This is a genomic window from Kitasatospora sp. CM 4170, assembly GCF_032110285.1.
GTDB lineage: Bacteria > Actinomycetota > Actinomycetes > Streptomycetales > Streptomycetaceae > Kitasatospora > Kitasatospora aburaviensis.
In genome coordinates this window covers 620,896-849,166 of the sequence record NZ_CP134877.1, presented here as the reverse complement: position 1 = coordinate 849,166, position 228,271 = coordinate 620,896, and the positions used below count along the sequence as shown (strand labels likewise).

The following is a 228,271-nucleotide window of genomic DNA, read 5'->3' as shown; positions in this document are numbered from 1 at the left end:
TGGCGCCGGCCCAGGAGGGTTCGGCGGGGCGGGGCCGGTCGGTGGGCAGCTCCAGGGCGGGCAGGGCGGCCAGCCGCTTGCGCCAGTAGTCCAGGCCCCGTTCCAGGGCCGCGCCGGCCAGCTCACGGCGCTGCCAGTCCGCGAAGTCCGCGTACTGTACGGGGAGCGCGGGGAGCGCGTCGCCCGCGTACAGCGCGCCCAGCTCGCGCAGCAGCACGCCCAGCGACCAGCCGTCCGAGACGATGTGGTGGACGGCGACCAGCAGGACGTGCTCGGTCGGGCTCAGTCGCCAGACGACGACCCGTATCAGCGGCCCCGAGGCGAGGTCGAACGGCCGGCCCGCCACGTCCTCGGCCTGCCGCGCCACCTCGGCGGCGTCGGCGGCGTCGCGCCACTGGATCCGCACCTCCGACCGGTCGGCGACCAGGGCACGGGGCACGCCGTCGCGTTCGACGAAGCGCGTGCGCAGCGACGCGTGCCGTTCCACCAGCTCGGCCAGTGCCCGCTCCAGCACCGGTCTCTCCAGCGGACCGTGGACGCACCACATCGGTGACGCGATGTACTCGGCACCGCGACCGCCCCCCAGCCGGTCGAGAAACCACATGCGGTGCTGCGCGAACGACGGCTCGTACTCGCTCTCGGCCCGACCCTCCGGCCGGATGTCCTGCGTTCCTGACTGCACGGTGGATGCCCCCCTCACGCCGATGTCGTGACCCTCGGCTGTCCTGTACGCATGTGTCGGTGATATCCCGGAGAGACGTGCGAGGCATAGGGAATGTGCAGGAGGTGTGGTGGCGTTGGGGGCGCATGGTGGAGTAAGGGGGCGCATTCTGTGCATTCGCCTGACGCCAGGCGCGCTCTGTGCATGCATCTGACGCCGTTCGCCTCCCGTGACACATCGGACGCCCATCCACCCCCGGCGCCCCACGCGTCGCACGCACACGTGGCGTCTCACGCGTCGCACCAGGACTTCGCCGGTGGGCGAGTCGGGGGCGGATCGCGCCGGCATGGCGGGCTGCCTGCAGTGGCGCGGCCATGCCGAAATCATCGATTGTGAGACATGCCTGACGAATCGTCATTCGTTCCCATACTCTGGCGCCTGCCAACCGCAGGTCGCCTTCGAGGGAGCGCCCATGTCCCGGAGCCGGAAGCTCCACCGTCTCAACAACCCCGACACCGACGAGCGCCGCGCTCAGCGGCTGCTCTTCCGCCACCTCCGTGACGACACCACGGCGAACCGCGGCCGGATGGCGAAGCGGGTGCGCGAGCTCCAACTCCTCCTGACGATGGACCCGGTCGACTTCGAGCAGCTCGTGGCCCGGTTGATGGAGGCGATGGGCATGAAGGTCGAGCTCACGGCCAGGTCGCGGGACGGCGGGGTGGACGTGCGCGGGACCGATCCGGACCCGTTCCGCGGCGGGAACGTGATCGTGCAGGTCAAGCGGTACCGGGACACGGTCACGCCTTCGGCCGTCCGCGACCTCTACGGCACCCTCCAGCACGACCGGGACGCGACGAAGGCCGTCCTCGTCACGACGAGCAGGTTCGGCCCGAGCTCGCACCAGTTCGTCAGTGGCAAGCCGATCACCCTGATCAACGGTGCCGAGCTGGTCGGCCTGCTCAAGCACCACGGCTTCCACGAAGTGTTCGCAGCGGCCCGCCACGGCGCTGCAGGCGGCGTCGGTGCAGAGGCGGACGGCGAGGGGCTGCCCGGGATCGAGGTGGCCGCCGAGCCCGCCCGCCTCCTCCTCCACTGGACCGGCGAGGACGAGTACGACATCGCCGCCCTGGTGTGCGAGGGCAACAGGGCCCTGTCGGACGATCACCTGGTGTTCTACAACAACGGCTCCACGCCCGACGGCTCGGTGCGTCTGGTCACCGGCTACGACGACGCCAATGCCTGCCTGATGGTCGACTTCGACGGGCTTCCCGCCGACGCCGACCGGCTGGTCATCATCGCGGCGGCCGATGTCGAGAACCACCCGGAGGCGACCATGGCCGGGTTCGCCGGGCCGGCGCTGATCCTCGAAGCCGGCGCCGACCAGGAGCCGGCGGTGGCGCACCTGGCCGACGGCGCCGCAGCCAACACCGCGATGCGGATGGGCCGGTTCGACCGCGACGCCGCCGGCAACTGGGACTTCACCCCGGCCATCGCCGGATACCCGGGCGGGCTTCGCCAAGCCGTCGTCGCCTACGGGCTGGAGGTCGAGGAAGCCCCTGCACCGGCTTGAGAGGGTGTCTCACGTGGCAGGTCTCGCGAGCTTCAGGTAGCAGGTCAGGGCGGCGGCCGGGCCGAGGAAGGCGAGGAGGGGTGCGAGCCCTTTTGTTCGTATCGGACGGTGAGCCGGCGGTAGCCGAAGAGCCGGGCGATCGACCGCTCGGCCTTCCAGCGGTGTCGACCGGGGCGGCCGGCTCCCGGAGTTCATCAGGAGCCGGGCGCTCCGATGGATCGGCACCCGCGACCGGCGTCATGCCGTCCGAGCATCAAGTCACGTGAGACAACCACTAAGCCTTGACTGGTGCCGCCGACCTGGCGGCCTGCTCGATCTTCGCGCGGTGGGCTGCACGGGCTTCCTCGTCGATCCGCTTCTCGTGTTCGGGGCGCACCCCGGTCCGGCCGTCGAGGCTCTCGCGCAGGATGTCGGCGTGCCCGGCATGCCGGTTGGTCTCGCCGAGGACATGGACCATGACGGCGAACAGGTTCATGTTGGGACAGGGCTCCGGCCACCACGGCACGTGGCCGGGGGCGTCGAGGGGAAGCTCGTTGATCGTCGCGTCCGAGTGTTCCCACGTGCGCCGGTAGAACGCGATGATCTGATCGCGGGTCTCGTCCTCGGTCGCCCACAGATCGCTGCCGTTGGAGTCCTGCCACCGGGGCAGCGGTTCCGGGGAAGGGCGGTCGAAGACCTCGCCGAAGTACCTGGCCTCGACGCTGGCCACGTGTTTGACCAGGCCGAGGAGGTTGGTCCCGGTCGCTGTCAGAGGTCGGCGGGCGTCGTATTCGGACAAGCCGTCGAGTTTCCAGAGCAGTGCCTTGCGGTCCCGCCGCAGTCTCCCGTGCAGGTTGTCCTTCGCGAATTCATCGATCATGCGGCATGAGCCTGCCATGGGCTGCTCGTGGTCTCAAGATCCCGTACGTGGTCCGCAACGACTGGCAGAGCCGAGGCCTGGCCATGGCCGCCGCCCCGACCTGATACCGGAAGCTCGCGAAACCTGCCACGTGAGACAACCTCCAGGGACATTTCCTGATTCACGCTGCCTTGCGCAGACGAATGGGGAATTCGTGCGCGGGCCGCCCCGCCCCGGCGGGCAGGGCGGGGTGGCCCGATCGGGCAGACCTGTCGGGCCCGGCCTGCTCGGGCCTTCTCGGCCGGCTTGATCAGACCGAAGAAGTGGAAGCCGAAGCCGATCCGGTCCCGGCGTATCGCCAGCCGTCCTTCCTCGTCCGGTCCGGCCAGGTCGGCGCCGTCCCGGGAGATCCTGCGCCTCTTGATGAGGTGTGCGTGGTGAGTATCTGATTGGCGACGTGCCCTCGCGTCGGGAGGGACAGGTCGATCGCAGTGTCGCCATTGCCGAGAATTCGCGCACCGGTTACATGATTCGCGCAAGTCCCTTCCGTTCATGGATCGAACCTGACAGCATCGTCCGCTATCCGGTGATCACCGTAGCGGTGCGCGGCAGACGTCCGTCTGTCGCTCGGCCGGACCTTCCTGATCGCGGCCGCGATCACGGCCGCCGCCCGGCTGTCGGTCATCCTGACCGGCCGCCGTCGAGACGCGGCCGCCCGGCTGCGGCACGTGGAGGAGATGTGACCAGCCCGGCCGGTACCAGCAGGCCGCCCCGCGCCACCGGCCCCCGGCCGAGGACCGAACACCGCCCCGCCCCGTGGGTGCGGACCAGGCTGCGCACGGCGCCGCTCGCAGCGTTGCTCGCCCTGGCGCTGGCCCTCGGCACCGGCCTCCTGGCCGCCGCGTTCCCGAGGGCCGTGGACCGGGGAACGGACACCGCCCTGCGCGAGTACCTGCGCGACCGCGGTCCGCTCTGGACCAGCGTGGTCGCCACCGCACACCGGCGCCACGGTGCGAGCGACCTCGACGAGGTGGCGGGGAAGCTCCTCTCCCGCCCGAACGAGACCTTCGGGTTCGCCGCGGACGCCGTGGTGTACGGCGCACACGGAGACCGCCCGCGCCAGCTTCACAATCCCGGGCTCGCCACGCCCGACGAAGCCGTGCCGGTGGCCGGTCTGCTCTACGTGCACGGCCTCGCCGACCACGCCAGGCTGGTGGCCGGCCATTGGCCCGGATCCGGGGACCTGCGCGGACCGGTCCCGATCGCGCTCAGCCGGAGCGCCGCCGACACCATCGGGATCCACCTCGGTGACGTACTCGACGGCGGATACTCGCCGGTGGCCGGTGAGCAGCCGAAGGACAGCCACCGGGCCGAGGTGGTGGGCCTCTACGACCCCGACGACCCGAAGGACCCCTTCTGGGCCGACCTGCCCTGCCCGGAGAAGGCCTGCCTCGACGGTGGCAACCCCCGCTTCTACTGGAAGACCTCAGGCGTGGTCGACGCCGGTGCGGTCGACCGACTGGCGTCGTGGGGCAACGGCGCGACGGACTTCTGGCGGCTGCCCGTCGAACTCGACGGTCTGCGTGCCGACCGGCTGGCGCGGACCAGCGAGGAGATCTCCTCGTACCTGGCCGGCCCGACCAGCATCCAGATGAAGACCCGCACCGGGCGGGACGACCTGATCATGACCTCCCCGCTGCCGAAGCTCTTCCAGCAGGCGACCGCCCGGCGTGACGCCGCCGCGCCGCTCGCCGCGATCGGCCCGGCGGGCCTGGCCGGCGTCGCCGCCGTGGTCCTCTCCCTGGCGGCCGCCCTCACCCTCGACCGGCGTGGCAGCGAACTCCGCCTGCTCCGGGCCCGCGGTGGCTCGTGCGGTGGCGTCCTGGCCCGACTCCTCGGCGAGGGGGCGGTGACCGTCCTGCCCGCCGCAGCGGCCGGGACCGCACTGGCCCTCGCCCTGCTGCCGACCCCGCGCTGGACGCTCGCCGTGGTGGCCGCGGTCGCCGCCACGCTGCTCGCGCTGCTGGGCTTCCCGCTGCGTGCCGCCCTGCTCTGGTCGGCGCCGCGACGGAGCGGGCGGCGACGGAGCGGGCGGCGACGGCTGGTCGGCGAGGCCCTCGTCCTCGCCGTCACCGTCGCGGCGGTGACGGAGGTTCGGCGACGTGGTGTCGTGCCGCCCGGGGAGGGCCTGGACCCGATCCTGGTCGCGGCCCCGCTGCTGCTCGCCCTCACCGGCGGTCTGCTGCTCGCCCGGGTGCAGCCGGTCCTGGTCGGCGCGCTCGCCAGGGCGGCCGGCCGCGGTCCCGGAGTGATCGGCTTCCTCGGCCTGGCCGGTGCCGCCCGCGGTACCGGCGGCCGGCCGCGCCCCTCCGCGCTGCCGCTGCTCGCACTGGTGCTCGCCGTGACCACGGCCGGCTTCGGAGCCACCGTGCTGGACGCGGTGGACGGCGCCAGGCTGCACGTGGCCCGGCAGGCGGTCGGCGGGGACGCGGTCATCAGTGCGCCGACCGGGGTCATGCTGCCGCCCGAGCTCACCGGGGCCGCGGCCGCCCTGCCCGGCGTCCGGACGGGCACCTCCGTCCGGTGGGAGAGCGAGGTCCTTCTCCTCGGCACCGGCAACGGCTCCAACCGGGTCAGCGTGGTGGCCGTCGACCCGCAGGCGTACGCCGAACTCTCCCGGACCGTCGGGCGTGGCGAGTTCGACCCGGCCGTTCTCGCGGGCGGGGACGGTGGGCTCGACACCCCGGTTCCCGCCCTGTTCAGCAAGGCACTCGCGGCCAAGGCCGGCGACGGGAACCGCCGCCTGGAAATGCCGAACGGTTTGGAACTCCTCGCCAGGGAGGCCGGCACGATCGAGGGCACACCCGCGCTGGAGGAGTCGGTCCAGCACTTCGTCGTCGTGCCCCTCGGCCCCGCGGCCTCCAGGCTTCCGCGACTCGCGGAGCCGAACCTCTGGTTCGGCCTCGGTGCGGTGGACGAGCACCGGCTGAAGGCGCTCGTCCGGGAGAAGGGGCCGCAGATCGCGGTGGGCAACCTGGTCGGCGCCCCGTACGGCCGAGGTCCGGCGCCGGCCGTGACGACGCTCCCGGGCGCCCCGGCGGCGTCGGCGTCCGCTGCCGCACCGGCCGACACCGGCAGCGCGGCGGGGGCCGCGGGCAGCGCGGCAGGCGGCGGTGGGTCGGCCGGCGGTGCGGCGGGCGGTCAGGCCCGTGGGGGTGAGGACCCCGACAGCCTGCCGGTCGGCTACGTGGTGCGTACCAGCGGCACCCTGGCCGCCGAGTTCGCCGCCGACCCGCTCCGGCGCTCGGCCGGCCGGCTGTTCTGGGTCGCCGTGATCGGTGCCGCCGGGTTCGCGCTGCTCGCCGTCCTGCTGACGCTGCTGCGGGCCGCCCCGGAACGCGCCGCGCTGCTCGCCCGGCTGCGCACCATGGGCATGCGCCCCCGGCAGGGCCTGGCGCTGATCGTCGCCGAGACCCTCCCGCAGACCCTCGTGGCGGCGGTCGGCGGCGGAGTGACCGCGCTCGCCGCGGTCTACCTGCTCGGACCGGCGATCGACCTGTCGGCCCTGGTCGGTGCCCCGGTCCGGACCGGCCTGGAACCCGCCGTGCTGCCCGTGCTGGGCCAGGTGCTCCTCCTGGCGGCCCTGGTGTCCGCCGGGGTGCTCGCGGAGGCGTTCATCGCCGGCCGGCGCCAGATCACGACGGAACTGAGGGTGGGGGACCAGCGGTGACCACCATCCGGGCGGCCCGGTCGTTGGACGGGCTCCTCCGTGCTCGCTGCCCTCTCCGGGCCACCGCATCCCGGAAGGGGCGGCACGGAATCATCGGGCTCCGCCGGGGTCTCCATCGGCGGCCCGTGGCCGATGCGCCCTTCAAGGTCACACGGGCGGCATCAGGTCGCTCTCGCTGATCGTGTACGTCAGCAGGGGGTAGACGAAGTCCGTCTCAGTGTTCTCGCGGCGCCGTAGCCGGTAGAACTCGCGCCGCTGCTCGTCGTCGGCGAGCGTGAGGCGGGCCCCCTGGGGGAGGTAGGGGTGCCCGTCGCGAAACCGGACGGGTGTCTTCGACGTGCGGAAGGTGACGCCCAGCCACTGGTTGTCCACCGTCCGGGCCGGCGCGTCCAGGACGATCTTGTGCCTGAGCCGCCGATTCGAGTCGACGGAGAACGCGACGACGCTGTGGTGGGCGAGCGGGATCTCGAACTTCTCGCCGCCGGATTCCTTCGATTCGAAGATCAGTTTCCTGGGCGGGCTCGCTTCGGGGTGTCGGTAGCAGGAGAAGACGGCGATGAAGGAATCGTCGGCCAGGTCGAGGGCCTGGTCGGAATGGCCGCCCATGGTGGCGTAGGCGTTCGTGTAGACCTCGACGAGGGCGTTGTTGAATTCGACCGGAAGCGCCGCGCGTTCTTGAATCCGCTGCGCCAGTCGTTCGTGGACCGGCCGAAAACGCTGCGCCGGGTTGCCGTATTCAGTGGTGGTGCGGACGAGTGGCGCACGTCCCGCGTCGTCGATCCTGGTGAGCGTGGCGCCTCGCCGGCCCCTTCCCACGTCTTCCAGGCGAGCCGACGCGGACAGCTCCGAGAAGAGGTCCTCCTCGGTCGGCAGAGCGTACGAGACGACCTCGTCCGAGATCCTAGACCCGGGGGGCAAGGTAGTCCCCCGTGTTCATGCTGAAGAGGAAGCGGTCGCCGTAGTCGATGAAGGACGAGCTCCTGTTCTCCTCGGCGTACAGCCGGCGAAGCTCGTCGATGCCGGCCTCCGTGGGAGGCTCCAGGCGCACCAGATCTCCGGCCAGGTTGAGGAACGTGTCGCCGTCCCGGTGAACGGCCTCGGTGCTCGAACAGCGCACCACGTACCCCAGGCGGGTCGGGAGCAGCTCGGCGTCCAGCGCCGAAGGCCGGATTTCATGCGTGTAGAGGCGGTTGGTGGACAGCGGCATGAAGAACACGGAGCCGGGATGGAGGGTCAGGGTGAACTGCGCGGGGAGATCGACCCCGTCGCGTTCTTCGACCGCCTCCTTGAGGCGGAAGTGGAGCCTGGTCAGCCCGCTGGCGCCCTTCACGCCGTGGTCGAAGGCGTCCCCGGCCAGCGGCTGCAGATTGTCGAGCCGGTCGTAGAAGGTGCAGAAGGCCATGATGCCGTTGACGGGCATGTCCTTGGTCTTGTCGGCATGGGACGAGATCCTGGCCTTGGACTGCTTGCGCTCGGCCGTGGCGAGGGTGTTGTGGTAGATCTGGGCGAGGACGTGATTCAGCGGCGCCTGGTTCCGGAAGACGGCGGCGGCCTCGCGGTTCAGCGCCTCGACGATGCGCGTGTCGGTCGGGCCAAAGCTGTCGGTCGGCCCCGAGAGGTTCGTGGAGCATCGGAGCAGGCGGAAATGGAGCTCGTCGCCGTTTCGTGTGACGGGCGTCAGATAGATGCCGCTGCGATGGGCCGTTCCGGGCTTGGTGGACTCCGTCAGGGACTGGAACGTGTGCTCGGCGCGGATCCGTCCGAAGTGATCGGCGTCGAGCCCGAAGAAGCGGCGGTAGTACACCCCGGCGCCGTGGACGCGAACGGGGACCCGGCCGAGGCCGACGAGGGTCCACCGTTCGTCGGCGTCCTCCCGGTAGCCACGTGACAGCTCCCGGACGACGAACACCCGGTCAGCCGCCTGCAGTCGGCGGCCACTGATCCCTGAAACGTCGCCACACAGGTAGACGGTCCTCCGCGCGAGGTCGGTCGAACCGGCGGCGAGCTCCTCCGGCGTGATCGTGGACCCGAAGAAGTCCCTGATCGCGTCATCGCCGTGCAACACCGCAGGCGCGACCAGGACGTTGCTCGAATCCTCGATGCGGGCTTCTGCCGGCTCCGGTGTGTGCATCGAACGGTCCCTGTCATTCGCGGACAATCGGTGGATCGCTCAAAGCCGAGGCACGGCGATCCCGCAGGCACGGGGGCGACGGAGCACACCGAGCGTATGATCACGTCCCGCCACGAACAAGTGCTGCAGGTCCTGGACGTTGCCGGCTTCCCGACTGCCGCGGACCGTGCCCTGCGCGGCCCGGCGGTCACCGCTACGCGGTACACCTCCTGACCCGGCCGCCTGCCCGGGGCGCCATCCGCTGCCGCAGCGCGTCAACAGCGCTGCGTCACCCGACCCCGAGCAGGGAGAACTCGTCATGATCCAGCAGATCCTCGATCGAGTCGCCGGACACGAGCGCCGGTTCAACACGCTCTTCGAGGAGTACCTCGACACGGTGGGCGCCAGGATCGGTGCGCCTTCGTTCAGCCGCTTCACTCCGGACTGCCTGCAGTTGCTGAAGGACCTGTCCTTGCGGGGCGGCAAACGGATCCGGGTCGTGCTGCTGCACGAGGCGGCTCGCCTGGTGACGGCCGAGCCGGTCGACGGACTGGACGCCGCCGCGCTGAGCATCGAGCTCCTGCAGACCCACGGTCTGGTGCACGACGACCTGATCGACGACAGCCCCACCCGCCGCGGCGGCCCTTCCACCTACTACGCCTACCGCGAGCGGTTCCCCGGCCACCCGCAGACGGCCCTCGGCCTCACCGTGCTCGCGGGCGACCTCGCACTCGCCCTGTCCCTCCGGGTGCTGCTGGACGCCGGGCTTCCCGTCGCGGTGCGTCAGGCCATGGCCGAGGTGCAGACCCGGGCGGCGGCCGATACGTTCGTGGGCCAGATCATCGACCTGGAGCGCGACTTCGACGACACCGCCGGCGAGGAGACGTTGCACTCCGTGGCCGACTACAAGACCGCCCGCTACTCGATCCTCGCCCCCATGCAGCTCGGTCTCCTGGCAGCGGGTGGGCAACCGGACCACTTCGTGTCGGAACTGCGCGACTACGCACGGCTGGTGGGGATCTGCGGGCAGATGCGCGACGACTACCTGGACCTGTTCGGGGATGCCGCCACCATGGGCAAGCCGACCGGCACCGACCTCCGCGACGGGAGGCGCAGCTACACCGTCAGCGCCCTGCTCTCCGCCGTCTCCGGCGCCGAGCGCGCGGTGGTGCAGGCCGCACTCGGCGACCCGTCCTGCACACCCGAAGCCGTCGCCGCCGTCCGGGAGATCGGTGAGAACCGTGGTGTGAGGGACAGGATGCAGGCGGACATGCGGCGCCATGCCGAGCGGGCCTCCGCCGTGGCTGCGGGCTGGCGGACGCGTTGGCGCGAGGAGGCCGTCACCTTCTTCGAGCTCCTGCCGCGGTGGAGCGTCGAGCGCGAGATGTGACGAGTGCGAGATGTGACGAGTGCGAGATGTGACCGGGGCCCGCACCACGGGAAGGGCCCGCCCGGCCGCTGGGCGTCCCGTGCCGCCGGCAGGAGCTCGCCGCCGGGACCGTACCCCGGCCTGCGACCATGGGCCGGTCGGCATACCGAGCAGGGGGATCGCATGGAGCTACGGCAGCTGCGCTGCTTCGTCGCCGTCGCCGAGGAACTGCACTTCGGCCGGGCCGCCGAGCGGCTGCTGCTCGGCCAGCCCGCCGTGAGCCAGCAGGTCCGCCGTCTGGAGCGGGAGTTGAAGGTCGAGTTGTTCGACCGCTCGCCCCGGTACGTCCGGCTGACCCCGGCCGGCGAGCGCTTCCTGCCCGCGGCCCGGGACGTCCTGGCGGCCGAGGACGCCGCCCGGGCCCTCGCCGCCGATCTGGCCGCACCCACCGTGCTCCGGCTCGGCACCGTCACCGGGCTCGGCGAGAGGCTCGACCTGATCCTGGACACCTACCAGCAACGGGCCCCCGGCGTGCGCGTCGAACTCCATTCCGCCCCCGTGCGGGACCGGCTCGCCCGGCTGTCCGACGGCCGCCTCGACGCCGCCTTGGTACGCGGTGCCGTCGCCGAGGGCAGCGCCGATCTTCGCTTCCTGCCCGTCTGGCAGGACGAGCTGGTGGTCGCGCTGCCGGCCCGGCACGCCCTCGCCGACCGGGCCGAGGTCGATCTCGCGGAACTCGCCGCCCTGCCGCTCCGGCTGACCGAACGCCGCAACCACCCGGCGCTGGTGGACCTGGTGATGGACGCCTGCGCGGAGTCGGGCTTCCGGCCGGTCCTCGGCCCGGCCCACACCACCCTGCAGGACACCCTCGCCTCGATCGGCACCGGAACCCCGATGTGGACGGTGGTGTACGCCACCAACGCCCGGATGACGAACACCCGCCGGATCGCCTTCCGCCCCTGCCGGACCCCGCTGCTGCTGCCCACCTCGATCGCCGTACGCCGCTCCGCCCCGCTCCCCCGACTGCTCCTGGAAGCCTGCCGCCGGACTACTCCGACCTGGAACGATCAGGATTCGTGATCGCTGCCGGAGCGATCCGGGTCTGGGTGGCGGGCGGCCCGATCGGGTGGACTGGTCCCGGCCGGAACACCCGGCAGAGAAGAACCCGGTTAGGAGCCGAAGATGCCGATCGTCACCATCCAGCAGGGCCCGCGCGGGGTCGAGCAGAAGCGCGAGTTGGTCAAGAAGGTCACCGAGGCCTTCGTGGAGGCGCTGGAGGTACCCGCCGAGAGCGTGTTCGTCTGGATCCAGGAGTACCCGGCGGAGAGCTGGGGCGCGGGCGGCAGGCTCACCGCGGACCGGTAGCCGGCGCATCAGGCAGGAGCGTCGAGCGCTTCGTCGAGGGCGGTCGGTACGGGCCGGGCCCGTACCGACCGATCCGCGATGTTCCACCGTGCGTTGGGCGTGCCCCGAGCGGTCGTTTCGGAGCCGAGCACCAACGACGTGACGCGCCGTGCTCGGCGTCTCGAATGAGTGGCTCGCTCGGGGCGGCCCGAGGGTGGTCCTGTGGTGGGGCGATACTGAGATCATGTTGAAATCGCTGATGGCGCGGGCGGGTCTGTCGGAGAGCGCCTCCCTGGTGGAGGTCGTGGAGGCGGTGCGCTCGATGCCGTACGGGCGTCCCGCGGAGCGGAGCGCTCAAGGGGCGCTTGCCGAGTGGCGAGGCACGTGCTCGACGAAGCATGAGCTGCTGGCGGCCGTTCTGGCGGAACACTGGCCGGACACGGAACCGCAGCTGGTCCATCGCGTCTACCGGTGCACGCCCGACGGTGCCGCCCGCAGCTTCGGACCGACCGCCGCCGCCGCGGTGCCCGAGGACGGCCTGTGGGACGTGCACCGGTACCTGACCATCGAGCTGAACGGGAACCGAGTCGTCATCGACGTGACGTTTCCCTCCGGCCCGGGCTGGGACGGAGTCGGCTCGATGCCCGTCGTCTGTGGGCCGGGAGCCGACCATGCCGCCGGTACCGACCCCGACGCGGACAAGCGGCTTCTGGAGCAGGCTCACTGCGACCCTGATGTCCGTGAACCCTTCATCGCCGCCCTGGGCGCACCGCGCGTGTAGCGGGCCAGGGCGTCCGACCGTTCCCCGGCGTCGCCTTCGGTTCGGCAGTCCCGGGTTCGTTGGCGCAGGTCGGTCGCGCGGCCGATGCCGGGCCGCGCCTTGCCGGGGTGCGGCGGCCCGCCTCACGGGGTGCGGCGGGCGAGGAGGCGGTAAGCGTTGGAGTGGCCGGTGCGGCCGGCGATCGGGGCCAGGAGGCGGTCGAGCAGCATCGCGACGATCAGGAGCGGGGCGCCGGCCAGGAGCAGTGCCGGGCGCAGGGTCCGCCGCAGGGGTCCGGGCGGCCCGTCGGGGTGCCAGGGCGCGTCCTCGCGCGGGGCGAGGTGGTCCAGCAGCAGCCAGCCGGCGGCCAGCAGGTCGATCGGGTCGTGCGCCTCGCCGTGCTGCTCCGCCACCACGGCGAAGCCCAGGGCCTCCAGACGGTGGCGCAGGTTGGCGGCGGGGGCCAGGTGCAGGTGCTGCGGCTGCAGCCACGGCAGCCACCACCGCCCGAGCAGGCGCGCGAAGCGGCTTCGGGGGTCGGGGACTTCGACGAGCAGCAGGCCCCCGGGGCGCAGCACCTGGCGGGCCGAGGCCAGTTCCCGGGCCGGGTCCGTGGTGTGTTCCAGGTAGTGGAGCATGCTCACCACGTCGTACTGTCCGGCCAGTCCGGGCGCGAGCTCGGGGAACAGGCCGCGCAGGCCGCGCCGCAACCGGCCGGCCCGCTCGGCCAGTTCGACGCCCTGGCTGAGGTCCACCCCGTCGAACGCGGCGCCGGGGAAGACCTCGCGGGCGGTGGCGCAGAAGTGGCCGTGCCCGGTGCCGACGTCCAGCCAGGTCCGGGGCGCCGGGCTGTGCGGGAGCACCGAGCGGGCCTGGTTCCGGTGGACCGTGGCACGGCCCGCGAAGGTCTTCCCCAGGCGTTGCTCGCCCAGGCCGTCGTAGAAGTCGCGGTAGTAGAACTCCAGCCCCTCGTCGTTCAGTCGGGGGTTCTGGAAGGTGTGCCCGCAGCCCTCGCAGGTGTCGAGCGTGAAGCGGCCGGGCTTGTGCTGCAGCAGGTCGGTGGTGTGCAGGCGGGGGCGCAGTGCCGTGGAGCTGCACCAGGGGCAGTCGGTGCGGCGCGGGTGGAAGAAGCGGTCGGTGCCGTCGGCCAGGTCGGCCCGGTAGGCGGGGCGCAGGGCGGCGACGCGATCGGTGGAACGCGCTGCTGCTGTGCCGGCCGGAGCCGGACTCGGGTCTGCCGTGGTCATTGGGACGGTTCCTCCGCGGGTTCGGGCCGGGGGCGGGCCAGCTGTTCGAGGTGGGCCGCGGCGGCGGACGCTCCGCCGGCGGCCCGGAAGGAGTCGCCGATGCGCCGGGCGGCCGCGCGGTGGGCGGCGTTGTCGACGACCTCGTCGAGGGCCTGGCCCAGGCGGGTGGCGTCGGTGCGGCCGAACCGCACCCGGACGCCGGCGCCGGCCGCCGCCACCTGTCCGGCCACCACCGGCTGGTCGTCCCGGATCGGGGCGACGACCAGGGGGACGCCGTGCCACAGCGACTCGCAGACCGTGTTGTGGCCGGCGTGGCAGACCACCGCGTCGAGGTGTCCCAGCAGCCGCAGCTGCGGGACGGCGGGCAGGACCAGGACGTCGGCGTCGGGGGGCGGGGAGCCGAGGGCGTGGCCGGGATCGGCGATCACCGCCTGCAGGCGGTGGGAGCGCTCCCGCACGGCTCGGTGGCAGGCCGTCAGGAACGCCGTGCCGGTGTCGGTGTTGGCCGTGCCGAGGGTGACCAGGGCGGTGGCGCGACCGGGGTCCAGCCATTCCCAGGGGAAGGTCGGTTCGGTGGGGCGCGGCGCGATGGCCGGGCCGACGAAGCCGATCGGTCGGCCGGGGGTGGTCGGTCCGGTCAGCTCCGGTGTGGTGAAGGCGAGTACGAGGTGCGGGGAGAAGCGAGGGTCGGTGGTCCGGCCCGGGTCGCCGATGCGCCCGCGCAGTCCGTCGAGGAGCCCGCGGATCCAGGCCTCGACCAGCGGCAGGCCCGCCAGGGCGCCGGTGAACTCGGCGGAGGTGGTCGCGGAGGTGGCCCAGGGCAGGCCGTGGCGCTCCGCGACCAGGGCGCCGGCGACGGCCTGCTGGTCCACCACGAGGACGTCGGGGCGGAACCGGGCGATCGCGGCCTCGATGCCGGGGGCCATCGCGTCGGCGAGGGGGACGAGGAAGCCCTCCCACAGGTACTTCAGTGCGGCGGTGCCGCGCAGGTCCGGCGGGCGCCGGTAGGCCTGTTCGAGCGGGCCGGGAGCCGGGGCGCGGTCCGTCGGGGGGAGGACGGCGCAGGGGTGGATCTCGGCGTCCGGTCCGGCCAGGGGGGCGATCGCTTCGGGAAGGGCGGCCCAGGCGGTCCGGTGGCCGCGGGCGGCCAGTTCGGCCGCGACGCCCACGGCCGGGTTGACGTGTCCGACCAGGGGCGGGACGACGAACAGGAACCGGCTCACCAGGTGCTCCCCTCGACGACCCGGAGGCCGGTCGGTTGCGCGGGCGGCCCGGCCGACGGGTGCGCGGTCGGTTCGGCCGCCGGCTCCGCTGGCGGCTTCGCTGACGGCTGCGCGCTCGGCTCCGCCGACGGGTGGCGCAGCTCGACGCCGTGCTCGGCCAGGAAGGCGAGCGTGAGTGCGCGGACCCGGTCGGGGGTCTCCACCAGGACGGAGTGCTCCTGATCCGGGACGGTGACGCTCCGGCAGCGCGGCAGCAGTCGTTCGAGCCGGACCGCCTGCTCGGCCAGGTCCGACTGCGCGCCGTAGACGGCCAGCACCGGGCAGGTGACGGCGCGCAGTTCGGCATCGGCGGGCAGCCGGCTCGCCGGGATGTCACTGGCCAGGCTCGTTCCGGCCAGCAGGGTGCCGGCCGCGCGGGCGAGGCGGGCGGTGTGGGAGCCGCGGCGCCGGGCGATCCACCGCAGCACCGTCTCCCGGCCCAGCTTCCGCTCGGCGTCCGTCAGGATGCCGTCCAGCTTGGTCGCCCACGCCGCGGAGGCCGGCTCCGACTCGATGGCCAGGATGCCGGCGACCAGCTCGGGGCGGCGGGCGGCGAGGGCGAACGCCACCGTGCCGCCGAAGGAGTTGCCGACCAGGTGCACGGGGCCGGGCACCTCCAGCCGCTCCAGCAGGATCTCCAGGTCGTCGGTGAAGTGCTCCAGCCGGTAGCCGGTGACCGGCCGGGCGCTGCGACCGTGGCCGCGGTGGTCGTACATCAGCACGTCGAGGCCGGCCGACGCGAGGGTGGGCGCCAGGGTGAAGTAGAAGCTGGCGAGGCTGTCCGTGAGCAGCCCGTGCAGCAGGACGACGGTGGCCGCCGGCGGACCGCCGTCCTGCGGGCCCAGCCGCTGCACGTGGCAGCGCAGCCCGTCCAGGTCGATGAAGGCCATGTCAGGGCCGGTCCGCGCGGTGCAGCCGGTCCTCGACATGGGTGACGAGCCGGCCCACGGTCAGGCCGATGATCTCGTCCAGCTCCATGTCGGCGATGAACTCGGCGAAGTTGATCCGGTCGCCCCAGCGCTCGCGCAGCATCCCGGCGAGGGTGACCAGGTCGATGCTCTCCAGGCCGAGGTCCTCGGTGAACCGGGTCTCCATGGTGACCTCGGCGCCTTCGAGGCCGTACTCGTCGAGCACGGCGGCCAGCATCCCGGTGATCTCGGTGAGGATCTCGGGGCCGGTGGGGGAGAGGTGCTCGCTGGTGGTCACGCCGTCCGTCCTTCGGGGTCGTGGTGGTCGGGGTGGTCCTGGTCGTTGGTGTCGTCGGTGGTCCAGGCCACGACGTGGTCGCGCCGCGGCAGGCCGGGCGGGCTGCCGACCAGGGTGCAGCGCACGTGGTGGGTGCGGAGCCCGTCCAGGGTGGTGACGGCGACCCGCAGGGAGTCGGGGCCGGCGGTGACCACGGTGAAGTCGTGCGGCCGACCGCGGAGCCCGGTGCCCTCGGCCTTGGCGACCGCCTCCTTGGCGGCCCAGAACCGGGTGAACCACACCTCCCGGGAGGCGCCGTCCATGGCCTGGCATGCCGTCAACAACTCGATCTCCCGCGGGAGAAGCGCGACGGGAAGGGTCTCGACCGGGCGCTCGGCGACCTCCTCCACGTCGATCCCGGGGCCCGGAGCTCCGGCGCTTCCGGCCGGGCGTGCGAGGGCGACCGCGATCTCGCTGCGGTGGGCGAGGGTGACCTCCAGGTCCGGCAGCAGCCGGCCGTGCAGGCCGCGCACCCGCGGGCGGCCGGAGGGGTCGTTGAACACCTGGATCTCGGCGGGGAAGGGCCGGTCGGGCGAGCCCTGCCAGAGCAGGCGCCGCACCGCGTCCTTGACCGCGATCCGCCCGAGCAGCCAGGCCCGGCGGCCGCGCGGCGGCTGCCGGTCGTACTGGTCGCGCTCGGCCGCCCCCAGGTGGTTGCGCATGATCAGGTCGCGGGAGGCGAGGTCGGGCCAGCGCTCGTGGAGCAGGACCCAGCCGCCGGGCTGCGGGGCGGAGAGGGTCGCGCGCTCGACGAAGCGTTCGACGGGCCGGGTCTCGGGGTGGCTGTCGAAGCGGCGGTCCTGCCAGCCGTCGATCTCCGCCCACACCTCGCCCCCGGCCAGGAGCTGGACGTCGGCTTCGAGGGTGGTGGGGGTGATCCCGGTGATGCGGATCCGGCAGTCCAGGTCGGTGCCCGGGCGCGGCTGCGGTCCGTACAGCCGTAGCCGGCGGATGCCCACGGGGAAGACCACGCTGCGCTCGGTGTGGGTGGCCATGATCCAGTAGCCGAGCAGCTGGCCGACGTTGTCGAGCAGCGCACCGGGCGCGGAGGGCGCGGTGATCACACCGCGTACGTGGTTCCCGCCGAGCTCGGTCAGGGCGGTCAGGCCCTGGAAGGCGGGGCCGTGGAACATCCACCGCTCCTCGTACAGCCGGGCGGCCGGCATCGGTGCCCGGCGGGTGCCCTCCGGCGGCTCGGCCGGCCACGGGGCGGGCGGGGCCGGGTGGCGGTCCGCCAGCTCCACGGTTCCGGTCGCGTAGGTGCCGAAGGCGGCGGCCAGCCGGCCGGGGCCGGCGTCCCGCAGGGTGACCTCCACGTCGAGCGGGGTCGCGGCCGGTACCCACCGGCCGAAGCGCAGGTCGTGCAGCGCGCGCGCCACCCGCCCCGGCCCGGCCAGCTCGGCGGCGTCCGTGAGGTGCTGGACGATCGTGGTGGCGGGGACGACCGGCCAGCGGTCCGACACGTCGGGCCAGCCCGGGCGCTGGCGGTAGAAGCAGTGGTCGAGCAGGTAGGGCATGGCGTCGGTCGAGATGCGCAGGCGGTGGCTCTGGTGCGGCTGCTGCCGGGCGGGGACGGCCTGCGCCGGCGCGGGTTGCTCCCGGCGCGGCGGCGGGGCAGCGGGTACGGGTCCTGCCGGGGCGGTCCGGCGCCGGGGCGCGGCGGCCGGCCGGCGGTGGGCGAGCAGCTCGGTGACGGCCCGTTCGGTGTCGCGCAGGAGGGCGCCGAGTTCGGCCGCCACCGGGTGGGTGTCGAGCAGCGCGTTCAGGGAGTCCCCGGGGGCGCGGGCCGGCGATGCGGGACTCGCTGCTACGGCGGCCGGCCGGGCCGGGGTGGTCGCCGGTGGCGGTGCCGGGGCGAGTTCGGCCCGCAGGGCGGCGACGGCGGCGGGCCCCAGCGAGACGAGAGCTCCGCCGAGGTCCAGCGGTACGGACGGGTGCGTGCGTGCCGCAGGGGCGGGGCGGGTGTCCGCGGCCAGCGCCCGGGCGGGCCGCAGAGCGGCCGAGTCGGGTTCGGCGCCCTCGACCCACAGGGCGGCGGCGAGGCGGCGCAGCTGGGAGAGCCCGTCGCGGTGCGGCGAGTTCGCGGCGATCACCAGGTGGTCCCGCCGGCCCAGGGTGTCACCCACCAGGGAGCCCAACTGGCCGGGGCCGACCTGGACGAAGGCGCGGAACCCGGCCGCGTACAGGGCTTCGACCAGTGGCCGGAAGCGCACCGGTTCGAGCAGGTGGCGCAGGAACAGGGAGCGCACCTCTGCCGCGGTGTCGGGGAACGGCGACGCCGTGGTCCCGGACCACACCGGCACGGTCGGCCGGTGCAGCCGGAAGCGTTCGGCGGCCTGGCGGATCGGGGCCAGGTAGGGGGCGAGCATGGGGGTGTGGAAGCCGGACCGGAAGGGCAGCACCTGGCCGAGCACGCCACGGGCGCGGTAGCGGCGGACGAGTTCGGCGACGGGCTCCCCGGGGCCGCAGACGATCGACTGCTGCGGGGCGTTGTCGTGCGACAGGACGACCTGCTCCATGCCTTCCAGGCCCGCGAGCGTCTGCTGCACGTCGTGGGCGGAGGTGCCGAGCGCGGCGAAGGCGAGCCCGGGGACGTGCAGCGCGTCGGGGTCGAAGGAGTCCAGGAAGTCGTCCACCTGCGTGCCGGAGTAGAGGCCGGCGGTGATCATGGCGGTCCACTCGCCGACGCTGTGTCCGGCCGCGGCATCGGGGCGCACGCCGATGCGGCGCAGGGCGGTGTCCAGGAGCCGTCCCACCGTGACGACGCCCGCGCCGTGCCGGCCGATGTCCTCGGTCCGGGTGCCGCCGGCCAGGGCGGGGCGGGGCAGGCCGAAGTGGTCGGCGACCTCGTCCACCCGGGGAGCGAAGTCGCCTTCGAGGCCGGGGAAGAGGAACGCCACCTTGCCGGGGCCGGGGGAGGCGGGGCCCAGCAGCGGCGCGGGGGTGAACCAGATGTCGCCGCGGCCGCGCCAGGGCCCGCCCCGCTCGACGGCGCGCCGGGCCGTGGCCAGCCGCTTCCCGGTCGGGGCGGCGATCGCCAGCCGGCACGGGGGAGCGGGAGGGCCACCGGAGCCGTTCGGCTCCGGCCGCCCGGCGGCCAGCACGGCGTCGTCGCCCGCGGACAGCAGTTCGGCCAGTTGCCCGGGGGTGTCGGCGGCCAGGTGGAGCACGCGCTCCGGCTCGGTCACCACGGTGGTGGCCCGGGGGGTGATCCGCCCGGCTGCCGGCACCGCACCCGCCACGACGGGCACGGCGGGGGGCACGGTGGTGGGCACGGCGGTGGGTACGACGGGCAGGGCGACGGGCAGCGCGACGGGGCAGGGGAGGGCCGGGGCCTGCTCCAGGACCACATGGGCGTTGATGCCGCCGAAGCCGAAGGCGTTCACCGCGGCACGCCGCGGGCCCCCACCGGGCGTCTCCCAGGGCTGCGCGGTGCCGATCGTGCGGAACCGGGTGGCGGCCAGCGCGGGGTGCGGGTCGTCGCAGTGCAGGGTCGGCAACTGCACCCCGTGGTGGACCGCGAGCGCCGCCTTGACCAGGCCGGCGATGCCGGCGGCGGGCATGGTGTGGCCGATCATCGACTTGACCGAGCCGAGCACCGCCCGCTCCCCGGCTGCGGCGGCGGGGCCGAACACCTCGGCGAGGGTGGCGAGTTCGGCCGCGTCGCCGGCCGGAGTGGCGGTGCCGTGGGCCTCCAGCAGGCCGAGTGCGTCCGGCGCCGCCGGGTCCAGGCCGGCCGCCCGCCAGGCCGCGCGGACGGCACGGCTCTGGCCGGCCGGGTCGGGGTTGGTCAGCCCGGCGGTGCGGCCGTCGCTGGCCACCCCGGTGCCGCGGATCACCGCGTACACGCGGTCGCCGTCGCGCTCGGCGTCGGCGAGCCGTTTGAGGACCACCATGCCGGTGCCCTCGCCGATCAGCAGGCCGTCGGCGCCGCGGTGGAACGGGCGGGTCCGCTGGCTCGGGGAGAGCGCGCGCAGCTGCGTGAACACGCTCCACAGCGTGACGTCGTGGCAGTGGTGCACGCCGCCGGCCAGGACCGCGTCGCAGCGCCCGGTCGCCAGCTCGCCGACCGCCTGGTCGACGGCGACCAGGGAGGACGCGCAGGCGGCGTCGACGGTGTAGGCGGGGCCGCGCAGGTCCAGCCGGTTGGCCACCCGGGAGGCGGCCAGATTGGGCACCAGGCCGATCGCGGACTCGGGGCGGTCGGGGCCCAGCCGGTCGGTGAACGCCTCGCGCACGCGCCGCAGTTGCCCGGCCGACAGTTCGGGCAGCAGTTCGCCCAGGGTGCGCACCAGCTGGTGCGCACCGCGGACCCGCTGGTCCAGGCGGACCAGGCCCGGGGTCAGGTAGCCGCCGCGGCCCAGGACCACTCCGACCCGGTCGCGGTCGGGCAGTCGGCCGCCGCCGCCGGCATCCGCGAGGGCCGCGTCGGCGACCTCCAGGGCGATCAGCTGGTCCGGCTCGGTGCCGGGGACGGAGGCCGGCATGATCCCGAACCGGGTCGGCTGCACCTGCGCCAGCCCGTCCACGAAGCCGCCGCGCCGGCAGTAGAGCCGGTCCGGCGCCGCCGGCCCCGCCACGGCCCCGGGGGCGTAGAAGTCGGCGTCCCAGCGCCCTTCGGGCAGGTCGGTGATCGCGTCGACGCCGTCGACCAGGTTCCGCCAGTAGGCGGCCAGGTCGGGGGCGCCCGGCAGCAGCACCGCCATCCCCACCACGGCCACCGGTGGCACGCGGGTGCCCGTCAACGGGCTCACCACCCGGACGCGGTGTAGACGACGGCGCGGGTGCCCGGTTCGCCCCAGGCCAGTTCCCGCAGCAGCGCCAGCGTGCCCGCCTGCGGGTCGATCAGGCGTACGCCGCGGCGGTCGTAGTCCTGGGCGAGCTCGGGGGAGACCATCCCGCCGTGCCGGCCGGTCGGCGCCCAGGGGCCCCAGTGCACGGTCAGCGCCCGGTGGCCGGTGCGCTCCGCCCAGCGGGCCCCGGCCTGTTCGAGCGCGTCGTTGGCGGCCGCGTAGTCGCTCTGGCCCCGGTTGCCGAGAGCGGCGGCGATGCTGCCGAAGAGCACGGTGAAGCGGGGTGCGGACGGCAGCTCGTCCAGCGCGTCGAGCAGCGCGGCGGCGCCGTCCGCCTTGGTGGCGAAGACCCGCTGGAAGGACGCGAGGTCCTTGTCGGCGAAGACCCGGTCCTCGATCACGCCGGCCGCGTAGACGACGCCGTCCAGCCGGCCGTACTCGGCGTGGATCTCCTTGACGGCCTGCCGCAGCGCGGCCGGGTCGGCGGCGTCGGCGCTCCGGTAGGCCGCGGTGGAGCCCAGGTCCGCCAGCTCCCCGAGCGTGGCCGCGACCTCTCGGCCGGCCAGCAGGCGGGAGGCCGTGGCGTCGATCCGGGACAGCGGGACGCCCTGGCGGGCGAGGACGCTGCGCAGCTCCGCCCGGTCGCGGGCGCCGGCGGTCGCCGGATCCTCCGGGCCGTCGGGCGCGGCCGTGCGGCCCAGCAGTTCCAGCCGGCAGCGGGAGGCGGCGGCGAGGGCGGCGGCGAACCGCGCGGTGATGCCGCGGGCCCCGCCGACGAGCAGCACCACGGCGTCGCGGTCCAGGCCCAGGGCGGCGGCCTCCGCCACGCCGTCGCCGGCCGGCCCGGCGCCCCGGCCGGCCACCGCGCCCAGACCCGCCTCCGCCAGCGTGATGCCCCGGCGTCCGGCCGGACCGTGCAGCACCACCGGCTCGCGGTCCTCCGCCAGCAGCTCTCCGACCAGCGCGTCCGGGGCCTGCCGGGCGGGGTCCTCGATCTCGACGAGTCGCACGGCGGTGTGCGGGTACTCGCGGGCCAGGCTGCGGAAGAGTCCGCGCAGTCCGTCGCCCCGCCCCTCGGCCTCCCGGTCGGGGTCGGGGCTGCCGGGTGCGGTGGCCGGTCGGGCGACCAGCAGCCAGCGCGGGTCGCCCGCCAGGGCGGCCCGCAGCACGGGCACGGCACCGGGCAGCACCGGGGCCCCGTCGGCCCGGAGCGGGTCCAGGAGCAGTACGCCGTCCACAGGGCCGTCCGCCGTGGACAGTTCGTGCGTCGCCGCGCGGGGGAGCACGCTCGCGCCGAGCGTGCCGAGCCGGGCGGTGAGGGCGTCGGCGGCGCCGTGGGCGTCGTCCCCCAGCAGGGCGAAGCGCTTGCCGGCCAGGGCGGCCTCGGATGCAGCCGCGGGGGCGGGCAGCGCGGTGGTGGTGAAGCACAGTCGCGCCGGTTCGTGCCCGGCGGGGGTCGGCGTGCCGGCGGAGTGTCCGGCGGGCGTCTGCGGTGCGGCCGGATCGGCGTGGGCGCCCGGGTGGGCCGGGTCGGCGTGGGCGCCGGGGTCGGCCGGGTCGGCCGGACCGGTGGGGGAGCCCGGTTCGGCACGGGCGGTGAGCCAGCGGGCGATGGCGAGGGCCGTGCGGGCCCGGGTCAGCTCCTCGACCTGCGCGTCGGTCAGCTCCGGCACCCCGCCCGCACCGCCCGAACCGCCGCCGAGCCGGCGGGCCAGCAGGCCCACGATCTCCGTCCGCTTGATCGAATCGATGCTCAGATCCGCTTCGAGGTCCAGCTCGGGTTCGATCATGTCCGCCGGATAGCCCGTGCGCTCGCCGATCACCTCGACCACCACCTGCAGCACCTCGTCCACCCCACCCGCGGCCACCTGCGCCGCAGCGGAGGCGGGAGCCGGGACCGGAGCCGGGGCCGGGGCCAGGGCCGGAGCCGGCGTCGGCAGCTGGGCGACGGCAGCGGCGTCGGCGACGGACGGCGCCGGCAGCGGTTGCGGCGCGGCCGGGGCGCCGGGACCGGCCCCGAGGTAGGTCATGAGGACGTCACGCTGGGCCGCGATCAGCTCCCGGCTGGTGCGCAGGAAGTCCGCGATCAGAGCGTCGCCGCTCTCGGCCGATCCGGTGGGCGGGTCGGGCTGCTGGGCCGTCATCAAGGTCTCCGGTACGCGTCGGGCCGGCGCGAGTGCGCCGGGTAGAAGGTCTCCTGCGGCGGTGCGCACCAGGTGGCCGTCCACCACCCAGCCGGGGCGGCGCGGGGGTTCGGCCCGGCCGGCCTCCAGCGCGTCGCGGCCGCGCAGCAGGCGGCCGGTGCGGACCGGCACGCCCGCGACCGCCAGCTCCGCCAGCGCGTCGAGGTATCCGGCCACCCCGCCGCGCCGCCGTTCGAGCGGGATCGCCCGGTGCGGCCGGTCCCCCAGGACGTCCGACACCAGGCGGGTGAGCACCGCGCCGGGGCCGGCCTCGACGAACACCCGGGCCCCGGCCCGGTACATGGCCTCGATCTGCTCCACGAATCGCACGGGCGCGCCGATCTGGGCGGCGAGCCCGGCGCGGACGGCCGCCGGGTCCGCCGGGTAGGCCGCCGCCGTCCGGTTCGACCAGACCGGGAACTCCGGGGCCCGCACGGTGCGCTCCGCCAGCACCGCGGCGAAGCGCGCGCCGGCGCCGGCGACCAGCGGGCTGTGGAAGGCGCAGGCGACCGGCAGCCGCTTGACCCCGTACCCCGCCTCGCGCAGCAGCGCAGCGGCCGCGGCCACGTCGTCGGTCGCGCCGGAGACGACCGTCTGCTGCGGCGCGTTGTGGTTGGCCGCCACCACGCGTCCGGCCAGCCCCGCCGTCGTCAACACCTGCTCGACGGACCGGGCGTCGGCGGTCACGGCGGCCATCGCCCCGGGGTCCGCCCCCTCGCCGACCTCGTCCAGGATGCAGCGGGCCCGCTCGGCGCCGATCGCCGGGAGGTCCTCGGCGGCGAGCGCCCCGGCTGCGCACAGCGCGACCAGTTCGCCGTAGCTGTGGCCGCCGGCCAGGTCGGGACGGACACCGGCCAGGGCCAGCAGTTCGTGGGCCGCGAGGCCCGTCATGCCCAGGACCGGCTGTGCGACCCGGGTGTCGGTCACCGCGGCGCGCTGTCCCTCGCGGGCCTCCGGGGTGAAGGCGGCCGGGGGGTACAGCAGATCGGCGTACGCCCGTCCGAGGCGCAGCTGACGCTGCAACTGCGGGAAGGCGGTGAAGAGTTCGGCGAACATGCCCGGCTTCTGGCTGCCCTGCCCGGGGAAGAGGAACGCGACCTCGCCGCCCGGGGTGCCGTCCGGGTCGGCCAGGTGCAGCCCGGCGCCCGGCGCGTGCTCCCCCGCCGTCGCCCGGCCCAGCAGGTCGACCAGTTCCGCGACGCTGGAGGCCACGATCGCGGCCTGCACCGGCCCGTGCCCCGCCTCCGCGCGCCGGGACGCGGCCAGCGCGAGGTCGCGCAGCCGCCACGGGGAGCCGTCGGCCCGGGCGAGCCGCAGCAGTTCGGTCGCCCCGCGCAGCGCCTGGGCCCGGTCGCCGCCGCGGAAGGTGAACAGCTCCGCCGGCCACTCCTGCAGGCCGTGGGCCGGCGTCGGGCCGGCGTAACCGCGCAGCACGGTGTGGAAGTTGGTGCCGCCGAAGCCGAACGCGCTGACACCGGCGACCCGTTCGGCCGGGGGGCTCGCCCAGGGCCGGGCCTCGGCGTGGAACACGAAGGGGCTGTCGTCCTGCCAGGCCGCGTTGGGCTGCCGCAGGTGCAGGGTCGGGGGCTTGACGCCGGTGTGCAGCGCCAGCGCCGCCTTGATCAGGCCGGCCAGGCCGGCCGCGCACTTGGTGTGCCCGATCTGCGACTTGACCGAGCCCAGCACGCAGCTGCCCGGTGCGGCTCCGGCTTCGGTGAACACCGCCTCCAGGGTGGCCAGTTCGGTGCGGTCGCCGACCACCGTGCCGGTGCCGTGCGCCTCCACCAGGCCCACCTGCTCCGGCCCGATCCCGGCCGTGCGGTAGGCCCGTTCCAGTGCCGCGCGCTGCCCCTCGGGCCGCGGTGCCGTCAGTCCGAGCGAGCGGCCGTCGCTCGCGCTGCCGATCCCCTGGATGACCGCGTAGACCCGGTCGCCGTCCCGCTCGGCGTCCGCCAGCCGCTTGAGGACGACGCAGCCCACGCCCTCGCCCAGCGCGATGCCGTCGGCCGACGCGTCGAAGGGCCGGGAGCGGCCGGTGGGGGAGAGCGCGTGCACCGAGGCGAACAGGAGGTAGTCGTTGATGCCGTTGTGCAGGTCCGCGCCACCGCACAGCGCCAGGTCGGTGGTGCCGGTGACCAGCTCCCGGCACGCGACGTCCAGCGCCGCCAGCGAGGAGGCGCACGCCGCGTCCACGGTGAAGTTGCCGCCGCCCAGGTCGAGCCGGTTGGCGATCCGCCCGGAGATGACGTTGGCCAGCATGCCGGGGAAGGAGTCCTCGGTCAGGACCGGCAGTTGCCGCGCGATCGGCTCGGGCACGCGGCCCAGGTAGGACGGCAGGACCGCGCCGAGCACACCGGCGTTCGACAGGTCGCTGCCCGCCTCGGCGCCGAACACCACGCCGGCCCGCGACCGGTCGAAGGCCCGCCCGCCGTCACCGACCCCGCTGTCGTAGCCCGCGTCGACCAGGGCCCGGCGTGCGGCCTCCAGCGCCAGCAGCTGGACGGGCTCGATGCTGCCCAGCGCGGAGGGCGGGATGCCGTAGGCCAGCGGGTCGAAGGGGATCCGGGGCAGGAAGCCGCCCCACTTGGAGGGCGTCGTACCGCTCCCGCCGTCCTGCGCGTGGTAGACCGCCGGGTCCCAGCGCTCGACGGGGACCTCGGTGACGGCGTCCACCCCGGCCACCACGTTCGCCCAGAACGCGGGCAGGTCGGGGGCCTGCGGGAACATGCCCGACATGCCGATCACCGCGATCTCCAGCGGCGCCGGCTCGGGCGCGCACGCCACTGCGCCCTCCAGGCGCTCCAGCGCCTCGGTGGCCGCGGTGGACAGGAAGGCGGCCGCGCGCGTCGTGACGGCGGCGTGCAGGTCGCCGAGCGTCGTGGTGGCCGAGCGCAGGACCGCGACCTGCCCGGCCATGAACATCCCGCGGTCCAGTTGCTCCTGCGCGCCGACGGCGACCAGCCCCTCCGGGGCACGGTCGACGCCCTTGCTGGCGACCCGCAGCCGTCCGACGTTCAGCTGCTCCAGCTGCTCCCACGCCTCGCGGTCGGGCAGGCCCTCGGCCCGCAGCCGGTCGCGGGTCGCCACGAACTCGCGGGTGAAGGGGCTGGGGACGCAGCGGGTGGCGTGGCCCGGTGCGGTCTGCAGCAGTTCCGTCCCCTCGGCGGCCACCACCTGTCGCTGGAACTGCGGCTGGACCGCGCCGAGCGCCACCGCCTCCTGCGTGAACAGGTAGGCCGTGCCCATCAGCAGCCCCGCCGCCACCCCGCGGTCCGCGAGCGGTGCGGCCATCGCGGCCACCATCGCGGCCGACCGCTCGTCGTGCACGCCCCCGGCGAACAGCACCTCGACCAGTGGTTGTCCCTCGGTCGGTGGCTGTCCTTCGGCCTGCGGCTGTCGTTCCACCGCGTCGAGGAAGTCCTCCAGGACCGCCGACTGCGCCTCCCACAGCGGGAAGCTGTGCTGAGGGCCGACGTGTCCGCCGCACTCGGAGCCCTCGAAGACGAATCTGCGCGCCCCGGCCTCCAGGAACTGCCGCAGCAGCCCCGGGGAGGGGACGTGCAGGAAGGTGCGGATCCCCGCCTCCTCCAGCACCCGCGCCTGGGAGGGGCGGCCGCCGGCGATCAGGGCGTGATCGGGGCGGGCGGCCAGCACCTCGGCCAACTGGGCGTTGCGCAGTTCCTCCGGCGCGAAGCCCAGGACGCCGACGCCCCAGGGGAGTTCACCGGCCGCGGCGCCGGTGCGGGCGAGCAGGTCGCGGGTGCCCCCGGCGTCGGTCAGTGCGAGGGCCACGAAGGGGAGCGCCCCGGCCTCGGCGACCGCCGCGGCGAAGGCGGGCTGGTCGCTGACCCTGGTCATCGGCCCCTGTGCCACCGGCAGCGCGGTGCCGAGCGCCCGGCTCAGCGGTGCCCGCGGTCCGAGCAGGGACGCGGCCGCTCCCTCGGGCGCCACCGACCGGAGCCCCGCCAGCACGCCGTCCCGTACCGCGCGCACCGCCGCGGCCGCCGTCTTCCACCGGGCGGCGAACCGCTCGGCCAGGAACCCGTCCTGACCGATCGCCAGGATCATGGACGGGTGGGCCGGTTCGCCTCTTCGGCTGCGTCGCAGCACTCTGCGGCCGTCGACCACGCCGGTCTCGGAGCCGTCCATGCCGCGCACCACGGCCGCGGCCTCGTCGGAGATCGCGGACTCCGCGAGCAGGGCCAGCTGGCTGTCGAGGACCACACCCGCCGCTCCGCCCGCCACCGCGGCGGTGGCGGTGCGCGGTCCGATGCCGCCGCAGGCCCAGACCGGCAGGTCGATCCCGGGGGCCGCCAGCACCTGCTGCAGCAGGACGAAGGTGCTCAGGTCGCCCACCCGGCCGCCGCTTTCGCAGCCGCGGACGACCAGTCCGTGGGCGCCGGATCGCACCGCCGCCAGGGCCGCCGGAAGGTCCGTCACCTCGACCAGCACCCGGTAGCCGTCGGCGAGCCGCCCGACGTCCCAGCCGCCGGCCTCGGAATCCACCACCACGGTGTCCACGCCGGAGTGCTCCGGCGAGCCCAGGTCGTCCGGCCCGAGCCGGCAGCCGTCACCCACCCGGACCCCGAACCGGCCCGGGGCCCGCTCGCGCAGCGCGGCGAGCTCCTCGCGCGCCCGCCGATCGCCGGTTCCCAAGTCCAGCACTCCCAAGGCGCCGGCTCGGCACACGGCCTCGGCGAGGCCGGCGTCCGGCTCTTGGAACGGGGTGATCCCAATGACCAGATCGGCCGAGGGGACAGTGGGCCTCATGGATTCTCCGTAACAGTCACGGTGCAGGGGCCGGCCAAGGACATGGCGCGCCCGCTGTCGGGGCGCGATGGCGCGATTTTCCTGAATGGGACGTCCGGGCTCGGGGGATGCTACCCACCGGTAAGGCCTAACAGGTTAAAGCCGAACATCGTGTACATGTCAAGCATGCGGCACATGTGCAACGCGCGACAGACCGGCATCCTCCGGTTCGCACCGCGGCCACCTGCGCCGTTCCCCGGGCGGACCGACGGCGGGGTGTGCCGGGTCGCGGGGTCTCTTCGGGCCGGCGCCGGAGACCGCGGAGTTCGGCGGCCGTCGCCGCGGCGTGCCCGCACTCGTACGGACCCGACCGAGCCCCACTAGGATGTGGCACCGTCGCGAGTGATCCATCTGCGCACGAAGCGTGCGCACGGGGTGAGAGAAGAGGTGTGCCGTGCCCGAAGCAGAATCCGGTGCGTCCACGCTCGCAGCGAAGCTGGACCGGTTGTTCGACGTGGTCCGCCGTCCCGACCGTGAACCGTACAGTCACGAGGAGGTCGCCCGGGCCTGCCGCGAGGCGACCGGGGAGAGCTTTTCGGCCACCTACCTCTGGCAGCTCCGGACCGGCCGCCGGGACAACCCGACGAAGCGTCACCTCGAAGCGCTGGCCCAGTTCTTCCAGGTGCCGCCCGTGTACTTCTTCGACGACCGGCAGAGTGCCAGGATCGCCGAGGAGCTGGCACTGCTCGGCGCGCTGCGCAACGCCGGGGTGCGGGACGTCGCCCTGCGTGCCGTGACCCTCTCGCCCGAAGGCCTCGGCACGATCAGCGACATGATCGAGGCCATCGCCCGCCGGGAGGCCGGCGGCAGGTAGCGGCCTTCGCGGTGAAGCGGATTCCCTCGGGGTTCCCGCGTCCGTAGGATCGCCTCCCGATCGAACGCCAGGGGGGCGAATCGTGGGGTATTCGGGTGGGGTTGAGCAAGGGCTCTGGCGGCGGTGCAGAGGGGTCGCGGAGTCGATCCCGCTTCCCGAGCCGTTCGGCATACCCGCGCTGACCGAGGCGCTCGCCCTGCGGCGCGGCCGACCCATCGAACTGATGCCGCTGTCCGGTCCGGAGCCCTCCCTGTGCGGGGTGCTGATCAGTACCGACCGGGCGGACTACATCGGCTATCCGGTCGCCACCACGGCACTGCATCAGCAGCACATCGTGCTGCACGAGATCGGGCACCTCCTCTGCGGCCACACCGAGGCCTCCGGGCACACCGGGGGCTCCGGACACAGCGGGCACTCCAGGAACTCCGGCCACACCGAGAACTCCGGGCACACCGGCGCCGCCGGGCTGGGCAGCGCACTGCCGCACGTCCTGACGCCCCGCCTGCCGGAGGAACTGGTGCGCAGGGTGCTCGGCCGCTCCGGGTACACGGAGCGGCAGGAACAGGAGGCCGAGCTCGTCGCCTCGCTCGCACTGCACCGCGCACTGCACCAGCCGTGCTTCCTGGCGGTCGGCCAATTCGCCGACCAGGTCCGACGGTTGCGTCACGTCTTCGGGCTGCCGTCGCGCCGCCGCGGCGCAGCGCGCCGTGGGTGACCGGTCGGCCGGCGTCGCCGGCTGCCTCGCCGGTGCGGTCGCGCTGCTCGGCACGGTGTGGAAGGTCCTGGCGGACCGGGGGCGCCGGTCCGACCCGGCGCTCCGCTACGGCTACGCCTGCGGGGTGCTGATCGGGGCGGGGATGGCGGCGAGCACCCCGGCCGCGGCGCCGGTGCTGGCCTCCGTGCTGCCCGACCCGAGCCACCTCACCCTGATCGCGGACCAGTTGAAGGTCGCCGCATCCGGAGCACTGGCGATGATGGCCCACGCCACCCGGCCGGCCGCCACGGCCCGCCGCGCCGTGCGGCGGCAGGCCGTCCTCACGGCCGCCACCGTCGGGCTGGGCATCGCCGCCTTCGTCGCCGCCTCGCCCGTCCGGGAGGGCTCCGTGGTCAGCGTCGGCGACGCGGGCAGGCCGGCGCTGGCGGCGTACGTCGTGCTCTTCGCCGTCCACACCGCAGGGTGTCTGGCGGTCTTCGGAACCCTGATCGGGCGTTGCGCACGGCGCCTGCCGCCCGGGGCCCTCCGGCTGGGCCTGCGCCTGATGGCGCTCAGCGCGCTGGTGGGCCTGCTGTGGACGGCGGACAACCTGCACGACCTGGCGAACGTCCTCACCGCGGGCCGTGAGAACGGTGCGGAGAGCAGGGTGTCCGCGGTGGCGGGCGCCGTCTGCATCACGCTGGGTTTCGCCGGAGCGACCGCGTCGGCCTGGGCCGACTGGGCCGGACGCGCGCGGGCCCGGCGTGACCACCGTCGGCTCGGTCCGCTCTGGTCGGCGCTGCGGACGGCGCTGCCGGAGATCGAACTCGTCCCCCCGGAGCGGCTGTTCGGTGGCCGCAGGGGCCGCCGCCGAGGTGACGTCCGGTTCGCGTTGTACCGGCGGATCATCGAGATCCGGGACGGCCAGCTCGCCCTCCGCCCCCACGTGCACCCGGCGGTGGCGCTCTGGGTGGGGGAGGTCGTCGGCCCCGCCGAAGGGGAGGAGCTCGCGGCCGTGGTGGAGGCGGCGGCCATCGCCGCCGGGCTGGAGGCGGCCCGGGCCGGGCACCGCTTCCCCGTCGGTCCCGGCGGGGGATGCGTGCCGCACCCGGTGGCGGCGGACGTCCGCGAGGAGGCGGCGTGGCTCGTCAAGGTGGCTGCCGCGTACGCCGGTTCGCCCGCGGTGGCCCACGTCCGCGGCCGGGTGCGGGGCGAGCTGGGCCGCGCCGCGGTACAGCGCTGACCCCGTGGGACCGCCCCGCCGCCCGGCATCCAGGGCCGGGCGGCGGGGCGGTGCTGGTGGCGGCCCGGCCGGGTGCCGGGGCCCGATCAGGCGTGGGCCAGGTCCGGCATCAGCTCGTACACCTGCTCGGCCGAGCCCGGATCGGCCTGCAGACAGGCGAGCAGTTCCTCCCTGGCGGTGTCCGCCCGGTCGAGCCCGATCAGGCAACGGGCGCGCTGCAGACGGGCGTCCACGTCCTCGGTCGAGCCGAGGATCTCGTCGAGCAGCCGTAGCGCCTCGCCGTAGCGCCCGGCGTCGTGGTGGACCACGGCCAGGTTGAACTGCATGCCGGGATCGCCCGAGAGCTCGACCGCGCGGGCCAGATCGGTGCCCGCGCCGTCCAGGTCGCCCTGCTGGTAACGGAGTTCACCGCGCAGCGCCCAGGCCTGGGGGTACTCGGGATCGACGGCGAGGGCGGCCTCCCAGGCTTCGGAGGCCGCGTCCGCGTCCCCGTCGGCGGCCAGCAACTGACCCTTCAGGCTGAGGAGCTGCGGGCTGGCCGGAGTGGTTGCGAGGCCGGCCAGGACCTCGTTCCAGGCGAGCCGGTGCTCCCCCGACTCGACGAGCAGGGCCGCCCGGTTGAGACGGGCGTCGGCGAATGCCGGGTCGAGCTGGAGGACGTAGCCGAAGTCCGCCACCGCCGCCTCGGTGTCGCCGAGCTCGGCCAGGACGTCGGCCCGGTTGAAGTACGCCTCGGGGAACGGCGGAGAGAGCCGGATGGCCCGGTCGTAGTCGGCGAGCGCCTGCTCCGGACGGCCCAGGTCGCGCCAGAGCATGCCGCGGTCGAAGTAGTACTCGGCGTAGTTGGGATCGCACTCGATCACCGCGGTGTAGTCGGCCACGGCTTCGGTGCGGCGGCCGAGGCCCGCGTACACCTGCGCACGGTTGTAGCGCAGCACGGACCGGTGCAGCGCGTGCTCGTGGTCCTCCAGGGTCTCGTCGAGCCGGGCGATGCAGGCGTCCAGCAGCGAAAGCGCCTCCTCCAGGCGGCCCTGGTGGACCTCGATGAGCGCGAGCCCGTTGCGGTTGAACACCACGCGCGCCTCCCGCTCCTTCGGCTCGGGGTGCCACTTGGCGAAGGCGATCGCCTGGTTCACCCAGCTCCGGGCCAGCTGGTGGTCGCGCCGGTCGGCGTCGAAGTGCCGGGTGTGGAGCATGGCCGTGGCGTACGCGGCCTGCATGTGGACCTCGGGTGAGCTGCTGAGGGCCCGGGCCGAGTCGTACAGCGGCAGTGCCAGTTCGGCGAGGCCCAGCGCGGCGTAGGAGGTGGTCATCTTGGTGGTGAAGGCCCACCAGTGGGTCGGGTTGCTCTCGTGGGTGACCAGCCGCCGGCCGCGCTCCCCGAGGTCGAGGACGGCGTGGTAGTAGCCGAGGTCCATGCAGTGGTCGAGCGCGTGCCGCAGGGTGTCCGCCCCGGTGCCGGACGGGTCGCCGCCGTGTTCCGCGTGCCAGGCGATGGCGCCCAGCCGGAGGGAGGACTCGCCGGTCGTCTCCAGCTCCGCCCGCCGCAGGTCGTGCAGCCGGGCGCGTTCGGTGGGCGACAGGCCCAGGTAGGCGGCGAGCTCGTCCGGGTCGTCGCCGACGCCGTCGCCGTCGACGTAGCGGCGGCCGAGTGCGGCGCCGTCCGCAGCCGGGGAGGGGGCCTGCGCCGACCGGCCCCGGTCGGACCGGCCGCCGGGGTCCGGCGGTGCGGTCACCTCGCACCAGGTGGCGAGGGCGGTCGGAAGGTCCTCGCTCCCGATGCCGGCCGGGCGCTCCGGCGGTTCGCTGCCGGTGGTGACGACCACGGTGAGCAGCGCGGGATCGATGCGGCGCAGCAGGACGGCGAGGAACTCGGCGTCGGTCGGGTCGGCCCGGTGGGCGTCGTCGACGACCAGCGAGCGCGGGCCGGACCCGAGCGCGCCCAGGTACGCCTCCAGGAACTCGACCAGGCCGTGGGCGATCCGCAGGGTGCGCAGCGCGGAGTAGAAGCGGGTGCGCTCCTTGGGCACCGCGAGGGAGGTCAGGGTCTCGCGGGTGGCGGGCACCAGGTCCCGCAGTTCCGGCGTGGTGGAGAGGATCTCGATGTCGTGCCCGGTGACGGCCTCGGGGCAGCGCGCGAGCGCGTCCGGGACGATCGCCCGCAGGATCGAGCCGACGGCGGTGTAGGGCCCGCGCAACCGGCGGTCGGCGTTCACCGCGGCGAGCACGGGCGGCAGGCCGAGCCGTTCGCGGGCGTCGACGCGGGCGGGGCGCCCGGCGGCGCGGACCCAGTGATGGCGGTGCTCGGCCATGACACAGCTGCCTTTCGTGCGGTGGCGCAGGGGCGAAGGGGCGTGCGGGGCTCAGGCCGACCGGGCGGCACGGCGCTCGCGGGCGGCGAGCACGACGACGGCCGCGGTCTGCGCGAGACTGAGCAGCATGAGGGCGAGCGAGTCGAGGCGCCCGGCGAGGGAGGCCTGGCCGGTCAGGCGCAGCCACATGTCGTGCAGCATGCGGTACGCCGTCGGTACGACGACTCCGGCGAACATCGTGAGGGTGAACGCGTAGCCGACCAGCATCAGCCAGGCGTACCAGCGCGCGACCCTGCGGTCGACCGGGTGGTGGGCGGAGAGGTCCAGCGGCGGCCTTCCGGTCGCCCGCCGAGCGGCGTTCCGCAGTACGTCGGTTGCGGCGGCGTGGAGGTTCACGCAGCCCAGGACCGTACTGAGCAGGACGTAGACGTCGGTCCGCAGGTAGAAGAACCCCTGCCAGGCGAGGCGCAGGGCCGTGGCGTAGGCCATCGCGAGACAGAGCGACGCGACCGCTCCGCCGGTGTCGCGGGTCGCGTCGGCGACCAGGGTGAGCACGGCGATCACCAGGGCGTCGGCCAGCATGCCGGCCATGATGGGCAGGTAGCGCTTCCGGCGCGGTACCCCGACCAGCCCGTCGAGGGAGGTCTCCAGCACCAGGTAGACGAGGCGGCGGCCGATCGAGAGCCGCGAGCGCAGGCCGAGCCGGCGGCCGGCCAGGGCGTGGAAGGCCTCGTGCAGGGCGAGCAGCGGAACCTGGCCGACGAACAGCATCAGCACGACGAGGGTGTACGACGAGCTGAAGAACAGGTTGTCGACGCGCGGGACCAGCTCGGGCACGCGGATCATCTCGGCCACCGCGAGGGCCGTCACGAGCGCGTAGCCCACGAGGGCCGGTGGGCTGAACACCACGCGGCCCAGGCGCTGCCAGCGCACCGGCGTGACCGGTCCGGCAGCCGCGTCGTCGCCGCCGGGGCGGACGAGGTCGAGGTCGACGAGCGTCTCGATCAGATCGGCGATGTCGACGCTCTCGCCGCGCGTGGTCCGGTAGTTCTCGGCGGCCTCGCGGGGCGTGAGGCCCTCGGCCAGCATCCGGACCAACTCGGCGCCGTCGGCGGGGAAGACGGCGTAGGTGTCGGTCTCCGGGCTGCCGATGGTGACCTCGTCGGCCTCCGGCAGGTACACGAGCTGACGGAGCGGTACCGGCCGGTCCAGGTCGAGTCCGGGGGCGGTGGAGCTGCTGTCCGTGGAGGAGTGCACGGATCCTCCTGCGCGAGGTAGGCGGGGGCGGGGTGGAGCGGTGCCGGCCGGACGTGGTGTCCGGCCGGCACCGCGTTCCCCCTCTGCCCGGGGGGATCGGGTCAGTTCTGCACGGCGCAGGACCACGGCAGGTACAGCGCACGGGCCGCGCTGGTCAGGCGGACCGGGCCGGCCTTGCGGACGACGATCTTCTTCATCGCACACACCTCCTTCGGTGACTGGTCTTCAACGGCGCCATCAGCTGATGTGAATGGCATGTTGAGAGCAATTCACATCAGCTTGGGCGATGGGCCAAGACTGATGAGGATGCGGTGATCGTGTCAATGGATCGGAATTCCCCGACCTGGGCAAGATCTGAGCCTCCATCAGGAACCTCCAGGTCGACGGCAGTGCGGAGGCCTCGGGGGTCCAGGGGCAACTAATAAACTGAAAGGAGTGCTTTGGATGGCACCATCCACATGAGCTGATCCCGCGGGACGGGTCCGGTCACAGGGGCGCGGGAATGCGCAGTGACGGCCCCGGGCGGGCCGCAGGCGCGACGGCGATACTGGAGGTGAGCGCCGTGCGCCCGCGCGGCGGCGAGAGGGGCCCGGCCATGGCTGCTGCTCCCAGGAAGCGGTCCGACGACCGGCGTGCCAGAACCGAGGCGATGCACGAGGAGGACCTGCGGCGCAAGCGCCGCCGGAAGATCGTGTACTCGGCGGTGGCCGGCCTCATCGTGGCCGGCGTGCTGGCGGGCGGCATCTGGGCCGTCACCACCGCCGACGACAGCGCGCCCACGAGCAAGGCCCCGATCGCGGGCGTCCAGACCTTCGGGATGCTCGGACGCACGCACGTGCAGACGCCGGTGGCGTACCCGCAGACGCCACCCGTCGGCGGCGACCACAGCCCGGTCTGGCTCAACTGCAACGGAGACGTCTACACCGAGCCCGTCCCGAACGAGAACGCCGTCCACTCCCTGGAGCACGGCGCCGTCTGGATCACGTACAACGACCAGGCCTCCCCGGCCGACGTCGCCGCACTCGCGGCCAAGGTCCAGGGCAAGCCGTACACCTTCCTGAGCCCCTACCCGACGGAGCAGGGGAAGATCACCCTCACCGCCTGGGGCAACCAGCTGGTGGTGGACAGCCCGAACGACCCCCGCGTGGACGCCTTCCTCGCCCAGTACGTGCAGGGGCCGCAGACACCGGAGCCCGGCGCCCCGTGCACGGACGGGCTCAGGCCGTAGCGTCCGGCGCGTCCGGCACCCTCGGCCGGGGGCGGTGCCGCCCCGTGCCGGTCCGCGCCGGCCGGGTCGGGCGGGGCTGGGATGCGGCAGGCTCCGTCCGGGCGCAGGGTCGAGGTATGAGCGGAGTGATCGTGCTGGTCGAGCTGGAGCCGTCGACCGAGGTGCTGGACGCGGGCGAGGTCGACGTCGGGGCCCGGGTCCGGTGGGTGCACGCGGCGCCGCCCGATCCGGACGTGCCGGAGGACCCGGGCCCGGTCACCTTCTGCGGGATCGACACCCGGGATCTGGAGCGGGAGCCCTACCGGCCGGCCGGGCCGGGGGACCCCTGGTACCCGCCCTCGCAGCGGACCAGACGCTGCCGCGAGTGCGAGGCCGCGCTCAAGGCGCTCTGACGGCGGGCGGGGCCGCGTCCCGGGCCGGCCTCCGGGCGGGTGTCCCGGTGGGGCTGCCCGTTCGGGCAGCGGGGCCTGCCCGGACCGGGCCGGTCAGGAGGCCGCCTCGACGATGCGGCCGTCCTGGAGCTCGATCACCCGGTCGGCGAGCTCCATCAGGGTGGGGTCGTGGGTGGCGACCAGCGCGGTGACGCCCTCGCTGCGGACCACGGCGCGCAGCAGCTGCATGATCGCGCGGCCGGTCTCGGAGTCGAGCTGGCCGGTGGGCTCGTCGGCGATGATCAGATCGGGTTCGTTGGCCAGGGCGCGGGCGATGGCGACGCGCTGCTGCTGCCCGCCGGAGAGTTCGCCGGGGCGCTGGTCGGCGTGGTCGGCCAGCCCGACCATGGCCAGCAGGGTGCGGGCCCGCTCCTCGCGCTGCGCGCTCGGGACCTTGCGCAGCCGCATCGGCACGCCGACGTTCTCGGCCGCGGTGAGGACGGGGATCAGGCCGAAGGACTGGAAGACGAAGCCGATCCGGTCCCTGCGCATCGCCAGCCGGGCCTCCTCGTCCAGGCCGGCCAGCTCGGTGCCGTCCAGGGCGATGCTGCCGCCGGTCGGGTTGTCCAGGCCGCCGACCAGGTTGAGCAGGGTGGTCTTGCCGGAGCCGGACCGGCCCTTCAGTGCGGTCAGTTCACCGCGGCCGATCGAGAAGGAGACGCCGCGCAGCGCGTGCACGGCCCGCTCGCCGCTGCCGAAGCTGTGACGGAGGTCGGTGACGGCCACCATCGGCGCGGTCGTGGACGTGGTCACGGTACCGACCGGTTGCTCTGTCATTCGGCGTCCCCCCTGGCTGGATGTCGGTTCTGCGGTTCTGCGGCTCTGTCGTTCTGCGGCTCTGTCGTTCTGCAGTGGCGCGGTTCGGCACTCATGAACGCGAATTCCATGATGTGTCCATGACCGTCTGACTGCACGTCAACATGGCCGCGCATGCTCAATGGGAAGAATTTGCTCATCAGTTACATGATTCGCGCAAGTCCCTTCCGTTCCGGGTACGAATCTGACAGCATCGTCCGCTATCCGGTGATCAAGTGCCGGTGATCATCACTCCGGCTCGCGACGGGCGCTCTTCCCCGGCCGGACCCTGTCCGGGTCGGTCGGGCCGCTGCGCGGTAGCCGGGGGGATTCGTCAGGGGGAGGAACGGGATGCTCGGCTTCGTCGTGCGCCGGTTGCGCGGGCGACTTCCGCTGGCCGGTGCCGTCCTGCTCACCGTGCTGATCACCACGGCGGTGCTCACCGCGCTGGTGGCGTTCAACCGTACGGTCGGGGAGGCCGGGCTGCGCCAGTCCCTGCAGGGGGGTGGCCATGCGCGGACCACGGTGCTGGTGACCGGCGAGCACGGTCTCGACAAGCGGTCGGCCGACGACGCGGCGGTCACCGCCTACGGCAGCGGTCTCTTCGGCGGCATCTCCGTGCGGACCGACACCGTCGCCCGCAGCCGTTCGTACGGTCTTCCGGCCGCCGGCGGCACCACCGTTCCCGCCACCGCACCCGCCACGGCACCCGCGGGCACGGCCGCCGGAGCGAAGGCCGCGGACCTCACGCTGCTCGCCTCCCTCGACCGCGGCCGCGCCCGCCTGCTGGCCGGTGTCTGGCCCGCGGCCGTCCAGCGCCCCGCCCAAGGCAGCCCCGTCCAGGGCAGCCCCGCCCAGGCGCCGGTCGAGGTCGCCGTGCCGCAGACCACGCTGGCCCGGCTCGGCCTCGACGCCGGGGCCCTGCCCGCCGAGGTCAGGCTCGACGACCGCCTCGACGGCCGGACGCTCACCGTCCGCATCACCGGCGTCTACCGCGCCCAGGACCCCGCCGACACCTACTGGCGGCTCGACACCCTGGGCGGCCGGGAGATCCAGACCGGCGGCTTCACCACCTACGGCCCGCTGCTGGTCGACGACTCCGCCTTCACCACCGCCGCCGTCCCGCAGAGCAGCCGCGGTTGGCTGCTCGGCGCCGACTTCGCCGGCCTCCGCGACTCGGAGGCCGCCGCCGTCCGGGACCGCGCCGCCGGCCTCGCGGGCGACCTCACCAGGGCGACCGGGCTGCAGGTGCGGACCGAACTCCCGGTGATCCTCCAGGAAGTGGAGTCGAGCGCCCTGGTCGCCCGCTCCACCCTGCTGATCGGCGCCCTCCAACTCGCCGTCCTGGCCGGCGCGGTGCTGCTGCTGGTGGTCCACCTGATGGCCGCCCGGCAGGAGGGCGAGAACGCCCTGCTGGCCGCGCGCGGCGCCTCCGGAGCCCGCCTCGGCGTCTTCTCCGCCACCGAGTCGCTGCTGCTCGCCCTGCCCGCCGCGCTCCTCGCACCGCTCTGTACGCCGCTGCTGCTCGGCGCGCTCGCCGGCCGCGGCCCGCTCGCCCGGGTGCCGCTCGACACCGGGCTGAGCTGGACGCTCTGGCCGATCGCCGCCGCCTGCGCGCTCGCCTGCGTCCTGCTCACCACCGCGCCGACGCTGGTGCGCGGGGCCGGCGGCGCGGTGCTGCGCCGCGCGGGCCGGCGCCAGGCGCTGGTCGCCGGCGCGGCACGCTCCGGCGCCGACCTCGCGGTGGTCGGCCTCGCCGTCCTCGCCTACTACCAACTGGCCCACTACGAGGGCGGGCTGTCGGCGGACGCGGACGGCCGGCTGAACCTCGACCCGGTCCTGATCGCCGCCCCCACCCTGGCACTCGGCGCCGGCACCCTGCTGGTGCTGCGCCTGCTCCCGCTCGCCGCCCGCCTCGGCGGCCGGATCGCCGCCCGGGGCCGCGGCCTGGTGCCCGCCCTGGCCGGCTGGCAGCTCGCCCGCCGCCCCGGCCGCGCCGCCGGCCCGGTGCTGCTGCTGGTCCTGGCGGTCTCCACCGGTGTGCTGGCGCTCGGCCAGCAGAGCACCTGGTCCGCCTCCCAGCGCGACCAGGCGGCCTTCGCCACCGCTGGCGGCCTGCGGATCACCGGATCGCAGCTGCCCGCGATGGGCCAGGCCGGCCGGTACGGTGCGCTGCCCGGGGGTGACCGGCTGATCCCGGTGATCCGCCAGGAGTACTCGCTGGCGGACGGCGCCCCCGCCCAGCTGCTGGCCCTCGACGCCGCGGGCTTCGCCGACCGCGTCCCGGTCCGCCCCGACCTGCTCGGCGGGCAGAACCGCCGGGACCTCTACGCCCCGCTCGCCGCGCCCCCGCTCGCCGCGCCCGCGCCTGCCGGGGCCGGAGCCGGGGCCACGCCCACGTCCGCCGGGGCCGGAGCCGGGGCCGGGGGCGGCGTGCCGCTGCCGGGCACGCCGGCCCGGATCGACCTCGACCTCACCAACGAGCCGTCGGCAGCGGCCGGTCTCCCGCCGGAGGCCTGGGTCCTGCTGCGGGACCGCTTCGGCGACACCTTCCGCGTCCCGCTGACCGGCGTCCCCGCCCGCGGCAGCGCGGTGGCCTCCGCCGACCTCGCCGCCGTCGCCGGTGCCCCGGTCGGCACCCCCGCCGCACCGCTCGGCCTCGTCGGCCTGGTCCTCGCCCTCGGCACGGAACAGGGCCCGCCCCTCGTCGGGGAGTTGAGCGTCCGGGGGATCGCCGTCGCCGACAGCGCGACCGGGCCGGCCACCGCCGTCCCGGCCCCGGCCGGCCTGGCCTGGAGGACCAGCACCGCCCCCGGCGAGGCCGGCTCCGGCTCCGAGGTCCTGCCGGACCGGCCGGGACGCCTGTTCGGGCTCCGGTACGCGCCCGGGAACACCGGAGTCCGCCAGGCCGTCCTGGTGCCCGCCGGCCCCGAGACCCCGGCCGTACTGCCCGGCCTCGCCACCCGCAGCTACCTCGCCGGCATCGGCGCGGCCGTCGGCGACACCGTCCAGGTGACGCTCGGCGCCAACGCCCTGAAGGTCAGGATCACCGGCGTGGTCGACTCGGTGCCGGTCGCCGGCAGCACCACCCTGGTCGTCGACCTCGCCGCCACCGGACGCCTGCTCGCCGCCGGCGGCCGCCAGCTGCCCGCCGTCACCGAGTGGTGGCTGCCCGCCACCGGGCCGGACGACCCGGTGCCCGCCCGAGCGGCGGCCGCGCTGCGCGACACCCCCGGCGGGCAGCAGCTGCTGCTCGACTCGGAGGTCGCCGACGGCCTGCTCGCCGACCCGCTCAGCGCCGCCCCGCAGGGCGCCCTCGCCGCCATCGCCCTGGCCAGCACCGTGCTGGCCGCCATCGGCTTCGCCGCGGCCGCCGCGGCCTCCGCCCGCGAGCGTGCCGCCGAGTTCACCGTGCTGCTGGCCCTCGGCACCCCGAGGCGGTGGCTGCTCCGCACCGCCGCCGCCGAACAGGCCGTCCTGGTCCTGCTGGGCGGCCTCGTCGGCCTCGGCCTCGGCGCCCTGATCGTCCGCCTGATCGTGCCGCTCCTGGTGCTCACCCCGGCGGCCCGCCGGCCGGTCCCCGAGGTGCTGGTCGACCTGCCGCTCGGCTGGTCGCTGCTGCTCACGGCCGCGATCGGCGTCGTACCCCTGCTGTCGGCCTTCCTGATCGGACGCAGCCGTCGAGACGTGGCCGCCCGGCTGCGGCACGTGGAGGAGATGTGACCACCCCGGCCGACACCCGTACCCCCCGCCCCGCCGGGGCCCGGCCGACGGCCGCCCACCGGCCCGCGCCCTGGGTCCGCACCCGGCTGCGGTCGGGGCGGGTCGCCGCCCTGCTCATGGCGGCGCTCGCGTTCGGCACCGTCCTCCTCGCCGCGGCCTTCCCGCGTGCCCTCGACCGGGGGACGGACGACGCGCTGCACCAGTTCCTGCGCGACCGGGGCCCGTCCTGGAACAACCTGCTCGCCACCTCCAGCCACCCGTACGCCACCTCCGACCCCCGGGCCGACGCCGCCGACCTCGACGAGGTCGCCCGGAAGCTGGAGTCCCGCCCTGGAACGACGTTCCGCTACGGGGGGCCGGGCCCGGTGTACGGGGCGCGCGCCGACAAGCCCCGCCCGCTCGCCAACCTCGACTACGCCCGCCCCGGCGAGGTCTCGCCGAAGCTGGGCCTGATGTACCTGCCGGGCATCACCGAGCGGGTCACCCTGGTGGCCGGGAGCTGGCCGACCGGCGCCGGCAGCCTGCCGGCCGGCCAGGCGGGCGCCGGCGGCCCGGCCGACCCGGTGCCGGTCGCGCTCAACAGGAGCGCGGCCGCCACCATCGGCATCCACCTCGGCGACATCCTCCTCGGCGGCGAGAGCGAGGCCGACCGGGTCCTCGCCCGCGTGACCGGCCTCTACAACGTCAACGACCCGAACGACCCGTACTGGGCCGACCTCGGCTGCTTCGACCACGCCTGCGCACAGGGCAACCCCCACGTCTTCTTCGCGACCGACGGTCTCGTCTCCGTCGAGGGGATGGGCAGACTCGCCGAATGGGGCGTCCACACCACCGACTTCTGGCGGCTGCCCGTCGACACCGGCGCCCTGCACGCCCGCAACCTGCCGGAGACCGGCCGGGAGATCACCGGATTCCTGAGCGGCCCCACCCGCGGCGTGCTGGCCACCTCCACCGGCCGGGAAGACCTGACCATCACCTCGCAGCTGCCCGTCGCGTTCGACCAGGCCGTCGCCCGGCAGAACGCAGCCGCACCGCTCGCCGCGATCGGCCCCGCCGGCCTGGCCGGCGTCGGCGCCGTCGTGCTCTTCCTGACCGCCGGCCTCACCGCCGACCGGCGCACCGCCGAACTGCGGCTGCTCCAGGCCCGCGGCGGCTCCCGCGGCGGCGTCCTGCTGCGGCTGATCGGGGAGGGCGCGGTGACGGTGCTGCCCGCCGCCGCGGCGGCGACCGCGCTGGCCCTCTGGCTGGTACGGACCCCGCGCTGGACGGAAGCCGTCCTGGCCGCCCTCGCCGTCACCCTGATCGCGCTGTTGGGCTTCCCCGTCCGCGCGGCGACCTTCTGGTCCAAGCCGCGCCGGACGGGCGGGGCGCGTCGACTGGTCGGCGAACTCCTGGTCCTGGCCGTCACCGCCGCGGCCGTGCTGGAGGTCCGCCGACGCGGCGTCGCGCCGGCCGGACAGGAGCCCGACGTGCTCCTGGTCGCGGCCCCGCTGCTGCTCGCCGTCACCGGCGGTCTCGCGCTCGCCAGGCTCCAGCCGGCCGTGGTCGGGGCACTCGCCCGGGTGGCCGGACGGCGCCCCGGTCTGATCGGCTTCCTCGGGCTGGCCCGCGCCGCCCGCGGCACCGGCGGCCGGGCCCGGCCCTCGCTGCTGCCCCTGATCGCGCTGACCCTGGCCGTCACCACGGCGGGTTTCGGTGCCACGGTGCTGGACGCGGTCGACAGCACCCGGGTGCGCGCCGCCCGGGGCGTCGTCGGCGGCGACGCGGCCGTGAGCACCCCCACCGGTGTTTCGCTGCCGCCGAAGTTCACCGAGGCCGCCGCCGCCATGCCCGGCGTCCGGCTCGCCACCAGTGTCTGGTGGGAGAGCGAGGTCTTCCTCCTCGGCAGCGACGCCGGGCCGGTCCGGGTCAGCGCCCTGGTCGTCGACCCGCAGGCCTACGCCGAGCTGTCCAGGAGCGTCGGCCGCGGCGCGTTCGACCCGGCCCTCCTCGCCGGCGGTGCAGGCGGTCCCGACGCGCCGCTGCCCGCCCTCTTCAGCACCGCGCTGGGCAAGCAGCTCGGCGGAGACGACTACCGGTTGCGGCTGCCCAGCGGCTGGGAGCTCAAGGCCACGGTCGCCGGCCGGATCGGTGCCACGCCCGCGCTGATCGGCGACGACCGGAAGTTCGTCGTGCTGCCGTCCGGGCCCGCGGTCGCGCAGCACGCCGAACTCGGGCAGCCCAACCTCTGGTTCGGGGTGGGCGACATCGACGAGCGGCAGCTGAAGCGGGTGGTGCGTGAGCTCGCGCCGCCGATGGCCTGGCAGGTCTCCTTCGGTGAGCGCCAGGGAACGCCCCTCCCCGCCGGGGCGTCCGGTTCGCCGTCCGCGTCCGCGTCCGCGACCGCGTCCGCGTCCCCGACCGCGACCGCGTCCGCGTCCGGGGCGGCCGCGCCGCCGGCCGGCGCCGGCCCGAACACCGGTGGTGACGACGCCGCCGAGGCCGACGCCGTACCGAGCGGCTACCTGGTGCGCACCAGCGGCACCCTGGCCGCCGAGTTCGCCGCCGACCCGCTCCAGCGCTCGGCCGGCCGGCTGTTCTGGGCCGCCGTGATCGGCGCCGCCGGGTTCGCGCTGCTCGCCGTCCTGCTGACGCTGGTCCGGACCGCACCCGAACGCGCCGCCCTGCTCGCCCGGCTGCGCACCATGGGCCTGCGCCCCCGGCAGGGCCTGGCCCTGATCCTCGCCGAGACCGTGCCGCAGACCCTCGTCGCCGCCGTCGGCGGCGGCCTGGTGGCGCTGGCCGCGGTGGCCCTGCTCGGCCCGGCGTTCGACCTCTCCCTCCTGGTCGGCGCGGAGGTCCCGCCGGGGCTGGAGCCCGCGGTGCTGCCGGTCCTGCGCCAGGTGCTCGGACTGGTGGCCCTGGTCACCGCCGGCGTGCTCGCCGAGGCGCTGATCGCCGGACGGCGGCACATCGCCACCGAACTGCGGGTGGGGGACCAGCGTTGACGAACAGTGGACGGGCCCGGCCGCACGACCGGGCGGGCGGCAAGGGAATCGGCCCGCGGCCCCCGCGGACACAGGCGCGCCCCGGCGCAGCGGCGACAGGAGACCAGCGGTGAACAGCCTCCCCCAGAGCCGGACGGTCGAGCCGGCCCCCAGCCTCCAGGAGCTCCAGGAGCGCGCGCTCGCCGCCGCCCGGCCCAAGGCCCCCGGCGGGGACGCGGCGATCGTCTGCGACCGCCTGGTGCGCATCTTCTCCACCGAGGGCATCGAGGTGCAGGCGCTCCAGGGCCTGGAGCTGACCATCCAGCAGGGCGACCTGGTGGCGCTGGTGGGCGCGTCCGGCAGCGGCAAGTCCACCCTGCTCACCATCCTGGCCGGGCTCGACGTGCCGACCGCCGGCACCGCGACCGTCGCCGGCCGGGATCTGCTGGAGATGTCGGCCCGCGACCGGCTGCGCTACCGGCGCGAGGTCGTCGGCTTCATCTGGCAGCAGACCGCACGGAACCTGCTGCCCTTCCTGACCGCCGCCGAGAACATCGCCCTGCCGATGCAGCTGCGCGGCCGCAAGGCCGGGCTCGGCAGCAGGCAGAAGGCCGCCCGGGTGGCCGAGCTGCTGGAGGCGCTGGAGATCGGCGACCTCGCCCACCGCCGCCCACGTGAGATGTCCGGCGGCCAGCAGCAGCGCGTGGCGATCGCCGTGGCGATGGCCAACAACCCGCCGGTGCTGCTCGCCGACGAGCCCACCGGCGAGCTCGACTCGGAGACCGGCGCCGCGATCTTCGAGGCCTTCCGCACCGTCAACCGCGAACTCGGCGCCACCGTCGTCATCGTGACCCACGACCCGATGGTGGCGGGCGAGGTCCGCCGCACGGTCGCCATCCGCGACGGCCGCACCAGCAGCGAGGTGCTGCGCCGGACGGTGACGGACGAGCACGGCGAGGAGTCGGTCAACGAGCGCGAGTACGTGATGCTGGACCGGACCGGCCGGGTGCAGCTGCCGGTCAAGTTTCTGGAGGCGCTCGGCATGGAGCACCGGGTCGCGGTGGACCTGGCCGCCGACCACATCGAGGTCCGCCCGGACGACATCCCCGGCCACTGAACCCCGTGACGGTAGGCCGGGGGCGGGCCGGTCGCAGGCCCCCGGCCTACCGGTGGCCGACAGGGCCCCGGCTGCGCGCGGCCGTCAACGATCCGTGCCCAGCACGGCATCGGCGACCAGGCGGGCCACCGCCTCCGGCTGCTGCACCATCAGCAGGTGCCCGGCGTCCGGGACCACCCGCAGGTCGACGGAGGGGCAGGCCTCCAGCGCGGTGCGCTCCTCGTCCGTCAGCCCCACGTCGTCGTGCTCGCCGCGGATCACCCGGGCCCGGGCGCCGGAGTCGCGCAGCAGCGGTACCAGCGAACCGTGGCGGTCCAGGTACGCGAAGTACTCGGCCATCGCCCGGCGGCAGAACGGGGCGGAGTTCTTCTGCAGGTCCGCGAGCAGGGCGGCCCGGCGGTGCTCGGGGATCTCGTTCGCCAACGCCTTGGGCGCGAGCCGGAGCATCCCCGACCAGACCGGGCCACCGAGGCCGGGCACGTGCCCGAGCGTGTTGGTGACCGCCAGTGCCCTGGACTCGTCCGGCCGCGAGAACGTCGGCGAGAGCAGCACGACCGGCCCGGAGAAGCGGCCGCCGGCCACCATCTCCATCGCGATGTTCGCGCCGATGCTGTGCCCGACCACGGCCGTGCACCCGTGCTCGGCCGCGAAGGCGCCGGCCAGCGCCGCGTAGTTCTCCATCGACACGTCCTCCGGCGCGGCCGTGCCGGCGTAGCCCGGGACGGTCGCCGCGATCAGCCGGACCGGTGCCCCGGCGAGCGGCGGCGCGGCCATCATGTCCTCGAAGAAGGCTGTGCTGCACAGCGCGCCGGGCAACAGCAGGACGCGCTGCGGGGCGTCGGCGGGACCCGACTCCCGGACGTCCCACGCGGTGAATGGTGCGGTGCCGCTCATGGCCCCTCCGTCTCGTTCGACTCCCGCAGTCTCCCGCCCGGCCGCCCCCGGGACGGCCACCTTGGGCCGGGTGCGGCATGTCGCGGGCGGTGAGGCCCGCGGGCGCGGTGGGACGACGCGGGCCTCGTCCGGCGCGGTGGGACGACGCGGGCCTCGTCCGGCGCGGTGGGCATCCCGGCCCGCTCGGCGCCGCCGCGGGTCCGTCAGCTCTCGCCGGGGCGGCGGAACAGGCCGCTGCGCTCGGCGTCGTCGCGCAGGGTGTCCGGCGGTCCGCCCCGGCCTCTGCCGCCCTCCTCTTCCGCTCCTTCGCCGCCGTCGTCCCGGGCGGTGCGGTCCCCGCGGGCGGCGGCCGTGCAGAGGGCGAAGACGAGCAGGGCGCTGGCCGCCACGGCGAGGATGCCGAGCGCGGTCAGGACGCGGAGCCAGGTCACGGAAGGTGCCTCCTGGGGACGGACGGTGCGAGAGGGGTATCGGCACGTCGGTCCGTGAGGTCGAGCGGACACGGGCGGTTTCGCCGGCCGCCCGCTGCGGTGTCGGGCGCGCACGCGGGCGTTGGAGGCGTCCGGGCGTACGATGCCTTCCTTCGTGCGCCCCCGGATCCGCCCGCACGCCGGTCTGCACGCCCGGCGCCCTACCCGGCCTGGGCCCTGCCGTCCGGCCCCGGCCCCGGCCCCGGTTCCGCTCCCGCTTCCGACCCCGCTCCTTCTCCCGACCCCGGCTCGGCCTCCGGCAGCAGTGCCCGCAGCGCCGCGAGGTCCGGCTTCCCCGTCTCGGCCAGCGGCAACTCCGGGAGCACCAGGATCGTCGTCGGATCGCAGAGCGGACCGCCGCGCTCCTGCATCCACCGGTGCAGCTGCCGCTCCGTCACCGGCGCCCCGGGCGCGGTGGTCACCGCGGCGTGCACCCGCTCCAGCCGGTCCCGGCCGGTGGTCGCGAACATCACCGCCTCCCGCACCGCCGGGTGCGCCAGCAGCGGCTCCTCGACGTCGTGCGGATAGATGTTGTGCGCGTCCACGATCGCCATCGCATCCCGCCGCCCGGCCACGGTCAGGTAGCCGGACCGGTCCAGCCGGCCCAGGTCGCCGGTGTACAGCCAGCCGTCCCGCAGCACCCGCGCGGTGAGCTCCGGGTCCCGCCAGTAGCCCGTCATCGCCGTCGGCGTCCGGACGCAGATCTCGCCGAGGGCGCCCACCGGGAGCAGCGCGCCCGCCTCGTCCACGATCCGCACCTCGGTGTCGGGCAGGGGCCGCCCGGCGGTGCGGAGCAGCCGCGGATCGAGGTGCTCGTCCGGCGTCAGCCTGGTCACCGGACCGGCCTCCGTCAGGCTGTAGGTCTGGTGCATCACCCGGCCCAGCCGGCGGGTGGCCTCCGCCAGGCGCTCCGGGGCCGCCGCGCAACCGGTGTAGGTGACGCGGCGCAGGCTCCCGGTGTCGGTGCCGGGCAGCGCGGGGTGGTCGAGGACCTGGTACAGCAGGTGCGGCGGCAGGTAGACCCGCGACACCCGGTACCGCTCGATCGCCTCCAGCACCGCCCCGGCCGCGAACCCGTCCTGCAGGACGACCGTGCCGCCCGCCGCCAGTGCCAGATCGGCCGTGGTGCCGCCGCCGTGGCCGAGCGCGGTGCAGAGCAGAAAGGTGGACGCGGCGATCAGCTCCGGTCGCGGCGGCCGGGCGAAGCGGCGCCGGACGCCCTTGGGCCGGCCGGTCGAGCCGGCGGTGAAGCGCACCGCCATCACGTCGTCCGGCCGGTACGCGGGGGCCGGCGGGGCGGGGGAGAGCGGGGCGGCCAGCTCCAGCAGGTCGGCACCGAACGCGCTCGGACCGAGTGCCAGCACCAGCGCCTCCGGCAGCGCCGCCGCGATCCGGCGCGCCGCGCCGGTGCCCCGGGCCGGGTCGAAGACGAGGGCCGCCGTCCGCGCGTTCTCGGCGAGGGCGACGAGGTCCGCCACCGGGCGGTCGGCGTGCAGCACCGCGACCCGGCAGCCGATCAGGTTCGCGGCCGGCCGCACCAGCAGTGCCTCGGGGGTGTTCCCGGCCAGCAGGGTGACCCCGTCGCCGCGCCCCAGCCCGGCCGCGGCCAGCGCGCGGGCCAGCCGGTACACCGTCTCCAGGCACTCCCGGGCGGTCACCGCACCCTCCCCGTGGCGGATCGCCACCCGCTCCGGTGCGCGGGCCAGTCCGTCCAGCACCATGGCGGTGTACGTCGCCACCCCGGGCCCGGCGCCCGCCCCCGCTACCAGCGTCCCCGTCACGTCCCGTCCTCCGCCGGTGCCCGTCCGTCCGAATGAGCTGACAGTGCATCACATCGCCGGGTGGTCGGCGTGCGCAGGGTACGGGGGTGCGTCCGCGGGCGCGCCCCGCGGGTCCGGGCGCGCCGGGAGCGGGCCGGTGTTGTTAAGGTTCCGGCTCGGGTAGAGACCGGGGAAGTGAGCACGATGAACACGCCGACCACGCCGACCGCGCCGGGCGGGCAGACCGCAGGACGGCAGGGGGCGCAGGCAGCGATGGAACCGCAGGGCCTGGTCGACCTCCGGGGCGAGGCGGGAGCCTCCTTCGCCGTCCACTACCCGCCGGACGCCGTCGTGGTCGTCTCCGGCCTCCCCGGCAGCGGCAAGAGCACCCTGCTGCGCCGCTGGTCGGAGCAGGCCCCCGCGGTCGCCACCGTCGACCCCCGCGCCGTCCACGAGGCCTGCGAGGCGCTGATGCCGGCTGCTCTGCCGTACGCGGTCTACCGGCCGTGGGCGCGGCTGGAGCACTTCCGCCTGCTGCGCGCCTCGGTCCGCCGGGGCGGACCGCTGCTGGTGCACGACTGCGGCAGCCGGGCCTGGATGCGCCGCTGGCTCGCCCGCGAGGCCGGCCGCCAGGGCCGCGTCCTGCACCTCGTGCTGCTGGACGTGGGTGCCGTCACCGCCCTCGCCGGGCAGCGCGAGCGGGGCCGCTGGGCACCGCGCCGGGCCTTCGCGCGGCACCGCCGCGGGCTCGACCGCCTGATCGCCGGGCTGACCCGGCACGCCCGGGGCGGAGCCCCGACCCCCACCCCCGAGGCGGCCTCCGTCCTCCTGCTCGACCACGTCTCCCGCGCGCGGGCCGCCGCCGCCCGCTTCGGGCCGCCGCCCGCCGGGCGGTAGCCGCCGGCGCCGCGCCGCTCTGCAACGCCCCCGCGCCGTCCCGCCCCGCGCCGTCCCGCCGTGACCGATCCGCCGTGACCGCTCCGGTTCGGACGGACGGTCAGGAGGGGGCCGGAGCGGTGGGAGTGGGCGGAGTGGAGACTGGGGAGGAAGTGATCAACCGATTCCCGTCGCAGAGAGGCCGCTTCGCATGCCCGGCACCACCGCCACCACGAACTCCTGGTTCCGCCGCTTCCACCCCGCCGACACCGCGCCCGCGCGAGTCGTCCTCTTCCCGCACGCGGGCGGCACGGCGACCTACTTCTTCGACTGGGCCGCCGAGCTGTCGCCGTACGCCGACGTGCTCGCCGTCCAGTACCCGGGTCGGCAGAACCGGTACCACGAGCCGGTCGTGGACTCGATCGCGGAGCTCGCCGACGGCGTCCACCGGGCGCTGCTGCCCTGGGCCGACCGGCCGCTGACGCTCTTCGGGCACAGCATGGGCGCGGCGGTCTGCTTCGAGGTGGCCCGCCGCTTCGCCGCCGCCGGCGGGCCCGCGCCGGTCCGCCTGTTCGTCTCCGGCAGCCGGGCGCCCTCCCGCCCCCGGGACGAGGCCGTGCACAAGCTGTCCGACGAGGAGCTGTTCGGGCGGGTGGCCGCGCTGGGCGGCACCGACCAGCGGGTGCTGGACGACCCGGAGCTGCGTGCGCTCGTCCTGCCGTCGCTGCGGGCCGACCACGCCGCGATCGAGACCTACCGGTGCGGGCCGGACGCCGTGGTGCCGCAGCCGATCACCGCGTTGACCGGTGATGCGGACCCGCGCGCCAGCCTGGAGGAGGTGCAGGACTGGGCCGGGCATACCACCGGCGGCTTCGAGATGCGGGTCTTCCCGGGCGGCCACTTCTATCTGGCGGAGCAGCGCCGTGCGGTGCTGGACGTGCTGGTGGAGCACCTGGAGGGGTGAGCGCGGGGCCCGGCCGGTCGGGGGCCGGTCCGGGCCCCGGCCGGCCGGCTCCGGCGGGGTCCGGCCGTGGCGGTCGGTGCACGCCCAGTGGCGGTCGGTGCGCAAACGGGGTGGCTGATCGTCATGACATCAAAAGTTGACACTGTTGTGACAAGCCGTCATGCGTAAAGCCTTCCCCAAGTGTGCACGGTTCTGGCATGTTGCGTTCAACACCTGCGTGATCCCCTCACACGCGGGCCGATCGGAGGACGCACTTGTCACCCCTGATATCCCGGCGACTGGGTCGCCCGGCCGCCGCTCTCGCCGCGCTCTCGGCGATGGCGCTCGCCGCCCCCGCCACCCTCGCCACCGCGGCGACCGCCACCCCCGCCGGCACGACCCCCGCCCCCGCGGCCGGTGCCGACCGGGTCCCCGGCGCCGCCGCCGCCCCGGCCCCCGCCGCGCCCCGCGCCGCAGCCGGCTGGGCCGCCGGGACCCGCTCCTACCTGGTCATCAGCGCCCCCGCCGACACCACCGCCGCGAAGGCCGCCGTGGCGGCCAACGGCGGTACGGTCTTCGCGAGTTACGACGCCATCGGCGTCGTCGTCGCCCACTCGACCTCGGCCTCGTTCGCCACCGCCCTGCGCGTCGTCGCGGGCATCCAGAAGGTCGGCGCGACCCGCACCTCCGACGTGCCGGCCGACGCCTACGCCCCCGCCCTGCCGGCCAACCCCGCCCAGTCGGCGACCACCCTCACCGAGTCCAACCGCTGGGACATGACCCAGATCAAGGCCGACCAGGCCTGGGCCGTGAGCACCGGTTCGCCCACCGTCAAGGTCGGCGTGCTGGACACCGGCGTGGACGACCAGCACCAGGACCTCGCGCCGAACTTCGACGCCGCCGACTCGGCCTCCTGCGCCTACGGCAAGGCCGACACCCGCACCGGCGCCTGGCGCGACGTCGACACCCACGGCACCCACGTCGCCGGCACCATCGCCGCCGCCAAGAACGGCAAGGGCGTCGTCGGCGTGGCCCCGGGCGTGAAGATCGCCTCGGTCCGGATCGCCGAGCCGAGCTCCACGCTGTTCTACGCCGAGAACACTGTCTGCGGCTTCGTCTGGGCCGGCGACCACGGCTTCAAGGTGACCAACAACAGCTACTACACCGACCCGTGGCAGTTCAACTGCCCGGACAACCTCGACCAGGCGGCCATCATCGAGGGCGTCAAGCGCGCCCAGGAGTACGCCGAGGGCAAGGGCTCGCTGCAGGTCGCCGCCGCCGGCAACTCCAACTACGACCTGGCGAACAAGACGACCGACTCGGAGAGCCCCAACGACTCCACCCCGGTCACCCGGACCATCACCAACGCCTGCCTCGACATCCCGACCGAGCTGCCCGGCGTGGTGACGGTCGCTGCCACGGGCAGCGGCAGCGGCAAGGCGTCCTACTCCAACTTCGGCCGGGGCGTCATCGACGTCGCGGCCCCGGGCGGAGACGGCGCGACCGGCGTCTACTCCACCCTGCCCGGCGGCAAGTACGGCTCCAAGAGCGGCACTTCGATGGCGTCCCCGCACGTCACCGGTGTGGCCGCGCTGATCGCGAGCGCCAACCCGACGTTCACCCCGGCGGACATCCGGGCCAAGCTGGCCGCCCAGGCCAACGACCTGGCCTGCCCCTCGGACAGCCGCTGCACCGGCACCACCGCGAACAACGGCTTCTTCGGTGAGGGCCAGGTCGACGCGCTGAAGGCGGTCGGCGGGAGCGTCCCCCCGACCGGCAAGTACTTCGAGAACCTCTCCGACGTGGCGATCACCGACAACGCCACCGTGGAGAGCCCGATCGCCGTCACCGGCGTGACCGGCAACGCCCCGGCCACCCTCAAGGTCGGTGTGGACATCAAGCACACCTACCGCGGTGACCTGGTGATCTCGCTGGTGGCCCCCGACGGCGCGGTCTACCTCCTGGAGGACTTCCCGAACAGCGACAGCGCCGACAACGTCGCCAAGACGTACACCGTGGACGCCTCGGCGAGCGCGGCGAACGGCACCTGGAAGCTCCGGGTCAAGGACGGCGCCTCGGGCGACGTCGGCACCGTCGACGCCTGGAACCTCACCTTCTAGGCAACCCGCCGGCACCACCCACCCGCGCTCCGCCGCCCCCTCCGGGCGGCGGAGCGCACGCCGTTGCGGCGCCGGCACGCCGTCGGCCGGACAGGGCCCGGGCGACCACCCGGGGTTCCCGGGCGTGCGCGGTGCGTTCCGGGCAGGCAGTGGGGTGAGGGCGCGGGGCGGACGGGGAAGGATGAGGGGCAGGGTCAGTTGTCGGATTCTGCTGCTGCGGAGGACCGATGCGCCGGGACGGACGGTTGGCGAACTCCTTACTCGCGTTCCTGAGCCGCGACTGGGCGGGAGTGCCGGTCGCGCTGGTGGTGGCCGGGGTGGGCGGCGGCCTCCTCGCACTGGGGGCGACCTGGGCGGTGGCACTCGGTGCTCTGCTGGTGGCCGTCGGTGCGGTGCTGCTCGCCGGGGCCGTGCGGCACCTGGTGCTGACGGCCCGCGAGGCGAGGGCGCGCCCGGCGCCGGGGACGCTGGTCGACGTGGGCGGCCACCGGATGCACCTGCTCGCCGAGGGGGACGCCGGGGGCGGGCCGACCGTGGTCTGGGTGCCGGGCGGACACGCGCCCGGCGAGGAGTTCCGCCGGCTGCACACGATGACGGCGGCCCGGACCCGCTCGGTGCTGGTCGACCGGTTCGGCACGGGCTGGAGCGAGGTCGGCCCCTTCCCCCGGACGACGGCCGCGGAGGCCGAGGAGCTGCCGGCCGCGCTGGCCGCGGCGGGCGAGCGGCCCCCCTTCGTGCTCGTCGGCCACTCCTTCGGCGGACTGCTGGTCGCGAACGTGGCCAGGCGCCACCCGGACCTGGTGGCCGGGGTCGTGCTGCTGGACCCGACGCCGCTGGAGGTCATCGCCTTCGCGCCGCCCAACCCGCTGGTCGCGGGGATGCGCCGGGGCTTCCTGCGCGAGGCGGTGCGGCACCTGTTCGGCGCACACCGCGGCGCCGGCGGCCGGAGCGGACAGCACTGCGCCGCGGCATCGATCTTCGCCGAGCTCTCGCCGTCCGGTCTGGCCGGGGTGGGCTGGGAGACCGTGGTGTACGACGGGGATCTCGGGGACCTGCCGCTGGTACTGGTGATACCCCGGGACCTCGTGGGCGGCGAGGCGGTGCTGGCCGGTGCCCGGGACGCGGTCGAGGCCGAGCGGATCAGCGGCTTCTACCTCCGGAGCAGGGTCCGGTACCTGGCGGCGTCGACGGCCTCCCGGCTGGTGCACACGCCGGACGGCACCGGCCACGACTTCCCGCGGGAGGCGCCCGAGTTCGTGGTCGGCGTGGTCACGGACGTGGTGCGGGAACTGCGGGTGGCCAGTCCGCGACCGTCCGCGCGCCCGGTCGGCCCGTGACCGTCCGCGTGCCGGGCCGGCCCGTGAGCGTCCGCGTGCCCGGTCAGCCCATGACCGTCCGCGCGGCGTCCGCCCGGACCGCCCGCCGGCGTGAGAAGGCACCCAGGTCCACGACGTTGCCGGTGTGTTCGCAGCGGTACCGGACGGGTTCGCGGTCGTGGTCGTGGCCGGCCTCGACCCGGTCGATCAGGGCCGCGAGGTAGCGGCCGACCAGCGGGGCGTTCTTGAACTGGTTGCCGCTGGTGCCCATCGCGACGTAGTAGCCGTCCAGCTCGGTGCGGTCGTAGATCGGGGTCCAGTCGTCGGCGGCGTCGTACACGCCCGCGACCCCGAGCGGCCGGCCGGGGACGCCGATCTCCGGGAAGCGGCGGGCCGCCCGGGTCACCTGCGCCCGGAAACGGCGGGCGGTGGGGCGCGGGTCGGCCTCGTCCGGGTCGTCGATCCACTCCGGCGGGTCGCAGGCCGGCTGCGTGCCGCCGACCAGCAGCTGGCCGCCGGAGGCCGCGCGCAGGTAGGTGCCGAGGTCCAGGTCGGCGACGACGGGGCCGCCGCCGGTGGTGTACCCGCTCGGCGCGGCGACCTGGTGGACCTCCTCGCGCAGCGGGCGCACGCCGACCGTGAAGTCGCTCCCGACGCCCGCCAGCCGGTTGAGCCCGCCCGACCACGGTCCGGCGGCGTTGACCACGACCGGCGCGGCGATCCGCGCCCCGTCGGCCAGGCGGACGCCCACGACCCGGTCCGCCTGCCGGTCGACGGCCACCACGGTGTGGTGGAACAGGAAGCGCGCGCCCAGCCCGCCCGCCGCGTCGGCGAGGTTCTGCGCGGCGAGCTGCGGATCGTCGACGAACCCGGCGTCCGGGGTGAACACCGCCCCGAGCTCTCCGGCGGGGCCGGCGAAGAAGGCGTCGTCGTCCACCGGCTTCGGCGGCCAGTACCGCCCGGGGTCGATCCCGGGAAGGCGCCCGCGCAGCGTCGGGGCGTCCCACCGCTCGTACGGGACGCCGGCGCGCTCGAACAGGGTGGTGGCGGCCGACAGCCCGGCGCCGGGGGCGTCGAGCAGCACGGCGCCGGTGCGGCGGAGGGCGGCGAGCGGACGGTGGCCGCCGAGTCGCAGGTGGTCGGGCCAGGACGCCCAGAGGTGGCGGGCCTCCCAGGCGGTGGCGACGCCGTCGAAGGTGGAGTAGTTGAACCGGATGATCGCGCTGGAGGCGCCGGTGGAGCCGTGGCCGGCCGCGCCGGCCTTGTCCACGACGACGACCTGCCGTCCGGTGCGGGCGAGTTCGAGGGCGACGGCGGCGCCGATCACCCCGGCTCCGACCACCACCGCGTCCGGTGGACCGATGGTCATGAGGACCTCCCGGAGGACGGTGCACCGTCCCGCGACGAACCGGACAGACGGGGAACGGCGGCGAGCAGGGCCTTGGTGTAGGGGTGTTGCGGGGCGTGCAGCAGGGCCTGCGTGGGGCCCGCCTCGACGATCCGCCCGCGGTGCATCACGGCCACCGCGTCGGAGACGTAGCAGACCGCGGGCAGGTTGTGGCCGATGAACAGCATGGACAGGCCCAGCCGCCGCTGCAGGTCGCGCATCGTGTTGAGGACCGCCGCCTGCACCGAGACGTCGAGGGCCGAGGTGATCTCGTCGGCGATCAGCAGGCCGGGCTCGACGGCCAGGGCGCGGGCGATGGCGACCCGCTGGCGCTGCCCGCCCGACAGCTGCCCCGGCAGGCGGTCGGCGAGCCGGGGGTCCAGCCCGACGAGTTCGAGCAGGGCGGTGACGCGCAAGGCCCGGGCCCGCCGGTCGGGGCGGTGGAAGACGGTGGCCGCTTCGGTCAGCGTCCGGCGGACGGTCATCCGCGGATCCAGCGCGGTGTCCGGATCCTGGAGGACGACCTGGACCTGCCGGCCCAGCCGGCGCCGGGCGCGGACGGTGCGGCCGCGGACCTCCCGGCCGTCGACCAGGATCCGGCCGCCGTGCACGGGGGCGAGGCCCACGACCGCGCGGGCCAGGCTGGACTTCCCGGAGCCGGACCCGCCCACCAGCCCGAGCGTGCTGCCGGTCGGGACCTCCAGCGAGACGCCGTCCACCGCGGTGACCGGACCGCGCGGACCGTCGTGGCGCACGGTGAGGTCGAACACCTGAAGGGTGGTCAAGGTGCGATCGCCTCCGCGGGCAGCGGGAGCCAGCACGCGACCCGGTGGGCCGCGTCGAGGCTCTCCAGCGGGGGCGGCTGCTCGGCGCAGCGGTCCTGGCGGCGGGGGCAGCGGGGCTCGAACGCACAGCCCGGGGCGGGCACGAGCGGATCGGGCGGCGCGCCCGGCACGGTCGGCAGCGGCCGGTCGCGGTCCGCGGTGAGGTCCGGCACCGACGCGACCAGCGCCCGGGTGTAGGGGTGCCGGGCGTCGCTGGCGAGCCGGTCGGCGGGCAGCGCCTCGACGACGGTGCCCGCGTACATCACCAGGACCCGGTCGCAGAACCCGCCCACGAGAGCGACGTCGTGGCTGATGAACAGGACGGCGGCGGAGGTGTCGCGCCGGAGGTCGGAGAGCAGCCCGGTGATCTGCCGCTGCACGGTGACGTCGAGGGCGGTGGTCGGCTCGTCGGCGATGACCAGGCCCGGCCGCACCATGAGCGCGGCGGCGATCATCACGCGCTGGCGCTGGCCGCCGGAGAGCTGGTGGGGGCGGGCGCGCAGCACCGCCGGGGGGAGGGCGACCCGGCGCAGGGCGTCCGAGGCGTCCAGGACGGCCTCGGTGCGGCCCGCGCCGCGGTGCGTCCGGACGGCCTCGGTGAGCTGGGTGGAGACCCGCAGTGACGGGTTGAGGGCCGTGGCCGGGTTCTGGAAGACCATCGCCAGGCCGGTCGCGAGACGGCGGTCGCGCTCCTTCGGCGTCATGGCGGCGAGGTCGGCGCCGAGCAGCCGCAGGGTTCGCCGGGACACCCGGGCGCGGTCCGGGAGCAGGTCGGCGATCGCGAGCGCGGTGAGCGACTTGCCGGAGCCGGACTCGCCGACGAGCCCGACGATCTCGCCGGTGCGCAGGGACAGGCTCACGCCGCGCACCGGCCGGATCGTCCCGGCCGGGGTGGGGAGTTCGACGCAGAGGTCCTCGACCTGGAGCACGAGGCCGTTCTCGGCGGGCCCTTCTCCGGCCTTCGGCCGGGGGGACCCCCATGGCGCGGTCGGCGGCGGGGCGGTGCGGGGTGCCGGGCTGCGCCGGGCGGCGCCGCCGGCCAGGACCTCGCCGAGCAGTTGGAACGTCACCGCCGCGTAGAGGACGGCCAGGCCGGGGGCGAGCGCGGGCAGCGGCTGTGCGTAGACGCGGTCGAGCCCCTGGTTGAGGAGCTGTCCCCAGTCGTAGCCGGGCGGCTGCACGCCGAGGCCGAGGAAGCTGAGGCCGGAGAGTGCGACGAGGGCCGTGCCCGCTGCCGTGGTGGTGCTCAGCAGCAGCGGCTCGGCGATGTTGGGCAGGACGTGCCGGTGGAGCAGGCGGTGCCGGCGCAGGCCGAGGACGCGGGCGGCGGCCAGGTGATCGGTGCCCGCGACGCCGGCGGCGAGCGTCTGGGCGAGCCGGGCGAAGCCGGGGACGCCCGCGACGGCGAGCGCGAGCACGGCTCCGCCGGCGCCGGCGCCGAACACGACCGCGAGGAACAGCGCGACCAGCAGTGCCGGGAAGGCGAGCAGCAGGTTGATCAGCGCGGTGACCAGCCGGCGGGCGCGGGGGCCGACGACGGCGGCGGACGCCCCGAGCAGGACGCCCGGGGCCGCGCCGAGCAGGACGGCCGTCAGCGCGAGCAGCAGGGAGGGCCGGGTGGCCGTCAGGACCCGGGCGAGCACGTCCCGCCCGAGGTTGTCGGTGCCGAAGGGGTGCGCCGCGGAGGGGCCCTCCAGCACCGCCGAGGGGTCGGGCCGGTCGGCGGCCGCGCCCCAGAGGAGCGGGCCCGCCAGCGCGAGCAGGACCAGGGACGCCAGCATGACCGCCGTGACCAGCGCCAGGGGCGAGCGGGGGCGGCCGGGTGGAGGGGGCACGGTCACGTCTCCCGGATCGTCGAGCGCGGGTCGAGCAGGGCCAGCAGGACGTCGACCAGGAGGCCGGCGAGCAGCACGGTGGTGCCCAGGATCAGCACCATCGCCTGGACCACCGGGTAGTCCTGGGCGACCACGGACTGCGCCATCGCCGAGCCGATGCCGGGCCAGGCGAAGACCTTCTCGACCAGTACCGTGCCGGCGATCATGGCGGGCAGCAGGCTCCCGGCGACGGTGAGCGAGGCGGTCGCCATGTTCGGCGCCGCGTGCCGCAGGTACCGGCGGGCGGGGGAGAGGCGCTTAGCCCGGGCGGTGCGCAGGTAGTCCTCGTCCAGCACCTTCAGCGCCTCCGCCCGGACGATGCGCGCCAGGACGGCAGTGGGCGCGAGGGAGAGCGCGAGGACCGGCAGGACGAAGGACTCGGCGCCCGTCGCGCCGGCCACCGGGAGCAGCTGGAGGCCGACGGCCAGCAGCGCGGTCAGCCCGGCGGCCAGGACGAAGTCCGGCACCCCGGCCAGCCCGGCGGTGACCGCCGTGAACGCCAGCTCGGTGCGCGGATGCCGGCCGTCGCGGGTGCGGACGGCGGCGAGCAGGCCGCAGGGCAGTGCGACCGCGAGGGTGACGGCGAAGGCGAGGCCGGCGATCTCCAGGGTGGCGGGCAGCCGGGTGCGGACCAGTTCGGCCACGGGTGTGTCGGTGACCAGCGAGGTGCCGAGGTCGCCGTGCAGCAGGCCACCGAGGTACTGGCGGTACTGGGCGAGGAATGGCGCGTCGAGCCCGAGCCGGTGCCTGCGGGCGGCCACCAGCGCGGGGGCGGCGTCGACGCCGAGCGCGGCCCGGACCGGGTCGCCGGGGACGAGGCGGATCATCGCGAACGACGCGGTGAGCACGACCCCGAGGGAGACGAGCAGCCGGGCGGCGCGGCGGCCGAGGAAGGCCGTCCAGGGGTGCCGCAGCAGCCGGGGCACGGACACGGTGGCTCCCCCGGTCACTGGTGGAGGCGGATGCTGGTGGGCACGAGCTGTCCGCCGAAGGTGGTGGCGAAGGTGGTGCGGCGGCCGTAGACGGTGCTGCGGCCGTCGGCGATCGGCAGGGCGTCGGCCGAGCGGAGGAGTGCGGCGGTGGCCCGGTTCCAGGTGTCGCAGCCGGCGGTGTCCGGCTCCTGGAGGGCCTGGGCGACCAGCGCGTCGTACGCGGGGTTGGTCACGCCCGCGAAGTTGAGGCCCTCGGCGGGGGCGGGGCCGGAGAAGAACGGGACGAAGCCGACCGGCAGGGCGAACCCCGGTGAGGTGCCGACCACGACGTCGAAGTCGCCGCTGCGGTACATGGCGTTGACGAGGGCGGGCAGGCTCTCGGTGACCAGCCTGACGTCCGCGCCGAGCGCCGTCCAGCTGCGCGCCATCAGCTCGGCGACGGACGGCAGGGTGGGGCCGAGGTCGGGGCTGGTGATCAGGCGCAGCCGCAGCGGCCGGCCGTCCCTGGTCAGCGGGCCGTCGCCGGTGCGGGTCCAGCCGGCGGCGCGCAGGGCCCCGGCGGCGTCCTGCGCCGGCAGGTTGGCGGCGGCGAGGTCCGCGTGGCAGACGGCGCCCTCGGCGCCGAAGTCGGTGGCGGGCCGGCCGGTGCCGCCGACGGCGACGTTGGCGAGCCCCTGGCGGTCGAGCGCCGACACCAGGGCCCGGCGCAGTGCCGGGTCGGCGAGCACCCGGCCGGGGCGCTGGTTGAGGAAGGTCAGCCCGACGACGGTCGCCACGTCGGTGGTGGCGAGGCCGTGGCCGGTGAGCCGGGACCGGTCCGGTCCGTTCACGTTCGCGATCTCGACGCCCCCGGTGAGCAGCAGGTTCGCCGCCGTGGACGCCTGGGGCACCACCGAGACGACGATGCGTGCGGGGAGGCCGGGCTCCGCCGTCGTCGCCCCGGCGGGCCCCCAGGCGTAGCCGTCGCGGACGGTGAACTCGTACGGACCGCCGGGCGTGTAGCGGGTCAGGACGTACGGGCCGGTGCCCTGGGTGGCGCGGTCCAGCGACCCGGGGCGGTCGAGTCCGGCCGGGCAGACGACGGGCAGCAGGCCGAGCGTGCGGGTGAGGAAGGGGAACGGGGTGGCGGTGGTCGCGGACACCGTGCCGGTCGCGTCGTCGGCGCTCGCGGTGAACGGGACGTCGGGGAGGACGGTCCGCGCACCGGCGAGCTGGTTGGCCGGGTCGCCCGCGTACGTCAGCGCCCTGGCCACCGCGGAGGCGGTGAGGGGCGTGCCGTCGGAGCAGGTGATGCCCGGGCGGAGGGTGAAGGCGGCCGTGGTGGTCGTGGCCCGCCAGGACGAGGCGAGGCCGGAGACCAGGCTGCCGTCGGCGGCGAGGTTGACCAGCGAGTCGTACGCGTAGCGGGCCTGGGCGGCGCCGAAGGCCGAGTACGGGTCGAAGCTCGGGGTCTCGCTGGACACGGCGATCCGGACGGTCCCGCGCTCGACCAGGGGCGTGGTCGTCGAGGACCGGGCGGCGCTCGCGCAGCCGGCCAGTGCGGCGGCGGTCACGGCGACCACCAGGGGGACCGGCAGGGCGCGACGGGGCATGGCGCCATGGTGCCACCGGGCCTTGCCGGTGGCGAGTCAACTCGTCTACGTAGAAAGGTCGTTCGAGTCGCCCGAAAGGCCTCCCGCCTGGCCTCCGGCGGTGGGCGCGGGCGACGGCGGCCGCCGCGCCTCACCCGTTCGAGGGACAGCGGCGCCCCGGCTCGGCCGTCCGGACCGCCGGACGGGTCCGCCGTCGCCAGACTGGCCGCATGAGCACGAGGACGAACGAACCGGGCCGCGCTATCGGCCGTCTGGCGGACCGCTACTGGGAGTTCCTGCTGGAGCGGGAACCGCTGCTGAGGGTCCGCCAGGGGCTCCCGGTCGAGACGCTGCCGGGGGCGTCGCTCGCCGAGGCCGAAGAGCGGGCGCGGTTCGCCGGCGGTGTGCTGGACGAGGTGCGGGCGCTCGACGGCGCGGAGCCGTCCGGCGCCGACGCGGACACCGCCGCCTTCCTGGCCGGGCTGGCCGAGCAGGAGCTGAGCGCCTTCCGCTGCCACTGGCTGACGCCCGCCGCCACGCCGTACCGGCTGTTTCCGCTCTCGCTGTACACCGACGCGGTGCTGCGGACCTTCCGGTTCGCCGAACCGCCGGACGCCGATCGGTACTCGGCACTGGTCCACGAGCTGGCCCGGGTGGTCGGCTCGATCGGCGACAAGGCGGCGGCGCAGGCCGCCCGCGGCTTCCGGGTGCCCGCTCCGGCCCTGGCCGGGGCGCGTACCACCATCGCGAGCCTGCGGGCCTCCGTGGCGCGCCGGGTCGAGGTGGGCGAGGACCGGCTCGGTGCACTGGGTCCGGCCGGGCGCGGACGCCTTCGGGACGCCGTACAGCGCCTGGTGGACACCGAGTTGGCGCCGGCCTTCGACCGCCTGCTCGCCCTCGTCGACGACCCCTCCTACCTGCGCGAGGCGCCGCCGGAGGTCGGCTGGGCGCGGTACCGGGGAGGCGAGGAGGCGTACCGGGAGTTCGTCCGGACCCACACCGGGGACGGCGCCGCGCCGGAGCGGCTCCACGAACTCGGCCGCGACCAGTGCCGGGAGCTCGCCGAGCGGATGCGGGAGGTGCGGACGACCCTGGGCTTCCCCGGCCCCGAGGAGGAGTTCCACGACCGGCTGCGGACGGAGCCCCGGCTGTACGCCCGGACGCCGGAGGAGGTCGAGGCCCGGTTCCGCGGCCACCTCGACCGGCTGGCCCCGGTGTTGCCGCGGTGGTTCGCCGCCCTGCCCGCCGCGCCGTACGGGCTGGCCCGGCTGGACCCGGCGCTGGAGGCCGGGATGACCTTCGGGTACTACGAGCCGCCGACCGCGGCCGGCCCGATCGGGCGCTACCGCTACAACGGCTCGGACCTGGACCGGAGGTCGCTGCTCGGCTCCGCCTCCCTGATCTACCACGAGCTGGCGCCGGGGCACCACTTCCACCTCGCCCGGCAGGCGGAGAACCACGCGCTGCCGCAACTGCGCCGCGAGGTAGCGGAGTTCGGAGCGTTCAACGAGGGCTGGGCCGAGTACGCGGCCGGCCTGGGCTGGGAGATGGGCCTCTACGACGATCCGTGGGACGCCTACGGGCGCCTGGCGCAGGAGCGCTTCACGGCGCAGCGCCTCGTCGTCGACACCGGGCTCAACCTCGGGACGATGGACCTGGAGCAGGCGCGGGAGTTCATGCGGGCCAACTCCACCGAGGCGGACGGCCAGATCGCCTCCGACCTGCTGCGGTACTCGACGGACCTGCCGGGGCAGGCGCTCTCCTACCGCGCGGGCTTCCTGGAGTTCGGGCGGGTGCGGGCCGACGCCGAGGCGGAGCTGGGCGCCGGGTTCGACGTGCGGGCCTTCCACGAGGCGGTGCTGGGAGGCGGCGGGCTGCCGTTCCCGGCCCTCCGGCGGCGGGTCGCGCGCGAACTCGACATCAGTCATTGAGTACGAAGATGTGACGAGCATTCTTTGTCATGGGGTGCACGCGCAATGCACTTTCACGCGGGACGGTGGTGAGCGCTCGCACGGGTGAACCCGGGAAAGGCGTTCGACTCCGACGGGCATGGTTCGACTACGGTGACCGGAAGACCGGGCGGCGGACGCCATCGACCTGGAATTCCGTTCAGTGGGTGAATCCCGGATTCCGAGGGGGAATGCTTCCGCCCGCCCGGCTGTGCGCTGCTCCGGTGTGCGCAGTGCCCGGGTTACCTGTCATACGTATGCGTAGAGAGGATGGAGCATCATGCCGCCCGTAGTACCGCCCTTCCTGGTCGGCCTCGTCGTCGCACCACTGGCCAAACGTGTCCTCAAGCCGCTGGTGCGCGGCGTCGTCAAGACGTCCGTCGGCCTTGCGCTGGAGGTGAAGAAGGCGGCCCAGGAGGCCGGGGAGAACATCCATGACCTCGCGGCCGAGGTGGCCGCCGACATGAGGGCGGCGCAGGTCGCCGCCGGTGACACCCGGGCCCGTTCGGGCGACGGCCGACTGACCGCCGCCGGGAACGGCGTCCAGCACGGTGAGACGGCCGAGGCCGCGCGCCCGGCCGAGGCCGCACCTTCGTCCGAGGCTGCGCGTCCGGCCGAGGCCGCCGGTCGGCCCGAGAGCGGGTCGAGGGGGCCGAGGATCCGCGCGACCGCCGCCGTCGGCAAGGCGCACTGACGGTTCTTCCGGCGTTCCGGCCGCCGCCCGGGTGAATTTCCGAGCGTGCTCGGAGAAATGAGCTCGGGTGGCGGCCGGCCGAAGTGCAGCGGCTGCACTGTCGGCCCTTTCGCCGTTTTCGCCCGGTCGTGCGACTGGCTCGTATCCGCGACAGTTCTCGCGACCTTGGCAGAACAGCTGATCGTGCACGTTCCATCGCCGGGATGGCTCCCGGCCTCCGTTACGCGGTGACCCGGGCGACGAAGGCCGCGAGGTTGACCTCGGTGCGCCGGATCTTCTCCTCGACGGTGAGCGACTCGTGCAACCGGGTGCCGATCTCCCGCTTGCCGCGCACGTAGAGCGAGCAGGCGAGGTCGGAGCAGATGTACGCGCCGACGGAGTTGCCCTGCTTGCCGGCCTTCCCGGCCCGGGGGGCGACCAGCAGTGAGACGCCCCCGGTGTGGGTGGTCACGCAGAGCGAGCAGATGCTGCGCCGGGCCTGCCAGGCGGCGGCGCCGGAGGAGCGCAGTGCGACCGCGACCGTACGGCCGTCCAGCTCGGTCGCGAGGTAGGCGCGGTCGGGCGCCTGCGGGTCCCGCCAGCCGAGGAAGTCCAGGTCGTCCCAGGGGAGTTCGGCCAGATCGCGGGGTACGTGCAGGCGCGTCGCCTCGCCCTTGGTGCAGTTCACGAAGGCGGAACGGATCTCTTGCTCGGTCAGGATCTTCATAGGAGGCAACGTAAATTACCTAGGGGCATTAGGCAAATGTATTATGGCCTCAGGCGATCGGAGGGAAGGGCATGGCGCGCGTAGGGCTGAACACGGAACGACTCACCAGGGCGGGGGCGGAGCTGGCCGACGAGGTCGGCTTCGACAAGGTGACGGTCTCCGCGCTGGCGCGGCGCTTCGGCGTCAAGGACGCGAGCCTCTACTCGCACGTCAAGAACTCGCAGGACCTCAAGACGAGGATCGCCCTGCTCGCCCTGGAGGAACTCGCCGACCGCGTCGCCGCGGCCCTGGCCGGGCGCGCCGGCAAGGACGCCCTGACCGCCTTCGCCAACGCCTACCGCGACTACGCCCGCGAACACCCCGGCCGCTACGCCGCCGCGCAGCTCCGGCTCGAACCGGAGGTGGCGCGCGCCGGCGCCGGCGTCCGGCACGCGCAGATGACCCGCGCGATCCTGCGCGGCTACGACCTCGCGGAGCCGGACGAGACCGACGCCGTCCGCCTGCTCGGCAGCACCTTCCACGGCTACGTGGCGCTGGAGCGCGGGGGGAGCTTCCAGCACACCCCGCGCGACACCGAGGACACCTGGTCGCGCATCCTGGACGCCCTCGACGCCCTGCTGCGCACCTGGCCGAAGGCCTGACCGCGGCGGTGCCGGCGGGCGGACCCCGGCGGGCGGTGGCCGGAAGCCCGCCCCGGACGGCTCCGCGCCCGGGGCCGGCCGCGGAAATCGGTTGGCGCGCACCGTGCGGCGGCGGGATGCTGCGAGTGGCGGGACGTCGCGGGCGTTCGGCTCGACGGACCTGCCCGTTCCGTGTCCCATCTGACCGGCTGACCGGGCGGCTGACCGGGCGGCTGATCGGCTGACCGACCGGCCGACCGGGCGGCTGACCGGTGAGGGAGTGGCGATGGCTGCCGACACATTCGAGGGGCCCGAGGTCCGCGCCGCGGTCGGGGTGGTGCGCGGTACCCGGGAGGCGGGAGTGTCGGTCTTCCGCGGCATCCCGTTCGCCGAGCCGCCGGTCGGCGCACTGCGGTTCGCTGCGCCGAGGCCGGTGCGGGGATGGGCGGGGGTGCGGTCGGCGGTGTCGTACGGACCGCCGCCCGTCCAGGGCGGTGCGCTGGGCATGGCCGCCAGGTCGTCGGCCGAGCCGGGCGACGACTGGCTGACGGTCAACGTCTGGTCGCCCGAGCCGGGCCCGGGCGCGGGGCTGCCGGTGATGGTCTGGATCCAGGGCGGCGCCTACACGGTCGGCATGTCCGGCCTTCCCGAGTACGACGGCGCCCGCCTGGCGGGTGACGGCGGCGTCGTCGTGGTGACCTTCAACTACCGTGTGGGACTGGAGGGTTTCGGCCAGATCGAGGGCGCGCCCGCCAACCGGGGCCTGCTCGACCAGGTGACCGCCCTGGAGTGGGTCCGCGACAACATCAGGGCCTTCGGAGGCGATCCGGACCGCGTGACGGTCTTCGGTCAGTCCGCGGGCGGCGGATCGGTCGCCGCACTGCTCGCGATGCCGCGTGCGGCCGGGCTGTTCCGGCGGGCCGTCGCGCAGAGCGTGCAGGGCACGTACTTCTCGCCGGAACTCGCCGCCGACATCGCCGCCGCCTGCGCCGCCGAGCTGGGTCTGCGGCCGACGGTGGCCGACCTGTCCGCGGTTGCACCGGCCGAGCTGTCGGCCGCCGCCGACCTGGTCGGCAGCAGGTCGGTCCAGTGGGAACGGCGCTGGGGCGGCCGGCTCACGCAGCGGTCGATCCTGTTCTCGCCGGTGGTCGAGGGCGACGTGCTGCCGGTGACGCCCTGGCAGGCCCTCGCCGACGGCGCCGGACGGGACGTCGACCTCCTGGTCGGTCACACCCGCGACGAACAGCGGCTGCTCACCGTGCTCGACGGCCTGCTCGGCCAGGTGACGCCCGAGCAGGCGGCGACCGCCCTGGACGTCTTCGCTCCCGGACCGCACGGCGGCCGCCGCTACCGCGACGGCTTCCCGGCCGCGGGCCCGGACGAGCTGTACGAACTGGTGCAGTCCGACTGGCTGTTCCGCATGCCGAGCCTCCACCTCGCCCGGGCCCGGGCCGCCGGCGGTGGTCGAGCCCACGTCTACGAGCTGACCTGGCCCGCCCCGGGGATGGACGGCGTCTTCGGCGCCTGCCACGGCCTCGACGTCCCGCTCGTCTTCGGCAACCTGGACCGCGGCCAGCCCGCCGCGCTGATCGGCGAGAGCCCTTCCCCGGAGGCGGTGACGCTGTCCGCCCGGATGCGCGCCGCGTGGACGGCGTTCGCCGCCGACGGTGACCCCGGCTGGCCGGCGTACGACGGTGAGCGGCGACTGGTGCGGCTCTTCGACGCCCACCCGACCGTCGCCGTCTATCCGGAGGAGACCTCCCGCCTGATCTGGCAGGACCACACCTTCCCCGTGTTGACGCTGATGGGTCGGTAGGGGTCCCCGGTGTGCCGCCGACCCGCCGGCCGACCCACCGGCTGTTTGGGCGCCCTGCCGGTCGGCTGTGGCCACCGGCCGACAGCCGACCGGCCCGGCCCTTGACCCGGTCTACCGGAGCGGGAAGTCCACCCCGGACTCGTCCGCCGGGCGGGGGCCGTGGATGCGGCGCTCGGCCGCGGTGATGGCGACGTCGTTGATGCTCGCCTCGCGCCGCCGCATGAGGCCGTCCTCGTCGAACTCCCACAGCTCATTGCCGTAGCTGCGCCACCACTGGCCGTCCGCGTCGTGCCACTCGTACTGGAAGCGGACGGCGATCCGGTTCCCGTCGAAGCTCCAGAGGCTCTTGCGCAGCGCGTAGTCCAGTTCGCGCTCCCACTTGCGGGTCAGGAAGGCGACGATCTCCTCGCGCCCGTTGACGAAGGCGTCCCGGTTCCGCCAGGCCGAGTCCGGCGTGTAGGCGAGGGCCACCCGCTCGGGGTCGCGGGAGTTCCAGGCGTCCTCGGCGGCCTGCACCTTCTGCAGGGCGGTCTCGTGCGTGAACGGCGGGAAGGGCGGGCGGGCTTCGGGCATGACGGCCTCCTGGTGTTGAGAACGTACGTTCTCGATCGCTTGCGCCTACGATAGGAAACGATCGTTCTCAACGTCAAGGAGACCCGCATGCCGGCCCCGATCACCGAGGAGCAGACCCGGCTGGACCGCACGGCCCTGCTCGACGCCGCCGAGCGGCTCTACTACGAGAAGGGCATCCAGGCCGTCGGCATGGACGAGGTCCGCACGGCCTCCGGCCTGCCGCTGAAGCGCATCTACCGGCTCTTCGCGGCGAAGGAGGACCTCGTGGTGGCGGTGCTCCAGCGGCGCGACGAGCGGTGGCGCGGCCGGCTGGCCGCCCACGTCGAGCAGGTCGGCGACCCGCGCGAGCGGGTGCTCGCGGTCTTCGACTGGCTCGCCGGGTGGTTCGCGGAGCCCGGCTTCCGCGGCTGCGCCTGGATCAACGCCTTCGGCGAACTGGCGCCGTCGTCCGAGGCGGTGCTGGCCGAGGTCCGTTCGCACAAGCAGGCGTTCCACGACCAGATCGCAGGCTGGGTCCACGCCACCGGGCTGCCGGTCGTCGAACCGGTCCACCTGCTCGCCGAGGGCGCCATCGTGACGGCCGCCATCACCGGCGACCCGACCCCGGCCACCCACGCCCGCGCAGCCGCCGCCACCCTCCTGGCCACCCCCTGACCCGGGCCGCTCCCCGGCGGGTCCGTGCCGCTGCGGGAGGCCCGGCCGCGCTCGGCGGCCGCCCGGCGGAGCGGTCGGGGTGGCGGTGTCGCAGATGTGGCGTCTGTGCCACGCAGGAGTGGGTGCCCCGGCTCCCGGGGACGCCGCGGCGGGTGGGAGGTGGGGCGGTTGTGCGCGGGTGGAGGTCGGGCCGGGGTCAGGAGACCAGGTCGCTCGGGCGGATCCGGTAGACCTGCAGGTTGAGGCCGTAGTACTTGGTGGTCTCGCCCACCCACTCCATGCCGAGCCGCCGTGCCATGGCGATGGCCCGGGTGTTGGTCGGCCGCGCGACGGCGAAGAGCTCCTCGGCGTCCTGCGTGAACGCCCAGGCGATCAACGCGCGCCCGGCCTCCGTCGCGTAGCCCTTGCCCCACGCGTCGGGAGCCAGCTGCCAGCTCATCTCCAGATCGTCCTCGAACGGCGGCAGCAGCCGGATCCCGAGACCGCCGACGACCGCGCCGTCCTCCTTGCGCTCCACGGCCCAGCGCCCACGGGGCGGCGGCAGGTTCGGCTGCGCTTCCTGCCAGGCCTGGAGGACGGACCGCATCGCGGCGACGTCCCCGACCCGGTCCATGACCGGGGTCAGCCAGCGGGCCACGTCCGGCGAGCCGTAGATCGCCAGCGCCTGCTCGGCGTCGTCGACGGACCAGTTCCGGACGATGAGCCGGTCGGTGGTCAGCGAGACGTCCATGGTCCGCACCTCCTCGCACTCCCTGCTGGTCATCATGCCCTCGGCCGTCCGTGCCTGCGAGAGGAGGCGACCGGAACGGGGCCGTCGGTTGCGGGCCGGCCCGGTGCGCGCCGCGACACGCTGTGGCCGGGCCGCCCTCCGTGGCGACGGAGCGTGACCGGGCGCGCTGCTCCGCCCCGACGCCGCCGACCCGGCGTGGATGACAGCGCCGCGCGGAGTGGTTGTTCGATCGGAGTGGTTGTTCCCGGGGACACCCGCCGTACGCGGCTCGCCCGCCCGACCGGGCGGTGTCGCGCCCGGGGCCCCGGCGACGAGGGCCGCTGCCCCGGGGCGGGCGGCTCGTTGGAGTGGGCATGGTCGGTGATGGCGACGACGGCGCGGCCAGGGCGCCGATGGTGTGGGCACTCGCGGTGCGCGAGGCCACGGACGGGCTGCCCTTCGCGGAGGTGATCGTGGAGGTGGGCCCCCGCCTGCACGGCGAGCTGCTGGAGAACGTCGTGGACAGCGGCTTCCTGCTCGCGGCGGGTGATCCGCCGGTCACCACCGCCGTGGTGGAGGTGCGCGGACCGTTGCTGGCCCGCCTGGTGCTGGTGGGCGGCCGACAGATCTGGGAGCCCGCCTCCCCGGTGGTGGCCTCCCCGGGCTGGCTGGCGGCCGCCGCGGAGCGGCAGGAGGTGGCCGTGATCGTCGTGCCGCCGGGGACGTGGCCGCCCGGGCTGATGACCCTGCCGCCGCAGGAGCGGATCGACGCCTTCACCCGGAGCCTGGAGGAGGCACGGGAGGACGGCCAGGCGCTCCACGGCGCGGCCCGTCTGGACATCGGCCCGGTGGAGGACTGACCGTGGCCGGCGGAGATCGCCACCGGCCGGTCCGGTCGCCACCGGCGGAACGCCAGGTCCGAATCCCGCCGGACTCGGGGCGCCCGGTGCCGCAGATTGGACGGTGCCGGGGGAGTGGACCTGACCGGTCCACCCCGTGCCCGCCCTCCCGCCGCCCGCCGTCCTCGTTCGAAGGAACACCCACCGTGATCACCGACCGAGCCGCCGACGCCTCCGCCGAGGCGCCCGTCGAGGCGTCTGCTGATGCGTCCGGCGGCCGTCCGGCCGAGTCCACGGCCGAGTCGACGGCCGTGCGCACCGCCGACCGCACCGCCGACCGCACCGCTGAGCCCGGTGCCCGCCACACCGCCGGCCGCCTGGCCGGGCGGACCGCCCAACGGCTCCGCCGCCGCGTCGACAGCACCGACTGGTCCGCCCTCGCCGGGGAGCTCGACGCCCACGGCTGCGCCCCCACCCCGCAACTCCTCACCCCCGCCGAGTGCGGCGAACTGGCCGCGCTCTTCGACGAACCGGCACGCTTCCGCACCACGGTCGACATGGCCCGCCACCGCTTCGGCTCCGGCCGCTACCGCTACTTCACCCACGAGTTGCCCGAGGCCGTCCGCGCGCTGCGCGAGGCCCTCTACCCGCACCTGCTGACCATCGCCCGCACGTGGGCCGACCGGCTCGGCCGCCCGGCACCTTGGCCGGACACCCTCGGCGAGTGGTTGGCGCGCTGCCACGCGGCGGGGCAGGACAAGGCGTCGCAGATCCTGCTGCGTTACCAGGCCGGGGACTGGAACGCGCTGCACCGGGACCTCTTCGGTGACCTGGTCTTCCCGCTGCAGGTGGTGATCGGCCTCGACCGGTACGGCCGGGACTACACCGGCGGGGAGTTCCTGCTGGTCGAGCAGCGCCCCCGGGCCCAGTCGCGCGGCACCGCCGCCGTCCTGGAACAGGGCCACGGGCTCGTCTTCACCACCCGTGACCGCCCGGTGCGCTCCGCCCGCGGCTGGTCGGCCGGGCCGGTCCGGCACGGCGTCAGCACCGTCCGGTCCGGGCGTCGCCACGCGCTCGGCCTCGTCTTCCACGACGCCTGAGGGCGGCGCCGGTGACCGCGACGACGGGCGAGGGCGGTACGGCTCCGGCCGCGCGGCCAGCTTACGGGGAGCATCCGCCGACCCGCCGCGACCGCCCGTACGCCCTGCTGGGCGCGGACGGGCGGCCGTACCGCAGTGAGACGCCCGGCACCCTCGCCGGCCACCGGCGCGGTCGGCTCTACGGGCGTCTCGACTGCCCGTCGGCCTGCCGGGCCATCGCCGCCGGAGGCTACGTCCGCCACCGGGTGTTCTTCGCCGACGAGCAGACGGCGATCGCCGCGGGCTACCGGCCGTGCGCGGTCTGCCTGCCCGCGGCGTACCGGCGGTGGAAGGCGTCGAGACAGCCCGAACATCCGCACCGAAGGAGACCGTCGTGACCGCCTCCCGCACCCCCTCCCGCACCCCGTTCACCGCTACCGCCGTCGGGAGTGACCGGGCCCGGTCGCCGCTGATCCGCGGCGCTGAAGCCACCGCCTACGGTCCGCTCCCGCCGCCGGCCCCGCACACCGGTGCCGAAGTGGCGGCACTCGTCGGTCTGCTCGTGGCGCAGCGGCCGCGGATCCGCACGGTCGTCCTCGGCCACAGCCGCGACGCCGCTTCCCGCGCCGCCGCCGAGGCCTTCGCCGAGGCCTGGGGAGAGCCGGAGGGCAGAGCGGGCCGGGGGGACCCGGAGGACCGGGAGGGCTCGGACGGCGGTGCAGTGCTGGCCGTCGTCGACTGGCCGGAGCAGGCGGCCTCGTGGCTGCGCGCCGCCCGGCGCCTGACCGCCCCGGCACCGGACGCCTGGGTGATCGCTGCCGCGCCGCTGGGCTGGGCCCAGCTGGCCCGTCGCCTGGCGCAGAGCACCGACTGGGCCCCGGTGCGGACCTTCGGCTTCGCCTCCCTGTCCGAACCGCGGGCCGTCGCCCTGGCGGGCCCCGACGTCCTGGACGGCGTGCGGGGCGCCGCCGCGGACGGGGGCACCTGGACGATCCGTGGTGGCTGGCTCACCACCGACCCGGCCGGCCCCGTGCTCCGGCGCTGACCGCCGGGGCGCGGGCACGGGAACCGACTGCCGTCCCTGCTCGGCGCCGGGTGCCCGACCTCAGCGGGTCGCGCCCGGCGGGACGCGCCCGAACGGGCCGGGGACCGGCGGCCCCGGCACCAGGGGGCCGCTGACGTGCTTGCTCTCGTCGTCGTCGTCGATCGATGCGGTGATCGAGCTGGCGCCCCACGACACGATGCCGAGGATGATGAAGACCACCAGGAGCCCACGCCCGCCACCGCTCAGCACCAGCGGCCGGGTCGCCGAGACGGGACCGCCCTCCGCCTCGCCCGGCTCGTCGCCGAACAGCCGCTTCGGGTAGGCCGGGGTGAGCATCAGCAGGTACGCCATGTACCGCATCCGGTAGCGCAGGATCGCCGCGGTCGACTCGAACAGCGGCTCCGGCATCCGCCCGAGCACCAGGACCACCACCCAGCTGATGAGCGCCACCATCCACCACCCCGCGAACACCACCCCCTGGATGATGGCCGCCGGGATGACCAGGATGAGCCGGAAGAACACGGCGAGCCGGTTGAGCTCACCGGGCCGCAGCTCGACCTGGACGGGGTACTCGGGGGTGCGGAACCGGAAGGGCGGGTAGCTGTCGTGGGTGAGCATCAGGTAGGTGGTCACCCGGGTCTCGTACGGCACGTAGCCGGAGAGGTAGTCCGCCGCGAACATCGGCAGCCGACCGAGGACGAGCGCTCCGAACCAGCCGATCACGGCGACGAAGAACGCCACCACGGACAGCACCCAGACCACGATGAACTGCGGGATCAGCAGCAGGATCCGGAACAGCACGGTCAACCGGTTCTGTTCCCCGGGCTTGGGCATGTCCAGCACCGGCAACCACTCGGTCGCGAAGGGTGGGGGTGCGGGGGGAGCCTGCCACATCCGGGCCTCCAGGTCTCGACACCAGGCGGGCGGCGGTCTCGCCGCGACCTGCTCCGAAGATCGCAGCCACCCGGCGGTTCCGCGCGCTGCACTGCGCCGGGCGGGCGACCCTGACCTGTCGGCGCACTGCGCCGATTCGGCTGCGCAGTGGTCGTGATCGGTCAAGAAGGTGGTTGGTTCGGCCAAGATTCCGCGCAGGGACGGCCAGTTGCGGGCATCGGGCCATGGCGCGGGGTGGAGCGGGGCAGGATCGCAACGACGTTGGGTGGTGTGGCCGCCCGCGCCGTGGAGCTGTCATGACTCGGCCATTCAGCGCTCATGCCATTCAGTGCCACCGATGGGGGTGCCCGGTTGCCAGCGTTCGACGACCCCGACCCCGATCTCGACCCCGGCCCCGATCTCGACCTCGACCTCGACCTCGCGCGGGGCTCCGGCCTCGACGGGCCCGACGGCCCCGACGATCGCGGTCTCGGCGGCAGGCTCACTCACAGCGGCCACGACGCGCCCGCCGACCACCACCGTGACCGCGGGGACCACTTCGACCGCGCCGACCACCTCGATCCCGCGCGCCTCGTCGAGGACGAGGACTTCACCGACGCCCCCGCCCGCGTCGACTACGCCGACCTCGGCGAGCTCGCCGACTTCGACGCCTTCCTCCGGCTCTCCGCCGAGCTGACCGGCTTCGACGAGGCCGAGCTGCGCGCGACCGGCATGGCGCACGAGCACCACCGGACGGTGCTGGCCCGCCGGGTCCGCGACGAGCACGGCCTGATCCACCTCTGGTACGTCGGTGCCTGGCCGGGCGAGGAACCGTCCTCGGCCCGCGCCTACGACCAGGGACTGATGTGGCGCACCTTTCACGGCTCCCCGCCCGGCACGGCCGCCCCCGGGTACGGCAGTTGGGCCGAGTCCCCGCGTGAAGGCGGCGACCGGTGAGCCCGCACTGGGACGCCGTCGTCGTCGGCGCCGGATTCGCCGGCTCGCTGGTCGCCGAGCGGCTCGGCGCGCAGGGCTGGCGGGTCCTCGTCCTGGAGGCCGGCCCGCCCGTACCCGGCGCCGCCGCCACCGCGAGCGCCTTCCGCGCCGGCGGTGCGCCGTTCTCGCCCTACCCGCACAGCCCGGACGCGCCGTCACCCGGCCCCGGTGACCTCACCGGCCACCCCGACGGCGGCTTCACCGCCACCGGCCACCTGACGCAGTACGGCCCCCTGCCGTACGCCAGCGGGTACCTGCGCGTCAACGGCGGCACCGGGATGCTCTGGACCGGTCTCACCCCGCGGATGCACCCCGAGGACTTCCGTACCGGTGACCTCGGCCACGGCCGCAACTGGCCGATCGGCTACGACGACCTCGAACCGTACTACCGGCAGGCCGAGCAGGAGCTGGGCGTCGCCGCCGACGCCGACCAGCAGCGCGCGGCCGTCGGCCTGCCCCTCCCGGCGGGGTACGCCTTCCCGATGCGCGCCATCGCACCGAGCCACCTCGACCGTCAGGTGGCCCGTGCCCTCGACGGCCGCACCGTTCGCGATCCCGCACAGGCGGAGGAGGCCCGGCTCGCCGTCGTCGCCACGCCACACGCCCGCAACGGCCTGCCGACCCGGCCGGGCGGGCCGATCGGGCCGGCCGACGTGGCCGCTCCGACCGGCGCACCGTGCGCGGGCAGCGCCAGCTGCGTCCCGGTCTGCCCCACCGGCGCCAAGTACACCCCGCTGCGCACCCAGGCCCGCTGGGCGGCCACCGTCGAGCTGCGCACCGACGCCGTGGTCACCCGGGTGCTCGCGGACGGCGCCGGTCGGATCTCCGGCGTCGAGTTCCGGTCCGGCGGCGCCGCCCACCGGGTCTCGGTCGACCTGGTCGTCCTCGCCGCGCACGCGATCGAGAACGCCCGGCTGCTGCTGCTCTCGGGCCTGGCCAACCGGAGCGGCCAGGTGGGCCGCAACCTGATGGACCACCCGGCGCTGCTCACCTGGGGCCTGATGCCCCGACCCGTCGGCCCCTACCGCGGGCCGGGCTCGACCAGCGGGCTGGAGGCGTTCCGCTTCGGTCCGGCCCGTGCCCGCCGGGCCCCGTTCCGGATCGAGATCGGAAACTGGGGCTGGTCCTGGGCGGCCGGGCCGCCGCAGGTCGAGGTCGCGGCGTTGCTCGCCGCCGGGATCCGGGGGAAGGAGCTGCGGGACCGGCTGGGCGACCGGCTCGGGCGGCAGTTCTCGCTCCAGTTCGAGCTGGAGCAGCCCGCCGACCCCGCCAACCGGGTCGTCCTCGACCACGACCGGCCCGACCCGCTCGGCCTGCCGAGCCCCGCCGTGCACTACGACCTCTCCGCGTACGTCCGGCGCGGCATGGCCTCCGCCCGGGCCGTCTCCGACCAGCTGTTCGACCTCCTCGGTGCGGAGGACCACACCCGCTACGAGGCCGGCCCGCGCTGGCCGGGCCGGCTGGAACACGACGGCCGCGCGTACGCCTACCGGGGCGCGGGCCACGCCGGCGGCACCCACCTCATGGGCGACGCACCGGGCACCTCCGTGGTCGACCAGTGGCAGCGCTGCTGGGACCACCCCAACCTCTACGCCGTCGGCTGCGGCTCGATGCCCTCGCTCGGCACCTCCAACCCCTCCCTCACCATGGCCGCGCTCGCCCTGCGGAGCGCCGACCGGATCCACCTCGACCTGCTCGCCCGCCACCGGCCGGCAGTCCTCGGCGCGGGGACCGGTCGGGCCGCCACCTCTTCCACGGAGTCCTGATGACCGCTCTTCCGCTCCCGCCCGTGCCGGAGCCGTACCACCTGCCGTTCCACTACGGCGCCCTGCACAACGTCGGCGTGGACTACCTCGTCGCGCCGGGCCCGGTGCGCGAGCTGCTGGCCAAACGCCACCCCGGACTGGAGGCCGCCGACTTCGACGGGAGGGCCTGCGTCTCGCTGAACTACCAGCTCTACTTCGCGCAGTACCCCGGTGGCGGCGGCATCACCCAGGAGGTGGAGCTCAACGTCATCGCCCACCCGGCCTTCGCCGAGGACCGCCTGCCCGCGATCAACTACGGCCAGTACGCCCGGGGTTACGACCAGACGAAGCTGCTCGGCATCGCCAGGATGCACGTGCTCTGCGACAACCCGCTCGCCATCGACGCCGGCACCCGGCTCTACGCCGAGCCCAAGCACCCCGGCTGGTTCGAGGTCGAGCTGCCCTCGCCCAACGCGGCGTCCGTACGCGAGCACTGGTCGTTCACCTGCCGTCGGGCCACGCTGGGGCCGGACGGCCTGCGTCGCCACGACGACCCGGTCCTCACCGTCGAGGCCGATCTGGCCGGCCTCACCCCGGAGCCCGTCGACAGCACTCCGATCACCGGCTACGGCACCGACGACGAGGGCCGACTGCTCGCGGGGCCGCTCAAGGTCCATGCCCCCTACCGCTTCTACGCCCTGGACGACCGCACCGCCGACCGGGTCGGACTCACCGTGGGCGCCCCGGCGTCCGGACCGGCCTCCGGCGCCGCCCGGGACTTGGCGCGTCTCGTGGGCGACGCCCCTGCGGCCGGGGTCTGGACCTACCAGTCCGCGCCGGTGGCCGCCCACCACCGCCCGTACTACGTCCGCTGACTCGGGCCCGACGCGTCGGACGGACCGGGCCGTCCCCAGCGTTTGCGCTGCCTGAGCCGCGTGACCGCCCGGGGCCGGACGGGCCGGACGGGCCGGACGGGCCGGACGGGCCGGACAGGGCCTACCCGGGAGCCTCCCCTCCGTCGCGACAGGCGTCGGCGTCCGGGGCGCGGGACCAGTGGGTGGTGAGGAACGTCCCGGCGATCAACTGGAGTTGGTGGTAGGCCATCAGCGGCAGGACCAGGGCACCGGCCTCCGGGCCGAACAGGACGGTGGCCATCGGCAGGCCGTTGGCCAGGCTCTTCTGCGATCCGCAGAGGACGGCTGCGATCGCCGATCCCCGGTCGAGGCCCAGGAGGTGGGCGCCCAGCCGGGCGAAGGTGACGGCGACGGCGAGCAGGGCGAGCAGGACGGCCAGCAACCCGAGCAGCGCGCCGGGTGTCGTCGTGCTCCACAAGCCCTGGGCCACCGCCGCGCTGAAGGCGGTGTAGACGACGAGCAGGATCGAGCCCCGGTCCACCGGGGTCAGGAGGCGTTTGTGGCGGGTGAGGAACCCTCCGATCCAGGGCCGCAGTAGCTGGCCGAGGAGGAAGGGGGCGAGCAACTGCAGGGTGATCCGGGCCAGGCCGTCGGCGGAGAGGGCGGCCTGCGCGCCCAGCAGCCAGGCGGCCAGCAGCGGGGTCAGGACGAGCCCGGCGAGGCTGGAGTACGTCCCGGCGCAGATCGCGGCCGGCACGTCGCCCCGGGCCGCACCGGTCAGGGCCACTGCGGACTGGACCGTGGACGGTACCAGGCAGAGGAACAGCACACCGGTCTGCAGCTGCGGTGTCAGAGGATCGGGCGTCAGGACGGCGGTGGCCAGCCCGAACACCGGGAAGAGGACGAACGTGCAGGTGAGGACGAGCCCGTGGAGCCGCGCCCGGCGGAGCCCGGCCAGCGTCTCGCGGGTGGAGAGCCGGGCCCCGTAGAGGAAGAACAGCAGGCCGACCGCGAGGTCGCAGGCGACCTCGGCGGCGCGGACCACCCGGCCGGTGGCGGGCAGCAGCGCGGCGAGCAGAACCGTTCCGGCCAGCGCCGCCACGTACGGATCGAGCCAGCGCCGCCCCCGGGACGGGTGGAGCGCCGAACGCAGGCCGGACCAGCCCCGCAGGGGAAGTGCGAGCCGTCGGGGCTGCCCCCGCGGCCCCGGCCGGTGGGGACCGCCGGTCTCCGTGGGTAGCTCCCGCACGGCCGGCGGAGCCCGGTGTCCGGTGCCGCCGCTCATCGCCGGCCTCCTTCCGGCGGTCCGGTGGCACCGGTCGGGGTCGTGCCGTGCAGGTCTCCCACCAGTGCGCCGGTGCCGTCGTGGTCACTGCCCGCGGTGCCCTGCCCGTTCTGCTGATTGGCCGTCCGGTCGATCTCCAGCAGTGAGTCCAGCCGGACCAGCGAGGCCGTGCCGAGCAGCGGTCCCGCCTGGACCGGGGCGTTGCCGCGGGAGTTGTCGATCACGGTGACCAGGCTGCCGCCCTCCGCGGCTGCCGCCGTGGCGGCGCCGAGCAGCGACCAGCCGAGGAGCAGCCCGACGGCCACTGCTGCCCACCGCCCGGTCCGACCGCCTCGTACGGCCGAACCGCCCGGTCCGGCCGGCACCGGCCTCATGCGCGTACCGCCTCGCGCAGGAGCGGCCGGGCGATGTTCCGTTCCAGCAGCTCGGTGGACTCCCGGACGCCGATCGGCCGACTCCCGCCGGCAGGCGCCGGCAGCCGGCCGTCGGCGACCTTCAGCCCGGCCAGCGCCTCGTCCATCGCGTGATGGGCCGCGAACAGGCAGGGCGTGCTGTAGATGGCGACGTCGACGCCGAGCTCGGCCAGCTCCGAGAGCGACAATCGCGGCGACTTGCCGCCCGCGATCTGGTTGAACAGCAGCGGCTTGCCGCCCACCACCTTGCGGATGCGCCGGATCCACTCCTCGCTGCGCACGCCGTCCACCAGGACGACGTCCGCGTCGGTGTCGGCCAGCGCCTCGGCCCGGCGCAGGATGTCCTCCTCCTCGGTGGCGTCCGTCCGGGCGACGACCACCAGGTCTGTGCGGTTGGCGAGGACCTGGTTCAGCTTCTCCAGGTACTCGTCGAGCGGGAGCACCTGCTTGCCGTCGGCGTGGCCGCACCGGCGCGGGCGCTTCTGGTCCTCCAGGATCACGCCGGAGGCGCCGATCCGCTCCAGCCGGCGGACGACGTGGCAGGCCACCTCGGCGTCGACGTAGCCGTCGTCGATGTCGACGAGGAGGTGGTGGCCGGAGAAGGCGCCGCGCAGCCGCTCGACGAAGGCGACCATGTCGGGCCAGGCGATGAATCCGATGTCGGGCAGGCCGTAGTAGGACGCCGCGAAGCCGAAGCCGGAGACGAACATGCCGTGGTAGTGCCCCGCCGCGATGGACGCCGAGTACATGTCGTAGACGCCGATGAGGGGCGTCGTCCCGGGGGCTGCGATCTCCTCCCGGAGCCGCTGTCCGTAGCCGACGCCCGGTTCCGTCCGTCCGTGAAGCAACGCCTTCTCCTTCTTCCCGAAAGGGTGGGACTTTGCCTCGATTTGGCCATTTACAGGGCCAACTGAGGTGCTATCACTATGCGACCTTTAATGTTCCGTGGGCAAATCTTTAAAGGAAGTTCGCTCGCGTGAGTGATATGCCGTCAGTTCATAGGAATGCCATATCGGGCGGCTGCCACGGCTGCCACGGCTGCCATGGCTGCCACGGTCGCCGCAGCCGGGCGAGGCCGGGCGAGGCCGGGCGAGCCGGACCGCCCGGGCCGCGTCGTCCGGGGTCAGAGCGGCAGCCAGCCGCCGACCACGTGCCAGTGGCCGCCCGCCCGCAGGTGGTCGACGATGGCGCGCTGGAGGACCGTGTCGCGCGGCAGCTCCTCCAACGGGCCGTCGGCGGTGCCGAACACGTACCGCAGCGGGTTGTCGTCCTCGGGCTCGCCGGGCGGGCCGAGCGGGGCGAACCGCCGCTGGAAGCGGACGATGTTCGAGTCCGCCGGCAGGTAGTCGGCGAGTTGCGGGTCGAGCAGCCAAGAGAAGACGCAGGCCGTCGGGTACGGCTCGGTGGGGTGGTGGCGGGCGAAGAAGCCGCGCGCCCGGGCGAACGAGCGCTCGCAGGCCTCCGGGGAGAGCGGGCCGCGGTGGGCGGGGACGTGCAGTTCGAGGGTCCACGGGCCGAATCCGGCGGCCGCGGCGGCCTCGGCGTCCGGGCCGGTGAGCCGCTTGCGCTGGAACTGGAGCCGCCCGAGCTGGTAGAGCTCGCCGCGGAAGTGCAGGGTCAGCCAGGCGGGATTGTGGAGACCGCCGGGGCCGCCCCGGCGCCGGCCGAGGGCGAGGTGACGGCCCAGGTCGGCCAGGGTCGCCTGGGACACCTCGGGCCGGATCCCGAGCGCGCGGTGGTACGCCCGGGTGTGGGGCGCGAGCGCGACCAGGAGCAGGGCCGATAGGTAGTCGCTGCCGTCCGAGCCCGCCGGCCACCCGCCCCGGAGCCCGGACGGCCGCCCGACCGTGCCGATCGCCGCGACCTGGGCGCGCAGCTCCTCGCCGAACCCGCCCCGCAGGCCCGGGTCCCGGGCCAGTCGGCGGTGCGCGGCGAGCAGGCCGTTCACGTCCTCGAAGGGCACGCCGAGGGCGAGCAGCGCCTCCGGCAGCGCCTCCGAGTCCGGCAGTCCCTTCGGCTCCAACCCGCCTCCTCCTGGCCCGCCGCCGGGCCGGCTGCCGCCCCGGCCGGCGGACCCGCCCGCCGGCCCGGCCCCGTCGGCCTGCCGGTCCGCAGACCCTACCGGGGAACCCCGCCGCACTGGAGGCCCACGGCCGAGCGGGCGAGCGCGGGGCTCAGCGCAGAAGGGTGAAGACCAGCGCGCAAACGCCCCCGAGCGCCGTTCCGGCGAGGACCTGCGCCAGGCGCGCGGGCCCTGCGCACCGGCCGGCCGGTAGCGGCCGGGCCGCCGGGTTCTCAGCGCAGTTGGTCGAACCAGCGCACGACGGCCGCCGTGCCGGCCACGTTGGAGCCGAGGTGCCGGGAACCCGCGAAATCCGGGACGCCGAGGTCGACGACCGCGGCGTCCACGCCGTGCGACCGCAACGCGGCCCCGCAGTGGTCGGTGTTGGCGTTGGCGGCCTGCTCGTCGGCGTCGGCCACGTACAGACGGACCGGGACGCGTGGGGCCCAGTCGCAGGTGCTGTCGGCCACCCGGAGTGCCCGGGCCAGGCGGCCGGTCGGGTGCCGCAGCATCTCGAAGCCGTGCGGGGTGAGCAGCGCGTCGAGGGTGTCGGGGGTGCCGGCGAAGAGCTGCGGGCCGGTGTGCGAACCGTCGAAGAGCGCCTCGACCGTGCTGTCGTACGGCGTCCGGAAGACCTCGTCCGGGGAGTCGTACAGCCGGTGCAGCCGGTTCCAGGCGACGAGGAGGTACGCCGAGTACAGCACACTCGACTTCGGGTCGAGCGAGCCGTCGAGCAGTGCCGGCAGCTCGGCGTGCCGGAAGTCGTAGGCGCCGCTCACCGGTGCGACGGCTGCGAGCCGGAACCACCGGTCGTCGCCGGCCTGGAGGGCCCGTGCGAGCCCCATCGCCGCCGAGGCGCCCTGGGAGAACCCGGTGACCAGCACGTCGTGCCCCAGTGCCCGACCCGTACGCGGCACGAAGGCGCGGGCCGCCCGGAGCATGTCCAGGGAGGCGGTCGTCTCCGACGGCACGTCCATCCAGGGATGGAGTCCCGGGCCGGTGCCCAGACCGATGTAGTCCGGGGCGACGGCGGCGAACCCGGCGGACGCGTAGGTGATGGCGGGCGAGGACACGAACCCGGCCCTGACCATGGCGGAAGGGGCGTCGGAGCGATAGCTGGCCGTGCCGTGGGTGAACGACACCGTCCGTAACTCGTGTTCGCCGCCGCGGGGCAGCACCAGCAGTCCGCTGGCGGTGGTCGGCCGGCCGCCGGGGTCCACGGTTCGGTACACCAGTCGGTAGGCGTCCACTCCGAACCGGGCTGTGCTCGCGTCGAACCCGGCGGCGGCCAGTGCCGCGGCGACGTCCTCCTTCGCGGTCAGGGTGGTCGTCCGCTCGACGGAGACCAACCGTCCGCGATCGCTCCTGTGCACCGTGTCCGCCGAGGCGGCTCCCGTCGTGACGGTCGCAGCGGCCAGGACGGCCAGGGCCGCCCCGGCGTTCAGCCGGCGGAGCGCGGGCCGGAGTTTGCCTGTCAGGTGGGTGGATTTCATGACGCCGACGCTACGGACGGGCACCCTGGTGCCACAGCCCGGCCAGCGGGCGTATCCGTCCTGTGGCTGTCCCCACCGCGGCACCGGGTGCGAGCCGGAGAACCGGCGAAGGCCGGCCGACCGATGGGGGTCGGCCGACCACCGCGGGCTCCACCTTGAGCCCGCGGTGTGCCGAAGACCCGGCCGCTACGCCGACCCGCCTCAGCCGCGCCCGCGTACGGCGCGGGCCGTCCGCAGGGCCCGCCGGACGGCGCGGGTGGCGATCGGCGGCAGCAGGTCGAGCGCGAGCCGCCGCGGCGCGGAACGGGGTGCCGTCGACGGCGCGGGGGCGGCGGGCCGGTTCAGGCGCACCACGCGGGCGCCCGCGATGGTGTCCTCGTCCACCGCGTAGCCCTCGGCCCGCCAGTCCCGCGCGAGCAGGGTCCGCTGGGCCGCCTCGGCGTCGCCCCACGTCCCGTAGAACTTCATCGGCGTGAGCAGGACCGGCTGCAGGCCGCCGGTGAAGACCGCCTGCCAGACCGCCGCGGAGACCCCGGGGGTGTGCTCCGAGCGGTAGTCGTCGAGGGCCACCAGCCCCTCGTCCGCCAGGGCCGCCCGGGCCACCTCGATGTCCCCGGCCACGTGCTCGTACAGGTGGGAGGCGTCGATGTGGACGAACCGGCAGCTCCCGGCGGGGATCCGGCCGTCGGCCAGGACGGAGGTGGGTGCCTGGACGATCTCCGGCAGCTCGGGGTGGAAGGCGAGGTAGTTCGCCTCGAAGGCCGTCCGGGTGAGGGTCTTGCGGTACGACATCGCCATCTCGGCGGCGTTCTCGGCGTCCCCGGCCTCGGAGTCGAAGAGGTCGCAGACGGTCAGGCGCTCGCCCGGCTGCAGGTGGTCGCCGAGCAGGACCGCGCTGCGGCCGAGGTAGGCGCCGAGTTCGAGGATGTCGCCGGTGCGGCCGGCCGCCGTCTGGGCGGCGAGGAAATGGCCGAAGGCCTCCTGGTCGACCTGGAAGAACCAGCCGGGGATGGCGTCCCGGGTGAGCGGTGCGGGGCGGACGGTTGCGGGGTCGGCAACGGGCACGGCGGCCTCCAGGGGTGCGGGCAGTGCCCGGACGCGCAGACGGCTCACCCCGCGGGGTGCCGCGGGTGTGAGGCGGATCATCATAGCGACGGCGGGGCCGGGTTGCGCCAGACCTGGAACCCGGTTCGCCGTACAGGATTTCGCGCGCTCGGCAGGGTGTGCCGGCCTGCATCCGCGCAGGCCCGGGCGGTCCGGGGGCCCGGACACCCTCGTGTGCCCGGCCCGTCGGCGGGCCCCGGGCCCCTTCGTCCGCCCGGGCCGGGCCGCGGCGTTCCGGCCGGCACCCCCGGACGCGGCGCCCGCGACTTCACACGACCGGGTGTCCGGCGACCGGCCGCGGGCGGGGTGTCGTCCGGCGGGGAGCCGCCGGCCGGGGCGCCGCCCCGCGGTCAGCGGGCCGTGGTGCCGCTCTCCAGCTCCGCGATCGTGTCGGCCAGCCAGGCCCGCTCGGCCGCGCCGGACGCCCGGGCGACCAGCAGCATGCCGCGCCGGAACGGATTCGGCTCCCGCTCGGCGGTGACGGGCCGGCCGTCGGCGTCGTAGAAGAAGCTGCTCGGCGCCTCCAGGAAGGCCAGCCGCCGGCGCAGCACCGCGGCCTGGCGGACCGGGTCGGGCAGGCGGTCCAGGAAGGTCGCGACGGTGAAGAAGCGGATCTGGTCGGAGATCTCCACCTCCTCCGGATCGGAGAGCCGGCGCTCCAGCTCGGCCCGGCCCTCGGGGGTGAGCTCCAGGACCTGCCGGGCGGCGCCGCCGCTGCCCGGCTCGCTGCGCCGGACCAGCAGCCCGGCCTTCTCCAGGCGGGTGATGGCGGGGTAGAGCGCGCCGTCGCTGACCGGGCGGACGTGACCGGTCAGGCCGGTGATGCGGGACTTCAACTCGTAGCCGTGCAGCGGCTCGTCGTGCAGGAAGCCGAGGATCGCCAGGGTCAGCACAGTCGAGGCCTTCCGTCGTCGCACGCGCCGTCAGGGTGTCATGCTACCTCTTGCCGAGGTGCCTCGCTTAGAGGTATCTCTATTCGAGGCACTGACGGCGCCGGGCCGAGCGGGCCACCGAAGGGGGATTCATGCGCGGACACCTGCCGCGGCTGATCGGACTGGCCGGGCCGGTCTACGGGGAACTGCTGTCCGGGGTGGTCGCGTCCGTCATCGGCACCTTCTGGGTGGCCGGCCTCGGCGGCACCGCCGTCGCCGCCGTCACCCTCGCCGGCACCGTGGAGAACCTGCTGCTCGGCCTCGTCCTCGTGGTCTCCTCCGGCACCACCGTCCGGCTCTCGCACGCCCTCGGAGCCGACGACCCCGCGGCCGCCGGCCGCACCGCCCGGGCGGCCTGGCGGCTCGGCGCGGTCGGCACCCTCCTGCTCGCCGTGCCCGGCTTCCTGCTCCGCGAGCACCTCGCCGGGGTCTTCCTGGACGGCGCGGCGGCCGCGCTCGCCGCGGACTACTTCGCGGTGGCCTTCCCCGCGTTCGGGCTCTTCTTCGGCCAGCGCATCGCCGACGAGCTCTTCAAGGGCGCCGGCGACACCCGTACGCCGATGCGGATGGCACTGCTCGCCAACGCCCTGCTGCTGCTCCTCGACCCGCTGCTGATCCTCGGCCCCGGCCCCCTCCCCGCGCTCGGCGTGACGGGCGCGGCCCTCGCCCTGACCCTCTCGCGTGCCGCCGCCCTCGCCGTCACCCTGCTGCTCCGCCGCCGCCGGCGGACGCCCGCACCGCCCGGGGGGACCGGCCGGACGATGCGCGGGATCGTCGCCGCCGGGGCCCCGTTCGGCCTGGACTTCACCGCCCGGATGGGCGTGGGTACGGCGCAGCTCGGCCTGGTCGCGGCCTTCGGCGTCCCGGCGGTCGCGGGCTACGGCGTCGGCTACCGTGTCCTGCTGATCGTCACCATGGCCTTCTACGCGGTGCGGCAGGCCGCCGTGATCGAGTCCGCCCGGCTCGCCGGCGGGGGCGACACCGCGGCGCTGCGCACCCTCGGCCGGGACACCGCGCGGCTGGCCGCGGCGCTCGGCGCCGGCGCCGCCGTGCTCTGCGCGGCGCTGGCCGTGCCGGTGACGGCCCTGTTCACCGACGACCCGGCGGTGGCCGGCGAGGCGGTCGGGTTCCTGCGGATGGCGGGCCTCTACCTGCTGCCGTACGCGCTGGTGGTGGCGCTCGGTGGGGTGTACCAGGCCTCCGGCGCGGGGCGGCCGCTGGTGGTGGCCGTGCTGCTCGGTCTCGGCCTCCAGCTCGGCGCCGGTGCCGCGCTGTCCGGCCCGCTCGGGGTGGACGGCCTCTGGGCCGGCATGGCGGTGGGTGCGGTGGCCCAGCTAGCCCTGATGCGGCTGCTGGTCGGCCGCCGGCCGGCCGGCCCGGTGGGCGCCGTGGGCGCCGCGGTCGGGCCGGCGGCGCAGGCCGAACGGACGCCGGAGATGGCGGACTGAGCGGGACGAACGCCGCCCGGCGCCGCGCGGGCGCCGGGCGGCGTTCCTCCCGCCCCGGTGCCCGCGCCGCCCGGCTACACCTCGACCGCGGCTGCGGCCCCCTCGGCGTCCGCGGCCTCCTCCGCCCGGCCGGCCGAGGAGGCCGGGAGCCGGAGGGCGAGCAGGGCGCCGACGGCCGCGGTGGCGGCGAGGGCCAGCAGAGCCGGGCCCATCGCCGTCGCGAGCGGGCGGCCGCTGGTCAGGGTGGTCGCGGCCGCCACGCCGAGGACGGGGCCGATGTTCATCGCGGTCTGCTGCAGGCCCCCCGCCACGCCCGCGTCGGCCACCGACGCGTCGCGGACGAGGACGGCGGTGGCGGTGACCATCACCGTCCCGAACCCGGTGCCCAGCAGCAGGAAGCAGCCGCAGATCACCGCCGTGTGCGAGTCCTGGTCGAACCGGGACGCCACCAGGGCGCCCAGCGTGACCAGCAGCATCCCGGCGACCACCGTGCGGCGCGGACCGTGACGGCGCATCAGCACGGCCGAGGCCGGCGCGGCCAGCACCATGGCCACCGCGAGCGGCAGCGCCCGGAGCCCGCTGCCGAGCGGGTCCAGGACGAGCACCTCCTGCAGGTAGTACGTCCCCAGGAAGAGGGTGCCGAAGATCGCCGCGGAGGCCGTGAGCAGCACCCCGAGCGCGGAGCCGACCGTCGCCGAGCCGAGCATGCGGGGCGGCAGCAGCGGGCGGGCCGTCCGCCGCTCGTGCCGGACGAAGGCGGCGCCGAGCAGGGCCGCGGCGAGGAGCCCGAGCGCGGTGGCCGAGGACGGGCCGCGGTCGGGGATGCCGACCAGGGCGTGCACCAGGCAGACCAGTGCCGCCGCGAGCAGGCCCGCGCCCGGCAGGTCGAGTCCGGTGGCGCGGTCGGCGGGCGGCTGCGGCAGGCGGACCAGCAGGGCGGCGACCCCGACCGCGGCGGCGGGTGCGACGGTGAGGAAGAAGACGGCCCGCCAGCCCAGATGGGCCGTCAGGGCGCCGCCGACCACCGGCCCGGCGGCGGCCGCCAGGCCGATCGCGCTGGTGCGCAGCGCGATCGGCAGCGCGAGCCGGTCGGCGGGGTACGCGGCGCGCAGCATGCCGAGGGTGGCGGGCTGGAGCAGCGCCCCGGACACGCCCTGGAGGGCGCGCAGGGCGATGACCCAGCCGACGCCGGGCGCCAGGCCGATCCCGGCGGAGGAGGCGGCGAAGCCCAGCACCCCCACGGCGAACACCCGTTGGTGGCCGTAGCGGTCGCCGAGGCGTCCGGCGAGGACCAGCAGGCCGGCCACCGCGATGAGGTAGGCGGTGCTGGTCCACTGGACCTGGGCGAAGGTGGCGTGCAGGTCGCGCTGCATGCTGGGCTGGGCGACGGTGAGCACGGTGCCGTCGAGGGCGACGATGGCCGCGCCGGTGATGCTCCCGGCCAGGGTGAGCCGGCGGCGTGCGACCGGTGTCATCGGAGCTCCGAGCCGAGGTGGGCGGCGAGGGCGGCCTCCAGCTGCGGGCCGACGTCGTCGCTGCCGGAGGCGAGTCGGAGGCTGCCCCAGGCGCGCAGCTGGGCGAGCCCGTGCAGGTTGGCCCAGAGCGCGGCGGCGGCGTCCGCCGGCCGGACCCCGGCGGGCGGACCGACCTCCCCGATGAGCCGGACGAAGGTCTCGAAGAGCGGCAGCGAGGTGTCCCGCAGGCCGATGCCGCTGCCCTCCAGGACATCGTGACGGAACATCAGGTCGAACATGCCGGGCTGGGCGGCCGCGAAGTCGAGGTAGGCGCGGGCGAGCGCGGCGATCCTGGCGCGTGGGTCGCGGTCGGTGCCGCGGCTCGTGTCGCCCGTGTCGGTGAGGGCGTCGTCGGCGCGGGCCAGTGCGGCCGCCAGCTCGCCGAAGCCGTGTCGCGCGATGGCCGCCAGCAGCTCGACGTGCGTCGCGAAGTGGCGGCGCGGGGCGCCGTGCGAGACCCCGGCGCGCCGGGCGATCTCGCGCAGGGTGAGCGCGTGCACGCCTTCGAGGGCCAGTAGCTCGACCCCGGCGGTCACCAGCCGGGCGCGCAGGCCCGTCTCCTGATCATTCATGGACACTGTCTACCAGCCTGCGTAGACAGTGTCTACTCGATGGTGTGCGGCCGCCCGTGCGGCGGCCCGGGGGAGAATCGCCGGTATGGACGAGGGTGGCGACGCGGCGTGCTGGCTGGACCGGGTGTGCGAGGAGTGCGGCCGGCTGCGGGAGCGGTCCGGCCCCGGGCCGTGCGAGCACTGCGGCGCGGCGGCCGGACCAGTCGAGGAACCCGGGGGAACCGAGGAAACAGTGGAAGTCGAGGAAGCCGTGGAAGCCGTGGACTCGGAAGGGGCGGAGACCTCCGGGGGCGGTGCCGCCGGGTGACCCGGGGCGGACCGGAGGGGCCCGCCCCGGGTCACCCGCAGGCGGCGATCAGCTCGCGACCCCGTTGACCGCCTCGTCCTGTGCGTCCGTGACCGCGCCGCCCGTGACCGAGCCGCCTGCGCCCAGGCTGCCCGCGACCGGACCCGCCGCCGACACCGCGGCCGCGCCCACCGCCGCACCCGCACTCACGCCGGACACGCCCGCGACGACCGCCGCGTCCGCCGAACCCGCCGCGCCGTCGGGCGTCCACCGGGCCCGCCGGCGCCCCCGGAGCGCGCCGAGCCGCTCCACCGCCGGCTGGGTGTAGCGCGCGGCGAGCGGCCCCGTGACCACCAGGATCAGCACGTAGGCCGTGGCGAGCGGCCCGAGGGCGGGCTCGATACCCGCCGTGACGGCGAGTCCCGCGATGACGATGGAGAACTCGCCGCGCGAGACCAGCGCGCCGCCGGCCCGCCAGCGCCCGCGCGCGGCGATCCCGGCCCGGCGGGCCGCCCAGTAGCCGGTGGCCACCTTGGTGAGGGCGGTGGCCGCGGCGAGCAGCAGCGCGGGCAGCAGTACCGGCGGGATACTGGTCGGGTCGGTGCTCAGCCCGAAGAAGACGAAGAAGACCGCCGCGAAGAGGTCCCGCAGCGGGCTGAGCAGGGTGTGCGCGCCCTCGGCGGCCTCGCCGGACAGCGCGATGCCCACGAGGAAGGCGCCGACCGCGGCCGAGACCTGGAGCTGCTGGGCGAGGCCGGCCACCAGCAGGGTCAGCCCGAGCACGACCAGCAGCAGCTTCTCCGGGTCGTCGTGCGAGACGAAACGGGAGATCAGCCGCCCGTAGCGGAGCGCCACGAAGAGCACCGCACCCGCGGTGGCCAGGGCGATGGCCAGGGTGATCGAACCGGCGACCAGCCCGGCGCCGGCCAGGACGGCGGTGAGGATGGGCAGGTAGACCGCCATCGCGAGGTCCTCCAGCACCAGGATGCTCAGGATCACCGGGGTCTCGCGGTTGCCGAGTCGCCCGAGGTCGCCGAGCACCTTGGCGATGACGCCCGACGAGGAGATCCAGGTGACGCCGGCCAGCACCACGGCGGCCACCGGGCCCCAGCCGAGCAGCAGGGCGGCCGCCGCGCCGGGCAGCGCGTTGAGCAGGAAGTCGACGGCGCCGGCCGGGTACTGGGCCTTGAGGTTGGTCACCAGGTCGGCGGCGGTGTACTCCAGACCCAGCATCAGCAGCAGCAGGACGACGCCGATCTCGGCGCCGGTGGCGACGAACTCCTCGCTGGCGCTGAGCGGCAGCAGCCCGCCCTTGCCGAAGGCCAGCCCGCCGAGCAGGTAGAGCGGAATGGGGGAGAGCCCGTACCGGCCGGCTATTCGCCCGAGCAGCCCGAGGACGAGGATGACCGAGCCGAGCTCGATGAAGACGCTCGCAGTGTGCACCCGATCACTCCCGGCCCAGGATCGCGGCGGCGGCGTCGACGCCTTCGCGGGTGCCGATGACGATCAGGGTGTCCCCGCCCGCCAGCCGGAAGTCCGGCGCGGGGGAGGGCACGGCGCCGGTGCGGCGCAGCACGGCGACGATCGAGGCGCCGGTCTCGGTCCGCATCCGGGTCTCGCCGAGCGTCCGGCCGTTCCAGTGCGAGGCGCCGTCGACCGGCAGCCGCTCCGCGACCAGGCCGAGGTCGGTGGTGTGCAGGAGGCCGGGGTGAGGCCGGCCGTCCGCCTGCTGACCGGAAGTCCGGTGAGCGGGCGTCAGGGCGTCGACCAGGGCGGCGGACTCCTCCGCGGTCAGCCGGAAGGCCTGGGAGCAGGCGTCCGGGTCGTCGGAGCGGTAGACGTTGAGACTGCGTGAGCCGTCCCGGTGGGCGATGACCGAGAGGTGCCGCCGTTCTCGTGTCGTCAGGTCGTACTGGACGCCCACTCCGGGCAGGGGGGTGGTCCGGACACGGGGGATCGACACGGCGGCTGTCCTCTCGTCAGGGGGCTTTCCGCAAGCGTGTCCATGGTAATGAGTATGTAAAGCCCCCTGCTCGGGGGCGGGTCGGGACGGTCCCTCGGCGCCGTGCGGCAACGGCCGGGGCGGTCCCCCGGCGTCGCGCGGCACCCCGGTCGGGGTGGTCGCCGCGACGTGCGGCACCCCGGTCCGGCGCCGCCTTCCGACGGGCACCGGACCGGGGTGCAGGGCTCACCGGCGCGGGCCGGCCTCCGCCGGCGGGGCCGCGGGCCGGCCGCTACTGCGGCGGCTGGTCCCGGAACTGGTCCTTGGCCTTCTCCTGGGCGGCGTCCACCTGTCCGGCGTACTTGCCCTGCGTCCGCTCGTCGACGGTGTCGCCCGCTTTGTCGACGGCCTTCTCGGCCTGCGCCTCGTGGCCCTTCAGCATGTGCTTGAGCTTATCCATCATGGACATGCGGTCACGCTCCCGGATGAGATGCCCCCACGTCTCCAGGATCACCGCCGCTGCCGGTGTCCGCATCCTGTCAGCTTGCGCGTCGGGGTTGGCAGCCCGGCGCCGAGCATGTCAAATCGGGAGTCCACCGACTGCCGAAAGGACGCGCCTTGAACGCTCGGACACCCCGCCCGACCGCTCCGACCGCTCCGCACGCCTCGATCCCGCGGACCGGGCGCGCCCCGGCCCCTTCGGCCCGCCGGGTCGCGGGTGCCTCGCTGGCGGTGGCCGCCCTGGTGGCCCCGCTGCTGCTGGTCGGCACCGGCAGTGCGTCGGCCGACCCGGACCCGGCCCACAAGGGGGCCAAGCTGGCCGCCCGACTGGTCGAGGAGAGCACCGCCGACGGCGCGTACCGGACCCTGCGGGAGTTCCAGCGGATCGCCGACCGCAACGGCGGCCACCGGGTGGCCGGCTCGCCCGGCCACGACCAGTCGGCCCGCTACGTGTACGAGCAGGCCCGCCGGGCCGGGCTGAAGGTGTCGCGGCAGGAGTTCGAGTACACGTTCTTCCAGGAGCTCACGGAGCGGCTGAGCGTGGTCTCGCCGCGGGCCGAGGACGTCAGGATCAAGGCCATGACCTACTCGGCCGGCGGCCCCGAGGGCGGTCTGACGGCCCAGCTGGCGGTGGTCCCGGAGGACGCCACCACCGGGTGCGAGGCGGCCGACTACGCGGCCGGCGCCTTCACCGGACGGATCGCCCTGATCAAGCGCGGCGGGTGCAGCTTCGCCGTCAAGCAGGCCGCGGCGGCCGAGGCCGGCGCACTGGCCGCGGTCGTCTACAACAACATCGAGGGGGACCTCAACGGCACCCTCGGCGACCCGGGGTCCGGCCGGATCCCGACGGCCGGCACCACGAAGGCGGCCGGCGAGTCGCTCGCCGCCGCGGCCGCCGCCGGACCGGTCACCGTCACCCTGGACCTGCGCACCTTCATGGAGAAGCGCACCACCTGGAACGTCATCGCCGAGACCCGCGGCGGCGACGATTCCGACACCGTCGTGGTCGGCGCCCACCTGGACTCCGTGGTGGCGGGCCCGGGCATCAACGACAACGGCTCCGGTTCGGCCGGCATCCTGGAGGTCGCCAAGAACATCGCCAAGCGGCCGGTGAAGAACAAGGTCCGGTTCGCCTGGTGGTCCGCCGAGGAGTTCGGTCTCAAGGGCTCCGAGGCCTACGTGAAGTCGCTCTCCGAGGCCGACAAGAAGAAGATCAGGCTCTACCTGAACTTCGACATGATCGCCTCGCCCAACTCCGCCCAGTTCGTCTACGACGGCGACGACTCCGACCACGTCGGCTCCGGCCCCGGCCCGGACGGCTCGGCCCAGCTGGAGCGGCGGATCACGGACTACCTGGACCGCCGCGGGCTCCCGCACGAGGGCACCGACTTCACCGGCCGCTCCGACTACGGACCGTTCATCGACGCCGGGATCCCGGCCGGCGGCACCGACACCGGCGCCGAGATCATCAAGTCCGCCGCCCAGGCCGCCCGCTTCGGCGGCACCGCGGGCGTGGCCTTCGACAAGTGCTACCACCAGGCCTGCGACAACCTCGGCAACCTCGACCTCAAGGCCTTCGACGTCAACATCGACGTCATCGCCGACTTGGTCGGCACCTACGCCTGGGACCTCTCCTCGCTGCACGCGCCGGTGCCGCCGCAGCACACCGAGGGCCAGGCCGGCAGCGGCGGCGGCCTGCACGAGGGGCACGCGCACGAGGTCGACGCCTGACCCCGGTCCGGGAGGGGTGCTGCGGGCGCTGGGGGGCGGTGCGGGCGGTACGGGCGTGAGGCCGGGTGCTGACCCAGGCCCGGCCGCGTACCGGCCACGTACCGCCCGCCCCGCCCGGCGTGACCGCCGGCGGCCCCCCTCCCGGGCCGCCGGCAACCCGGTCGGGCGGCGTCCTTCAGGGCCCGGGCGGCGCTCCTCCGGGGGCCGCGTGCCGTTCTTCCGGGGCCCGATGGGTGCACGAAGCCAGGGCCTGACACCATGGCACCGAGATCACGTGACCGTGACACCCTCGGAGGAGTCAGCACCATGAGCAGCACGCACTACGACGTCGTCGTCCTCGGCGCGGGCCCCGGCGGCTACACGGCCGCCGTCCGCGCCGCGCAGCTGGGCCTGCGCACCGCCGTCATCGAGGCCAAGTACTGGGGCGGCGTCTGCCTGAACGTCGGCTGCATCCCCTCCAAGGCCCTGCTGCGCAACGCGGAACTGGCGCACATCTTCACCAAGGAGGCCAAGACCTTCGGCATCAAGGTCGAGGGCCAGGTCAGCTTCGACTTCGGCGAGGCCTTCCGCCGCAGCCGCTCGGTCGCCGACGGCCGGGTCAAGGGCGTCCACTACCTGATGAAGAAGAACGGCATCACCGAGTACGACGGCCGGGGCACCTTCGTCGACGACCGCACCCTGCAGGTCGCGCTGACCGCGGGCGGCTTCGAGATGGTCACCTTCGACCACTGCATCATCGCCGCCGGCGCCACCACCCGGCTGCTCCCCGGCACCAGCCTGAGCGACCGCGTGGTCACCTACGAGGAGCAGATCCTCACCGAGGAGCTGCCCGGCAGCATCATCATCGCGGGCGCCGGCGCGATCGGCGTCGAGTTCGCCTACGTGCTGCACAACTACGGCGTCAAGGTGACCATCGTCGAGTTCCTGGACCGGATGGTGCCGCTGGAGGACGCCGAGGTCTCCGCCGAGCTGGCCAAGCAGTACCGCAAGCTCGGCATCGAGGTGCTCACCTCGACCCGCGTCGACTCGATCGACGACAAGGACCCGGCCGCCCCGGTCCGGGTCACCGTCACCACCAAGGACGGCCAGCAGAAGGTCCTGGAGGCCGACAAGGTGCTCCAGGCGATCGGCTTCGTGCCGCGCGTGCACGGCTACGGCCTGGAGAACACCGGCGTCAAGCTCACCGAGCGCGGCGCGATCGCGGTCGACGGCCGCGGCCGCACCAACGTCGAGCACATCTTCGCGATCGGCGACGTCACCGCCAAGCTGATGCTCGCCCACGCGGCCGAGTCGATGGCCGTCATCGCGGCCGAGACCATCGGCGGGGCCGAGACGATGGAGCTCGACTTCGTGATGATCCCGCGCGCCACCTACTGCCAGCCGCAGATCGCCAGCTTCGGCTACACCGAGGCGCAGGCCCGCGAGCTCGGCTACGACGTCAAGGTCGCCAAGTTCCCGTTCACCGCGAACGGCAAGGCGCACGGCCTCGGCCACCCGACCGGCTTCGTCAAGGTGATCTGCGACAACAAGTACGGCGAGCTGCTGGGCGCCCACCTGATCGGCCCCGAGGTCACCGAGCTGCTGCCCGAGCTGACCCTGGCGCAGCAGTGGGACCTCACCGTGCACGAGGTCGCCCGCAACGTCCACGCCCACCCGACCCTGGGCGAGGCCGTCAAGGAGGCCGTCCACGGCCTGGCCGGGCACATGATCAACATGTGACGCGTCCCTGCGTACCCCGCCGCCGGGGCCCGGACGGCACCACCGCTGGTGGTGCGACCGTCCGGGCCCCGGTGGGTCCGCGAGCACCGGGCCGTCAGGCACCGGGCCGTCCGGAAGAATGCGGGTGTGACCGAAGCGACCGAAGCGAGTCGAGCGACTCGATCGACCGAAGCAACCGAAGCGACCGAAGCGACCGAAGTGTCCGCCGCGAACGACGTGACCCTGAACCTCTGGCGGCAGCGGCTCGGTGAGGTGCCGGCGACCGTCTGGGAGCGCACCGACCTGACCGTGCTCATCCTCGCCGAGACCGGACTGACCGAACTGCCGCCCGGCATCGCCCGGTTGCAGCGGCTGCGGACCCTCGACCTCGGGCACAACGCGCTCACCGCCGTGCCGGAACAGCTCGGCGACCTCACCGGGCTTGCCGACTTCCTCTACCTGCACGACAACGCGCTGACCCGGCTCCCGGACGGGCTCGGCCGGCTCACCGCGCTGCGCTACCTCAACGTCGGCGACAACCGACTCACCGAACTCCCCGAAACCGTGGGCGACATGACCGCCCTGGTCGAGTTGCGGGCGCAGCACAACCGGCTCACCGCGTTGCCCGACACCCTCGGCCGGCTCGCCCGTCTGCGCGAACTCTGGCTGCGCGGCAACGCGTTGACCGCGCTGCCGCCGTCCACCGCCGGGCTGGCCGAGCTGCGCGAGCTGGAGCTGCGGGAGAACGCCTTCACCGAGCTCCCGCCCGTCCTCGCCGCACTGCCGCGGCTGCGCCGACTGGACCTGCGGAGCAACCGGATCACCGCGCTGCCGGACTGGCTGGCCGAGCTGCCCGCCCTGGAGAAGCTCGACCTGCGCTGGAACGACGTGGTGCCCCCGCCCGCCCTGCTCGCGGCCCTGGCGGACCGCGGCTGCATCGTCCTGTACTGAGACAGCCCCCTCGCCTGCAGCGCCCCGTTGCCGGAGCCGAGGGAAGTCGGAATCCGTCCGTGGCGGGCCCGGAAACGACGGTGGCAAGGAGTCTCGAGCTCCTTGCCACTATCAACCTATAGCGGACCGGGGGGCTTGCGGCAAGGCCCGGGTGGGGGCGCAGAATGGTCGGCCTCGGCCGGAACCTGCGGAAATGCCGGATTCGCAAGGTTTGCGCTCCACTGGAGTCGACTGCGCTCCACCGGGCTGCGCCCAGGACGGCCGGCCGAGGACCGATCTCGTGGAACGGGGGCTTGTGATGATCGACGTCATCGTGGTCGGCGGAGGGCCGACCGGTTTGATGCTGGCGTGCGAGTTGCGGCTGCACGGCGTGCACACGGTCGTGCTGGAGCGGCTGGCCGAGCCGTCCGCGCAGTCCCGCGGGCGCGGCCTGCACGCGCGCAGCGTCGAGCTGATGGACCAGCGCGGCCTGCTGGACCGGTTCCTCGCGGTCAGCGAGAAGTTCCAGGTCGGCGGCTTCTTCGGCGGCATCCACAAGCCGTGGCCGGAGACGCTGGACACCGCCCACCCGTACGGCCTCACCGTCCCGCAGGCGGTCACCGAGCGGCTGCTCACCGAGCGGGCGCTCGAACTGGGCGCGGAGATCCGGCGCGGCTGCGACGTGGTCGGGGTGAGCCAGGACGAGGAAGGAGTCACCGTAGAGCTGGCAGGTGGGGGTGCCTCCGCCGGGGAGGGCGTGCGGCTGCGCTCGCGCTACCTCGTGGGCTGCGACGGCGGCCGCAGCACGGTGCGCAGGCAGGTCGGCGTCGCCTTCCCCGGCGAGCCCTCCACCGTCGAGACGCTGCTCGGCGACATGGAGGCGACCGAGGACCCGGCGGTGATCGCCGCCGTCGTGGAGGAGGTCCGACGGACCCAGCTGCGGTTCGGTGCCGTTCCGGACGTGGACGGCCAGGCGGGGGTGTACCGGATCGTGGTGCCCGCCGACGGGGTGGCCGAGGACCGCTCGGCCCCGCCGACCCTGGAGGAGTTCGCGCAGCAGCTGCGGGCCTTCGCCGGCACCGACTTCGGCGTCCACTCGCCGCGCTGGCTCTCCCGGTTCGGCGACGCCACCCGGCAGGCCGAGCGCTACCGGGTCGGCCGGGTGCTGCTCGCCGGGGACGCGGCGCACATCCACCCGCCGACCGGCGGGCAGGGCCTCAACCTCGGTGTCCAGGACGCGTTCAACCTCGGCTGGAAGCTGGCCGCCGAGGTCGCCGGCTGGGCGCCGGAGGGCCTGTTGGACAGCTACCACGCCGAACGGCACCCGGTGGGCGCCCGGGTGCTGGACAACACCCGCGCGCAGATGACGCTGCTGGGCACCGAACCGGGGCCGACCGCGCTGCGGGAACTGCTGTCGAGGCTGATGGACATCGAGGAGGCGAACCGGTACGTGACCGAGATGATCACCGCCGTCGGGGTCCGCTACGACTTCGGGGAGGGCCGCGACCTGCTCGGCCGGCGGATGCGGGACGTGGAGCTGAAGGGGGGCCGCCTCTACGAGCAGATGCACGGCGGCCGCGGACTCCTGCTCGACCGTACCGGCAGGCTCTCGGTGGAGGGCTGGGCGGACCGGGTCGACCACGTCGTCGACGTCAGTGCTGAACTGGACGTGCCCGCGGTGCTGTTGCGGCCGGACGGGCACGTGGCCTGGATCGGCGAGGACCAGCAGGGCCTGCGCGGGGCGCTGCCCAGGTGGTTCGGCGCAGCCTGCTGAAAACGATCGCGGGGAACGCCGTCCGCCTGCTAGCGTGGAGGACATGAAGCGCGCTGCTGCCGTCCTCACGACGACGCCGGAGAGAGTCCCGGTGCGCTGACTGCTGACCAAGTCCGAAGCCCCGGGGCGAGTGCCCCGGGGTTTCGCCGTACCGGTCCCGCCACTCGCCCGCGGATCCCCGACCCGAGTGGAGACCGACCGTCATGAACGCCGCCACCAACATCGCCGGCAACGTCGCCGGCAACGCCTCCAACAGCGCTGCCAACGCCGCCGCCGAGGCCGCCTCGCACGACCACCGCAGACTCGGCCGCGAGCTCGACCTGTTCGACACCGACCCGCTGATGGGCTCCGGCCTGCCCTACTGGCTGCCGGACGGCGCCGCGATCCGGCACACCCTGGAGGAGTTCGTCCGCGGGCGCGAACGGCGGGCCGGCTACCGGCACGTGTACTCGCCCGTGCTCGGCAAACGCGAGCTCTACGAGATCTCCGGCCACTGGGCGCACTACCGGGAGGACATGTTCCCGCCGATGGACCTCGGCTCGGAGCAGGTCGTGCTGCGGCCGAGCCTCTGCCCGCACCACGCGCTGATCTACCGCTCCCGCGCCCGCAGTTACCGCGAACTCCCGCTGCGGATGGCCGAGCTGGGCGGCATGTACCGCTCCGAGCTGTCCGGCGTACTGGGCGGCCTGACCAGGGTGCGGGCGATCCAGCTGAACGACGCGCACGTCTTCTGCACCCCCGAACAGGCCGCCGACGAGGCCGTGGCCGCACTGGAGCTGATCCGCGAGGCGCACCGCGCGCTCGGCATCAGGCCCGTCCGCTACCGTCTCTCGCTGCCCGGTGCGGGCGGCAAGTACGTGGCCGACCCGGCGCTCTGGGAGCGGGCCACCGCTCTGCTGACCGACGTCCTGGAGCGGTCCGGTGTGCCGTTCGAGGCCGTCGAGGGCGAGGCCGCGTTCTACGGCCCGAAGATCGACGTCCAGATCGCCGACGCCGCCGGCCGCGAGTCCACCCTCTCCACCGTGCAGATCGACTTCCACCAGCCCGAGCGGTTCGGCCTGCAGTACGTCGGCCCGGACGGCGCCAAGCACCGCCCGGTGATGGTCCACCGCAGCGTCATCGGCAGCGTGGAACGGGTGGTCGCCCATCTCATCGAGCTCTACGGCGGCGCCTTCCCGGCCTGGCTCGCGCCCACCCAGCTGGTCCTGCTGCCGCTGTCGGAGGCGGAGGCGGCGCAGGCCGAACGGCTCCGGCAGCGCTGCCTGGACCGGGGGCTGCGGGTGGAGGTCGCCGGCCCCGAGCGCGGCAGCCTCGGCGCCCGGATCCGCGAGGCGCGGCTGGTGCCGTACCAGGCGGTCATCGGCCCCCGGGAGGCGGTCGACGACCGCGTCGCCCTGCGCCTGCGCGACGGCCGCCGACTGGATCCGCTGCCCGCCGAGGAGGCGTTGGCCGGGATCGGTGCCCTGGTGGACGCGTGCAGCGCCGAGCTCTGGGACGGTGGGCCGGCGGGCGCGGGCGCGGCTGGGTGACGGGGCCCCGGGGGGCTCGGGGCCGGGGTAGTCGTACACGTACGACTAGCGGGCATGTGCGGTGTGTCGGCCCGTCAGGGCGGTGCGCGCGCCGTTCGAATGGGGCCGGCGGCCCGTCCCACGGCCGCCGTGTCCCCCATCGGAGGTACCCCTCGTGCGACGCACCCCCACCCGGCTCGCCCGCCGGCTCACCGCCCCCCTCTTCGCCGGTCCCGTCCTCGCCGCCGCGCTCTCGCTGGCCGGGGTGGCGGCCGCCACCCCGGCCGGGCACCCGGTCCTGGCGCTGCGCCCGCTCCCCGTCCCCGACACCCGCTACTGCGCGGCGGTCGTCGGCCACGTGCCCGGCGCCGACGGTCGCTCCCCACTGCTGGGCCACGGCTGCTCGACCGACTCCCGGGTGCACGTGCCCGCCGGCCCGGAGGGCGGGCCCGAATCCCGGGAGGCCGACCGCTGACCGCCCCTCACGGAGTACCGGGGCGCGGCCCGCGGCGGCGCCCCGGCGTCCCGGTGATGCGCGACACGGCGACGCGCGGTGGCCTTCCGGCGCCTTGGCTCAGCGAAGCTTCCCGCACGCCGTGGCCAGCGCGAGCGCGCTGAGCGTGAAGGAGTCGGTGACCTGTCCGAGCGTGAGCATGTCCTGGAGCTCGTCCGGGCTCACCGCTCGGACAGCGTCGATGCCCTCCTGCCTCGCTCCCTTTGAAGGTTCGGTTCTGAACTCGTCCTCGTCGAGACGGGCGAGGTACAGCTCGGTCCGGGTCGCCGCCATGCCCGCGTCGGCCTCCATCGCGCCAAGTCGGAGGACCTCTGCTACCGGGCAGCCCAGCTCCTCCTCCGCCTCGCGCCGGGCCGTGGCGTCTCCCTCTTCCCCCGGTTCGCCGAACCCGCGCGGAATCTCCCAGTGCCACTGGCGGTCGGCATGGCGGAAGTGGCGCACCAGCACGACCCGGCCGTCGTGCAGCACCGGTAGGACTGCGGCTCCGACCCCGTCTCCCGTGGGGCAGACGCGGACGTAGGCGCCGGACACGCCCGACGGGAAGAGTACGGCGTCGCGGACGACCGTGACGTAGCGGTCCTGGTAGACGACACCGATGTCGCCGAACTCCTCCGGCAGCCCCTGGACGAGGGCCAGTTCGGCCGCCGCGTCGGCGACCTCGTTCTGCGCGGCGGGGTCCAGCAGGATGCGAAACGGCGCGTCTTCGGGATTCTCGAACAGGTGGGGCCGTTCGGCCGCCAGCTTCTGATAGGCGGCCAGACGTTCCGCCCGGCGCTGAGAAACGTCCACGATCGGTCCTCTCCGGTGGGCCCTGGGGTGGTGTCGCGGATCTCCGCTGGAGAATCTACTGGGCCGAGCCGGCCGGTGTTCGGTCGGCCGGCCACGGGCGGGCGGATCCCGCTCGGCTTTCGGCCGTGCCCGCGCCCTGCACGGCGGGAACCCTGCTCAGTCGCAACTCCGAGGAGCAGTAAGGCGTGTAGGCCAACCCCGTGACGTTGCCCTTGGCGAGCAGGTCGAGCCGCATGCGGCGGATCGCCTCGCCCACGTCCACACCGTCGGGGTCGGCGAAATGGCCGATGAAGAGCTCGGCCGCCTCCGCGGCGACGTTCTGGTTGATCATTATCTCGGTGCCGATCACTCCGGCGCTGCCCGCCCGGCTGAAGGCGTCGACGAACGACACCAGCGCCTCCGGTGAGATCTCGGCGGTGTGGCAGCCGTTGATGATGACCAGTGGTGCAGTCACGGACCAGTGCTCTGGCTGATTCACCCACAGGTGATCGTTCCAGACGGTGATCTGATTAGTGCTGATCTCCTCGTCCACGCCGATCTCGACGACGGGTCCGACGTGCGGGGAGTGTCGCGAGCCGCGCAGGCCGTGGCACAGGAAGTAGACGAGCTGCAGGTCCCGTCGGGCAAGTGCATGACCCAGGTCACCGGCCGAACTGCAGGACTGGACGGTGAAGCCCGGGAGCCGGTCGGCGACACGGTTGAGATGGGCCGTGATGGCCGGGACGTCCAGCCGCTTGCTGAGGGTGTGCCCGACCACCAGGTCGGCGGTGTCGCCGTACGGGATCTCCAAGCGCAGCGAGGGGCGAGAGAGTGCCGAAGGCGGTACTTCGATCACATACCTGAATCCCCAGAAGCCGTACGGGCACAGGGTGTCGAGCCGGTGCTCCGCGCGGTGCGGACAGGCGTACGGATACCCGCCCTCGATGACGTCCCGCTGCCAGTGGTCGAGTACCGGGCAGGGCTTGTACCAGTGGGCGGCATCGGCACCGGTGTCGGGATGGGGGCGGGGGTCGTTCAGGGGCAGGTCGTAGACTCCGGCCCAGGGGAAGACGTACGCGGAGTTCTGGACCCGGGCGACCTGTATGGTGCGCGGCTGGTCGGTGGGGGCCGGGAGCCCGGGTTCGACCATGCCTCGTAGGGCGTGGTACAGCGTCCGCCCAAGAAGCGCGAGGTGGGTCAGGTGGGCACGGTAGTCCTGTTGCCCATCGGGGTTGCCAGGGTCGTCGGCGCTCTGCTGCTGGGATATGACTGCAAGGTGAGCGTCCCACAGGGCTTCTCGGAAGTCTCGCATGGCACCTCCTAGTTGGGCTTCACCCGTGAAGACGCTGAGCTCCCCGGTGGAGTCCGTTCCCCAGCGGATCCAGAAGGTGCCGTCAGGGGCACCGGTCACGACGCTGAGCTCGCGAGGGCTTCTGGTGCCGACGTCGTTGAAGTCCGCGGAATCGGCGTAGTCCTCCGTTCCGTACAGAGCCGCAGCGGGCCACGCCCGCATCGCGTCGGTACCGGTTTCCACGGAGATCTGGAACGACTGCAGGAGGTGACCCCGGTGGTGGATCGCCACCCGCAGTCGGCCCGTCCCCGGCGTGTGCGCCGATCGCAGACCCAGCAACACGTAGGAGGTCCGTTCGAACTGGTGGCACCGGTGCTGGCTGCTGCCGGGCGGACACCGGCAGGCCCAGGCCGCGCCGTGCCGGGGAAGGAAGAGCGCGGCCGGGGCCCGGTCGACCTGGAGGTCGCTGCTGGCGGCCGTCACGTCGAGCCAGTGCCCGTCGGCGCTCGGCAGGAGCAGGGCGGACGGGAACGGGGCCGGACGGTCGATCAGCGAGCCCGCTTCCGCGGGGCCGATGCCGACACGGACGGCGTACCGGGTGGCCGGTCGGAGCGGACGGTACCGGTCGACGGGGGCGGCGGGTTCGTGGGGCAGGACGATGTGGGCGTTGACGTACCTTGCCGGCTCGGCCACCGGCTCGGTGGCGGACATGGGCACCTGTCGCGCGGCCGCGTCCGCAGGGCTGGGGGGAGTCGGCTGCGCCTCGGTTCCGGGATGGTCGGCAGGAATGCCGCCCGGCGGGCCGGTCCACCAGTCGCTCTGCGGAGTCTGCCAGCCCGCGTCCCCGGTGTGGTGCGTGATGACGGACTCCACCGCCTCCTGGCACAGCTCGGCGACGGCGAGCGGGTCGGCGGTCGCGAACGCGTGGTCCAGGGCGGGCCCTGCCGGATGTGCGGCGGCCGTCTCGGCGCTCGCGGACGGCCAGGGGAGTCGAGCGGTCAGGGACAGGGCCCGAAGGTGGCCGTCCCAGGGATCGGCGGCTGCGCGGTCCGCGATGGACCGCAGGTGCCGGCGCTGCTCCTCGTCGAGGTACGGGGCGGCCCGCGTCGCGAGCGCCGCCGCGTACCAGTCGGCTTCCTCCCGCAGCGCGGCCTCGACGAGATCGAGCGCCTGCCGCGCACGTTCGTGGCGAAGGCCGCTTCGCGGGTCGAGGTAGGGGAGGAGGTAGGCGGCCTCACTGGCGCTCAGTGCACCGGGCTGCTCCGCCCGCCCGGTCAACAGGTCCGCCAGGAGGGTGAGGTTGGCCAGGGGCGGGATGTCGGGGGGCGCTGCCTCGGCGAGCGAGTGCAGCCGGCCCCAGGCGCTGTCGAGGGGAACGTCGCTCGCCGGCCGTGGCGTGCGGTCGGCACCGGAAGCGGCGGGAGCGTGCAGACCTCCTGGGCCGGCGCGGCCGCCCAGTGCGCGGTAGACGAGCGTCTCCGGCGGTTCACGTTGCACGTCCGATCTGGTCGCGGGACCGGCAGCGAGCCGACCGGCGAGCGGGGGCAGCGCCGCGACCAACGCGTCGAGCTGTCCGGGGTCGCGGATCCGTCTGGCCAGCACCTCGGCGACGGCCTCGGCGATCGGTGGCCACCCCGGGTCCACAGTGGCGGCCAGGCCTGCTGCGGCCTGCGCGATCCGCGGCAGATCTGCCGGGTCGGCCCACCGGGCAAGCCAGGGGAGCAGGGTGGGCTCGGGCGCTGCCGGTCTCGGCGGTGGGAACAGGAGGTCGGAGAGAACCCTCGCACTCATGGCGCTTCCTGCCTCTCTTCGAAGGGGAGGTCAGCCGCCCACCGATGCCGCCAGCCCGGAGAGGTGTTCTCCGACGGCCAGCGCATCGGCCCGGACCTCGGGCGCGAGGTCCTCGATCTGGAGCAGCTGTCCGTAGTCGTTCGCCCCGTGCTGCGCCCCCACGACCAGGCTCTCGTCGCCCCCGCGCAGCGTGCCCGGAAGGTTGGTCCGCAGAGTGTTCACATGCGCAGCCCAGGCGTCGCGCAGCTGGTTGTCGACCCGGCCGGTCGTGCGCGGCTGGTCCTGCTGCCGCTGAGCGGCCTGGGCGCGGCGTGCTTCCGCTTGGTCGAGGAGGCTGTTCAACCGGTCGCAGCTGTCCTGCCACGCCTGCCACCGCTCACGGTCGGCGACCAGGGCCCAGTACGTCGTGAACAGCTGGCGCAGCGCGGTCACCGGTAGACCCGGAAGCGTCTCGGCAGCGGTGAAGACTCCGGAAATGGTCCGGTCGGCGGGGTCGACGTGCCCAGGGCGGTGCCCCGAGAGCCCCTGGCTCTCACGACAGCTCCGGATGACTCCCAGAGCCAGAGCGTTCATCTGCTTGAGGTGTTCACGGGCATCGGCCCGTGGCACGGAGGACATGTAGCCGTCCTGGGCGCCGGCCGACTCGGCGAGCACGGCGTTGTAGAGCGTGTCCACGAACTCGCGGGTCCCCTCATGGGGCCTCAGATCCTCGGGGGTGGAGTGTGCCACGAGGGCGTGCGCCCAGCTCCGGCTGCCGAGATTGACGTGCTCTCGCCGGCTATTGATCTCGTCGCGGATCGCCGTCGCGAGGTCAAGGGGACAGTCCAGTCGCCGGGCGGCCCCTTCCAGCTCCTCCTGCTCCAGGCGGGCGAAGTGGTCCAGGTAGTCGGCCAGTTGGATCGTCGGCTTGCTGGCGGCGAAGCCGGCGTCCGGTGTGCGGCTGTACTCCGCGAGCCGAGCCAGGGTCTCGAAGCGCTCGGCCAGGCCCTCGTACTCCTTTGTCAGCCAGGCGGGCGCCGTCGGCGGCTGGTGCGGGTTGTCGCCCGCGCTGTCGAGGGAGTCGGCCAGCTCCCTCCGCCGATCGACCTCGTCGTCGATCGGCGACCAGCCTGAGAGACGGAAGTGCCGATTGGGATCGACCTGCCGAAGCTGTCCGGCGAAGGCGGAGAGCAGGCTGTCGGCGCCGAACCAAGTGACGATGAACGGACGAGCCTGCCCGAGGCGTTCCCGAGCCTCGTGGTCCGTGGTCCGCCTGACGGTTTCATCGCGGGTGGTCAGCACGGCGTCGACAAGCTCCAGAACGCTCACCGAGTCCGAGCCGTAGGTGTTGTTGACCGCGAGGGAGCGGCCGAGCAGCAGGTACAGCAGTGCTTCCGTCTGGGCCTGCGCCCGGTTGGGGTGGTGTACGTCGTCGTTGGAGGTTGCTCTGGTGGAGTCGAAGGACTCCAGGAAGACCGTTCTGCGGCACATGGTGAGACTCCTCGGAATGGGTCAGGGGAGCGGCTCAGCCTGGAGGGGCCCTGGGAACAGCACCAGGTCCGAGCCGACCCCCACGTAGAGCATCGGTACGGCCGCCGCACCGGGCTGTCCGGTCAGGACGTAGCGGTGCAGGGCCTCGGCGAAGGCGAGATCGACCGGTGTGCCCTCAAGGACCAATGCGGTGAAGTCCTCGACCAGGGGTTGGACGGTGTGGCTGTAGACCTGCGATCGCATGGCGACCACGCACGGCACACCGAGGCGGACCAGGAGTCGGCCGAGCGCCCCCGAGTGGCAGCCGACGAGCACCACCAGGCGCGGGCCGGCGGCAGCCACATAGTTCGCGACCACATGGGTGGACAACTCGTGGTCGGGGTCGGAGAACTGCACCCGGTCCGGCGCGCAGTGTGCCCACAGTTGCAGCAGGTCCGCCGGTCTGCGCAGGGCCACCGCGAGATCCGTCTCCGTTTCCACGGTGCAGGGCGTCGGTGTGGACAGCCGGACGTAACCTCGCCTGGTCCGGCGCTGGATCAGGTCGTACGCCTCGTCGACGCTCTCCAGCAGGTCGCGGCCGTCGGGCCCGGTGCGGTCCGTTCCGCGGACGACGAGCAGGACGGGCCGCCGGGCCGGGGCGGGCCGCGCGGCGTGCGGGGTGGTCCGGTCCGGCGCCACCGTCCGGACGATCGTCACGGGAGGACGGTTGAACCACCCCAGTGGAGCGTTCGCGGCGTGCAGTAACTCCCAGGGCAGGTCGTCGGCCGCGCTGTCGGTGTCCAGCTCGATCCGCACCGGGCGGTCCGGGAGCGAGCCCCGCGCGGTGTCCACAGCCAGGTCCACGCCCGCCTGCCACAGCAGTTCACCCGCGCGGCCGGCGTCGAACACCGCCTTGGAGAGGTCGTCGATGCTCTGAGCCTGGGTGCGCAGGCCGGGGTAGTCGCTGGTTGAGAGGACGATCCTGCCGCCGTCCGGAATGCTGAGGCCGTACCCCTCGTACCCCTCGTGCCCCTCGTCGGCGGCGGTGATCCGCATCCGGATCATCCCCGTGCCGCAGACCTCCGGGTCCGCCACGTCGTAGCCGAGTACGCGGGCGCCGGCGGCGGCCACGATCCGCCGGTCGGCCACCGCGAGCTGCGCCGCCCAGGGCGCTGCCGGCTCGTGGGGTCCGCCGGACCCGAGTCGGATGCCCCGGTCGGGATCCGCGAGTGCGTATCGGTGGTCGTCGTACACCGCCACCGGCCAGGCCCCGGCCGGCAGCGTGGCCACCGGATCGCTCGCGCGTCCGATCCGGAACACCTTCACGGAGCCGCCCGGCTTGTGCACCAGCGGACCGGCCGTGCCGAACCCGAGCAGCCTGGAGCCGACCTCCTGCTGGCCGAAGTACGTCGTGCCGCCCGTGGCGGCCCGGACCAGGATCTTGCCGCCGTCATCGATTGCGGCCATGGTCCCGTCGTTCGCGAAGCGGATGTCGGCCACCGTGCTTGCCAACTCCAGCCTCGACTGCTCCTGCCCGTGGCGCATGACGACGACGCTCGCCGCCTCGGCGCGGGCATACAGCCCACCCCGTTGGGCTACGGCGGGACACAAGGTGCTGCTCAGACGCTCGGCTGCGGCGGCGGGGGCATGCGGATCCCACCGGTACGCGCCGTAGTGGCCGGCGATCAGCCAGCCCGCCCCGTGCGGCACCAGCTGGTACACCGGGCCGGCGGGCGACAGGGTGGTCTCGGCGATCACGGTCCCGCGCCCGTCGTAGGCGCGCACCCGACCGTGGGCTGTTCCCACAGCCGCCAGACCCCGGTGGGCGGCTGCCACCGCGGTGACGGTGTCCTGCCCGGTCAGGGCCGTCGGCCGGCCGATGGTCGTCATCTCACTTCCCGCGCGGGCCAAGTCCCACTGGACCACCTCGACACCGCAGGTCGTGATCAGATGGCGCGAACCAAGTACGGCGATGTGCTCGAAGGCGTCGTCGCCCGTCAACCGGTCCACGGTGTCAGGCCGGTCCCCGTCCCCCGAGGTACGGGGCTCGGTGATCAGCACGGAGTCCAGGCTCGCCGAGGCGAGTCGGCCGTCGGGCAGCCACGCCACCGCGCGGACGGCCGGATGTGGCCGGGGCGGGCCTTCGCATCCCTGCACCAGGACCTCTCCGCCCGCCGTCACGACTGCCAGCCGCTCTCCGGCCTGGTCCCAGGCGGCCGCGGTGATTCTGCTGGCAGGGGGGAGGGGCAGTTGTGGGTTCTCGGCCTGCCCGGCACCGGGCCGCCCGACCGCCCAGGTCGCCGATGAGCCGTCGGCCCACACGGCATGAAGCGCCGTGTCCTCTCGGAAGGCCACGGCGACGACGCGGCCGCCGGCCCGGCCAGGTGGCCGCAGGTCGTCCCAGGAATCGGCGCCGCTGCGGTACAGGAAAACCCGTCCCAACTCGTCCCCACAGCCGATCCAGCCCCGAGGCCCGATCGCCGCGGCCGTGATTGCGGCCAGCGGCTCCAGCGGGGGAGGCGCGGTCATACCCAGCGCGGTGAAGGTGGCATGCGGACCTCCGGCGAAGATCTGCTCCCCGAGGACCGCCAGCGCTCGCACCGGACCGTTCGGCAACCGCGCGACCGTCGTCAGGCCCTCGTCGGGCGCCCAGCGCTCGACGGCTCCGGACGCGGTGCCGAGCATTGCCGCCCGCTCGGCGCCCACCGCGGTGGTGACCGATGCCGTGGCCCGTCCGTCCCGGCGGAACCGTCCGTCGCGGGAACGCGAGGACCAGCGCAGACGGAGGAAGGGGGATCCGAGCGCGTACAGCCAAGCCACGGCCCACCGCTCGACTTCCGGCATCCGCCACTCCACGGCGACTTCCAGCACGGTCTGTGCAAAGGCCACTGTCCTGCAGTCTCCGACGACAGGCTTGACCCCAACCCGTGTCCTGGCGTGGCGCAGAGCGAGGAGCAGGTCTCTGCGTCCCCTGTCGGTGGGTGGGGATTCACCGAGTCCGGTGATGAACCGCTCCACGTCGAAGTCGGCTTGCTGCTCGCTCCAGGGGACGGGTAAGCCCTCGCCTCGATCGATTGCCATCCGAGCTCCTGAGACTGGTCGTCCCTGCGGTTGACGGCGCGGGTCTTCGACCAAGGGGCGTGCGGTTCCCCGGCAGGCCCCTCCTGGGGAAGAGCCGACGGGCAGGCCGACCCGGCTCGTGCAGTCCCGATCGGGTGGCAAATCTCGACCCCACTTCGGGAGGCCTCGGCGGCCTGTCGGCGCGAAGGGTCGGTCCGGGTGCATCGTGGCCAGGTCTGCCGTTGTGCTCCTTGGCGAGGACGGTCAGCCATGGCGGGCAAGCCCACCGGGCCACCCGGGCCGCTGTCCCGAGCGTCGATTTCAGCTGCCTCTTGGGGCGCTAGGCGCGCAAGAGGGATGCTGACCCGACACAGGGTCAGGCGTTCCCGCACCGTATGGCGGCGTCTCTCTGATCTGTAGGAACCAGTCTACTGAGCTGCCCCCTGGGCCTCCAGACTCTGATGGTCGCCGTCCGGGATAAGACCCGGGCGCGGTGGCGGAGCGTTGTCGGCACGCGCGGTCCCGGCGGGCCGAAGGCCTCGGGGCGACAGTGAACCCGACCCGGGCGGCCCCGCCCGGCGCCTGGTACTCCGGGGCCGTCGGCAGCCAGCCGATGGCCCCGGGCGGTGGTGGCGGCGCCGCTGCGTCCGTCGTGCCTGCTCGGGGCGCGGTGTCGTGGGGTGCCGGGGGTCGCGCGGATCAGTAGGACTGGAGCTCGATCAGGCGGCCGTCGGGGTCGCGGAGGTGGGCGCTGCGCAGGTTCGGTCCCCACTCGGGGCGGTCGGTGGCGACGACGGCGAGCGTGCCGCCGTGGCGCAGGCAGAGGGTGAGCGCCTCGTCGACGTCGTCGACGCGGAAGACCAGCATGGTCGCGTCCTGGACCGGCGGCGCCTCGGCCGGGAGCCCGGAGGTGCCGATGGTGAAGGCCATCAAGCCGCGGTCGTAGAGCGAGAGGAGGGCCTGGTCGGCGACGTCCCAGTTGGCGTACGGGCCCGCGGACGAGCCTTTGACCAGGACGGCGCCCGTCAGCGGCGGCAGGACGGCCTCGTAGAAGTCGAAGCACTCGGCGAAGTGCGAGACGAGCAGGCGGTTGTACAGGGCGTCCACGGCGGGCTCCTGGGATCGGCGGCCAATATTAGTGGGTCGCCACCCACTATAGGGTTGGACCATAGACTTCTGCCATGACCTCCGAGACTCGCGATAACGCCGAGAAAGCCGGCGGCGCCGGAACTGCTGGGACTGCTCGAACCGCTGGAGCCGTCAGGGGTGCCGGTGGGGCCGGTGCCGTGTCCGGTGCCGCCGGCTCGGCCGTGTCCGGCGCCGACGAGCGGGCGACCCCGCCCACGCTGCTCGACCTCAGCACCTACCTCCTCTCCCGGACCGGCAAGGCGGCCCGCGGCCGGCTCGCCGAGCGTCTGGCCGGCCGGGGGCTGCGACTCTGGGACATGGCCGTGCTCGCCGCGCTCGCCGACTTCGGCCCGCACGCCCAGCGCGACCTGGTCCGGCGGCTCGGCGTGGACGCCAGCGACATGGCCAAGGTCGCCGACCACCTCGCCTCCGCCGGCTACGTCGAGCGGATCCGCGACACCGCCGACCGCCGGCGTGTCTCGGTCAGCATCACCGAGGCCGGCCGGGCCGCCCTGGCCGAGCTGGACGCGGAGGCCCGCGCCGTCCAGGACGAGGTGCTCGCGCCGCTCACCCCGGAGGAGCGCCTGACCCTCCACGAGCTGCTGCGCCGCGTCCACGGAGGCCTGCCGGGGGCGCCCTGACGGCGGGTCGGCCTTCTTCCGGCGCCCGCCCGTTGCTCCGGTCCGTCGGCTGCCGTCCGGCCCGTGGTCGGGTCGGCGGGGCCGGCCGGGTCGGCTAGGCGGGCCGGGCGAGCGGCAGGGGGCGCCGACCGCCGGCGAACTCGGGTGCCCAGCGGGGGTCGTCGAGCACGTCCGAGAGCCGGGCGACGAGCGTGCCGGTGCGCTCCGCGTGGATCATGGCGCCGCCGCCCGCGTAGACGCCGACGTGGTGCAGCGGGGCGTCCGGGCGGGAGAAGAAGAGCAGGTCGCCGGGGAGCAGGTCGCGAGCGGCGACCGGGGCCGAGCGGTGGTACTGCGCGACGGTGTAGTGGGCGAGGTCCACGGCCCCGCCGCTGGCCCGGTACCAGCAGAACAGTGCGAGGCCGCTGCAGTCGAAGCCGACGGTGTTCTCGCCGAGGCACTGGCCGTTGAGGTAGCCGTTCTCCTCGTCGCAGAACCCGATGCTCGCGCCCAGCCGGTCTCCTCCGCCCCAGGCGTAGGGCACGCCGATCTGGGCGGCGGCGACGGTGGCGGCCTGGCGCCCCCAGGCTGCGACCGCCTCCGGTGCGGGTGCGGGAGTGTCGGGTGCGGGCGCGCCCGGGGCGCCGGGCGTCGAGGGCGTGGCGGCGGACGCAGGAGTGGCGCCCAGGGCCGGCGTGGCGCCGGCGCCCAGGGCCAGTCCGGCCAGTCCGAACCCCAGCAGCCGGCGGCGGCCGACACTCCGGCCCGATGGCGAGCAGCGCATGGCGAACCCCCTGGTAGCGGTGGACCACCAGGATCCCGGGGCGGTGCCGGGGGCCGCCATCACCCGCACCGGTGAACCCGCAGTGCCGTCCCCCAAGTGCCGTACGGCGGGCGCCGGTAAATGGGTTGACGGGTGATCACGGGGCGCCAACGATGAGGCGAAAACACCCGTTCGACCCCTCCGGAGCCCCAGATGAGCAGTGCCGTTCGGCTGATCCGCAACCACCGGCTCACCCAGGCCGTCGACTACGCGTACGGCGCGGCCGTGGACGCACCGGTCCGCTCGCTCTGGCTGGCCGGCGCCTGCCCGCTCGACGCCGAGGGGCGGACGGTGGCGGTCGGCGACCACGCCGGGCAGGCCCACCAGGTCATGCGGAACCTGATAGCCGTCCTGGAGGACGAGGGTGCCGCGCTGACCGACCTCGTCCGGACCACCGTGTACGTGGCCTCCTCCGACCAGGCCGACCTGGTGAAGGTCTGGGAGGTCTACCGCTCGTACCTGGGGAGCCACGACGTCCCGAGCACCCTGCTCGGAGTCTCGGTGCTCGGGTACAACGACCAGCTCGTCGAGGTGGAGGCGGTCGCGGTGCTGCCGTGAGTCCGTTGTGCCGGGCCGGGTCGCGCGGTTGTGCGTTTGTGGGGCGCGGTGCGTCCTGGCCCGAGCCGGGCCGGGTGTGCCGACGGGCGCTTCCCGGGCCCGGCGCGGGCGGCGGTGGCGGGTGGCGGCCTCAGTCGGCGGCGAGGAGGTCGTCCAGCTGCTCGAAGCCCTCGACCACGCCGCGTTCCATGCCGCTGGCGATGAACGCGTCGCGGGCCTCGACGGTGTCCAGCAACGAGAGCGTGGAGAGTCGGGTGCGTCCGGCGCCGATCGGCTCGAAGAGCACGGTCTCCAGCTGGACGCCGTCCGGCACGCCCTCGTAGGTGAAGGTCTGCACGAGCCGGCTGCTGGGCCGGAGTTCGTGGAACGAGCCGTAGAAGGAGGCGACCACCTTGCCCTCGGACAGGGCCGAGTAGCGGTAGCTGCCGCCCGTGCGGGCGTCCCAGACGTCGATCTTCATCTCGATGTCCTTGGGGCCCAGCCACTGGCTGACCAGCTCGGGCTCGATCCAGGCCCGGTACACCCGCTCCGGCGGGGCGTCGAACTCGCGGACGATGCGGATCGTGGGCAGCTGGGGGTCGGCTTCGATCCGGGTCTCGTTGGCGTGCGTGGAGGTCATAACGGTACTCCTTAGCTCTGTCCGCTCTGTTCGGGGCGGTCTGACTGCTCCGGGTGGTCGGGGTGCTCCGGGGTGTCGCCGGGCTCGTCGTCCATCGTGGCGAGCACGGCGTCCAGGCGGCGGAACCGCTCCTCGGCCTGCTGCCGGTAGCGCTCGATCCAGGTTGTCATCAGGTCGAGCATGCGGGGTTCCAGGTGGCACGGGCGTCGCTGCGCGTCACGGCTTCGGCTCACCAGTCCGGCCTCCTCCAGCACCTTGAGGTGTTTGGAGACGGCCTGCATCGACATCGCGTACGACTCGGCCAGCTCACCGACGGTGGCGTCGCGCACCGAGAGGCGGGCGACGATGTCGCGCCGCGTCGGGTCGGCAAGGGCGACGAACGCCCGGGAGAGCTGGTCGACGGCCATCGTGCACCCCTACCCTTTCGCAACCGTTTGGTTGAGAACAACGCTACGCCCCTCCGCCGGCGTATTCAACCAAGAGGTTGAGAACGGGATGCCCCGGTCGCGTCCCCGGCCGCAGCCGCGATCGGGGACGCAGCCGCGGCCGCGGCCCGGGTGTCGGGGAGGAGGGGCGGTGGGCGGTCAGCCCTTGGCTGCGGCGCGCCGGGCGAGGATCGCCGCCCGTCGTTCGTCGAACCGGGCCGCCTGGACGGTCAGGGCGTCGAGCAGCAGTCCCAACTGCTCCTGTGCCTTGAGTCCGTCCGGCCCCAGCCCGCCGATCGCCGTCACCTTGAGGTGGCGCAGGACGGGCAGCAGTACATCGTCGAGGTGGACGCGGAGGTTGTACACGCCGTCGACGGCGATCCGCGCGGCGGCGCGCTCGAAGCCGGGCATGCCGTGGCCCGGCATGCGGAAGTTCGTCACCACTTCGTTGACGGCCTGCATCGCCTGGTCGGGGGCGAGTTCGAACGCGGCCGCGAGCAGGTTCCGGTAGAAGATCATGTGCAGGTTCTCGTCATTGGCGACCTGCGCCAGCATCCGGTCGCAGACCGGATCGCCCGAGGCGTGCCCCGTGTTGCGGTGCGAGATGCGGGTGGCCAGCTCCTGGAAGGCGACGTACGCGACCGTGTGGAGCGGGGAGTGCCGGTTGTCCGAGACGAAGCCGTTGCGCATGTGGGTCATGCGGGCGCGTTCCAGCTCCACCGGGTCGACGGCGCGGGAGGCGATGAGGTAGTCGCGCAGGACCATGGAGTGCCGGGCCTCCTCGCTGGTCCACTGGTGCACCCAGGTGCCCCAGGCCCCGTCGCGGCCGAACAGGGTCGCGATCTCGTGGTGATAGCTGGGCAGGTTGTCCTCGGTCAGCAGGTTCACCACGAGCGAGACCCGGCCGACCTCGGTCAGTGGCGACTGCTCGGCCGACCAGGGCTCGCCGCCGAGCAGTCCGTCGAAGTCCCGCCCCCGGCTCCAGGGTACGTACTCGTGGGGCATCCACTCCTTGAAGACCCGCAGGTGGCGGTCGAGCTCGCGTTCGACCACCTCCTCCAGGGCCTGCAGCAGTCGGGCGTCGGTCCACCGGGTGCGGGCGGAGGTGTTGCTCACGGGTTCAACTCTCGATCGACGGGCAACCTACGGTTCCGTAGGTAGCGTCACCGTAGGTCGGCCGCGCCGGTGGCGTCTGGGGTCCTTGGGCCCCATTCGCAGCGAAGGACTGGGGGCGAAGGGCGGGGTTCGTCCGCGCTCGGCTGTCGGCGGAAGATCGCCGGGAATCCTTGACCCCATGGGTGGTCTGTGCCAATCGAGAGGGTGTTGCGGAGGCGCGTGCGGATGACCGCCCGTCAGTCGCACAAGGCCGCCACCTGCGCCTTCATCGGCCCCTCGTCCGGCGAGAGCCGTCCTTCGCCCTCCAGTTGCAGCAGCACCGTCGACACGAACGACTTGGTGTTGCTGGCGATCCGGAACCGGTGGTCCGGACGGGCCGGCTCGCCGCTCGCCGTGTCCGCGACCCCGGCCGCGGGGAGGAACCCCGACACCGCCACCGCGCACATGCCGGCCGCCCACAGCGCCGTGATCCCCGTACGTGCGCTCATCGATCCCCCCTGCTCCTGGTGTCCGTCCCGTGCGTCAGCAGCGTGCCGGGCGGCCGTGCCGCTCGTCGATCATGCTGGCACCCGGGTTGATTCGGGGGCTGGCCTTATCCTCGATCCTCACCAACGTGGCGCCCTGCCGCCCGTCCGCCATCCGGATGCCCCGTTCGCCGCTGCCCGCAGTGGTTCAGACCAATGCGTGGGCGCCGGATCCCAGGGCCCGACCCCGCGCGGGCCAGGGGGATCCACACGTCGGCCGCCCGGCGCCCGGCGCCCGGCCCCGGCCGCCGGCGCCGCGGCGGGTGGGGGATCATGGGCGTGTGACGCGCATCCTGACCCGCAGTGACCTGGAGGCCGTGCTGGACCCGGCCGCCTGCGTGGCCGCCCTGACGGACGGCTTCCGCAGCGCCGACACGTGGTCGGCGACCGGGCAGCGGGTCCGGGCGGACCTGCCCTTCCCCGGCACGGCCACGGCCCTGATCCCCGGGCTGCTGCCCGGCGCAGAGAGCTACACGGTGAAGGTGAACGCCAAGTTCCCCGGCGCCCGCCCCGCGCTGCGCGGCGTGATCTGTCTGCACGACGGCCGCGACGGGGAGCTCCTCGCGCTCCTGGACTCGGCCACCGTGACAGCGTGGCGCACCGGCCTGGCGGCAGCCGTGGGGACGCACGCCCTCGCGGCGGCCGACCCGGACGGGGAGGCGGTGCTGGGTGTGATCGGCGCGGGCGCGCAGGCGGAGCTGATGGTGCGTGGGCTCCGTAGCCTGCGGACCTTCCGCGGCCTCGTGGTGCACGACACCGATCCGGCGCGGAGCGCCGTGTTCGCCGCCCGGCACGGCGGGCGGGCCGTCGGCTCCGCCGCGGAGGCCGCCGCTGCCGCGGACGTCCTGCTGCTGGCCACCTGGTCGCGGGAGCCCCTGCTGCACCTCGCCGACACCCGGCCCGGCCAGCACCTGACGTCGCTGGGCGCCGACGAGCCCGGCAAACAGGAGCTCTCGGTCGACCTGCTCGCCGCTTCGCTCCTCGTGGTCGACGACCGGGAGTTGGCGGCGGCCGCCGGGGCGCTCGCGACCGCCGGCCTGCCCGCCTCAGCCGCTGCCGCCACTCTCGGCGAGGTCCTCCGCGGTGAGCACCCGGGCCGCCCGGACGGCGCGGCGCGAACCGTCTACGCCCCGGTCGGGCTGCCCTGGCAGGACCTCGCCCTCGCCCGCCTCGCCCACCGGCGGGCCGAGGAACGCGGCATCGGGGCGAGGATCGACCTGCTCTGCTGATACGCCGCCTCGCTCCCGCGTGCGCCGCTTCCCCTCCCGCCTTCGCAGCCTCCCCTCCCGCCGCCCGGCGGCGGGAGGGGAGGCTGCGAAGGCGTCGTCCCGGGCGGCTCAGACGTACCGGAGGTCGATGACCTCGTAGGCGGCGTTGCCGGTGTCGGCGGTCTCGCAGACGGCCAGCAGGACGTGGTGGCCCGCGCTGCGGACCGGCAGCTCCACCGCGTGCGTGACGGACCCCTCGGGGACGAGCTCCCGGGTGGCCAGCCAGTAGGGCTGGCGGGTGTTCTCGACCCGGTGCACCGGATCGGGCTCGAACTGGTCCCGGCTGAGCGGGAGCGACGGGTCCCAGCCCGAGCGGGTGAGGAAGTAGTTCCACCGCCGGACGGCGCCCGACACGTCGTTCCACACCACGTCCAGGCGCTGCCCGGCGCGGACGTCGGTCTTCGTCCAGTCGCTCCCGGGTCGGTCGAGCCGGGCGGCGGAGGGGTCCCCGGTGCTGGCGATCGCCCCGTCGGCGGGCGGCGACTGGTTGATGACGTCGTCGGGTGCGACCGCGTCGCGCAGCCCCCGCTCGGTCGCGGGGAAGAACTTGCCCGCCTTGAGGGCGCCCGTCCGGGCAGGGTCGAGGTGGCGGGCGGCCCGGGAAGGCGGCACGGTGACCTGGGCGATGCGTACGGACATCCGGATCTCCTCGTCTCGTGGCGCCCGGCCCGCGCCGGGCGTGCCGGGGTCGGCTTTCCGCCCCCGCCCGCGGGGAAACTCTCCGTGCGCACATTTGACCGAACGCGATCAAATCCGGTCCGAATTCGGCGGTACCCGCACGACGGGGTGACCGGATCGGCACCCCGCCTGCCCGGATGCCGCTTCCGCCGTCCGCCTCCGCGCCCCGGTTCGAATGTCAGTGCGGCGCGACATGATGGGCTCATGAAGGACGCAGCCACCTCGGCCTCCCCCGCTGCCCTGGCGTCTCCGGACGCCTACGTCGACGCCGTCGCGACGGCCGTCCGGGCCGCCGCGGCGTACTACGCCGACGGTTCCACCCCGCTCGGCGACGACGAGTACGACGCCCTGGTGCGCGCCATCGAGGCGTACGAGACCGAGCACCCGAACGAGGTGCTGCCGGACTCGCCGACCGGCAAGGTGGCCGGCGGCGCGGCGGTCGGCGACGTGCCGCACTCGGTGCCGATGCTCTCGCTCGACAACGTCTTCTCCGTCGAGGAGCTGGAGTCCTGGGCCGCCGGGCTGGAGCGCCGGCTCGGCCGGCCGGTCACCGCCTGGTGCGTGGAGCCCAAGCTGGACGGCCTCGCCGTCGCCGCCCGCTACCAGGCCGGCCGCCTCACCCGGGTGCTGACCCGGGGCGACGGCCTGGCCGGCGAGGACATCACCCACGCCGCCGACGCCGTGCTCGGCCTGCCCGAGCGGCTCGCCGAGCCGGTCGACATCGAGCTGCGCGGTGAGGTCCTGCTCACCCAGGAGCAGTTCGACCACGCCAACGCCGTCCGCACCGCGCACGGCGCCACCCCGTTCGCCCACCCGCGCAGCGGCGCCGCCGGCACCCTGCGGGCCAAGGACCGGCCCTACCGCGTCGAGCTCACCTTCTTCGCCTACGGCGCGGTCGGCCTGCCCGGCACCGACCACGGCGACCTCGACCACGGCGACCTGCTCGCCCGGCTCGCCGAGCTCGGCGCCAACACCGCGGCCAGCACGGCCGCCGACCCGCGCCGCTGCGCCACACTGGCGGAGGTCGCGCAGCGGATCGAGGAGATCGCCGCCCTGCGCGCCGCGCTGCCGTTCGGCATCGACGGGGTCGTGGTCAAGGCGGACGCGGTGGCCGACCAGCAGGAGGCCGGCTCCGGATCGCGCGCCCCGCGCTGGGCGGTGGCCCGCAAGCTCCAGGCGCAGCACAAGGTCACCCGGCTGCTCGGCGTCGAGTGGAACGTCGGCCGGACGGGCATCATCGCGCCCCGCGCCGTCCTGGAGCCGGTGGTCATCGACGGCGTCACCGTCACCTACGCCACCCTGCACAACCCGGCCGACATCGAGCGGCGCGGCCTGATGATCGGCGACCAGGTGTTCGTCTACCGCGCCGGGGACGTCATCCCCCGGGTGGAGGCGCCGCTGGTGGACGAGCGCACCGGGGCCGAGCAGCCGATCGAGTTCCCGGCGGCCTGCCCGCGCTGCGGCGACGCCATCGACACCTCGGAGCAGCGCTGGCGCTGCGTGCGCGGCCGGGGCTGCCAGGCGGTCGCCTCGATCATCTACGCCGCCGGGCGGGACCAGCTGGACATCGAGGGGCTCGGCGGCACCCGGGCCGTCCAGCTCGTCGAGGCCGGGCTGGTCGCCGACCTCGCCGACCTCTTCACCCTCACCAAGGAGCAGCTCCTCACCCTGGAGCGGATGGGCGACACCAGCGCCGACAACCTGCTCGCCGCCATCGGGACGGCCCGCTCCCAGCCGCTCAACCGGGTCTTCTGCGCGCTCGGCATCCGCGGCACCGGGCGGACGATGTCGCGCCGGATCGCCGCGTACTTCGGCAGCATGGCGGCGATCCGGGCCGCCGACGCCGAGGCGCTGGCCGGGGTGGACGGCATCGGGACGGAGAAGGCTGCCGTCATCGTCACCGAACTGGTGGACGTGGCGGGCCTGTTGGACAGGCTCGCGGCCCAGGGCGTGGGCACGGCCGTCACCGCGCCGGCCGGAGCCGCCGTGGCCGGAGCCGCCGTGGCCGCCGGCGCGGCCGCGGAGGAGGGTGAGCAGGGCGCGGAGCCGGCGGCCGGTCCGCTGACGGGCGAGAGCGTCGTCGTCACCGGCGCCATGACGGGCCCGCTGGCCGACCTCTCCCGCAACGGCGTGAACGAGCTGATCGAGCGCGCCGGCGGCAAGGCCTCCTCCTCGGTCTCCAAGCGGACGACGCTGCTGGTCGCGGGCGAGAAGGCCGGCTCCAAGCGCGCCAAGGCCGAGGAGCTGGGCATCCGCATCGTCACCCCGGACGAGTTCGCCGCCCTGGTCGCCGACCACCTGGCCCAGGGCTGACCGACGGCCGCGCGGAGCCTGCGGTGCGATATGGTGGGCGGGCCGAATGTGATCGTGATCCAGGGGGAGGTGAGACCCATCAACCGTGTGTCGGAACGGGTGCTCCCCGGGAACGGCCGTGATGGCGTGGCGCCGCAGCTGTAGTGGTGCCGGGCCGGTTCGGTGACGGCCCTTCGGGGGAGCCCGGGCGGATGGCTCCGCCCGTTCACTTCCTTGGGATTCATCCTTGTCTGTCTTCTCCTCCTCCCTGCTGCGTTCGTCGGTGGCCTCCCGGCTGCGGGCGGCCGGGTGCGTCTTCGCCGAGGACGAGGCGCGCATCCTGCTCGCCGCCGCGGCCACGCCCGCCGAACTCGCGGCGATGGTCCGCTCCCGCGCGGACGGGCGTCCGCTGGAACACGTCGTCGGCTGGGCCGAGTTCGGCGGTCTGCGGATCGCCGTCGACCCGGGGGTCTTCGTGCCCCGGCGCCGCAGTGAGTTCCTGGTCCGTACGGCGGCCGGGCTGACGCCCGGGGGCGCCCTGGTCGTCGATCTCTGCTGCGGCAGCGGCGCGTTGGCCGCCGCGCTGGCGGCGGAGGTCGGCCGCCCGGTCGAGGTGTACGCGTCGGACGTCGACGCCGCGGCCGTCGACTGCGCCCGTCGCAACCTGGCCGGCATCGGCGGCCGGGTCCTCCGGGGCGACCTGTTCGCGGAACTGCCCGCCGAACTGCGCGGCCGGGTGGACGTGCTGCTGGCCAACGTCCCGTACGTGCCCACGGCCGACATCGCGCTGCTCCCGGCCGAGGCCCGGCTGCACGAGGCGCTGCCCGCGCTCGACGGCGGCGCGGACGGCCTGGACGTGCTGCGCCGGGTGGCCGGCGAGGCACCGCAGTGGCTGGCGCCGGGCGGATCGCTGCTGTTCGAGACCAGCGAGCGCCAGGCGCCCGAGGCGCTCGCCGTCGTGGCCGCGGCCGGGTTGGACGCGGCCGTGTCCTCGTGCGAGGACCTCGACGCGACCGTGGTGACGGCGACCCTGCGGTGACGCCGCGGTGCTCCCGGGCCGACCGCGGGAAGCGGTGGCCCGGGGGCACCCCCGGCCGTCGGCAACTCCCGCGGCCGGGGCGCAAACCCGGTTGCCGTGCCAGTCGGCGGCGTGGTGGAGTACGCGGAATGGATATTGATCATGAGAAGCTGCTCGCCCTCCTCGACGCCCGGATGCGCCGGGGCGCCGGGGCCGAGACCCCTGCCGCCCGGATCGAACAGGGAGCCGGGGTGGTGCGCCAGAGCGGCCCGGAGAGCGTCTGGAACGGCGTGCTCTGGTCGGACCTCGACGCCGGCACCGCCGACGGCGTGATCGCCGAGCAGGTGCGCCACTACACGGAGCTCGGCCAGGACTTCGAGTGGACGCTCTACGCCCACGACCGTCCGGCCGACCTCGCCGACCGCCTCGTCGCCGCGGGCTTCACCCCGGACGAGCCGGAGACCCTGATGGTCGCCGAAGTGGCCGACCTCGTCCGCCGGACGGACGGCACCGGGGCGCCGGGGATCGAGCTGCGCGAGGTCACCGACGAGGCCGGGGTGGCCCAGGTGGTCGCGGTGCACGAGCAGGCGTTCGGCAGGGACGGCACCCGGCTGGGCCGCCGCATCCTGGCCCAGCTGGCCGAGAGCCCGGACACCTTCAAGGTCCACCTGGCCGTCGCCCACGAGGACGGCCGCGAGATCCCGGTGAGCGCGGCCCGGCTGGAGCTGTACCCCGGTACGGGTTTCGTCGGCCTCTGGGGCGGCGGGACGCTGGCCGGTTGGCGCGGCCGCGGCATCTACCGTGCCCTGGTCGCCCACCGGGCCCGGATCGCCGCCGAACTCGGCTACAAGTACCTGAGGGTGGACGCGTCCGACCAGAGCCGCCCGATCCTGGAGCGGCTGGGCTTCGCCGCCCTCACCACCATGACGCCCTACCACTACGACCTTTTCCGGGCGGACCGCTGACGGCGGCCGCCCCGCTCGCCCGCCGCCCCCGGCCGAGGACGGGCCGCCCTGGGGCGACGTGACGTCGTCGCCGAGGGCCCGAGCCTGCTGCCCGCGCCGGTGATGCTGGACTGGCCCTGCCACGGAGGGGCCGTGGCCAGCACTCATAGACTCCGAGCTATGGAAGAGATCTTCGAGCTGGGGCCGATCACGTGCCCGTCAGGTGACCTGGTGATCATCGACGGGGGCTACCTCGGTGTGTGGAGCGCGGACGGCTCTCCGGCCGGGGTCGACCCCGAGCAGCTGGGCATCGATGATCCGACCGTGGCCGACGACATCCGCCACGCGGTGGACTTCGAGGTGGTCGGCCCCGACGCCGAGGCCGCCGCCAGGTCCTTCGACCGACAGCCGGGGCCGGTGCTGTACGACGTCCCGGCGTCCGAGGTCACGGAGCTGGCGCGGCTCTTCGAGAGTCACTGCCGTGAGCACGGGCTGGACGCCCGGCTGCGGGCCTGCGCCGACCGGGTGTCCCATCGCGAGCGCGCCCGCCGGTGTGGTGCGGCGGGCGGGGGCAGCTTCCTGGCCTTCGGCGTTCCCGTCGTGGCGCTCGGCGGCCTGCCCCGTGATCGGCCGCTTCCCGTGCTGGCGTCCCGTGTCGATCACGGCGACGACGACGGAACGGGATGGGCGGAGATCCGGGTGCGAGTCGCCGATGCGCCGGTGGCGAGGTCGGTTCCGCTGGGGGAGATCGGCGTGGACTGGGCCCGGGTGGCGTTCGGCGACGCCGACGCCCTGGGCGCCTGGGAGCACGACGAGCCGCTGGACGGCCTGGCCGATGTGGCCTTCTGGGGCCGGGCGGAGGAGGAGGTGGCGCAGGAGTTCGGCGCTCCTCGGCTCGGCGAGTCCGGCGAGGAGCAGGTCTACGGCTGGACCGGCCTGGAGGTCGAGGAGGCGGTGGAGAAGGCCGAGGCGCTGTTGACCTGGCAGGCTGCGAACCCCCGCCGCGGCCTGATGGTCGACTTTCGACCGCACTCCCATCATTGGCAGGCGATGCGAGAGGTGCGGTCCTCGGCCCAGGAGGCCGGGACGGTCGAGGTGGGCGGCGCCCGTGTGTTGTTCGCGATGACCGGTTGGGGCGATGGATGGTTCCCCGTCTTCGCCGATCTCGACGAGATCGGCGGCCTGGTGGCAGTGCGCCTCTCCTTCGACGTCGAGGACGCCGGCTGAGGGGTCGCCTTCGAGGCGGCGGGAAAGGCCCGGCCGGCCCGGTGACCGCGCGTCACCGGGCCGGCCGGGCCGGGGTGGAGCAGCGCCGACGACCTAGAACAGCGGGAGCCGCCGGGTGAAGGCGTCGGAGGCGCCGTTGGTGTCCTGCGCGACCAGCGTGCCGTCCTCCGAGGTGAACAGCGCGGTGCTGCCGAGCGCGTCGATGAACGGGAGGTAGGAGGAGCCCGCCGTCTGCGCCCCGTCCGAGGAGACGCTGACCCGCTCGGTGCGGCCCGTCCAGAGGTCGTGGCGGAAGACGTCCTCCACCTGGTTCGTGTCGTCGGCCACCAGGTTGTCGGCGGACGACGTGAAGTAGACCCAGCGGTTGCCGGCCGCCATCACGGCGTCGTAGGAGGAGCCGGTCAGCGCGGCGCCGCCGGGACCGGTGCCGATCGGGCGGACGGTGCCCTGGCGCAGATCGCGGACGAAGACCTGGAAGTGCCGGCCGGGGCTGCCCCCCGGCTGCGCCGGGTCCGTGACGGGCAGCGAGAACAGTGCGTAGTGCGCGTCCGGGCTGAGCGAGCCGCCGGCGGCGCCGTGCAGCACGCCGTCCGTGCCGATGCTCCCGCCGCTGGTCCGTCCGGTCCGCAGGTCGTGGAGGTAGAACGGGTACTGGCGCGGCTTGAGGATGTTGGCGCGTGCACCGGTCGACGCACCGGCGTCCGGCCCGGCGTCCGGCGCGGAGGCCGACCGGCCGGCCCCGGACGGCACACCCGGGCGGTGGTCCGGGACGGCGTCCTCGGCGGCGGCCTCCGCGGCGGTCGGCTGCGCGAAGGCCGGGGCGTCGGCCTGCCGGCCTGCCGGCTGCGGGGCGAAGGCAGGCGTACCGCTTCCGTCCGGCGGGAGGAGGTTGGTCGCCTTGGAGATGAACCCGACCGTGCTGCCGTCCGCGCTGATCACCGGCTCGGCGGAGGGGCGGTCGGCCGCCGCGCCGTTCGCACCGACGGTGACCAGCCGGGTGGTGCCGTTCCACCGGTCGGTGACGAAGATGTTGGCGAGGCCGGCGGTGCCCCCGGGCACCAGGTCGGTCCGGGTGGAGGCGAAGGCGACGTAGCGGCCGTCCAGGCTCACCGACGGGCGGTAGGAGTTGCGGTCAGTCTGGTCCTTGCTCGGGTCCCCGGTGGTCAGCCGCTCGGTGCGGCCGGTCCAGCGGTCGCGGACGTAGACGTCCTCGGTGCCGTTGGTGTCCCCGGCGGCCAGCGCGGCGGTCGAGGTGAAGACGACGTAGCGGCCGTTGCCGCTGATCGCGCCGTCGTAGGAGCCGGAGGCGCCCTGGGAGCCGTCCTCGGCCAGGCTGATCCGCTCGATCCGGCCGGTCCAGGTGTCACGCACGAACACGTCGGTCTGGCCGTTGGTGTCGCCCGGCACCAGGTTGGTGGCGGTCGAGCTGAAGACGGCGTACCGGCCGTCGGCGCTCAGTCCGTTGGCCCAGGACGCGCCGTCGGGCTGCGCGCCGTCCTGGCCGGTGCTCACCCGGCTGGTGGACGTCCAGGGCGGTCCGGCCGGGCCGGCCGCGGCGGGCGCCGCCGTCCCGGCCAGCGCGGCCGCCACCAGCACGGCGACGGCTACGGCCGCCCGACGGTGCCCGGGCGCCCGGTCCCGGCCGGACCGCCCGGCCCCGGCGGTCGCCGCCGGCTCTGAAGCCACGCCATGAGCCGTGCCTGTCATGGCAGTCGGTGAAATCGTCACGGGTCCCCTCCATCGTTCGTGCCGTCGCCGCGTACGGATTCGCGCCGCGTCCGCGCGTCCCGCCCCCCGGCGGCCGGCTCCGGGGCGTGCTGCCCACGCCCCTGGGGCAGAGCCAACCTTCCGCCCTGCCCCGCAGTCAACGCCCGGCTTCGGAGAGTGACGACATCGCGCCAAGAATCCCGCCGCGCACGCCGGTCGGCCCCGGCGGCCGTCCGGCCGGCGGGAGGGGCGGGCCAGCAGGAGGGGCCGGGCGGCGGGAGGGGGTCGGGGCGGCCGGAGGGGGCGGGGCGGCGCACCCGCCGGGCGCGGGTCAGTCCAGATCGCGCACGGCGGCCAGCACGTCCAGACCGAGCGCGGGGTCCGCGTCCTCGGGCAGGCTGACCGAGATCCGGGTGGCCAGGCCGGCGTAGCGGCGGTGGATCTCCCGGGCGACCTCCTCGACCGTCCCCGCCACGGCGAAGGTGTCGAACACCCGGTCGTCGACCAGCGCGGCCATCTCCTCCCAGCGGCCGCGCACCGACAGCCGGTGCAGCTCCTCCTGGAGGTCCTCCCAGCCGTGCTGGGCGAGCACCGGCCGGTAGGCGGGGGTGGACGCGTAGAAGGCGAGGCGCTCGCGCACCTTGGCGAGGTTGGCCCGCAGCTCCTCCTCGGTGCGGCCGGTCGCGGTGAGCACGCTGCCGGCGATCTCGAAGGGACGGTCGGTCCAGGCGGCGCCCTCGGCCTCGGCCCGCCCGCGCGCCTCGGCCAGCCGCGGCAGCACCTGCTCGGTGAGGTAGGCGACCGAGGTGAACGGGTGGCTCAGGAAGCCGTCGGCCACCTCGCCGGCCGTGCGGACCATCAGCGGGCCGACCCCCGCCAGCAGGATCCGGGGCACGCCGGACGGGACCGGGTCGGGGGAGAAGACCGGGGTCATCACCGTGTGGGTGTAGAAGTCGCCGCGGAAGCGCAGCCGCTCGCCGGTCTGCCAGCTCTGCCAGATCGCGCGCACCGCGTGGACGTACTCGTGCATCCGTGCCGCCGGGCGGTCCCAGGGCATGCCGAACCGCTTCTCGATGTGCGGCTTCACCTGTGAGCCCAGGCCGATGACGGCCCGTCCGCCGGAGGCCGCGTGCAGGCCCCAGGCCTGGTAGGCGAGCGTCATCGGGGTCCGGGCGAGGGCGACGGCGACGCCGGTGGCCAGTTCGACGGCGCTGGTCCGGTCGGCGGCACGGGCGAGCTGCAGGAACGGGTCGTAGGCGGTCTCGGAGACCACCAGCCGGTCCATGCCGCGGTGTTCGGCCTGCTCGGCGGCGTCGAGGATGCCCGCCGGGTGTCCGGAGGCGATGGCGTCGAGGCGGAGGGCGGTGGTCGGACGGTCCAAGGTGTCGGCTCCTCGTGGGGTGGAACGGGTGCGCCCCAGCCTCCCACGCCGGGACGCGGCCCCCGCGCGGCCGCCGTCAGGCGCTGCCCGCTCCGTCGCCGCCCACTCCGCTGCTGCCGCCCGCCCCGTCGCTGCCCGCCCCGTCGCTGACCTTCCCGTCGATCGGTGCTGCGAGCAGCAGGCCGGCCCGGGCGGAGTGCGCGGCGACGGCCGCCGCGCGGTCCGCGACGGCCTCGGTCAACGGCTCGCCCGTGATGAACATGCGGTAGTAGAAGGCGCCGGACATGGTGCGGACGACCTCCAGCCGGCAGGTGCCGGGCGGGACCTCACCCCGCTCGATCGCGCGGTCCACCAGCTCGGCGGTGGTGGCGAGGCGCTGCTGGAAGAAGGCGCTGAGCGCCTCGCGCGCCTCGGGGTGGTGGACGGCGGTGGCGACGATCGCGCGGAACATCGTCATCTCGGGCTCGGCCCGCATCAGTTCCAGCAGCCGCCGGGCGACCAGTCGCAGGTCCTCGTCGAGCGAGCCGGTGTCCGGCAGCGGCACCCGGGTGGTGGAGAGGTCGGCGAGCAGGTCGACGACCAGGCCGGGGAGGTCGCGCCACCGGGTGTAGACGGTGGTCTTGGCGACGCCCGCGCGCCGGGCGACCTTCTCGACCGTGACCTGGGCGAAGCCGGTCTCGACCAGCTCCTCCCGTACGGCCGCGAGCACCGCGGTCCGGGTCCGGGCGGTCCGGCCGCCGGGCCGCCGGGTGCCCGGCCGGTCGTCCGTGGAACCGGGCGAGGGACCATCGGCGGTTCCCTCGGACGGCTCTTCCGGGGCCTGAGACAAACTGAACTCCTGTTGTGTTTGGGGCCTGAGCCCTGCCATTATCGCGCTAACCCAACTCGGGTCCACTTTAGGGGGAGTGTCTTCATGGCTGATTCAGCCGTCAACGAACCGTCGCCCGCCACCGAACCGCCGCTGCCGCTGCCGCTGCCGGTGCCGCCCGCCGTCCGCCACCGCTTCGTCGACGTCGGCGGCCTGCGCGTCTTCTACCGCGAGGCCGGCCCGGCGGACGCGCCCGTGTTCCTGCTGCTGCACGGCTTCCCGTCCGCCTCGCACCAGTTCCGCCGGCTCTTCGACGTGCTCGGCACCCGCTACCGCCTGGTCGCGCCGGACTACCCCGGCTTCGGGCACAGCGACAGCCCGGCACCCGGGGAGTTCGACTACCGCTTCGACACCCTCGCCGACGTGGCCGAGGGCTTCTGCAAGGCCCTCGGCCTGGACCGGTTCGCCCTCTACGTCTTCGACTTCGGCGCCCCGGTGGGCCTGCGGCTGGCCACCCGGCACCCGGAGTGGATCACCGGCCTGGTGGTCCAGAACGGCAACGCCTACGAGGAGGGGCTCTCCGACCTCGCCCGGGAGTTCATCGCCAACCGGCACGGCGTCCCGGGAGCGGCCGACCGGGTCCGCGCCATCCTCACCCTGGAGATGACCCGCAGCCAGTACGAGGGCGGGACGGGTGACCCGGAGCTGGTCGCCCCCGACGGCTGGACGCTGGACCAGCACTTCCTCGACCTGCCGGGCCGCAAGGACATCCAGGTCGAGCTGGCCCTCGACTACCACTCCAACGTCGCGCTCTACCCGGTCTGGCAGGAGTGGCTGCGCACCCACCGGCCGCCCGCGCTGATCGTCTGGGGCCGGAACGACGCGTTCTTCACCGAGCCCGGGGCCCGTGCGTACCTGCGCGACCTGCCCGACGCGGAACTGCACGTGTTCGACACCGGGCACTTCGCGCTGGAGGAGAAGCTGCCGGAGATCGCCCCGCTGATCGACGCCTTCCTCGCCCGCGGCCGGGACTGACACCACGTCGGCGGCCGCCCGGCGCGGCCGCCGACGAAGCCACCCGGGCCGTCCGGCCGCTCCTGCTCGGCCCGCCACCACACCGCGCGGTCACCACACAGCGGCCATCACGCCGGGTGGCCATCACGCCGCACCGCCGCCACACAGCGCGGCCACCACACAGCACCACCAACCACTCAGGGGATCCACATGTCCAACGAGCCCGCCGCCGGGGTCCGCGGCGTCACCGTCGCGATCGCCTACCACGGGCGCTTCGGCCACACCGCCCGCCAGGCCGAAGCCGTCCGCCGCGGCGCCGCGTCCGTGCCCGGTACCGACGCCCGGCTGATCGCCGTCGACACCGTCACCGAGGAGGACTGGGAGGTGCTCGACGGCGCGGACGCGATCGTCTTCGGCTCCGCCACCTACCTGGGCGACGTCTCGGCCGCCTTCCGGACCTTCGCCGAGTCCACCAGCAAGCGCTGGGCGGCCCAGGCCTGGCAGGACAAGCTGGCCGCAGGATTCGTCAACTCCGGTGCGATGAGCGGGGACAAGCTCAACGCCCTGCAGTCGCTGTCGGTCTTCGCGGCACAGCACGGCATGACCTGGGTGAGCCTGGGCCTGCTGCCCGGCTGGAACCGCAGCACCGGCACCGCCCAGGACCTCAACCGGCTCGGCTTCTGGCTCGGCGCCGCCGCCCAGTCGAACGGCGACCAGGGGCCGGAGGAGATGAATCCCGCCGACCTGGCCACGGCCGAGCACCTGGGCCGTCGGGTCGCGGAGCAGGCCCGCCGTCTGGCCGCCGCCGACGCCGCGCTCGCCGCCGACGCCGCGCTCGCCGCGGCCTGACGGGCCGTCCGCGGCAGGTCGGTCCCGCGGCCGGGCCCGGTCCCCACCCCGGCCGGAATACCGGCCGGGGCGGGGCGGGTTGCAGGTGGCGAGACCGTACGCCCCCGGGCGCCGCGGGCGGGGGCCGGACCCGTCGCCTGCCGCGCCCGGCCCCGAGACAGGACCGTGGATGACCAACGACACCGCCGCCGGCACCGACCGCTCCTTCCTCTTCGTCCTGGCCAGCTCGCGCTCGGACGGCAACACCGAGATCCTCGCGCGCGCCGCCGCCGAGCAGCTGCCGCCCGGCGTCTCCCGGCGCTGGGTGGACCTGAACCGGATCCCGCTGGCCGACTTCCAGGACGGGCGGCACGACGAGGGCACCTGGCCGGCCGGGGAGGGCGAGGAGGCGCTGCTGGCGGCCACGCTGGCGGCGACCGACATCGTGATCGTCTCGCCGCTCTACTGGTACACGGTCTCGGCCCAGGCCAAGCGCTACCTCGACCACTGGTCGCGCTGGCTGCGCGTGCCCGGCGCGGACTTCAGGGCACGGATGGCCGACCGGACGCTCTGGGGCGTGACGGTCATGGCGCACACCGAGGAGGAGGTGGCCGACGGGATGGTGACCACCCTCAACAACTCCGCGGCCTACCTGCGGATGCGGTTCGGCGGTGTGCTGTTCGGCAACGGCTCCGCCCCCGGCCAGGTGCGCGAGGACGAGCGGGCCCTGGAGCGCGCCAAGACGTTCTTCCACCGCGACGCGCCGCTCGCCCGGTTCCCCTACGAGCCGGCGGTCGACGCGAGCTGAGGCCTGTCCTGCGCGAGCTGAGGCCTGTCCCGTGGGTCAGCCGGGGCCCGCACCGGTCACCCCGCACCCTCGGGGGGCGGGACGACGACCACCGGGCAGTGGGCGTGGTGGAGCAGTCCGTGCGGGACGGAGCCGAGCCGCATACCGGTGAAGCCGCCGTGGCCGCGCCGCCCGACCACGACCGCCAGCGCCTGCTCGGAGGCCTTGGCGAGCTCCTCCACCGGGTGCCCGGGGACGGTCTCGTGGCTGAGCGTCTGGGCCGGATGGTCGGTGGCCCGTGCGGCGAGGGCCCCGGCGAGCACCCGGTCGAGCTCGGCCACGTGCCGCTCCTGGTCGCCGGAGCGCAGCAGCGGCGGGCTCCACACCTGGACGACCCGCAGCTTCGCGCCGCGCCGGGCAGCGAGGTCGGCGGCCACGTCGAGGGCCGCCAAGGACTCGGGGCTGGCGTCGAACCCGGCCACCACGACCGGCCGGTCGGTCCCGCTGTGCCCGGCCTCGCGGACCACCACCACCGGGCAGTCGCTCTGGGCGGCGAGCGGCACCGCCACCGAGTAGGAGCTCAGCAGCTCGTCCACGCGGCTCATCCGGCGCGAGCCGAGGACGACGAGCTCGGCATGCTGGGACTCCTCGCACAGCGCCGGCGCCGGCACGTCGTCGGCGAGCACGGTGGCCGCGTCCACGTCCGGCTGCCGGTCGTGGACCAGCGCCAGCGCCTTGGCCAGCGCCTCGTCGCCCCGCTCGCGCAGCCTGCGGTGGCGGTGGCTCTCGTCGAAGCCGCGCAGGTTGACCTCCATCGGCTCCACGGCGTGCACCAGCCGCAGTGGCAGCCGGCGCAGCGCGGCCTCCTCGGCGGCCCAGACGACCGCGGCCGATTCGGGCGCGGTCGCGTCCACGCCCAGGACGACGGGGCGTCGTCCACCGTCGGCTGCCATGGATCCTCCAGCTGGGCTCGGACGAGCGGTCGGAACTCCGCTGCCACCGCTCCGCTTTCCACCGTAGGACTCCGGCCGGGCACCGCAACGCCGACCGCGGGCTCGGCCCGACTGCGCGGCGGCCGGCCCCGCGGCGCTCGGACTCCCGGTGCCCGGCGACCTCCCGGACCGCGCGCCCCGCGACCTGCCACCGGCCGCCCCCGTTGCGGGCGGGCCGACGCCGCCAGAAGATCGAAAGGAGAGCGTCTCCCGCCCGTACCCGGGGCCGGGGGAGGCCCGGCACGTCCACGGTTGGAGGCCCACCATGTCGTCAGCGCCCCGCCGCGGCCCGGCCGGCGACACCGAGCCCCCGCCCGCCGCGATGGAGCCGGCGCCGAGGGAGCCGGAGCCGATGGAGCCGGACGCGAGGGAGCCGGACCCGACAGGGGCGGATCCGACGGATCCGACGGATGCGGACCCGATGGAGACGGTGCTCGCCACCCGCCTGCGCGTCCCGCCCGTCCCCCCGACGTTCGTCCGCCGCCCCCGCCTGGCCGACCCCCTCACCGACGGGCTGCCGCACCACCCGCTCACCCTGGTCACCGGCCCCGCCGGCGCGGGGAAGACCCTGCTCGCCGGCGACTGGGTCCGCACCGGCCGGCTGCCCGGCCCCGTCGCCTGGCTCACCGCCGAGGCCCGCGACAACCTCCCCGGCGCCTTCCGGAGCAGCCTCGTCCGGGCCCTCCACCACGCCGGGGCCGTGCGCGGCGACCAGCTGACCGGCCTGCTCGGCGCCGCACCCGCCGACCCGGACCTCCCGGTCCGCCTCGCCGGGATCCTCGCCGTCCGCCCGGACCCCCTCGTCCTCGTCCTGGACGCCTGCGAACAGCTCACCGACCCCGGCCCGGCCGCCGACCTGCACTCCCTCTCCCGGCACGCCGGCGCCGGGCTCCGGCTCGTCCTGCTCAGCCGCACGGAACCGCTCCTGCCGCTGCACCGCTACCGCGCCGCCGACCTCGTCACCGAGCTCCGGGCCGCCGACCTCGCCTTCACCTGTGAGGAAGCCGCCGTCCTGCTGCGCCACCACGGACTGCAGCTGTCCCCGGACGGGGTGCGGGCGCTGACCGAGCGCACCGAGGGCTGGGCCGCCGGCCTGCGGCTGTCCGCCCTGGCGGCCGAACACGCGCCGGACCGCGAGCAGTACCTCAAGGAGTTCGAGGCCGGGCACAGCACCATCGCCGACTTCCTGCTCGCCGAGGTCCTCGACACCCAGCCCGCCGACACCCGCGACCTCCTGCTGCGCACCAGCGTGCTGGAGCGCGTCCACCCCGGGCTGGCCGACGCGCTCACCGGCCGCCGGGACGCCGAGCGGATCCTGGACGAGCTCGCGCAGGCGAACGCGTTCGTCACCCCGGTCGGCGGCCCCTGGTACCGCCACCACCCGCTGTTCGCGGAGATCCTGCGGGTGCAGCTGCGCGCTCGCCGGCCCGCCCTGCCCGGGGAGCTGCACGCGCGGGCGGCCGGTTGGCTGCACGGGGCCGGCCTGCTCGACGAGGCCGTGCGGCAGGCGGCCGCCGCCGAGCAGTGGGGCCTCGCCGCCGGGTGGCTGGTGGAGCACCTCGCCATCGGGTCGTTCTTCACCGACCGCGGCCCGGCGGCGCCGGCGGACGTGTTCGCCGCGATGCCGCCCGCCACCGGCGGCGCCGCCGCCGACCTGGTCCGCGCCGCGCGGGCGCTGGCCGCCCACGACGTGACCGCCGCCGCCGGTCACCTCGCGGGCGCCGCCCGCGGCCCGGACCGCGCGGGCACCGACGGGGTCGCCTTCCGCTGCACCGAGGCCTTCCTGCACGCGGTCGCGGCCCGCGCGACCGGAACGGGCGGCGAGCAGGCCGCGGACACCCTGGAGAGCCTCGGCCCGCGCCTGTCGGCCCGGCGCCGGCGCGAGCACCCCGAGTTCACCGTCCTGCTCGCCACCGCCCTGGCCGCCGTCCGGCTCCGGCAGGGGCGCCCCGCCGCCGCCCGTGCCGCGCTGGAGCCCGTGCTCCGGACGCCGCAGGAGCCGACCCGGCCGGTCCCGCGGTGCGAGGCGCTCGCCCTGCTCGCCCTCGCCGAGCTCTGGGAGGGCGCCACGGGCCGGGCCGAGGAGCACGCCCGCCGGGCGGTCGAGGACGCCGGGGGCCGGGGCGCGCCGGGTGACGCCGGCTGCGTCCTCGCCCACCTGGTCCTCGCCGACACGGCCGCCGAGCGGGACGACCGTGCGGCCGCCCGGCTCAGCCTGCACCGGGCCGAGGCGGCGGCCGACGGCTGCGCGGACCTCCTGCGGGCCGTGCTGCTCCGGCTCACCCGGGCCCGTCTCGCCCTCCTCCACGGGGACCCGCGGCGGGCCCTGGCGGTTCTGGCGGAGCAGGGCGGCCCGCCGGCGGACCCGCCGTGGGCGGTGCGGCGGGCGGCCGCCCTCGCGGCCGAGGCGAGGCTCCGCTCGGGCGACCCCGCGGCCGCCCTGGCCGGGCTGGCGGCCGCGGGCGTCCGGACCACGCCGGGAGCGGCAGAGCAGGTCGGCGCAGAGCAGGCCGGCGCGGCGCCAGCCGGCCCGGCGGCGCAGGCAGGCGCGGAACAGGCCGTCCCCGACGAGCCCACGGGCCGCCCGGACCGGGGCGAAGCCGGCTCCGCCCCGGCCGGCTCCGCCCCGGAGGGCGCCTTCGGCGAGTACGAGGCGGTGCTCGCCGCCCGGGCGCACCTCGCCGCCGGCGACCCCCGGGCGGCCCTCGCCGCCCTCCCCCCGGAGGCGTGCCGGGCGCCCGGCCCGGCGATCGGCGTCCTGCTGGTACGCGCCGAGTTGAGCGCCGCGGCCGGGCACGAGGAGGCCGCACAGCGGATGGTCGCCCGCGCCCTCGGCCTGGCCCGGCCGGACCGGCTCTGCCGCCCGTTCGTGGACGCGGGGCCCTGGGCGGCCGCCTTCCTCCGGGCCGGGCCCGCCCTCACTGCCCCGCACCGCTGGCTGCCGGAGGGCCTGCGCGGCCCGGCCGGTCCGGCGGACGGGCCGGACACTCCGGCGGACGAGCTTCCGGTGGAGCCGCTGACGGTCCGTGAGCGGGACGTGCTGGAGCGGGTGGCCGAGCTGATGTCCACGGAGGAGGTCGCGGAGGACCTCCACCTGTCGGCCAACACCGTGAAGACGCACCTGAAGAGCATCAACCGCAAGCTGCGGACCACCCGGCGGGCGGACGCCGTCCGGCAGGCCCGCCGGCTCCACCTCCTGTAGCCGCGGGCCTCCTGTCCGCGAGCCCCCGTCCGCGGGTGCCCGGGCTCCGCGAGCCGGGCACCCGCGGTGCCGGGCCCGGCCGCCATCGGGCCACCGCCGCAGGAGACCCGCCGCCGATCCGGGGCGGGCTACGGTCGCCGCAGCGCCCGCCGCGGGCACCTGCCTCGTGGCGGCGCCTGATGCTGCCCCGCACCGGGGCCGGCGCCCCGGCGGACGACCGGGTCGGCCCGCCCGGAGGCGGAGGGTAGACGCGCGCGTATGGAGCTGAGCTCGGCGACTATGGTTGCCGTCCGCCCGGCCGGGTTGACTGGGGGGCATGACGAACGACACGCAGAACTCCCCGCAGACCGACCCGACTTCGAGCCCCCTCGTGCTGGTGACTGGCGGCACCGGCAAGACCGGCCGCCGCGTCGCCGAGCGGCTGACCGACCGCGGCCGCGCGGTCCGGATCGGCTCGCGCAGCGCCGCGATCCCGTTCGACTGGAACGACGAGAGCACCTGGGCTCCCGCCCTGGAGGGCGTCACCGCCGCCTACCTCTCCTACTACCCGGACCTCGCCTTCCCGGGGGCGGTCGAGGCGGTCGGCGCCTTCGCCCGGCTGGCCGCCAAGACCGGGGTGGAGCGGCTGGTCCTGCTCTCCGGCCGCGGCGAGGAGGCGGCCCGGGCCGCCGAGGACGCGGTGCGCGACGCGGACACCGGCTGGACCGTCGTGCGCTGCGCCTGGTTCAACCAGAACTTCGACGAGAGCTTCTTCCTGGAGCCCGTCCTGTCGGGTGAGTTGGCGTTGCCGACCGGTGCCGCCGTCGAGCCCTTCGTGGACGCGGACGATATCGCCGACGTGGCGGTTGCGGCGCTGACCGAGGAAGGCCACCATGGCGAGGTGTACGAGCTGACCGGACCGCGCCTGCTCTCCTTCGCCGATGTCGCCGCCGAGTTGACGGCGGCCACCGGCCGCGAGATCCGTTTCACCCCGATCAGCGTCGAGGAGTACCGGGCGGTGCTGGCCGCGGCCGGCCTGCCGGGCGACTTCGCCGACCTCTTCACCCTGATCCTGGACGGCCGCAACGCCCACCTGTCGGACGGCGTCCGGCGGGCGCTGGGCCGCGAGCCCCGGGACTTCGGGGCGTTCGCCCGGGCGGCCGCCGCCCGCGGCGCCTGGAACGCCTGACCCCACCGCTTCCGGCCCGGGCCCGACGAGGCCCGGGCCGGCGTCAGTTCCACCCATCCGTGCCCCGCCCACCGAAGGACGACCCGATGAGCCTCGACCGGACCGCCCCCGCCGCCCCCGCCGCTTCCGACACCTCCGCCGCCGCGGCCCCGGCCCGCGCGGCCGCCCCGGGCCGGGCGGCCGGGCCGCTCCTCGCGGTCGCCACCGTCGCCATGGGCCTGATGGCCGGCCTCTTCTTCGCCTTCGACGTGTCCGTGATGCCGGGCCTGGCCCGGGGCGACGACCGGACGTACGTCACCGCGATGCAGAACATCAACAAGGCGATCGAGAACGGCGTCTTCGGCCTCGTCTTCGTCGCCGCGCTCGCCGTCACCGGTGCCGCGGCCTTCGTCCAGTACCGGGGCGGCCGCCGTGGCCCCGCGCTCTGGGCCGCCGCCGCGACCGTGCTCTACCTGGTCGCCCTGGTGGTCACCATGGCGGTGAACATCCCGCTGAACAACGAGCTGGCCCAGGCCGGCGACCCGGCGTCGATCCAGGACCTCGGGGCCGTGCGCGACCGGTTCGAGTCCACCTGGGTGACCGCCAACGTGGTGCGGACGCTGCTCTGCACGGCGGGCCTGGCCGCCCTGGTGCGCGCCCTGTTCCTGCACGCCCGCGCCGTGCGCTGACGTACCGTCACCCCCACTCTGGCCGGCAGCCCGGTGTGCGCCCTGTGCGCCCCCCGTGCTGTCGGCCAAGTCCGTTGTGGTGCCGGTGACTTGGCCGTATCGGGCGGGTTCTAGAATCATGGCTGCGAACAGCGACCGCCGGGGGTGGACGACCCCCGGGGAAGGGGCGGCAGCCACGTGAGTCCCGCACTGCGACCGTTCCGCGTGGAGGGCAGGGCGATCCAACTCGCCAAGTACCTGGCCGAGGAACGGATCGACGACCTGGTCAGGTGCTCCTGCATCGGCAACGAGGTCTCCATCGACCTGTCCGACACCCACTTCCTGATCGGCCTCGGCGGCCTCGGCGGGACGGTGCGGCTGAACTTCCAGATGACCCACGACGGGCCCGCCCACGCCCGCTCGTGGAACCGCCACCTCCCGGCCGGCTCCGGCCCGGAGGACATCGCCCACCGCATCGCGCTGGACATCGCCACCCTCGGCCGCGAACTCGCGCCCCTGCGGGAGAACCCCCCGAACCCGCGGACGGCGCCGCAGCCGCGCACCCAACCGCAGCCGCGCACCCAAGCGCAGCCACGTACGCAGCCGGAGCCGCAGCCGCGGAAGCCGGCGCAGCCACGGACGCAACCGCAGCCCCGCACCCCGGCGCAACCGCGGACGGCCGCACCGCCGAGACCGCGGCGGCCACGGACACCCCCGTCCGGCTGACCGGGAACGCCCGAGGCCGCCGGGCGGGCGGACCCGCCCCGGTGTCGGGGGCGGGCCGCCCACCCGGCGGCCTCGGGCCGTGCCGGGGGCGATCCGGAGGCGGTCAGCCGACGGTGTCGCAGTGCAGGACCAGCGCCCAGCAGAGGAAGCCGAGGGCGGCCGTGCAGAGCAGGGCACGGGCGACGTTCCACCGCACCCAGCGCGACTCGAAGCGGCCGCGCACGGCCGCCGGGTCCGGGATCCGGCTCGGGTCACCCGCCGCGGCGAGCGCGTCGTTCAGCGGGATGTTGATCCGTCTGGTCACCACCAGCGAGGCCGTGTAGCAGACCAGCGCCGCCACCGTCGCCGGCAGGCCCCGGTGTCCGTCGGCGGGCAGGTGCAGGACCACCGCCACCGCCGTGGTCGCCAGGGCGCCGACGAAGCCCAGCAGGAACCAGCCGTTGAGGATCGCCACGTTGATCCGCTGCATCACCTCGATGAAGATCCTGTCCTCCGTTCCGCGCAGCCCCGGCATCACCGAGCACGCGTACGCGTAGAACAGCCCTGCGCTCAGTCCGGTGGTCATCGTGGCGGCCACGAGCGCGATCACGCGCGACACTTCCATCGGGCACATCCCTCCTCTCCGTCCGCGGCAGTGCTGCCGACGGGTCTGGCCGACCGGGTCGCCCCGGCCTGCCGGGCTCTGCCCGCCCGGCGTTCAGACTCTCTCAAATGACGGAACGTCAATCCATGTCCACGCGTCTAGGCTTACCCCATGGACACTCTCACCGGACTGCTCGACGGGCCGAAGGCCCGGGGTGCCTTCCTGCTGCGGTCGATCCTCACCCCGCCGTGGTCGCTGCGGATCGAGGACGGCGCGCCGCTCTCCGTGGTCACCATGGTCCGCGGGGACGCCTGGATCGTGCCCGAGGGCGGTACGCCGGTGCTGCTGCGGCCGGGCGACGTGGCGATCGTGCGCGGCCCCGAACCGTACACCGTCGCGGACGCGCCGCAGAGCCCCGTCCAGGTGGTGATCGGCCCGGGGCAGGTCTGCACGCGCGACGGGGTCAGTGTGGCCGAGTCGATGGCGCTGGGCGTGCGGACCTGGGGCGAGGCCCGGCCGGGCGAGGACCACGCCGTCATGCTCTCCGGCACCTACCGGGCCGAGCACGAGATCGGCCGCCGGCTGCTGGACCACCTGCCGACCCTGCTGGTCCGCCCGAGCGGCGACGGCACCGCCACCGAGGACACCCTGGTCCGGCTGCTGACCACCGAGCTGACCCGTGACGAGCCGGGCCAGGAGCTCGTCCTGGACCGCCTGCTGGACCTGCTCGTGGTCGGGGTGCTGCGCAGCTGGCTGGCCGTCCCGGACGGCGGCGCCCCCGCCTGGTACCGGGCCCAGCACGACGAGGTGGTCGGCCCGGTGCTCCGGCTGATGCACGACGATCCGGCGCGGCCCTGGACGGTGGCCGGGCTGGCGGCCGAGGTCGGCGTCTCGCGGGCGGGGCTGGCCCGCCGCTTCACCGCGCTGGTCGGCGAGCCGCCGATGGCCTACCTGGCCACCTGGCGGCTGGCGCTGGCCGCCGATCTGCTCCGCGACCCGGAGCGCACCGTGGCCTGGGTGGCGCACCGGGTCGGTTACAGCAACCCCTTCGCGCTCAGCGCGGCGTTCAAGCGGGTCCGCGGGCTCACCCCGCAGGAGCACCGCTGGCTGGCCGCCGATGCGCCGGCCGCCACCGGGCCGGTCCACGCCGCGACCACGGTCGTGCTGGCCGGCTGACCGCGGGCGATCGGCCACCACGGGCCCGGGTCCGGCGGCGGACCCGGTTCCGGTACCCGGCCGGGTGGGAAGGAGACCTCCCACACCCTCGACCGGGAGCACGACATGACGATCAGTCACCGCACCATCGGCAACGGCGCCCACAAGGTTCTCGTCCTGCACGACTGGTTCGGCACCAGCGCGGGCTGGGGCGCCTTCCTCGACCACCTCGACCCCGAGGCCTTCGGCTACGCCTTCCTGGACTACCGCGGCTACGGCGTCCGCCGGGACGTGGTCGGCGAGTTCACGCTGGCGGAGATCGCCGCGGACGCGCTGGCGCTGGCCGACCAGCTGGGCTGGGAGGAGTTCTCGCTGGTCGGGCACTCGATGGGCGGCAAGGCGGCGCAGCGTGTCCTCGCCGAGGCGCCCCGCCGGGTGCGCCGGCTGGTCGGCGTGTCCCCGGTCCCGGCGAGCGCCTACCCGCTGGAGGGGGACGCCCACGACCTCTTCCACGGCGCCGCGGACCACCCGGCCAACCGGCGGGCCATCCTCGACCTGGTCACCGGGCACCGGGCCTGCGGCCGCTGGCTGGACGCGATGACGGCGCGCTCGCTGGCCGACTCCCGGCCGGAGGCCTTCGCCGGGTACCTGGACGACTGGACCACCGCGGACTTCGCCGCGAAGGTCGCGGGCAGCTCGCTGCCGGTGAAGGTCTTCGTCGGCGAGCACGACCCGGCGCTGTCGGCCGAGGTCATGCGTGGCACCTGGCTGACCCACTACCCGCAGGCCGAGCTCGAAGTGCTGTCGAACGCCGGGCACTACCCGATGCACGAAGTCCCGGTGGCGTTCGCGACCGCACTGGAGGCCTTCCTGCGGGCCTGACCGCCCGGGCGGCGGCCCGTCCCGAGCGGGGCGGGCCCGCCGCTCCTCCGGCGCTCAGCCGCCGGCCCTGTCCCGCGTGCCGCCGCGTCGGCGCCGGCTCGCACCGGCCACCCCCTGTCGCCCGGCGGTTCGCAGGCGTACGGTGGCCACACGGTGGCGCGCGGCCCGACGGCGCGCCCGGCGGGTGCGGTCACGGCGGCGCCACCGCCCCGCCTTGGCACGCCCCGCCGGAGGCCGCGATGGCTGATCCCCAGGCCGACCGCCCGCCCGACCGCATGGCCTTCCTCACCACCCCGCGCCGGCCGCGCGAGCGACGGGACCCGCGCGAGCGGCTGGGGGACCGCCACGAGGTGTACCGCCCCGGCGCCCTGCTCCCGATCATCGGCGCCCAGGCCGCCCGCTGCATGGACTGCGGTCTGCCGTTCTGCCACCGGGCCTGCCCGCTGGGGAACCTCGTCCCGGACTGGAACACGCTGGTCTCCCGCAGCGACTGGCGTGCGGCCGCGGCGCGCCTGCTGGCGACCAACAACTTCCCCGAGTTCACCGGCCGGCTCTGCCCGGCGCCCTGCGAGAGCGCCTGCGTGCTGGCCATCGACGGCGAGGCCGTGACGATCAAGAACGTGGAGCTGGCGATCGCCGACCGGGCCTGGGAGCAGGGGTTCGACCGGCCGCAGCCGCCCGAGCGGTCGACCGGGCTGCGGGTGGCCGTGGTCGGTTCGGGCCCGGCGGGGCTGGCCGCCGCGCAGCAGCTCACCCGGGCCGGCCACACCACCACCGTGTACGAGCGGGCCGACCGGATCGGCGGGCTGCTCCGCTACGGCATCCCGCCGTTCCGGCTGGAGAAGCACCGCCTGGACCGGCGGATCGACCAGATGCGGGAGGAGGGCACCCGGTTCCGGACCGGCGTCGCCGTCGGCGGCCACGACCTGCCCGCGGACCTGCTGCGGGCGCGGCACGACGCGCTGGTCGTCGCGGTCGGCGCCACGGCCTGCCGGGAGCTCGAAGTCCCCGGCCGCCGGATGCCCGGCGTGCACCAGGCGATGACGTACCTCACGCTGGCCAACCGGGTGGACGAGGGCGACCTGCCGGCCTCCCCGCTGTCCGCCGAGGGCCGCCGGGTGGTGATCGTCGGCGGCGGTGACACCGCCGCCGACTGCCTCGGCACGGCCCTGCGGCAGCGCGCGGCGGCCGTCACCCAGCTCGACATCAACCCGCGCCCGCCGGCCCGGCGCGCGCCCGCCCAACCCTGGCCCGTCCACCCCAAGGTGTACCGGGTGACCACCTCGCACGAGGAGGCCGGCGGGGAGGAGGCCGAGCCCAGGGTCTTCGCGGCCACCACGGTGGGCTTCGAGGCCGGTGCGGACGGGCGGCTGGCCGGCGTGCGGTTCGCCGAGGCGGAGCCGGGCGACCGCCGGCCCCGGCCCGGTACGGCGCGGACCCTCCCGGCCGAGCTGGCCCTGCTGGCGCTCGGCTTCTCCGGCGCGGGCTTCTCGGGCCGCCGCCGCAGCCACGGGCTGGCCGCCCAGCTGGGCCTGGCGCTGGACGGGCACGGCAACCTCGCCCGCGGCGGGGACTTCGCGGCCGCGTCGGCCGGCGCACCCGGCGGACCGGCGGACGGCGTCTTCGTCGCGGGCGACGCCGGGCGCGGCCAGTCGTTGATCGTCTGGGCGATCGCGGAGGGCCGGGCCGCGGCCGCCGCGGTCGACCGCTACCTGCGGGGCGCCACCGAGCTCCCCGCTCCGATCGCGCCCTTCGACGGCCCGCTCACGGCCTGACCGGTGCACCCCGGTCGGGGCCGTGTCGCGGCGGGCCGGTCGGGCTGCGAGCGGGCCGATGGCGGGCCGTCGGCGCCCGGCCCGGGGCCGCGTGCGTCCGGGCCCAGCGCCGCACCCGGCGCCGGCGGCCTCAGACCAGTTCGAGGACGAGCTTGCCGGTGTTCTCGCCGCGGAACAGCATCTGCAGCGTCCGCGGGAAGTCGTCCACCGTGCCGCGGACCACGTGCTCCAGCACCTTGATCCGCCCGGCGGCGATCCAGTCGAGGATCTCCCGGGCCGCCTCGCGGTAGCGCGGTGCGTAGTCGAAGACCACGAAGCCCTCCATCCGGGCCCGGCGGACCAGCAGGTTCAGGTAGTTGGAGGGCCCCTGGACGCCGGTGGCCGAGTTGTACTGGCTGATCGCGCCGCAGATCACCACGCGGGCGTGCATGGCCAGGTTGGCCAGGGCCGCGTCCAGGACCGCGCCGCCGACGTTGTCGAAGTAGACGTCGACGCCGTCCGGTGCGTGGGTGCGCAGGGCCTTGCGGACGTCCTCGCTCCGGTAGTCGATCGCGGCGTCGAAGCCGAGCTCCTCGGTCAGCAGCGCGCACTTGTCGGCGCCGCCGGCGATGCCGACGACCCGGCAGCCCTTGGCCTTGGCGATCTGGCCGGTGATGGTGCCCACCGCGCCCGCGGCGCCGGAGACCACCACGGTCTCGCCCTCCTTGAGGGCGCCGACGTCCAGCAGCCCGAAGTACGCCGTCATGCCCGGCATGCCGAGCGCGCCGAGGTAGGCGGAGGGCGCGGCGGCGGTCGGGTCGATCCGGAACGCGCCCCGGCCGTCGGAGACCACGTGCTCCTGGACGCCGAAGGTGCCGACGACCAGGTCGCCGATCCGGAAGTCCGGGTGGTTGGACTCGGTGACCTCGACGACCGACCCGGCCCGCATCACCTCGCCGATGCCGACCGGCGGCAGGTAGGAGCGGCGGTCGTCCAGCCAGCCGCGCATCGCGGGATCCAGCGAGACGAAGCGGGTCCGCCCGGCGAACTGGCCCTCGCCGGGCGCGGCGGCCGCCTCGGTGGCGTGCTCCCAGTCCTCGGCGGCGATCTCGCCCTGCGGACGGCGGGCGAGGCGGATCTGACGGTTCGTGGCGGACAGCATGGTGGCTCCTGGTGGGTGGGCTCGTGCTGCTGCGCGGGGTCCCGCGTGCGACGGAGGAGAGTCTAAGCAAGCGCTTAGTCATCTGGCCAGGCCCGGGCTCTGCGGACCGTCCCCCGCCCGCCGACCGGGTCGGGCGGTACGTCGTTCGGGCGAGGCGCGGCGGCCCCCGGCGCGGGTGCCGGTTAGGTTCGGCCCGGAGGGGCGGGGGACCGACCGACGCGCACGGGAGAACCATGACGACGAACCGGCCTCAGGGCGGAGTCCGGGCCCGGCAGGTGCTGGCCAACCCCAAGGTCTGGGTGGTCCCGACCGTCACCATCGGCCTGGTGTCCTTCCTGCTGACCCTGCTCTACATGGGCGGCATCCTCAACCCCACCGAAGAGCTGCACCGCCTCCCGATCGGCCTGGTCAACTCCGACCGGGGTGCCACCGTGGCCGGACAGCAGCAGAACCTCGGCGCCCAGGTCACCGCCGGAATCGCCGGCGCACCGGACCCGAAGGACCACGTCGCCTGGCGCCTGCTCGACCGGGCCGAGGCGGACGAGCAGCTCACCTCCGGCAAGCTGGCCGGAGCGCTGGAGGTGCCGCCCGACTTCAGTGCCGCGATCGTCGCCCTCGGGGAGCTGCCGCAGAAGGCGCCGCCGCGCCCGACCATGACCGTCCTGACCAACCCCGGCGTGGGCAGCCTGGAGTCCTCGCTGGCCTCGAACATCTCCCAGACGGCGGCCCACCAGGCCTCGCAGGAGCTCGGCAAGAAGCTCACCGCCCAGGCCCAGGCCATGGCCCAGGCCCAACCCCCGGCCCAGGGCGGCACCCCGACCAACGCCGAACTGCTCCAGCTCGCCGACCCGGTGACCGTCGCGGTCATGGTCGGCCACCCGATCGGCCCGCGCAGCGGCGTCGGCCTCACCGCGTTCTACTACACCCTGCTGCTCGTGCTCAGCGGCTTCCTCGGGGCCAACGTCATCAGCAGCGGCGTCGACATCGCCCTCGGCTACCAGGCGAGCGAGCTGGGCCCGCTGCGAATGCAGCGGCCGCTGGTGCCGATCAGCCGCACCCGGGCGCTGATCGTCAACGACGTGATGTCCTGCGGGCTCGCCGTGCTGACGTCGAGCCTGGTCATGCTGGCGAGCGTGGTGATCCTCGACATGGACGCCTCGCACCTGCCGCTGCTCTGGATCTTCTCGGTCTGCGCCACGATCGCGGTCGGTCTCGGGGCGCAGGCGCTGATCGCGGCGTTCGGCGCGATCGGGCAGCTGGTCGGCATGTTCATCTTCATCGCGCTGGCGCTGCCGTCCTCCGGGGCGACCATCCCGCTGCAGGCGCTGCCGGACTTCTACCGGGGGCTGGCCGTCTTCGAGCCGATGCGCCAGATCACCGACGGCGTCCGCGCGATCCTGTACTTCGGGGCGCAGGCCGAGGCCGGGCTGACCCGGGCCTGGATCATGATCGCGGTCGGCACGGTCGCGGCGCTGCTGTTCGGCTTCGGGATGACCGCCTACTACGACCGCCGGGGCCTGCACCGTTTCCACCCCGAGGCGGGCTGATCCGGGCCGGCCGACGCCGCCGCACGGGCGGTCGGCCGCCGACCGGCAGCGGGTCAGCGCGGCAGCCGGATCGCGCCCAGCTCCCGCACCGGCAGGTCGGGCCGGAGCACCGCCGGGGTCTCGAACAGGGCGCCGGAGCCGAGCCCGGGCACCGTCCTGACGAGGTGCCAGCCGCACGAGCGGTAGTAGCGGTGCAGTGCGGGGTTGTCCGTCCGCGCGTCCAGCCGCAGCACCGCGGCACCGTCGGCGGCCGCCCGGTGCCCCGCCCACAGGTGCAGGAGCCGCCCGATGCCCAGGCCCGCGTAGGCGCGGTCCACGGTGCTGGCGCGCAGGTAGCGGGCCGGCACCGCACGCTCCTCGGCCGTCCACCGCCGCGTGCCGCCCCGGGGCCAGAGCGAGCAGGTGGCGACCGGGGGGCCGTCCGGTTCCAGCAGGGCGAGCACCGTGGCGCCCGCCTCGATCATCCGCAGCCGGCGCCGCGTCCGGTCCGGGCCCGACCACTGCAGGCTGGCGCTCCGGCCCGCCACCCAGGCCGCGGCCTCCGTCCGCCAGCGCGCCAGCAGCTCCGCGTCCGCCGGCTCGGCGGCCCGGAGGTACAGGAGAGGTCGGACGGCGCCGGCGGGGTCGGCGGGCGCAGCAGGGACCGGCTGAGAGCTCACCCCCCGCCAACGAACGCGAACGCCCGAGGGTTGCGCGCGGCGGGCGGGGCGCACGGGCGCCGGCCGGTCCCGGCGGCCCGAGCGCACCGCACACCGGGGGTGGGCGGTGGGCGCCACCGGACGGGTGGTGCGCGGGAATGCGGGCCGGGCCGGTCGTGGTTGACGGCGACGTGACCATGACCGCGCCTCCGCTCCGCCTCTCCGTCCTGGACCGGTCCCGGACCAGACAGGGGCAGGAGCCCGCGCAGGCGCTGCGGGACACGGTGGCGTTCGCCCGGGAGGCGGAGCGGCTCGGCTACCACCGGTTCTGGGTGTCGGAGCACCACGGGGTGCCCGGGGTGGCGGGCTCGGCGCCCACCGTGCTCGCCGCGGCCGTGGCGGCGGCCACCACCCGGATCCGGGTCGGTACCGGCGGGGTGATGCTCCCCAACCACCAGCCGCTGGTCGTCGCCGAACAGTTCGGCGTCCTGGCCGCGCTCTTCCCGGACCGGATCGACATGGGCCTCGGACGCTCGGTGGCGTTCACCGACGGCGTCCGCCGCGCGCTCGGCCGGGAGAAGGACGCCGCCGACCGCTTCCCGGAGCAACTCGCCGAGCTGATCGGCTACTTCGACGGCACCGGGCGCAGCAGTCGGGACGTCCACGCCCGTCCGGCGGAGGGCCTGCACGTCCCGGCCTTCGTCCTGGCCACCGGAGCCGGCGCGGACCTCGCCGCCGACGCCGGTCTGCCGCTGGTGATCGCGGCCCCCCGGGGCGAGGAGCGGATGCTGGCCGCCGTCGACCGCTACCGCGAGCGGTTCCGCCCCTCGGCACAGGCCGCGGAGCCGTACGTCGTGCTCGCGGGCACCGTGGCGGTCGCCGCGACCACCGAGCAGGCCGAGCGGCTGCTCGTCCCCGAGGCCTGGTCGAGCGCCCACGCCCGCACCCACGGCGAGTTCCCGCCACTCGCCCCCGCGGAGGAGATCCTGGAGCGGGCGATGACGCCGCGTGAGCGCGCCGCCCACCAGGAGGCCCTGCGCGGGCACATCGCGGGCACCCCGGCCCGGGCCGCGGCCGAGCTCGCCGCGCTGGTCGAGCGGACGCGGGCCGACGAGTACCTGGTGACCACCAGCACCTACGACCGCGGGGCCCTGCTCGACTCCTACCGGCTCCTGGCGGAGGCGGTCGGCCTGGGATGAGGGGCGCCGGGGCGGGTGCCCGCGCGCGGCGGCCGCGCTCGCGGATCCGCAGCCCCGGAGGCACCGTTGACCCCACGGGCCCTGCGGGACACGATCTCCCGAGAGGACCGCGTCGCGCACCGGCTGACGGCCGCCAGGGCCGCCGCGCCCGGCGTGCCGCCCGCAGGAGTACCGCCTTCCAGGAGCACCGCCTCCGGGGTCGCCGCCCCGGAGCCCCGCCGACCAGGACGGACCCGCATGGCCGACCAGCCCTTCGACACCGCCCGCTCCGCCGACGCCGCCACGGTGACCGCCCCCGACGGCGCGGTCGTCCACCCCCTGCTGGCCCTGGACGGCGCGGGGAGCATGGCCGTCTTCGAACTCGCCCCCGGGGAGGTCACCCGAGCGGTCTCCCACGCCACCGTCCAGGAGCTGTGGCACGTCACCGACGGCCGCGGCCTGCTCTGGCGCCGCCAGGCCGAGCGGGAGGAGACCGTGCGGCTGCACCCCGGCACGGTGGTGTCGGTGCCGCTGGGCACGGTGTTCCAGTTCCGGGCCGACGCGGACGCCACCGAGGCGCTGCGGATCGTCGCGGTGACCATGCCGCCGTGGCCGGGCGACCCCGAGGAGGCGCGTCCGGAGGACGGGCCCTGGCTCCCGACCGTCGGCTGACCTGACGGGCCGGACGGGGCCCCGACGCGGGCCGAGCGGCGGCTCCGGGAGACCCGCAGGCTCCCGGAGCACGCCGGCCGCACCGCCCAACTCCCCTGCAGGCCCGACCGAACCGACCGCTCGACCGCCGCGGCCCCGACCGCGCCGGCGGAAGGTGACAGCGGGACAGTCGGTGTGCGACGCTGCACCCGCGCGCGTGATCAAGCGTTGCCGGTGGGACCGGGGGGATTCCGCATGACTGACCTGCCACCGAGCGTGCCCGGGCCGCCCCGGAAGACCGGGGGAGCCGGGGGAGCCCGGAGCACCGGGCCCGCGCGGCCGGGCGCCTCCTGGGGCCGGGCGCCCGCGCTGCTGCTGGTCGCCGCCGGACTGCTGCTCGCCGCGGCGTCGCTGCGCCCGGACGGCGGTCTGCTGGGCTCGGTCGGCGACCCGCTCGTGGGCGCCATCGGCCTCGTCGTGCTGATCGCGGGCGGCTGGGCCGTGCTGGTCGGCCGCTTCGCCGTCCGCTTCCGCGAGGAGGTCCGCCACCTCGACGGGCCGACACCGCGGGCCGAGCGGCTGCGCGAGGCGACCGTGTGGCTGCTGGGCGGGGCCACCGTCCTGGTGCCGGTGCTGCTCTTCGTCTTCCACAACCGGACCGAGGGGCCGCCCGCGAAGGCCCTGCCTGCGGTGATCAAGCTGCCGCCGGCGCCGACCCCTTCCTCCGCCGCGCTGCCGCATCCCGTCGAGCCCCCCGAGGGCGGGCGAGTGCTGTTCATCCTGCTGAGCGTGCTGGCGGCCGTCGCGGCGGTCGTCGCCCTGGTGGTCCTGGTCCGGGTGCTGCTGGGCCTGCGCCGCGCCCGGCGCCGGCCGGATCCGCTGCCGGTCGTCGGCGAGGTCGAGCCCGAGGACGCGCTCGCGGCCGCCGTCGCCACCGGGCGCCGTGCCCTGCACGGCGTCGACGCCCGGGCCGCGGTGATCGCCTGCTACGCCGCGATGGAGCAGTCGCTGGCGGCGTCCGGGGTGGAGCGGCGGATCTGCGACAGCCCGACGGAGCTGCTGGAGCGGGCCGTGGCGGACGAGCGCGTCGACCGGGCCCAGGCGCACGCGCTCACCGAGCTGTTCCGCGAGGCCCGGTACTCGACCCACCCGATGGACGACGGCCACGTCCGCCGGGCCCGGGAGGCCCTCGACACCATCGCGGCCCGCCTGGCGGAGCCGGACGCCCCGGCCGACGGCGCCACCTCGTCCGACGGCGCCACCTCGTCCGGCGGCGGAGCCGTGGCCGGCCGTACCGCCCCGACCGACCGCGCCGCCGCTCCGGGAGGCCGCCGATGAGCACCGATCCGGGCCGCCGGGCCGTCGAACCGAACGCCGGCGCCGAGGAGTTGGTCGCCCCCGGCTCGATCCGGCACAGCCTGATCGAGCTGGCGGTCGCGGCCGTCCTGGCCGAGATCCTGTTCGGCCTGGTCGGCGGGCTGCCGGCGGCGGCCGCCGGTGCGGTGCTGTTCGCCCTGGCCGCCCTGCCGACCGCCCGCTACGTCGCCGGCGCCGGCTTCCTGGACGTGGGCCTGCGCCGCCGGTCGCGGCTGATGGACTCGCACGAGCCCGGCCTCGGCGACTGGCGCTGGACCGTTCGCCAGGGACTGGCCCCGGACGGCGACGTCCAGCCGCTGCGCGGCAGACTCCAACGGCTGTTCGCCGCCCGCCTGTCGGAGGCCCACAACCTCTCGCTCGCCGACGACCGGGACCGCGACCGGGCGGCCGACCTCATCGGCCCCGGGCTCTGGCCGTGGATCGACCCGGCGGCCCAGGCTCCGGCCCCGACCGTCCCGCCGGACGTCCTGCTCGCCCTGGTCGACCGGCTCGAATCCCTGTAGCCGCCCGACCCGCCCGCCTCGCCCCCCGTCTCGTCCCGCTCGTCGTGTCCCGCACCGGCCGTCCCGCACCGGCCGACCCCCCACAACCCGCCCCGCCGGCCCACCCGGCGCCGCACTGCCGCCCGCAGCCACCGGGCCCCTACCGTCCCGTCAGGAGAGCCATGACCGCCGTTCCCCAGGCCCCCGCTGACCCGAGCGCCGCCCCGGCCGCCCCGGAGGCCGCCCCGGACGGCTCCGGCGCGCCCGTCGAGCTGACGCCGCAGCAGGCCGGCGAGTGCGCCCGCACGGTGCTGAAGGAGGTCGAACGCGCCGTCGTCGGCAAGCCCGAGGCGCTGCGCCTGGTGATGCTGGGCGTTCTCGCGGGCGGCCACGTGCTGATCGAGGACCTGCCGGGGCTCGGCAAGACCCTGCTCGCCCGCTCCTTCGCGACCACCCTCGGCCTGGACTTCCGTCGGATCCAGTTCACCCCCGACCTGCTGCCCTCCGACGTCACCGGCGCACCCTTCTACGACCAGCGCAGCGGCGAGATGGTGTTCCGGCCCGGCCCGCTCTTCACCCAACTGCTGCTCGCCGACGAGATCAACCGGACGCCGCCGAAGACCCAGGCCGCGCTGTTGGAGGCGATGGCCGAGGGGCAGGTCTCGGTCGACGGGGCGACCCGCCGGCTGCCGCAGCCCTTCGCGGTGATCGCCACCGCCAACCCGATCGAGTACGAGGGCACCTACTCGCTGCCCGAGGCCCAGCTGGACCGCTTCCTGCTCCGGGTGCGGATGGGCTACCTGTCCACCGGCCTGGAGGCCGCGATGCTGCGGGCCCGACTGGACCGGTCGGCGCCCGAGACGGTCCTGGACACCGTCAGCAGCCCGGCCGAACTGCTCGCCATGCGGGCGGCGGTGGAGCGCGTCGAGGTGGACGACGACCTCGTCGACTACGTGATCGCCCTGGTCGACGCCACCCGCAACGACCCGCAGATCCAGGTCGGCGCCTCGCCCCGCGGCGGCCTCGCACTGGTGCAACTGGCCCGCGCCCGCGCGATGCTGGAGGGCCGCGACTTCCTCACGCCGGAGGACGTGAAGGCGCTCGCCGTCCCCGCCCTGGCCCACCGGATCACCCTCAAGCCGGAGCTGTGGGTGCGCCAGATCGACGCGGACGAGGTGCTGGCCCGGGTGGTCGCGGCCGTCCCGGCCCCGCAGACCCTGCCGCGGGCCTCCGACGCCGCCGGCTCGGGCGCGGACGCCGCGCGGTGACCGCCGAACGACCCGCCGGCGCCGGGGCGGCCGGCACCCCGGCGGCCGCACCGCCCGCGCAGCGGGCCGGGCGGCTCGCCGCCCAGACCGGGGAACGGGCACGGCGCCCGGTCCGCCGCCTCGCCACGGCCCCGGCCGGCGCCGGCCGGCCGGCCGCCGCGCCGACGCACGGCCCGGCCACGACCGTCTCCGGTGCCGCGCCGGCCACGACCGTCTCCGGTGCCGCGCCGGACCGGCCGGCGCCGGGCCCGCGCCGCCGGGGCGCCCGCCGCTCGGCCGGCGCCGCGCCCGGCGACCCGGTCATCGCCCGCATCCTCGCCCGGAGCGCCCGCGCCACCGCGGAGGGCCTGCCCAGCACCCCGCCCTCGCCGCACTGGCGGCCCGCCGAGCGGACCCTGCGCCTGCTCACCGTCGCCACGGCCGCGGCGGCGGCCGCCCTGGCCACCGGCCACGCCTGGCTGCTCGCCCTGGCCGCGGGCCCCGCCGTCCTGCTCGTGCTGGCCGCGCCCGGCGGCAGCCGGCCCACCACGCTGGCCACGACGGCCACCGTCGCGCCGCGCCGCTGCTTCGAGGGCGAGCGCATCATCGCGCGCATCAAGGTGGAGCACGACGGCCGGATCGGCCCGCTCGACCCCACCGTCGTCCTCGGGCCGGGCCTCGTCCTGGAGGCGCTGACCGTGCGGCCCACCGGCGTGGACCTCGCCCTGCGCGCCGACAGCTGGGGCCGCTGGAGCCTGGGCACCGTCGACCTCGACGTCCACGACGCCGGCGCACTGGCCCGCCGCACCGTGCGCACCGACCTCGGCACCGCCGACGTCTTCCCGGTGCCCGGCGCGGCCCGCCTCACCCCGATCCCGGTCCGGCTGCCCGAACGCCTCGGCGAGCACACCACCGGCCACGACGGCAGCGGCGTCGAGGTGATCGGCGTGCGCCCCTACGTCCACGGCGAGCGGCAGCGGCGCATCCACTGGCCGTCCACCACCCGCCGCGGCAGCATCCAGATCAACCAGTTCGCCGCCGAGCGGGCCGCCGACGCCGTCGTCCTGCTCGACACCCTCGGCGACATCCACGACCCGGCCACCGGGGTGTCCAGCCTGGACGAGAGCCTGCGCGCCGCCGCCGGCCTCACCCGCGCCTACCTCGGCCGACACGACCGGATCGGCCTGGTCGCGGTGGGCGGCCGGCTCCGCTGGCTCACCGCGGCCACCGGGGACCGGCAGTTCTACCGGATGGTCGAGAGCGTGCTGGAGGTCCGTCAGGACCGGGCCCACCGCGGGCCCGTCCTGCCCCGGCTGCCGCTGCCCGCCCTGCCGCGCCACGCACTGGTGTACGCGTTCACCACGCTCGCCGACCAGCGGATCCTTGAGGTGCTGGGCCGCATCGGCGACCGCGGCAACCCGCTCGTCGTGGTGGAGATCCCGGTCGGCGAGCCGTCGGTGGAGCCGGGCGACGAGGTCGGCGCCCTCGCCCTGCGGCTCTGGCGGGCCGAGCGCGAGGCGATGCGCGCGGCCCTGCGCGCCCGCGGTGTCCCGGTCGCCCGCCACACCGCCGGCGAGGCACTCGACCTCGCCCTCGCACCACTGCTGCGCCGCCGGATCGGGGGAGGAGTCCGATGAGCGACCCGACGAGCGGGAGCCGCGCGCCGGCCGGCCCGACGGGCCCTTCGCCGGTTCGCACGGGCGCCGGCGAAGGGCCCGTCGGCCGGCCGACGGCCGCGGCACCGCCGCGCTGGGCGGCGTGGGCCGAGCGGGCAGCCCTCTGCGTCGTCGGCGACGCCCTGGTGCTGGCCTCCTTCGGCGCCGGCGGCGAGGGCGGCGGCGGCGCGGCCCGGCTGGGGCCGATCGGCCTGGTGGCCGCACTGGCCCTGGCGACCTGGGCCGCCCCGCCGCCGCCCCTGCCGGCCCGCCGTCCCAGCACCTGGCCGGCCCGGCTCGCCGCCCAGCGGAACACCGTGCTCGCCACCGGCAGCGTCGTGCTCGCGGCGCTCGGCGAGCCGTCGCTCTGGCAGGGCGCGGCCGTGGCCGTCCTGCTGATCGGCTATCTGCTGCTCGTCGACGCCCTCGGGCCGGACCGCCGGCGCCCGCGCCCCGCGCACGCGCTCGCCGCCCTGGCGGTGTCCGCGCTGGTCCTGCCGCCGGCGTTCGCCTCGACCGGGGCAGCGGAGTGGTCGCGCCCGGTGGCGGTGCTCGGCGTCGTGGTGGCCGCGGTCGGCGTCGGCCTGGCCCTCGGCACCCGCCGCCACCCGGACGGGGACGCGGACGCGGCCGGAGCGGGGCCGAGGCCCGGAAGCTGAGCGGCCGCCGGGCGGCCGGGCACGCTCCGACGGACGGCAGGCCGCCCGGCCCGGCCCCGGCCGAGCCCGCTCACCCCGCCCCACCCTGCCCCGCCCCGCTCCGCCCCGCCTCGTGTCCAGTCCGGTGGCGAGCCGTCACCACCTTGTCGTGTCTTCTTCATCTGAAGCATGCTCAGGCAGCCGATCCTTCGGGTCGGCAGCACAGCCCCAGCTTCCGACGAGGAGACAGCAACAGTGACCGCTCGCCGTACCATCACCGGCGCACTCGCCACCGGCCTGCTCACCGCAGCCGCCGCCCTGCTCCCGCTGCAGCCCGCCGCGGCGGCCGGCGACGGCAGCCTCCCCTTCGGCTCGGCCACCACGGTCGGTCTGCACAACACCTACGACCCGGCCGCGTTCGGCTACCTCGCCCAGAGCCTGGACACCGGCACCGGCATGATCGAGCTGGACGCCTGGACGGACACCATCACCAAGGAGTGGAAGGTCAGCCACTCCAACCCGCTCGGCAACTCCAACAACTGCGTCACCGCCGCCACCCCGGCCCAGCTCTACACCGGCGGGGCCAACAAGAACCTGGAGACCTGCCTGGACGACGTGCGGGTCTGGCTCGGAGCCCACCCCGCCGCCGGGCCGCTGGTGGTCAAGCTCGAACTCAAGGGCGGCTTCGCCGCCAACCGCGGCATGGGCCCGGCCCAGCTCGACGCGCTGATCGCGGGCCACCTCGGCTCCACGGTCTTCCGGCCCGCCGACCTGCTGGCCAAGCCCGGCGGCGGCTCGTACGCGAACGCCGACGAGGCGGCCCGGGCGGGCAACTGGCCGACCCGGTCGGCCCTCGCCGGGCGGGTGCTGGTGTACGTCATCCCCGGCACGTTCGAGGAGAGCAACCCCTTCGACACCCTCCACACCGACGTCGAGTACGGCCGCCACCTGCGCGACCTCGCCTCGGCCGGCCGGATCGGCGACGCCCAGGTCTTCCCCGCCGTGCACGGTGCGAAGGCCGGCGACCCGCGCACCGGGTACGGGGACGCGGCCATCCGCCCGTGGTTCGTGGTCTTCGACGGTGACGCCGCGGCCTACACCGGCGGCATCGACACCTCCTGGTACGACAGCCGGCACTACCTCCTCGTGATGACGGACGCCCAGAACGTCGCCCCCGCCATCAGTGCCACCGACCCGACCGCCGACCAGGCCCGAGGCCGTACCGAGCAGCTCGCCCGGGCGCACGCCAGCATCGTCTCCAGCGACTGGCGCCACCTGCCCGCCGTCCAGTCCCTCGTCCTGCCGCGCGGCTGACGGCCGCCGGCGACGCACCGGCAGGTGTCGCGTACGCACGCCCCGAAGCCGTACCGGGGCGTGCGTACGCGCCACGCGACGACCACGGCCGGCCGGGGGATGGTTCGCGTGGAACCCATCCCCTCTTCGGGGCGTCATGATCAGTGACGGTCATGATCACTGACGAAGGAGACGCTGATGGAAACCACCGGAGCGCGCCGGTCCCGCCGGGCGGTCCTGGCCCTCGGGGCGGGGACGGCGCTGGCCGCCGGTCTCGCCTTGGCCGGGAGGGCGCACGCGGCCCCCGCCCCCGCCGGTGCGGCGGCCGGCCCGGACGCCACGCTCTGCGCGGAGCTGGCCGGCCTGGAACGCGAGTACGGCGCCCGGCTCGGGCTGTTCGCCCACGACACGGGCACCGGGCGGACGCTGGCGCACCGGGCGGACGAGCTGTTCCCGCTCTGCTCCGTCTTCAAGCCGCTGGCCGCGGCGGCCGTGCTGCGGGACCTCGACCGGGACGGCGAGTTCCTGGCCCGGCGGATCCACTACACGGAGCAGGACGTCAAGGACTCGGGTTACGGCCCGGTGACCAAGGACCACCTCGCCACCGGCATGACGGTCGAGGAGCTGTGCGCCGCCGCCGTCGGCCAGAGCGACAACGCCGCCGCGAACCTGCTGCTCCGCGAGCTGGGCGGCCCGACGGCCGTGACCCGCTTCTGCCGTTCCATCGGGGACGGGCGGACCAGGCTCGACCGCTGGGAGCCGGAGCTCAACTCGGCCGAGCCGTGGCGCAGCACCGACACCACCACCCCCCGCGCCGTCGCCCGGACCTTCGCGCGGGTGCTCCTCGGCGACGTGCTCGAACCCCGCGACCGGGCCCGGCTGACCGGCTGGATGATCGCCAACACCACCAACACCGACCGGTTCCGGGCCGGCTTCCCGGCGGACTGGGTCCTCGCCGACAAGACCGGCGGCGGGTCGGCCTACGGCGTGTCGAACGACGTGGGCGTCGTCCGGCCGCCGAACCGGAAGCCGATCGTGGTGGCCGTCCACACGACCACCTGGGCGGCCGCGGGCCCCCAGCACAACGAGATGGTCAAGCGGGCCGCCGAGCTGGTCGCGGGCACCCTGACCTGAGGCCGCCGGCCGCCGGACCGGACCCGGCGGCACGCCGTGCCGCCCAAACCCCGGCGCCCTCGGGTCGCGCGGGTTTGGACGGCACGGCGGCGGACCAGGATTCGGGTTGTCCCGTTCATGCCCGAGTTCTGGGGGTCGCCCCGTGCGCCGCACGACCGCGTTCCTGCTCCCGGCCGTCCTGTCCCTCGCCGCCGTCCTCGCCCCAGCGCCGTCCGCCACGGCCGCGCCGTCCGCCACGGCCGCGCCGTCCGCGCCGGCCGGAGTCGCGCCGTCCGGAGCCGCTGCGTCGGGCAGGGCTGCGGCCGTGCCCGACCCGGTGGTCTTCGTCCACGGCCGGAACGCCGGCCCCGGCGTCTGGGGCAGTATGACCGCCTCCCTCCGGGCCGCCGGCTATCCGGCCGACCGGCTCTTGGCGTGGAGCTACGACAGCACCCTCTCGACCAACGAGGTGCTCGCCGGCCGGCTGGCCGCCTACGTGGACGACGTGCTCCGCCGGACCGGCGCGGACAGGGTCGACATCGTCGCCCACTCGCTCGGCAGTCTGCCCAGCCGCTGGTACGTCAGGTTCGGCGGCGGGGCCGCGAAGGTCGGGCACTGGATCTCGCTGGCCGGCCCCAACCACGGCACCACGGTTGCCTGGCTCTGCGCCCTCTGGGACCAGGGGTGCCGCGACATGACCCCCGGCTCCTACGTCGTGACCAGGCTCAACGAGGGCACCCCCACCCCGGCCCCGGTCCGGTACACCACGCTCTGGTCGCCCTGCGACGAGCAGATCGCGCCCACCTCCAGCACCCGGCTGGACGGCGCGGTCGACGTCCGGACGGCGTGCCTCAAGCACAACGACCTGCTGACCGACCCGGCCGTCCAGGCCCGCGTCCGCGAGGCACTGGCGGGGTGATCGTTCGGCCGACGGCTTCCGCCCCGGCCCGGTACGGTCCCGGCCCGGCTCGGCCCCGCCCCAGCCCCACCCCCCCGGCATGGTCCCGGCCCGCCGCGGTGGCGGCCGGCCGGGTGGCCGGTGCGCCGGCGGGGCGGGCCGGGGAGGTTCAGCACTGGGGCCGACGGCCGTGGTTGGCCTTGCTCCGGCTGCGTGCCTTCTTCTTCCGGCGCCGCTTCGACGACATGGCCGCTCCTCTCCCGGTCGGTCGGCACCGGCCCTCGGGGAAGTGGTGCCGCGCGGGCGGCGAGGGCGGTGCTCCGCGGTCGGGCCCGCCGGCGGCGGGGCCCGACCTCCATGGTCCGCCGCCGGGGCCGGGAGCGAAAGGCGAGCAGGCCGGGGGGGCGCGCAGGCCGCTCCCGCGCTGCGCTCCGGTACCGCACTGCGGTACCCGTTCCGACGGGGGAGCCGGGGTCCTCGCCCGGCCTGCCGCCCTGACGCGGGCAGCCGGGGTCCTGGCCCGGCCTGCCGCCCTCAGAAAGTGTTGGGTAATCGGATGATTACTGGTTCTTGAGGTCGTCGGCGAGGCGGCGGGCTGCTTCGGTCTCGATGGGGCCGCGCGGTTCGACCTCCTCGCCGGCGAGGCGGGCGGCCATGAGCCGGATCATCGCAACCTTGATCATCGCTTCGGCGTGCGCGGTCTTGCGCTCGTAGTCCCGTGCCAACCGTCTGCACCGTCCCAGCCAGGAGAATGTCCGCTCGACCACCCACCTGCGGGGCAGCACCTGGAACCCTTTCACATCCGCATTGCGCGGCACCGCGACGATCTCCAGGTTCTCGTGCTCGGCCGCCCAGCCGACCAGGCCCGCGTCGACCACATTCACGTAGCCGCCGTCGACCCAGACCAGCCCGACCTGCGGAAACAGGTTCCGGATCCCGCTGAGGACCAGCTTCGCGCCCGCCCGGTCCTGCACCGAGGCCGAGTGCACCACCGCCCGCAGCACGAGCCCGCAGGTGTCCACCAGCAGGTGCCGCTTACGGCCCCGCACCCGCTTGCCCGCGTCGTAGCCGATCGCCTGCCCGCCCTGGTGGCTGCGGGCCGACTGCGAATCCAGCACCGCCGCCGAGGGCTGCGGGTCCCGGCCGTCCGCCACCCGGACCCGCTCGCGCAGCGTGTCGTGAACCCGGTCCCAGGTGCCGTCCGCCGTCCACGCGCGAAACCAGCGGTAGGCCACGTCCCACGGGGCGAGATCATGCGGCACCAGCCTCCACGCACAGCCGCTGACCAGCACGTACAGCACAGTGTCCACGACCAGCCGACGCGGGAACTTCAACGGACGGCCGGCCCGGCGCAGATCCCGCACCGGCAGCAGCGGCTCGATCGCCGCCCACTGAGCGTCCGTCAACGACGAGTCATAGGACGGCTTGCACGCACAGACACACATGGCGGTGATCTTCGCGGACAGGGCAACGCAAAGATCACCACCAGTGGATCACGCCATGAAGTTGATCAATTACCCAACACTTTCTCAGGCGGGCGGGCGGACCACCCCCAGCAGGAGCGCCACCAGCTCGTCCACCACCTGCTCCATCGAGGCCTCGAACTGGCCGGCCGTCCAGTCGTGCAGCAGCCCGTTGACGGCGCCGATGAACGCCGTCGCGGCGATCCGGTAGTCCCGTTCCGCGGCCTCGCCGCGCTCCGCGGCGGCCCGGGCCTCGGCGAGGATCAGCTCCACCCAGCGGGAGCGCCGGACCAGTCGCTGGCGCTCCAGCGCCGCGCTGACGCCGATGATCTCGACGAAGGCGATCCGCAGCCGGCGCGGGTCGTCGGTCGCCGCCGCGACGTAGGCGCGCAGCACCGCCCTGATCCGTGCCTCGAAGGCGAGGCCCGCGGAGTCGCCGAGGGCGGCCAGGACGGCCTGCTCCGTCCAGTCGTTGACCACCAGGTGCAGCTGGGCGAGGACGTCCTCCAGGTTGCGGAACTCCTCGTAGAACTGGCGGGTGGACAGGCCGGCCGCCTCGCAGAGCGCCGTCACCGAGGCGGCCCGGTAGCCCGGCCGGTCGCCGAACTGGTCCAGGGCGGCCCGGAGGAAGCGTTCGCGCCGCTCGGCCCGCCGCTCCTGCGCGGACCGTCCGCCGTACGTGCCCGTGGGCCCACCTGCCACTGCCGCCGCCCCCGATCGCCGCTGATGATCCTTCAATTGTTGCCCACCGACGTCTTGTCAGGGTCGGCAGGTCGTCCCTACCGTCGAGTAACGCAATCTGACAAACCTCCTTTTCAGACTCTGCGCGTTCTCGCGAAGGAGCGGCGATGACAGCCCCCGCACACCCCGCCTCCCCCCGTCCGTCCCGGATCTCCCGGCGCACCCGGGCCCTCGGCGGCCTCGCGGCCGCCCTCGGCCTGGCCCTCACCGCCTCGGCCACGGCGCCCGCGGGAGCGGCCGCCGCTGCGTCCCCCGCCGCGGGCCAGGGGCTGCGGGAGGTGATGTTCGTCGGCAACAACTGGGACGGCACGGCGGACGTCATCCGCTCCACCGGCGACCTCGCCCGGATCGGGCGCGTCAACGTGATCCCGGACAAGGAGCAGCGGCTCACCGAGATCTACCTCAACCCTGTCAAGCTCGCCTACTTCCTGGGCATCCGGCTCGGCCCCGGGGAGGGCCACGACCAGTTCGTCGACGACATGTACTCCACCCCGGACGGCACCGCCGTGGTCGTCTCCCGGCCGAGCTTCGCCGACGTGGTCTCCATCGACCTCGCCACCGGGCGGATCAACTGGCGCTTCCCGGTCTCCGGCTACCGCTCCGACCACATGGCGCTCTCCCCGGACGGCACCCGGGTGGCGGTCTCCGCGTCCACATCCAACACCGTCCACGTGCTGGACGTCCGCACCGGCGCGCAGCTCGGCTCGTTCGGGACCGGGGACAAGCCGCACGAGAACCTGTTCACCGACGGCGGCCGGCGGATCTGGAACATGTCGATCGGCGAGGTGAACACCGCCCTCGACGCGCCGTGGCTGGACTGGACGAAGGGCGACCGCCGGATCACCGTGGTGGACGCCGACACCTTCGCGCAGACCCGGGTGATCGACATGCGCGAGCGGCTCGACGCCTTCGGCCGCTCGGACCTCTCCGACGCGATCCGCCCGGCCGCCTTCACCCCCGACGAGTCGAAGCTCTACTTCCAGGTGTCGTTCTTCAACGGCTTCGTGGAGTACGACGTGGCCGGCGACCGGATCACCCGGATCAAGACCCTGCCGAAGAACCCGGCGACCAGCGAGGACCGCACCACCTGGGTCAACGACTCGCGCCACCACGGGCTCTCGATGAGCCCCGCCGGCGACAAGCTCTGCGTCGCCGGGACGATGGACGACTACGCGACGGTCGTCGACCGCGCCACCCTGCAGGAGGGGCCGCTGGTGCCCGCCTCGAAGCCGTACTGGGCCACCGTGAGCGGCGACGGCAAGTCCTGCATCATCTCGGAGAGCGGCGCCGACCAGGTCACCGCGATCGACTTCGCGACGGGGCTCAGGACCGCCTCCGTGCCGGTCGGCGACCACCCGCAGCGCGTCCGCCTCGGCCACGTCGCGGCCGACTGGACCGGCCCGTCCGGCCGCTGACGGCCGGACCGGGTACGGACGGCCGCCGCGGCGGGGCGCGCCGCCGGTGATCGGTAGAATCGCCGGTCATGGCGGACCCCCAGGACGACGACCCGTTGCGGCCCGGCGGCGGCGGGCCGCCCGCACCACCCGGCGGACACGGCACCGGTCGCGGTGCGGAGGTCGGGCTGATCTGGGCGCAGACCCTCGACGGTGTGATCGGGGCCGACAACGACATGCCGTGGCGGCTGCCCGAGGACCTGGAGCACTTCAGGGCCACCACGCTCGGCCACCCGGTGGTGATGGGCCGTCGGACCTGGGACGCGCTCCCGCCGCGGTTCCGCCCGCTGCCCGGCCGGCGCAACATCGTGGTGACCCGCGATCCGCAGTGGGCGGCCGACGGCGCCGAACGGGCCGGCTCCGTCGGCGAGGCCCTGGAGCTCGCCGCCGGGTCGCCGGCGCCGGCCGCCGGGCAGGTGTGGGTGATCGGCGGCGGGCAGATCTACCGCGCCGCCATGGAGTACGCCGTGACGCTCTCGGTGACCGAGATCGACCTGTCGGTGGCGGGCGACACCTACGCCCCGGCCCCGGGCCCGGGGTGGAGCGTCGTCGAGGAGCAGGGCTGGCGCCCCTCGACCTCCGGGCTGCGCTACCGGATCCTCAGGTACGAGCGCCGCCGACCGGGCCCGAACGGCGGCGAGGCGGCTCAGGACGTGCCGTAGACGATCACGAAGTCGTCGTGGACGTGCCGGCCGGGCCTGGCGTCCGCCTCGTCCAGGGCGTCGCGGACGGCCTGCAGCCGGTCGACCGCCAGCTGCAGCGGCGGCTCGTCCGGCTGGTAGGTGTACCGGATCGGGTAGTCGACGCCCTTCTCCGTGCTCATCTCGATGTGGCAGCCGAGCACGTGGCTCACCGGGTGCGTGGCCGCGAAGGCGATCAGCCGGTCGATCGTCGCGGTGTAGGCGTCCCAGTCGGCGACGTACAGCCGGCCCGGGTAGACGGTGTCGCCGGTGAGCAGGAAGCCGGTGAACGGGTCGAAGTAGGAGATCGCCGCCTCGTGGTGGCCGGGGCCGGGCAGGCAGGTCAGCACCCGGCCGCCGAGGTCCAGCCGGGCCGGCCGGTCGAGGTCGTCGTCCAGGCCCAGGAAGGCCCGGACGGTGGCGAGCTCCGCGCCCACCACCACCGTGTCGGCGCGGTCGGCGAACTGCGCGTCCCCCGCGACGTGGTCCCCGTGTCCGTGGCTGTGCAGCACGACCAGCCGGTAGCCGGGGCGCGGGTGGCGGTCGAGCCAGCGCTCCACCAGCTCGTCGACGACGCGGCGGAGCGGGAAGTACTCGGCGGACGCGGTGGCGCCGGTGTCCAGCAGCACGGCGCGGTCGTTGCCGAAGAGCAGGAACAGGAACGGCGCCTCGTAGTTGACCGCCATGTTCTGCCGCAGGATCACGGTGTGCTCGTCGTAGTGGTGGACCTGGAGCTCCGGGTCCGTGTTGTGCTTGGCGGACTCGGAGCCGTGGATCCACCGCACGTCGAGCGAGCGCCCCGCGAGGTGTGCGGACGCGTCGGCGAAGTCGATCGGGTGCGGGTCGGGGGTCATGCCGCCTCCTGGTTCCGGTCAGCGCGTCGGCTTCCCGTCTGCCCCCCGGCGGACGGGCGCGGCACCCCCTGCGGGAGCCACCGGATGCGAACCTACCAGGCGCCTGTGACAGCGCCCGTCCGGGATGTTCGAGGCCTCACGGCCCCCGTGCCCTGCGCACGCGTGGCCCTGCGTCCCCGTGGCCCCGCGCCCCGTGCCGCCCGCGGTTCCGAGTGTCACGGGCCGCGGGTGGCAGGGGGCGCGTGGCCGGCGCGGGTGTCAGTCGACCAGGTTGACCGGGCGGTAGGCGTGGTAGCCGTCACCGGACTTCAGGCCGTAGCTGTGCGTGGCGTACCGGGTGCCGACCTTGCCGGCCTGCTCGTACGACTTGTAGGAGGTGCGCTTGCCGTCCACCCAGCCGTCGAAGATGACGACGTGCCGGTGTTTCGGGTCGTTGCTGTTGGCCTTGATGACCAGGTCGCCCTGGCGCAGGTCCTGCATCGCGATCGGCCTGGTCCAGCCGTCGTTCTTCAGCGACACCGTGTTCGGGCCCGACTTGGGGAGCCTGAGGGCCATCGAGGCGTAGCCGGAGCAGTCCTGGCGGTAGCCGTCCTTCCAGGTCTTCTTCTGGCTGTACGGCACGGCCCTGCCCGCGTTGTCCGTCAGCCAGACCTTCGCGCGCCGGATCTCCTCGGCCCGGGTGATCTTCGCGGCCGCGGCCCGCTCGGTCTCCGAGCCGGCGTCGAGGGCCTCACCGCCCTCGTCCTCGGTGTCGAGGACCGGATCGGCGACCTCGGAGACCGCGGCGGGGGGCAGGGCATCGGCGGGCCGCGCGACGGCCGGCCCGGTGAGGACGAGCGAGCCGAGCACGGCGGCGGCGAGGGCGGCGACGGTCGAACGGCGGATGTGCTTCATGGTGGTGCCTCCTGCGGCAGGTGGTGCGGGAAGGGGGGAGGTGGAGCTCCGGAAGGGGCGTCAGCCCTGGTGGGCCAGGCGGCGCAGGGCCGCCCGGTCGGCGTGGAAGACACTGGCGTCGACCTTGCCGGGCGTGCCCGGCACCGACGCGCGGTCGCTGTACTGCCAGAAGTCCCAGCCCTTGGCGCCGGGCAGCGGCTCGGGCGGGGTGGTGCCGTAGCGGGCGAGCCAGAGCGGGTAGCCGCTCAGCTCCTCGGTCCCGCCGAGGCAGTCGTCGACGAAGTTCTTGCGGGTGTAGACGATCGGCGTGGCGCCGGTGGCCTGCTGCACCCGCTGGAGGAAGGCCTTCACCTGGCCGAGCCGGAGCCGGTGGCCGCCGCTCCGGCACTGTTCGAGGTCCAGCACCGGCGGCAGCTCGCCCGGCCGGGTGCCGGAGAAGCCCTCGCGGTGCAGCACGTCGAGGAAGTGGTCGGCCTGGGCGGTGCCGTCCTGGTCGGCGGTGAAGTAGTGGTAGCCGGTGCGGACCAGGTCCACCGAACGGGCGCCGGCGAGGTCCCGGCCGAACCAGCCGTCGGTGAAGCCGGTGCCCTGGGTGGCCTTGAGCATCACGAAGGACTGGCCGCTGCGGGCGATCGCGGGCCAGTCGAAGGCCTGGTCCTCCTTCGGGCCGTGGTCGCCGTGGTAGCTGTCGATGCCGCGCACCGCGTAGGCGTCCGGACCGGTGCCCGCGGCGCCGGCCGGCGAGGCCGGCCCCAGGGCGGTCGCGCCGACGGCGGACGCCACGACCGCGGCGACGGCGGCCGCCCGGACGGCCCGGTGGACCTTGCTGCGGAATCGGAGCTTCACGTCGGGTTCTCCTCTGCTGTGGTTCCAGGGTGGTGACGGAGCGTTCGGTCCGGCGCCGTGCCGGTCGGCGGTTCCGCTGCCTGATGAGAGCTTCGCCCAGCGGCGGCCCGGCCTGCACCGGTTGCCTGTTGTCGCCCGGTCGGGACATCTCGACAACCCATCTGACCTGCCGCTATCACTCGTCAGAGGGGAATGCCCGACACCGCGTGACCCGCCCGGCGCCCAGTCGTTGACGGGTCGGGAGCGAGCGGAGCGGGGGCCGACGGTGAGCACGGAGAGCGACCCGGGGCGGTCGGACGGGGCCGGATTCGGAACGGTGCTGCGCACGCTGCGCCGCGACGCCAGGCTCTCGCAGGCCGATCTCGCCGGCCAGGTGCACTACGACAAGAGCCACATCAGCAAGGTGGAGAACGGCGACAAGCCGGCCACCGCCGAGTTCGCCCGCGCCTGCGACCGGGCCCTGCGGGCGGGCGGCTCACTGGTCGCGCTGGCGACGCGCGGCCACTGCCCCTACCCGGGCCTCGCGTCCTTCCGGGCGGAGGACGAGCGCTGGTTCCACGGCCGCGACCGGGCCCGCGCCGCGCTGCTGGGCCTGCTCGCCGAGCGCCGCGCCGACCGCGGCGGTCCCGTCCTGGTGGTCGGTCCGTCCGGGGCCGGAAAGTCCTCACTGCTGCGGGCCGGCCTGGTGCCCGCCCTGCGGCGCGGCGCCCTGGCCGGCCTCGGCCCCGCCTCCGCCGCCGTCCTCACCCCGACCGGCCGCCCGCTCGACCGGCTCGCCGAACTCGCCGACGGCCCGGAGGCCGTGTGGATCGTCGACCAGGCCGAGGAGCTGTTCACTCTCTGCGCCGACCCCGAGCAGCGGCGGGCTTTCCTGGACGCGCTCTGCCGCGAGGCCGGCCCCGAGGGCGGCCGACCGGTGGTGCTGGGGCTCCGCGCCGACCTGTACGGGCACTGCCTGGCGCACGACGGCCTGCTGAAGGCCGTCCGGCGCGGCCAGCTGGCCCTCGGGCCGATGAACGCCGCCGAGCTGGCCGAGGCGATCACCGGGCCCGCCCGCACCGCCCGGCTGGAGCTCGAACCCGGTCTGCTGGAGCTGATGGTCACCGACCTCGGCCTGGAGGGCGCCGGAACCGCCGGCACCGCGGGCGCCTACGACCCCGGCGCCCTGCCGCTGCTCGCCCACACCCTGCGCGCCGTCTGGCAGCAGCGCGCCGGACGCTCCCTCACCCTGGCCGGCTACCGGGCGATCGGCGGGCTGCACGGCTCGGTCGCCGCGACGGCCGAGCGCGCCTGGGCCCGGCTGGAGGACGATGCGGCGCGGGCCACCGCCCGCCGGGTGCTGCTCCGGCTGGTCCACCTGGGTCCGGACGGCCAGGGCTCGCGCCGCCGGGTCGACCGCGCCGCCCTGGCGGGCCGGCCCGGGTCCGATCCCGGCGCGTCGCTGTCCGGTCCGGACACCTCTGCGGCCGGCTCCGGCGGGCCCGCCCCCGGGGTGCCCGGCTCGGGCCCCGACGCGCCCGGCCCCCCATCGGAGGACCGCGTGCTCGACCAGGTGCTCGCCTCCTTCGCCGACGACCGCCTGATCACCGTCGACGCCAGCGGCGTGACGCTCTCCCACGAGGCCCTGCTCCGCGCCTGGCCGCGCCTGCGCGACTGGGTCGAGGAGGGGCGGGCCGGCCTGCGCCTGCACCAGCAGCTCACCCAGGACGCCGAGCACTGGGCCGGGGCGGGCCGGGAGGAGGCGCTGCTCTACCGCGGCAGCCGACTGGAGCTGGCGCGCGAACGGGCGGCCGAGCCCGCCGGCGAGGAGCTGCTCACCCTCGTCGAGCGGGAGTTCCTGGCCGCCGCGACGGCCCGCGCCGAGCAGGAGCACCGGGCCGAGCGGCGCCGGGTGCGGACGCTTCGCCACCTGGTGGCGGGGCTCGCCCTGCTGCTGGTGTCGGCGCTGCTCGCGGGCGGCTTCGCCTGGCAGCAGTGGGACCGCGCGACCGTCGCCAACCGCACCAACCTCGCCCGCGCGCTGCTCTCCGACGCCGAACGCAACGCGGGCCGGGATCCGTACGCGGCGATGCTGGAGTCGGTCGAGGCCCGCCGGGTCGCGCTGTCCGGCGGGACCGGCCTGCGGCGGCCGGCCGAGGACGCGGTGCTCAGCACCCAGTCCGAGTACCTGACCGGGCGGATCCCCGGCTTCGCCCTGGGCGTCAACGGGCTGGCGATCAGCCCCGACGGGCGGCTGGTGGCGACCGGCGACTCCCAGGGACAGGTGGCGCTCTGGGACGCGCACAGCATGGCCCGGGTGGCCGAGCTGCAGGGCCACGACGTCCACGCGCCCGTGCAGGACGTCAGGTTCAGCCCCGACGGATCGCTGCTGGCCGTGACGGTCACCAGGAAGCAGGGCCTGCGCATCCTGCTCTGGCGGGTCGCCGACCGGCAGCGGTTGCCGTCCCCGGTGATGCCGCAGAGCTCCCCGATCGGCACCTCGGCCGCCAAGCGGTTGGCCTTCAGCCGGGACGGCGCCCTGCTCGCGGCCGCCAGCAGCGACGCCGCCCCGCCCGGACACGGGTGCGTCTGGGTGTGGCGCACGGACGCGGGCGCCGCACCCCCGGTGCGGACGCTGACCGGCCACACGGGGGTGGTCCAGGGCGTCGCCTTCGGGCCGGGGCACCTGCTCGCCTCCGCGTCCACCGACGGCGACGTGCTGGTCCGGGACTTGGGGGACCTGGGGGAATCGCAGGACGCCGATCCGTCCCGGGCCCCGGAGGGAGGGGCGACGACGGTGTTCTCCGGGCAGGCCCCGGCGCCGAAGTCGGTGGCCTTCGCCGCGGACGGGCGGCTGCTGGCGGTCGGCGGCGACCGCGGGCACATCCGGCTCTGGCGGCCTCCGGTGGACGGCGGCCCGGTCCCGGCCGCCCCGTTGCCTTCCGCCGCGGCGTCCCCGGCGCCCTCCGCCCCGGCGTCCCCGGCGCCCTCCGCCCCGTTGCCCTCCGCCCCGCCGCCGGGCGCCTCCGGCGCGGAGGGGGACGAGCCGCAGAGCTCCGCCCGGCTCCACCGGGTGGCCGGGCCCGCGGCCGACCGCCCCGCCGAGTGGACGTCCACCGACCTGCCGCCGGCCCACCAGGGGCCCGTCAACGCCCTGGCCCTCACCCCGGACGGAACCACCCTGCTCTCGGCCGGCGCCGACCAGACCACGCGCGTCTGGGACCTGCCCACCGGCCGGGTCGCGGCCGAACTGCGCGGCCACCCGACCTTCGTCCTCAACGTCGCCGTCGCCGGCGACAACCGGACCGTCGTCACCTCGGGGGGCATCAGCTCCCCGCCCGGCAGCGTCCTGCTCTGGGACCTGCACCGCGGCACCGACCTCGCACCGGGCCCCGACCGGCCCGCCGTCACCGCCGTCGCCTCGGCCGGTGACCGCGCGGCGGTCGGCACCGCCGACGGCCGGGTCGCCCTCTGGGACGTCGGCGGCCCCGTGCCGCGCCCGGTCACGGTCACCCCTCCCGACGGGCGGCGCGTCACCGCCCTCGCCTTCGACCGCCGCGGCCGCACCCTGGCGGCCGCCCGCGAAGGCGGCGCCGTCCACCTCCACCGCGCCGGGGACGGCGCGCGGACGGCAGCCGTCGACGTGGGCAGGTCCCCGACCGCACTCGCGCTCAGCCCCGACGGCACGGTGCTGGCCGTGGGCACGGCCGACGGCCGGCTGCTCACCGGACCGTCCGACGGCACGCCGTTGCGTGCCCGCCCGCTCGACCCGTGCGGTCCGGTGTACGCGGCGGTGTTCCTCGGCGACGGCGCCGACCTGGCCTTCGCCTGCGACTCGCAGCACGTCCACCTGCTCGCGGCCGCCGACCCGGACGCGCGCCCGCGGAAGAGCGGCATCTTCCACCCCGACCACCTGCGCCACCTCGCGGTCAGCCCGGACGGCCGGCTCCTGGCGACGGCCGGCAACGACCGCGTGGTCGTGGTCTGGGACGTCCGCACCGGCCGATCGCTGGGCGCCGATCCGAACCGCCCCGCGGAGCCCGAGGAGGCGGCGCGCACCGTGGGCTCCGACACCGTCCACGCCCTCGCCTTCGCCCCGGACGGCCGTACCCTCGCCGACGTCGGGCAGCAGGGCGCGCTGCGGCTCTGGGATCTCGACTCCCCGGCCCCGGCGGCCACCCTCACCGGCCCGGGCCTGCCGCTCAACGGACTCGCCTTCCTCCCCGACGGCCGCGTTCTGACGGGGGGTGACAGCGGCGCCGCCCCCGTCTGGAGCCTCGACCCGGCCGCTGCCGTCGCCGGGGCCTGTGCCGTCGTCCGTCCACCCCTGCCGCACCGCGACTGGCTCCGCCTCGCCCCCGGCGCCCCCTACCGCCCTACCTGCCCCTGACCGGCCCGGTCCCGGCCGCCGCCGAGCGGCGCACCGGTCCCGCCCCTCGGCGGCGGCCGGTGCGCCCGTCGGCGGTGGGTCGTCAGTGGCGGGGCTCGATCCTGAAGTCGAAGGCCGTGGTGCCCGGGTCGATGGCGGTGACCCCGCCGTCGACCGTGAGCGCGGCGCCGTTGACGTAGCTCGCCGCGGGGGAGAGCAGCCAGCCGATGGCTGCGGCGACCTCCTCCGGCTCGCCGGGCCGGGCGGCCGGGGAGAGCCGGGTGGCCTGCCGGTAGGCCTCGTCCACGCCGCCGGGCAGCTGCTCGGCGTCCGCGAAGCGCGTCATCCGGCGGTCCGCCATCTCCGTACGCACCCAGCCCGGGCAGACGGTGTTGGCCCGCAGCCCGAGGTGGCCGTAGTCGACGGTGAGCGAGCGGCAGAGCTGGAGCAGCGCGGCCTTGGAGGTGGCGTAGGCGGCGCTCCCCGGGCCGTTGCGCAGCGCGGAGACGGAGGCCACCGCGACGACCGAGCCCCGCGACCGCAGCAGGTGCGGCAGCGCGGCCCGCAGCATCAGGAACGGCCCGGTGAGGTTGGTCCGCATCACCAACTCCCAGTCCTCCGGCGTGACATCGCCCACCGCGCCACCACGCCCGACACCGGCGTTGAGGACCAGCCCGTCGAGCCGGCCGAACGCGGACAGCGTCGCCTCCACCAGCGCCTCGACGTCGGCCGGCTCGGTGGTGTCGGACACGTGCGCCACCGCGCCGGTCTCCTCGGCGATCCGCTCCAGCGGCTCGGCGCGCCGCCCGGAGACGACCACGTGGTGGCCCTCGGCCCGCAGCAGCCGCGCGGTCGCGGCGCCGATGCCGGTACCGCCGCCGGTGACGATGACAACGCGCTGGTCGGACATGGGTTCCAGCCTCCGGGAGGGATTCGGTGATCTGTGGACTGACCATCGGATCCTATGCTCACGGGTCGTCAGGTCCGGCCCGCGCGGTCCCGTCCGTTCTCCCGCTCGCCCTCCCGCCGGCCTGTCAGCCCGCTGAGGTAGCGTCCTCACGACTGCCGCACCGCGCCCGGGGGACCGATGACCGACCTGCCCGACCCGCCCGTATCGACCGACCTGCCCGTATCGACCGACCTCACGGGCTCCGCCGCCGCGGAGCGCCCCGTCGCCGCGGAGGTCCCGACCGCCGCCGAGGTGGTCGCGCTGCTGCGGCACGTGGCGGCGGCCTCCGGCGGGCTGGTGACCCTCGACCCCGGCATCGACGACGCGCGTCTGGACGCCTGGCCGGTCGTCGTGCCCGAGGAGATCCGGGTGCTGCTGCGGTCGGTCGGCGGCGTCCGGATGATCGTCTCCCGGTCGTCCGTGAACGGCCACGAGTCGATCGACCACGTGGACCTCGACCACACCTACAACCACGGGCACTACGCCGGCTTCAGCACCCGCTGGTACCAGGACCACGCGGGCGGCCCGGGCACCCACTGGTTCGTCTTCACCGACCACGGCGACGGCCACACCTACGTGGACGTCGACCGGGAGAGCGGCGCGTGGGGTCCGGTGTTCACGTTCTGGGACGCCACCGACACCGTCCGCGCCGCCCCCTCCCTGCCGGCCTGGCTCCACCACCTGGCCCGCTGCCTGGAGCAGGCCCTCGCCGAGACCCCGGCCGGCGACGTGCGGGCCTTCGGCCTGCGGCTGGGCGACCTCTGGCCCGACGGGGCGGACCGGCCCGCGGAACCGGACTCGATGACCGCGGCCGAGGCGCGGACGGGCGCCGACCCGGTCCTGAGGGCGGCGGCGGCCGAACTGCCCGACGGCGCCCGGCTCGTGGACCTCCGGTCGGTCGCCGGCCCCGTCCGCGTCGAGTTCGACCTGCCAGAGGTGAGCTGCCGCTACGGCCGCCACGCCGGCGGAGGCGTGCTCACGGCCACGCCCTGGGACGGCGAGTAGGTCCGCAGCGGACGCCATCGGGCCCGACTCCGCGTGGTCCGAGCCTCGGCAATCGTCCAGGTGTTCCCAAATGGCTTTCACCTGGCGGGACTTGGGGGCCACGCCCTAGGGTGGCCGGATGCACGCCTCGCCTGTGACGCCCTTCGGCCTGATCGTCGTCATCGTCGTCGTCCTGGTTGCCGTCACCGTGGCCCGAGCGGTCCTCGCGGGAAGGAAGCGGCGGCGCAGGCGCCTCGACGCTGCCGCCGCGGTGCCTCCCGTCCTCCCGGCCGCGGCCTACCCCCAGGCCCGGACGTACGTCCAGCCGCCGCAGGCCGACCGCGGTGCGGCCGGTGCCGCCGGTGCGGCCGTACCGGCGGCACCGGCCGCACCGTCTGCGCCGTTCGTGCCCTCGGCGCCCGCCCCCACGGTCGCGCACCAGCCGATGCACCAGGGCGAGCCACGGAAGATCGGCGGGTACCACCTGCTCGGCCGGATCGGCTCCGGTGGGATGGGCACCGTGTACCTGGCCCGGCGGGAGGGCGCGGCGACGCAGGTGGCGCTGAAGACCATCGACCCCGAACTGCTCGACAATCCCGAGCTCTTGCGCCGCTTCGAACGCGAGGCGGAGGTGCTGGGCATGGTCTCCGGCGCCTACACCGCCCGGGTCCTCGACGGCGGGGTGGACGGCGGACGGCCGTACCTGGTGATGGAACTGCTGGACGGCCGGCCCCTGGACGCGCATCTGCGCGAGCAGGGGCCGATCCGCTCCCCGGAGGCGCTGCGGGCCCTGGCGCTCGCGCTGGCCGTGGCCCTGTCCGGGGTGCACCGGCTCGGCCTGATCCATCGCGACCTCAAGCCGGCCAACATCATGCTGACCACCGCCGGGCCTCGCCTGCTCGACTTCGGCATCGCCGCACTGGTGGACGGCACCAGGCTCACCACGGCCGGCGCCGGGCCGGGCACCCTCACCTACATGGCGCCCGAGCAGTTCGGCGACGAGCGGGTCGGCACGGCGGCCGACGTCTGGGCCTGGGCCTGCTGCGTGGTCTGCGCCGCGCACGGTGCCAGCCCGTTCGCGGCGACCAGCACCGGCGCGGTGATCCGGCGGATCATCGACACCGGCCCGGAGCCCGCCGCACTCGCAGCCGTCCAGGGCCTGGACCCCGCGCTCGCTGCCGTCGTGGTGCGGGCGCTCACCGCCGACCCGGCGGGCCGCCCCGCCGACGGCGCGGCCCTGCTGGAACTGCTGACCGCCCACCCCGCCCCGGTCCCCGTACAGGACCAGATCACCCAGGGCTGGCGCACCCTCGCCCTCTGAACCGCCACGGTCCGGTACCGCCGAGCCGCCGGCACCACGACTCGGCTAGCGTGGCCGACGTGATCACCGCCGACTCCCTGCTCGCCCGCCTGCACGTGCTCGCCGACCGGGTGCCGTTCGACCTCGCGCTGCGCCCGGGCGCAGCGCCCGGGGCACCCGCGGGCTTACCGATGCCCCTGCCCGCCGCCGAGCGTGAACTGCTCGGCAAACTGGGCGGGTTCGCCGTTCCACCGGTCGAGTTCGTGCTGACCGGGCACCCGCGCCAGGGGAGCGGACAGGGCCTGCCGGAACGGCGGTGGGTGGTGTCGGACGACGGCGGTGGCGGGTTGACCTGGGTCGACGTCGCGGCCGACGGAGGGTGGGGCCAGGTGCTGATGCGGTACCGGGAGGGCGGGCTGTACGTCCAGGCCGGTTCGCTGGCCGAGTGGCTGGACCGACTGGTCACCACCGCCGAGGAGTTGGTGGACGACACCGGCTTCGACGAGGGTGTCCAGCCCTATGCCGACGACTTCTGGGACGCCCTGTACCCGGACGGTCCCGACCTGCCCCTGCCGGTTGCGGCGGCGCTCCGTGCCGCTGACGCGGACCCGGTGGTCGCCGAACTGGCCCACCGGGTCCCGGACGCCGCGCCGGTGGCCGATCTGCGCGGCGCCCCGCCGGGGAGCCGGGCCCGCTTCGACCGGGTCTGCGGCCCGTACCGCCTGGAACGTGCGGCCGGTGGGGCCGTGTTCGCCGCGGTGCCCCGGGAGGACTGATCGCGCGGGTGCGGCGGTTGGGGGGCGCACGACATCCTGGCGCACGCCCCGCCAAGCTCCCCAGTGCCCCATCATTCCCGGGATGAGGAACCGATTCTGCGTGGCGCTCGCGTGAACCGTCGTTCTGCGCGGGCACACTGACCCGAAGTCATCGGACGGATCGATCATCGGATCGCTTCACGGGCGAGGGGGACGGGCATGGACGACGAACTGAAGGCGATCGTCGACGCGGTTCGCGAGGTGGAGAAGCTGGCGCGGGAGTCGGTCCTGACCCCGGCGCGCGGCGGTCGTGCGCCGGTGCTGCGCGAGCAGGAGGCCACGGTCCTAGACGCGGCCGCCTCGCTGGTGGAGGTCGCCCGGGAGTTCGTCGACCTCTACTACCCGTACCGGATGACCACCGCCGACGCCCGCGGCACCGTCAACGACGTCCGGAAGGGGCTCGCCGCCCTGGCCGAGCGGCTCCGCGCGGCAGGCGAACGGCCCGGCGCCAGGGGGGCCTGAGAACCCCGGGTGGTGCCGGGCCGACGGGAGGGGGCCGGGCCGACGGGAGGGGGCCGGGCCGTGCGGCCCGACTCCTCAGGCCTTGGCCTGCTGCTGGATCCGCACCATGTTGCCCGAGGGGTCGCGGAACGCGCAGTCGCGCGGCCCCCAGGCCTGGTCGATGGGCTCCTGGAGGACCTCGGCGCCGGAAGCCCGGACCCGCTCGAAGGTCGCGTCGACGTCGTCGGTACTGAAGACGGTCATCGGCAGGACGCCCTTGGTCAGCAGCTCCTGGAGGGCGTCGCCGTCGGCCTGGGAGCGGCCGGCGTGCGGCTCGGAGAGCACGATGTCGAGGTCGGGCTGGTCCGAGCTGCCGAGGGTGACCCAGCGGTGCTCGCCGGAGGAGACGTCGTTGCGGACGTCGAGGCCGAGCGCGTCGCGGTAGAAGGCGAGCGAGTCGTCCAGGTCGTTGACGGTGATGTGGCAGTAGTGCAGTGCGATGGTCATGCCGCCAACGTTAGGTCGCGGCCATGGGGCCTGCTTCTCGAATCCTGCTCGGCTTGCCCGGCCGCTTCCGCACCGGCCGCGTGCGCACCTTGGCGACGCACGCGGGCATCGCCGAGACGGCCCGGTGCTCCCGGGCGCGGTAGGCGCTCGGCGGCTCGCCGACGAGCTCGGTGAAGCGCGAGCTGAACGACCCGAGTGAGGTACAGCCGACCGCCATGCACGCGTCGGTCACGCTCATGCCCCCGCGCAGCAGTGCCATCGCCCGCTCGATCCGGCGGGTCATGAGGTAGCCGTAGGGCGTCTCGCCGTAGGCCGCCCGGAACCTCCGCGAGAAGTGTGCGGGCGACATCAGTGCGTGGCGGGCCATCGTCGGCACGTCGAGCGGGCGTGCGTACTCCCGGTCGATCAAGTCCCGCGCGCGGCGCAGGTGCGCGAGGTCGGCGAGCTCCTCGGGGGTCATGGTTCGACGCTACCACCGGCCCCCGACACAGCCCCCACCTGCGGAAACGGGCGGCACGCGGGGGCGGTGGGGAGCGGGGCGGTCACGCGCAGTGCAGCACCACCCGGGCGCAGTGGGCGTCGATCCGGGCTCCGCGCCGGCGCAGGCGGGCCTCCTGGCTCCCGGCGCGGACGGCGGCCGTGGCGATGGCCGTCGGGACGGTGGCGGCCCGGACGGCGAAGGTCTGGCTGCCGGTGGCCCCGTCGGCGGTCGTGGTCGGCATGGTGACCAGCCAGAGCGGCAGCACCGGTGCGTAGAGGCCGGGGTCTGCGGTGGTACAGACGGGGTCGGCGGACGGCGCGTCCGGCGCGGGCGCGCCGGCGGCCGCGAAGACGCCGCCCGGTGAGGCGGCGACCAAGGACGCGGCGGCCGGGGATACGGCGGCCGAGGGGACGGCCGCAGGGGCCGTGTGCGCGTCGGTACGCGCGTAACAGGGGTCGAGTGCCATGGAGGCGGCTCCTGGTGCAACGGATCGGCCGGCCCGGTGGGGGGAACCGGGCCGTGCGGCCGGGCTGCCGGGGCCGCGGTCGCAGGCGCGCCAGTGGGGACGGCGGGCCTGCCCGGGCGCGGGCAGAGGCCTTGCTGGGTTCGGCCGTCGGAGGCGATCGGAGGGTCGCTCGTGCCGCTGCGGGCCGGTCCGGCCCGAGGGTGGCGGGCCTGCTCCGGCAGTCCCGGGCCGTGGCCAGGGGCGACCGAAGTCTCTGCAGGGCACGATAACCCGTTCCGTCCGCCTGAGCCCGCAAGCCGCCGCCGCGCGGACGATTCCGTGACCGCGCGCAGCAGGGATCTCACCCGGCGCGTTCGGCGGCGGCGTGGCACGGCGGCCGGCCGGCCCGGGCGTCGGCCCCGCGTCCGCGCCGCGTCCGCGCCGGAAACGGCGAGGCCCCCGCCCGGAAACCGGGCAGGGGCCGCGCCGCGCTCGCGGCTCAGCAGTGGACGCTGCGCTCGCAGTCGAGGTAGCGCTTGATCTGCGCCTCGATCGCATTGGCGCGGGCGTCCACCTTGTCGGCCTCACGGTAGAGGCCCACGTGGCGCAGCGTGGCGGCCTGCTGGCGCAGCTTGGCGACCTGCTGGCGCAGTTCCTGGATGTTCACCGTGACGGAGCCGGCGGCGGCCACGGCCTGGACGCCGGACTGGGTGGCGGCCGGGGCGGCCTGGGCCGGTGCGGCGGCGAGGAGCAGGCCCCCCGCGACCACGGTGGAGACGGCGAGTGCGGACATGCGTCGCAGCATGTTTCCCCCTTGTTCTCTTGCTGTTCCTTCGTGCGATGGTCATCCGTCGAACTGATGACCGGTCAGTAGTGTACGGGGTTGCGTCCGGTGATCGGACACCGCGCTCCGGATCACGGTCGCGGACATCCGCGCGACGGTGCCGAGCCCCGCGCCGAGCGCTGCACCTCGCCCCGCGCCGAGCCCCGCGCCGAGCCCCGCGCCGGGCGCCCGCGCTGGGCCGTACGCCGACCCCCGCCGACCCCGCCGAGCGGGGACCATCGGCGCACGTCGTCGGCGCGGACCTCTACGATGTCCGCCATGAACCCTGGGGGGCCGCAGCCGCGGCTGATCGACGGCCGCTTCGAACTGCTGGAACGCCTCGGCGGCGGCGGCATGGGCCTGGTCTGGCGCGCCCGCGACAACGCGCTGTACCGGGAGGTCGCGCTGAAGGAGGTGCGGCCGCCGGACCCGGCGATGGCCGCGGCCGACCCCGACGGCGCCAACGAGCTCCGCGAACGCGTGCTGCGCGAGGCCCGGGCGCTCGCCCGGCTCCAGCACCCCAACGTCGCCGTCATCCACCACATCGTCGACACGCCCGAGCACCCGCACCCCTGGCTGGTGATGGAGCTGGTCAGCGGCGGCAGCCTCGCCGACCGGATCGCCCGCGGCCCGCTCACGGTCCCCGAGGCGGCCCGGATCGGCCGTGGCGTGCTGGCCGCGCTGCGCGCCGCCCACGCCGCCGGCATCCAGCACCGCGACGTCAAGCCCGGCAACGTCCTGCTCCGCCCCGACGGCACCCCGGTCCTCACCGACTTCGGCATCGCCGCCATGCAGGACGCCACCGCCCTCACCGCGACCGGCGCCCTGATCGGCTCGCCCGAGTACATCGCCCCCGAACGCATCCGCGGCGAGGAGGGCAACCCGTCCTCCGACCTCTGGTCGCTCGGGATGATGCTCTACGTCGCCGTCGAGGGCCACCACCCGCTGCGCCGCGCCACCACCCTCGCGACCCTCGCGGCCGTCCTGGACGAGCCGCTGCCGCCGCCCAGCCGTTCCGGCGGGCTCGGCCCGGTCCTGGCCGCCGTGCTGGCCCGGGACCCCAAGCTGCGGCCGGACGCCGACCAGCTCGACCGGGCGCTCGCAGCCGCCGAGCAGGGCGCGGCCCCGGCCGCCCAGGCCGGGCCGGCCTGGGCGCCGACCTTCCTGGACACCCCGCGCCCGGGCGGCGCCGCACCCGGCGCCCCCGCCGTGCCCGCCGTGCCCGCCACGTCCGGCGTCTTCGGCCCGCCGCCCGGTGGCCTGCCGTCCGGGCCGTGGCCGGCCCAGGGCCCGACCGACCTGGCCGGCCCGGCCCACCCGGCCGGCTCGACCGGCCCGGTGCACCCGACCGGCTCGACGTACCCGATCGGTTCGGTCGGCACCGTCGACCCGATGGGCCCGACCCGCGCCACCGACCCCGGCGCCGCACCCCGCCCGGCGGGGCGCGGGCGTTCGGTCGCCGCGATCGCCCTCGGGGTCGCCACCGTGGCGGTGGCCGGCGTCCTCGTCTGGTCGCTGAATCTGGACGACGACGCCAAGGGCAAGGACGCCAAGGTCTCCGGCGGCCCGGCCGCGTCGAGCTCCGCACCCGGATCGGGCGGGACCGCCACTCCGGGCGGGTCGGCCGACACCGCCGCCCCCTCGGCCGGTCCGGCCACCGCGTCACCGGCCAAGTCGGCCGGGGGCGGGTCGGCAGGCGGAGCCAACACCCCGGCCCCGACGGACCTCCTCACCCCCGAGGGCGTCCGTGCGGTGGTCGCCGCGGTGACCGCCCAGGCCGGCAAGTCGACCGTCAAGGACCTCACCGTCTACCCGGGCTACGCGATGGCCCAGGTGCCGACCGCCGACCCCCGCGCCTACGAGTGGTACGACTACCGGGACGGCAAGGCCACCCGCCGCACCCCGGGCGGCCCGATGAGCGGGAGCAAGACCGCCGACCTCACGCAGTACGACTGGAGCGTCATCCCCGCCCTGCTGAAGAAGGCCGAGGAGACCCTCAACGTCCCCAACCCGACCAGCAGGTACCTGATCATCGGGCCGGACACGTCCGACGGCACACCGACCATCCGCGTCTACCTCTCCAGCGCCAACAGCGTCTCCGGCTACCTCTCGGCCGACGTCTCCGGCAAGGTCAAGCGGACCTACCCCGCCGGGTGACCGACTCCGGGCGGGGCGCCCGGCCCCGCCCGCACGTCGCCGTCCCGGGCCCGCCCCGCGGCGGCGACGACGACCGACACCCAAGGCCGAGCCCGACCCGCGCATCGGCGCCACGACAAAGGCAAGGAGATGCCGACCGTGACCGTCCTCCCCTTCGACGCTGTGGTGTGCGACATCGACGGCGTGCTCCGGCACTGGCCCACCACCGCCGAGGCCGGCCTCGACGCTACCCACGGACTCCCCGCCGGCGCGATCGAGGCGGCGGCCTTCGCGCCGGCCCGCCTGCAGCCCGCGATCACGGGGAAGACCACCGACGAGCAGTGGCGGGCCGCGGTGGCCGCGGACCTCGCCGGGGCGTGCGGATCGGCGCAGCGCGCCCGAGCCGCCGTCGCCGCCTGGTCCGACGTGGTGCCCCGGGTCGACCGGGAGGTGGTCGCCCTCCTCGGCCGGGCCCGCGAGGCGGTGACCGTCGCGCTGCTCTCCAACGCCACCACCCGGCTGGAGCGGGACCTCGCCCGCCAGGGGCTGGACACCGTCGCCGACGCCGTCGTGAACACCGCGCGGATCGGCGTCGCAAAGCCCGATCCGCGGATCTACCTGATCGCGGCCGAGCGGGTGGGCGCGGCCGTCCACCGCTGCCTGTTCGTCGACGACACCCCTGCCAACGTCGAGGCCGCCCGTACGGTGGGTATGACCGCCGTCCACTACCGCAGGCCCGCGGACCTCCACGACGCCCTGGCCCCGCTCCTCGCTCCGGGACCCGGCCGGCCCTGAGGGGCGGGGCGTGATTCAAAGGACACACCCTGACACCGCGGTGACGCCGTCTCAACCCCCGCTGCGGAGCGCCGGCCCGCGGTCGCCCGGGTCGGTGGACGCCAGCACCGCGCAGAGGGCGTCGAGCGCGGGTGGGTAACCGCGGTCGGAGGGCGCGGCGAAGCCGACCAGCAGGCCTTGCGGGCGGCCCGTCGGGTCGTGGTGGAGCTCGGTGAGCCCGCGCAGGGCGAGGCCGCGGCCGGTGCAGGCGGCCAGCAGCCGTTCCTCGCCGGGCCCGTCGGACGGGAGCGTGACCAGGGTGTGCAGGCCGGCCGGAACGCCGTGGGCGGTGTGGCCGGGCAGGGCGGTCACCCGGTCGAGGAGGAGTTCGCGGCGCCGCCGGTAGCGCAGGCGGGCGGCGCGGACGTGGCGGTCGTAGGCGTGCGTGGCGATCAGCTCGGCGAGGACGAGCTGGCCCAGCGTCTCGGTGTAGAGGTCGGCCTGCTGCTTGGCCGCCACCACCGCTCCCACCAGCCGGGGCGGGAGCACCAGCCAGGCGAGGCGCAGGGCCGGGCCGAGGGTCTTCGAGGCGGTGCCGCAGTAGGCGACGTGATCGGCGGCGTTGCCCTGGAGGGCGCCGACGGGCCGGCGGTCGTAGCGGAACTCCCCGTCGTAGTCGTCCTCGACGATCAGGCCGCCGGTGGAGTGCGCCCACGTGCAGACGGCCTGACGGCGGCGCGCGCCGAGCGGCACGCCGGTCGGGTACTGGTGGGCGGGGGTGAGGACCACGGCGTCCGTCCGCGGGGTGAGCGCGTCCGTACGCGCGCCGTCGGCGTCGAGGGGCAGAGGGAGGACGGTGAGACCGGCGCGGCGGACGACGTCCCGGTAGGTGTTGTGGCCCGGATCCTCCATGGCCGCCGTGCGGGCGCCGGCGGCGGCCAGTGCGGAGCAGAGCAGGCCCAGGCCCTGGTAGTAGCCGGAGGTGATCACGATGCGGTCCGGTGTGGTGATCACACCGCGGGTGCGGCCCAGGTAGTCGGCGAGTGCCGTGCGCAGCTCGATCCGGCCCTGGGGGTCGCCGGCCGCGAAGACGTCGGGGCGGGCGCGGGTGAGGACCCGTCGGGTGGCGGCGAGCCAGGTCCGGGTGGGGAAGGCGCTGACGTCCGGGTGCCCGGGGCGGAGGTCGTGCCGGGGCACCGCCGGTGCGGGGGCGGGGCGGGTAGCGGCCTCGACGGGCGGCTGCGGCGGTGCGGCCACCCTGGTGGCCGCGCCGGGCCGGGTGACCAGGTGGCCCTCCTCGGCCAGTTGGTCGTAGGCGGCGGTGACGGTGCCCCGGGAGAGCCCGAGCTCCCGGGCCAGTCCGCGGGTGGACGGCAGGAGCGCTCCGGGAGCCAGGCGCCCCTGCCGGATCGCCGTCCGCAGCGCCGACTCCAGCCCGGCGCGCCGCCCGTTCGCCGCATCGAGGGCGAGGTGCAGGTCGAGACGGGAGCTGGACCAGGAATTCGGCATGGAACTGGATCTTATGCGTGGTCCGGTGGCCTTCTACGGTCGCTCTGAGCGAGGAGCACTCCGAGCGCCGTCCGCTCCGAGCACAGACCCACAGACCCACAGACCGAGACGAAGGGACCTCCGCGGTGATCGTCATCGCCCACCTCAGCGACATCCACATCGACAGCGGGCAGCGCAGCCTGGACCGCACCCAGGCGGTCATGGACCACCTCGAAGCCCTCCCCTACGACCTGGACGCCGTCCTGGTCACCGGGGACATCGCCGACCACGGCCTGCCCGCCGAGTACGAGCGGGCGCGTGCGGTGCTGACCTCCCGCCACCCGGTGCTGGTCGGCCCCGGCAACCACGACGAGCGCGCCGCCTTCCGCGGGCACCTGCTCGGCGAGCGCGAACCCGCGGAACCCGCGGCGCCGATCAACCGGGTGCACCGCGGGGACGGCTTCGTCCTCGCCCTGTGCGACTCCTCGGTACCCGGCAAGGACGAGGGCCACCTCGCGGACGAGACGCTGGCCTGGCTGGAGGAGACCCTCGCCGAGACCCCCGGCGACGTGCCGGCGCTCGTCGCCTTCCACCACCCGCCGGCCCTGCTGCACCAGCCCTTCATCGACGGCCTCCGCCAGTTCGGGGCGGAGCGGCTCGCGGCGCTCGCGGACCGCCACCCCCGCATCACGGCCTTCCTGTGCGGACACGCCCACACCCCGGCGGCGACCACCTTCGCCGGTCGGCCGCTGCTGGTGGCGCCGGGGGTGGTCTCCACCCTCCGGCTGCCGTGGGAGCACCGGGCCCACCCGGAGGACCACGTCCACCTCGACCAGCCGCCCGCACTCGCCTTCCACGTCCTCGACGACGAGGGCCGGCTGACCACCCACTACCGCTGCGTCGTCCCGGACGGCCCGTCCTACGGCTGACGGCGGGCCGGCTCGCCGGCCCGCCGTGCCGCACTCGCGCCCGGAAGCCAGGTGTCCGGAGGCCCGGAAGCCCGGTGTCCGGGGCGGCCGCCCCCGGACACCGGGCCGTGCGCTCAGACGCCGGCCGGCACCCGGACCACCGCGGCCTCGCCGAGCCGGTTGTGCCGCTCCTCCCAGGACTCCAGCGCGCTCCGGCAGGCGTGGTCGAGGTGGCGGAGCCCGGTCAGGTCGAGGTGGACGATCCGGTCGGTCGGCAGCCGCTCCAGGGCGTCCAGGAGCCGGGGCAGCCGCAGGAAGGTGGCGTTGCCGGCCAGGGTGACCGCGACCGTCCCGTCGGACCGCTCGTCGACGCCGACGTGCAGGTGCGAGGTGTCCCAGGCGCTCTTCAGCACGGAGAGCAGCAGGCCGAGCAGCACCCCTTCGAAGAGGTTGGTCGCCACGACGGCGACCGCCGTGACCGCGAGGATCAAGGCCTCCCCGCGGTGGGTCCGCCACAGCACCACGAGGGCCTTGACCGGCACCAGCTTGGCGCCCGCGTGCACCAGCACCCCGGCCAGCGCGGCTAGCGGGATGACCGAGAGCGCTGCCGGGAGGAACGCGGCGAACAGCAGCAGCCAGAGGCCGTGCAGCACGCGCGAGGCCTTGGTCCGGGCCCCGGCCTGGACGTTGGCCGCGCTGCGGACGATGACGGCGGTCATCGGCAGCGCGCCCAGGACCCCGCAGACCGTGTTGCCGACACCCTGGGCGACCAGCTCCTTGTCGTAGTGCGTGCGCGGGCCGTCGTGCAGCCGGTCCACGGCCGCGGCGCTGAACAGGCTCTCGGCCGAGGCGATCAGGGCGAAGGCGACGATCGTCCCCAGCACGCCGAGGCTGCCGAGCGCCGCGAGTTCGGAGCCGCCGGGGAGGTCGATCACCCCGGCCAGGCCGGCGACCTCGACCTTGGCGACCGACAGGCCGAAGAGCGCGGTGGCGGCGGTCGCCGCGGCGACCGCCGCCAGCGGCGCCGGCACCAGCCGCACGCGCGCGGGCAGCCGGGGCCAGAGCACCAGGACGGCCACGGTGCCGGTGCCGATCGCGGCGGCGGTGAGCCCCTGCGGCGAGGCCGCGGTGTCGACGAGCAGGCGCGGCAGGCCGGCGAGCTTGCCCAGGCCGTCCTTGGGCGCCTTGGCGTCGGCCATCGCGTAGAGCTGACCGGCGATCAGGACCAGGCCGATCCCGGCCAGCATGCCCTGGACGACCGAGACGGAGATGGCGCGGAACAGACGGCCCAGCCGCAGGGCGCCCATCGCGATCTGGAGCAGCCCGGCGGCGGCGGTGATGACGCCGAGGGCGGCCAGGCCGTGTTCCTGGACGGCGGCGAACACCAGGACGGTGAGCCCGGCGGCCGGCCCGGAGACCTGGAGGCTGCTGCCCGGCAGGAGGCCGGTGAGCAGTCCGCCCACGATCCCGGTGACCAGGCCGAGTTCGGCGGGAACGCCGGAGGCGACGGCCACGCCGACGCAGAGCGGCAGCGCGACCAGGAAGACGACGAGGGAGGCGGCGAGGTCGGTCCTCAGGGCGGAGAGCCCCGCCGGGGCGGAGCGGCCCGGCGGGCCGGGGGAGCGGTCGGCGGTGGGCCGGAGGGCAGGACGGTGAAGCATCGGGTCCTCGGTCGGGTGACGGTGCGGGCGGGCGGACGGCGGGAGCCGGCCCGGAGCGGGGAGGGCCCCGTTCGGAGCGGCAGGAGGCTGCCCGCTCAGAGCGGGAGGAAGAGGCCGGAGTCGGCCCGGTGCGCCAGCACCAGCCCGGTGTGGATCTCGTAGAACCAGCCGTGGAGTCTGACCCGCCCGTCGATCAGCAGACGGGCGATGCCCGGGTAGCCGCGCAGCCGTTCCAACTGCGCCAGCACGTGGCGCTGCACCGGCCCGGCAACGGTCGGGTCGAAGACGTCGGTCTCGTCGGTGCGGAGCTCACCGGGGTCCGCGTTGCTCAGCCAGGCGCGGACGGCGGGCGCGGCGCTGAGGTCGTCGCCACGGACCACGGCCCCGACGGCCCCGCAGTGCGAGTGGCCGCAGACGACGATGTCGCGCACCCCGAGGACGTCGACGGCGTACTCGATCGTGGCGGTCTCGCCGGAGGCGGTGTCCGCGCGGTACGCCGGGACGATGTTGCCGGCGGTGCGCAGCTCGAAGAGGTCGCCCGGGTCGGCCCCGGTGATCAGGCTGGGCACCACCCGGGAGTCCGAGCAGGTGATGAAGAGCGCCTGCGGCGACTGGCCGGCGGCGAGGCCGGTGAGCTCGCGTCCGGCGAGGCCGGCGCGCTGCGGGAAGGCGCGGGCGCGGTCGATCAACGGTTCCATGAGGGCGTGCCTCCTTCTGCCCCCTCGCCGTGGTCGGCCGGGGCGGGCGGTCGGGTTGGGCAGGGGACCGTCAGAACAGGCCGTCGGTCCGGGGCGTCGGCCGCGGCGGTCGGGCACGGCGGATCCGCGCGCCGCCTGACCGTCGGTGACCCCCCGGTGACCTGATGCTGCGTCAAGAGTCAGTAAAACACGGGTATGGGGCAGGCAAAAGCCGAGCCTGGGAGGAATCTGTGCCGGTCCGGTTAACATCCTGTTACCGCATCGTGCTGGTGTGTTGCGGCGGGATGCCCGTTCGACCCGGGCGGGGTGCACCTCGACGTGCGGGTCGCCACCGGACTCGTGGGTGCGGAGCGCCTGGCCGTGCTGGAGGCCGAACGTGCACGTCTGGTCGCGCTCGGCGCGGTGCGCGAGCGGCTCTTGCCCGCAGACGGCGAGAACGAGTCGTGCATCGTGATGCAGGACGTCGAGGGCAACGAGTTCCGTCTCGACTGAACGCCGCCCGGGCCGGACGGGCCTCCTCGACCGGGCGCCCGCCGAGGGGGCCGCGGGGCCCGGGCCGGCGGACTTGCCGGCGGAAAGGGGCCCGGCCGCGCTCGGGGGTTCGCGGCCGGGCCACCTGCTCCCAGCATGCGGTCGGCCGGCCGACCGGTCCACCGGATCGCGGCCGTCGGGGGACGCGGCGGCCCCGGGCGGGGCGAAACTGGGTCGCCGCCCGGGGCCGGGGTCGGGGTGCCGCTGGGAGGCGGGTCGGATCAGGCCTTCAGCAGGCGGCCCGAGACGGCCAGCGTGACGCGGCGCGGCGTCAGGCTGCTGGCGATCGTGGAGATCCGGTTGCCGAGGCCCGCGACGACGCTCGGCGGGGTCTTGCCGCGCTCCAGGGCGCGCCGGGTGGCCGTGACGACCTGCTCGGCGGTGGCCATCCGGCCCACGGCGGCGTTCATGCTGCCCGCGACGTCGAAGAACTCGGTCCGGGTCGCCCCGGGCGAGACGGCGAGGACGCGCAGCGCCGAGGCGCGCGTCTCGTAGGCGACGGCCTCGGTGAAACTGAGGACGAAGGCCTTGCTCGCCCCGTAGACCGCCATCGCCGGGGTCGGCTGGTAGGCGGCGGCGCTGGCCACGGTGACCAGGGCGCCCCGGCCGTCGGCCGCCATGTCCGGGAGGAAGGCGCGGGTCAGCTCGGCGACGGCCGTGATGTTGAGCTGGATCATCTGGTTGATCTGCGCCGGGTCCTGCTCGGCGAACGGGCCGTAGCTGCCGAAACCGGCGTTGTTGATCAGCGTGTGGACGGCGATGCCGCGGGCGTCGAGCTCCGCGCGCAGCCCGGTGCCCGCGCCGGGTAGGGCGAGGTCGGCGGCGACGGCGGTGGCGCGGACGCCGTAGCGGTTCCCCAACTGCTCGGCCAGCTCCTCCAGTCGGTCGAGCCGCCGGGCGACCAGTACCACGTCGGCGCCCCGCTCGGCCCACTGGCGGGCGAACTCGACGCCGAGGCCGGCGCTGGCGCCGGTGATCAGGGCCACAGTGCCCCGGTAGGTCATAGGCATGATCGGCTGCTCCACTTCCACGAGACTGGTTCCACGGGACTGCGCGCAGGTGCAGGTCGGGCGGGCCGCTTCGGGCGGGTCGGCCGCGGGCTGCTCCGCCATCAATGTAGGCAGTGCCATCATTGTAGTCAACGACAACATTGGGAAGGGGAGACCGCCTTGGCCGAGGGGTCCTACCATCACGGCAATCTCCGGACCGCCCTGCTGGAGCGCGCGGAGGCCGTCCTCGCCGAGTCGGGCGCCGACGGACTGTCCCTGCGGAGCCTGGCCCGCGACCTCGGCGTGAGCCACGCGGCCCCGTCGCGCCACTTCCGGGACCGCCGGGCCCTGCTGGACGCGCTCGCCGTCAGCGGCTTCGCCACCCTCAACGGAGCCATGCGCGCCGCCGCCGAGGCCCCCGACCGCCCGGTCACCGCCCGCCTGGCCGAGGTCGGCCGCGCGTACCTCGGCTTCGCGGTCCGGCACGCGGCCCTGCTCGACCTGATGTTCACCGCCAAGCACGCCGAGGACTCCAGCAACGAGCTGTGCGAACTCGGCCACGACTGCCTGGAGATCGTCGCCCGGCTGATCGCTGAGGCGCAGCGGGCCGGAGCCGTCCGCGACGGTGACCCCGTCCGCCTGGCCCTGGTCGCCTTCTCGGCCACCCACGGCCTCGCCATGCTGGCCGTCGGGTCGCTCCTCGACGACACCCCGCTCGCCGACGCCACGGACCTCACCCTGGACGTCCTCCTGGCCGGCCTGCGCCCAGACCCCGCCGGCTCGCCCTGACCCGTCTGACCCGTCTGGGCCGTGCCGTCCGGACCGGCGGCGGGCCAGGGCGGTGGCGCCGTCGTCAGCGGGCGAACTTCTCCATGGCCGCCGGCGTGACAGGGGTGAAGAAGTTGACGAGGTTGCCGTCGGGGTCGCGGAGCAGGAGCGACCGGTTGCCCCAGGGCATCGTGGTGGGCTCGGTCACGAAGTCGGCGACCACATCGGCCAGGTTCCGGTACACGAGGTCCACGTCGGCGACGAGGAATTCGATGATCACGGAGTTGTTGTCGGCCGGACGGGCGGAGCCGGGCGCGAACAGTGCCACGGTGCGGGTGCTGCCGATCGCGAGGGTCGCGCCGGCGGTCCGCAGTTCGGCGAAGTCCTCGGTGGACCAGTCCGCCCGCACACCGGTGGCCCGCTCGTAGAAGTCGACGAGGCGCGCGATGTCGCCGGTGATGATCCGGGTCGAAACGAAGTCCATGGTGCTCTCCTCGGGTTGGTGAAGCCGTTGCACCTCGGACGCTAGAGCAGATAGTGGACAGAATCGGTCCGGTATCACCGCTAGTCTCGTGGACATGGCTCGACCTACCGGGCGTGTGCTCACCCTCCTGGAACTCCTGCAGTCGGGCGGTATCAGAACCGTGGCCGAACTCGCCGACCGGCTCGGCGTCGACGGGCGCACCGTGCGGCGGTACGTGGACCACCTGGTCGACCTCGACATCCCCGTCGAGGCGGTCCGCGGCCGCTACGGCGGGTACCGGCTCGCTCCCGGGTACCGTCTGCCTCCGCTCATGCTCAACGACGACGAGGCGCTCGCCGTGCTGCTCGGCCTCGTCGCCGGCCGCAGGACGGGGTTGCTGACGGCGACCGAGACCGCCGGCGAGACGGCAGCGGCCAAGATCCGCCGGGCCCTGCCCGAGCGTCTGGCCCGCCGGCTCGACGCCGTCATGGAATCCCTCGCCTTCACGGCTCCGCCCGGCGAGTCGGCCACCCCGGAGACGGGGGTCCTGCTCGCCGTCGCGGATGCGGTGCGCCACCGCCGCCCGATCTCCCTCAGGTACACCACCCGGGACGGCCGACGGAGCGAACGCACGCTGCACCCGTACGGGATCGTCACCCATGCGGGCCGGTGGTACGTCACGGGCGCGGATCCCGGGATCGGCCAGGACCGGACCTTCCGGCTCGATCGCATCGCGGACGCGAGGGCCCTGCCGGGCTCGTTCGAGCCGCCCGCCGGACTCGATCCGGCCCAGCGCGTCCTGTCGGGGCTCGCCAAGGCCGCGTACCGGTACGAAGTGACCCTGCGGATCCACGGGACGGTCGAACAGATCCGCGCCCGGCTGCCCGCCAGCGTCGCGAGCGTGGAGGATCCCGCGACCGCGGAAGGCGATCCGCACACCGAGCGTTGGCTCCACGTCGAACTGCGCGCGGAGCGGCTCGACTGGTTGCCTCCCGTCCTCGCCTCGCTCGACCGCCCGCTCGTCATCGAGCGACCGGACGAACTCCGGGACCTCGTCAGCGCGCTCGCCGACCGGCTCGCCGCCTGTGCCCGCCGAACCTGACTCCGTCGTCCGCGCCGGGTGGGGGTTGCCTGCGGGGGAGTGCGGGTCGACGCTGGAGGGGTGGGACGGCCCGCGCGGCGCAGCCCGGCGGGCCGGGCAGGAGACCTGACGGGAGTCGTGGCCGGTGAGTGGGCGGCAGCAGCAACCCAGTGGCCACCGGGCCGTGGCGCACACCGCGGACCTGCGCGTCGAGGCGTGGTCGCCGACGGCCGAGGGGTGTATCCGGGAGGTGGTGCGCGGCGCGGTCGAGGCCTTCGCCGACACCTCCGCGGCCCGGGCGACCGGGGACTACGCGTGCACCTTCACCGCCGAGACCGACGAGGACCTGGTGGTGTCCGTCCTGGAGGAGGTCGTCTACCGGATGGACGTGGCCGGGGAGATCCCGCTCGACACGGAGCCGGGGCCGATCCGGGACGCCGGCGGCGGCCGGTCACTGGCCGTGCGGTTCCGGATGGCGGACGCCGGCACCGCCGAGCCGGTCGGCGCGGTGCCCAAGGCCGTGTCGCTGCACGACCTCCACCTGCGCGCGGGCCCGGGCGGCTGGACCTGCCGGGTGACGCTCGACGTCTGAGCCCACGGCGAGCAGCCCGGAGGCGAGCAGCCCGGAGGCGAGCAGGCCGGAGCCGAGCAGCCCGGAGGCGAGCAGCCCGGAGCCGAGCAGCTCGGAGGCGAACGGGCCCGAAACGAGCGGCCCCGAGCGAAGCAATCGGAAGCGGATCGGGAGGATGGCACTCACCCTGGCCCTGGCCGGCGACACGATGCTCGGACGCTCCGTCGCGGTCGAGCTGCGCCGCTCGCCGTCGCCGAAGACCCTGCTGGCCCCCGAGGTGCGGGAGGCACTGGCCCGCGCCGACCTCGTCCTGCTCAACCTGGAGTGCTGCGTCTCCGCCCGCGGGGCGCGCCGGCCGAGCCCGTTCAAGGCCTTCTTCTTCCGCGCCCCGCCCGCGGCGGCCGACGTCCTGGCCGAGCTCGGGGTGGACTGCGTGACCCTGGCCAACAACCACGCCCTGGACTACGGCTACGACGCGCTCGCCGACACCCGCGCCCTGCTGGAGCGGGCCGGCGTGCACACGGTCGGGGCTGGCCGGGACGCCGCGGCGGCCCGGGAGCCCACCGTGCTGGAGGCCGGCGGGGTGCGGCTGGCGGTGGTCGCCGTCACGGACCACCCGAAGGACTACGCGGCCGACGAGGACCGCCCCGGCGTGGCCTTCGCCGACCTCCGGCGACACGTCCCGGACTGGCTCACCGCCCGGGTCGACGGCGCCGCCCGGAAGGCCGACGCCGTGCTGGTCACCGTCCACTGGGGCCCGAACATGACCACCCGGCCGCCCGCCCACGTGCGCCGGGCGGCCCCGCAACTGCTGGCCGCGGGGGCGACGCTGATCGCCGGCCACTCCGCGCACGTCTTCCACGGGGTCGCCGACCGGGTGCTCTACGACCTGGGCGACTTCGTCGACGACTACGCCGTCGACCCGGTGCTGCGCAACGACCTCGGCCTGCTGTTCCTGGTGACCCTGGACGGGCCGGACCCCGGGCACCTCGCACCGGTCGGGCTGGAGGCGGTGCCGCTGTTCCTGGACTTCTGCCACACCCGGCTCGCCCGCGGCGGGGAGCGGGAGTGGATCCGCGAGCGGTTCACCGCCGCCTGCGCCGAGTTCGGTACGGAGGTGGGCGAGCGGGCCGGGCGGCTCACGGTCGACGGACCTGACGGACCTGACGGACCTGACGGACCTGACGGACCTGACGGACCTGACGGACCTGACGGACCTGACGGAGCTGACGGACCTGACGGAGCTGATGAACGTGGCGAGGACGACAGAGGTGAGGAAGATGGAGATCGCGCTGGTCCAGGAGAGTCCCTACCGCTTCCGCATCGAGCGGCGGGAGCAGATGCACGTGCCCGGCGTGGTGTTCGCGTCCCGGGAGCTGCTGCCGCAGGCCGCGGGCGACAAGGCGCTGGAGCAGGTGGCCAACGTGGCGACCCTGCCCGGCATCGTCCGGGCCTCCTTCGCCATGCCGGACGTCCACTGGGGCTACGGCTTCCCGATCGGCGGCGTGGCCGCCACGGACGCGGACGACGGCGGGGTGGTCTCACCCGGCGGCGTGGGCTTCGACATCTCCTGCGGCGTGCGGCTGCTCGCCGCGGGCATCGACCGCGCGGAGCTCGGCCACGACCGGCTCCGGCGCCTGATGGACATCCTCGACCGCACCACCCCACGCGGGATGGGCGGTGGCGGACTGTGGAAGCTCTCGGGCACCGAGGAGCTGGACGACCTGCTGATCGGCGGCGCCCGGTACGCGGTCGAGCACGGCCACGGCGTGCCGCGCGACCTCGACCGCTGCGAGGACCACGGCGTCCTGGTGGGAGCCGCCCCGGGACAGGTCAGCAGCCGGGCCGTGGAACGCGGCCTCCACCAGGTCGGCAGCCTGGGCAGCGGAAACCACTTCCTTTGAGGTCCAGGCCGTCGACCACGTCCACGACCCCGCCACGGCGGCCGCGTTCGGGCTGCACACCGGCCAGGTCTGCGTCATGATCCACTGCGGCTCGCGCGGCCTCGGCCACCAGGTCTGCACCGACCACGTCCGCGCCATGGACCGGGCCCTGCACCGCTACCGGATCTCCGTCCCCGACCGCCAGCTCGCCTGCACGCCCGTCGACTCCCCGGCCGGGCGGGACTACCTCGGTGCGATGGCCGCCGCCGCGAACTACGGCCGGGCGAACCGGCAGTTGCTCTCGGAGGCGGCCCGCCGGGCGTTCGCCGACGCCGCCGAGGCGGGCCTGTCACTCGTCTACGACATCTCCCACAACATGGCCAAGATCGAGACCCACGAGATCGACGGGGAGCCGCGCCGCCTCTGCGTCCACCGCAAGGGCGCCACCCGGGCCCTGCCGCCGGGCGACCCGGAGCTCCCGCCGGACCTCGCCGCGGCCGGCCAGCCGGTGCTGGTCCCCGGCACGATGGGGACCGTCTCGTACGTGATGGTCGGCCTGCCGGACAACGGCGCCTTCCACTCCGCGTGCCACGGCGCCGGACGGGTCTGGAGCCGCCACCACGCGCTGAAGATGGTGCGCGGCGAACGGCTGCGCGACGAGTTGGAGGCGCACGGCATCGCCGTCCGTCCGGCGTCCTGGCGGGGGCTGGCGGAGGAGGCGCCCGAGGCGTACAAGGACGTCGACGCGGTCGCCGTCGCCACCGAGGGCGCCGGCCTCGCCCGGCCGGTCGCCCGGCTGGTGCCGCTGGGGGTCGTCAAGGGGTGAGCGGGTGCGCCGGGGGCACCGACCCCGTCCGGGCCGGTGCGGTCGGCGGTCCCGCGACCCGGGCCGGTGCCCCCGGCGGCCCGGCTACCCGGCCGGCCGGGGGCGTCGGGAGGCGGCGACGATCCGCTCCGTGACCACCGCCGCGTCCTCGGCGACCCCCAGGAACGTGGCGGACTTCCTGGTCCGCTGCCAGGGCACGCCCATGAAGTGCAGCCCCGGCACCACGGTGCTGGAGCCGTCCCGCTGGAGCGGGAAGCCCACCCCGTCGAAGGCGCCCGGGAAGCCGGTCCAGCTCGCGAAGTCGGGGCGGTAGCCCGAGGTGAACAGCACCGTCCCGACGCCCGCGAGGTCGAGTTCGGTGACCGGATCGGCCCGGAACGGCGCCGGTTCCGGCAGCCGGGGAACGCGGCGGCCGGCGCCGGTCAGGCAGTTCGTGATCACCGTGCGGATGTCGCTCCACCGGGCGTCCGCGAAGGCGACGGACGCGGGGAGGTCGTCGGCGAAGTACGCGACGCCGTCCCGCGCGCCGAGGAAGTGCCCGGCCAGGGTGACGCCGAGCGCCTGCAGCGTCCGGTAGTTGAGGTCGTGCCCGCCGTCCCGGCCGCTGCACTGCGGATTGGCCAGCAGGCGCATGCTCCGGTCGGGCAGGTCGGAGAGCCGGGCGGCGAAGAAGGGCGTCTCCACCAGCCAGGCGACGATGTCCCGTTCCTCGACCCGACGGGGGACCCACGGTGCCCGCCCGCAGGCCAGATGGACGCGCCGGCCGGCCTCGGCCAGCTCCTCGGCGATCTGGCAGCCGCTCTGCCCGCTGCCGACGACGAGGACCCCGCCGGGCGGCAGCCGGTCCGGGCGGACGTACTCCTCGGCGTCGATGACGTGGGCCGATGCGGGGAGCGTCGTCCAGGAGGGCGGGCGGTAGGGCCGCTGGTACCCGCCGGAGGCGAGGACGAGCTGCCGCGCCCGGAGCGGGCCTGCCGACGTGGCGAGCCGGAACCCTCCGCCGGTGCTCGGACCGCCGTCGGCCCGGGTGACCTCCACGCCTTCGCGTACCGGCGAGCGGAAGTCCGCGGCGTAGTCGGCGAGGCTGCGTACGATCGCGTCCCGCGGCAGGAATCCGTCCGGGTCGTCGCCGGCGTACGGGGAACCCGGAAGCCGCATCGTCCAGTTGGGGATCACCAGGCAGAAGCTGTCCCAGCGGCGGCGCCAGCTCTGGCCGACGCGGCCGCGCTCCAGGACGACGTGCTCGACGCCGGCCGCGCCGAGCTCGTGGCTCAGCGCGAGCCCGGCCTGGCCGGCGCCCACGATCACCACGTCGTGTTCCTCGGGGCGGGCGCTGCTCTCCTCGCTGCGGGGAAGCGCGGTCGGGCTCGGGACGGTGGCCCGGCCCGGCGCGGTCGGGCTGGGCGCGGTGGTTCGGCTCGGGGCGGTGGTTCGGCTCGGGGCGTCCATGGCGGTTCCGGTGGTCCGGTCCGCGGCAGGCTGCGGACCTGTCGGGACCCCTCCGATTCTTCCCGGCCCGGGTACCTGCCGCCACCCGGCCCCCGGGCGGGTGCAGGGCCCGGCCGTTCCCGCGCCCGCCCGCCCCGATCGTCGTCAGTCGCCGACGGACAGCTCGTAGTAGCGCCCGACCGTCGCGAACCCGAGCGACGTGTAGAGCGCGACCGCCGACTCGTTGTCCGCCCTGACGTTGAGGGCCACCTCGTCGACCGTGTCCAGGAGCCGCCGGCAGAGCTCCGCGACCACGGCCTTGCCGATGCCCCGCCCCCGCACCCGCGGGTGCGTCGTGATGTTGCCCAGGGCGGCGATCCGCTGCGTGGGCGACCACACGTGCACGCCCGCGACCGCGACCAGCTCCCCCTTGTCCCGGACGCCGACGTACTGGCCGGTGTCGAGCATGCGCGGGTCGAACCAGTTGCCCGGGTAGGCCGCCTCGTACAGCGCCAGCAGCTCGGGCAGGTCGGCGCGCGTCAGCAGCTCGCCGCGCGAGTCCTGGCGCAGCAGCCGCGCCCGGTCGGTCAGCGCCATCTTGAGGTGCAGCCCGCGCGACTCGGCGCCGAACCCGGTCACCAGCAGGTCCTCCGCCCCCTCGGTGACGTGCGCGTAGAAGCGCCGGGGCAGCAGACCGGTCAGGCCGGCGAGCAACTCCCGCAGCGCGCCCACCGCTTCGGGCTGCTCGAAGGCGAGCACCGTCGGCGGGCCGCCCGCGCCGTGGTAGACCAGCGCGATGCTGTCACCGAGGCGGTACCAGCCCGTCCAGGGCCAGAAGAAGTCGTCGAGGTCGCCCAACTCGTAGGCGTGCAGCGCCGGATCGCGGCGCAGCAGGTCGGCGAGCTCGGCACGGTCGTGAACTGCGGTGGGTATCACCCGGTTGATCATAGTGCGGCCCGTCCGCCCGGCCGCGGGCCCATCGAGTCGGCCGGAGCGGTCCCCGGTCCCCGGTCCCCGGCTAGTGTGGCGGGTGCCGGTGCGGTGGGCGTGCCGGGAGCGCGAGGGGTGGTGGGGAACCGTGGGCGGGCGCGGACCCCGGTCGGCGGGGAGCGGAGCGACGGGCGAGGGACAGCCGGGCGAGGCGCTGTCGCTGTACGAGCTGGCCTACCTGGTGGGTGGCGGCTACCGCGTCGCCGAGACCGCCCTGGTGCGGATGATCCGCACCAACCGGCTGGAGATGAACCGGGAGGGGATGCTGCGGGTCATCCGCCCCCGCCCCCACGACGACGTGGAGGCCGTCCTGCTGGCGGCGATCGGCCCGTCCGGCACCGCGTGGCTCGGCGCCCCGCGCGCCGCGCTCGGCCCGAGCGCGCCGGCCCGGGAGCTGGAGGCGCGGCTGCGCCGCCGGGGATTGCTGGTCGGCGGCACCGGTTCCACCAGCCCCACCGGCTCCACCGGCTCGTGTTTGTGGTTCCTGCTGTTGCTGGGGCTGGCCTTCCCGGTCCTGATCACCGTCGTGGTCCTCGTCGCCAGGGCGGCCACGGCTGCCCTGGCCGTGGGCCCGGGGCCGGCGGTGATCCTGGGCGGGCTGGCGGCACTCGCGGTCGCCGCCCCGGTGTTCCGGGCTCACGGGCGGCGGCAGGTCGAGCGCGAGGAGCACGAGGAACGCGATCGGTACCAGCGGCCCGCCGACCGGGTCCGGCCCCTGCTCGACGCCCTGGGGTCCGGGGCGGCCGTCCCGCCGGGCTGGCAGCCGGCCGAGGACGTCATGACCCCGGACGGGCCGACGCCCTGGGGCGCGGTGGCCGTCGGCGGCGTCGAGGCGCTGGGGAAGGACCGGCTCACCGTCGCGTTCCACGGCCGCTCGGCGCTGCGGGGACGGCCGCCCCGGCGTCGAGGGGGTTCCCCCGACGCCTCCGCCAGTAGCCGACGGTGACGGCGGCGAGCATCGGGCCCCAGAGCAGCAGTGGCGCGTAGCACACCACCAGGACGACGGTGCGCCAGTCGTGCGTGGCCAGCGGTATGCCCGCGTCCAGCGGCTGCCCCGTGAGCGTGCGCCCGCCGGCCAGCATCACCGCGCTGTAGAGCGGCACGACCGTCAGGACCGCGGCCCCGAGGCCTGCTGGCACGACGGCGGCCGCGACCGGCACCCGGCGGCCCCGCAGGCCGGGGATCCACCGCGGGAACACCTCGCCCCACGGGGCGATCAGCCCGACGGCGGCGAACGCCAGCACCTCGGAGACCACCGACAGCAGCACGACGTACAGCTCGATCGGCAGCCAGCCGAGGTTCCCGGACTCCTGCACCCCGCCGCCGTCGAGGGGGGCGTGGAAGGTACAGGTCGCGATCCGCCAGGCGCTGGACGGCAGAACGGTGAACGGGATGGCGAAGGCGGCGATGCGCACCCACCGGGGCACCCCGGGCACGACGGTGTGGGCGGCGGTCCAGGCGGCGCGCAGCCCCCGGGGCGGGCGTGCGGGCGGGAGCGGCAGGTCGGCGGCGAGGGTCATGGTGGCTCTCCAGCGGTGGTGATGCAGTCCGGGTCGGGTATCGGCCCGGCCCGCTACCGAAGATCGCACTCCCGGCCGGCACCCCACCTCGTCCAGTGGACCGAACCACCTCCCCCGCGCGGGGGGCCTCACCCGGAGTCGGCCTCCCGCTCCACCCGTCCGAAACGCGATGTCGCATTGTCGCCAGCGTCGGTGGTCCGGCTCACGAGAGAGTCGGTGACGGTTCGTGTTCCTGAACGCGGGCCTGTCCGTCCGGCACTCCGCGAAAGGCTCAACGCATGCACGTCGTCCCCGGGCTCAAGGTCCTCTACTTCGGAACGCCGGTGGTGCTGATCAGCTCACTCAACGAGGACGGCACGACGAACCTCGCGCCGATGTCCTCGGCGTGGTGGCTGGGCCAGTCCTGCATGCTCGGTCTCGGCAACAACGCCCAGACCACCGCGAACCTCCTACGGGAGGGCGAGTGCGTGCTCAACCTGCCCTCGTCGGCGATGGTCGATGCGGTCGACCGGATCGCGCTGACCACCGGGAAGCCGGCCGTGGCTGACTACAAGGCGAAGCAGGGCTACCGGTACGAGCCGGACAAGTTCTCGACCGCACAGCTGACCGAACAGGCGTCGGACCTGGTCCGGGCTGCCAGGGTTGCGGAGTGCCCGGTCCAGCTGGAGTGCAGGGTCGTCTCGGCCCACCCTTTCGGCGGTCCAGGGTCGCACGCCACCGCCTTCGAGGTGGAGGTCCTTCGTGCCCATGTGGAGGAGGACCTGGTGATACCGGGGACGCACTATGTCGACCCGCTGGGCTGGGATCCGCTGATCATGAAGTTCTGCGAGTTCTTCGGCGGGGGACGCAACGTTCACCCGTCGAGGCTCGCCGAGGGCTGGAACATGCCCCACCAGCTCCGGTCGACGACCGGCTGAGGTCGAGCCGGTCGAGAGGAAGCCCCCGCTACCCGCCTCCCGTGCGCGCGGTGACCAGGCCGGACTCGTAGGCCGCGATGACCGCTTGGGCGCGGTCCCGGACGTCGAGCTTGCCGAAGATGCTGGTGATGTAGTTCTTCACCGTCGACAGGCTGATGTCCAGGGCCCGGGCGATCTCGGTGTTGTCGAGGCCGGTGGCCATCAGCCGCCACACCTCGACCTCCCGGGGCGTCAGCCCGCCCGTGTCGGTGACCGGCGGCGGGGCGCCGACCGGGCCCCTGACGTAGGTGGAGATCAGCTTGGTGAGCAGGCGCGGGGCGACCACCGCCTCGCCGGCGTGGACGGTGCGGATCGCAGCGCCCAGTTCCTCCGGCGAGACGTCCTTGGGCAGGAACCCGTGGGCGCCGGCGCGCAGCGCGGCCACCACGTACTCGTCCATGTCGAAGGTGCTGAGGCCGAGGACTCGGCAGGAGGGGAGGGTGCGGGCCAGCTCCCGGGTCGCGCCGACCCCGTCGAGCACGGGCATTCGGATGTCCATCACCACGACGTCGGGGCGCAGCAGGCGGGCGGCGGTGACGGCCTGCTCCCCGTTCTCGGCCTCGCCCACCACCTCGAAGGACGGGTCGGGGGAGAGGATCAGGGACAGGCCGCGCCGCACCAGCGGCTGGTCGTCCGCGATGAGGACCCGGATGCCCGGTGCCGCCGCGCCCACCGGGCCGTCGCCGTGCGCGCTCACCGGGCCGTCGCCGTTCCGTGCTGGACGGCCGCGTCGGCCGTCTCCTCCGGGGCCAGTGGCAGGTCGGCCAGGACGGCGAAGCCGCCCTCCGGACGTGGTCCGGTCCGCAGGGTGCCGCCGTGCAGGGCGACGCGCTCGCGCATGCCGATCAGGCCGTACCCGCTCCGGCCGCCGGCCGGCACCGCCTCCTGCGGTGCGGCGCCGCCCGTGCCCGCCGTGCCCCCGTCGTCGCGCACCTCGACGGTGACCCGGTCCGGACCGTACGTCAGGGTGACGGTCGCGCGGGCGGGCCCGGCGTGCTTGCGGGCGTTGGTGAGGCCCTCCTGGACGATCCGGAACACGGTCAGGCCGACGGTGGGCGGCAGCGGGCGGCGGGGCCCGTGCACGCCGAAGTCGGTCGGCAGGCCGGCCACCCGGGACTCGTCCACCAGCCGGCCGAGGTCCTCGGCCCCGGGCTGGGGCGAGGGCGGGGCGGTGTCCGGTTCGTCGCCGGCCCGCAGGACGTCCAGGAGCTGGCGCATCTCCCGCAGGGCCAGTCGCCCGGAGGACTCCAGGGTGACCAGGGCGTCCCGGACCACCTCCGGGTGGGCGAGGTTGGCCCGGGCGCCGCCGGCCATCAGCTGCATGGTGGTGATGTGGTGCGCCACGATGTCGTGCAACTCCCGTGCGATGCGGCGGCGTTCGTCGGCCACCGCGCGGTCGGCCAGCAGTTTGCGGTTGGCCGTGACCTCCCGCTGCCAGCGCGCCACGGCGAGGCCGGCGCCGGCCACGAGCAGGGTGGAGCAGGAGGTGCCGGCGAGCGCCTGCCAGGAGGGGACGCGCAGGTGGCTCTGGCTCAGAGTGGTCAGCACCGTCGTCGCCGCCGCGGCGGCCGCCGTCACCGGGGCGGGGCGGGCCCGGGCGACCGAGTACAGGCTGACCATCAGGACGGCGCCGAAGTGGGTGCTCGCCGGTGTGGACAGGTCGATCGCGGCCTCGACGGCCAGGACCACGGCGAGCGCCGGCACCGGGTGGCGGCGCCGGACGAGCAGCGGCAGGGCCGACAGCGCGACGAGGAGCAGGCCCGGCGGGGTCACCCGGCGTACCCCGTCCATCTCGCTGAAGAGCAGGTAGTTGAGCAGGTCGAGCGTGCAGGCGCCGGCGGCCACCAGCGCGTCGGTGTGGGTCCACGGCGCGCCGTCGGTCTCCGGCGGCGCGTCCGCCACCCCGCCGGGCCCCGGGCTCCCGCTCGCCCGGTGTGCCGGATGCGCCGGATCCGCCCCGAGTGCCGCGTCCATCGCGGGGCACTGATGACCGCCCATGTCCGTTCCCCCTCCGTGCCCGGTCCGCGCCGCGCCTCACCGATGAGCCCTGACGAGCCCTGACGAGCCCTGACGAGCCGCGATCAGGCCCCGATCAGACCCTGTTCCAGACCCCGAACAAGCTCTGAACAGGCCCGATGCCCCCATTGTGGCATCGACCCACCCCGCCCCGGCATGGTCCCCACGGCCGATCACGGGGCCCGGACCAGGACCACGGTCCCGGGTCCGGGCCCGGCCGAGGAGCAGGGGCCCCGGTGCGGATCGTCCGTCGCAGGGACGTCCGCGGCCCACCCCGGGTGATGGTCTGGAACCCGGCCGGGAACCCCCGGAGCCGAGACCGACCTTGCGGACGCTCGCGTCCGCCGCCGGAGGAAACCGTGATCCGCGCACTGACCGGATACTCCACCAGGAACCCGTGGAAGGTGATCACCCTCTGGGTGGTGCTGGGAATCTCCCTGGCCCTGCTGAGCCCGATGCTGCTCGCCAGGGTCACCCAGTCCCAGACCGGGGACTTCCTGCCCAAGAGCTACGACTCGGCCGCCGCGCTGCGGATCGCCGAGGAGAACTTCGGGATGAGGCCCGACGCCACCACGGTCACCGTGCTGGTCGCCAGGACCGACGGCCAGGCGCTCACCGCCGCCGACCAGCAGCGGGTCGAGGCCGAGGCGGCGAAGCTCGCCCAGCGCCGGGTCGTCATGCCCAGGAAGCCCGACGAGCCGGCCTTCCTCGTCCCCGACCGGTCCCAGACCCCCCGGGTCGCCCCGGCCATGGTGGCGCCCGACCGCGGCTTCGAACTGCTCTCCGTCGAGCTGACCGGCAACGCCGCGGACGAGGGCGTCCAGGGCGTCTACCGGGCGTTCCGGGACGCCACCCGGGCCCAGTTCACCGACGCCGGGATGCGTACCGGGTTCACCGGGGGACTGGCCGACGCCGTGGACACCGCCGACTCCCACCGCACCGCCGCGACGGTCGGCAGCGCGCTCGTCATGGGGCTGATCGTCCTGCTCAACGTGCTGGTGTTCCGCAGTGTGGCGGCGGCCCTGCTGCCGCTGTTCGCCGTCGCCATGATCGGCAGCGTGGCCGGCGGAGCCGTGGCCGTCGCCGCGACGCTGACCGGCCTCAAGCTCGACGCCGGCACCCCCGGGCTGGTCTCCGTGGTCCTGCTCGGCATCGGCGTCGACTACCTGCTCTTCCTGCTCTTCCGCTTCCGCGAGCACCTGCGGGCCCGGCCCGAGCAGCCCGCCCGCGAAGCCGCCGCCCAGGTGACAGCCCGGGTGGGCACCGCGATCACCTCGGCCGCGCTGACCATCGTCGCCGCCTTCGCCACCCTCGGCGTGGCCAGCTTCGGCCAGTTCCGCTCGCTCGGCCCGGCCATCGCCGTCGCCGTCCTGGTCATGCTGTTGGGCAGCCTCACCATGATGCCCGCCCTGCTCGCCGCCTGCGGCCGCGGCATGTTCTGGCCCTCCCGCAGCCTGCGCCGCCAGCCGGGCGAGGGCTTTGCCGCCCGCTTCGGCACGCTCGTCGCCCGGCGGCCGCTGCCGATGCTGCTCGCCGCCCTCGCCCTGCTCGGCGCGCTGGCCGCCGGGATGACCGGGATCCGGATGGACTACGGCCTCGGCGGCGCCGGCGACCGGACCCCGGCCGCCGCCACCGCCGCCGAGATCTCCCGCACCCTGCCGGCCGGCGTCTCCGACCCGACGAGCGTCTACGTCGTCACCACGGACGGCACCACCCTCACCCCCGGCAGGCTCGACGGCCTCTCCCACGCCCTCACCCAGGTCGAGGGCGTCGGCAAGACGGGCGGCACCGTTCTCAACGGGGACCGGCGCGCCGCCCGGATCGACCTCTACCTGACCGCAGACCCGCAGAGCCGACGCGCCCGCGACCTGGCCTCCGGCCCGGTCCGCGCCGCGGTCGCCGCCCACACACCCGCCGGGACCAGCGCCCACGTGGGCGGCACGGCGGCGATCTTCGCCGACATCTCCACCGCCGTCGACCACGACCTGTCGATCGTCTTCCCGGTCGCGGCCGCCCTGATCGCCCTGATCCTGCTGCTGCTCCTGCGCAGCCTGCTCGCCCCGCTGGTCCTGATGCTCTCGGTCGGGCTCGGCTTCGCCGCCACCCTCGGCGCCGCGACCCTGCTGTTCCAGCACGGGCTGGGCGAACCGGGTGTCAGCTTCACCCTCCCGCTGGTGCTGTTCCTGTTCGTCGTGGCGCTGGGCACCGACTACAACATCCTCATCACCGACCGGATCCGCGAGGAGATGCAGCGCCCCGGCCCGCCCCGCGCCGCCGTCGCCCGCGCCGTACGGCACACCACGCCCGCCATCGCCACGGCCGGCCTGGTCCTGGCCGGTTCCTTCGCGACCCTCGCCGCCACCCCGGGCAGCGAACAGGTCGCCTTCGCGCTGACGCTCGGCATCCTGCTCTCCGCCGTCGTCCTGTCCCTGGTCCTGGTGCCCGCCGTCGCCGCCCTGCTCGGCCGCGCCCTCTGGTGGCCGCTCCGCCAGGCCCGCCACCACCACCGGGCCGAGCCGGCCCCGGAGCCGTACCGCGTTCCGGTGCCCTGACCGGCGGGCCGTTAGCACTCCAGCACGACTTCGATGTCCTGATCAGAGGCTGCGCACGATGAGCGTTGCGGCCTGATGTCCCATCAGGGGCGGTCTTCATGAGACCGCCCCTCCATCGTGTGCAGCCGACGTCGGTAGTGACCGCGGCGGGGCGGCCTCTCATCGTGATCAACGAGCCTGCAGCCGAGACCTGGGACAGCGAACTCGAAGACCTCGTCCTCCGCACCGGCCACCGCTTGAGCCGTGTGGAGCCACGCCTGCGGATGCGCGACTACGTCCGCGGCCTGCCTGCTGGAGTGCTAGGCGTTGTCGGGAAGCGGGGCAGCGGCGGGCCGGCCGGGCGTCGCGGGGGCCGGGTCCTGGCCCGGGCGGCGGGTGCGCTCCGCCCAGGCGGCCACCGGCGGGCCTGCTGCGCCCAGCGCCGCGAAGAACCCGCCGAGCAGCAGCCAGCCGGTGTGCCCGAGTCCCAGCACCGCCGTCGTGAGGACCACCGGGGCCAGGGCCTGCCCGGCGTTGAACCCGACCCCGAAGAAGCCCTGGTACTGCCCCTGGGCGTGGTCGGGGGCGAGACCGAAGCCGAGCGCGTAGCCGCCCGAGGACTCCCACACCTCCCCGAGGCTGTGCACGACGACGGCGAGGACGGCGAGCGCCGGCGCGATCCAGGCCGGGACGTCCGCGGTCAGGGCCATCAAGGGGCAGCTGACCAGGAAGAGCAGGCCCGCGATGCGGAATGCCCGGCCGCCCTGACGCGGTGTCTCCACCCGGGAGCCGATCCTGCTCTGGAGCAGCACGCACACCCCGCTGTTCACCGCGTAGACGGCCGCCACCGTCCAGCGTGGGGCGTCGCTGTGGGCGGAGAGCCAGATCGGCAGCAGCAGGGAGACCGTCTGGTACTGCAGGCCCATCGCGCCGTAGAGCGCGACGAAGGACACGTAGGGCCGGTCGGACAGCACGGCCCAGCGGTGGTGTTCCTCGGGCCGGGGCAGGGGCCGGTAGTCGGGGACGCCGACCAGGGCGAGCAGGCCGGCGCAGGCGAAGCTGGCGGCATTGGCGATGATGAGCGCGGTGTATGCCGCCCGGGTGTCGGCCGCGAGGGCGAAGGCCGCACCGAGGGTGCCCAGCACCACGCCGAGGTTGACGAAGGTGCGGAGCTTCGCCATGAAGGCGGCCGGGCGTTCGCCGCCCGCACGGGCGACGAGCGCACCGCCCGCGGCGCCGGCCGCCGTTGCCGCGAGGCGGTCCAGGGTGGCGAGGAGGGTGAACACGATCCAGTCGTCGATGAGGACGAAGGCGGCCATCGTCACGGCCTGCACCGTGAGGGCCGTCAGCCAGACCCTGCGCGGCCCGTACCGGTCGGCCAGGTTCCCGGCCGGGATCCCGGCCAGCAGCCCGACCAGCCCGGCGACCGTGAGGCCGGCACCGACCTGTGTGGCGGGCAGGTGCACCACGAGCGTGAAGTAGAGCACCGAGGCGGTGTTGAACAGCCCGTTGCCCACCCGGTTGACGAAACTCGCGGCGATGAGGGCACGTTGTGGGTCGCTCGGCGCCGGTAAGCCGGACATCCGCCGTACGGCGCTCTTCCCGATCATGCCGAACAGGCTAACAACGCCCTGCGCGCGCCCTCCGGACGGCCCGGGCCGTTGCACCGCACCACCCCCACGGAACTGCTCCGGTGCTGCGGCGGATCGGGCCGGAGCCGGCGTCAGGCGGTGAGGATGATCTTGCCGGTGACGGTGCCGGACTCCGCCAGGCGCAGGGCCTCGGCGGCCTGGGTGAGGGGGAGCCGGGCGGCGATGGGGGCGGTGATGTCGCCGCGGCGGAGGGCGGCGAACACCTCGGTGAGGTCCGCGTCGAGCCGGGCGCGGAAGCGGTCCTTGGCGAGGGCGCGGCCGGCCCAGATGTTGTAGAAGGAGGCGCTGCGCCCGTTGGGCAGGGTGTTCCAGAGCCAGGTGCGGGCGAGGATCTTCAGGACCGGCCACTGCTTGGACCCGGTGTCGTCCCGGGTGGACGCGCTGCCGTAGGCGACGAGCGAGCCGCCGGGGGCGAGCAGGTGCCAGGAGTCGACGACGCTGCGCCCGCCGACGTGGTCGAAGACGGCGTCGACGCCGCCGGGCGCCAGTTCCCGCACCCGGGCCGCGACGTTCCCGGCGCGGTAGTCGACCGGGATCACGTCGAGCTCGCGCAGCGCGTCGTGGTGGCGGGCGGACGCCGTGCCGATCACGGTCGCGCCCGCGGCCCGGGCGAGCTGGGCCAGGATGGAGCCCACCCCGCCGCTCGCGCCGTGCACCAGGACGGTCTGCCCGGCCCGCACCCCGGCCCGGCGGTGCAGCATCTGCCAGGCGGTGATGCCGTTGACCACGACGGTCTCCGCCTCGGCCGCGGTGAGCCCGTCGGGGACCTCGACGGCGTCCGCGGCGTCCAGCACCACGTGGCTCGACCATCCGCCGACCTTCACCAGCGCGGCCACCCGACGGCCGGTCAGGCCCGCGTCGACGCCGTCGCCGGTGGCGAGCACCCGGCCCACCAGGTCGTACCCGGGGACGAACGGGAAGGGCGGCTGGTCGTAGTACCGGCCCCGGCGCATCTGCTGCTCGGCGAACGAGACGCCGCTCGCCTCCATCGCGATCACGATCTGCCCGGGACCGGCCTGCGGCACGCGTCCCTCGCGGATCTCCAGGCCCTCCGGCGCCACGATGCCGGGAAGGACGACCTGGACCATGCGGTCGGTCTCCATGACCGCCCCTTTCGTAGAGGTTATTGTGTTCGTTAGAAGTTATAACTCCGATCTTCGGTGAGAGTCAAGAGGGAGAGTGATAGCCTCTAACGCGAGCGTGGAAGTCGTGGTCGAGCTGGTCGAGATGTTCGGGACGTCGAGGGCTGGAGGCGCAGTGGCCGAGTCGGATGCGAAGACTCCCCGGGAGCGCTACCGCGCCCAGGTGCGGGAGGAGGTCAAGAAGCACGCGTGGGAGCAGATCGCCACCGCCGGGGCCTCGGCGCTGTCGCTGAACGCCATCGCCAAGCGGATGGGCCTGAGCGGTCCGGCGCTCTACCGGTACTTCGCCAATCGCGACGAGCTGATCACCGAACTCGTCCGCGACGCCTACCGCAGCCTCGCCGACACCTTCCGGGCGCGCGCCCGCGCCGGTGCCGACCTGGCCGACCTGGCGCACGCCCTGCGTGGCTGGGCCCTCGACGACCCGCAGCGGTATCTCCTCGTCTACGGCACTCCCGTGCCCGGCTACCAGGCCCCGCCGGACACCACGCAGATCGCCGCCGAGATGATGGCCGTCCTCCTCGACGCCGCCGTCGCGGTCGAGCCGCCCGGGGCGGAGGCCGCGGAGTCCGCCGCCGCGACGCCCCTCGACGAACACCTCGCCGACCACCGGGCCTGGGCCGCTGAGAACCCCGCTCCGGCGTCGGCACTCCGCCGGGCCCTGGCCTTCTGGACGCGGCTGCACGGGGTGCTGTCCCTGGAGCTCGCCGGCCACTTCGCCGGCATGGGCTTCGACCCGGCCCGGCTCTACGCCGCCGAGGTCGACGGCCTCACCGGCCGCTGACCGGTCGCTTCTCGTCAGGCCGGGGCGGCTCCGCCGCCCCGGCCGTGGCGCGCCTTGAATTGTCCCGGGAATTGATTTCTGGAACGGGAGACTCCTCCTCTCTGTACGTTCCATAGGTGTACGAAGTTGGCCGAGAATGCTCTCTCGCCGGGCCTGTCATGTCCGCATAGATTTGGGGCTGCCCCGCGAAGCAGTGGGGTCCGGGTTTCCGGTTTGACCACGTAGTAAGGGAGAGCAAATGAGCCTGTCCATGCGCCGTTCCCTCGGTGTCGCCGCGGCTGCCGCGGCGGCGCTGGTCGCCACGACCACGCCCGCCCTGGCCGCCACTACCACGGCCGAGAGCGCGACGATCAACCGTACGGACTGCAACCGGAACGACTACCTCGAAATCCACAACAATGGCGGCCGCGACACCCTCTGCTTCGCGAACGCCGGCGAGGTGCCCGTCGCCATCTACGGCGTGAACTGGGTCGAGTCGGGAAACAATGCGGTGACCTTCCAGTTCCAGCGGAATCTCAATGACCCGCGGTTGGAAACCGTGACGCTCAACAAGTGGAGCCAGTGGGGCCCCGGCCAGGCCTCCATCCACAAGATCATCTGGATCAAGATCTACTGATCGTCCGAGCCGGAGCACCCACCTGAGCGGAGCGGGGAGGCCGCCTCCTCCCCGCTCCACTGCTGACGCGATGGGCGAGGGCCGGCGCCATGCCGGCCCTCGCCCCGCGGCGGGATTGGCCGAACAGCCGTCCTGGCCCAGCCGTGGGCCCCGGGGGTGACCGCAGGTGGCGGCACCGGGGATTGTCGCGGGGCTCCAACAGTTCAGTGACGATATGTCAGAGACCCTTTCCGGGAAGCCGATCGAATGCTGGACTGGCGGTCCCGTGAAATCGTCCGCCGGCGAGGCGGTGCCGGAGGTCTCATGTCAGTGATCGAGTCGGTGGCCGTGTCCCTCCTGACCGTGGCGGCCACCTTCGGTGGTGGCTGGTTCGTCACCACCCGGATCACCGAGCGCTGGGCGCAGATCCGCCGCAGCCGCGAGGACAACCAGGCCGCGGCCCGCGAGCTCCAGCTCCGCTACGGCGAGTTCGTCGCGAACTGGAAGACCTGGAACGCGCTGGTCGGCGAGCACACAGCACAGATCGAGGCGCCCGACGACGCCAAGTGGGCTTGTCTGCGCCGGGCGACCGAGGCGGAAGGGGCCGTGGAAGCGCTACTGGCGCGGGTGAGCGCCGAACGCCGCCTGACCGCCGAGCAGATCGACACGCTCGGAGCGCTGCGGCAGGCGTTCAAGGCGGCCCGCCGAACGATCCGCCGCGGCCGGCCGCTGGCCTGGTCCTCGGCGGAGAGCGAGCCCTACCTCGCCTTCAAGGGCCTGGTCGCCGCAGCCGGCGTCCTGATGGCGAGCCCGGCCGATCCGCGCGACCGTCCGGACGCCGCCGAAGCCGCCCGCGCGTTTCGGGCCATCACCGGCAACCGGCACGAGACCACCTGGACCGCCACTGGCCGGCGCGCAGTCGCCCGGCCCGGGACGGCCGAACTGCGACCCTGACCCGTGACCGCGGACGTGGCAGCCGACGCCCGCCGGCTCGTCCTCCGACTGTGGGTCGGTGCGGAGCCGACCACCTCGACGGTCGGCACCGCACCGAGCGCAGGCCGGCGGGCCGTGATCCGAAGGTCGATCACCGAACCCCGGCCCCGACCGCGGCGCCCCGCCGACTCCGGGCGACCAGGAGGGCGGCGAGGGTGCAGGCTGCGGCCGGGAGGAGCATGGCCACGGCCGGTGAGCCGTCGTCGGCGTGGGCGCCAACGCCGATGAAGGCACCCGTCGCCGCGACGCCGAGTGTCGCGCCGACCTGGCGGACGGCGTTGAGCAGTCCGCCGGCCGCGCCGGCGGCGCCCTCGGGGGCCGTGTTCACCACGGCGGTGACCAGCGCGGGCAGGGCGAAGGAGACGCCGAGGCCGGCGAGCAGCAGGCCCACCGCCAGCAGCGCGTACGGCGTGCCGGCCGACACGGCGGTCGCGATCACCGCGCAGCCCGCAGCGAGCAGTGCCAGCCCGCCCAGGACCGGCCGCCACGGGCCGACCCTGGCGACGATGCGTCCGGTGAGCAGCGGGTTGAAGCCCGGCGGCAGGGTCATCGGCAGGAACGCCACCCCGGCCATGGTCGGGGACAGCCCCAGCGTCTGCTGCAGGAGCAGGGGCAGCACGAAGAGCACCCCGAGCAGCGCGAAGTTCACCGCGGCCCCGGCGAGCAGGAGGGTGGGCATCCCGCGGGTGCCGAGCAGCGCGGGCGGCAGGACCGGGGCCGGGCCGCGCCGCTCGCGTGCGGCGAAGGCGAGCCCGGCCGCCGCCGTCCCGGCGGCGGCGCAGCCCGCGTGCGTCCAGGCGCCGGCGCCCAGCGCGATCAGCGCGTCGGTGAGGAGGGCGAGCGTCGCGCAGACCGCCAGCTGGGTCCACCGGTCGATGCGCCGCGTGCCCGGCGGGCAGCGCACGGCCGCTCCGGCCACCAGCGCCAGCACCAGGACCGCCAGCGGGACGTTCACCAGGAAGACGGCCCGCCAGCCGGAGAGGTCGACCAGCACCCCGCCGGCCATCGGCCCGAAGGCCATCGCACAGCCACTGACCGCGGCCCAGACGGCGACCGCACGGGCGCGCTCCCGGGGTACCGGGTAGAGGCGGGCGATCACCGCCGTGCCGGCCGGGACGGAGGCCGCGGCGGCGGCGCCCAGGACGGCGCGCAGCAGCACCAGCGTCCAGAGGTCGGGTGCGCACGCGGCGAGCAGCGAGCCGGCGCCGAAGGCGGCGATCCCGAACCGGAAGGCCTTGTGGGCGCCGAACCGGTCGGCCGCGGCGCCTGCCGACAGCAGCAGTGCGCCGAAGGCGACGCTGTACCCGGTGACGGCCCACTGCAGGCCGGCCGTCGAGCCGCCGAGCGAGGCGGCGAGGTCGGGTTCGGCGACGGAGAGCACGGTGGTGTCGAGCAGCACCATGAAGTAGCCGAGGGCGACGCCGAGCAGGGCACGGGTCCGTCCCGGGGGCCGGGGCGTTGAGATCGGCGGGGTAGGCGCGATGGCGGTGGTCATCGGGAGACTCCTGGGGAGGGCGGGTCGCGGGGCGGATCGGCCGCTCACTCTGCTCGGCCGCTCGCTCTGTTCGGCCGCCCACCCTGCTCGGCCGCCACCGCCGGCTCCACCGCCCGGGCCTCACGCACCGTTCGGGAAAACCGAATGCCCTTACGATGGGCCGGTCGAGGAGGAGGGGAACGTGGAGCTTCGCCAGTTGCGCGTGTTCGAAGCGGTGGTGGCCCATCGAACGGTCACCGCCGCGGCCGCCGCCCTCGACCTCGCGCCGTCCTCGGTGTCGGAGCAGATCCGCGTGCTGGAGCGGAGCCTGGGCGTCGCGCTGTTCGACCGGGCACCGCGCGGGATGGCCCTGACCCCGGCGGGCGAGCGGCTGCTGCCGTGGTCCCGGAGCCTGCTCGACCAGGCCGAACAGGCCCGCCGGGAGGTCTCCGCCGCCCGCATCGTGGTGCGCCTCGGCGCGTTGGAGACCATCGCGGCCACCCACGTACCCGCCGTCCTGGCCCGCCTCGCCGAACGCCGGCCCGACCTGGACGTCGCCCTCCACACCGACGCCGCCCGCGACGGCCTGCTCGGCGGCGTCGCCGCCGGGGCGCTGGAGGCGGCGCTGATCCTGGACACGGCGGGCCCGCTCGGCGAACTCGGCTTCCACCTGCCGCCCGCGCCGCTGGACCACCTCGACCTGGAGGACGTCCCGCTCGCCCTCGTCGCCGCCCCCACCCACCCGCTCGCCGCCTCCGGCGCGGCCACCCGGACCGGCTCGCTCACCCGCGCCGACCTGCGCGGTCAGCGGCTCCTGGTGAACACCCCCGCCTGCTCCTTCTGGCTCGCCGGCGAACGCCTGCTCGGCCACGCGGTGGAGCGCGTCCGCACCGGCGGGGTCGCCGTCACCCGCGCCTGCGCCGAGCAGGGGCTGGGCATCGCGCTGCTCCCCGAGTTCGCCGTCCGGGACGCCCTCGCTGCCGGATCCCTGGTCCGACTCCCTGTGGTGTCACGGGAGTTGCAGCTCCACCTGCGCCTGGTCTGGCGGTCGGACCGGGAGTCCGTCCCGGGCCTGCGCGAAGTCCTCTACGCCGCGGCGGTGTGACCCGCGCGTCGCCGGTGTCGGCGGTCGGCCGGACGTCTCGCCGGACATCTTGCCGGGACACCTCGCCGGACGTCCTGCCGGACATCTGCCGACGTCAGAGGACCTGCCACAGCGCGCACGCGAACACCGCCGTCACCCACGTCCACAGCACCGAGAAGCCCACGTGGCCCAGGGTGCGCAGGGCGTCGCCGCGCCAGAGCCGGGGCGAGAAGACGGTGAACTGAAAGAGCCAGCGGGCGCCCCAGAACAGCGTCTGGCCGGTCAGCAGAGCGGTGCCGAGCGGAGTGCCTGCCAGGAGTTCGCGGCCCAGGAAGAGTGGCAGCAGGCCCAGCAGGACGCAGGTCAGGCCGATGAAGAAGAGGTGTGCGTAGGAGACTTGACGAGTCATCAGGCTAGTTCCGGCCAGATCGGAGGGCCAGTCGATCACCCGGGGCAGCAGCGCGTGGAACAGGCCGAGGCCCACCAGCGCGGCCCCGACCAGCCGCAGCTGGAACTCCACGTCGAAGAGGCCGAGGGATCCGTTCACGCCTCGGCCCTCCGGAAGGCGAAGGCGGTGACCAGGCCGGCGATCCGGCGCTCGGCCGCCGGCTCCAGGCCTGCCTCGGCCGCGTGGGACAGCCAGGTGGCGCGCGGCAGGAAGTGCCAGGCGCCCGGCCCGTAGACGGCGGTGTTGGCGGCGTCGCGCAGGTGCTCGACCAGGACGAGCGAACCGCCCGGCCGCAGCACCCGCGCCACCTCGGCGAACAGCGCGGCGCGGTCCGCCGGCCGGCGCAGCTCGTGTGCGGCGAACACGGCGAGCACCGAGTCCTGCGAACCGGACGCGGCCGGCAGCGCCCCGGGCCGGGCGGGCCGGCTGCCGGGCGTCGGCGGGACCCGGCGGCGGGCGCGACGGATCGAGCCGGTCGTCGTCAGGGTCGGGTCGTAGAGGTCGGCGATCCGCTGCGGGGCGGCGGGGTGGCGCGCGGCGACCGGGCGGCTCGCCTCGTCCAGGCCGGTGGAGACCACGAGGTGGCGGCCGGGGCCGTCCGGGAGGAGCTCGTCGAGCCAGGCATAGCCGTGGAGTTCGGAGCGGTCGTAGACGCACCAGGTCGCGGCCGTGCTGGCGACGAGCAGCCCGCCCGCGGCGAGTACGCCGGCCCGCGCGAGCCGGGCGGCCGGGGGCGGCAGCCGCCGGGCCAGCGCCCAGCCTCCGGTGGCGGTGAGCGCACCGGCGGCGTAGAGCGGCCAGTTGTAGCGGATCACCTCGGCCACACCGGAGGGGCGGTGGGCGGGGGCGCCGCGTTCGGGCGGGGTGCCGCCTTCGGCCACGGGGCCGCGTTCGGCCGGGGTGCCGCCTTCGGCCACGGGGCCGTCACCGGTCGGGGCGCTGCGATCGGTCACGGCGCCGCCACCGGCCGGGGCGCCGACCGGTCGGAGGACGCTCATCGGAGGCTCCCGTCGAGGGCGCGGCGGCTGCCCGCCTGCCAGCCGTAGTCGAGGTCCGCGACGTGGAACGCGTTGGCGAGCACCGGTCGGCTGCCGGCCAGTGGCCCGTGGTCGAAGAAGGTCAGCCGCGGCACCTCCACCGCGACCGGCACCGGCTCCCAGTGGGCCCGGTCGGCCTTGACGACGATCATCGAGCGGGTCTGCGGCTCGTACTCGAAGGTGTAGGGCAGCGGCCCGGCGAACCGCCGCGCCGCCCTGGCGTCGGCGAACGGACTGCCGGCCGGCAGCGGCGCCGGACCGTCGGCGAGGTCGGCCCGGACGTGGAGATCCGCTTGGCCGTCAACGCTCACCACCTTGAACTCCAGGGTCCGCCCGACCACCCGGCTGCCGATCCGGGCGAGCCGGTAGTGGTAGCGGGAGAACAGGTTGCCGCCCGCCACCATCACCCGGCTACCGGTGTCGCTGCGCAGTATGCGCAGGCCGCGCATGATGCGGCCGCCGGGGGTGGGGAAGCGCGTGAACACCCGGTAGCCGGTGAGAACCGTGTCCACACCGAGCGCGACCGGCAACCCGGACGGGCGCAGACCGCGGGTGTCCACCAGGGCGGCCGCGACGAAGCCGTGCTCGGTGCCCTCGGGATCGGTGTAGGTGTCCAGCTGGAGCCCCGGCGGAACGAGCGGCGCGAGCTGCTCGGGCGGCAGCGCGTAGGTGAGGACGAGCGAGTGTGCGAAGTGGGTGCGCATCGGCAAGGGGTGGCGTTGCAGCAGGTGTCGCATGGTCAGGATCTCCGGATCGCGGTGCGGGAGACGGCGGGCGTGGCGTCGGGGGCGTCAGGGGCGTCAGGGGCGTCGGGGGTGTTGGGGGCGTCGGCCGGCATCGAGCGTGGTGCCGGAGGCGGCGCCGGTGAGCCGGTACGGGAGGGGTTCACAGCTGGACCACCCGGACCACGCCCCACAGCAGTGAGCGGTCCTCGGCGGCGGCGCCCGGACCGGCCGGCCCCGGCTCGCGGATGCTGCGCAGCACGGCGACCCCGCCGGGTCGCACGGCATGGCGGACGGCGGCGCGCAGCCGGCGGGCGAAGGCGGGCCCGGGTCCGTCCAGCACGTTGGAGAGGGTGACCGCGTCGTAGTGCCCGGCGGGGGAGCGCTCCAGGTGTTCGACCACATCCGCGATGAGCAGGCGCACGACGGGGACGGCGACGGCGGCGTCGGCGGTCGCTACCTCTCGGGATGCGGCGGGCAGGTCCGGTGCCCCGAGCGGGTCGGGCCCGGGCCGCTCGCGGCCGAGCAGCAGTCGCCACGCCCACGGGTTGGCCGCGTTGGGGTGCCGGGCGAGCCCCCGGGCGAGCCGGGCCCGCAGCACGGTGTCGAAGCGGTGCGGAACGACGCAGCGGAACGCCGGCCGGAGTCCGACGGCCAGCGCCCCGGCCGGTCGGAGCGCGGCGGTGAGGAGCAGTCGGAGGCCGGGCCCGTCGAGGGTGCGCCGCCAGTGCTCGCCCTGCTCGGCCGGGTCGTCGAGACGAAGGAAGCGCTCCAGCTCGGACGGGCGCCAGGCGGGCAGCAACGCGCCGGCGGCGGCGCGTCCGGCGGAGAGGAGCCGCTCGGCCGCCCCCGCGACGGCCGGGGCGCCGTAGTGGAGCCGGGCACGGGCGTAGTCGAGCTGGGCGGGGTTGAGGTCGACGGCCGTCACCTGGTGGCCGGCGGCGGCCAGGGCGGCGGCGGTGTCCCCGGCCGAGGCGATGCAGAGCACCCGGGCACCTGCGCCGGGCGGGGGGAAGGCGGCCAGTTCGACCGCCGGGTCCTCGTACATCCGGCCGAACAGGATGCGCGGGCAGCGGGGTTGGACGGTCAGCAGTCGGCCCTCGGCCCACGGGGTGGCCGGGCGGGCGGTGGCGGTGGCGCTCATACGGCGGCCGCCTCGGTGCGGGCGGTGTCGGCGGTGCGCCCGTTGGTGGCTGTGCGGTCGTCGGCCGGTGCGCGGTGTGCGGTGGCGACCGTCCAGACCAGGGCGAGGAAGACCAGGTCCTGGACGACCAGTCGGCCCGGCTCGGGGATCTGGTCGGCACCGACGAGCAGCCCCCCGGTGTTGAAGGCGAGCACCAGCGCCGTCTGCACCAGCGCCGCGACCCGCGGTGCGTAGCCGCTCAGCACCCAGGCCCCGAGGGCCAGTTCCGCCAGCCCGATGCCGATCAGCAGCGCGTGGGCGGCGGCGTCCGGCAGCAGGGGCAGGCCCTCGACGATGGCCCGCTGGTCGGCGCGGCCGGGGAAGATCTTGCACCAGAGGCCCTCGTACCCCCACATGAGCGCAACGGCGAGGGTGGCGCAGCGGGTCTGCCAGGGTGTCGGCACGGCGGACGGTCCTTTCTGCCGCCGCCCGGGACGGGACGTGCGCCAGGGCGCGGCGGGGAACGGCGAAGCAGGCCGGAGCCCGTGATCGGGGCCGGTCGTCTCCGCTCCCGCCCATCATGGCGCACGACTTTGAACATGTTCAACTGTGGGTGTGCGGCTCCGCGCGTCGTGGCACGGGCCGTGGGGTTCGCCGGGGCCGCAGGCACCTCGTGCGCCTTGGCAGGGGCGGCGGTACTACGCTGGCGGCGCCGACTACTGGGGAGCGTCCGGGAACGTGTTTGTGAAGATCTGCGGTCTGAGCACCGCTGCCGATGTCGCCGCGGCCGTCGCGGCCGGTGCCGATGCGGTCGGGTTCGTGCTCACCGAGAGCCCGCGCCGGGTGGATCCCGGGCTGGCGCGGGACCTGGTCGCCGCGGTGCCCGAGAACGTCCTGACGGTGGCCGTGTTTCGGGAGGAGCCGGCCGAGTACGTGAGGGCGGCCGTGCAAGCGGCCGGGGTGCGGGCGGTGCAGCTTCACGGGAACCACCCGGCGGCCGCGTTCGCCGAGCTGTCCGACCTGGGACTGCCGCTGATCCGCGCCACGTCGGCGGCGAAGGCGGCCGGGGCGGACTGCGGGGATCTCGGCGAGGACCTGCTGCTGCTCGACGCGCCGGTGCCGGGGGCCGGGGAGCCGTGGGACTGGACCGAGCTGGGGGCGAAGCCGCCGGCCGGGAAGTGGCTGCTGGCGGGCGGGCTGAACCCGGCGAACGTCGGTGCGGCGATCGCGGCCGCGAGCCCCTGGGGCGTCGACGTCTCCAGCGGCGTCGAGGTCCGGCGCGGGGTCAAGGACCCGGCCCTGATCACGGCTTTCCTCCGGGCCGCCAAGTCCGCCTGAAGACAGGGGGCCCGGCGGCGCCGGCCATGCGGACGGCTGCCTTCCCGGCCCACCCCGGGGATCGCGGCGGTCGCCTCGGTGGCCGTGGGCCAACGCGCCCGGGCGACCTCAGTCCCCCGCCCACGGAGTCGCTCCCGGAAGACGGCCGCGGTGGCTCAGTCGAACCGGATGTGCTTGACCCCTGTCCAGGCTCGGCGAAGGCGCCCACGTAGCGCGCTTTCGGTGTTCGGGGCGAGCGTCAACCCGGAAGAGTCGGCGATGTGGTCGGCCACCTGAGGGATCGTGAGGTGATCGGTCCACAGATGCTCGGCGAATTCGGCCTCGCGCAGGCGCTCCAGGCACAGGTCGAGTTTCGACAGGGCGAAGCTTTCCCGGCGCAACGGTGCGTCCTTTCCGGCGACGAACCGCACGGTATGCCCGAAGCCACGCTCGTACAGCCGGCGCAACACCGTCCCGCGCTCGGCCAGCAGCGCGAAGTGTCGAACGTCATGGCCGTGCGCCCGCAGCCGGCCGACGGTCTCGCGGAAGCACGCCGGTTCCACCACCGTCATCGGCGCGATCACCACGCCGTCATGCTCGGCGAGAGTACGGTCCAGCACCTCGAAGACACCCTGCCGCCATGCGGGAAGGTCCTGGAAGTCCCCGCGCAGCGGCGGGGGCGTCATCCGGTGCAGACCGAAACCCACGTGCTCGGGGTCGCAGATCACGCTCCCGGCGAGCCGCCGCTGGATCTCGTGCGCGGTCTGTGTCTTCCCACCGCCGAAGGGGCCGTTGATCCACAAAAGCATGCCCAGAATCTACTGCGTCGATGCGGCAGCGGCGCCGGGCCCTCCCGGGCCGGGTCCGTCGGTGACCAAGCCCGAGGGGGTCCTGCTCCGCGCTGCTGCAGACTCACGCAGTGCGTGTCCGTCGTGCGGAGAAGAGCCAGTTACTCGATCTGCCGACTGCCTCCCGCAGGCCCTTGAATGCTCCGTGCCCGGCCGGAGTGTCTCCGGTCGGGCACGGTTCGGGCATGCTGCGGACGAGTCCCAGTTCGTTCCGAGGCGTGCCTCGGTCCCGCGGCCAGGGGGCGTCAGGCGTTCGGGTTCGTGCCCTGCTGGACCTTCTTGATCCGCTCCACCTCCAGTGCGGTGAACTGCTGCAGCGTCTTGTGGTCGCGCTCGTCCTCGTCCAGCTCGATCAGGGCCACGACCGTACCGACTCGCATCGCCATGACCGAGGCGACGGTCCCGCTCGGGGCGTCGCTCGACTCGGCGGGCCGCTCGAAGCCCTGCGACTGCTCGGCGGCCGCCTTCAGGGTGATCCGGCGCGCCTTGCTGTCGTCCTTCTCCAACGACGTCACCATCGCCTCGAAGACGGGGCCTGCATGCTCCGTGGTGTCGAAGGTCAGCAGGGTGAACCGGATGTCGTTGTCGGTGTTGGAGGCCATCTCGTACCGGACGGTCCCGCCCAGCTGGATACCCGAACAGCTGATGGACAGCTTCTTCCGGCAGTCGCTGGAAGCCTCGGCCTGCTCGATCACCTTCGGCGGCTTCGCGCCGGGGGCGAGCCGCCACCCCGAGGGGAGTGCGGCCGGGCTCGGCAGCGCGTCCATCACCTGGTCCGGCTGGGACAGCGCCACGTTGGCCCGGAACGCCGCCCCGCCGTCGCCGGAACTGCACGCAGTCGTTCCCAGCGCGAGCGCGGCGGCCGCGCCCGCCAGTGCGAGATTCCGCCCGTGCCGCATCAGCCTGTCCATCGTGGTGCCCCCGTTTCGTTCTTCACCTCGAAGATCATCGGCGGACATCAAATCACATGATCACCGGTTCTTCTGGCCATCCATCAGCGCCATGGGCCGAGGTCCGGACGGGCCGGCTGCACGATCCGGGTCAACCTCGCTTCCAGGTGCTGTGACCCGGGACGATTCGGCAGCCTCGGGCCCGTGTCGGTGGGGGAGCGTCCGCCCCGACAGGCCTTCGCTGCGGACATCGGTGCGCGTTCACGGCGTTGAGCGGCCGGGCCGGGACTCTTGGGGAGCGTCCGTGCGGAGGGCAGGCCGCTGCTACTCGGTGTCGTCGGCGCGGAGGGTCAGGTCGAGGAGGCCGGGGAAGCGGGCGTCGAACTCCTCGCGGCGCAGCCGGTTGAGCCGCTTCGGGCCCTGGTCGCGCTGCTCGACCAGGCCGGCGCCGCGCAGGACCGAGAAGTGGTGACTCTTGGCGGCCCGGCCGACCGGTACGTCGAAGTTGCTGCAGCTGAGCGCCCAGTCGGGGTGGGCGGCCAGGTCGCGGACCAGCTGGATGCGCACGGGATCCGCGAGCGCGGACAGGGCGGTGAGCAGTGGGACGTCGTCGGGGTGCGTGTGCACGGGCGCCGAACGGTGACTCGCGCCTTCACTCTGGTCCGACATTGCGATGCCCTCCTCCAGCCAGTGTTCGATGAGCATCTTACAGTGCTAGTGTTCGCTTCCGGTTGAACACTCATGGAGAGGTGGTTCTGCGCATGCGTGCGGTCGAGTTCCAGGAGTACGGCGGTCCCGAGGTGCTGCGGATCGTGCAGACCGCGGCACCCGAGCCGGGCCCCGGCCAGGTGACCATCGAGGCCGTCTGGGCGGGGGTGAACTTCGCGGACGTGAAGGCACGCGCCGAGGGGTACCGGGTGGCGTCGTTGCCCTACCGTCCGGGCCTGGAGGTCTCCGGGCGCATCCGGGCGGTCGGGGCGGGCGTCGAGGGTCTGCGGGCGGGGCAGGAGGTCGCGGCGCTCGTCGACGGCGGTGGCTACGCCGAGGTGGTGCTCGCGGAGGCCGCGCGGGTCTTCCCGTTGCCCGACGGGCTGGACCTGCGGACCGCGGCCACGCTGCCGACCGTGCTGCCGACCGCGCACGCCCTGGTCCACGAGGTGGGGCGGTTGCGGGCCGGGGAGAGCGTGCTGGTGCACGGCGCGGCGGGAGGCATCGGCACGGCGGTCGGGCAGCTGGCCCGGGCGGCGGGCGCCGGCGCGGTGTACGGCGTGGCCTCCAGCGACGCCAAGGCCGACTACGCGCGCAAGCACGGCTACGACGAGGTGTTCCGACCCGACACCTTCGAGACGGACGTCCGCCGCGCGACCGGTGGCCGGGGCGTCGACCTGGTCCTGGACCCGGTGGGCGGGGACACCCTGCGCCGCGGCCTGGAGGCCTTGGCCGTCTTCGGCCGCCTGGTCTCCTTCGGCAACGCCGGCGGCGCCGCGCCCTGGCAGGCCGGTCAGGGCGAGCTGTACGCGCAGGGCCGCTCGGTCGGGGGCTTCTCCGTGCTGTCCCTCGCCCAGTCCGCACCCGACGCGCTGCGTGCGCTCACCGACCACGCCCTGCGCACCGTCTGCGACGGAACGGTCGTCCTTCCCGTCACCGAAGAGTTCCCCCTGGCGGACGCGGCCGGCGCGCACCGGCTCATCGGCGGACGCACGTCCACGGGCAAGCTGCTGCTGCGCATCACCGACTGACGGCCGACTCCGGCACACGACGGGTCGCCCACGAATCGCCATGGCCGGGCGTCGTGGGGCCGATAGGGTCCGATGCCGTGCAGCACGAGGAATCCGACGGCGATCCGGTACGTCGCAGGCTCGACACCCTGGTCGAGCGGTTGAGGCAGGACCTCGACGGGGTCGCCGGGGTCGAGGAACGGGACGACGGATGGTTCTGGGACGTTGCCGTCCGTCCCGAGCGTGCGGGCCCGCTCGGCTTCTCCTGGCTGGTACCGGGCGGCTCCGCGGGCATCGTCCTCGGAGTCGACGCCGGGGGTGTGAGGTGGGAACTCGGCCGGTCTGTGGAGGAGCTGGATCTCATGGCGGCAATCGTCGATGCCCTTCTGGCGGGCGACGCCACGGCCGTCTTCGCCTCAGGTCGGTGCGAGGTGACGGTGGCCCTAGCCGACGGCAGCAAAGAGGTGCAGAGCAACCGTGACCTCCCCTCCGGCTGCCTGCCGCTTCCCGGGTGGTCACGTTGGGGGCGACGTGTCGACTACGAGCCCTACAACCCGTCAGCAGATGCGCCTGGCCGATGACTGGTCGACCTGTCCGTCTCCAGCGGGCTTCGGACGAGCCGAGCCCGAGCCCGCTGCCGGCTCGGACCCGCGCACCGGTACCGGGCGGCCGGGCTGCGCCCTGCTCGACTCCTGACGTCGCCGTGTGGGAACAGTGGGACCCGTGGCAAGATGCCGGTATGTTGATCCGAAAGGCTGATGCCGCGTAGGCGTCCCAAGGGGCTGCGCGCGGAACGTTGGCGGCCCAGAAGAGGTGTGCCGGTCCGCCGGATCCGCGGTGTGTCCGCAGCGACTCGCGTAGCGATCCGACCGGCGGGGTCGACCGTCGTGGGCCCCGGGCCGGCCACGAGCCCGTACTGGCTCAGGCGAGCCAGTGGCCGTCGCGCATCAGGTCGCGGCCCGTCAGTTCGTCGGCCTCGCGCCAGGCCTGGATGCGGCGGGGCGTGATGCGGAACCAGCGGTACGGCGTGGCCAGGGTGCGCGGGTCGAAGCCGGTACGGGCGGCGAAGCGGTCGCCCCGCTCCGCCGGGAGCGCGGAGAGGTCGAGCACCTCGACATCGCCGTCGATCATGGTGACGTCGCGGGTGGCACCGAGGCCCAGCCGGACGGTCCGCGAGGCGGCCAGGTTCCGGCCGGTCGGGCTGGCGGTGGGGGTGGCGACCAGCAGCGTGGCACCGTCCCAGTCGAAGGACAGCGGCACCAGGTACGGCATGCCCTCCGTCGAGGCGGTGGCCACCCAGAGGTCGACGTCCCCGGCGAGGCGGCGCTCGGTGTCGCGGCGGCGTCCGGCGCGGGAACGCGGTCCCGGGGTCGTCGCCGTCTCGGTGCTGTGGGCGGACGTGGCCGTCATGCTGGCTCCTGTGGAGGTCGGTCGGGTGGGCCGGTGCGTTTCTCGCCTCCGGCCCCGTTCGCTGTGGTCACAGCCTCTCCCGACCCGGGCACGCACCACATCCGTACCGACCACGGAATGTCCTACGGACGCATCACGCAGCACCGTCCACCAACGCAGGGGGTTTGCCGGGTATTGCTGCACCGGGACGTGGCACTCCGGACGGAGGCGGCGGTGCTCGCCGAACCGAACCGCACCCGGCCGACCCAACCGGGCCCCGACCCAACCGGGCCCCGAGCCCGGGCCCCGACCCAACCGGGCCCCGAGCCCGGGCCCCGAGCCCGGGCCCCGAGCCCGGGCCCCGAGCCCGGGCCCCGATCCCCCGAGAACGCGTGCGGCCCGCCGCGCGGCGCGCAGCGGGCCGCTCCCCGGCGGTGCTACAGCGTGTGGACCAGGTGGGTGGTGAGCAGGCGGGTGAAGCGGGCCGGGTCGGGCAGGTCGCCGCCTTCGGCGAGCAGCGCGCCGCCGTACACCAGCTCGGCGATCTCCGTGAGGGCGGGGTTGTCGGGGTTGGCCGCGTGCGCCGTCCGCAGGGCGGTGATCAACGGGTGCGTGGGGTTGAGCTCCAGGGTCCGCTTGACCGGGGGCATCTGCTGCCCCGTCGCCCGGTACATCTTCTCCAGGGTCGGGGAGATGTCGTGGGCGTCACCGACGATGCACGCGGCGGAGGTCGTCAGCCGCGAGGACAGGCGCACCTGCTTCACCTGCTCGGACAGGGTCGTGGTCAGCCACGGCAGCAGGGTGGCGAAGTCGGCCTCGCGCTTCGTCTTCTCGGGGTCGGACTCCTGGTCGCCGTCGGCCGGTTCGTCGAGGTCGACCTGGCCCTTGGCGATGGACTGCAGCCGGTGCCCGTCGAAGGCGGGGATCTGGTCGGCCCAGATCTCGTCGATGGGGTCGGTGAGGATCAGGACCTCGTAGCCCTTGGCGGTGAAGGCCTCCATGTGGGGGGAGTTCTCCACCGTCGCGCGGGTCTCGCCGGTCAGGTAGTAGATCGTGTCCTGGCCGTCCTTCATGCGCTCGACGTACGCGCGCAGGGTGGTGGGCTTCTCCGCGTCGTGGGTGGAGGCGGCCGACACCAGCTCCAGCAGCGCCTGCGAGTTGTCGGTGTCCTCGACCAGGCCCTCCTTCAGCACCCGGCCGAACTGGTCCCACAGCCGGGCGTAGCGCTCGGAGTCCTTGGCCTGCATGTCCTTGATCGCGCCCAGGACCTTCTTGACCAGGCGTCGGCGTACGGCGCGGATCTGGCGGTCGTGCTGCAGGATCTCGCGCGAGATGTTCAGCGACAGGTCGTGGGCGTCCACCACGCCCTTGACGAAGCGCAGGTAGTTCGGCATCAGCGCTTCGCAGTCGTCCATGATGAACACCCGCTTGACGTACAGCTGCACGCCGCGCTTGGTCTCGCGGGAGAACAGGTCGAACGGCGCCTGCGAGGGGATGAACAGCAGCGCCTCGTACTCGAAGGTGCCCTCGGCGCGCATGTGGATGGTCTCGGCGGGGGCGAGCCAGTCGTGGCTGATCTGCTGGTAGAACTCGTTGTACTCGGTCTCGGTCACCTCGTTGCGCGGGCGGGCCCACAGCGCCTTCATCGAGTTGAGCGTGTCGACTGTGGGCGTCGTGGTCCCGTCGGCGTCGGTGCGCTCGGCGGCCATCCGGATCGGCCAGCGGATGAAGTCCGAGTACTGCTTGACGATCTGGCGGATCTTCCACTCGGCCAGGTAGTCGGCCAGGCCGTCCTCGCTGTCGGCGGGCTTGAGGTGCAGCGTGACCGAGGTGCCCACCGGCAGGTCGTCGACGGCCTGGATCTCGTAGGTGCCCTCGCCGTCGGACTCCCACCGGGTGCCGGCGTCGGTGCCGGCCCGCCGGGTGCGCAGGGTCACCTTGTCGGCGACCATGAACGCGGAGTAGAAGCCGACGCCGAACTGGCCGATCAGGCTCTGTGCCGTGGCGGCGTCCCGGGACTCCTTGATCTTCTCCAGGAGGCCGGCGGTGCCGGACTTGGCGATGGTGCCGATCAGGTCCACGAGGTCGTCCCGGCTCATGCCGATCCCGTTGTCACGGACGGTCAGCGTGCGGGCGTCCTGGTCGACCTCCAGGGCGATGTGCAGGTCGGAGGTGTCGGCCTGGACGGTGGAGTCGGCCAGCGATTCGAGTCGCAGCTTGTCCAGTGCATCGGAGGCGTTCGAGATCAGCTCGCGCAGGAAGATGTCCTTGTTCGAGTAGATCGAGTGGATCACCAACCGGAGCAACTGACGGGTCTCGGCCTGGAATTCCAGCGTCTCGACACTACTGGCCACTCTGGGGTCCCCTTTCGGGACGAAGGCGATGGTTGACGGATGCGGCACAGGGTCCTGGTGGATCCTTGTGCGCACCACGATGGTAGGCGGCCGGACGGCTCGCCTGCTGATCCTGCGTCAGCCGACGGCCGCCGGGACGGCCGCGCTCACTCGCCGCGAAGCTCCTCGATGACCGGGGCGAAGGCCTCCATGGCGGGCTCCACGACGGTGATGTACGTGAAGCCGTACCGCTCCCGCTGCGCCCGGAGCTGGTCTGCCATCTGCCGTACCGTGCCGATGAGGAAGGTCGGCAGTTCGAGGGCCTCGTCCTCGGTGAGGTCCGGGATGGTGAGGTAGGGGATGCCGCCCAGGGCCGGCCACAGGGCGGCCCGGCGGTCGTTGGTGGGTACGACCATGTAGATCAGGAGGTTCAGCTCGGCCGGCTCGGCGCGGTCGGCGGCGAAGCGCCGGTACGCGGCGACGCGCTCCTCCAACTGCGCGGCTGTGAGCATGATCGGCTTGCCGTCGGTGTCCGCGCGCCCCCCGGTGAACGCGGCGATCTCGGCGTGCCGGGCGGTCAGCTTCAGGACGCGGTCCCCGTTGCCGCCGACCAGGAGCGGCGGGCGAGGCCGCTGCAGCGGCTGCGGCGCGAAGTCGCCCGACCCGTACAGTTTGTCCAACTCCTCGATCGTGCGCTGGAGGTGGGCCACGCGCTCGCCGGGCGTGCCGAAGGGCAGGCCCGCCGCGTCGTGCTCCGCCTTCATGTAGCCGGTACCGAGCCCCAGTTCGAGGCGGCCGTCGGTGAGCTGGTCCGTGGTGGCGACCTCGCGGGCGAGCAGCGTCGGGTTCCAGAAGCCCGAGTCGAGCACGAACGTCCCGAGCCGGGGGCGCTCGGTGGCGTCGGCTGCGGCGACCAGGGAGGGGAACGGCGCGGGCCTGCCCAGGTGGTCGGCGACCGTGATCACGTCGTAGCCGAGCAGCTCCGCCCGGCGGCACTTCTCGCGCCACTCCTCCCTCGCCGCCGAGGTGAGCAGGGTGACGCCGAAACGGAACGAGCGGGCCATGAATGCTCCTTGCGTGTGGATGGAACGGCTGCGCCCGCGCCCAATCGGCAAGCACCGCCGGCCAGTCCATCACTTGGGGGTGATCTCCGCCAATGGAACATGAGTTCGATGTGGGCACACCGTGCCCCTCGGTCAATGCCGCGGGCTCCACTGTCCTGTCTCGGTGAAGTTCGACCGATCTCAACGGAGTTTGACCAGCTAGAGCTTGTCCGGGCGGTCAACGGCATAGAGGGTCGGGTTGTGAAGGTATCCATCGACAGTTGCGCTGTCGTCACAGGTGGCGTACGCGGTGCCGCCAATGACCTCGGCTACCTGCAGGGTGCGTTGCGGGAACCGCACGGGACGGCTTCGTCGGCCGGTTGCCGGATCGATCAGCACCAGATCGGAGTTGGCGTTCCGAGGGGCGAAGCACCACGGGCCGGCCACCGGCACGGCCGCCCACGTCTCGGGCATGACGTCGCGCAGGTCTTCCGCCTCCCACAGGGGGCTGCCGGTGCGGATGTCGATAGCACGGTTGCCGACGCCCTGGGGAATCATTCTCAGCTGGAGGGCGGTGCCTGTCATCCGCACCACGCGGGCATTCGCCGCGGTCCACAGGCGGCGGCCGTTGGCGAGGCTCCAGGCGGCCACCTCGGTTGCATCGGATGACTTGCCGACGACAAGGCCGTGCTCGGGGACGATCTGGCCGTTGGCCTTGAGCGGTGCGAGGACCTTGCCGTCGGCGGCGGTGACGACGTGTATTTCGTCTTGTCCGTTGAAGTAGATCCTGCCGTCGGCGGAGCCAGCGATGGTCTGGTCTTCGCTGCTGGAGCTGGTCGGGTAGGTCCACAGCTCCGTGCCTGTGTCCGGCGCGATGGCGAACCAAGCGCGCTCGCTGTTCCTGGCCAGCAGCAGGCCGGTGGCCGGCTTCAGACCCGTCAAAATGTCCAGGTCTCCTGGGAGCTGGTATGTCCAGACCACCTTGCCGTTGGAGGGATCGAGGCGCCAGAGATGCCGGGCGAACGCGACGTACAGGGCGGTCCCTGCGGCGGCGATGTGTGTACCGTCGCTCACTTCGCCACCCCCGACATGCAGGGAATGCGACCAACGGATCTGGCCGGTGCGGATGTCGAGGCACCGCACCTCCTTGGACTCGACGACGGTCAGCACGGAGTCCGTGGAGAGGGCGAGTGCGTCGCCGCGGATCAGCTTGGTGCGGTCGGGGAACTGCCACAACATGGCACCCGACTGCGCGTCCCGGAGAACGGCCCCCTCGGCGGTGCCCGACATGAGGACAGAGCCCACCTGACCGAGCACGTACCGCTCGGGCGAACTCCATCGGGGCTGTGCCTGCTGGACAGCGGCACCGGTGGATTCACCCGACGATGCACCGCTGCCTTTTCCCCTTCCCCCGTCGTCCATGACCTTCGGCACGACCACGGCGGTCGCGCCACCCGTGACGACGACACCCACCCCTATCAGTACCGTCCGCCTGCTCACCTTCCGACTGCCTCCGGTGGAGGCGTCGCCGGGCACGCTCTGCGGAGCGGGCGGGAGCGCGGGGCGTGGGGGTGCACCTGCAGTGGCCTGCGAGCCGAGGAGTTCACCCACCGCGCCGAGCCTCGCGGCAACCTCCGCCGCCGACGCCGGCCGCTGTCCAGGCAGCTTCGCCAGAAGATCGGAGACCAGAGTGTCGAGCTCCGGGGGGAGGCCCGGCCGAGTCCTTGACGGCGGCTCAGGGATTTCCGAAGCGTGCGCGACCAGCTGGGAGATTCGGTCGCGTTGCCCGAATGGCGGATTTCCGGTGAGGAGTTGGTGGAGCAGGCACCCGAGGGAGTACAGGTCTGACTTCGGGCCGATGTCGCGGCCACGGGCCTGTTCCGGTGACATCCAGGGCGCGCTTCCCATCACGTTGTCCGTCCGGCTCAACTGTTCGAGCCCGAGGGCGGGGTGGAACCAGGCGATCCCGAAATCGAGAACCTTGACGGTTCCGTCGGGGGTGAGGATCGCATTCGCGGGCTTGATGTCGCGGTGAACGATTCCGCGCTCATGGGCGAACGCGAGGGCGGCGCAAACCTGTCGGGCCCAGTGCACGGCACGCGCAGGGGAAGGCACGCCGTCGCCCGCCAGGACCTGGTCCAGGGGCCGGCCCTGGACCAGCTCCATAACGATGAAGAGCGTGTCACCATCCTGGCCAAAATCGTGCACGGTGACGACGTGCGGACTGTCGGACAGTCCAGCCGCAGCCCGAGCCTCGCGCTGTAACCGGGCCGCCGACTCCGGCGACACCCCCGGACCGGCGGCGATCGTCTTGACGGCCACAGGACGGTGCAGCACTAGGTCCTCAGCCCGCCAGACCACTCCCATACCGCCAGAACCGATCCGCTCGCTCAGCCGGTAGCGCCCCGCCAGCATGCGACCCATCACCCTGGTCCCCCGAATCCGTCGTATCGGCTCCCAGCGTAGGAGCACCATCCTCCTCATGCCCAGACCGACCGCCCGAGAGGTGACCGGCCCGGATCATCCTGCCTAGTCTGCGGTGCAGCCCCAGTAGCCGATCTCGGTCAAGTCGCCGTCCCGGTACAGCACTGCGCGGTGGCCGATTCCGCGGCGACCGGCTCCAGCAGTCTGCGTAGTACGCGGGACCGGCCGGTCGAACCTCATCGAGATTCGTCAAACTTCGATGAGACCGGACATCCACTGCGCGGGGGCTTTCGCCCGCCGTGCCGTGGAGCCCGGTGCGGAGTGGTGTGCGTAGTGCGGTGCGAGTGCTGCGGCGTCAGACCAGTGCGACGACCAGCAGGGCGAACGCGGTGACGATGACGGCGACGCGCAGGTAGTGGAGCCGGTCCCAGCGGCCGAGCTGCTGCCGCCAGTCCGCGGGGGCGGTGTCGCGGGTCCACTGGGCCGCACGGGAGTTGATCGGGACGAGCAGGGCGATCGACATCAGCACGCTCAGCACCAGCAGGCCGGCGGCGGCGACGACGAGCCCCGTGCCCGCGTCGCCCCACGCGGTCACCGCCCAGGTGGCGCCGAGCAGGACCGAGCCGATGTACCAGAAGGGCATCACCCGGCCGAGGGTGCGGGCGCCGTCGCTGCGGGCGGCGAGCCCGCCGTTGTCCGGCAGCCGGTCGAGGATCGGGTTGACGAAGACCGCCACCGCGAACTCCACGCCGACCATCAGGCCGACGACCACCACGGTGACGACGGACAGTGCGTTCTGCATGTTCCCCTCCAGGCCTGACAGTGAACCTAGCGGCGCTAGGTCATGACTCAATGCTAGTCGGATCGGCGCTCGAATGTCTAGCGCCGCTAGATTCGCGAGCCGCGGCCACCTGGCCCCGGTCGCCGCTCGGCCCCCGGGGGAGGGGAAGATGAGTGGGCACGTCCACGACGAGCCGCGGGGGAGCGGCCATGAGGATCGAACACGCGTCACCCAGCCCACTGCTGCGGCCCCACATCGACCGCTACTGGTGGTGCACCGCCGACGCGCAGCCGCTGCCCAGGCTGCTGCCCGGCACCGGCGGGGAGCTCTGGATCCGTACGGCCGGGGCGATCGAGGCCCGGGCGGACGGCGATCCGGTGCCGCGACCGCTGCCGGACGCCCACCTCGTCTGCCTGCGGCGCACCCGGTGGACCCTCGCCGCGCGGGCACCGGCCGCGTTCGTGGCGGTCCGCTTCCGCGCGGGCGCGCTGGGCCGGTTCATCGGGGTGGGAGTCGACGCCGTGGCCGACCGGGTGGTCGACGCGGAGGAACTCTGGGGCGCGGCTGGCCGCCGACTGGCCGAGGAGGTGCGGTGCGCCGCCGGGACCGCCGCCCAACGCGCCGTGCTGGAAAGTCACTTGACCGGGCTGCTGGCCGCGGGCCGGGCGCCCGCGCCCGCCGTCGACGCGGCCGTCCGGCTGCTCTACCACCGGCCCGCCGAGCTGCCCACCGGCCGGCTGGCCGCGCACCTGGACGTCAGCCCCCGGCTGCTGCAGCGGCACTTCCCGGCCGTGGTCGGCGCCGGGCCGAAGGAGTTCCAGCGCATCGCGCGGTTCCAGCGGCTGACGCGCAGCCTCCTGCTCGCCGGTCGGACCGACTACCTCCCCGCCGCCCTGGACGCCGGGTACTTCGACCAGAGTCACGTCATCCGCGAGTACCGGCGCATCGGCGGCGACCGCCCGTCCGTCCTGCTCGGCGGCGGGCTGTCGCATTTCTACTACGAGCCGCTCGACGGCCCCGGCCAGAATCGCGTTCGACCGGATCGCCGATGACCGGTCGCCGTCGACCGGAGGAGAAGGACCCATGACCGTCGTCGTGGCAAGGCTGCAGGCCCGGCCGGAGCGGGTGGCCGAGCTGGCGGAGTCGCTGGCCGCGCTGGCCGAGCAGACCCGGAAGGAGCCGGGCGCGCTCGGCTACGCGGTCTGCGGACTCGACGACGGGGAGTTCCTCGTCGTCGAGCGGTACGCGGATCGCGCGGCCTGCGACGGGCACTTCGCCGCCGCGTACGTGACGGAGCTGCTGGGGCGCTTCCCGGAACTGCTCCTCACCGACCCGCAGGTCGAGATCGCCGACCCGCTCGCCGGGTTCCACCGGTGACGTCCAGCGGTGAGTCCAGCGGTGACGTCCAGCGGTGACTCCCACCGGGCGACCCCCACCGCGCACGCCGCTCGGGACGGCCGAGCCGCCGTCACCCGTCCCCTCCGGGCCCGGACCCCGGCCCGGACGCCGGCCCCGGCCCACCCTCCCGCTCCCAGGAGCGGTACGCCTCCACCGCCGTCGGCAGCGTGGGGAAGATCCGGTCGCGGCCGACGGACTCGGTCAGGCCGTACGCTTCGAGGTCGTCCATCAGGTCCTGCTTGACCCGGGCCAGCGCGAACACGATCCCGCGGTCGGTCAGTTCGCGCCGCAGGGCGTCCACCGAGTCCAGCGCGGTGATGTCCACCTCGACGTTGGCCTCGGTGTTGAGCACGAACCACCGCACGGGCGCGGGCTGCTCCGTCACGGCGGCCAGTGCCCGGCGCCGGAAGTCGTCGGCGTTGGCGAAGAACAGCGGCGAGTCGTACCGGTAGACCACGAGCCCCGGGACGGTCCGCGCCCGCGGGTAGTCGTCGACGTCGTGCATCCCGGCGACGCCCGGCACCAGGCCCAGCACGGCGTCGTGCGGCCGGGCGACCCGGCTGAGCAGCTCGGCCACCGAGAGGCCCACCGCCACCAGCACGCCGTACAGGATGTCGAGGGCCAGCACGCCGGCCAGGCAGCCGACCGCGAGCAGCAGTTCGCGGCGGCGGAAGTGCGCCAGCCGGCGGAACCCGGCGACGTCGATCATCCGGATCGCCGCGTACACCACCAGGGCGCCGAGCACGGCGTCCGGGGTGTCGCGCAGCAGTGGGCCGAGGAACAGCAGCACGGCGACCACCACCAGCCCGGCCGACAGGCCGTAGACCTGGCTCCGCCCGCCCGCCGACTGGGCCAGGGCCGTCCGGCTCGCGCTGCTGCTCACGGGGAAGCCCTGGAAGAACCCGGCGCCGAGGTTGACCGCGCCGAGGGCCAGCAGCTCCTGGTTGGCGTCCAGCCGCGTCCCGCCGCCCGCGGTCCCGCCGCCCGCGGTCCCGGAGGCCGTGGTACCGGTGCCCGACGGCTCGGTGCCCGACGCCTCGGTGCCCGTGACCTCGGAGTCCCTGGGCTCGAAGGCCCGCGCGGTGAGGATGAAGTCGGTGTAGCCGACCAGCAGGATGCCCAGGGCGGGCAGGGCCAGTCCGCGCAGGTCGGCGAGGTCCGGCGCCTCCGGGCGGGGGAGCCCGGCCGGGATCTCGCCGATCACGGCGAGGCCGTGCTCGCCGAGCGAGAAGGCCGCCGAGACCGCCGTGCCGAGGACGACGGCCAGTAGCGGCCCGGGGAGCCGCGGGGCGAAGCGGGCCACCAGGAGGAGCAGCAGCAGGGTGGCGGCGCTGAAGCCGAGCGTGGGCAGGTCGACCTCGGAGAGCTTCGACAGGAACGACGCCAACTGGGGGAAGAACCCCTCGCCCTCCACGTCCACGCCGGTGAGCTTGGACAGCTGGTCCACCATCATGATCAGCGCCACGCCGGCCAGGTAGCCGATCAGCACCGGCTGGGAGAGCAGGTCGGCGACGAAGCCCAGCCGGGCCAGCCAGGCCAGTACGCAGAGCAGACCGACCACGACGGCGAGCGCGGCGGCCAGCTCGGCGTAGCGGGTGGGGTCGCCGTGGGCCGCCGGCGCGACCACGGTGGCGGTCATCAGCGCGGTCGTCGACTCGGGCCCCACCGACAGCAGGCGCGACGAGCCGACGAGGGCGTAGAGCACGATCGCGGGCAGGATCGCCCACAGCCCGGCGACCGGCGGCAGCCCGGCGACACTGGCGTACGCCATGACCTGCGGCACGAGGTAGGCCGCGACGGTGACCCCGGCCACCAGGTCGCCCCGTAGCCGGTCCCGCCGGTAGTGGCGGAGCCGTGAGAGTCCCGGCAGGGTCGGCACCACGCGGCGCCACCCCTGCCCGGGGGCATCGGCAGCCATCGGTCTCCTCTCCGTCACCCGCCCGGCGGCCCGGCCGTCGGAGAGCCGTCCGCGTGGGCCGGGTGGGCCGGGCGGACGGCACAGGGCCGGGCTCAGGCCCCCACCGTCCCGGCCCCGACCCCGTCCCGGCCCCGCCCCCCGGGACGCGTAGCCGGGAGCCGGGCGCCAGGAGCCGGGAACCGCCGGCCGCGGGCCGAAGGGGCGGGGCCGGGCCGTCGGAGATCGCGCGACGCGGTGTGGTGCGGGCCCGTCGGACCGGTCCAAAGGGCCATCATCGGGGAAGGAGGAGTGGGGATGGGGGAGGAGGAAGGAGTCGCAGATGGTGTCGTCGGGGTATTCCCGCGCTCGGGTGCTGGCCTGGCTGGCTCTCGTCGCGGTCGCGGGCTCGTTCACGGTGCTGGCCGCCGCCTCGGGCGCGAGCGCGCTCCTGGTGGTGCTGGTCGGTGTGGTCGGGCTGGCCGGTGCGGCGGCCGGGCTCTGGCTCGCGGTGTCGCGCCGCGGGACGGTCCGCACCCTGGGCGTGCTGCTGGCGGTGTGCGGCCCGGCCGCCGTGCTGGCGGCCTGCACCGCGGTGGGGCTCTGGACGGAGGCGCTGGCTGCCCTGGTGCTCTGGACCGCCGGGGGAGCGTGCGCGCGCTGGGCGGTGCGCCAGGTCCGGCCGCCGCGCCCGATGCGTGCCATCCGCAGCCGGCGGCCGGACCGGCCGGTCCTGATCATGAACCCGCGTTCGGGGGGCGGCAAGGTCGGCCGCTTCCGACTCGCCGAGCGGGCCGAGGCGCTCGGCGCCCGGGTGATCCTGCTGGACACCGCCGGGGGCGTCCGACAGGACGTCACCGAACTCGCCCGTCAGGCGGTGGCGCAGGGGGCCGACCTGCTCGGGGTGGCCGGCGGCGACGGCACCCAGGCCCTGGTGGCGGAGGTCGCGGCCGAGCACGGGCTGCCGTTCCTGGTCCTCCCCGCGGGGACCCGGAACCACTTCGCGATGGATCTCGGCCTGGACCGCGCCGACCCCTCCCGCACCTTGGCCGCGCTCACCGACGGCGAGGAACTGCGGGTCGACCTGGGCCGGGTGAGCGGCCGGCCCTTCGTCAACACCGTCTCCTTCGGGGTGTACGCGCAGGTCGTGCAGAGCCCCGAGTACCGCGATGCCAAGGCCGGTACCGCGCTCGACGCGATGCCCGACCTGCTGCTCGGCTACTCCGGGGCCCGGCTGGACGTCCGGGCCGACGACGCCCGGCTGGCGGCCCCGCAGGCGGTGCTGGTCAGCAACAACCCGTACGCCGGACCGCAGCCGCTCGGCGGCGCCCGCCGGCCCCGGCTGGACCTCGGCACCCTCGGTGTGGTCGGCATCCGGGTGGAGAGCGCCGCCCAGGCGGCGGAGGTCGCGCTGCGCGGTACCAGGGCGGCCGGGCTCGACGTCCTCACGGCCCGCCGGGTGACCGTCCGGGCGGACCGCCCGACCATCCCGGTGGCGGTCGACGGCGAGGCGCTGTCGCTGCCCGCCCCGGTCGACTGCGAGATCCGGCCCGGCGCGCTGCGGGTGCTGGTCCCGCGGGACCGGCCGGGCGTGCCGGTCGTACGTGAGCGCCCCGACTGGCGCTGGGTCGTGGCGCTGGCCCTCGGCCGCCCGCTGCCGACCGGTCAGACGCCCGCGGCCGACGAGCCACCCCCGGCCGACGGGACGTCCCCGACCGACGAGCCACCCCCGGCCGGCCGGACACGGAACGGCTGACCGGATGCGGAACGGCCGGCCGGACACGGAACGGCTGACCGGGTGTGGAGCGGCCCGGCGACAGCGGCATCGCGCGCGCCGTGTCAGGCCTGCACGGTGGGCCGGACGACGATCTCGCTGACGTCGACGCCGTCGGGCTGTTCGATCGCATAACCGATGGCGGAGGCGATGGCGGAGGGGGGCATGGCGATCTCGTCGCGCTGCCGGACGGCGGCGGCCGCCGCCTCCGGACTGCCTCCCTTGCCCACGCCCTCCGTGTGGGTGAACCCCGGCGAGACCAGGGTGACCCGCAGGTCGGGCCCCGACTCCTGCCGCAGGCCCTCGGTCAGCACCTTCACCGCCGTCTTGGTGGCCGCGTAGACGGCCTGAGGAGGCTTCACGACGTAGGCCGCCGTGGAGCCGACGTTGACGAACTGGCCGGAGCGCTGCCGCCGGAAGACGGGCAGCGCGGCCCCGATGCCGTTCAGCAGGCCGGTGATGTGGGTGGCGACCATGGCGTCCCAGTCGTCCTGGCGCAGTTCGTCGAACGGCGAGATGGCCATGGTGCCGGCGTTGGAGACCAGGACGTCGAGTCGGCCGAAGTGGTCGAGCGCCGTGTCCGTCAGGCGCTTGAGGTCGTCGCGGCGCGTGACGTCGACGACGACCCCGACGGCCGAGCCGCCCTGCTCCGTGATCCGGTCCACCACCTCGTTCAGCCGGTCCTCCCGCCGGGCCCCGAGCACCAGGCGGGCCCCGCGTTCGGCGAGGTGGGTCGCCGTGGCCGCTCCGATGCCGCTGCTGGCGCCCGTGATCGCGACGACCTTGCCCTCGATACCTGACATGATCAGCTTCCCTTTCCGGGGTAGGCGCAGTTCAGCGCCTTGTCTACAGCGAAACCGGGGGCGCCCCCACTTGGCTCAGGCTAAGTGGAGGTGCCCCCGGTTAGCAAGCGGGGCAGCGTTGGACGGCGCCTCGGGGCCGCCCGTGGCGACGGGGACGCGGGTCGCCCGGACGCCGCGGGCTCGGACACTGCACGCCCGCGCACCGTCACGCCCGCGGAGCGCACCCCCGCGAACCGTCACGCCCGCGGCCCCTCGGACCTCGCGCCCCCGCCTCCTCGCCCCAGCCGCCTACTTGCCCCGGCCCCTACTCGCCCTCCGCCTCCGCGGCCGGCAGGCGGCCCGCACGGATCGCCGTCAGCAGGGCCGCGTGGTCCCGCTCGTTCTGGTCGGCGTAGGACTCCGCGAACCGGACCAGCGCCCGGTCGAAAGCGTCACTCTTGCCGAGGTAGGCGGCGATCGCGATCCGGTCCCCGGAGCGCGCGTGCGCCCGGGCCAGCGTGGCGCCGCATAGCTCGCCGAACGCCCCCATGCCGCGCGGCACCATGTCCTCAGCCACCGCGATGCCCTTCCAGTCGCGCAGCTGGCGCACGTAGAAGTCCCGGGTCCGGCCGTCGATGCCCTCGACCCGCTCCCAGCCGAGGAAGATGTCGCTGGTCGCCTGCATCAGCCGCTGACCCGACACCACCCGCTCGCCCTGGTTCCGGTACTGGCTCGCGCCGACGTGCGCGGCGAGCACGGACTCGTCGGCCTCCTTCGCCTGGAGGAACAGCGGGTCGTCGTCGTCCCGGCCGAGCAGCAGGAAGATCCAGCAGCGGGTGCCGACGCTGCCGACGCCGACGACCTTGCGGGCCACGTCCACCAACCGGTAGCCGGAGAGCAGGTGGCGGCGGTCCGAGGAGAGGGTGTGGCCGTAGCGCCCGACCAGCCCCTGGAAGAGCGTCATCAGCGCGGACTGCTCCAACGTCGGCAGGAAGTCGGTGAGCGGGACGAGCAGCGGGGGGTCCGCGGCGATCCGCACCTGATCGCCCACCACCTCGGTGAGCTTGCCGAAGGCCTGCAGGCTGTCCCGGGTCCGTGCTTTCGCCATGGCCTGGTCGAGGCCGCGCAGCCCGTGCCGGGAGACCCGTCCCTCCGCCAGCTCCCGCAGCCGCTCGGCGTCCATCCGGGTGTACCAGACGTCGAGGTTGTGCATGCCCGCGAACCGGCGCATCGCCTCCCGGTACGAGCGGACGGTCGCCCCCACGATGGCCGCGCGCTCCGCGTCCTCGAACCCGTTCGCCCGGGCCGCGATCACCAGGCTGGACGCCAGCCGCTTCACGTCCCACTCCCAGGGGCCGGGCAGGGTCTCGTCGAAGTCGTTGATGTCGAAGACCAGCTGGCGCTCCGGTGACGCCAGGAGCCGGAAGTTCAGCATGTGGGCGTCGCCGCAGAGCTGCGTCCGGATTCCGGAGTCGGGGCTGCCCGCGAGGTCGGACGCCATGATCGCCGCCGCGCCCCGGTAGAAGCGGAACGGGGACTCGGACATCCGGCCGTAGCGGATCGGGATCAGCTCCTGCACCCGCCGGGCCGACTGCGCCTCCAGGATCGCCAGCGGATCCGGCCGCTGCGGGCCGGGTTGGTACTCGGCGTGGGCGGAACGGGGCGCCGTCCGGCGCGCCGCACGGCCGAACGCCGCGCGCTCCGCGGGGGTTGCGTGCTCCACCGACCGAGGCTGGTTCTGGCCCATCGACGACCTCCCTGGTCACTGCCGGCCGACCGGGCCGACGGAGCCCCGACGGGCGGGAAGCCCCGGGGGTCGGCCACCATCCTCCGATCATCGCCGCGGCCGACCGATCCGGCCTGCCGGGGCGGGGGCGGTTCGGGGCCGGGCCGGTCCGGGGTGCGGGGGGCCGCCGCAGGGCTGCCCGACCGGGCCTTCGACCAGGTCGGGCCACCGGGCCGGGCACTCGGCCCCGTGACGCCGGGCGCCCGGTCCCTTGACCCGGCCGGGTACGCTCGTCGGGTGAACTCCTACTGGCACGTCGTCCTGCCACCGCTCGGCGCCTGAGCGGGCGCACCTGCCGACGGCTCGACCCGCGGGCCCGGCCGACCCCTTGAGGCGGCCCCTCGCGACTCCGGACGCCCCTTCCCGGGCGGACCGGCCTGGGCGCCCCTCCCCGGGCGGCCCGGACCGCTGCCGTGCGCCCGTTGCGAAACCAGCTCCCACCGACGGTCTCGACAACGGAAGTTCACACCTGTGTCCCACCACACCCCCACCCAGGCACCCGCCTGCTCCGACGCCCCCACCCACCCGAACACCCGCCCCGCCCCCGGCGGGACGTCCCCCACCCGCCCGAGCACCCGCCGCGTCCTCGGCGGGCCGGCGGCGGTGGTCGCGGCCGCCGTGCTGTGGGGCACCACCGGGACGGTCGGCTCGCTGGCCCCGTCCGGCGCCCCGGCGGCCGCCGTCGGCGCGGCCGGCCTGGCCCTCGGCGGCCTGCTGCTCCTCCTCTCCGCACCCGGGTCCCGCACGCTGCCGAAGCGGTGCACCGGCGCCGAACGCCGACTCCTCGTGCTGGGGGCGCTGGCGGTGGCCGGTTACCCGGTGACGTTCTACCCGGCCGTGGCCCGCACGGGCGTCGCCGTGGCCACCGTGATCGCGCTCGGCAGTGCCCCCGTCCTGACCGGCCTGCTGGCCTGGCTGACCGGGCAGGCCCGGCCGACCGCCCACTGGGTATGTGCCACCGCCGCGGCCGTCGTCGGCTGCGCCGCGCTGGTCCTGGGGCCCCTGGCGGGAGGCGGCGGTATGCCCGTCGACCTCGGGGGCGTCGTCCTGGCGGCCCTGGCCGGCCTCTCCTACGCGGTGTACTCGCTGGTCGGCGGCCGGCTGATCGCCCGCGGTCACCCCTCGGGCGCGGTGATGGGCGTGCTGTTCGGCGGAGCGGCACTGCTGGTCCTGCCCGTCCTGCTGTCCGGCGACGCGGGCTGGCTCGTCTCACCGCGCGGCGCCGCCGTGGCGGGGTACCTGGCCGCGGTGACGACCTTCCTCGCCTACCGCCTCTTCGGGCACGGGCTGTGCCACACCACCGCTCAGACCGCCACCACGCTGACCCTGGCCGAACCGGCGGTCGCGGCCGTCCTCGGGGTGGCCGTGCTGGGTGAGCGCCTGCCGGTGGAGTCCTGGTGCGGACTGGCCGTGCTCGGCGCCGGGCTGGCCGTCCTCGCCCTGCCCGCCGGGGCTCGCCGCCGTCGGCGCTGACGGGTCGGACCACCTGTTCCGTCCTGGCCCGCGGTGGGCCAGGATGGCCGGGTGAACCTCGAAGTCGCACTCGCCGGTGACCGCCGACCGGATCCCGGAGCGCCTGCGGATCGCGCCCGGCGAGCAGGCCGCCTTCTACTCCTGGGCCGCGAGGATCGCGGACCTCGGGCGACACCCGGATGCAACCGACGACGTGAGTGAATGATCCTCCCGAAGGCCGCATCGGGTTCGCGTTCCCGGCCGTGCGTAATTCGAGTGACGGTCGAACTGGGGTGCTGATAGCTTCCGGGACGTGGCAAAGCTGAACCAGATCATCGCCGTCGAAAAGGGCGTCAAGTCGAAGTCGTTCCAGGAGCTGACGCAGGCTCATCAGGACCTGCAGAAGCCCGCGTTGCTCGCCGGCATCTCCCGGACGTACCAGCCCAAGGACGAGGAGGGCGAGCAGCTGCCGCCCGAGTCCACCCGGGTGCAGGTGAAGGCCGAGGACGTGCTGCGTTCCACCGCCGCGACGCTGACCCGGCTGTTCGACGTGACCGCGACCAAGGACTGGGCCAACACCGAGGCCCGGGCGGACGTGGTGGTCGACGGGCGGACGCTGGTCGCCGGCGCGCCGGTCACCTACCTGCTGTTCCTGGAGAAGCAGCTGACGGACCTGCGGACCTTCGTCCGGAAGCTGCCGGTGCTGGACGCCGCCGAGGCGTGGAACCACGACGCCTCAACCGACTCCTGGAAGACCGAGGCGGTGCGCACCATCCGCACCAAGAAGGTCCCGCGCAACCACGTGAAGGCCGAGGCGACGGAGAAGCACCCGGCGCAGGTCGAGGTGTACTACGAGGACGTCGCGATCGGGTACTGGACGACGGTGAAGTTCTCCGGCGCCCTCCCGGCCCGGCGGGTGAACGAGCTCCTGGAGCGGGTTGAGAAGCTCCAGCAGGCCGTCCAGTTCGCCCGCGAGGAGGCCAACGGCGCGGACGTCACCGACCGCCGGGTCGGCGACGCGGTGTTCGGCTACCTGTTCGGGTAGCCCCATGATCGCCCCCGGGTGAGACCGGGGGTGGCGCGAAGAGCGCAAGCTGATACTGAGGTTGAAGCTGACATCGGGGAACAGGTGGAGGTTCGAGTCCTCCCCCCGGTACCACGCGCCGGGGTGGCCCAACACGGCAGAGGCAACCCCGTGAAACTCAGACTCTCGCTCAAGTCTCAGCATTCGCCGCCGAGCGCCGGATCGACCGGTCAGGGGCCGAGAACGTCGGATGCGGGTTCGATTCCCGCCTGCGCCTCTCCATGGCGCGGTAGCTTCAACGGCAAAGCGCGACGTTGTGAGATTGACCCCCGGCCTTAAACGTGCCGGTGCAGAGCAATTGGGTGGCACCTCAGGGGCCCGGGAGCTGGATACCGCTCCCGGGCCCCGTCACGTTCACGCCGGCCCGAGTGTGGCCGACGGCCGGCCGGCACTCGCGGCCCCGTCGTGTCAGGACTCCTTGACGACGATCGTCTTGGCGGCCTTGTCGTGCAGGGCCTGCTGGAGGGGCTTGTCCCACAGCGGCCAGAGGACGTTGAGCAGGGCGAAGAGCGAGCCGATGCAGTAGACCGCGCCGGGCAGGCTGTACACGGCGGCGCGGGCCAGGTAACCGCCCTCGGCGGCCTTGCCGCCGTGCCCGAGGTCGACGGCCCGCAGGCGCAGGGCCTTCTTGCCGAGCGTCTGGCCGCCCTGGGTGATCAGCATCACGGCCTCGTAGCCGAAGGCGAGCAGCGCCGTGGCGACGGAGAGCAGGAAGGAGTTCTTGACGGCCAGGAAGAGCACGATGTTCGGGATCAGCAGCACGGCCACGTCGATCAGCCGGGCCAGCAGCCGCTCGCCGATCGGTGCGAGCTGTCGGCTGCCCGGTATCGGCGCGCCGCCGTAGGGGCCGCCGGTCGGCGGCAGCCAGTGCGGCCACCCGCCCTGCGGCTGCCCGAACGGCGGCTGGCCGAACGGCGGGGGAGCGCCGTAGCCGCCCTGCGGCTGCTGCCCGTACGGGTCCTGCTGCCCGTAGGGGGCCTGGCCGTAGGGGGCCTGCCCGTACGGCGCCTGCTGGCCGTACGGGGCCTGGCCGTAGGGGCTCTGACCGGGGTTCTGGCCGTACGGGGGCTGCTGACCGTGGCCGCCGGACTGGTCGTAGGGGTTCTGGCCGCTCGGGTAGCCGTATCCCGAGGGATCGCTGGTGCTCATGGTGTGCGCTGCTTCCGTGTCGCGGACGAGGTGTTGCCGCCCGTTCTACCGGGTGGCGCTCCCGGTGGTCGATGCGGGGGCGGACCCGCTGTCGACGGGCGGTCGGCCGACGGCGCGTCGGGCGCCGCCCGGGTCGGCCTCCGGGGGCGGTGTCCGCCCGGCCGCGGCGGCGCCGACCCCCGACCGCACGGGCTGACGGAACACCACCAGGGCCTGGTCGGGCTGACCTTGCACCGGCCGAAGCTTATATCTACAGGACTGTAGAGTTAAAGCCTCGGCAAAGGACGGCTCGGCCGGTGCCGGGTGCGCGGCCGTCGGGGCCGAGCGGGGAGGGGCGACTGCCGCCGCCGGAGGCGGGGGCGGCTGGATAGGGTGCGAAGGGTCGGGTGCTCCGCGTGCACCCGCCCCCGCACCGTCGAAGGGACCTCGCCATGCCGGCCGCACCTGCCACCGGATCCACCGCCCGGCCGCCGCTCACCCGGTTCGGACTGGGCACCGCCGCGGTCGGCCGGCCCGGCTACATCACGCTCGGCCGCGACGTCGACCTGCCGGCCGAGCGCACCGTCGAGGCGCTGCGCCGGCGTACCCACGACCTGCTCGACGCGGCCTACGCCGCGGGGGTGCGTTACTTCGACACCGCGCGGTCGTACGGCCGGGCGGAGGAGTTCGTCGGCGAGTGGCTGGCCACCCGGCCGGAGGTCGCCACCGAGGTGACCGTCGGCAGCAAGTGGGGCTACACCTACACCGCCGACTGGCGGGCCTCCGGCGTGCCCGTGCACGAGGTCAAGGAGCACACGGCGGAGGTGTTCGACCGCCAGATCAAGGAGACCAGGGCGCTGCTCGGCACACACCTGGACATCTACCTGGTGCACTCCGTCACCCCGGACAGCCCGGCGCTGACCGACCCGGCCCTGCACGAGCGGCTGGCCGGCCTGGCCGCCGAGGGCGTCCGGGTCGGGCTCTCGACCAGTGGTCCGGCGCAGGCCGACACCGTCCGCGCGGCACTGGAGGTCTCGGTGGGCGGCCGGCCGCTGTTCGCCGCGGTGCAGTCCACCTGGAACCTGCTGGAGCCGTCCGCCGGGCCGGCCCTGGCCGCGGCCGCGGAGGCGGGCTGGCTGGTGGTGGTCAAGGAGGGCATGGCCAACGGCCGCCTCGCCGACCGCAACGCGACCGGTCCCGACACCGCCGCGCTGCGCGCACTCGCCGCCCGGACCGGCGCGAGCTGCGACGCGCTCGCGCTGGCGGCGGTGGCCGCCCAGCCCTGGGCGGACCTCGTGCTCTCCGGCGCCGCCACCGCCGGGCAGCTCGCCTCCAACCTCGCCGCCGCCGAGCTGGACCTCACCCCGGCCGACCTCGACGACCTCTCCGTGCTCGCCGAGCCCGCCGAGGCCTACTGGCACACCCGCGCCTCCCTCCCCTGGGCCTGACGGCACGTTCGGTCCCCGGAACCGGGGGCAGGGGTGCGCCGGGGGT

At 74.8% G+C, this 228,271-nt stretch carries 192 protein-coding genes, 1 tRNA gene and 2 pseudogenes (1 of these 195 cut by a window edge); 100 read left to right on the top strand and 95 right to left on the bottom strand.

The window, feature by feature from the left end:
• Positions 1-682, bottom strand: the 5' end (the start) of a protein-coding gene (locus tag RMN57_RS03740) for a non-ribosomal peptide synthetase (RefSeq protein WP_313761912.1). It extends 5,555 nt beyond the left edge of the window; 682 of the gene's 6,237 nt are visible here — the first part of the coding sequence; it begins with the start codon at positions 680-682; the stop codon falls past the left edge of the window.
• Positions 683-1,133: 451 nt separating this feature from the next.
• On the opposite strand from RMN57_RS03740, the gene RMN57_RS03735 reads away from it, so the two are divergent.
• A complete protein-coding gene (locus RMN57_RS03735; RefSeq protein WP_313761911.1) occupies positions 1,134-2,231 on the top strand; it encodes a restriction endonuclease in 1,098 nt (365 codons plus the stop codon).
• 274 nt (positions 2,232-2,505) lie between these two features.
• Here RMN57_RS03735 and RMN57_RS03730 read toward each other — a convergent pair whose 3' ends face one another.
• Entirely contained in the window at positions 2,506-3,090 is a 585-nt protein-coding gene (locus RMN57_RS03730) for a DinB family protein (RefSeq protein ID WP_313761910.1), read from the bottom strand.
• A 718-nt stretch (positions 3,091-3,808) separates the two neighbouring features.
• Between RMN57_RS03730 and RMN57_RS03720 the strand changes: the two genes are divergently transcribed.
• Complete coding sequence (locus tag RMN57_RS03720) at positions 3,809-6,799, top strand: ABC transporter permease (RefSeq protein WP_313761909.1); 2,991 nt, start codon at positions 3,809-3,811, stop codon at positions 6,797-6,799.
• Between the two features lie 147 nt (positions 6,800-6,946).
• On the opposite strand, the gene RMN57_RS03715 is transcribed toward RMN57_RS03720, so the two are convergent.
• Both RMN57_RS03715 and RMN57_RS03710 read right to left on the bottom strand, forming a co-directional pair.
• Positions 6,947-7,717 carry an alpha-ketoglutarate-dependent dioxygenase AlkB gene (locus tag RMN57_RS03715; RefSeq protein WP_313761908.1) on the bottom strand — a complete coding sequence of 257 codons (771 nt, stop codon included), beginning with the start codon at positions 7,715-7,717 and terminating at the stop codon, positions 6,947-6,949.
• Positions 7,701-8,930, bottom strand: coding sequence for a hypothetical protein (locus RMN57_RS03710; protein ID WP_313761907.1), 1,230 nt, complete (start codon positions 8,928-8,930; stop codon positions 7,701-7,703). The genes RMN57_RS03715 and RMN57_RS03710 overlap by 17 nt, the downstream gene beginning before the upstream one ends.
• 298 nt (positions 8,931-9,228) lie before the next feature.
• Between RMN57_RS03710 and RMN57_RS03705 the strand changes: the two genes are divergently transcribed.
• From RMN57_RS03705 to RMN57_RS03690, 4 genes are all read left to right on the top strand, one after another.
• Positions 9,229-10,299, top strand: a complete 1,071-nt coding sequence (locus tag RMN57_RS03705; protein WP_313761906.1) for a polyprenyl synthetase family protein — start codon at positions 9,229-9,231, stop codon at positions 10,297-10,299.
• Between the two features lie 162 nt (positions 10,300-10,461).
• Entirely contained in the window at positions 10,462-11,358 is an 897-nt protein-coding gene (locus RMN57_RS03700; protein ID WP_313761905.1) for a LysR family transcriptional regulator, read from the top strand.
• 102 nt (positions 11,359-11,460) lie between these two features.
• Positions 11,461-11,643, top strand: coding sequence for a 4-oxalocrotonate tautomerase DmpI (gene dmpI / locus RMN57_RS03695; RefSeq protein ID WP_313761904.1), 183 nt, complete (start codon positions 11,461-11,463; stop codon positions 11,641-11,643).
• A gap of 223 nt (positions 11,644-11,866) precedes the next feature.
• The gene (locus RMN57_RS03690; protein ID WP_313761903.1) at positions 11,867-12,403 is read left to right on the top strand and encodes a hypothetical protein; all 537 of its coding nucleotides are present in this window, start codon (positions 11,867-11,869) and stop codon (positions 12,401-12,403) included.
• A gap of 122 nt (positions 12,404-12,525) precedes the next feature.
• Here RMN57_RS03690 and RMN57_RS03685 read toward each other — a convergent pair whose 3' ends face one another.
• The 6 genes from RMN57_RS03685 to RMN57_RS03660 are packed head-to-tail and all read right to left on the bottom strand — an operon-like array spanning position 12,526 to position 27,882.
• Positions 12,526-13,629: a class I SAM-dependent methyltransferase gene (locus tag RMN57_RS03685; protein WP_313761902.1), complete on the bottom strand. Its 1,104-nt coding sequence runs from the start codon at positions 13,627-13,629 to the stop codon at positions 12,526-12,528.
• Positions 13,626-14,852 (bottom strand): glycosyltransferase, encoded by a 1,227-nt coding sequence (locus tag RMN57_RS03680; RefSeq protein ID WP_313761901.1) that lies wholly within the window; start codon positions 14,850-14,852, stop codon positions 13,626-13,628. Before RMN57_RS03680 ends, RMN57_RS03685 begins: the two co-directional genes overlap by 4 nt.
• A complete protein-coding gene (locus RMN57_RS03675) occupies positions 14,849-15,781 on the bottom strand; it encodes an alpha/beta fold hydrolase (protein ID WP_313761900.1) in 933 nt (310 codons plus the stop codon). The genes RMN57_RS03680 and RMN57_RS03675 overlap by 4 nt, the downstream gene beginning before the upstream one ends.
• Position 15,782: 1 nt before the next feature.
• Positions 15,783-16,097 carry an acyl carrier protein gene (locus RMN57_RS03670; protein ID WP_380234939.1) on the bottom strand — a complete coding sequence of 105 codons (315 nt, stop codon included), beginning with the start codon at positions 16,095-16,097 and terminating at the stop codon, positions 15,783-15,785.
• Complete coding sequence (locus RMN57_RS03665; protein WP_313761899.1) at positions 16,094-20,881, bottom strand: polyketide synthase; 4,788 nt, start codon at positions 20,879-20,881, stop codon at positions 16,094-16,096. Before RMN57_RS03665 ends, RMN57_RS03670 begins: the two co-directional genes overlap by 4 nt.
• 5 nt (positions 20,882-20,886) lie before the next feature.
• On the bottom strand, positions 20,887-27,882 hold the full coding sequence (locus RMN57_RS03660) for an SDR family oxidoreductase (protein ID WP_313761898.1): 6,996 nt from the start codon (positions 27,880-27,882) through the stop codon (positions 20,887-20,889).
• 433 nt (positions 27,883-28,315) lie between these two features.
• On the opposite strand from RMN57_RS03660, the gene RMN57_RS03655 reads away from it, so the two are divergent.
• From RMN57_RS03655 to RMN57_RS03645, 3 genes are all read left to right on the top strand, one after another.
• A complete protein-coding gene (locus RMN57_RS03655; RefSeq protein WP_313761897.1) occupies positions 28,316-28,735 on the top strand; it encodes a helix-turn-helix domain-containing protein in 420 nt (139 codons plus the stop codon).
• A gap of 82 nt (positions 28,736-28,817) precedes the next feature.
• Positions 28,818-29,450, top strand: coding sequence for a ParH-like protein (locus tag RMN57_RS03650; RefSeq protein ID WP_313761896.1), 633 nt, complete (start codon positions 28,818-28,820; stop codon positions 29,448-29,450).
• Positions 29,443-30,672 carry an MAB_1171c family putative transporter gene (locus RMN57_RS03645; RefSeq protein ID WP_313761895.1) on the top strand — a complete coding sequence of 410 codons (1,230 nt, stop codon included), beginning with the start codon at positions 29,443-29,445 and terminating at the stop codon, positions 30,670-30,672. Before RMN57_RS03650 ends, RMN57_RS03645 begins: the two co-directional genes overlap by 8 nt.
• Before the next feature lie 86 nt (positions 30,673-30,758).
• Here RMN57_RS03645 and RMN57_RS03640 read toward each other — a convergent pair whose 3' ends face one another.
• The gene (locus tag RMN57_RS03640) at positions 30,759-32,984 is read right to left on the bottom strand and encodes a tetratricopeptide repeat protein (RefSeq protein ID WP_313761894.1); all 2,226 of its coding nucleotides are present in this window, start codon (positions 32,982-32,984) and stop codon (positions 30,759-30,761) included.
• Positions 32,985-33,035: 51 nt separating this feature from the next.
• Entirely contained in the window at positions 33,036-34,241 is a 1,206-nt protein-coding gene (locus tag RMN57_RS03635; RefSeq protein ID WP_313761893.1) for a hypothetical protein, read from the bottom strand.
• Positions 34,242-34,836: 595 nt separating this feature from the next.
• Here RMN57_RS03635 and RMN57_RS03630 point away from each other — a divergent pair.
• Entirely contained in the window at positions 34,837-35,469 is a 633-nt protein-coding gene (locus tag RMN57_RS03630; protein ID WP_313761892.1) for a DUF3105 domain-containing protein, read from the top strand.
• Between the two features lie 116 nt (positions 35,470-35,585).
• A complete protein-coding gene (locus RMN57_RS03625) occupies positions 35,586-35,861 on the top strand; it encodes a hypothetical protein (protein ID WP_313761891.1) in 276 nt (91 codons plus the stop codon).
• A gap of 93 nt (positions 35,862-35,954) precedes the next feature.
• Here the strand turns inward: RMN57_RS03625 and RMN57_RS03620 are convergent, their stop codons facing one another.
• Positions 35,955-36,677, bottom strand: a complete 723-nt coding sequence (locus tag RMN57_RS03620; RefSeq protein WP_313761890.1) for an ABC transporter ATP-binding protein — start codon at positions 36,675-36,677, stop codon at positions 35,955-35,957.
• Between the two features lie 369 nt (positions 36,678-37,046).
• Here RMN57_RS03620 and RMN57_RS03615 point away from each other — a divergent pair, with 369 nt between their 5' ends.
• The 3 genes from RMN57_RS03615 to RMN57_RS03605 all read left to right on the top strand — a co-directional run bounded on the left by RMN57_RS03615 (position 37,047) and on the right by RMN57_RS03605 (position 44,501).
• Complete coding sequence (locus tag RMN57_RS03615; RefSeq protein ID WP_313761889.1) at positions 37,047-40,418, top strand: FtsX-like permease family protein; 3,372 nt, start codon at positions 37,047-37,049, stop codon at positions 40,416-40,418.
• Positions 40,415-43,405 carry a hypothetical protein gene (locus RMN57_RS03610; protein ID WP_313761888.1) on the top strand — a complete coding sequence of 997 codons (2,991 nt, stop codon included), beginning with the start codon at positions 40,415-40,417 and terminating at the stop codon, positions 43,403-43,405. The genes RMN57_RS03615 and RMN57_RS03610 overlap by 4 nt, the downstream gene beginning before the upstream one ends.
• Positions 43,406-43,514: 109 nt before the next feature.
• Positions 43,515-44,501, top strand: a complete 987-nt coding sequence (locus RMN57_RS03605) for an ABC transporter ATP-binding protein (RefSeq protein WP_313761887.1) — start codon at positions 43,515-43,517, stop codon at positions 44,499-44,501.
• 84 nt (positions 44,502-44,585) lie between these two features.
• On the opposite strand, the gene RMN57_RS03600 is transcribed toward RMN57_RS03605, so the two are convergent.
• The 3 genes from RMN57_RS03600 to RMN57_RS03590 all read right to left on the bottom strand — a co-directional run bounded on the left by RMN57_RS03600 (position 44,586) and on the right by RMN57_RS03590 (position 47,646).
• Positions 44,586-45,395 carry an alpha/beta hydrolase gene (locus tag RMN57_RS03600; RefSeq protein WP_313761886.1) on the bottom strand — a complete coding sequence of 270 codons (810 nt, stop codon included), beginning with the start codon at positions 45,393-45,395 and terminating at the stop codon, positions 44,586-44,588.
• Positions 45,396-45,598: 203 nt separating this feature from the next.
• Entirely contained in the window at positions 45,599-45,826 is a 228-nt protein-coding gene (locus RMN57_RS03595) for a hypothetical protein (protein ID WP_313761885.1), read from the bottom strand.
• A gap of 200 nt (positions 45,827-46,026) precedes the next feature.
• Positions 46,027-47,646 carry an AMP-binding protein gene (locus RMN57_RS03590; RefSeq protein ID WP_313761884.1) on the bottom strand — a complete coding sequence of 540 codons (1,620 nt, stop codon included), beginning with the start codon at positions 47,644-47,646 and terminating at the stop codon, positions 46,027-46,029.
• 183 nt (positions 47,647-47,829) lie between these two features.
• On the opposite strand from RMN57_RS03590, the gene RMN57_RS03585 reads away from it, so the two are divergent.
• From RMN57_RS03585 to RMN57_RS03570, 4 genes are all read left to right on the top strand, one after another.
• Positions 47,830-48,522: an AAA family ATPase gene (locus RMN57_RS03585; protein WP_313767704.1), complete on the top strand. Its 693-nt coding sequence runs from the start codon at positions 47,830-47,832 to the stop codon at positions 48,520-48,522.
• Positions 48,523-48,712: 190 nt separating this feature from the next.
• Positions 48,713-49,465, top strand: coding sequence for an alpha/beta fold hydrolase (locus RMN57_RS03580; RefSeq protein WP_313761883.1), 753 nt, complete (start codon positions 48,713-48,715; stop codon positions 49,463-49,465).
• A gap of 254 nt (positions 49,466-49,719) precedes the next feature.
• Positions 49,720-51,564, top strand: a complete 1,845-nt coding sequence (locus RMN57_RS03575; RefSeq protein WP_313761882.1) for a S8 family serine peptidase — start codon at positions 49,720-49,722, stop codon at positions 51,562-51,564.
• A 245-nt stretch (positions 51,565-51,809) separates the two neighbouring features.
• Positions 51,810-52,901 (top strand): alpha/beta hydrolase, encoded by a 1,092-nt coding sequence (locus RMN57_RS03570; RefSeq protein ID WP_313761881.1) that lies wholly within the window; start codon positions 51,810-51,812, stop codon positions 52,899-52,901.
• Positions 52,902-52,944: 43 nt separating this feature from the next.
• Here the strand turns inward: RMN57_RS03570 and RMN57_RS03565 are convergent, their stop codons facing one another.
• Genes RMN57_RS03565 through RMN57_RS03545 form a run of 5 tightly spaced genes read right to left on the bottom strand, consistent with a single transcriptional unit; the run spans position 52,945 to position 59,489 of the window.
• Positions 52,945-54,249, bottom strand: a complete 1,305-nt coding sequence (locus tag RMN57_RS03565; protein ID WP_313761880.1) for an FAD-dependent oxidoreductase — start codon at positions 54,247-54,249, stop codon at positions 52,945-52,947.
• Positions 54,246-55,052, bottom strand: a complete 807-nt coding sequence (locus RMN57_RS03560; protein WP_313761879.1) for an ATP-binding cassette domain-containing protein — start codon at positions 55,050-55,052, stop codon at positions 54,246-54,248. Before RMN57_RS03560 ends, RMN57_RS03565 begins: the two co-directional genes overlap by 4 nt.
• On the bottom strand, positions 55,049-56,926 hold the full coding sequence (locus RMN57_RS03555; RefSeq protein ID WP_313761878.1) for an oligopeptide/dipeptide ABC transporter ATP-binding protein: 1,878 nt from the start codon (positions 56,924-56,926) through the stop codon (positions 55,049-55,051). The genes RMN57_RS03560 and RMN57_RS03555 overlap by 4 nt, the downstream gene beginning before the upstream one ends.
• Positions 56,927-56,928: 2 nt before the next feature.
• Positions 56,929-57,897 (bottom strand): ABC transporter permease, encoded by a 969-nt coding sequence (locus tag RMN57_RS03550; RefSeq protein ID WP_313761877.1) that lies wholly within the window; start codon positions 57,895-57,897, stop codon positions 56,929-56,931.
• Between the two features lie 14 nt (positions 57,898-57,911).
• Entirely contained in the window at positions 57,912-59,489 is a 1,578-nt protein-coding gene (locus tag RMN57_RS03545; protein ID WP_313761876.1) for an ABC transporter substrate-binding protein, read from the bottom strand.
• Between the two features lie 209 nt (positions 59,490-59,698).
• On the opposite strand from RMN57_RS03545, the gene RMN57_RS03540 reads away from it, so the two are divergent.
• Together RMN57_RS03540 and RMN57_RS03535 are read left to right on the top strand one after the other, a co-directional pair.
• Positions 59,699-61,399 carry a DUF885 domain-containing protein gene (locus RMN57_RS03540; protein WP_313761875.1) on the top strand — a complete coding sequence of 567 codons (1,701 nt, stop codon included), beginning with the start codon at positions 59,699-59,701 and terminating at the stop codon, positions 61,397-61,399.
• Positions 61,400-61,697: 298 nt separating this feature from the next.
• Positions 61,698-62,111 (top strand): DUF5132 domain-containing protein, encoded by a 414-nt coding sequence (locus RMN57_RS03535; protein ID WP_313761874.1) that lies wholly within the window; start codon positions 61,698-61,700, stop codon positions 62,109-62,111.
• Positions 62,112-62,331: 220 nt separating this feature from the next.
• On the opposite strand, the gene RMN57_RS03530 is transcribed toward RMN57_RS03535, so the two are convergent.
• Positions 62,332-62,817 carry an FBP domain-containing protein gene (locus RMN57_RS03530; RefSeq protein WP_313761873.1) on the bottom strand — a complete coding sequence of 162 codons (486 nt, stop codon included), beginning with the start codon at positions 62,815-62,817 and terminating at the stop codon, positions 62,332-62,334.
• Positions 62,818-62,888: 71 nt separating this feature from the next.
• On the opposite strand from RMN57_RS03530, the gene RMN57_RS03525 reads away from it, so the two are divergent.
• On the top strand, positions 62,889-63,458 hold the full coding sequence (locus RMN57_RS03525) for a WHG domain-containing protein (protein WP_313761872.1): 570 nt from the start codon (positions 62,889-62,891) through the stop codon (positions 63,456-63,458).
• A 265-nt stretch (positions 63,459-63,723) separates the two neighbouring features.
• Positions 63,724-65,253 carry a carboxylesterase family protein gene (locus RMN57_RS03520; RefSeq protein ID WP_313761871.1) on the top strand — a complete coding sequence of 510 codons (1,530 nt, stop codon included), beginning with the start codon at positions 63,724-63,726 and terminating at the stop codon, positions 65,251-65,253.
• A gap of 111 nt (positions 65,254-65,364) precedes the next feature.
• Here RMN57_RS03520 and RMN57_RS03515 read toward each other — a convergent pair whose 3' ends face one another.
• The gene (locus tag RMN57_RS03515; protein WP_313761870.1) at positions 65,365-65,826 is read right to left on the bottom strand and encodes a nuclear transport factor 2 family protein; all 462 of its coding nucleotides are present in this window, start codon (positions 65,824-65,826) and stop codon (positions 65,365-65,367) included.
• A gap of 87 nt (positions 65,827-65,913) precedes the next feature.
• On the opposite strand from RMN57_RS03515, the gene RMN57_RS03510 reads away from it, so the two are divergent.
• On the top strand, positions 65,914-66,480 hold the full coding sequence (locus RMN57_RS03510) for a TetR/AcrR family transcriptional regulator (RefSeq protein WP_313761869.1): 567 nt from the start codon (positions 65,914-65,916) through the stop codon (positions 66,478-66,480).
• A gap of 196 nt (positions 66,481-66,676) precedes the next feature.
• Here the strand turns inward: RMN57_RS03510 and RMN57_RS03505 are convergent, their stop codons facing one another.
• Positions 66,677-67,246, bottom strand: coding sequence for a GNAT family N-acetyltransferase (locus tag RMN57_RS03505; protein ID WP_313761868.1), 570 nt, complete (start codon positions 67,244-67,246; stop codon positions 66,677-66,679).
• Positions 67,247-67,563: 317 nt separating this feature from the next.
• Here RMN57_RS03505 and RMN57_RS03500 point away from each other — a divergent pair, with 317 nt between their 5' ends.
• The 4 genes from RMN57_RS03500 to RMN57_RS03485 all read left to right on the top strand — a co-directional run bounded on the left by RMN57_RS03500 (position 67,564) and on the right by RMN57_RS03485 (position 70,152).
• On the top strand, positions 67,564-68,049 hold the full coding sequence (locus RMN57_RS03500) for a hypothetical protein (RefSeq protein WP_313761867.1): 486 nt from the start codon (positions 67,564-67,566) through the stop codon (positions 68,047-68,049).
• 356 nt (positions 68,050-68,405) lie between these two features.
• On the top strand, positions 68,406-69,128 hold the full coding sequence (locus RMN57_RS03495) for a 2OG-Fe(II) oxygenase (RefSeq protein ID WP_313767703.1): 723 nt from the start codon (positions 68,406-68,408) through the stop codon (positions 69,126-69,128).
• 11 nt (positions 69,129-69,139) lie between these two features.
• Positions 69,140-69,505, top strand: coding sequence for a metal-binding protein (locus tag RMN57_RS03490; protein WP_313761866.1), 366 nt, complete (start codon positions 69,140-69,142; stop codon positions 69,503-69,505).
• The gene (locus RMN57_RS03485) at positions 69,502-70,152 is read left to right on the top strand and encodes a hypothetical protein (RefSeq protein WP_313761865.1); all 651 of its coding nucleotides are present in this window, start codon (positions 69,502-69,504) and stop codon (positions 70,150-70,152) included. Before RMN57_RS03490 ends, RMN57_RS03485 begins: the two co-directional genes overlap by 4 nt.
• A gap of 60 nt (positions 70,153-70,212) precedes the next feature.
• On the opposite strand, the gene RMN57_RS03480 is transcribed toward RMN57_RS03485, so the two are convergent.
• Entirely contained in the window at positions 70,213-71,046 is an 834-nt protein-coding gene (locus RMN57_RS03480; protein WP_313761864.1) for a DUF4389 domain-containing protein, read from the bottom strand.
• Positions 71,047-71,397: 351 nt separating this feature from the next.
• Between RMN57_RS03480 and RMN57_RS03475 the strand changes: the two genes are divergently transcribed.
• The 3 genes from RMN57_RS03475 to RMN57_RS03465 are packed head-to-tail and all read left to right on the top strand — an operon-like array spanning position 71,398 to position 74,641.
• The gene (locus tag RMN57_RS03475; protein ID WP_313761863.1) at positions 71,398-71,982 is read left to right on the top strand and encodes a hypothetical protein; all 585 of its coding nucleotides are present in this window, start codon (positions 71,398-71,400) and stop codon (positions 71,980-71,982) included.
• The gene (locus RMN57_RS03470; RefSeq protein ID WP_313761862.1) at positions 71,979-73,787 is read left to right on the top strand and encodes a GMC family oxidoreductase; all 1,809 of its coding nucleotides are present in this window, start codon (positions 71,979-71,981) and stop codon (positions 73,785-73,787) included. The genes RMN57_RS03475 and RMN57_RS03470 overlap by 4 nt, the downstream gene beginning before the upstream one ends.
• Positions 73,787-74,641, top strand: a complete 855-nt coding sequence (locus RMN57_RS03465; protein WP_313761861.1) for a hypothetical protein — start codon at positions 73,787-73,789, stop codon at positions 74,639-74,641. The genes RMN57_RS03470 and RMN57_RS03465 overlap by 1 nt, the downstream gene beginning before the upstream one ends.
• A gap of 121 nt (positions 74,642-74,762) precedes the next feature.
• On the opposite strand, the gene RMN57_RS03460 is transcribed toward RMN57_RS03465, so the two are convergent.
• The 7 genes from RMN57_RS03460 to RMN57_RS03430 all read right to left on the bottom strand — a co-directional run bounded on the left by RMN57_RS03460 (position 74,763) and on the right by RMN57_RS03430 (position 81,870).
• Positions 74,763-75,722, bottom strand: a complete 960-nt coding sequence (locus RMN57_RS03460) for a bile acid:sodium symporter family protein (protein ID WP_313761860.1) — start codon at positions 75,720-75,722, stop codon at positions 74,763-74,765.
• 179 nt (positions 75,723-75,901) lie between these two features.
• On the bottom strand, positions 75,902-76,210 hold the full coding sequence (locus RMN57_RS03455) for a hypothetical protein (protein ID WP_313761859.1): 309 nt from the start codon (positions 76,208-76,210) through the stop codon (positions 75,902-75,904).
• A gap of 65 nt (positions 76,211-76,275) precedes the next feature.
• The gene (locus RMN57_RS03450; protein ID WP_313761858.1) at positions 76,276-77,166 is read right to left on the bottom strand and encodes an isocitrate lyase/PEP mutase family protein; all 891 of its coding nucleotides are present in this window, start codon (positions 77,164-77,166) and stop codon (positions 76,276-76,278) included.
• A gap of 275 nt (positions 77,167-77,441) precedes the next feature.
• Positions 77,442-78,341 carry an acyltransferase domain-containing protein gene (locus tag RMN57_RS03445; protein WP_313761857.1) on the bottom strand — a complete coding sequence of 300 codons (900 nt, stop codon included), beginning with the start codon at positions 78,339-78,341 and terminating at the stop codon, positions 77,442-77,444.
• A 272-nt stretch (positions 78,342-78,613) separates the two neighbouring features.
• A complete protein-coding gene (locus RMN57_RS03440; protein WP_313761856.1) occupies positions 78,614-79,873 on the bottom strand; it encodes a lipase in 1,260 nt (419 codons plus the stop codon).
• A 201-nt stretch (positions 79,874-80,074) separates the two neighbouring features.
• Positions 80,075-80,938 carry a class I SAM-dependent methyltransferase gene (locus RMN57_RS03435; protein WP_313761855.1) on the bottom strand — a complete coding sequence of 288 codons (864 nt, stop codon included), beginning with the start codon at positions 80,936-80,938 and terminating at the stop codon, positions 80,075-80,077.
• Positions 80,939-81,327: 389 nt separating this feature from the next.
• Positions 81,328-81,870, bottom strand: a complete 543-nt coding sequence (locus RMN57_RS03430) for a PadR family transcriptional regulator (protein WP_313767702.1) — start codon at positions 81,868-81,870, stop codon at positions 81,328-81,330.
• Between the two features lie 131 nt (positions 81,871-82,001).
• Here RMN57_RS03430 and RMN57_RS03425 point away from each other — a divergent pair, with 131 nt between their 5' ends.
• A complete protein-coding gene (locus RMN57_RS03425; protein WP_313761854.1) occupies positions 82,002-83,357 on the top strand; it encodes an MATE family efflux transporter in 1,356 nt (451 codons plus the stop codon).
• A 74-nt stretch (positions 83,358-83,431) separates the two neighbouring features.
• Here RMN57_RS03425 and RMN57_RS03420 read toward each other — a convergent pair whose 3' ends face one another.
• From RMN57_RS03420 to RMN57_RS03400, 5 genes are all read right to left on the bottom strand, one after another.
• Entirely contained in the window at positions 83,432-84,832 is a 1,401-nt protein-coding gene (locus RMN57_RS03420) for an MFS transporter (protein WP_313761853.1), read from the bottom strand.
• The gene (locus tag RMN57_RS03415) at positions 84,829-85,443 is read right to left on the bottom strand and encodes a helix-turn-helix domain-containing protein (protein ID WP_313761852.1); all 615 of its coding nucleotides are present in this window, start codon (positions 85,441-85,443) and stop codon (positions 84,829-84,831) included. Before RMN57_RS03415 ends, RMN57_RS03420 begins: the two co-directional genes overlap by 4 nt.
• Before the next feature lie 355 nt (positions 85,444-85,798).
• Positions 85,799-87,172, bottom strand: coding sequence for a cation:proton antiporter (locus RMN57_RS03410; protein ID WP_313761851.1), 1,374 nt, complete (start codon positions 87,170-87,172; stop codon positions 85,799-85,801).
• 4 nt (positions 87,173-87,176) lie between these two features.
• The gene (locus RMN57_RS03405; RefSeq protein ID WP_313761850.1) at positions 87,177-87,692 is read right to left on the bottom strand and encodes a TrkA C-terminal domain-containing protein; all 516 of its coding nucleotides are present in this window, start codon (positions 87,690-87,692) and stop codon (positions 87,177-87,179) included.
• Between the two features lie 271 nt (positions 87,693-87,963).
• Positions 87,964-88,140: an antitoxin gene (locus tag RMN57_RS03400; RefSeq protein WP_313761849.1), complete on the bottom strand. Its 177-nt coding sequence runs from the start codon at positions 88,138-88,140 to the stop codon at positions 87,964-87,966.
• Positions 88,141-88,397: 257 nt separating this feature from the next.
• Here RMN57_RS03400 and RMN57_RS03395 point away from each other — a divergent pair, with 257 nt between their 5' ends.
• The 6 genes from RMN57_RS03395 (at position 88,398) to RMN57_RS03370 (ending at position 96,288) form a co-directional block, all read left to right on the top strand.
• Positions 88,398-89,903 carry a M28 family metallopeptidase gene (locus tag RMN57_RS03395; RefSeq protein WP_380234946.1) on the top strand — a complete coding sequence of 502 codons (1,506 nt, stop codon included), beginning with the start codon at positions 88,398-88,400 and terminating at the stop codon, positions 89,901-89,903.
• Positions 89,904-90,209: 306 nt separating this feature from the next.
• Positions 90,210-91,622, top strand: a complete 1,413-nt coding sequence (gene lpdA, locus RMN57_RS03390; RefSeq protein WP_313761848.1) for a dihydrolipoyl dehydrogenase — start codon at positions 90,210-90,212, stop codon at positions 91,620-91,622.
• A 198-nt stretch (positions 91,623-91,820) separates the two neighbouring features.
• Positions 91,821-92,552, top strand: a complete 732-nt coding sequence (locus RMN57_RS03385) for a leucine-rich repeat domain-containing protein (protein ID WP_313761847.1) — start codon at positions 91,821-91,823, stop codon at positions 92,550-92,552.
• Positions 92,553-92,850: 298 nt separating this feature from the next.
• On the top strand, positions 92,851-94,305 hold the full coding sequence (gene rox / locus RMN57_RS03380) for a rifampin monooxygenase (RefSeq protein ID WP_313767700.1): 1,455 nt from the start codon (positions 92,851-92,853) through the stop codon (positions 94,303-94,305).
• A 203-nt stretch (positions 94,306-94,508) separates the two neighbouring features.
• Positions 94,509-95,834, top strand: coding sequence for a threonine--tRNA ligase (gene thrS, locus RMN57_RS03375; protein WP_313761846.1), 1,326 nt, complete (start codon positions 94,509-94,511; stop codon positions 95,832-95,834).
• A gap of 154 nt (positions 95,835-95,988) precedes the next feature.
• Positions 95,989-96,288, top strand: a complete 300-nt coding sequence (locus tag RMN57_RS03370; RefSeq protein ID WP_313761845.1) for a hypothetical protein — start codon at positions 95,989-95,991, stop codon at positions 96,286-96,288.
• A gap of 99 nt (positions 96,289-96,387) precedes the next feature.
• Here RMN57_RS03370 and RMN57_RS03365 read toward each other — a convergent pair whose 3' ends face one another.
• From RMN57_RS03365 to RMN57_RS03345, 5 genes are all read right to left on the bottom strand, one after another.
• A complete protein-coding gene (locus RMN57_RS03365; RefSeq protein WP_313761844.1) occupies positions 96,388-97,116 on the bottom strand; it encodes an NUDIX hydrolase in 729 nt (242 codons plus the stop codon).
• 55 nt (positions 97,117-97,171) lie between these two features.
• Positions 97,172-100,177, bottom strand: a complete 3,006-nt coding sequence (locus RMN57_RS03360) for a CHAT domain-containing protein (RefSeq protein WP_313761843.1) — start codon at positions 100,175-100,177, stop codon at positions 97,172-97,174.
• A 30-nt stretch (positions 100,178-100,207) separates the two neighbouring features.
• On the bottom strand, positions 100,208-101,647 hold the full coding sequence (locus RMN57_RS03355) for a hypothetical protein (protein WP_313761842.1): 1,440 nt from the start codon (positions 101,645-101,647) through the stop codon (positions 100,208-100,210).
• A gap of 21 nt (positions 101,648-101,668) precedes the next feature.
• Positions 101,669-104,515 (bottom strand): CHAT domain-containing protein, encoded by a 2,847-nt coding sequence (locus RMN57_RS03350; RefSeq protein WP_313761841.1) that lies wholly within the window; start codon positions 104,513-104,515, stop codon positions 101,669-101,671.
• Positions 104,516-105,385: 870 nt separating this feature from the next.
• On the bottom strand, positions 105,386-105,793 hold the full coding sequence (locus RMN57_RS03345; RefSeq protein ID WP_313761840.1) for a glyoxalase/bleomycin resistance/extradiol dioxygenase family protein: 408 nt from the start codon (positions 105,791-105,793) through the stop codon (positions 105,386-105,388).
• A 179-nt stretch (positions 105,794-105,972) separates the two neighbouring features.
• On the opposite strand from RMN57_RS03345, the gene RMN57_RS03340 reads away from it, so the two are divergent.
• On the top strand, positions 105,973-106,455 hold the full coding sequence (locus RMN57_RS03340; protein ID WP_313761839.1) for a MarR family transcriptional regulator: 483 nt from the start codon (positions 105,973-105,975) through the stop codon (positions 106,453-106,455).
• A gap of 94 nt (positions 106,456-106,549) precedes the next feature.
• On the opposite strand, the gene RMN57_RS03335 is transcribed toward RMN57_RS03340, so the two are convergent.
• Positions 106,550-107,218, bottom strand: coding sequence for an NlpC/P60 family protein (locus RMN57_RS03335; RefSeq protein WP_313761838.1), 669 nt, complete (start codon positions 107,216-107,218; stop codon positions 106,550-106,552).
• A 192-nt stretch (positions 107,219-107,410) separates the two neighbouring features.
• Between RMN57_RS03335 and RMN57_RS03330 the strand changes: the two genes are divergently transcribed.
• Positions 107,411-107,815, top strand: a complete 405-nt coding sequence (locus RMN57_RS03330; RefSeq protein WP_313761837.1) for a RidA family protein — start codon at positions 107,411-107,413, stop codon at positions 107,813-107,815.
• A gap of 130 nt (positions 107,816-107,945) precedes the next feature.
• On the opposite strand, the gene RMN57_RS03325 is transcribed toward RMN57_RS03330, so the two are convergent.
• The 4 genes from RMN57_RS03325 to RMN57_RS03310 form a co-directional block, all read right to left on the bottom strand.
• A complete protein-coding gene (locus RMN57_RS03325; protein WP_313761836.1) occupies positions 107,946-108,434 on the bottom strand; it encodes an SRPBCC family protein in 489 nt (162 codons plus the stop codon).
• An 11-nt stretch (positions 108,435-108,445) separates the two neighbouring features.
• Positions 108,446-108,841 (bottom strand): metalloregulator ArsR/SmtB family transcription factor, encoded by a 396-nt coding sequence (locus RMN57_RS03320; RefSeq protein WP_313761835.1) that lies wholly within the window; start codon positions 108,839-108,841, stop codon positions 108,446-108,448.
• A 177-nt stretch (positions 108,842-109,018) separates the two neighbouring features.
• A complete protein-coding gene (locus RMN57_RS03315; RefSeq protein ID WP_313761834.1) occupies positions 109,019-109,975 on the bottom strand; it encodes an acyl-ACP desaturase in 957 nt (318 codons plus the stop codon).
• A 236-nt stretch (positions 109,976-110,211) separates the two neighbouring features.
• The gene (locus tag RMN57_RS03310; RefSeq protein ID WP_380234897.1) at positions 110,212-110,463 is read right to left on the bottom strand and encodes a serine hydrolase; all 252 of its coding nucleotides are present in this window, start codon (positions 110,461-110,463) and stop codon (positions 110,212-110,214) included.
• Between the two features lie 317 nt (positions 110,464-110,780).
• Between RMN57_RS03310 and RMN57_RS03305 the strand changes: the two genes are divergently transcribed.
• A complete protein-coding gene (locus tag RMN57_RS03305; protein WP_313761833.1) occupies positions 110,781-111,728 on the top strand; it encodes an ornithine cyclodeaminase family protein in 948 nt (315 codons plus the stop codon).
• 108 nt (positions 111,729-111,836) lie between these two features.
• Here the strand turns inward: RMN57_RS03305 and RMN57_RS03300 are convergent, their stop codons facing one another.
• A complete protein-coding gene (locus RMN57_RS03300) occupies positions 111,837-112,406 on the bottom strand; it encodes a lytic polysaccharide monooxygenase (RefSeq protein ID WP_313761832.1) in 570 nt (189 codons plus the stop codon).
• A gap of 243 nt (positions 112,407-112,649) precedes the next feature.
• Between RMN57_RS03300 and ligA the strand changes: the two genes are divergently transcribed.
• The 4 genes from ligA to RMN57_RS03280 all read left to right on the top strand — a co-directional run bounded on the left by ligA (position 112,650) and on the right by RMN57_RS03280 (position 117,926).
• Positions 112,650-114,758, top strand: a complete 2,109-nt coding sequence (gene ligA, locus RMN57_RS03295; RefSeq protein WP_313761831.1) for an NAD-dependent DNA ligase LigA — start codon at positions 112,650-112,652, stop codon at positions 114,756-114,758.
• A 226-nt stretch (positions 114,759-114,984) separates the two neighbouring features.
• The gene (locus tag RMN57_RS03290; protein WP_313761830.1) at positions 114,985-115,776 is read left to right on the top strand and encodes a putative protein N(5)-glutamine methyltransferase; all 792 of its coding nucleotides are present in this window, start codon (positions 114,985-114,987) and stop codon (positions 115,774-115,776) included.
• A 134-nt stretch (positions 115,777-115,910) separates the two neighbouring features.
• A complete protein-coding gene (locus tag RMN57_RS03285) occupies positions 115,911-116,720 on the top strand; it encodes a GNAT family N-acetyltransferase (protein ID WP_313767699.1) in 810 nt (269 codons plus the stop codon).
• Positions 116,721-116,879: 159 nt separating this feature from the next.
• The gene (locus RMN57_RS03280) at positions 116,880-117,926 is read left to right on the top strand and encodes a hypothetical protein (RefSeq protein WP_313761829.1); all 1,047 of its coding nucleotides are present in this window, start codon (positions 116,880-116,882) and stop codon (positions 117,924-117,926) included.
• A 93-nt stretch (positions 117,927-118,019) separates the two neighbouring features.
• Here the strand turns inward: RMN57_RS03280 and RMN57_RS03275 are convergent, their stop codons facing one another.
• From RMN57_RS03275 to RMN57_RS03265, 3 genes are all read right to left on the bottom strand, one after another.
• On the bottom strand, positions 118,020-119,612 hold the full coding sequence (locus RMN57_RS03275) for a hypothetical protein (RefSeq protein ID WP_313761828.1): 1,593 nt from the start codon (positions 119,610-119,612) through the stop codon (positions 118,020-118,022).
• A 352-nt stretch (positions 119,613-119,964) separates the two neighbouring features.
• Positions 119,965-121,014 (bottom strand): TIGR03617 family F420-dependent LLM class oxidoreductase, encoded by a 1,050-nt coding sequence (locus RMN57_RS03270; protein ID WP_313761827.1) that lies wholly within the window; start codon positions 121,012-121,014, stop codon positions 119,965-119,967.
• Positions 121,015-121,090: 76 nt separating this feature from the next.
• Positions 121,091-121,843: a TetR/AcrR family transcriptional regulator gene (locus RMN57_RS03265; protein WP_313761826.1), complete on the bottom strand. Its 753-nt coding sequence runs from the start codon at positions 121,841-121,843 to the stop codon at positions 121,091-121,093.
• 84 nt (positions 121,844-121,927) lie between these two features.
• Here RMN57_RS03265 and RMN57_RS03260 point away from each other — a divergent pair, with 84 nt between their 5' ends.
• From RMN57_RS03260 to RMN57_RS03250, 3 genes are all read left to right on the top strand, one after another.
• A complete protein-coding gene (locus tag RMN57_RS03260) occupies positions 121,928-122,857 on the top strand; it encodes an alpha/beta hydrolase (RefSeq protein WP_313761825.1) in 930 nt (309 codons plus the stop codon).
• Positions 122,858-123,046: 189 nt separating this feature from the next.
• On the top strand, positions 123,047-123,685 hold the full coding sequence (locus RMN57_RS03255; protein WP_313761824.1) for a flavodoxin family protein: 639 nt from the start codon (positions 123,047-123,049) through the stop codon (positions 123,683-123,685).
• A gap of 169 nt (positions 123,686-123,854) precedes the next feature.
• Positions 123,855-124,472 carry an NAD(P)H-dependent oxidoreductase gene (locus RMN57_RS03250; RefSeq protein ID WP_313761823.1) on the top strand — a complete coding sequence of 206 codons (618 nt, stop codon included), beginning with the start codon at positions 123,855-123,857 and terminating at the stop codon, positions 124,470-124,472.
• Between the two features lie 56 nt (positions 124,473-124,528).
• Here RMN57_RS03250 and RMN57_RS03245 read toward each other — a convergent pair whose 3' ends face one another.
• The gene (locus RMN57_RS03245; RefSeq protein ID WP_313761822.1) at positions 124,529-125,404 is read right to left on the bottom strand and encodes a universal stress protein; all 876 of its coding nucleotides are present in this window, start codon (positions 125,402-125,404) and stop codon (positions 124,529-124,531) included.
• A 304-nt stretch (positions 125,405-125,708) separates the two neighbouring features.
• Here RMN57_RS03245 and RMN57_RS03240 point away from each other — a divergent pair, with 304 nt between their 5' ends.
• The 4 genes from RMN57_RS03240 to RMN57_RS03225 all read left to right on the top strand — a co-directional run bounded on the left by RMN57_RS03240 (position 125,709) and on the right by RMN57_RS03225 (position 131,186).
• A complete protein-coding gene (locus RMN57_RS03240; protein ID WP_313761821.1) occupies positions 125,709-128,645 on the top strand; it encodes a LuxR C-terminal-related transcriptional regulator in 2,937 nt (978 codons plus the stop codon).
• A gap of 316 nt (positions 128,646-128,961) precedes the next feature.
• Entirely contained in the window at positions 128,962-129,813 is an 852-nt protein-coding gene (locus RMN57_RS03235) for an NAD(P)H-binding protein (protein ID WP_313761820.1), read from the top strand.
• A gap of 86 nt (positions 129,814-129,899) precedes the next feature.
• Positions 129,900-130,481, top strand: a complete 582-nt coding sequence (locus RMN57_RS03230) for an anthrone oxygenase family protein (protein ID WP_313761819.1) — start codon at positions 129,900-129,902, stop codon at positions 130,479-130,481.
• Positions 130,482-130,658: 177 nt separating this feature from the next.
• Entirely contained in the window at positions 130,659-131,186 is a 528-nt protein-coding gene (locus RMN57_RS03225) for a hypothetical protein (protein ID WP_313761818.1), read from the top strand.
• A gap of 103 nt (positions 131,187-131,289) precedes the next feature.
• On the opposite strand, the gene RMN57_RS03220 is transcribed toward RMN57_RS03225, so the two are convergent.
• On the bottom strand, positions 131,290-131,790 hold the full coding sequence (locus RMN57_RS03220) for a DUF1772 domain-containing protein (RefSeq protein ID WP_313761817.1): 501 nt from the start codon (positions 131,788-131,790) through the stop codon (positions 131,290-131,292).
• A gap of 150 nt (positions 131,791-131,940) precedes the next feature.
• On the opposite strand from RMN57_RS03220, the gene RMN57_RS03215 reads away from it, so the two are divergent.
• The 3 genes from RMN57_RS03215 (at position 131,941) to RMN57_RS03205 (ending at position 135,581) form a co-directional block, all read left to right on the top strand.
• Complete coding sequence (locus tag RMN57_RS03215) at positions 131,941-132,945, top strand: AraC family transcriptional regulator (protein WP_313761816.1); 1,005 nt, start codon at positions 131,941-131,943, stop codon at positions 132,943-132,945.
• Positions 132,946-133,050: 105 nt separating this feature from the next.
• Positions 133,051-133,806, top strand: coding sequence for an alpha/beta hydrolase (locus tag RMN57_RS03210; protein ID WP_313761815.1), 756 nt, complete (start codon positions 133,051-133,053; stop codon positions 133,804-133,806).
• 239 nt (positions 133,807-134,045) lie between these two features.
• Positions 134,046-135,581 (top strand): glutamate synthase subunit beta, encoded by a 1,536-nt coding sequence (locus RMN57_RS03205; protein ID WP_313761814.1) that lies wholly within the window; start codon positions 134,046-134,048, stop codon positions 135,579-135,581.
• Between the two features lie 130 nt (positions 135,582-135,711).
• On the opposite strand, the gene RMN57_RS03200 is transcribed toward RMN57_RS03205, so the two are convergent.
• Positions 135,712-136,722: an NADP-dependent oxidoreductase gene (locus RMN57_RS03200; protein WP_313761813.1), complete on the bottom strand. Its 1,011-nt coding sequence runs from the start codon at positions 136,720-136,722 to the stop codon at positions 135,712-135,714.
• A gap of 233 nt (positions 136,723-136,955) precedes the next feature.
• Between RMN57_RS03200 and RMN57_RS03195 the strand changes: the two genes are divergently transcribed.
• The gene (locus RMN57_RS03195) at positions 136,956-138,269 is read left to right on the top strand and encodes a DUF3533 domain-containing protein (protein ID WP_313761812.1); all 1,314 of its coding nucleotides are present in this window, start codon (positions 136,956-136,958) and stop codon (positions 138,267-138,269) included.
• A gap of 53 nt (positions 138,270-138,322) precedes the next feature.
• On the opposite strand, the gene RMN57_RS03190 is transcribed toward RMN57_RS03195, so the two are convergent.
• Positions 138,323-138,928: a GNAT family N-acetyltransferase gene (locus RMN57_RS03190; RefSeq protein ID WP_313761811.1), complete on the bottom strand. Its 606-nt coding sequence runs from the start codon at positions 138,926-138,928 to the stop codon at positions 138,323-138,325.
• Between the two features lie 176 nt (positions 138,929-139,104).
• Here RMN57_RS03190 and RMN57_RS03185 point away from each other — a divergent pair, with 176 nt between their 5' ends.
• From RMN57_RS03185 to RMN57_RS03140, 10 genes are all read left to right on the top strand, one after another.
• Entirely contained in the window at positions 139,105-140,106 is a 1,002-nt protein-coding gene (locus tag RMN57_RS03185) for an MsnO8 family LLM class oxidoreductase (RefSeq protein WP_313761810.1), read from the top strand.
• Between the two features lie 237 nt (positions 140,107-140,343).
• Positions 140,344-140,757: a cupin domain-containing protein gene (locus RMN57_RS03180; RefSeq protein WP_313761809.1), complete on the top strand. Its 414-nt coding sequence runs from the start codon at positions 140,344-140,346 to the stop codon at positions 140,755-140,757.
• Between the two features lie 234 nt (positions 140,758-140,991).
• Complete coding sequence (locus RMN57_RS03175; RefSeq protein WP_313761808.1) at positions 140,992-142,074, top strand: DUF4129 domain-containing protein; 1,083 nt, start codon at positions 140,992-140,994, stop codon at positions 142,072-142,074.
• A complete protein-coding gene (locus tag RMN57_RS03170) occupies positions 142,071-142,616 on the top strand; it encodes a hypothetical protein (RefSeq protein WP_313761807.1) in 546 nt (181 codons plus the stop codon). The genes RMN57_RS03175 and RMN57_RS03170 overlap by 4 nt, the downstream gene beginning before the upstream one ends.
• Positions 142,617-142,777: 161 nt before the next feature.
• Positions 142,778-143,863, top strand: coding sequence for a MoxR family ATPase (locus RMN57_RS03165; protein ID WP_313761806.1), 1,086 nt, complete (start codon positions 142,778-142,780; stop codon positions 143,861-143,863).
• Complete coding sequence (locus RMN57_RS03160) at positions 143,860-145,479, top strand: DUF58 domain-containing protein (RefSeq protein WP_313761805.1); 1,620 nt, start codon at positions 143,860-143,862, stop codon at positions 145,477-145,479. Before RMN57_RS03165 ends, RMN57_RS03160 begins: the two co-directional genes overlap by 4 nt.
• Positions 145,476-146,156, top strand: a complete 681-nt coding sequence (locus RMN57_RS03155; protein ID WP_313761804.1) for a hypothetical protein — start codon at positions 145,476-145,478, stop codon at positions 146,154-146,156. The genes RMN57_RS03160 and RMN57_RS03155 overlap by 4 nt, the downstream gene beginning before the upstream one ends.
• Before the next feature lie 234 nt (positions 146,157-146,390).
• Entirely contained in the window at positions 146,391-147,449 is a 1,059-nt protein-coding gene (locus RMN57_RS03150; RefSeq protein WP_313761803.1) for a phosphatidylinositol-specific phospholipase C domain-containing protein, read from the top strand.
• Positions 147,450-147,626: 177 nt separating this feature from the next.
• On the top strand, positions 147,627-148,562 hold the full coding sequence (gene bla / locus RMN57_RS03145) for a class A beta-lactamase (protein WP_313761802.1): 936 nt from the start codon (positions 147,627-147,629) through the stop codon (positions 148,560-148,562).
• A 142-nt stretch (positions 148,563-148,704) separates the two neighbouring features.
• Positions 148,705-149,460: a lipase/acyltransferase domain-containing protein gene (locus RMN57_RS03140; protein WP_313761801.1), complete on the top strand. Its 756-nt coding sequence runs from the start codon at positions 148,705-148,707 to the stop codon at positions 149,458-149,460.
• A gap of 539 nt (positions 149,461-149,999) precedes the next feature.
• Here RMN57_RS03140 and RMN57_RS03135 read toward each other — a convergent pair.
• Both RMN57_RS03135 and RMN57_RS03130 read right to left on the bottom strand, forming a co-directional pair.
• The gene (locus RMN57_RS03135; protein WP_313761644.1) at positions 150,000-150,884 is read right to left on the bottom strand and encodes an IS5 family transposase; all 885 of its coding nucleotides are present in this window, start codon (positions 150,882-150,884) and stop codon (positions 150,000-150,002) included.
• An 84-nt stretch (positions 150,885-150,968) separates the two neighbouring features.
• On the bottom strand, positions 150,969-151,604 hold the full coding sequence (locus RMN57_RS03130; protein WP_313761800.1) for a TetR/AcrR family transcriptional regulator: 636 nt from the start codon (positions 151,602-151,604) through the stop codon (positions 150,969-150,971).
• A gap of 146 nt (positions 151,605-151,750) precedes the next feature.
• Between RMN57_RS03130 and RMN57_RS03125 the strand changes: the two genes are divergently transcribed.
• Together RMN57_RS03125 and RMN57_RS03120 are read left to right on the top strand one after the other, a co-directional pair.
• Positions 151,751-153,058, top strand: coding sequence for a YncE family protein (locus RMN57_RS03125; protein ID WP_313761799.1), 1,308 nt, complete (start codon positions 151,751-151,753; stop codon positions 153,056-153,058).
• A 68-nt stretch (positions 153,059-153,126) separates the two neighbouring features.
• Positions 153,127-153,759 (top strand): dihydrofolate reductase, encoded by a 633-nt coding sequence (locus RMN57_RS03120; protein ID WP_313761798.1) that lies wholly within the window; start codon positions 153,127-153,129, stop codon positions 153,757-153,759.
• Here the strand turns inward: RMN57_RS03120 and RMN57_RS03115 are convergent.
• The 3 genes from RMN57_RS03115 to RMN57_RS03105 all read right to left on the bottom strand — a co-directional run bounded on the left by RMN57_RS03115 (position 153,744) and on the right by RMN57_RS03105 (position 156,371).
• Entirely contained in the window at positions 153,744-154,631 is an 888-nt protein-coding gene (locus RMN57_RS03115) for an MBL fold metallo-hydrolase (RefSeq protein WP_313761797.1), read from the bottom strand. The genes RMN57_RS03120 and RMN57_RS03115 overlap by 16 nt on opposite strands.
• Before the next feature lie 258 nt (positions 154,632-154,889).
• On the bottom strand, positions 154,890-155,525 hold the full coding sequence (locus RMN57_RS03110; protein WP_313761796.1) for a hypothetical protein: 636 nt from the start codon (positions 155,523-155,525) through the stop codon (positions 154,890-154,892).
• A gap of 60 nt (positions 155,526-155,585) precedes the next feature.
• The gene (locus tag RMN57_RS03105) at positions 155,586-156,371 is read right to left on the bottom strand and encodes a glycoside hydrolase family 25 protein (protein ID WP_313761795.1); all 786 of its coding nucleotides are present in this window, start codon (positions 156,369-156,371) and stop codon (positions 155,586-155,588) included.
• Between the two features lie 265 nt (positions 156,372-156,636).
• Here RMN57_RS03105 and RMN57_RS03100 point away from each other — a divergent pair, with 265 nt between their 5' ends.
• Positions 156,637-160,740 (top strand): helix-turn-helix domain-containing protein, encoded by a 4,104-nt coding sequence (locus tag RMN57_RS03100; protein ID WP_313761794.1) that lies wholly within the window; start codon positions 156,637-156,639, stop codon positions 160,738-160,740.
• Between the two features lie 82 nt (positions 160,741-160,822).
• Here RMN57_RS03100 and RMN57_RS03095 read toward each other — a convergent pair whose 3' ends face one another.
• A complete protein-coding gene (locus RMN57_RS03095; protein ID WP_313761793.1) occupies positions 160,823-161,629 on the bottom strand; it encodes an SDR family oxidoreductase in 807 nt (268 codons plus the stop codon).
• 177 nt (positions 161,630-161,806) lie between these two features.
• On the opposite strand from RMN57_RS03095, the gene RMN57_RS03090 reads away from it, so the two are divergent.
• The 4 genes from RMN57_RS03090 to RMN57_RS03075 all read left to right on the top strand — a co-directional run bounded on the left by RMN57_RS03090 (position 161,807) and on the right by RMN57_RS03075 (position 165,229).
• The gene (locus RMN57_RS03090; RefSeq protein WP_313761792.1) at positions 161,807-162,673 is read left to right on the top strand and encodes a hypothetical protein; all 867 of its coding nucleotides are present in this window, start codon (positions 161,807-161,809) and stop codon (positions 162,671-162,673) included.
• A gap of 118 nt (positions 162,674-162,791) precedes the next feature.
• Positions 162,792-163,973 (top strand): serine/threonine-protein kinase, encoded by a 1,182-nt coding sequence (locus RMN57_RS03085; RefSeq protein WP_313761791.1) that lies wholly within the window; start codon positions 162,792-162,794, stop codon positions 163,971-163,973.
• Positions 163,974-164,032: 59 nt separating this feature from the next.
• A complete protein-coding gene (locus tag RMN57_RS03080) occupies positions 164,033-164,728 on the top strand; it encodes an SMI1/KNR4 family protein (protein WP_313761790.1) in 696 nt (231 codons plus the stop codon).
• Positions 164,729-164,926: 198 nt separating this feature from the next.
• Complete coding sequence (locus RMN57_RS03075; RefSeq protein WP_313761789.1) at positions 164,927-165,229, top strand: hypothetical protein; 303 nt, start codon at positions 164,927-164,929, stop codon at positions 165,227-165,229.
• 75 nt (positions 165,230-165,304) lie between these two features.
• Here RMN57_RS03075 and RMN57_RS03070 read toward each other — a convergent pair whose 3' ends face one another.
• The 4 genes from RMN57_RS03070 to RMN57_RS03055 all read right to left on the bottom strand — a co-directional run bounded on the left by RMN57_RS03070 (position 165,305) and on the right by RMN57_RS03055 (position 167,434).
• Complete coding sequence (locus RMN57_RS03070; RefSeq protein WP_313761788.1) at positions 165,305-165,715, bottom strand: VOC family protein; 411 nt, start codon at positions 165,713-165,715, stop codon at positions 165,305-165,307.
• 10 nt (positions 165,716-165,725) lie between these two features.
• Positions 165,726-166,175: a helix-turn-helix transcriptional regulator gene (locus RMN57_RS03065; protein WP_313761787.1), complete on the bottom strand. Its 450-nt coding sequence runs from the start codon at positions 166,173-166,175 to the stop codon at positions 165,726-165,728.
• Positions 166,176-166,257: 82 nt separating this feature from the next.
• Positions 166,258-166,662, bottom strand: a complete 405-nt coding sequence (locus RMN57_RS03060) for a hypothetical protein (protein ID WP_313761786.1) — start codon at positions 166,660-166,662, stop codon at positions 166,258-166,260.
• A gap of 478 nt (positions 166,663-167,140) precedes the next feature.
• Positions 167,141-167,434 (bottom strand): hypothetical protein, encoded by a 294-nt coding sequence (locus RMN57_RS03055; RefSeq protein ID WP_313761785.1) that lies wholly within the window; start codon positions 167,432-167,434, stop codon positions 167,141-167,143.
• 309 nt (positions 167,435-167,743) lie between these two features.
• On the opposite strand from RMN57_RS03055, the gene RMN57_RS03050 reads away from it, so the two are divergent.
• Together RMN57_RS03050 and RMN57_RS03045 are read left to right on the top strand one after the other, a co-directional pair.
• Positions 167,744-169,621: a protein kinase domain-containing protein gene (locus tag RMN57_RS03050; protein ID WP_313761784.1), complete on the top strand. Its 1,878-nt coding sequence runs from the start codon at positions 167,744-167,746 to the stop codon at positions 169,619-169,621.
• A 138-nt stretch (positions 169,622-169,759) separates the two neighbouring features.
• Positions 169,760-170,395 (top strand): HAD-IA family hydrolase, encoded by a 636-nt coding sequence (locus RMN57_RS03045; protein ID WP_313761783.1) that lies wholly within the window; start codon positions 169,760-169,762, stop codon positions 170,393-170,395.
• 51 nt (positions 170,396-170,446) lie between these two features.
• On the opposite strand, the gene RMN57_RS03040 is transcribed toward RMN57_RS03045, so the two are convergent.
• A complete protein-coding gene (locus RMN57_RS03040) occupies positions 170,447-171,883 on the bottom strand; it encodes a PLP-dependent aminotransferase family protein (RefSeq protein WP_313761782.1) in 1,437 nt (478 codons plus the stop codon).
• Positions 171,884-172,008: 125 nt separating this feature from the next.
• On the opposite strand from RMN57_RS03040, the gene RMN57_RS03035 reads away from it, so the two are divergent.
• A complete protein-coding gene (locus RMN57_RS03035; RefSeq protein WP_313761781.1) occupies positions 172,009-172,791 on the top strand; it encodes a metallophosphoesterase in 783 nt (260 codons plus the stop codon).
• 113 nt (positions 172,792-172,904) lie between these two features.
• On the opposite strand, the gene RMN57_RS03030 is transcribed toward RMN57_RS03035, so the two are convergent.
• Together RMN57_RS03030 and RMN57_RS03025 are read right to left on the bottom strand one after the other, a co-directional pair.
• The gene (locus RMN57_RS03030) at positions 172,905-174,431 is read right to left on the bottom strand and encodes a SulP family inorganic anion transporter (protein ID WP_313761780.1); all 1,527 of its coding nucleotides are present in this window, start codon (positions 174,429-174,431) and stop codon (positions 172,905-172,907) included.
• A gap of 95 nt (positions 174,432-174,526) precedes the next feature.
• On the bottom strand, positions 174,527-175,129 hold the full coding sequence (locus RMN57_RS03025) for a carbonic anhydrase (protein ID WP_313761779.1): 603 nt from the start codon (positions 175,127-175,129) through the stop codon (positions 174,527-174,529).
• 306 nt (positions 175,130-175,435) lie between these two features.
• Here RMN57_RS03025 and RMN57_RS03020 point away from each other — a divergent pair.
• Positions 175,436-175,621 (top strand): annotated as a pseudogene (locus RMN57_RS03020) (VOC family protein); the annotation flags it as partial.
• A gap of 260 nt (positions 175,622-175,881) precedes the next feature.
• Here the strand turns inward: RMN57_RS03020 and RMN57_RS03015 are convergent.
• Complete coding sequence (locus RMN57_RS03015) at positions 175,882-176,670, bottom strand: SDR family oxidoreductase (protein WP_313761778.1); 789 nt, start codon at positions 176,668-176,670, stop codon at positions 175,882-175,884.
• A 159-nt stretch (positions 176,671-176,829) separates the two neighbouring features.
• Here RMN57_RS03015 and RMN57_RS03010 point away from each other — a divergent pair, with 159 nt between their 5' ends.
• Complete coding sequence (locus tag RMN57_RS03010; RefSeq protein ID WP_313761777.1) at positions 176,830-177,438, top strand: TetR/AcrR family transcriptional regulator; 609 nt, start codon at positions 176,830-176,832, stop codon at positions 177,436-177,438.
• 64 nt (positions 177,439-177,502) lie between these two features.
• Here RMN57_RS03010 and RMN57_RS03005 read toward each other — a convergent pair whose 3' ends face one another.
• A complete protein-coding gene (locus tag RMN57_RS03005) occupies positions 177,503-177,901 on the bottom strand; it encodes a VOC family protein (RefSeq protein WP_313761776.1) in 399 nt (132 codons plus the stop codon).
• A gap of 94 nt (positions 177,902-177,995) precedes the next feature.
• Here RMN57_RS03005 and RMN57_RS03000 point away from each other — a divergent pair, with 94 nt between their 5' ends.
• The 5 genes and pseudogenes from RMN57_RS03000 (at position 177,996) to RMN57_RS02980 (ending at position 182,241) form a co-directional block, all read left to right on the top strand.
• Positions 177,996-178,982, top strand: coding sequence for a YafY family protein (locus tag RMN57_RS03000; RefSeq protein ID WP_313761775.1), 987 nt, complete (start codon positions 177,996-177,998; stop codon positions 178,980-178,982).
• Positions 178,983-179,145: 163 nt separating this feature from the next.
• Positions 179,146-179,553, top strand: coding sequence for an archease (locus tag RMN57_RS02995; protein ID WP_313761774.1), 408 nt, complete (start codon positions 179,146-179,148; stop codon positions 179,551-179,553).
• A gap of 154 nt (positions 179,554-179,707) precedes the next feature.
• A pseudogene (locus RMN57_RS02990) lies at positions 179,708-180,433 on the top strand (CapA family protein); the annotation flags it as partial.
• A gap of 379 nt (positions 180,434-180,812) precedes the next feature.
• Complete coding sequence (locus tag RMN57_RS02985) at positions 180,813-181,436, top strand: RtcB family protein (protein WP_313767698.1); 624 nt, start codon at positions 180,813-180,815, stop codon at positions 181,434-181,436.
• 52 nt (positions 181,437-181,488) lie between these two features.
• Positions 181,489-182,241, top strand: coding sequence for an RtcB family protein (locus tag RMN57_RS02980; protein ID WP_313767697.1), 753 nt, complete (start codon positions 181,489-181,491; stop codon positions 182,239-182,241).
• 84 nt (positions 182,242-182,325) lie between these two features.
• Here the strand turns inward: RMN57_RS02980 and RMN57_RS02975 are convergent, their stop codons facing one another.
• A complete protein-coding gene (locus tag RMN57_RS02975) occupies positions 182,326-183,690 on the bottom strand; it encodes an NAD(P)-binding domain-containing protein (protein WP_313761773.1) in 1,365 nt (454 codons plus the stop codon).
• 144 nt (positions 183,691-183,834) lie between these two features.
• Positions 183,835-184,605 (bottom strand): GNAT family N-acetyltransferase, encoded by a 771-nt coding sequence (locus tag RMN57_RS02970; RefSeq protein ID WP_313761772.1) that lies wholly within the window; start codon positions 184,603-184,605, stop codon positions 183,835-183,837.
• A gap of 142 nt (positions 184,606-184,747) precedes the next feature.
• Here RMN57_RS02970 and RMN57_RS02965 point away from each other — a divergent pair, with 142 nt between their 5' ends.
• Positions 184,748-185,605, top strand: coding sequence for a TIGR04222 domain-containing membrane protein (locus RMN57_RS02965; protein ID WP_313761771.1), 858 nt, complete (start codon positions 184,748-184,750; stop codon positions 185,603-185,605).
• Here the strand turns inward: RMN57_RS02965 and RMN57_RS02960 are convergent.
• Entirely contained in the window at positions 185,511-186,179 is a 669-nt protein-coding gene (locus tag RMN57_RS02960) for a hypothetical protein (RefSeq protein ID WP_313761770.1), read from the bottom strand. The genes RMN57_RS02965 and RMN57_RS02960 overlap by 95 nt on opposite strands.
• 278 nt (positions 186,180-186,457) lie before the next feature.
• On the opposite strand from RMN57_RS02960, the gene RMN57_RS02955 reads away from it, so the two are divergent.
• Positions 186,458-187,096 carry a flavin reductase family protein gene (locus RMN57_RS02955; protein WP_313761769.1) on the top strand — a complete coding sequence of 213 codons (639 nt, stop codon included), beginning with the start codon at positions 186,458-186,460 and terminating at the stop codon, positions 187,094-187,096.
• Between the two features lie 28 nt (positions 187,097-187,124).
• Here the strand turns inward: RMN57_RS02955 and RMN57_RS02950 are convergent, their stop codons facing one another.
• Positions 187,125-187,832 carry a response regulator transcription factor gene (locus RMN57_RS02950; RefSeq protein WP_313761768.1) on the bottom strand — a complete coding sequence of 236 codons (708 nt, stop codon included), beginning with the start codon at positions 187,830-187,832 and terminating at the stop codon, positions 187,125-187,127.
• A complete protein-coding gene (locus RMN57_RS02945; RefSeq protein WP_313761767.1) occupies positions 187,829-189,133 on the bottom strand; it encodes a sensor histidine kinase in 1,305 nt (434 codons plus the stop codon). The genes RMN57_RS02950 and RMN57_RS02945 overlap by 4 nt, the downstream gene beginning before the upstream one ends.
• Before the next feature lie 377 nt (positions 189,134-189,510).
• On the opposite strand from RMN57_RS02945, the gene RMN57_RS02940 reads away from it, so the two are divergent.
• Entirely contained in the window at positions 189,511-191,703 is a 2,193-nt protein-coding gene (locus RMN57_RS02940; RefSeq protein WP_313761766.1) for an MMPL family transporter, read from the top strand.
• 299 nt (positions 191,704-192,002) lie between these two features.
• On the opposite strand, the gene RMN57_RS02935 is transcribed toward RMN57_RS02940, so the two are convergent.
• Both RMN57_RS02935 and RMN57_RS02930 read right to left on the bottom strand, forming a co-directional pair.
• Positions 192,003-193,292 (bottom strand): MFS transporter, encoded by a 1,290-nt coding sequence (locus RMN57_RS02935; RefSeq protein WP_313761765.1) that lies wholly within the window; start codon positions 193,290-193,292, stop codon positions 192,003-192,005.
• Positions 193,293-193,405: 113 nt separating this feature from the next.
• Positions 193,406-194,437, bottom strand: a complete 1,032-nt coding sequence (locus RMN57_RS02930; protein ID WP_313761764.1) for a medium chain dehydrogenase/reductase family protein — start codon at positions 194,435-194,437, stop codon at positions 193,406-193,408.
• A gap of 124 nt (positions 194,438-194,561) precedes the next feature.
• Between RMN57_RS02930 and RMN57_RS02925 the strand changes: the two genes are divergently transcribed.
• The 3 genes from RMN57_RS02925 (at position 194,562) to RMN57_RS02915 (ending at position 196,809) form a co-directional block, all read left to right on the top strand.
• Positions 194,562-195,260 carry a TetR/AcrR family transcriptional regulator gene (locus RMN57_RS02925; protein ID WP_380234475.1) on the top strand — a complete coding sequence of 233 codons (699 nt, stop codon included), beginning with the start codon at positions 194,562-194,564 and terminating at the stop codon, positions 195,258-195,260.
• 238 nt (positions 195,261-195,498) lie between these two features.
• A complete protein-coding gene (locus tag RMN57_RS02920; protein WP_313761763.1) occupies positions 195,499-195,876 on the top strand; it encodes a beta/gamma crystallin domain-containing protein in 378 nt (125 codons plus the stop codon).
• 303 nt (positions 195,877-196,179) lie between these two features.
• Positions 196,180-196,809 carry a hypothetical protein gene (locus RMN57_RS02915; protein WP_313761762.1) on the top strand — a complete coding sequence of 210 codons (630 nt, stop codon included), beginning with the start codon at positions 196,180-196,182 and terminating at the stop codon, positions 196,807-196,809.
• A 130-nt stretch (positions 196,810-196,939) separates the two neighbouring features.
• On the opposite strand, the gene RMN57_RS02910 is transcribed toward RMN57_RS02915, so the two are convergent.
• Positions 196,940-198,343: an MFS transporter gene (locus RMN57_RS02910; protein ID WP_313761761.1), complete on the bottom strand. Its 1,404-nt coding sequence runs from the start codon at positions 198,341-198,343 to the stop codon at positions 196,940-196,942.
• 181 nt (positions 198,344-198,524) lie between these two features.
• Between RMN57_RS02910 and RMN57_RS02905 the strand changes: the two genes are divergently transcribed.
• The gene (locus RMN57_RS02905) at positions 198,525-199,427 is read left to right on the top strand and encodes a LysR family transcriptional regulator (RefSeq protein ID WP_313761760.1); all 903 of its coding nucleotides are present in this window, start codon (positions 198,525-198,527) and stop codon (positions 199,425-199,427) included.
• 94 nt (positions 199,428-199,521) lie between these two features.
• Here the strand turns inward: RMN57_RS02905 and RMN57_RS02900 are convergent, their stop codons facing one another.
• The 5 genes from RMN57_RS02900 to RMN57_RS02880 form a co-directional block, all read right to left on the bottom strand.
• Entirely contained in the window at positions 199,522-199,953 is a 432-nt protein-coding gene (locus RMN57_RS02900) for a hypothetical protein (protein ID WP_313761759.1), read from the bottom strand.
• On the bottom strand, positions 199,950-200,852 hold the full coding sequence (locus RMN57_RS02895) for a methyltransferase domain-containing protein (RefSeq protein WP_313761758.1): 903 nt from the start codon (positions 200,850-200,852) through the stop codon (positions 199,950-199,952). The genes RMN57_RS02900 and RMN57_RS02895 overlap by 4 nt, the downstream gene beginning before the upstream one ends.
• Positions 200,849-201,628, bottom strand: coding sequence for a DUF2071 domain-containing protein (locus RMN57_RS02890; protein WP_313761757.1), 780 nt, complete (start codon positions 201,626-201,628; stop codon positions 200,849-200,851). The genes RMN57_RS02895 and RMN57_RS02890 overlap by 4 nt, the downstream gene beginning before the upstream one ends.
• Positions 201,629-201,776: 148 nt before the next feature.
• Positions 201,777-202,757, bottom strand: a complete 981-nt coding sequence (locus tag RMN57_RS02885) for a DUF3419 family protein (RefSeq protein ID WP_313761756.1) — start codon at positions 202,755-202,757, stop codon at positions 201,777-201,779.
• A complete protein-coding gene (locus RMN57_RS02880) occupies positions 202,754-203,200 on the bottom strand; it encodes a DoxX-like family protein (RefSeq protein WP_313761755.1) in 447 nt (148 codons plus the stop codon). The genes RMN57_RS02885 and RMN57_RS02880 overlap by 4 nt, the downstream gene beginning before the upstream one ends.
• Positions 203,201-203,474: 274 nt before the next feature.
• On the opposite strand from RMN57_RS02880, the gene RMN57_RS02875 reads away from it, so the two are divergent.
• Positions 203,475-204,074 carry a phosphoribosylanthranilate isomerase gene (locus RMN57_RS02875; protein ID WP_313761754.1) on the top strand — a complete coding sequence of 200 codons (600 nt, stop codon included), beginning with the start codon at positions 203,475-203,477 and terminating at the stop codon, positions 204,072-204,074.
• A 155-nt stretch (positions 204,075-204,229) separates the two neighbouring features.
• Here RMN57_RS02875 and RMN57_RS02870 read toward each other — a convergent pair whose 3' ends face one another.
• From RMN57_RS02870 to RMN57_RS02860, 3 genes are all read right to left on the bottom strand, one after another.
• Positions 204,230-204,862 carry an AAA family ATPase gene (locus tag RMN57_RS02870; protein ID WP_313761753.1) on the bottom strand — a complete coding sequence of 211 codons (633 nt, stop codon included), beginning with the start codon at positions 204,860-204,862 and terminating at the stop codon, positions 204,230-204,232.
• Positions 204,863-205,146: 284 nt separating this feature from the next.
• On the bottom strand, positions 205,147-205,812 hold the full coding sequence (locus tag RMN57_RS02865; protein ID WP_313761752.1) for a hypothetical protein: 666 nt from the start codon (positions 205,810-205,812) through the stop codon (positions 205,147-205,149).
• 303 nt (positions 205,813-206,115) lie between these two features.
• Positions 206,116-206,496, bottom strand: coding sequence for a helix-turn-helix transcriptional regulator (locus tag RMN57_RS02860; RefSeq protein WP_313761751.1), 381 nt, complete (start codon positions 206,494-206,496; stop codon positions 206,116-206,118).
• A 56-nt stretch (positions 206,497-206,552) separates the two neighbouring features.
• Here RMN57_RS02860 and RMN57_RS02855 point away from each other — a divergent pair, with 56 nt between their 5' ends.
• Together RMN57_RS02855 and RMN57_RS02850 are read left to right on the top strand one after the other, a co-directional pair.
• Positions 206,553-207,530 (top strand): zinc-binding dehydrogenase, encoded by a 978-nt coding sequence (locus RMN57_RS02855; RefSeq protein ID WP_313761750.1) that lies wholly within the window; start codon positions 206,553-206,555, stop codon positions 207,528-207,530.
• 77 nt (positions 207,531-207,607) lie between these two features.
• Positions 207,608-208,090, top strand: coding sequence for a hypothetical protein (locus RMN57_RS02850; RefSeq protein WP_313761749.1), 483 nt, complete (start codon positions 207,608-207,610; stop codon positions 208,088-208,090).
• Positions 208,091-208,430: 340 nt separating this feature from the next.
• On the opposite strand, the gene RMN57_RS02845 is transcribed toward RMN57_RS02850, so the two are convergent.
• The 5 genes from RMN57_RS02845 to RMN57_RS02825 form a co-directional block, all read right to left on the bottom strand.
• The gene (locus RMN57_RS02845) at positions 208,431-208,919 is read right to left on the bottom strand and encodes a pyridoxamine 5'-phosphate oxidase family protein (protein ID WP_313761748.1); all 489 of its coding nucleotides are present in this window, start codon (positions 208,917-208,919) and stop codon (positions 208,431-208,433) included.
• Between the two features lie 416 nt (positions 208,920-209,335).
• Positions 209,336-211,252, bottom strand: coding sequence for a molecular chaperone HtpG (gene htpG / locus RMN57_RS02840; protein WP_313761747.1), 1,917 nt, complete (start codon positions 211,250-211,252; stop codon positions 209,336-209,338).
• A 146-nt stretch (positions 211,253-211,398) separates the two neighbouring features.
• Positions 211,399-212,295: a TIGR03621 family F420-dependent LLM class oxidoreductase gene (locus RMN57_RS02835; RefSeq protein ID WP_313761746.1), complete on the bottom strand. Its 897-nt coding sequence runs from the start codon at positions 212,293-212,295 to the stop codon at positions 211,399-211,401.
• Positions 212,296-212,493: 198 nt separating this feature from the next.
• On the bottom strand, positions 212,494-214,698 hold the full coding sequence (locus RMN57_RS02830) for a serine/threonine-protein kinase (protein WP_313761745.1): 2,205 nt from the start codon (positions 214,696-214,698) through the stop codon (positions 212,494-212,496).
• A gap of 355 nt (positions 214,699-215,053) precedes the next feature.
• On the bottom strand, positions 215,054-215,500 hold the full coding sequence (locus tag RMN57_RS02825; RefSeq protein WP_313761744.1) for a DUF1772 domain-containing protein: 447 nt from the start codon (positions 215,498-215,500) through the stop codon (positions 215,054-215,056).
• Positions 215,501-215,688: 188 nt separating this feature from the next.
• On the opposite strand from RMN57_RS02825, the gene RMN57_RS02820 reads away from it, so the two are divergent.
• Together RMN57_RS02820 and RMN57_RS02815 are read left to right on the top strand one after the other, a co-directional pair.
• Positions 215,689-216,531 carry a helix-turn-helix domain-containing protein gene (locus RMN57_RS02820; protein ID WP_313761743.1) on the top strand — a complete coding sequence of 281 codons (843 nt, stop codon included), beginning with the start codon at positions 215,689-215,691 and terminating at the stop codon, positions 216,529-216,531.
• A gap of 31 nt (positions 216,532-216,562) precedes the next feature.
• Positions 216,563-216,856: a putative quinol monooxygenase gene (locus RMN57_RS02815; RefSeq protein ID WP_313761742.1), complete on the top strand. Its 294-nt coding sequence runs from the start codon at positions 216,563-216,565 to the stop codon at positions 216,854-216,856.
• Between the two features lie 91 nt (positions 216,857-216,947).
• Here the strand turns inward: RMN57_RS02815 and RMN57_RS02810 are convergent, their stop codons facing one another.
• A complete protein-coding gene (locus tag RMN57_RS02810) occupies positions 216,948-218,795 on the bottom strand; it encodes a SulP family inorganic anion transporter (RefSeq protein WP_313761741.1) in 1,848 nt (615 codons plus the stop codon).
• A 319-nt stretch (positions 218,796-219,114) separates the two neighbouring features.
• On the opposite strand from RMN57_RS02810, the gene RMN57_RS02805 reads away from it, so the two are divergent.
• Complete coding sequence (locus RMN57_RS02805; RefSeq protein WP_313761740.1) at positions 219,115-220,527, top strand: diacylglycerol kinase family protein; 1,413 nt, start codon at positions 219,115-219,117, stop codon at positions 220,525-220,527.
• Between the two features lie 83 nt (positions 220,528-220,610).
• Here the strand turns inward: RMN57_RS02805 and RMN57_RS02800 are convergent, their stop codons facing one another.
• Positions 220,611-221,348 carry an SDR family oxidoreductase gene (locus RMN57_RS02800; RefSeq protein WP_313761739.1) on the bottom strand — a complete coding sequence of 246 codons (738 nt, stop codon included), beginning with the start codon at positions 221,346-221,348 and terminating at the stop codon, positions 220,611-220,613.
• Positions 221,349-221,652: 304 nt separating this feature from the next.
• Positions 221,653-223,074 carry a DUF2252 domain-containing protein gene (locus RMN57_RS02795; protein ID WP_313761738.1) on the bottom strand — a complete coding sequence of 474 codons (1,422 nt, stop codon included), beginning with the start codon at positions 223,072-223,074 and terminating at the stop codon, positions 221,653-221,655.
• Positions 223,075-223,584: 510 nt separating this feature from the next.
• Between RMN57_RS02795 and RMN57_RS02790 the strand changes: the two genes are divergently transcribed.
• The 4 genes from RMN57_RS02790 to RMN57_RS02775 all read left to right on the top strand — a co-directional run bounded on the left by RMN57_RS02790 (position 223,585) and on the right by RMN57_RS02775 (position 225,724).
• Complete coding sequence (locus RMN57_RS02790) at positions 223,585-224,586, top strand: EamA family transporter (protein ID WP_313761737.1); 1,002 nt, start codon at positions 223,585-223,587, stop codon at positions 224,584-224,586.
• 76 nt (positions 224,587-224,662) lie between these two features.
• Complete coding sequence (locus RMN57_RS02785; protein ID WP_313761736.1) at positions 224,663-224,791, top strand: hypothetical protein; 129 nt, start codon at positions 224,663-224,665, stop codon at positions 224,789-224,791.
• A gap of 87 nt (positions 224,792-224,878) precedes the next feature.
• Positions 224,879-225,610: a hypothetical protein gene (locus tag RMN57_RS02780; RefSeq protein WP_313761735.1), complete on the top strand. Its 732-nt coding sequence runs from the start codon at positions 224,879-224,881 to the stop codon at positions 225,608-225,610.
• Between the two features lie 23 nt (positions 225,611-225,633).
• Positions 225,634-225,724 (top strand) — tRNA-OTHER (locus tag RMN57_RS02775).
• Between the two features lie 333 nt (positions 225,725-226,057).
• Here RMN57_RS02775 and RMN57_RS02770 read toward each other — a convergent pair.
• Positions 226,058-226,798, bottom strand: a complete 741-nt coding sequence (locus RMN57_RS02770) for an RDD family protein (protein ID WP_313761734.1) — start codon at positions 226,796-226,798, stop codon at positions 226,058-226,060.
• 431 nt (positions 226,799-227,229) lie between these two features.
• On the opposite strand from RMN57_RS02770, the gene RMN57_RS02765 reads away from it, so the two are divergent.
• A complete protein-coding gene (locus RMN57_RS02765; RefSeq protein WP_313761733.1) occupies positions 227,230-228,225 on the top strand; it encodes an aldo/keto reductase in 996 nt (331 codons plus the stop codon).
• Positions 228,226-228,271: the final 46 nt, after the last annotated feature.

What these genes read in the sequence shown, in the direction of transcription:
- RMN57_RS03260 (WP_313761825.1), top strand. Translation starts at nt 121,928, where the DNA reads ATGGCTGATTCAGCCGTCAACGAACCGTCGCCCGCCACCGAACCGCCG.
- RMN57_RS03030 (WP_313761780.1), bottom strand. Translation starts at nt 174,431, where the DNA reads ATGCTTCACCGTCCTGCCCTCCGGCCCACCGCCGACCGCTCCCCCGGC.
- RMN57_RS03085 (WP_313761791.1), top strand. Translation starts at nt 162,792, where the DNA reads ATGCACGCCTCGCCTGTGACGCCCTTCGGCCTGATCGTCGTCATCGTC.
- RMN57_RS02770 (WP_313761734.1), bottom strand. Translation starts at nt 226,798, where the DNA reads ATGAGCACCAGCGATCCCTCGGGATACGGCTACCCGAGCGGCCAGAAC.
- RMN57_RS03050 (WP_313761784.1), top strand. Translation starts at nt 167,744, where the DNA reads ATGAACCCTGGGGGGCCGCAGCCGCGGCTGATCGACGGCCGCTTCGAA.
- RMN57_RS03055 (WP_313761785.1), bottom strand. Translation starts at nt 167,434, where the DNA reads ATGTCCGCACTCGCCGTCTCCACCGTGGTCGCGGGGGGCCTGCTCCTC.
- RMN57_RS03685 (WP_313761902.1), bottom strand. Translation starts at nt 13,629, where the DNA reads ATGACCACGGCAGACCCGAGTCCGGCTCCGGCCGGCACAGCAGCAGCG.
- RMN57_RS02845 (WP_313761748.1), bottom strand. Translation starts at nt 208,919, where the DNA reads ATGACGGCCACGTCCGCCCACAGCACCGAGACGGCGACGACCCCGGGA.
- RMN57_RS03505 (WP_313761868.1), bottom strand. Translation starts at nt 67,246, where the DNA reads ATGATGACCAGCAGGGAGTGCGAGGAGGTGCGGACCATGGACGTCTCG.
- RMN57_RS03005 (WP_313761776.1), bottom strand. Translation starts at nt 177,901, where the DNA reads ATGGACTTCGTTTCGACCCGGATCATCACCGGCGACATCGCGCGCCTC.
- RMN57_RS02955 (WP_313761769.1), top strand. Translation starts at nt 186,458, where the DNA reads ATGCACGTCGTCCCCGGGCTCAAGGTCCTCTACTTCGGAACGCCGGTG.
- RMN57_RS02805 (WP_313761740.1), top strand. Translation starts at nt 219,115, where the DNA reads ATGGTGTCGTCGGGGTATTCCCGCGCTCGGGTGCTGGCCTGGCTGGCT.
- RMN57_RS03205 (WP_313761814.1), top strand. Translation starts at nt 134,046, where the DNA reads ATGGCTGATCCCCAGGCCGACCGCCCGCCCGACCGCATGGCCTTCCTC.
- RMN57_RS02825 (WP_313761744.1), bottom strand. Translation starts at nt 215,500, where the DNA reads ATGCAGAACGCACTGTCCGTCGTCACCGTGGTGGTCGTCGGCCTGATG.
- RMN57_RS03325 (WP_313761836.1), bottom strand. Translation starts at nt 108,434, where the DNA reads ATGACCTCCACGCACGCCAACGAGACCCGGATCGAAGCCGACCCCCAG.
- RMN57_RS03660 (WP_313761898.1), bottom strand. Translation starts at nt 27,882, where the DNA reads ATGAGGCCCACTGTCCCCTCGGCCGATCTGGTCATTGGGATCACCCCG.
- RMN57_RS03420 (WP_313761853.1), bottom strand. Translation starts at nt 84,832, where the DNA reads ATGACACCGGTCGCACGCCGCCGGCTCACCCTGGCCGGGAGCATCACC.
- RMN57_RS03155 (WP_313761804.1), top strand. Translation starts at nt 145,476, where the DNA reads ATGAGCGACCCGACGAGCGGGAGCCGCGCGCCGGCCGGCCCGACGGGC.
- RMN57_RS03500 (WP_313761867.1), top strand. Translation starts at nt 67,564, where the DNA reads ATGGTCGGTGATGGCGACGACGGCGCGGCCAGGGCGCCGATGGTGTGG.
- RMN57_RS03615 (WP_313761889.1), top strand. Translation starts at nt 37,047, where the DNA reads ATGCTCGGCTTCGTCGTGCGCCGGTTGCGCGGGCGACTTCCGCTGGCC.
- bla (WP_313761802.1), top strand. Translation starts at nt 147,627, where the DNA reads ATGGAAACCACCGGAGCGCGCCGGTCCCGCCGGGCGGTCCTGGCCCTC.
- RMN57_RS03180 (WP_313761809.1), top strand. Translation starts at nt 140,344, where the DNA reads ATGGCCGACCAGCCCTTCGACACCGCCCGCTCCGCCGACGCCGCCACG.
- RMN57_RS02820 (WP_313761743.1), top strand. Translation starts at nt 215,689, where the DNA reads ATGAGGATCGAACACGCGTCACCCAGCCCACTGCTGCGGCCCCACATC.
- RMN57_RS03185 (WP_313761810.1), top strand. Translation starts at nt 139,105, where the DNA reads ATGACCGCGCCTCCGCTCCGCCTCTCCGTCCTGGACCGGTCCCGGACC.
- RMN57_RS03115 (WP_313761797.1), bottom strand. Translation starts at nt 154,631, where the DNA reads ATGACCCCCGACCCGCACCCGATCGACTTCGCCGACGCGTCCGCACAC.
- RMN57_RS03175 (WP_313761808.1), top strand. Translation starts at nt 140,992, where the DNA reads ATGACTGACCTGCCACCGAGCGTGCCCGGGCCGCCCCGGAAGACCGGG.
- RMN57_RS03425 (WP_313761854.1), top strand. Translation starts at nt 82,002, where the DNA reads ATGCGCGGACACCTGCCGCGGCTGATCGGACTGGCCGGGCCGGTCTAC.
- RMN57_RS02920 (WP_313761763.1), top strand. Translation starts at nt 195,499, where the DNA reads ATGAGCCTGTCCATGCGCCGTTCCCTCGGTGTCGCCGCGGCTGCCGCG.
- RMN57_RS02830 (WP_313761745.1), bottom strand. Translation starts at nt 214,698, where the DNA reads ATGGGTCGCATGCTGGCGGGGCGCTACCGGCTGAGCGAGCGGATCGGT.
- RMN57_RS02855 (WP_313761750.1), top strand. Translation starts at nt 206,553, where the DNA reads ATGCGTGCGGTCGAGTTCCAGGAGTACGGCGGTCCCGAGGTGCTGCGG.
- RMN57_RS03220 (WP_313761817.1), bottom strand. Translation starts at nt 131,790, where the DNA reads ATGGAAGTGTCGCGCGTGATCGCGCTCGTGGCCGCCACGATGACCACC.
- RMN57_RS03360 (WP_313761843.1), bottom strand. Translation starts at nt 100,177, where the DNA reads ATGAGTGCGAGGGTTCTCTCCGACCTCCTGTTCCCACCGCCGAGACCG.
- RMN57_RS03415 (WP_313761852.1), bottom strand. Translation starts at nt 85,443, where the DNA reads ATGAATGATCAGGAGACGGGCCTGCGCGCCCGGCTGGTGACCGCCGGG.
- RMN57_RS03705 (WP_313761906.1), top strand. Translation starts at nt 9,229, where the DNA reads ATGATCCAGCAGATCCTCGATCGAGTCGCCGGACACGAGCGCCGGTTC.
- RMN57_RS03120 (WP_313761798.1), top strand. Translation starts at nt 153,127, where the DNA reads ATGGCGGACCCCCAGGACGACGACCCGTTGCGGCCCGGCGGCGGCGGG.
- RMN57_RS03165 (WP_313761806.1), top strand. Translation starts at nt 142,778, where the DNA reads ATGACCGCCGTTCCCCAGGCCCCCGCTGACCCGAGCGCCGCCCCGGCC.
- dmpI (WP_313761904.1), top strand. Translation starts at nt 11,461, where the DNA reads ATGCCGATCGTCACCATCCAGCAGGGCCCGCGCGGGGTCGAGCAGAAG.
- RMN57_RS02890 (WP_313761757.1), bottom strand. Translation starts at nt 201,628, where the DNA reads ATGCGACACCTGCTGCAACGCCACCCCTTGCCGATGCGCACCCACTTC.
- RMN57_RS03250 (WP_313761823.1), top strand. Translation starts at nt 123,855, where the DNA reads ATGACCAACGACACCGCCGCCGGCACCGACCGCTCCTTCCTCTTCGTC.
- RMN57_RS03565 (WP_313761880.1), bottom strand. Translation starts at nt 54,249, where the DNA reads ATGACCATCGGTCCACCGGACGCGGTGGTGGTCGGAGCCGGGGTGATC.
- RMN57_RS03240 (WP_313761821.1), top strand. Translation starts at nt 125,709, where the DNA reads ATGTCGTCAGCGCCCCGCCGCGGCCCGGCCGGCGACACCGAGCCCCCG.
- RMN57_RS03530 (WP_313761873.1), bottom strand. Translation starts at nt 62,817, where the DNA reads ATGAAGATCCTGACCGAGCAAGAGATCCGTTCCGCCTTCGTGAACTGC.
- RMN57_RS03580 (WP_313761883.1), top strand. Translation starts at nt 48,713, where the DNA reads ATGCCCGGCACCACCGCCACCACGAACTCCTGGTTCCGCCGCTTCCAC.
- RMN57_RS03400 (WP_313761849.1), bottom strand. Translation starts at nt 88,140, where the DNA reads ATGTCCATGATGGATAAGCTCAAGCACATGCTGAAGGGCCACGAGGCG.
- RMN57_RS03015 (WP_313761778.1), bottom strand. Translation starts at nt 176,670, where the DNA reads ATGCCTATGACCTACCGGGGCACTGTGGCCCTGATCACCGGCGCCAGC.
- RMN57_RS03690 (WP_313761903.1), top strand. Translation starts at nt 11,867, where the DNA reads ATGTTGAAATCGCTGATGGCGCGGGCGGGTCTGTCGGAGAGCGCCTCC.
- RMN57_RS03535 (WP_313761874.1), top strand. Translation starts at nt 61,698, where the DNA reads ATGCCGCCCGTAGTACCGCCCTTCCTGGTCGGCCTCGTCGTCGCACCA.
- RMN57_RS03065 (WP_313761787.1), bottom strand. Translation starts at nt 166,175, where the DNA reads ATGACCCCCGAGGAGCTCGCCGACCTCGCGCACCTGCGCCGCGCGCGG.
- RMN57_RS03210 (WP_313761815.1), top strand. Translation starts at nt 133,051, where the DNA reads ATGACGATCAGTCACCGCACCATCGGCAACGGCGCCCACAAGGTTCTC.
- RMN57_RS03230 (WP_313761819.1), top strand. Translation starts at nt 129,900, where the DNA reads ATGAGCCTCGACCGGACCGCCCCCGCCGCCCCCGCCGCTTCCGACACC.
- RMN57_RS03510 (WP_313761869.1), top strand. Translation starts at nt 65,914, where the DNA reads ATGCCGGCCCCGATCACCGAGGAGCAGACCCGGCTGGACCGCACGGCC.
- RMN57_RS02815 (WP_313761742.1), top strand. Translation starts at nt 216,563, where the DNA reads ATGACCGTCGTCGTGGCAAGGCTGCAGGCCCGGCCGGAGCGGGTGGCC.
- RMN57_RS03245 (WP_313761822.1), bottom strand. Translation starts at nt 125,404, where the DNA reads ATGGCAGCCGACGGTGGACGACGCCCCGTCGTCCTGGGCGTGGACGCG.
- RMN57_RS03625 (WP_313761891.1), top strand. Translation starts at nt 35,586, where the DNA reads ATGAGCGGAGTGATCGTGCTGGTCGAGCTGGAGCCGTCGACCGAGGTG.
- RMN57_RS03600 (WP_313761886.1), bottom strand. Translation starts at nt 45,395, where the DNA reads ATGAGCGGCACCGCACCATTCACCGCGTGGGACGTCCGGGAGTCGGGT.
- RMN57_RS02935 (WP_313761765.1), bottom strand. Translation starts at nt 193,292, where the DNA reads ATGATCGGGAAGAGCGCCGTACGGCGGATGTCCGGCTTACCGGCGCCG.
- RMN57_RS03735 (WP_313761911.1), top strand. Translation starts at nt 1,134, where the DNA reads ATGTCCCGGAGCCGGAAGCTCCACCGTCTCAACAACCCCGACACCGAC.
- RMN57_RS02885 (WP_313761756.1), bottom strand. Translation starts at nt 202,757, where the DNA reads ATGAGCGCCACCGCCACCGCCCGCCCGGCCACCCCGTGGGCCGAGGGC.
- lpdA (WP_313761848.1), top strand. Translation starts at nt 90,210, where the DNA reads ATGAGCAGCACGCACTACGACGTCGTCGTCCTCGGCGCGGGCCCCGGC.
- RMN57_RS02765 (WP_313761733.1), top strand. Translation starts at nt 227,230, where the DNA reads ATGCCGGCCGCACCTGCCACCGGATCCACCGCCCGGCCGCCGCTCACC.
- RMN57_RS03095 (WP_313761793.1), bottom strand. Translation starts at nt 161,629, where the DNA reads ATGTCCGACCAGCGCGTTGTCATCGTCACCGGCGGCGGTACCGGCATC.
- RMN57_RS02795 (WP_313761738.1), bottom strand. Translation starts at nt 223,074, where the DNA reads ATGGGCCAGAACCAGCCTCGGTCGGTGGAGCACGCAACCCCCGCGGAG.
- RMN57_RS03730 (WP_313761910.1), bottom strand. Translation starts at nt 3,090, where the DNA reads ATGATCGATGAATTCGCGAAGGACAACCTGCACGGGAGACTGCGGCGG.
- RMN57_RS02910 (WP_313761761.1), bottom strand. Translation starts at nt 198,343, where the DNA reads ATGACCACCGCCATCGCGCCTACCCCGCCGATCTCAACGCCCCGGCCC.
- RMN57_RS03195 (WP_313761812.1), top strand. Translation starts at nt 136,956, where the DNA reads ATGACGACGAACCGGCCTCAGGGCGGAGTCCGGGCCCGGCAGGTGCTG.
- RMN57_RS02925 (WP_380234475.1), top strand. Translation starts at nt 194,562, where the DNA reads ATGTTCGGGACGTCGAGGGCTGGAGGCGCAGTGGCCGAGTCGGATGCG.
- RMN57_RS03330 (WP_313761837.1), top strand. Translation starts at nt 107,411, where the DNA reads ATGAGCAGTGCCGTTCGGCTGATCCGCAACCACCGGCTCACCCAGGCC.
- RMN57_RS03525 (WP_313761872.1), top strand. Translation starts at nt 62,889, where the DNA reads ATGGCGCGCGTAGGGCTGAACACGGAACGACTCACCAGGGCGGGGGCG.
- RMN57_RS03075 (WP_313761789.1), top strand. Translation starts at nt 164,927, where the DNA reads ATGGACGACGAACTGAAGGCGATCGTCGACGCGGTTCGCGAGGTGGAG.
- RMN57_RS03710 (WP_313761907.1), bottom strand. Translation starts at nt 8,930, where the DNA reads ATGCACACACCGGAGCCGGCAGAAGCCCGCATCGAGGATTCGAGCAAC.
- RMN57_RS02870 (WP_313761753.1), bottom strand. Translation starts at nt 204,862, where the DNA reads ATGCTTTTGTGGATCAACGGCCCCTTCGGCGGTGGGAAGACACAGACC.
- RMN57_RS03515 (WP_313761870.1), bottom strand. Translation starts at nt 65,826, where the DNA reads ATGCCCGAAGCCCGCCCGCCCTTCCCGCCGTTCACGCACGAGACCGCC.
- RMN57_RS03310 (WP_380234897.1), bottom strand. Translation starts at nt 110,463, where the DNA reads ATGAGCGCACGTACGGGGATCACGGCGCTGTGGGCGGCCGGCATGTGC.
- RMN57_RS03335 (WP_313761838.1), bottom strand. Translation starts at nt 107,218, where the DNA reads ATGCGCTGCTCGCCATCGGGCCGGAGTGTCGGCCGCCGCCGGCTGCTG.
- RMN57_RS03025 (WP_313761779.1), bottom strand. Translation starts at nt 175,129, where the DNA reads ATGGAACCGTTGATCGACCGCGCCCGCGCCTTCCCGCAGCGCGCCGGC.
- RMN57_RS02945 (WP_313761767.1), bottom strand. Translation starts at nt 189,133, where the DNA reads ATGGGCGGTCATCAGTGCCCCGCGATGGACGCGGCACTCGGGGCGGAT.
- RMN57_RS02860 (WP_313761751.1), bottom strand. Translation starts at nt 206,496, where the DNA reads ATGCTCATCGAACACTGGCTGGAGGAGGGCATCGCAATGTCGGACCAG.
- RMN57_RS02975 (WP_313761773.1), bottom strand. Translation starts at nt 183,690, where the DNA reads ATGGACGCCCCGAGCCGAACCACCGCCCCGAGCCGAACCACCGCGCCC.
- RMN57_RS03235 (WP_313761820.1), top strand. Translation starts at nt 128,962, where the DNA reads ATGACGAACGACACGCAGAACTCCCCGCAGACCGACCCGACTTCGAGC.
- RMN57_RS02800 (WP_313761739.1), bottom strand. Translation starts at nt 221,348, where the DNA reads ATGTCAGGTATCGAGGGCAAGGTCGTCGCGATCACGGGCGCCAGCAGC.
- RMN57_RS02915 (WP_313761762.1), top strand. Translation starts at nt 196,180, where the DNA reads ATGTCAGTGATCGAGTCGGTGGCCGTGTCCCTCCTGACCGTGGCGGCC.
- RMN57_RS03215 (WP_313761816.1), top strand. Translation starts at nt 131,941, where the DNA reads ATGGACACTCTCACCGGACTGCTCGACGGGCCGAAGGCCCGGGGTGCC.
- RMN57_RS02960 (WP_313761770.1), bottom strand. Translation starts at nt 186,179, where the DNA reads ATGACCCTCGCCGCCGACCTGCCGCTCCCGCCCGCACGCCCGCCCCGG.
- ligA (WP_313761831.1), top strand. Translation starts at nt 112,650, where the DNA reads ATGAAGGACGCAGCCACCTCGGCCTCCCCCGCTGCCCTGGCGTCTCCG.
- RMN57_RS03540 (WP_313761875.1), top strand. Translation starts at nt 59,699, where the DNA reads ATGAGCACGAGGACGAACGAACCGGGCCGCGCTATCGGCCGTCTGGCG.
- RMN57_RS03640 (WP_313761894.1), bottom strand. Translation starts at nt 32,984, where the DNA reads ATGGCCGAGCACCGCCATCACTGGGTCCGCGCCGCCGGGCGCCCCGCC.
- RMN57_RS03620 (WP_313761890.1), bottom strand. Translation starts at nt 36,677, where the DNA reads ATGACAGAGCAACCGGTCGGTACCGTGACCACGTCCACGACCGCGCCG.
- RMN57_RS03000 (WP_313761775.1), top strand. Translation starts at nt 177,996, where the DNA reads ATGGCTCGACCTACCGGGCGTGTGCTCACCCTCCTGGAACTCCTGCAG.
- RMN57_RS03545 (WP_313761876.1), bottom strand. Translation starts at nt 59,489, where the DNA reads ATGCCCCGTCGCGCCCTGCCGGTCCCCCTGGTGGTCGCCGTGACCGCC.
- RMN57_RS03585 (WP_313767704.1), top strand. Translation starts at nt 47,830, where the DNA reads ATGAACACGCCGACCACGCCGACCGCGCCGGGCGGGCAGACCGCAGGA.
- RMN57_RS02810 (WP_313761741.1), bottom strand. Translation starts at nt 218,795, where the DNA reads ATGGCTGCCGATGCCCCCGGGCAGGGGTGGCGCCGCGTGGTGCCGACC.
- RMN57_RS03200 (WP_313761813.1), bottom strand. Translation starts at nt 136,722, where the DNA reads ATGCTGTCCGCCACGAACCGTCAGATCCGCCTCGCCCGCCGTCCGCAG.
- RMN57_RS03320 (WP_313761835.1), bottom strand. Translation starts at nt 108,841, where the DNA reads ATGGCCGTCGACCAGCTCTCCCGGGCGTTCGTCGCCCTTGCCGACCCG.
- RMN57_RS03440 (WP_313761856.1), bottom strand. Translation starts at nt 79,873, where the DNA reads ATGAAATCCACCCACCTGACAGGCAAACTCCGGCCCGCGCTCCGCCGG.
- RMN57_RS02895 (WP_313761758.1), bottom strand. Translation starts at nt 200,852, where the DNA reads ATGAGCGTCCTCCGACCGGTCGGCGCCCCGGCCGGTGGCGGCGCCGTG.
- RMN57_RS03675 (WP_313761900.1), bottom strand. Translation starts at nt 15,781, where the DNA reads ATGGCCTTCATCGACCTGGACGGGCTGCGCTGCCACGTGCAGCGGCTG.
- RMN57_RS03480 (WP_313761864.1), bottom strand. Translation starts at nt 71,046, where the DNA reads ATGTGGCAGGCTCCCCCCGCACCCCCACCCTTCGCGACCGAGTGGTTG.
- RMN57_RS03040 (WP_313761782.1), bottom strand. Translation starts at nt 171,883, where the DNA reads ATGCCGAATTCCTGGTCCAGCTCCCGTCTCGACCTGCACCTCGCCCTC.
- RMN57_RS03135 (WP_313761644.1), bottom strand. Translation starts at nt 150,884, where the DNA reads ATGTGTGTCTGTGCGTGCAAGCCGTCCTATGACTCGTCGTTGACGGAC.
- RMN57_RS03070 (WP_313761788.1), bottom strand. Translation starts at nt 165,715, where the DNA reads ATGACCATCGCACTGCACTACTGCCACATCACCGTCAACGACCTGGAC.
- RMN57_RS02985 (WP_313767698.1), top strand. Translation starts at nt 180,813, where the DNA reads ATGGAGATCGCGCTGGTCCAGGAGAGTCCCTACCGCTTCCGCATCGAG.
- RMN57_RS03300 (WP_313761832.1), bottom strand. Translation starts at nt 112,406, where the DNA reads ATGTCCGTACGCATCGCCCAGGTCACCGTGCCGCCTTCCCGGGCCGCC.
- RMN57_RS03255 (WP_313761824.1), top strand. Translation starts at nt 123,047, where the DNA reads ATGTCCAACGAGCCCGCCGCCGGGGTCCGCGGCGTCACCGTCGCGATC.
- RMN57_RS03355 (WP_313761842.1), bottom strand. Translation starts at nt 101,647, where the DNA reads ATGTGCCGCAGAACGGTCTTCCTGGAGTCCTTCGACTCCACCAGAGCA.
- RMN57_RS03280 (WP_313761829.1), top strand. Translation starts at nt 116,880, where the DNA reads ATGGAAGAGATCTTCGAGCTGGGGCCGATCACGTGCCCGTCAGGTGAC.
- RMN57_RS03700 (WP_313761905.1), top strand. Translation starts at nt 10,462, where the DNA reads ATGGAGCTACGGCAGCTGCGCTGCTTCGTCGCCGTCGCCGAGGAACTG.
- RMN57_RS03170 (WP_313761807.1), top strand. Translation starts at nt 142,071, where the DNA reads ATGAGCACCGATCCGGGCCGCCGGGCCGTCGAACCGAACGCCGGCGCC.
- thrS (WP_313761846.1), top strand. Translation starts at nt 94,509, where the DNA reads ATGAACGCCGCCACCAACATCGCCGGCAACGTCGCCGGCAACGCCTCC.
- RMN57_RS02930 (WP_313761764.1), bottom strand. Translation starts at nt 194,437, where the DNA reads ATGGAGACCGACCGCATGGTCCAGGTCGTCCTTCCCGGCATCGTGGCG.
- RMN57_RS03060 (WP_313761786.1), bottom strand. Translation starts at nt 166,662, where the DNA reads ATGGCACTCGACCCCTGTTACGCGCGTACCGACGCGCACACGGCCCCT.
- RMN57_RS02865 (WP_313761752.1), bottom strand. Translation starts at nt 205,812, where the DNA reads ATGGACAGGCTGATGCGGCACGGGCGGAATCTCGCACTGGCGGGCGCG.
- RMN57_RS02835 (WP_313761746.1), bottom strand. Translation starts at nt 212,295, where the DNA reads ATGGCCCGCTCGTTCCGTTTCGGCGTCACCCTGCTCACCTCGGCGGCG.
- rox (WP_313767700.1), top strand. Translation starts at nt 92,851, where the DNA reads ATGATCGACGTCATCGTGGTCGGCGGAGGGCCGACCGGTTTGATGCTG.
- RMN57_RS03125 (WP_313761799.1), top strand. Translation starts at nt 151,751, where the DNA reads ATGACAGCCCCCGCACACCCCGCCTCCCCCCGTCCGTCCCGGATCTCC.
- RMN57_RS03520 (WP_313761871.1), top strand. Translation starts at nt 63,724, where the DNA reads ATGGCTGCCGACACATTCGAGGGGCCCGAGGTCCGCGCCGCGGTCGGG.
- RMN57_RS03090 (WP_313761792.1), top strand. Translation starts at nt 161,807, where the DNA reads ATGACCGACCTGCCCGACCCGCCCGTATCGACCGACCTGCCCGTATCG.
- RMN57_RS03630 (WP_313761892.1), top strand. Translation starts at nt 34,837, where the DNA reads ATGGCTGCTGCTCCCAGGAAGCGGTCCGACGACCGGCGTGCCAGAACC.
- RMN57_RS03465 (WP_313761861.1), top strand. Translation starts at nt 73,787, where the DNA reads ATGACCGCTCTTCCGCTCCCGCCCGTGCCGGAGCCGTACCACCTGCCG.
- RMN57_RS03110 (WP_313761796.1), bottom strand. Translation starts at nt 155,525, where the DNA reads ATGAAGCACATCCGCCGTTCGACCGTCGCCGCCCTCGCCGCCGCCGTG.